This window comes from Pseudoclavibacter sp. RFBB5 (genome assembly GCF_002931555.1).
Taxonomy (GTDB): Bacteria; Actinomycetota; Actinomycetes; order Actinomycetales; family Microbacteriaceae; genus Pseudoclavibacter.
Map to the genome: position 1 here is coordinate 627443 of NZ_PSTZ01000007.1, position 226219 is coordinate 853661.

Below are 226219 nucleotides of genomic sequence, written 5' to 3' on the forward strand. Positions count from 1 at the left end.
TCATCCACAGCCCGACCGGTGCCATCGCGGCCGCCGCGACGAGCTCTCTGCCAGAGAACCCCGCTGGCGGCAAGAACTGGGACTACCGCTTCGCCTGGATCCGTGACCTCGCCTACACGGCACACTCCTTGACCTGGTTCGGACTTCGGGAGGAGACGCACGCTGCGATCTCCTGGTTGCTCCGGACCATCCGCGAGCAGGGGCCAGACGTCCTCGTCATGTACTCGCTCGGCGGTTCGACCTGCGCCGGCGTCGTCGAATACGACGTGCCGGGCTGGCGCGGCATCGGCCCCGTCGTCTCCGGCAACCCCGCGCAGGGCCAGCTCCAGCTGGGCATCTACGGCGACCTCATCGCCATCAGCCGCACCTACGTCGACGATGGCAATCTGCTGGATGTCGAGACTGCGCGCCTGCTCGCCAAGGTCGCCGACAAGGTGTGCGACGAGTGGCGCAGCCGCGATGCGGGGATGTGGGAGCTCGGGGACGAGCAGCACTACACGTCCTCGAAGATGGGGTGCTGGCAGGCGCTGACCGACGCGATCGCGCTCGCCGAGGGTTCGCACATCAACGGCGACGTCGCACGCTGGAAGGCGGAACGCGACCGGATTCACGATTGGACCGACGAGCACTGCTGGTCCGAGGACCTCGCAAGCTACGTCATGCACCCCGGGACGGACCGCCTCGACGCCTCGGTGCTGCTGCATGCGCCGAGCGGCTTCGATCGAGGTGAGCGGATGTCGTCCACCATCGACGCCCTGACTCGGGAGCTCGGCCAGGGGTCGCTGCTCTACCGGTACTCGGGCGTCTCAGCGGAGGAGCACACGTTCGTGGCCTGCGCCTTCTGGCGGGTGTCCGCGCTCGCGTGCGTGGGCAGGCACGAAGAAGCGGTCTCAGCCATGGACGACCTCGTGACGCAGACCAACGACGTCGGCCTGCTCGCCGAGATGATCGCCGCAGGCGACGGAGCGTTCTGGGGCAACCTGCCACAGGGACTCAGTCACCTGGCGCTCATCAACGCGGCCCTCATGATCAAGGACCTGGTGCCGAAGGAGGCCCATGATGACCGGTGAGCCGACCGTCTTTCGCGAATTGCGCTCCGTGCTCGTGGAGAGCATCTGGTGGGACGCCCGAACGGAGGACCTGGCCTGGGTGGACATCACCGAGGGCACGTTCCACCTGGGGAGCATCGACGGAGCGAGGGACGGCAGCGACGACCGGATCGCCGAGCTCCCGGCTCCGGTGAGCGCCATCCAGCCAGCCGCGGACGGTGGGTTCGTCGCCTCACTCCAGGACCGCATCGTCGAGCTCGACGCTGACGGTCGCCTCACGAAGACCCTCGCCTCGGTCGAGCACTCGCACGGTGGCATCCGCTTCAACGAAGGCAAGGTCGACCCGTTCGGCCGCTTCGTCGTCGGCTCCATGAACATGACCTCGACGGCCCCAGACGGCGCGCTCTACACGTTCGACGCCGAAGGAACGGTGCGGATGCTGCTGGGCGGGTTCCACACGACCAACGGCCTCGAGTGGAGCGACTCGGGCGACACCATGTACGTCACTGACACCTCGACGCAGACGATCTACCGCGCAGCGTACGGACCCGGCCCCGAGGACCTCGGCGAGCTCGAGCCGTTCATCCGCGGTCGCAACTCGGATGGTCTCGCACGCGCTGTCGACGGCTCGTTCTGGAACGGCATCTACGGAGCCGGGAGCGTCGCGCACTGGAGCTCAGACGGCGACCCCCTCGGGGATCTGAGCGTTCCCGCCCCGAACGTGACGTCCGTCGCCTTCGGCGGTCAAGCCCTGTCGACCCTCTTCGTCGGCACGGCGCGCGAGAACCTCACGGAACGCGACCTGGTCGACGCCCCGTTGAGCGGGTCGATCTTCGCCGTCGAGGGCATGGGCCGCGGGCGCGCCGCGTCTGTCTTCGGGCAGACCACCGGTGCTCCCTGACGTCTCCATCCTCAACTCGACCGCACCGCACCGCACCGCACCGCACACCACACGAACATCGCAGACGGGAAGAAGACATGGATCTAGGCATCACTGGCAAGAAGGCACTCATCACGGGCGGCGACTCCGGCATCGGCTGGGAGACCGCGAAGCAGCTCCTCGAAGAGGGCGCGACCGTCGTCCTGAGCGACCGCGACGAGGAGTCGCTGGCGGCGGCCGCGGCGAAACTGGACGCACCCGAGGGGCGCCTCTACTCGTACGCCGCCGACATCACGAAGCTCGACGATCTCGCGGAACTCCACGGCTTCGTGCAGGAGCACGTCGGAGACATCGACATCCTCGTCCAGTCCGCCGGCATCACCGGCGCGCAGGGCCTCTTCCATGAGATCGACGACGAGGGCTGGACCAAGACCGTCGAGATCGACCTGCTCGGGCCGGTCCGCCTCGTCCGCCAGTTCCTCCCCTCGCTCCGCAAGGGCGGCTGGGGGCGCATCGTGTTCCTCGCTTCCGAGGATGCGGTCCAGCCGTACGACGACGAGCTGCCCTACTGCGCGGCCAAAGCGGGCATCCTCGCGCTCTCGAAGGGGCTGTCCCGCAGCTACGCCTCCGAGGGACTGCTCGTGAACGCGGTGTCCCCCGCCTTCATCTCGACGCCCATGACCGACGCGATGATGAAGAAGCGCGCCGACGAGCTCGGCACGAGCTTCGACGAGGCCATCGAGTCGTTCCTCGACGAGGAGCGCCCGTACATGGAGCTCGGCCGCCGCGGGGAGGCCCACGAAGTCGCATCCGTCATCACCTTCCTCTGCTCAGACCGAGCCTCCTTCGTGAACGGCTCGAACTACCGAGTCGACGCGGGCTCGGTAGCGACCATCTGAGCGTCATCCGCTTCGCGCGGACTCGCTTTCCCCTCACCCACGAACGATCAACCGAACGAACAGGAGTCGAACATGGCCAATCAGTACACCTTCACCGACCCGACCAAGCTCTACAGCGAGATCGAGCCGAACTCCGACGACCAGACGGAGCCGGGACTCGACGCGAAGCTCCGCGACACCGCCGACCTCGGCGAGAGCACCTACGAGGGTTCCGGCCGACTCAAGGGCCGCCGCGCCCTCGTCACGGGCGGCGACTCCGGCATCGGGGCTGCAACCGTCATCGCCTTCGCCCGCGAAGGTGCCGACGTCGCTCTCGCCTACCTGCCCGAAGAGCAGGAGGATGCAGACCGCATCACCGCGATCGCCCAGGACGCTGGTGTCAACGTCGTGCAGCTGCCCGGCGACCTGACCGACGAGAAGTACGTGAAGGGCCTTGCGGATGCTGCCGTCGCGAAGCTCGGCGGTCTCGACATCCTCGTCAACAATGCCGGCAAGCAGATCTACAACGAGGACCTGACGACGCTCACGAGCGAGCAGTTCGACGAGACGTTCAAGGTCAACGTGTACGCGCTGTTCGAGATCTCGAAGGCCGCGATCCCGCACCTCCCCCCGGGGTCGACGATCATCAACACCACGTCGATCCAGGCCTACTCGCCGGCTCCGATCCTCGTCGACTACGCATCGACGAAGGCGACCATCAACGCCTTCACCAAGGGCCTCGCGCAGCAGCTCGCGCCGAAGGGCATCCGCGTCAACGCGGTCGCTCCCGGCCCGATCTGGACGCCCCTCCAGGTCACGGACGGCCAGCCGCCGGAGAAGGTCGAGCAGTTCGGCGAGGACACACCGCTCGGGCGCATGGGGCAGCCAGCAGAGCTCGCGCCCGCGTATGTCTTCCTGGCTTCACCCGAGTCGAGCTACGTGCTCGGCGAGACGCTCAACGTGAACGGCGGCATGCCCACGCCGTAGCACTCGGCTCATTCGTCGACGTCGGACGCCCGCGCCTCAGGCGCGGGCGTCCTCGTCTGCATCCGTCGGGCACGTGAGCGTCACGGTCGTGCCCGTCTCGTTCGTCTCGAAGCGGATGCGTGCGTGGACAAGCGCCGCCCGCTGCCGCATGGATGCGATGCCGTGGGTTCGCGCCCCGAGCTCCTCCAGCGGCGCGGCGGCGCCGTGCCCGTCGTCCGTGACCGTGAGCACCAGCGTCGATGGCCGCCAGAGCAGTACGATGTCGATCCGACTCGCCCCAGCGTGACGCCTCGCGTTCCTGATCGCCTCGACCGCGATGGCGTGCAGCTCCTCCGCTGCGGGCGCGGAGACTCGGCCCCTGGTGCCGATCTCCGTGACCTGCACGGGCGTCAGGATCGGCAGCTCGTGGCTCGCGTACTCGAGCAGCGCATCCGGGAAGTCCTGCGGTGCCGGGTGCTCGAGGTCCCAGCTGAGCGCGTCGACGAGCGCCGCTGCTCGAGCGGGACGGTCACCGCCGAGCTCGGGCAGGATCGACTCCCGCAGCTGACGCGCGAGGCGGAGCTCCGCGACGCGCTGAACTCCGGAGAGCTGGCCGCGGAGCGTCTCGGCGTAGGCGAGGGCCCCCGGGACGAACCTGCCGAAGACGCTCGAGTGCAGCACCTGGGCGACCGTCACCGTCGGCACCGGCATCCGGGAAGCGAACGCGGGAAGGGCGACCTCGAAGAGGACGTTCGCCGATACGAGAGGCTGGGCCGGGTGCAGGCCCTGGGCGAGCAGCACGTCGACCGTCGCCTGCATGAGGCCGAGGTCCAGCGAGGCGGGGGCTTGCAGGTACCCGAAATCGCGGAGTCCCGCGAGCCTCGTCCAGGCCTCGGTGAGGATCTCCACGACGTGGGCGCGGAAGACGGGATCGAGGTCGCCATCTTCGACCGCCGCATCGCCGCGTTCCGAGAGCAACGCCATCGCGGCATCGAGGACCTCGTCGATGGCGTCGGTGAGATCGGACTCCGCCACGTGGGCGGTGGTGGCAGCGGGGTCGCGAAGGGGGAAGTCGTCGGTCACGCTCCAGATCCTACGAGCGCGGGTCGCAGTCCTGTGCCAGCCTTGCGGCCCTAGGCTGACGCAGATGACGAGCACGACAGAGCACCAGGCGTCCAAGTCGGCACGCCGAGTTGTCGGCGTGGTGCGGATCGGCGTCGGTCTCGCCGTCATCGCGATGCTCGTCTCCACCTACGTCGGCCGCATCGGTGTCGGCGACAGCAACCCGTTCGACTTCTTCGGCTACTTCACGAATCAGACGAGCCTCATCACGAGCGGACTCCTCATCGCGGCGGGAGTGCTCGCCATGCTCGGGCGCGATGCTCCCGCATGGCTCGCGGTTCTCCGTGGTGTCGCTACGAGCTGCATGATCATCGTGGGTGTCATCTACAACACGCTCGTGCCTGGGACCGGTTCTGCGCCTCCGTGGGTGAGCGCCATCCTGCACGTCGTCTTCCCCGCCTACGTGGTCCTCGACTGGCTGCTCGTCGGTGATCGCCCGCGACTGGCCTGGCAGCGGCTGTGGGTCGTGCTGCCCTACCCGCTGCTCTGGATGCTCGTCGTGCTGCTCCGAGGTGCGACCGACGGCTGGGTGCCCTACGGGTTCCTGCTGCCGGAGCACGGGCCCGTTTCTCTGTTCCTGCACGTCGTGGGCCTGCTCGGTGCTCTTCTCGTGGCGGCCACGTTCGTCTGGTGGGCGAGCCGCTTCCGGGGGTATGTGCGCGGCTGAACGTGGAGGATGCGAGACCGGGTGAGGGAGACCGTGACAGGTGGCCTGTACGTTCGAGGCGCTAGAGCACCGACCCGAGCCACGAGACGGCGGACTGCACGACCTGGGCGAGTCCGAGGGCCAGCAGGAGAGCCTGCTCGACCGTACGCGCAGCGACTTCCGGCACGAAGAGCCAGAGAATGCCGAGTGTCGCAGCGAGTGTCACGAGCGTGACCGCCAGCAGGAATGCGAGCGCGGCGAGCGGCGGATAGCGCAGCGTGGAGGTGACCGGCTTCGCCTGCATCCACCACACGGGCGCTCGCCTCGCGGCGGCTGGCCGCGCCGATCTGCTCGCGCTCGTGCGGGCGCCCCTGGCAGGCGGCGTGCTCGCGCGGCGAGGCGTGCGCGGCCTCGACGTCGCGGACGCCGAGCGCGGCGCGACCCGCTTCCGGCCTGGACCAGCTGTCGTCGGCGCGCGCTTGGCAGAGGCTCTTCCGGCGCGGGAGCGCTTCTTGGGCGACGGGCGAGTCACGGGCGATCCTCCGGGTTGGGAAGACTTTAATCTATCCGGCTGCAGGACCCCGAACGGCTACGTTCCGGTCACGGTGTCCGGGAGCCGCGCAGGGCCGCTTGCTACCGTGGCCGCGATGTTCTCGGACTGGAAGCGCAAGCGGGACGCCCAGAGGGTGACGGCCGGCGATGGCCACGAGCTCAAGCGGTATCGGTGGTGGCAGCCCTTCTCACGAGCCCTGTTCCACCTCCGGCTCGTCGAAGGCGACGGCGTGCAGCACCTCTGGTCGGTGGACGTGAAGCTCTGGGGAGACTCTGACGGCGAGGTTGTGGCGGGCCTCTACCGGGATGGACGCCATGTGGCGCAGTCGAAGCTCCCCGCCCTGTTCCAGGCCCCCGGCGGCACGATCGAGGTCGTCGCCAGCGGCTACGGGCTCAAGCGCTGCCACTTCGTCTCGGCGGAGGGACGCGAACAGCAGCTGGTGCCCGACCCTGGCTCCGCAGAGGGGCGCAGAGCGCGACTGCAGCGCGACCGGCCCGGCCTGGGCCGCTTCCTCGGCATCGCCTCGGTGAGCATCCTCGTCGTCGCGCTCGTGCTCGGCGTGCCGCAGATCGCAGAGCAGCTGACGAGCATTCCGCCGATCGCGGATCGGGTCGGCACGTTCTCCTCGCCGATCCATCTTCCGTCGTGGCTCAACATCTCTCTCGTCGTCGCGAGCCTGGTGGCGAGCACCGAACGCGCGCTCCGCCTCCGCTACAACTGGGTGCTCGACGGAGGACTGTTCGACGGCGATGACTGATGCACTTTTCGATTGTGCACAATTGAGTTGTGTGCAATGCTTTAGACATGCCCGTTACCGACGACATGATCTGCTTCTCGCTCTACGCGGCGAGCAGGGCGACCACGCAGGCCTACCGAAAGCTCCTGGAGCCGTTCGGCCTCACCTACCCGCAGTACCTCGTGCTCGTCGTGCTCTGGAACGACGGGCAGCAGTCGGTGAAGACACTCGGCGAGCTGCTGCAGCTCGACTCCGGCACCCTGTCGCCGCTGCTGAAGCGCATGGCCCAGGCGGACCTGATCGCACGCGAACGTCGCCAGGACGACGAGAGGATTGTCGACGTCAGGCTCACCGACCGAGCCGTCGCGCTCCGCACCGAGCTCTCGCACATCCCAGCCCGCATCGCCGCGGGGACCGGTCTCGGGACCGAGGAATCAGGTGCAGCGCTGCTGCGCACCCTCCAGCACCTGACCGAGACCATGCAAGCCACCGCCGACCAGGCGGACGCACAAGGAAAGAAGGACTAGCTGTGGACGTGCTCTACACCGCGGAAGCTCTCTCGACCGGCCAAGGCCGAGACGGTCGCGTCGTCTCGAGCGACGGCACCGTCGACCTCACGATGGCCGTACCCAAGGAGATGGGCGGGTCGGGAGCTGGCTCGAACCCCGAGCAGCTGTTCGCCGCCGGGTACGCAGCCTGCTTCCACTCCGCCCTGAACGCCGTCGCGCGAGGCAAGAAGCTCGACCTCGGCGACTCCAGCGTCGGCGGACGCGTGCAGATCGGACCGAACGGCGAGGGCGGGTTCCAGCTCGCCGTGCTGCTCGAGGTCGTCATCCCCAACCTGGCCCACGACGAAGCTCAGGCCCTCGCCGACGCGGCACACCAGGTCTGCCCATACTCCAACGCCACTCGCGGCAACATCGACGTCACCATCACGGTCTCGGAGGACTGATCATGCGCACCATCACCCATCCCACCTTCGGCGAGCCGCAGGACGTCCTGACGGTCGAGGAACAGGAACTCCCCCAGCCCGGCCCCGGCGAGGTGCGCCTGCGCATCCTGCTCTCCCCCATCCACAACCATGACCTCTGGACCGTGCGCGGCACCTACGGCTTCAAGCCCGAGCTGCCCGCACGAGCTGGGACCGAAGCTGTCGGGGTCGTGGATGCGATCGGCTCCGACGTCGAGGGACTGAGTGTCGGCCAGCGGGTAGCGACCGGCGGATCGTTCGGCGCGTGGGCCGAGTACGTGACCACCCCCGCCGCTGGCCTCATCCCCGTCCCGGACAGCGTGCCGGACGAATCGGCCGCGCAGCTCGTCGCGATGCCGTTCAGCGCCATCAGCCTGCTCGAGTCGCTCGGCCTCGAGTCCGGCGACTGGCTTGTGCAGAACGCGGCGAACGGCGCCGTCGGCCGCATGGTCGCCCAGATCGCGGCGGCACGCGGCGTCAACGTGGTCGGCCTCGTGCGTCGGTCCGAGGGTGTTGACGAGCTTCGCGAGCAGGGCATCGAGCGCATCGTCGCGACGAACGTGGACGGCTGGCGGGACGAGGTCGAGGCGATCACCGGTGGTGCGCCCATCAAGGTCGGCATCGAATCCGTGGGTGGCAAGTCGGCTGGCGAGGTGCTCTCGCTCCTCGCGGAGAACGGCGAGCTCGTCGTCTTCGGCGCGATGGCGTCACCGACGCTCGAGCTGTCCTCCGGCGACGTCATCTTCAAGCAGGCGACAGTCCGCGGGTTCTGGGGCAGCAAGGTCAGCCAGTCCATCGACGCCGGCCTGAAGCAGCGTCTCTTCGGCGAGCTGCTTCAGCACCTCAGCTCGGGTCAGCTGACGCTTCCCGTGGCCGACGTGTTCCCGTTCGAGCAGATCACCGACGCGGTCGAGGCGAGCCTCACCTCGGGCCGGGTCGGCAAGGTCCTGCTTCGCCCCTAGCGCCGCAGGCATCGGCTTCTCGAACGCCCCGCCCGTCACAGGGCGGGGCGTTCTGCACGGCGCTCCCTGGATCTGCTCAAGCTCGGCGGCCATCCTGAACGCATGTCACATCTCGCAGACCTCCTGGCGCCGAAGCTCCCCGACGGTATGACCATCCCCGAGCCGCTCGAGCGGGCGTGGACGTGGATGGAAGGACAGGGCTGGGGCTTCGAGAACCGGAACGGCTACTTCCTCACCCCATACGCGGGGACCGCGGAGCTCGGCATCGTCTTCTCCCCCACCGAGTCGCTGACCGGCTGGTTCGAGCCGGACGAAGTGGGGCACGACCGCCTCTTCCCGCTCGGGCAGACCGACGGCACCGGAAGCCTCGCCGCGCTCTGGCGCGACCCCTCGGACGCCATCCGTGTGGTGGTGCTCGGGTCGGAGGGCGAGCGCCTTTCCCTCGCTGATGACGCGGTGGACTTCCTGCGACTGCTCGCCATCGGCTATCTCGAGCTGAACGGCTACGTGCTCGCCGAGGAACCGTCTGACGAGGACGAGGAATCGGTGGCGGCACTGGCTCAGTTCAGGGCGTGGGTCGAGACGGAATTCGGCGTCGAGGTGCCCGCCCACTGGGAGGTTCGCGAACCAGACCCGTTCGACGCCTGGGTGGCTGAAGTCAAGAACGAGGAACCTGAGCCTGTCCGCGCCGCCACTCCCTTCGTCGCCCCAGAGGTGAACACCAGCGAGGTGATCGCGGCCTGCCTCGAGCTGTTCGAGGAGCCGCGCATCGAGGGAATCCAGTTCGGGCGACTCCGGAACCTGCCACGCACCACGGCAGCGTGGGGGCATGAGCTTGCCGTCATCGACACGCACGAGCCAGGGAACCCCGCCGATGTGGCAGCGCTCGCTCGGGTCATGAGCGATGTGCGAGCCGGCTTCATCGCACAGTGGGGAACCCCTCGGGCTGAGGCGCCAGCGTCAGGCTCGTGGGCAGCCAACAAGCTCGAGGTGACGTGGATCCAGCACGTCGATCTCTGGCCGGTCACCGACGACATCGTCGTGGCCCTCTTCACCAGCGCGGAGGAGGGCACGCAGATCGCAGCCGTCGTGTCTCCCGCAGCCATCGACGAGAAGGAGAGGTTCTAGGTTCATGCCGGGCACCTCCGCCTCGGCGTATCTCGCCTCACCGTCGCATGAGCTCGCCCACATGATGTGCGGGCTAGCAAGCACCTCATGACACGGCTCACGTATGCGGAGGTCGGAGCGACCGCCGGACAACTGCCTGACGGCTACCACCACGTGCGCGAATCGCTGGTCATCGGGCACGGGCGCGACACGTTCGAGCGGGCGGCCGACGACCTGCTCGCTGGCCGCGCGCAGAGCAGAGCCGGCGCCTCGGTCGAGCTCTCGGAGGTCCCCCTGCGGGAGGGATCGCGCGTCGTCATGCGACTGCAGATGGGTCCGCTGAAGTTCACGATCCCCTGCCTGGTCGTCTGGGCCGAGCGCACCTCGACCTCCTGCGGCTTCGCCTACGGCACGCTCCCCGGCCACCCCGAGCGAGGTGAGGAGCGCTTCGTGCTGGACCTGGCGGATTCCGGGACTGTGACCTTCAGCATCGTCGCCTTCTCCGCACCCGCGCGCTGGTTCACCATCCTCGGCGGCCCAATAGCTCGAGCGGTGCAGACTCGGATGACCCGCCGGTACCTTCGGGCATTGGCCGCAAGCGAGGCCCAAAGCTGAGCGCGGCGAATACCTCGTCGAGGCTAGAGACGCTCCGGGGAGACCGCCCGAGGCTGGCGAGGCTATCGCCTCGGTCAAGGCTGGTGGGAGATCCCGAGACGCTCCCTCACCTCGGGAATATGCCATTCCGATGTCGCGATCTCCTCGCGAAGTGTCTTCCGGGGTCTTCCTCTGCGGTTGACGAGGACCTCGAGGTCGAGCATCGTCGACTCGGTGATCGCGTCGATGACGACGCCGATGCCGGTCAGCGAGGCCATACCTGAGTCGATCATGGTGAGCAGCGGCGGTCCCTGCCGCTTCGAGATCGCGTTCACGAGGGCCCCGCCCGCGATGAGCCGAGCGACAAGCGCCGCCTCGCGGTCGAGGTCGTGCTCGCGGTTCGAGAACAGCAGGTGCAGGGCGTTGAGACCGGACGAGAGAGTGACGGATGCATCCGCGCCGTCGTCGAGCAGCCGCTCAGCGATGCCCAGGCGGGCCGTCAGATCTGGATTCAGCATCGCCCTGAGCAGTGGTGTGTCACCGGTCGAGAGGGAGAACGTCGCTTCCCCGGGCGTGTAGTCGGCGAGGAACTCTACGAGCGACTCTTCCTCCGCGCGATGTGCTCGGTTCGGCATGATCCCCTCCAAGGCGGTTGCTGCCCCCTGCTGGTGTCACTGCGAGCCTAGCGAAAGCGGGATGATCGTCGTCACGGCTCATCCGCACAGGGTGGATTCCTCCCCGACCGGCCGCCCGTCTGGACCCACGGAGTCGGGGCGGCGGTCGGCGAGCCGGGGACGCTGTGCTGGCTTCGGGAAGACGGATACGCCACCTTCCCCGCCACGCGAGCGTTAGCTGCGTCGGCGACGCAGCAGCAGGACAAGCCCGCCGAGTGCGGCGATCGCAACCGCGGTGATCGTCAGGAACGGCAATCCGGCGCTTCCTGTCGTGGCGAGTGATGCACTCGAGTCACCGTCGACGGGAGCCGCTGGCGCGGACGTCGCGGTCTCGACGGGGCTCGGAGCCGTCGATGGTTCAGGCGCAACGGTGGGTTTCGGTTCCTGCGTGGGCTCGGGCGCGACGGTCGGAGTAGTTGACGGGGTTGCCGTGGGCGTGGGCTCCGGGCTTGCGGGTGTCGGAAGCGCGGCGGCCGCCGCCAAGATGAGCTGCTGCGTCTGCTCGACGTTCGTCGCCCGGTTGGCGGCCAGGTTGGCGTAGTCGAGCACTGGGACGTGCAGGTGGCCGCCGGCCACATCCTGACGGTCCAGGCCGACGCGGAGACGGTTCGCGCGGTACATGCTCTCGTTCGATAGGTAGTCGCCGCCTCCACCACTCACTGCGAAGGATCCCTCGGGCGGCGCCGTCGGGTCGTTCGTGCCGACACACTGCGCCTCGTCATCCCGAGCTTCGCTGAAGGAGTAGCAGAAGGCGTTGTTGAGCTGCACCGGGAACGGGCCCGTCTCTGCGGCAACCATCTCTTCGAACGGCAGCGTCGTCTCGATGAACTGCGCACCGTCGACGGTCTGCGGCCACGCCGCCGCATCCGGTGCCTCTTCGAGAGCGCGCTCGTCGAGGTTGTCGACGCCGCCGCCGCGCCAACTGCTCGCCCAGCGCTCGATGTCGTAGCCGGTGCGCCCCTGGCTGATGGTCATCGCCATCTGGGGTGACGCGGGACCCGCGAGGAACTGGGGACCGTACGCGTCCTCGACGATTCCGCCGTCGAAGCGCGACCACGTCACGGGCAGCACGACGGCCTGGATCTGCACTGGCCCGGAGGCCGTCTCGATGACACGGCCGGAGAGGGAGAGGGCGACGGCACCGGAGGGGTTCGAGCGCTCAAGCAGGGCGGGAAGCTGGAACGGGTCGAATCCGCTGATCATCACCTTGGTGACGCCAGGGTCCTCGTCGAAGCCGAGCTCGAGCAGGCCGCGAGTCGCCTCCTCCAGGATGTGCAGCAGGTCGGTGAGCTGCTCAGCCGAGACGGCGGAGGAGGCGGCCCAGTCCTTGACCTCGGCGCGCATCGCGAGCCGCGCCCAGTAGAGACCGCGGTCCTCGTAACGGGTGGCTGCTCCGACGTCTTGAGCGTTCTGGACGGCGATGTCCCAGATCTCACGTCCCGTCTCCACGATAAGCGTGTCGGCGTTGTCGGGTGCGGTCCCGGCGAGCGTGGCCGAGAAGTTGTCGAGCGCGGCCTCAAGCCCGGTGGATGCGATCATCTGGGTGGAGAAGGGAACGGTCTCGCCGGGGAGCGTGGCGCTGAGACGGAGCTCCTCGACGTCGAGCTCGGTGCTCTCGAGGCGGGGGTCGGGTGCCGCCTGCGCCGGCGGGGCGAGCGCGGTGGCGAGGATGGCCCCGGTGCCGAGTGCGGCGAGGAGTCGTCTGGTGACGCGTGTCATGGTCTCTTGTCCTAGGTGTGGGGGCGTCGGACTCATGGCGCTCCGGCGCCGTCGGCAGAGGGGTGGGTACACCGCGGGTCGCGCTCAGGGATCAAGATCGCCGGTGCGAACACCCGGGTATCAATCGACCCTATGTTGTTCAACACGACTCTGGGGATTGTTCACGTTTAAGGCGTGTGAACAATTCCTGAGGGGACGCGGGTCCACGTTTGCGATCCATGAGGGCGCGGAATGCGACGAGCACGGTCTTCCTGTGGCCGGCTGGCGGCGTGGGGGTGTGCTCCTTGCTGTGTCCGTGGTTGTGGATGGGCATCGCCGAGCGCCGCCGGTCAACTCGGGTTCGGCAGCTGGACCTGCATAGGAGAGATGTCGACTTCGACATCGCCGAAGATGAATCCGTCAGGACGAGCGAGGCCGCCGTCATAGAGCTCGATCGGGAACGTGAAGAGGGAGTAGAGCGACGCTCCGGTCCAGAGCACGATCACGATGGTGAACAGGATGGATGAACGAGTGAACTGGCGTCGAGCGTCTGGGAGGATCGTTCCCCGGCGGATGAGCACGGTGAGGATGCTCACGAATCCGAGCGCCAACGCAAGGTACGCGAACGGACTGGGCTGCAGCGTCATCGCGAGACAATTCGGGACCTGGTCCGTGATCTCCCCATTCGCGTCGAGATAGTCTCCAGCCCCGGTCACACCACCCGGACAGTAGCTACGCGAACCGCTGCTCGCGATGGTGTGGAACACGGCAATCGCGAGGATCCAGAGGGTGTAGCGGCGTACTTCCACGATCCACCCGCGCCCGATCACGGCCTCCAATTCGGGAGGTGCTGCCAGGTCTGAGTTGGGGCTTGCGGTCATCTGTACCTCGCTTCGTTCGCCTGTTCTCCGTGCACGGGTGACTCGACAACGCTCCCAATCGATCCTGGACGCCTCCCGGGTACAGGTGTGGCCGTATGGAAGGCGATCGCGGTGAACGTTCCGCCAGCGCGGTAAATCACGGTGGTCGTCACTGACATGTCGTTCACGGACTTCGCCTGCGGGTTGACCACCTGGATGCGGTTTGCCTCGAGCATGTCTCCGGGCTTCGATCAGCTCCTGCGCCTGCGTGCTGAGTTTCGTGGCTTCCGTTCGCCGCCCTTGCAACTGCGGGTCTCGGCCGACGGCCGTCTCACCGCGTGCGAGGGTGCTCTCAATCCGCAGAACAGCAACGATCGGGGCAGTCGTGGGCGGAAGCTGCCCATCCTGCGGTGGATGGCTTAGCTCGTGTCGCGCCAGTGTCCGCGGACGTGCTTCCCTCGACGGGTGTGCGCGGGGATCCAGACGCGGCCTGCCCCTGCTGCGCCGCTCGATCCGGGCGGGGCTGGCAGGTCGATGATGCTTGGGCTCGAGGGGACGGCCGCTTTCGCACGCTCGCGGTTCGGCCCCTCGAATGCGTCGGCAAACCCTTCGATCTCGTCTCGCGGAAAGCCAGCCTCAGCCCCGTACTTCGCCCAGTCAGCGGTTGCGTGCTCGACCTCGCGGATGGCGTCGATGGCCTGCTCGTCGGTGAGCCGGTACGCGTCGGCGCTGGCGATGAGCTGCCGGAGGTCGCGGTTGTCGGGGTCGTCGTCAAGGGTCAGTGCTGTCGCGGCGTCTTGCGCGTAGGGGAACGGGTTCACGTCGAAGACGGGGCTCAGCTCCCATCCGCGGCGGCCGAGGAGCAGTCCGTGGTTGCGAAGGTGATCGTCGACGTTGTTGACGAGGATGGTGAGCGCCACTCGTCGGAACAGCTGCTCGCCATTGGTGGCCGTGGCGGCTGTGAGCTCGATGGCGATCGACTCGTAGTCGGTGTGCTGCCCATCTTCCGTCTGGAGGAAGCTATGCAGACTGAGATAACCGCGGCGCGTATCGCCGTCCCGGTCGAAGCGTTCGATGACGGCAACGCCGTAGCCGTCACCGGTCGTGGCGGGGTGCAGCTCGTGGTGCGGGGTGACGATGCCGGCGGCGTGCGCCATCCGCATGGTCGCTATTTCCCAGGCTGCAATGTTCCAGCGGTCGTCGGCCTGGGGCAGTTTGGCGATCGCGAGCCGACCGCGCCCGTTGATGACGGCTGCTTTCGGGCGCGCACCGCCTTGGGACGTGCCGATCGGCACGAGAGTGCGGAGCGTCTCGTCACTGGGTCCGATCCCCCGTTGGGCGTCGTCGCTGGCTGCAACCAGTGAGGCGAGGTCGTGGACTGCCGGGGGTGGCCCAGCGGCGTGGCTCTGGAAGCTGCCGCTGCCGTCGCGGAAGCGGAGCGCGCCTTGGCGAGTGTGGTCGGGCACAGCCAGGAGCAGGCCCGTCTCGTCCAGCTTCGAAGGCAGGGCCGGGTCGGCTCGGCGACGACGCCGGTGCTCGCTCTGGAGGAGACGCGTGCCCCATCGATCGGGCATCGCGTCGGCGAATCCGGTGAACATCGGCCGGTGCGTAGGCGGGTTCTGGACACCGACTCTGAGCGGCAGGTCCGGGGAGAGCGCGTACGCGCCGCGCAGGCGCAGGTAGTCGGGCGCGTAGGTGAAGCTGATACCGGCAGCGCGCCGGTGCGGATGGGCCGTAGATTGCGCGATGCCGGCAAGCACTTCCCTGCCGTCGGCGAGCGTGGTGAAGACGTCGACGTTCATCGTCGGGGTCTCACTCGTTCGCCGAGGAGCTCGTCCGCGCGAAGGCGGCCGACATCTGAGTTGAGGGGTTCGGCAGCGTCGAGGATGCCTTGCTCGATACCAAGAACCATGATGACGCGCATGAGAATGTCGCTGGAGACGCTGCCGCCGTTCTCGATCTTGCGGAGGGTGACCCGTGTGGTGCGCGCGCGCTCCGCGACCTGCTCGGCGGTGATGCCGCGCAGCTTCCGCCAGCGACGCAGGGAATCTCCGAGCGCGGCCAGCGCTCGCGCTTCGCGACTGCGGCTCTGTGGTCGTGCAAGATCGGGTTCCGCCATACCGACATGGTAACACTTGTATCCATTAAGACCTCGAATGGACAGTTTTATTGCCACGAATCCAGCCCGAGCGGTTCATCAGATGCATAGAACCTCCGCGACCGCAGAGGTCTCGTGGAGGTCTCGGCGGCGCGGTGAGCACCACCCTTGCGAGACCGAGGGTGGAACATAAGGCGATCGGAATCTCACCGGAATTTGACCGCCTGATCGAGAGCCTTGGATCGAGAGACTCGGCACGAATGTACCTCTGACCAGGGGTAGAGAGTGGTGGGCCCTGCCGGGATCGAACCGACGACATCCACGGTGTAAACGTGGCGCTCTACCAGCTGAGCTAAAGGCCCTCGGCGAGCAAGTGTAGCGCGGCGGCGTGGTCCGCTCGAACACGCGCCTCCCCCGGGCGAGCGGACGCGACGAGACGGTAGCTGCCATCCGCTCGCAACAGGAAGGTGCGGCGCGTGGCTGCGCCAGAACCCTCGTCGAATGCGCCGTAGGCGCGCGCGGCCCGCCCGTGCGGCCAGAAGTCGCTGCATCCGGTGAGCACTCCGTCAGCGCCGAGGTCGTGCAGCCAGGCTCTCAGCGTCGCCGCACTGTCGGTAGCGACGACGAAGACCTCGAAGCCTGGAGCGAGGGCGCTGGATCTCCCCGTATTCCGAGCCGAGTCGACCAGCTCGACAAGCTCTCGAACCTCATCGGCGCACACGGGTGTGAACGCCCCTGGCACGAACACGAGCAGCCGAGCCGACGCTGCCGGGCCCGCGACGACGCGCATCCCGCCGCGATGATCGACCAGGGAGATGGATTCGAGTGGGGGCGCGAATTCGCTCACGATCAGGTCCTCTCCACTCACGATGTTCGGTTGTGCGCGCTTCGACAAGGATTCCCCTCAACCTGCGTGTGCATCGCACAAACCATAGATAAGCTAGCGGGTGGACTGCGCGTCATAACCTGGCGTGCGCCATTGACGTGACGAACCCGGAACGAAATGAGGTCGACGGTGGCTGTTAACAACCAGGATCCGTACTCAGAGCATTACGTTGACAGCGACCCCGAGGAGACCGCCGAATGGCGAGAATCGCTCGATGCGGTCGTAGACGCGCAGGGACACCAGCGCGGACGAGACATCATGCTCAGCCTTCTTGAGCGGTCTCGGGAGCGCCACCTCGGCGTTCCCATGGTTCCAACCACCGACTACGTGAACTCGATTGCGCCCGAGGATGAGCCAGAGTTCCCCGGTGACGAGTCGCTGGAGCGCACGTACCGTTCGTGGATCCGCTGGAACGCGGCCATGACGGTGCAGCGCGCGCAGCGCGAAGGGGTCGCAGTCGGCGGCCACATCTCCTCCTACGCGTCGCAGGCGACGCTCTACGAAGTGGGTCTGAACCACTTCTTCAAGGGCTACGACCACGCGGACGGACCCGACCAGGTCTTCTTCCAGGGGCACGCCTCCCCCGGCAACTACTCGCGTGCCTTCCTGCAGGGGCAGATCTCGTCGGAGCAGCTCGACGGCTTCCGCCAGGAGCAGTCCGCTGCTCCGTTCGGCATGCCGTCGTACCCGCACCCGCGCCTCATGAAGGACTTCTGGCAGTTCCCGACCGTCTCGATGGGTATCGGGCCGCTCAACGCGATCTGGCAGGCGCAGTTCAACAAGTACCTCACCAACCGCGGCATCAAGGATGCCTCCGGTTCGCACGTGTGGGCGTACCTGGGCGACGGCGAGATGGATGAGGTCGAGTCGCGTGGTCAGCTGCAGGTCGCAGCCAACCAGAACCTCGACAACCTGACCTTCGTCGTCAACTGCAACCTGCAGCGCCTCGACGGCCCCGTCCGAGGAAACGGCAAGATCATCCAGGAGCTCGAGAGCTTCTTCCGCGGCGCCGGCTGGCACGTCATCAAGGTCGTCTGGGGTCGCGAGTGGGACTCGCTGCTCGAGCGCGACGACAAGGGCGCGCTCCGCACGCTCATGAACGAGACGCCGGACGGCGACTTCCAGACGTACAAGACGGAGTCGGGTGGATTCGTCCGCGACAACTTCTTCGGACGCGACCCAGAGGCGCTCAAGCTCGTCGAGAACTACAGCGATGACGAGATCTGGGGCCTCAAGCGAGGCGGCCACGACTACCGCAAGGTCTACGCGGCCTACAAGGCAGCGACTGAGCACAAGGGCCAGCCGACCGTCATCCTCGCCCACACGATCAAGGGCTACGGCCTCGGACCGCACTTCGAGGGCCGCAACGCGACGCACCAGATGAAGAAGCTCACGCTTCCCGACCTGAAGGCGTTCCGCGACCAGCTGCACATCCCCATCTCGGACGCAGCGCTCGAAGCCGACGTCTACCAGCCGCCGTACTACCACCCCGGCGCGGACAACGAGGCCATCCAGTACATGCAGGAGCGTCGCCGCGAGCTCGGCGGCTTCGTGCCGGAGCGTCGCTCGAAGTTCACGCAGATCGCGGTCCCGGAAGACAAGACGTACGCGTCCGTCAAGAAGGGATCCGGAACGCAGGAGATCGCCTCGACGATGGCGTTCGTCCGCCTCCTCAAGGACCTCATGCGCGTCAAGGACTTCGGCGCACGCATCGTCCCGATCATCCCGGACGAGGCCCGCACCTTCGGTGTCGACGCGTTCTTCCCGACCGCGAAGATCTACAACCCCAACGGCCAGCACTACATGTCGGTCGACCGTGAGCTGCTCCTCGCCTACCGCGAGAGCGAACAGGGTCAGATCAACCACGTCGGCATCAACGAGGCCGGCGCCATGGGCGCATTCACGGCAGCCGGTTCGTCGTACTCGACGCACGGCGAAGCCATGATCCCGATCTACATGTACTACTCGATGTTCGGGTTCCAGCGCACGGCGGACGCCATGTGGGCGGCAGCCGACCAGCTCTCGCGGGGCTTCCTCATCGGAGCCACCGCCGGACGCACCACACTCGCCGGCGAAGGCCTGCAGCACATGGACGGCCACTCGCCGATCATCGCCGCAACCAACCCGGCAGTCATCACCTACGACCCTGCTTACGCCTACGAGCTCGCACACATCATGCAGGCAGGCATCGAGCGGATGTACGGCCCGGACTCCCAGTCGGAGAACCCGAAGCAGGACCCGAACGTCATGTACTACCTCACGGTGTACAACGAGCCGATGGCGCAGCCAGCTGAGCCGGAGAACGTCGACGTCGAGGGCATCCTCAAGGGCATCTACTACCTCAAGGGAACCGAGGCCTCCGGGCCGCGCGTGCAGCTGCTCGCGTCTGGCGTGGGTGTGCCGTGGGTTCTCGAGGCGCAGGAGATTCTCGAGAAGGACTGGGGCGTTGCCGCCGAGGTCTGGTCGGTCACGTCCTGGAACGAGCTCCGTCGCGACGGCCTCCGTGCCGAGGAGTACAACTGGACGCACCCGAACGAGGAGCCGAAGGTTCCCTTCGTCACGGACAAGCTCCAGGCGTCAGAGGGCCCGGTCATCGCGGTGAGCGACTTCTCGCACGCTGTGCAGGATCAGATCCGTCCGTTCGTGAAGAACGACTTCACGACGCTCGGCGCCGACGACTTCGGCATCTCCGACACTCGTCCAGCAGCTCGTCGCTACTACCTCATCGACAGCCACTCCGTCGTCGTCCGCGCCCTCGAGCGCCTCGCGACGCAGGGCAAGCTCGACCGCTCGGTCGTGCAGGAGGCCATCGACAAGTACGACCTGCACAACCCGAAGGCCGGCACGAGCGGCAGCGCGGGCGGAGACGCCTAACGGCCCTCCTCCCCTGCTCGCCACCTCACAGTTCGGAATCATGCCCGCTCCACGCACAAAGGACCAGACACTCAACTGGCTTCGGTCGATCTCCGGAGAGCTCTCGACCGCGACAGTGAAGCGCTTGGAAGACACCCTTCCCTGGTTCGGGGACATGCCCCCTGGGCGACGAAGCGCCGTCGGCCTCGTCGCCCAGTCGGGCATCTCCTCCTTCATCGCCTGGTTCGAGGACCCGACCGCCACCCCCTGGGTGGCGGCGGACGTCTTCGACTCCGCTCCGCGCGAGCTCCTCCGCTCGGTGAGCCTGCAGCAGACGCTGCAGCTCATCCGAGTGGTCGTGGAGGTCGTCGAGGAACGGACGAAGTCCACGGACGGCGACGTGCGTGAAGCGGTGCTGAAGTACTCGCGTGACATCGCCTTCGCGGCTGCGGACGTCTACGCGCGCGCCGCGGAGGCTCGCGGGTTGTGGGATGCGCGCCTCGAGGCGCTGGTCGTCGACTCGATCCTCACGGGCGAGCACGACGATGAGCTCCCGAGCCGCATCGCGGCACTCGGCTGGCACGGCCACGGCGAGGTGAGCGTCCTCGTCGGGACCACCCCGAGGATCCTCGAGGTCGACCAGATCCGCCGAACCGCCAGACACAACAAGGTCGACCTGCTCGTCGGCGTCCAAGGCGGGCGCCTCGTGCTCGTCATCGGGCGCGCGCACCCCAACGGGGAGGGTGACGAGACCGAGCAGGTTCCGTTCATGGAGATCGCCGAGCGCCTCGAACCGAGCTTCGGTGACGGACGTCTGGTGCTCGGCCCACCCGTGCCGAGCGTCGTCGAGGCCTCCAGAAGCGCGCGCGCCGCACTCGCCGGCTTCGCGGTGGCCGGCGCCTGGCGCAAGGCGCAGCGGCCCATGCTCGCCGACGAACTGCTGCCTGAGCGAGCACTCGCAGGCGACCCGCTCGCGAGACAGACGCTCGTCGCCCGCGTGTTCAGGCCGCTCGCCGACCACCAGAGCGACCTCCTCACGACGCTCTGGTGCTACCTCGACAACGGCCGCTCACTCGAAGCGACCGCACGCGAGCTCTTCGTGCACCCCAACACCGTTCGCTACCGCCTCAAGCGGGTCAGCGAAGTCATCGGCTGGGACGCGACCGGACCACGCGAGGCCCTCATCCTGCAGTGCGCGCTCATCCTCGGCAACATCGCCGAGCCCAAGCAGCCCGAACCGCGACGCCAAACGGGCACGACCGGAGCAGCCAACGTGCCGCGACGCGGTCGGCGCACCTCCCACTAGAGATCCTCTAATGAACTCTCGACTTCTTGGGACTGTTGCTACAGGGCTGAGGGCTCAGGTGCTGTCATGATGGAATCCATGATTGTCGTCACCTGCCCAGGCCAGGGTTCTCAGACTCCAGGCTTCCTGCTCCCCTGGATCGAAGACGCGAGGAACCGAGACACGCTCGAGCAGCTGTCCGCCTCCTCCGGCATCGACCTCGTCAAGCACGGCACCGAGTCAGACGCCGACACGATCCGTGACACGGCGATCGCCCAGCCCCTCATCGTCGCCGCCGGCATCCTCGCGTGGAACTCGCTCATGGAACTCCCCGGAGCAGCGTCCGCCGTCCGCGGTGTCGCGGGACACTCGGTCGGCGAGATCACAGCCGCCTACGCTGCCGGCATCTTCGACGCCGACACCGCGATGCGCTTCGTCGCCCGCCGCTCCCAGCTCATGGCACAGGATGCGGCCGCGACGCCGACCAGCATGAGCGCAGTGCTGGGCGGAGACGAAGAAGCCGTTCTCGCGCGCCTCGCCGAGCTCGACCTCACCCCGGCCAACTTCAACGGCGGCGGCCAGATCGTCGCCGCAGGCGCCCCGGAGGCCCTCGACGCGCTCCGTAGCGAACCAGCCGCCGGGACGCGCGTCATCCCGCTCAAAGTCGCCGGCGCGTTCCACACGCGGTACATGGAGCAGGCCCGCACCGCGCTCGGCGCGGACGCCGAGCTCTTCGAGGTTCGCGATCCAGTGCGCACCATCTGGTCCAACGAGACCGGCGAGACCGTGACGGACGGCGTCGAGTTTCGCGCAGCCCTCATCCGCCAGCTCGCGCAGCCCGTGCGCTGGGACGCCTGCATGCGCTCCTTCGCGGCCGCCGGCGTCACCTCGCTCATCGAACTCGCGCCCGCCGGCACCCTCAGCGGGCTCGCCAAGCGCGCCCTCAGGGGAACGCCGACGCTCGCGCTCTCCACTCCCGCAGACCTCGACGTCGCGCGCGAGCGCATCGCCGCCGACGCCTGACCCGCCAAGAGCATCCTCGAGAGGACTCGCATGACCACAGCAACACCCACCCTCGTGCAGTCGACGGGCGCGCAGTTCACGCGCATCCTCGCAATGGGCGCCGCCCGCGGTGAGCGCGTCGTGCCGAACTCGGAGATCATCGAGCCGATCAACTCGTCAGACGAGTGGATCCGCCAGCGCACCGGCGTCATCACTCGAGTCCGCGCAAACGAGGACACGAGCGCACTCGACCTCGCCGTCGACGCCTCCCGCGAGGCCATCGAGCGTTCCGGCATCGACCCGAGCAGGATCGGTGCCGTGATCGTCGCGACGATCAGCAACGGGATGCAGACGCCCTCGCTCGCCGCCCGCCTCGCCGACCTCGTCGGCACGACGCCCGCGGCAGCCTACGACCTCAACGCCGCATGTGCCGGCTACTGCTACGCCGTCGCCCAGGCCGACGCGCTCGTGCGCACCGGCGTCGCCGAGCACGTCCTCGTCGTCGGCACGGAGAAGCTCTCCGACCTCATCGACCCAACCGACCGCACCATCTCGTTCCTCCTCGGTGACGGTGCGGGAGCGGCGATCATCGGGCCGAGCGACACTCCTGGCATCTCCAAGTCGATCCTCGGATCCGACGGTTCGCGCTGGGAGGCAGTCTCCATGAACGCGAGCCTGCAGGAGTACCGCCAAGGCGGCTCCGAATGGCCCACGCTGCGCCAGGACGGGCCGAGCGTCTTCCGCTGGGCGGTCTGGGACATGGCGAAGGTCGCGCGACGCGCACTCGAAGAGGCGGGCGTCACCCCCGACCAGCTCGCCGCGTTCATCCCTCACCAGGCGAACATGCGCATCGTCGACGAGTTCGCGAAGCAGCTCGCCCTGCCAGACCACGTCGTCATCGCCCGCGACATCGCGTCGACCGGCAACACCTCGGCCGCCTCGGTGCCGCTCGCAACGCACCGGCTGCTCGAAGAGAACCCCGAGCTCTCGGGCGGCCTCGCACTGCAGATCGGCTTCGGCGCCGGCCTCGTGTACGGCGCCCAGGTCGTCGTGCTCCCCTAACGCGGCCAAGAACTCCCCGCACGCCTCCACCACGCACCGCCGCCGACCAATACACTTGGCTCGGTCATTGACAATCAAGGAGAAACACCATGGCACTTACCAACGACGAAGTTCTCGCGGGACTCGCTGAGCTCGTAAACGACGAGACCGGGATCGCGGCTGACACGGTCACCGTTGAGAAGTCTTTCACCGACGACCTCGACATCGACTCGATCTCCATGATGACGATCGTCGTCAACGCCGAAGAGAAGTTCGACGTCAAGATCCCGGACGACGAGGTCGCAAACCTCAAGACCGTGGGCGACGCCGTCAACTTCATCGTCGCAGCGTCCTAAGGACGGTCCTCCACTTCGAGTGGGCGGCATCTGCCGCCCACTCTTGGTGACTGTTTCACCTTCGCCCCAGTTCATTCAGGAGCAATTGTCATGACCAAGAAAATCGTCGTCACCGGAATCGGAGCGACTTCCCCGCTCGGCGGAGACGCCCGCAGCACCTGGGAAGCACTCCTCGCCGGTGAGTCCGGAGCCCGGACGCTCGAGGCCGAATGGGTCGCGAAGTACGAGATCCCCATCGAATTCGCCGCGACCGCCAAGGTCCCGGCACGCGAGGTGCTCCCCCGCCACGAGGCGAAGCGCCTCGACCCCTCAAGCCAGTTCGCGCTTATCGCTGGCCGTGAAGCCTTCGCCGACGCCGGGCTCACGGTTGGCGACATCCCCGCCGAGCGACTCCTCGTCGACTGGGCCACCGGCATCGGCGGCGTATGGACCCTGCTCGACGCCTGGGACACGCTCCGCGAGAAGGGGCCGCGCCGCGTCATGCCGCTGACGGTTCCCATGCTCATGCCAAACGGCCCCGGAGCCGCGATCGGCATGGACATCCAGGCCCGCGCCGGCGTCCGCACCGTCGTCTCCGCGTGCGCTTCGAGCACAGAAGCAATCGCCGACGCCTACGAGCACCTCCAGCAGGGCCTCGCAGACGTCGTGGTCGCCGGCGGATCGGAAGCGGCCATCCACCCCCTGCCCGTCGCCTCCTTCGCGGCCATGCAGGCGCTCTCCAAGCGCAACGACGACCCGTCGCACGCGTCACGCCCCTACGACGTGAGCCGCGACGGCTTCGTGCTCGGCGAAGGTGCCGCGGCGCTCGTGCTTGAGACGGAAGAGCACGCGCTCGCCCGTGGCGCACGCATCTACGCCGAGCTGATCGGTGGCGGAGTGACCGCAGACGCGCACCACATCACCGCGCCGGACCCAGAAGGTACGGGGGCTGCCCGCGCCATCAGGGCTGCACTCGAGCAAGCCGGGGTCGCAGTCGAGGACGTCACCCACATCAACGCCCACGCGACCTCGACACCCGTCGGGGACATCGCCGAGTTCACGGCCCTCAAGTCCGTCTTCGGGGACTACCTCGCGTCGATCCCCGTCTCGGCGACGAAGGCATCCACTGGCCATCTCCTCGGTGGGGCCGGCGCCATCGAGGCGATGTTCACGGTGCTCGCGCTCTCCGAGGGCACGCTGCCCCCGACGATCAACCTCAACGAGCAGGACCCGGCCATCCACCTCGACGTGGTCACCGAACCGCGCCCGTTCGAGGCGTCCGGCAAGGTCGCGATCTCGACGTCGTTCGGCTTCGGCGGGCACAACGCCGTCGTCGCGTTCCGCGGCATCTAGGCAAGACCTGCACGCGGTTCGCCGCGCGCAGACAGAACTGTGGCCCCTCAGGTGGAAACCTGAGGGGCCACAGTCCTTGGAGTATCGAGAACAGCTGCAGACTCACCTCACGGCGGGCCTACGGCGTGGCTGACCTAGCCGACGCGGTGGTGCATCCAAACGACGGGACTCTCGTCTCCGGCGATGCGGAAAGGCTCCAACTCGTCGTCCCAAGCCTGCCCAAGCGCGAGGCGCAGCTCACGGTGGAGCTCAGAGGCGTTGCCGCCCGCGATTTCCATCGCGTACCGAACGCGTTCTTCCGGAACCACGACGCCGCCAGAGGCATCCGTCTGGGCATAGTAGATACCAAGCTCAGGCGTGTGCATCCAACGACCGCCATCGACGCCAGGACGCGCGTCCTCGGTGACTTCGAAGCGAAGGTGAGCCCACCCGCGCAGATGCGACGCAATCGCCGCCCCCGCGCCGGGCTCGCCTTCCCAGGTGAACTCCGCACGCAACTGCCCCGGAATGACCGGCTGGTCGATCCAAGGAAGGTTGACGGCGTACCCGAGGGCGCGACCGACACCCCATTCGACGTGCTGGCAAAGCGCCTTAGGAGAGGAGTGCACGTAGAGCACCCCTCCTGCGTTTGGTGCAACCATGAGTTCTCCTCCATTCGTTTGGTGATTCGTCTTCCCCAACGATCACGTGATGAATGGATGCGAACTGCATCGTTTACCAGACGTCGACATTTCTGTCGTCTCTTGAATTATGCCCGACGGCGACGCCGAATGACAAGCCTGTCATTACATTCGACGCCGCCGCCCGGAAGTTCGCCGCTAGGCCGGGTAGCGAACCAGGCCGAGCTCGGCCGGCGCCTGCTGGTAGGCGTGCTTGGGCTGCACTCGAACCGTGTAGCCGAGGTGACCCGGAGCGTCCAGCGGCACATCGGCCAGGAACTCCGACGGCCGCTCACTGGCGGGGCGCATCTCCACGATGCGAGCCCCCTGCAGCTCCCCCTGCTCGCCAGGCGTCCCGACGATCGCCTCGACCAGCACGTCGTCCGTGGTGAGCTGCCCGAGCTCAACACGAGCGGACAGGCGGAGGCTCTCCCCGGTCCTCGGAGCCGGGTCCGCGGCCGCCACGGACTCGACCCGAACACTGGGCCAGGCAGCGCGCACCTCACCCAGCCAGCTGGCGAATGCACGGGTCTCCACCCGATCAGCGGCGATCCGCGCCGAACGCCCCGCTGGGAGGTACAAGTCGTTCACGTAGTCGCGGACCATGCGTTCGGCGGCGACTTTCGGCCCGACGATCGCAATCGAGCGGCGCACCTTCTCGACCCATTCGACGGGCAGGCCGCGCTCGTCACGATCGTAGAAGAGCGGAGCGATCTCATGCTCGAGGATGTCGTAGAGGGCCCCGGCCTCGAGCGCGTCCCGGGTGTGCTCGTCGACACCGCTCGTGTCCGGGATGGTCCAGCCGACGCTGTCATCCGCCATCTCGTCCCACCAGCCGTCTGAGATCGAGAAGGTCAGGCAGCCGTTCATGACGGCTTTCATCCCCGACGTCCCCGAGGCTTCCTGTGGACGCACGGGATTGTTGAGCCAGACGTCGCTCCCGGCTACGAGGTGCCTGGCGATCGTGACGTTGTAGTCGGGCAGGAACACGATGCGATCCCGCACACCCGCCTCGTCCGCGAACGCGACGAGCTGCTGCAGGAGCTGCTTGCCGCCCATATCGGCTGGATGCGCTTTGCCGGCGATCACGAACTGCACGGGCCGCTCGGGATTGTTCAGGATTCGCGCCAGCCGTTCCCGGTCCTGGAGCATCAGCGTCAGGCGCTTGTAGGTCGAGACCCGGCGCGCGAAGCCGACGGTGAGCCGGCTGGGATCGAGGATGTCCCTGACCCAGCCGAGCTCCGCATCCTGCGCACCGCGTGCCTTCCACGACGCGCGCACGGAGTCGCGCGCGCGACCCACCAGCTCGGCACGCAGCTCGCCGCGGATGCGCCACAGCTCTTCAGCGCTGACCGCGCCGGGGTTGTCCCAGGTGTTGGAGGTGGCCAGGTCCTGACCGCCATTCATCGTCTCGATGACTGGCATCATCGCCGGTCGGGTCCAGCTCGGGATGTGCACGCCGTTGGTGATGGAGCCAATCGGCACCTCCTCGGGTTCCACACCCGGGTAGAGCTTCGCGAACATGCCACGTGAGACGACGCCGTGGAGCTTGGCGACGCCGTTGGCGTACTGGGCGAGCCGGAGGCCGAGGTGCGCCATGTTGAAGCGACCTGGATCGTCTTCCGCTCCCAGGTCCATGATGCGGGCAGCGGGGACCTCTGGCACGAGGGTGTGGCCGCCCGACGAGCCCAGGTAGCGCTGGACGAGGTGCGCATCGAATCGGTCGATGCCTGCGGGAACCGGCGTGTGGGTCGTGAAGACGGTGCTCGAGCGGACGATCGCCAGGGCCGTGTCGAACGTCTCGCCGTCAGCCATGAGCTGCCCGATCCGCTCGATCCCTGAGAAGCCGGCGTGGCCCTCGTTGAGGTGGAAGACCGTCGGCTGCCGACGCCCGCGAAGTTCCGCGTAGGCCTGAACTGCGCGAACACCACCGACGCCCAGCACGATCTCCTGGCGGATGCGGTGCTCCGCGTCACCACCGTAGAGACGGTCGGTGATCGCGCGGAAGTCCTCGGGGTTCGTCGGCAGGTTCGTGTCGAGCAGCAGCAGAGGCACGCTCCCGACCTGCGCCTCCCAGACGGCGATGTCGAGGGATCTCCCGTCGGGGAAGCCGAGCGCTACATGTACCTGCTGCCCCTCGGCGTCAAGCACGGGATCGACCGCGAGATCCGTCGGAGGATGCTCCGTGTACGCCTCCTGCTGCCAGCCTTCCCGGGAGAGCGTCTGCGAGAAGTACCCGTAGGTGTAGAGGAGTCCGATGCCGATGACGGGCGCACCGAGATCGCTCGCACTCTTGAGGTGGTCGCCGGCGAGCACGCCAAGGCCCCCGGAGTAGACGGGCAGCGATTCGGTGATGCCGAACTCCATGGAGAAGTAGGCGACGCTCGTGGCCTCGTCTTCGCTCGCGCGCGTGCGCTCGTGGAACCAGCGGTCGCTCTTGAGGTAGGCGGCCAGGTTCTCGGCCTCCTGTCCGAGACGGGCGAGGAACGCGTCGTCAGCGGCGAGCTCGGCGACCCGCGACGCTGAAAGTGAGCGCAGCATCACGACCGGATTGCGACCGCACTCGCGCCACAACCGCTCGTCGATGCCCGCGAACAGTCGCTCGGCGCTCGGGCGCCAAGACCAGCGGAGGTTCTTCGCAAGTAGCCGCAGAGCGGCGAGCTCATCGGGGAGGACAGTGGATACGGGCAGCGAGTCGTAGGCCTTCACGCGGTACAGCGTAGCCCCACAACGCGCGATCGCAGCGTCGCGCGAGTGAACGTCAGTGAACGGAAGAAGTGACCGACGCGATGATCTCTCGTGCGGCGGCTGCGCGCCCCTGGAGGTCCTGCCAGATCCATGCGGCAGACCGCGCATCGACCGGCACGAAGCTCGTCAGCGTGCCGGTGGGATTCGAGATGCGCACCTCGTAGCCGCCGACTACCCTGTCCTCTTTGACGAGCAGGAAGAGCAGGCTGAAGATCGTCAGGACGAAGAAGCCCGCGATGGCGACGATGATCGCCCACGTGGGGATCGCCCGCTCGACTCGCGACATGTTCGTGACGAAGACCGTTGAGCCCGCGGTCGGCAGCGAGCCGTAGGGACCGGCGATGCGATCGCGAGACACCTCGAGTTCGCCGAGGAACACTCGGTCGAGATTCTGCTGCTGGTTCTCGATGGGCAGTGGGGTGCTGGTCATGATCGTCCCTTCCTCGACTTCCAGAAGGCTACGTGGCGCACCTGACCGAGCGCGTCATCACCTGGTCTGATCTTCTGGGCGCCCGCACCCGGCGGTTGTCAGGAGCGGATCTGACCGTCGCCCGTGACGACCCACTTCGTCGTCGTGAGCTCCTCGAGCCCCATGGGCCCACGTGCGTGCAGCTTCTGCGTCGAGATGCCCAGTTCTGCGCCGAGACCGAACTGGCCGCCATCGGTGAAGCGAGTCGACGCGTTGACGATCACAGCGGCCGCATCCACCTCGGCGGTGAACCGCTCTGCCGCCTGCAGCGAGCTCGTGACGATCGCCTCCGTGTGACCCGTGCTGAACTCGCGGATGTGCTCGAGGGCCTGGTCGAAGTCGTCGACGACTCGCACTGCGATCTCGTAGTCGAGGTACTCAGTCGCCCAGTCCTCGTGCGTCGCCTCGTGGACTTCGATGCCGCCCGGGGCCGCCGACCGCGTGCGCTCGTCGCCGTGCAGACGAACCCCGCGCTGGTTCAGCTCGGAGAGCGCGCCAGGAAGGAAAGCGGCGGCGGCATCTGCGTGCACGAGGAGTGTCTCGGCCGCGTTGCAGACCCCGACCCGATGCGTCTTGGAGTTGATGATGATGTCGAGGGCCATGTCGAGCTCGGCCGAGCTGTCGACGAAGACGTGGCAGTTGCCGACCCCTGTCTCGATGACGGGGACACGGGACTCGCGGACCACGGTCTGGATGAGCCCAGCCCCGCCGCGCGGGACGACGAGGTCGACATGGCCGCGGGCGCGCATGAGCGCGCGCGCTCCGGCTCGCCCGTACTCGTCGATGGACTGCACCAGGTCGGCGGGCAGCCCGTAGGCCTCGAGTGCCGCGCGCATCGTGCCGATGATGGCTTCGTTCGAGGACTCGGCCGCAGATCCGCCACGCAGCATCACCGCGTTGCCGCTCTTCAAGGCGAGGCCCGCGACATCGACGGTCACGTTCGGACGTGCCTCGTAGATGACGCCGATGACGCCCATGGGCACGCGCAGCTGACGGAGCCGGAGGCCGTTCGCGAGTGTCGACCCACGGACGACTGCCCCAACCGGGTCCGGAAGCGCCGCGACCTCGCGGAGCGAGTCTGCGATCGCGCGGATGCGTGCGTCGTCGAGCGCGAGCCGGTCGAGAAGTCCCCCGGACATACCGGAGGCACGCCCTCGCTCGAGGTCGAGGGCATTGCCGGCGAGGATCTCCGGACTGGCGGCCACGAGCGCGTCGGCGAGCGCGAGGAGCGCACCGTCCTTCTGCGCGCGCGTCGCCCGTGCCAGGACCCGGGACGATGCTCGTGCGCGTCCGGCGAGCTCGACGATCGCGGCTGTCGCCGCCTCGTCCGCATCACCCTGGTCGGCCGTTTCCGCGCGCTCACCCTGCAAGATCGTCATGACAGTGCATTCTATGCGGCGCGGGAGCCCGTCAGCCCGCTGCGCCCGACTCAGCTGACGCGGAGCCCCTTCGGGCGCACCAGCACGAGGTCGTCACGGTGGATGACCTCGCGGTCGTACCCTGAGCCCAGCGATGCGCGGAGCGCGCTCGAGGACTGCCCGAGCATGTCCGGGATCTCGACGGCATCGAAGCCGGTGAGGCCGCGCGCGATCACGGAACCGCTCCTGGAGACGAGCTCGACGGGGTCACCCGCGACGAACTCGCCTTCGACGCCGACGATGCCTGCCGCGAGGAGGGAGGCGCGGCCGCCGAGGACGGCATCCACGGCACCGTCGTCGAGGACGATCTTCCCCTGCACACGTGCCGCGTGCGCGATCCACAGGCGTTTCCGCGACGCGCGCTTCCCAGTGGGCGCGAACCAGGTCCCGACGCGCTCCCCCGCGATCGCCGGTCGTGCGTTGTCCGCCTTCGTCAGGACGACGGGGATGCCCGACCCCGTGGCGATCGACACCGACTCGAGCTTCGTGAGCATGCCGCCCGTTCCGACGTCGCTTCCCCTCCCGGACACCTCGATGCCCTCGAGGTCGCTCGGGCCGAGCACCTCCGAGACGCGCCGTGTGCCCTCCCTCGTGGGCGGTCCGTCGTAGAGGCCGTCGACGTCGGTGAGCAGCACGAGCGCGTCGGCGCCGACGAGCTGCGCGACCAGCGCCGCGAGACGGTCGTTGTCACCGAAGCGCAGCTCATCGGTCACGACGGCATCGTTCTCGTTCACGATAGGGACGACGCCGAGTCGGAAGAGCCGCTCGAGCGACCGCTGCGCGTTCTTGTAGCGCGTTCGGCGCACCGTGTCCTCCGCGGTGAGCAGGATCTGCCCAACCGTGATCGCCCGGTCGGCGAAGGCCTCCGCGTACCTGGCCACGAGCATCCCCTGTCCAACGGATGCGGCCGCCTGAGCCGTCGCGACGTCACGCGGTCTCGAGGGCAGCCCGAGTGGGCCGATACCCGCGGCAACTGCGCCAGAGGTCACGAGCAGGGTCTGCAGGCCGCTCTCGTGACGGTCGGCGATCACCTGCACCAGCTTGCGGAGCGCATCGAGGTTGAGGTGTCCGTCGGCGCCGGTCAGCGATGAGGACCCGATCTTGACCACGATGCGGTGGGCGGTCGAGAGCTGAGCACGGGCGGCGATCGGATGCATCCGCCTATTCTCCCCTGATCCTCGGCGCGTGCCGAATTGCGTCGCGAAACGTCGCGGTCACGGTGGGATGACGGCGCCGCGCTCTCGCGCGGCGCCGCCTCACTCAGCTGGCCGCGGGGGCGGCGCCCAGCTCCTTCTTCCGCGCCGCGGCCGCGGCCTCGGCCCTCCGGTCCGCTCGCGCCGCCCGCTTCGCGGCTCGGCGATCGGCGCGCCGCTCCACGCTCGAGTAGAGCACGGGGACGAGCACCAGCGTCAGCAGCGTGGAGCTGATCAGACCGCCGATGACAACGATGGCGAGCGGCTTCGAGATGAAGACCCCGCCACCGGTGAGCCCCAGCGACATCGGGATGAGCGCGAAGATCGTCGCCGCGGCCGTCATGAGGATCGGCCTGAGGCGAAGCCTGGTGCCGTGCACGATCGCGTCATGCACGCTCGCTCCGCGCTCCCTGATGTGGTTGATGAGGTCGATCAGCACGATCGCGTTGGTCACCACGATGCCGATCAGCATCAGCAGGCCGATGAGCGACGGGAGCCCGAGCGGCGTGTCCGTGAGCAGCAGGAGCGCGACAGCTCCCGTGGCCGCGAACGGCACCGAGACGAGCAGGATCAGCGGCTGCATGAGGCTGCGGAACGTCGCCACCATTATGAGGAACACGAGGACGATCGCAAGCAGCATCGCCATGCCGAGCTGCTCGAACGACTCGCTCTGGTCAGCCGATGCGCCGCCGACCACGAACGTGACGCCTGCCGGCAATGCGAGGCCGTCGGTCGCCGCATACACGGACTGCGTGACGGTTCCCAGCTGCCCCTCGGCTGGCGTGATCGAGACCGTCACCTGACGCGCCCCGTCGTGGCGGGTGATCGCACTCGGCGTCGCCTCCTCGCGCACGGCGGCGATGTCGCCGAGGCGGATGGGCGTCGCTTTCGTGTCGGCAAGCCCCTCCTGCCTGGCCTGCGTCTCCTCCGCCTCGAGCGTCTGGGCCGCCATGTCCTCCTGCGCCTTGACGGCCGCGTCGACGCCGGCGTTCGCCTGCTCGATACCCGACTCCGCTTGCGCGATCGCCTCGGTGAGCGCCGCGATCTGCGCATCGCGCTCGGCCTGCGCTGCCTGCTCCGGCGTCATCGCAGAACCGACTTCGGGGGTCATCGGCGTCAGCGGGGCTGTCTGCAGGGTCGCAAGCTGCGTCTGCAGCTGTGCGAGCTGAGACGAGACCGTATCTCGCGCCTCGACGGCGTCGTCGACCGTCTGCTGCATCTGCTCGACCGCCTCAGCCTGCTGCTCTTCGGCCTTCGCCTCCTGCTCGTCCGCGAAGGCATCCGTCGCATCCTGGATGGCGCGCTGCTGCTGGACCGCGGTCACCGGAAGCTGCATGAGCGCAAGCTGGTCAAGCGCGACGGCGCCCTGGGTCGGAGCGATCACGATGTCCCGGTCAACGCCTTCGAGGCGGACGGATCCGAGCGGGGTTCCGTTGAGGGCCGCGGAGACCGCCTGGCCGACCGTGGCCTGCGTGTAGCCGAAGCCCGCGGCCTTGCTGCGGTCGACGTCGACGACGACGACGTTCCCTCCCGTGCTGAGGTCGTTCGTGACGGCGGTCACACCAGGCAGATCCTTCACCGCGTCTCCGAGCTGCGTCGCGGCTTGGCTGAGGGCCTCCGCGTCGTTGCCTTGGATCGCGAGCTGCACGTCACTCGCCAGCGCAGACGAAGCGGCGGTCGTCACGGTCACTTCACCGACGTCGCTCAGTCCGCCGAAGTCAGTTCTGAGGCTGTTCGCGACGGTTTCCGCATCCTGCCCCTCGACAGGGATCACGGTGATCGAGGTGTCTCCCCCGCCACCACCGAACGCGCTCGCCCCGCCGGTCCCGATCGAGCTGACGAACGTCTCGACGCTGTCCTTCGTGGCGATGACAGCCTCGAGCTTCTCCGCGCCCGCCAGGCTCTGCTCGATGGTCGTGCCCTGTGCGAGCTTCTGCTCGACCACGATGGTCTCGTCGCCCATGCTGCCGAGGAAATCACTGCGAAGGGCGGTCGCCCCGACACCGGTGAGGAGCAGGAGCGCGAGCGCGGCCGCGACCGTGCGGCGGGGGTGGCGCAGCGTCGCATCGAGAATCGGGACGAAGGCGCGCTGCAGGCCGTCATACGGCGACCCCTCCTCGCCATCGCCTCGCGCCTGGACCACACCGGTGGCTGTGGTGGGGACCGGCAGGAGCGTCTTCCCGCGCGTTTCTCGTTTCGCGTTCTTCGCGTCGAGCTTCGCCGCCTGGCGTGCCCGGCGGCGCTCGGCAGACTCCTCCTGCCGTTCGGTCCACGCTGCGTGCGTCGCTCGAGCCCGGATGAACCGCTCCCGCTTCATGGGCTTCGACGGGCGACGGAGCATCCAGTAGGCGAAGACGGGCACGATGGTGAGCGCGACGACCAGGGAGGCCACGAGGGCGATCGAGACCGTCAGAGCGAACGGCTGGAACAGCTGGCCGACGATATCCCCGACGAACGCGATGGGCAGGAACACGGCGACCGTCGCGAGCGTCGACGCCGTGATGGCGCCTGCCACCTGGCCGACGGAGCCGACGATGCCCTCGATCGTGAGAGGACCAGTCCCCTGCCTTCGCTTGATGTTCTCGATCACGACGATCGAGTCGTCGACCACGCGACCCACGGCGATCGTGAGCGCTCCGAGCGTCAGGATGTTCAGCGAGTACTCACCCACGTTGAGGCCGACCATCGTGATGAGCAGCGACATCGGGATGGAGATCGCGGCGACGATGGTCGAACGGAACGAGGCGAGGAACAGGAAGATGACGAGGACGGCGAAGATCAGGCCCAACCCGCCCTCCACCGAGAGATCGTGGATCGACTGCTCGATGTACGGCGCCTGGTTCTCGATCTCCGTGAAGACGACGTTGGACGGAAGCGTCGGCGTGAGCTCGGCGAGCTTCTCGGTCACCCCGTGAGCCACGGAGACGGTGCTCGCGTCGGCGGCCTTGGTGACGCTGAGCGTCAGGGTCTCCGCACCGTTGACGCGGGAGATCGACGTCGCGGGGATCTCCTTGACGTCGACATCCGCGAACTGCGAGAGCAGGACCGTCGAGTCCTCTGTGGTGAACGGCAGGGCGCGGATGGCATCGAGCGTGTCGAGCTGCGAGCCGACCTGCACGGAGATCTCGCCGCTGCCGCCCGTCACGTCGCCCGCCGGGAGCACAAGACCCGCCGCCGCCAACGTCGGCTCGATCGTCGCCGTGTCGATCTCGAGAGCATCCACGTCGGCTTGGCGGAGATTGATCTCGACGCGCTCTTCGCGCGCCCCGGAGACCTCGACGTTCTGGACCCCGTCGACCTGCGAGAGGGCAGGCACCACGGTGTCGGTCATCGTCTTCGACAGGGTGGCCGTATCAGCATCCGACGACACACCGAGCGTGAGCACCGGCAGGGCATCGAGCGAGAACGTCATGAGCTCAGCCGTCGATGACTCAGGACGCTGGGACTCCGTCGACTCGACGGCGGAGCGCAGCTCGGCCTCGACCTGCGTCTTGTCCGCGTCGAAGCTCCACGCGACGACGATCTGGGCAAAGCCCTCCGAGGTCGTCGAGGTGACCGACTGCACCTCCGAGACCGCGCGCAAGGCGTTCTCGATCGGCTCGGTGACCTCCGACACCATCACATCGGGAGAAGCGCCGTCGAGTGTCGCCGTCACGAAGCCCTGGGGGATCTCCATCGACGGCATGAGCTCCTGCTTGAGCTGGGCCGTCGAGATGATCCCCGCGGCTGCGATCGCCGCCGTGAGCAGTCCGATCAGAATTCGATACTTGAGACTCAGACGGGTGAGCACAGACACAGAGGGCCCTTTCGACGCGATACGACGCCGAGCGGTGACCTGGCGCTCCTCAATCCTGTCGCCGGGGTGATTCCTCTGAATCGCCCGAAAGGACGGGTTCCGTCTGCCCAATGCCCTACTTGAGGCTGATCTTTGACCGAAAGGCCACCCCGGCGCGGCGGGAACAGCGCGGCTCTGGTAGTGCGCCGACCGCCGGATCAGGAGTGCGTGGCACCACGTCCCGGGTTCGCGAGCGTCACCCGGTGGACCGCCCACATCTCGCGGACGCGGTCGACGATGCTCCTGCCGTCGTTCAGATCGTCGATCAGCAGCTGGATGCCGACCAGGTTCGCGAGGATCTGCCACGCGGCCGCATCCACGTCGATGTCATCCCGGAGTGCACCGGACTCACGCGACGCCTGGAGGGCCTCCTTCGTCACCTCGAGCCACCGGTCGAACGGGCGGGGCAGCTCTTCCTCGATGAGCTCCCGCTCACGGACGAGCCTGATCGTCGCGCGGATGAGCGCATCGGACTGGAAGCGCTCAGCGATGCGGATCATCAGGGACTCGAGCTCGTCGAGCGACATGCCGCGAGCACGAGACGCCGCGAGCTCCTCATCCCACATGACCGTCCAGCTCACCGTGACCGCCTGAGCGAGCAGCGCCTTCGTCGGGAAGTGGAAGTACACGGTTCCCTTGGTCATGCCGAGTCGATCAGAGATATCGCTGAGCACCGTCGCGGCGTATCCGTTTGCCTCGAACTCGAGCGAGGCGGCCTCGAGAAGCGCCTGCCTCGTCTGCGCTCGCTGTTCAGCTCGCTTCATCATCCCCTGCTTTTCGTGCATGCAGGATCGACGTCGACCCCGCTTGTGGGGCACCAGTCTAGACCTGCGCACACCCCGACCATCGGCCTGCCGCACGCGGGAGCGAATTCTGGCTAGAATCGACAGCGCTTGGGGCGGTAGCCAAGCTGGTTAAGGCATCCGGCTCATAACTGGACGATGCGTGGGTTCGAGTCCCACCCGCCCTACTCTCCTCTGTTCGGCACTCCCTGTCGGAGCGCCCGCGTGGCACGATGGTGGCATGATCGTTGCCTTCTCTGTCGCCCCCAGCGGAACTCCGAGCCCCAACGCCCCTTCACCGGGTGAGGGCGACGCCTCGCTGCACAACGCGGTGGCAGCAGCCGTCGCGGTCGTGCGCGAGTCCGGGCTCCCCAACCGCACTGACTCGATGTTCACGACGATCGAGGGCGAGTGGGACGAGGTCTTCGCCGTCGTCAAAGCGGCCACCGAGGCCGTCGGCCAGTTCGGCAGCCGGGTCTCCCTGGTGCTGAAGGCGGACATCCGGCCCGGGCACACGGGCGAGCTCGATGGAAAGGTCGAGCGCCTGGAGGCCGCCCTCGAGGCACGCGAGGCCCGCTCGAGCTAGTCGGCGTCAGCTCACGGCGCGGATGCCCGCGCCGGTCGCGGACTCCGCCCGGTCGTCTGGCGTGCTGATCTGCGCCCAGATCTCATCAAGCGAAACGGACAGCACCCCCGCGATAGCGGCGATCGTCGTGAACGCCGGCGTCGCGACTCGGCCAGATTCGATCTTGCGAAGCGTCTCGGGCGAGACGCCGGCGTCGAGTGCTACGCGCAGCATCGATCTGTTCCCCCGAGATCGTCGTAGGAACTCGCCGAGACGCTCCCCGCGCTCGATCTCCTCGGGGCTGAGCGGCAGTCTGACCATGACCCGATACTAATCCGGTATATCTTTACCGGGATACTTATTGGGTCGCTTTCGCGTCGGACTACGGAAGGCACCGCATGATCGAGATCCTCAACGACGAAGAGCTGGCGCGGGCGGCAGTCACCGGGCAGCTGGTCGGGTCGATTCTCCAGGAACTGCGATCGAGGATCCGAGTAGGCACCAACCTGCTCGAGGTCGACCGGTGGGCCAGGTCGATGATCCTCGATGCGGGCGCGACCTCCTGCTACGTCGACTACGAGCCATCCTTCGGACGTGGGCCGTTCGGCCACTACATCTGCACAGGGGTGAACGACGCCGTGCTGCACGCCAAGCCTCGCGACTACCGGCTCGCTGACGGGGACCTCCTGACCCTCGACCTGGCCATCGTCAAGGACGGGGTAGCGGCTGACGACGCGATCAGCTTCATCGTCGGCTCGACGCGGGACGCCGGTGACGAAGCGCTCATCGCCGTCACGGAGCGAGCCCTCGCGGCTGCCATCGACGTCGCACGCCCCGGTGCTCGAATCGGCGACCTCTCACACGCGATCGGCACGGTGCTCGCGTCGGCGGGCTACAACATCAACATGGAGTTCGGTGGACACGGCATCGGCTCCACCATGCATCAGGATCCGCACGTCGCGAACAACGGCCGACCGGGCCGCGGAGTGCGTCTCCGCCGTGGCATGCTGCTCGCCATCGAACCGTGGGTCATGGCCGACACCGGCGAGCTCGTCACGGACGACGACGGCTGGACGCTCCGCAGCGCGACGGGATGCCGAACCGCCCACTCCGAGCACACGATCGCGATCCTCGAAGACGGGCCACGCATCCTGACCCTCCCCGCCGGGCCGGTCGACTGACGAACGCCCGAGCGGTCAGTCGAGCGAGTGGTCCTGCTCGTTCACCGAGTCACGGGCGACGTCCTTGACGGAGGCGCCCCGGTAGAGGCGCTCGAAGAGCTCGAGCGTGCGGTCGATGTCGTGCATACGAACGAGGTCGAGGCCCGTCCGGCCCATCTCCTCACGCTCGGCGTCCGAGAGCGACAGCACCTTCGCGAGCTTGTCCGCGAGGTCATGCTCGTTGTTCGGCTCGAAGAGGAAGCCGTTCTCGCCGTCGTGCACGAGGTGCGGAAGCGCCATGGCGTCGGCTGCGACAACCGGCTGGCCGGAGGCCATCGCCTCCATGGTCGCGATCGACTGCAGTTCGGCGATCGACGGCATCGCGAACACCGAGGCGCGCGTGTAGATGCGACGAAGCTCCTGGTCGCTCAGATAGCCGTGGAACGTGACCCGATCCGCGAGACCGAGCTGCTTGGCGAGCGACTGAAGATTCTTCTTCTGGTCTCCACCACCGACGATGTCGAGCTGCACGTCAGGGGGCAGCAGAGTGAGCGCGCGCAAGAGCACGTCGATCTTCTTCTCGCCCGTCACACGGCCGACAAAGAGGATGCGCTTGGCTTCTCGCGCCGAGAAGTCGAACGCGTAGTCGGAGGTCCGGATGCCGCACGAGATCGCGAGCACGTCGGAGATCCCCCCGTTTGCCTCCAGGAAGTCGGCGGCACGCCGTGTCGGGGTCGTGATCGCCGTCGCGCGCCCGAGCGTCGAGCGAGCGTCGTTCCACCAGATCCTGGCCGCGAGGCCACGCAGAGCCTGCGGCAGCAGGGAGTGGTCGACGAGGTTCTCGATCATCAGGTGGTTCGTGCCGATGATGCGGATGCCGCGTTTCTCCGCCTCGATCGCCACCCCGCGGCCGATGATGACCGCCGACTGGAAGTGAACGACGTCGGGACGCACCTCGTCGACGACCCGCTGCGACTCGGAGCGGATGCGCCACGGGGGTGCGTAGCGCAGCCAGTCGTGGGCCCACCACCGGTGCGAGCGGAGGCGGTGAGCGGTGATGTTCTGCCCGTCGTACTGCTCGGTCCAGGTTCCGTGGCGGCGGCTGGCGGCGGGCACCATGACGTGCACGTCGTGCCCCCTGGCCGCCATGCCGGAAGCGAGGTGCTCGGTGAACTTCGCGGCGCCGTTGACGTTGGGCGTGAAGGTGTCCCCTGCGATCAGGATCTTGAGCGGCCGCTCGCCGTCAGCTGCGACGGCGGGGGTGCTGCTTGAGTGACCTTCATTCGGCACGGGGTGGTGACCTCGATCTCGTCTGGGGGCTCGCGACAGGGTGTGGTCGTCGCTCGCGGAATCTCACGTCATGCTACTGGCCGCGCTCCGCGAGGGGGCTTCAGCACACGCTGGGACGCTGCTATTGCTCGATGACTCGGGCCTCAGAGTCGTGGTGGTGCCCTTGGGGATCCTGCGTGCCACGACCTTCGACGGCATTTCGACGCACGGCCTCGACCTCCGCATCCGTCTGCCCACGCTCGAGCACGAACACGCCCGTGACGGCGATGGCGCCCGAGACGACGAACATGAGGAAGGCGTACCAGGGCGCCGCGTTCGCCTCGCCGAGCACGGCGATGGCGATGCCGACGGCGATGATCGGGTCGATGACGGTGAGGCCGGCGATGACCATGTCCGGCGGTCCTGAGGCGTAGGCGTTCTGGACGAAGTAACCGCCCACCCCCGTGGCGACGAGCAGCGCGACGAGGCAGATGAGCGTGAGCCATTCGAAGTTGTCGTGCTGGATGCGGTTGATGGTGATCTTCGCGAGCGTCGCGACGAAGCCGTAGATCACTCCGGCGCCAAGAACGTAGATGAGCGCCTTGAACCGCTTGCGCAGGAAGAAGAAGGCGGTGCCGAAGACCACGACGACCACGGCGAGCAGCACGAGGACGGTGGCGACCTGCTCGTCTGAGATCGCGCGCTCCTTCGCGAAGAGCGCCGCGACCGTGACGAAGGCGCCGACGCCGATGATGCAGAGCGCCACCGCGAAGATCTTCACGTTCGGCAGTCGTTGCCTGATGGCGCGAGCTGTGAGCAGTGTCGTCAGGAGCAGCGAGACGACGCCGAGCGGCTGCACCACGATGATCGGCGAGAACACGAACGAGGACAGCTGCATCACGACTGCCAGCCCGAGCATGACCGTGCCGATCACCCAGGAGGGGCGGCTCAGGAGGGCGAGCAGGTGCTTCAGGTTCAGCCCCGCAGCACCGCTCGTGCCGCTCGCTGCCTCGACCTTGCTCACTCCGCGGTGCTGGTACATGGCGCCGAGCGACAGGAACACCGCGCCTATGAGAGCGAGCGGGATGCCGATCATCTGGACCGGACTGAGCCCCGGGAGCACTGCCAGATCACTGAGGGGTGCGATGGTCATGATGGGCAATCCTATTGGGCGGCGCGAGTCAGAGAGGGAGGTTGGCGCGAAGATACGCTGATGGGATGACAACTCTCCCAATTCGCATCTACGGCGAGCCCGTCCTCCACGAGCCCGCAGCCCCGGTGGGCGACATCACCGACGAGATCCGTGAACTCGTCTCGGACATGTTCGAGACGATGGATGCAGCGCCGGGTGTCGGCCTCGCAGGCCCGCAGGTCGGCGTCGGCAAGCGCCTCTTCGTGTACTCGTACGAGGACGCCGACGGGACCATGCATCGCGGTGTCGCCATCAACCCGGAGCTGTACGTGACTCCCGCCGCACCTGAGTCGCTGCTGGAGCTGGACGACGAGCTCGAATCCGAGGGGTGCCTCTCGTTCCCCGGCGAGCGCTACCCATTGCGACGATCGGAGCGTGCGCTCCTGCGTGCGTCCGATCTCGAGGGCGAGCAGTACGAGATCGAGGCAGAAGGCTGGTTCGCGCGCATCCTGCAGCACGAGTTCGACCACCTCAACGGCGTCATCTACGCGGATCGTCTGGAGCACCCCTGGTACAAGGACGCGTTCAAGGTCATGCGCAAGCGCAGCTGGGGCGGGCCCGGCAAGAGCTGGCTGCCTGGGGTCGACGACCTCGAGGGCTGACTCCGCCGGTCAATGTCGGTGGCTCCTGCGAGGGTTCCGACATGACCACAGCGCTGAACGACCCCATCGAGGTCGAACTCGTCGACGAGCTCCCGTCCGTCTTCTGGTGGGAGCGTTTCGCCTACGTCGTGCACGGTCTGCCGCAGGCGTTCTACCGGCGCGTGCAGCAACGGTGGTGGACGGGCGAGGGTGACCCGTCTCGCCTCGACACCGAGTTCTGGCGCGTCAGCGCGAAACGTGATGGCTCCGACGGCGAGGCTTCCCTCTTCGACCTGCGAAGGGACCCGGACGGCTGGCGGCTGGTGCTGCGGTGGGAGTGATTCACCCGCGACGTCGTCGAGGCGCCGCGATCTCACACGATGCGCTGCCCGGCCTGCCAGACAGAGTGGGTGAGCTGCATGCCCGGGCGGTAGGCGAGGTGCGTGACCGAGGGCGCGTCCAGCACCTGGAGATCCGCACGAGAGCCTGGCACCAGCGCGCCGACGGGCAGTTCACCCTCGTGTCTCCGGAGCGCGATCGCCCCGCCCATCGTGGCGGACCACACCGCCTCCTCCACGGTCATCCGCATCTGCAGCACGGCGGTGGTGACACAGAACGCCATCGAGGTCGTGTACGAGGTGCCCGGGTTGCAGTTGCTCGCCAGGGCTACCGTCGAGCCCGCGTCGAGCAGGGCTCTTGCCGGTGGGAACGGCTGCCGTGTCGACAGGTCGCACGCCGGCAGCAGCGTGGCGACGGTGGCCGATGCCCCGAGCAGGTCGATGTCTTCGTCGTCGAGGAAGTTGCAGTGGTCGACGCTCGCGGCCCCCAGCTCAACGGCGAGCTTCACCCCGGGGCCCGGACCGAGCTGGTTGCCGTGGACACGCAGACCCAGCCCTGCATCACGGCCCGCCTGCAGCACAGCACGCGATTGCTCCTCATCGAACGCGCCGCGCTCGCAGAACACGTCCATCCATTTCACGTACGGGCGGACGGCGTCGAGCATCGGGCCCGTGACGAGCCCCACGTAGTCGTCGGCATGCCACCCCGCCGGGACGACGTGGGCGCCGAGGTAGGTGACGTCGTCGGAGATCTCGGCCGCAAGGCGGGCGGAGCGCTCCTCGGTCTCGACGTCGAGCCCATACCCGGTCTTCGTCTCAAGCCAGGTCGTGCCTCCGACATTGGCTGCGCGGACGCGCTCGGCCATGAGCGCCCGCAGCTCCTCACTGCTGGCGGCACGAGTTCGCTCGACCGACACCCTGATGCCGCCAGCCGCGTACGCCTCCCCCGCCATGCGTGCCGCGAACTCGGTCGAACGGTCTCCGGCGAACGCGAGGTGCGTGTGCGAGTCGACCCAGCCCGGAAGCACGGCACGGCCGCCGACGTCGACACCGCGGTCTGCCGCGGGCGCCCGCATGGTCGGACCGATCCACGCAACCCGGTCACCGTCGATGACGAGGGCGGCATCGCTCAGCACGCCATCGTCGCCGTTGGTCGTGAGTTCGCCGATGCTCGTGAACACGGTCGAGGTCATGAGGCTCCTTCGGATCGTGACGCCGGATCGGCGGCGAAGCGCGCGAGCTCGGCGGCTGCGTGTGCAAGCCGCGGCCCGTCCCTGCCGCGGTCGTAGACGACGCGCCCGCCCACGATCGTTCGGACCACGTCGCTCCCTGTCCCGGCGAGCAGCAGCTGAGGCGGCATCGAGCCTGCCGTGCGGACCGAGGACGAGTCCACCTCGACGAAGTCGAATGGACCGCCGACCGCGCCGGGCGCTGGGACGCCGAGCGCGGAGTACCCGCCTTGCGTGCCGATCGTCAGCAGCTCCTGCGGTGAGAACCTGCCTCGGGTCTGGGAGCGGAGTCGCTCCCCCGCTTCGAGGCCGCGCAGCTCGAGCAGCGGGTCGACCACCGCGTTCTGGTCGGACCCGACGGCCAGACGTGCGCCGGCTGCGACCAGTTCGGTGGCCGGGCCGATGCCGTCGCCGAGGTCTGCTTCCGTGGTCGGGCAGAACACGGCGTGCACCCCGGTCTCCCCGAGATGCGTGATGTCGTCGTCGGTCAGATGCGTCGCGTGCACAACGCTCAGGCGGCTGGAGAGGGCACCGGCATCCGCGAGCACGTTCGCCGGCGTCCGACCGTAGGCCGTCAGGCTCTGCTCGTTCTCCGCGGCCTGCTCTGAGAGGTGGATGTGGAGTGGCACGTCGGTCGGGAGCCCTCGGACGATGCTGGCGATCGCGTCGGCTGGGACAGCCCGAACCGAGTGGATCGCCGCTCCCAGGAGGACTTCGGGGTGTGTGGATGCGAGGCGGCTTCGCAGACGGAACCACCGCTCGAGCCAGCGCTCTGCGTCCGCGTCTCCGAACCTCCGCTGCTCGGGCGAGAGGTCCGCTCCGATGGACCCCGTCAGGTAGCAGGTGTCGAGCAATGTCAGGCGGATGCCCGCTGTCCGTGCGGCGTTGGCGAGCGCCAACTCCATGTCGTGGTCAGGGTATGACTCGCCATCCGCGCGGTGGTGCACGTATTGGAATTCCCCGACAGCCCCCCATCCGTTGGCGACCATCTCGGTGAAACCTGCGGCGGCGATGCGCTCGAAGGCGTGTGGCTCGAGCGCACCCGCCACGGCGTACATCTTGTCTCGCCACGACCAGAAGGTGCCACCGTCTGCGTGTGTGCGCCCCCGCAGCAGGCGGTGGAAGACGTGCGAGTGGGCGTTGCCGAACGCGGGGAAGGCGGTGCCGAGCACGAGGTCATCGTCCTGCGCGCGCACGCCCACCTGCTCGTCGACCAGCACGCCCGCTTCGTTCTTGAGTCGCACGGACCGCACCGTGTCCGCACCCCGCACGAGTGTGTCGGCCCAGATCCAGCCTTCGTCGAGCAGCCGGAGCGTGGTGCGACGATCGGTCACTCGCCCTCCCACATCGGGACGCGCAGTCCGCGCTCCCTCGCGATGTCGGCGGCGTGCTCGTAGCCGGCATCCACGTGGCGCATGACTCCCGTGCCGGGGTCGTTGGTGAGGACGCGTTCGATCTTCTGCGCCGCGAGATCCGTGCCGTCGGCGACGATGACCTGGCCCGAGTGGATCGATCTGCCGATCCCGACGCCGCCGCCGTGGTGCAGCGACACCCAGGTTGCGCCGGAGGCGGTGTTCAGCAGGGCGTTCAGCAGGGGCCAGTCGGCGATGGCATCCGAACCGTCCTTCATCGACTCGGTCTCGCGGTACGGCGAGGCGACCGAGCCGGAGTCAAGGTGGTCCCGGCCGATCACGACGGGCGCGGAGAGCTCGCCGGACGCGACCATCTCGTTGAACCTGAGTCCGGCCAGATGACGCTCCTTATAGCCGAGCCAGCAGATGCGCGCAGGCAGACCCTCGAAGCGCACCTTCTCCCCCGCGGCCTTCACCCAGCGGTGCAGGCGCTCGTCATCCGGGAACAGCTCGAGGATCGCGCGGTCCGTCACGGCGATGTCGGCGGGGTCGCCGGAGAGCGCCGCCCACCGGAACGGGCCGCGCCCCTCCTCGAACTGGGGGCGGATGTGGGCTGGCACGAATCCAGGAAAATCGAACGCCCGCTCGTAGCCGCCGAGTCTCGCCTCCGCGCGAATCGAATTGCCGTAGTCGAAGACCTCGGCCCCGGCATCCTGGAACTCGACCATCGCCTTGACCTGCTTGGCCATGGACGCACGGGCTCGCTCGGTGAAGCCGACCGGGTCTCGCCCGGCCTCGGCCTTCCACTCCTCGACGCCCACCCCCTCGGGGAGGTAGGCGAGTGGGTCGTGCGCGCTCGTCTGGTCGGTGACCATGTCGATCGCGACGCCGCGCTCGAGGAGCAGCGGAAAGATCGTCGCCGCGTTGCCGACGACGCCCACGGAGCGAGGCTGGCGGGCTTCCTTCGCGGCGAGCACACGCTCGATGGCGTCGTCGAGGTCGTGTGTCATCTCGTCGAGGTAGCCGTGCTGGACTCGCCGCTCGAGGCGGCTGGCGTCGACATCCACGATGAGGACGACGCCCTCGTTCATTGTGACGGCAAGGGGTTGCGCGCCTCCCATGCCTCCAGCGCCGCCCGTGAGCGTGAGGGTCCCCGCGAGCGTCCCGCCGAAGCGTTTCTCGGCGGCGGCGGCGAACGTCTCGTAGGTCCCCTGGAGGATCCCCTGCGTGCCGATGTAGATCCAGGATCCCGCCGTCATCTGCCCGTACATCGTGAGGCCAGCTGCCTCGAGGCGCCGGAACTCGGGCCAGTTGGCCCAGTCTCCGACGAGGTTGGAGTTCGCGATCAGCACGCGAGGAGCCCACTCGTGTGTGCGGAAGACGCCGACCGGTTTTCCAGACTGGACGAGGAGCGTCTCGTCGTCTTCGAGTGTCGTGAGCGTGCGAACGATGGCGTCGTACGCCTCCCAGCTGCGTGCGGCTCTGCCCGTGCCGCCGTAGACGACGAGGCTCTCTGGATGCTCGGCCACTTCGGGGTCGAGGTTGTTCATGAGCATGCGAAGCGGTGCCTCGGTCTGCCAGCTCTTCGCGGTCAGCTTCGTGCCGCGTGCTGCCCTGATGTTCTTGTGCGTGTTCATGTTCAGATCCCTTCCTGCGGTGGTGTGCCGAGGCGTCGCTCGATGCTCGCCGCGGCGTCGGTGAGCAGCTCGCCGAAGCGGGCCGCTCTGCTCGGCGTGACTCGGTAGCTCGGCACCAGCAGGCTCACTGAACCGAGGACGCGATGATGGAGCTCCACCGGAGCTGCGATCGCTGTGACGTCCGGCTCGATGCCGCGCTCGACCGTCACGTAGCCGATCGGCGGGGTCTCGCCGCGAAGGACCTGGCCGGACGCGGACCCGTCGAGGGGGATGGTGCGCCCGACCCAGTTCGTATGGCGCACCGAGTGCGTGCCCTCGTGGATGGCGATGTACAGCGCCTGCTCCGCATGGCCCTCGACGCACAGGTAGACCGACTCGCCGGTCGTCTCCGCGAGGAGCTTCATTGCGGGCGCAGAGAGCTGCGCGAGGTTGTCGTTCGAGAGGGCTCGCGCTCCGAGCTGGACCATGCGACTCCCCGCGCGGAAGTCTCCTTGGTCGTCGCGGCTCACGAATCCGGCCGATTCCAACGTTCGAAGGAGCCGAAGGGAGGTGCTCGGCGAGAGGTCGGCGAGGCGTGCGCTCTCCGCCAGGCTCAGACCGTCCCGCTCACAGACGGACGCGAGGAGGGTCAGTGCTCGTTCGACGGTCCGCGTCGATGGTTCGGCCAACGTGACTCCCTGGTCGCAGGCGGGCACGGTTGCCGACGTCGTGATGTCCGTCGGCCTTGTTGCACTCAGTAAAACTGAGATGTCAGTGCATGGCAAGAGGCGTGTTGGATTCGGACGACCCGGGTTGGTGTTCTGCCCCAACCGCGCTCAGCTGCGCGGGAGCACGACCGCGAACACCCCCCGACCAGCGAAGTCCCGCGAATGATCTGGCGACCCCGAGAAGAGGACCGAGTCGAGGGGGCCCAACGTCTCGTCTCCCGTCTCGAGCGACCCGGCCAGAACGACCACTGCCTCGGCCGCTCGGGGAATCTGCGGCACGGTCCGTGCGACGACGAGCCGGAGTTCCGGCCCGCCATCGGCATACATGAGGTTCAGCACCCGCGAAGACATGGCGGCGGATGCTCCGGTCACGCGCTGCTCGCCGGTGAAGCGCACCTGCTCTCCGCTGTTCAAGCGCACCTCGTCGCCATCGATCTCGAGACGCACCGCATCGATGGCGAGCTGCACCCGCTGCGTGCTCGGGATGACGGAGAACGCAGCCGGGCCCTCGATCGTTGCGATGCTCAGCGCCCATCCCCCGCCATCCGACATCGCCCGCAGCGTCCGCGTCACGCCTTGTCCGTTGCGCCAAGGCGTCGGCTCGAGTTCGTCGTAACGAAGTACACGCGCAGCGGTCATGCATCCATTCTGCTGCGCCCGGCCGGGACGGGCCTTGGGTCAGCCCCCGGTCGAGCCGCCTCCCCCGGCCTTGCCTTTGACCGTCGACCCGAAACCCGACTTCCCGGTCGAGCCGAACCCGTTCTTCAACGGGGCACGCGACCCGACGGTCGCCCCCGCCGGAGCACGCTGCGCCACATCCGAGTGGGCGGCCGAGCCGGGCGCCGCGAAGCCTCCGGAGGTGACCGGCGCCCAGGAGCTCACGCGCGTGCTGTTCCAGCGCGATGAGGCGAACAGCACCGGTCCGAGCCACAACGCGGAGCTGTAGTGCGTTCCGTAGCTGCTCGACGACTCGCAGAGCGACTCGGCGTCGCCTTCCACCTGCTCACCTTCCTGCTCGATGAGCTGGATCTGCTCGTTCACATCGGCGAGACAGTCCTCTTTCGACGTGTACGTGGGCCGCTCAGCTCCCTCGGGCAGCACATAGTTCTCCCCGTCAGCACCCTCGACGACGATGCCCTCGTCCGGCACCGTGCTGCAACCCGCGAGGAACATCATCGCGGTGGCGACCCCCATAGCTCCCACCGTCTTGGTGGTCGAGGGACGCGTGATCCCCGAGAGGGTGACGCCGGTGCTGCGCCGCAGCTTCGGTTCGTAGGTCATGGCCGCTCCTCGCGATCGCTGATGTAGTGGGGTACGAACTCGGCGAGGTCGCCCGTGATCGGGCCGCTCGTCTCGCGCACGTCGATGCCGGCTGGTGTCTCGCCCACGACCCACGAACCGATGATGACGGTCTTCCCGTCGATGTTCGCCAGCCGAGCACGCTCCTGGTAGACGAAGCCCTCTTCCCCGTAGTCGCCGCCGTTCTCGGCGGTCTTGCGCCCGACGAGATCGTAGATCGTGACGTTGGCGCCTTCGCGCCCCAGCTTCGGCTTCTCGACATACGAGCGCCCGCGGAGCCGCTCGGGTGTCGCGTAGGCGGCCAGCAGCAGCGGGTGGTCGGGGAAGAGCTCCCACAGCACGACCAGCAGCTGCTTGTTGGAGAGCAGCATCTTCCAGATCGGCTCGACCCAGGCCGTCGTCGCGCGTGTCGTCGGGAAGTACGTCGCGAACTCCTCGCGCACCATCCACTCCCAGGGGTAGAGCTTGAAGATGCGGTCGATCCGCTCCCCGTCGCCGTCGACGAATCCGTGCGAGGCCTCGTCGAACTGGACGTCCTCCATGTAGATCTGCTTGACGTCGAAGCCGGCGAGACGCGCCGTCTCGGCCATGTAGCTCACCGTATCCGCGTCTTCGACGATCAGCTGCCCGTCGCCGTCATCGTGCAGGGAGGCCAGGTGCAGTCGGGCTCCCTGCGGCAGGAACCACCGCTGCATGCGGATGTGCACCCATTGCTCGACGAGCAGCTCGTGGAGGAGGTTGAACTGGTCGGCGCGCTCACCTCTGGTCTCCACGAGCCACTGCCACTGCGCAGCTGCGGATTCCACGAGCGACGTGGGGGTATCCGCGTTGAACTCGAGCAGCTTGATCGTGCCGGCTCCGTCGTAGGCGAGATCGAAGCGTCCGTAGACCGTCGGGTCGTCCTCGTCCCAGGACTTCTCAACCAGGTCCCACAGCTCAACCGGGATGCCGAACTCCTCGAAGCGACGGTCACGGACGATGCGCTCGCAAGCCTCCATGCAGAGGCGGAAGAGCTCGGCGGTCGCCTGCTCGAAGTCGTCGATCTCGGCGCCGGAGAAGCCGTAGGCGGCTTCCTCCTGCCAGTACGGTCGACCACCCTCCGACTCCATGTCGTAGAACGTGAAGCCGATGGAGTCGAAGCGCGCTCGCCAATCGGCTCGCGGAGCACTGTACGTGCGGATCAAAGTCGGCCCATCCTCGCTGCTCTCGGCTCACGCCGGGGACCGCTCGAGCGGTCCACCACAGCTACATTAGGGCTGCGCATCGAGAATCCTCGGAGAACACCGCGCGAGGGCGGTCAGGCTGCTGCCCGGGGTGAGCGCTGGCTCAGGACTTCGGTGTGCTCGTTGTCTCGGAGGTGGACTCGGTCTTCGTCTCCGTCGAGGAGCTCGGCGGTGTCGGGTTCGCAGACTGCGAGGGTTCGGGGCTCGCCGTCTCGGGCTCTCCGCTCGGTGTCGTCGAAGGCGGCGGAGGTGTCGGAGAGCTGCTCTGCGTCGGCGGTGCCGTCGGTGTGCTGGTGCCCTTCGGCGGCGTCGACGCCGGAGGGGTGGCCGCAGGCAGGGTCGTGTCAGGCACGGCATCGGCCGGTGGCACGCGTGTGTCCTCGTTCTGCTCCCAGTAGTCCTTCTCGTCCGGGTCACCGGTCGGCGGATTCCACGTCGGGACCTCGCCGAAAATGTCGACTGCGACACCGTCCGCGTACTTGTTGAGGAACTTCTGGGGGTCGACGTGGGCCCCGTCGACGACGGTCTCCAGGTGGAGGTGCGGCCCGGTGGATGCGCCGGTGTTGCCGAGGAGACCGACCAGCTGCCCCGTCTTGACCTGGTCGCCGACCTTCACCGCTGGGGACCCGGCCACGAAGTGGGCGTACACGGACCGCACCTGCAAGCCGTCGATCCGGTGCTCGACGACCACGTGGGCGCCGAGTCCGCCGCTGTCTGTCGGGACGGACTCGATGACGATCCCGTTCGCGATGCTGCCGACCCGCGTCCCCTGCGGCCCAGCGAGATCGAGGCCGCGGTGATTCGAGGAGCATCCGGAGCACGGGGAATTGCGTGGGCCGAACCCGTCGGAGATGCTCACGACGCTCATGTCCACCGGCCACTGGACGCCGGGCGATGCCGTGCCGTCGGGAGCGACGGCCGCCGCGTTCTGCACCACGGGCAGATCGCGCGTTCCGATGAGCTGTCCTGGAACGCTCCCCGAGACCGTGTACGTGACCCCGTCAGTCTTCTCGGAGCTCACGACCGGAACGGTCGACTGTCCGTCGTCCACGGCACCCGTCACGGCGGCTGCGCCGATGGAGGCGGCCGCGATCAGCCCGAGCGTCGCCGCGACAACCGGCACGGCGAGGAGCCTGGCACGTCGGCGCTCGCGCGCGCGACGGGCGCGGCGGCCAGGAACGTCGAGGTGAGGTTCTGACGGAGCGGTGGACGACTTCGGCAAAGGAGTCTCCTGCGATTGGTGCTTCGGGGCAACGTGTCCGAGTCTAAGGAGCCTTCTTCGAATAGGGAAGGGCTGATTTCCGGTTCTCCCGCTTGAAAGGGCATTCAGACCGCATTCGGCGAATCCGAGAAAGCCTTTCCACGAGCCATTCAGATATCGAGCACTCGCGTGCCGAAGGACGAGGAGAACTTGCGGTTCGGGTCGATACCGGATGCCAGCTCGCGGAACTCCGGGAGCAACGGGTAGAGCGCCGCGATCTCAGTGCTATCGAGCAGACTGAGCTTGCCCCAGTGCGGCCGCGCATCGAACGGCAGGAGCTTCCTCTCGAGTTCGGCGAGCAGGGCCGAGACGGGCTCAGCGAGCTTCTTCCAGGTGAAGGCGATGCAGAGGACGTCCTCGCCCTGGCTCGGACTGAGCCAGAGGTTGTCGCCTGCCATGGTCCGCAGCTCGCACACGTGCAGGAGCGGCTGGAGGCGCGGCGCAGCTGCCCGGACGGCCTCGAGAGCCGAGGCCGCGTGTCGGAGCGGCACGAAGTGCTCGCTCTGGAGCTCGGATCCGACGCTGGGTGCGGCGTGGACCGGGAAGTGCGGAAGCCGATCCCACCATGGACCCGCCGTTCCGTCGCGAGCCGTGTGAGACGCCCCACCCGGATCTGCGGCGAGCAGCTGAGCGCCATAAAGGGTGCCAGCAACCTCCGTATTCTCCGCCCCATCCGGAATTCGTGTCTTCACGAGCACCTCGCTCACGGTTCCGTCGAATGTCGTGAACGCGCTGACCGAGTACGCGGAGTCATGAATCTGAGGGAGCCATTCGAGGTAGGTGTCCCAGCGCATCGGCCCGTAGGCGTCCTGGCGCATTCGGTAGCTCGGCTCGAGGTCGAGCGTCACCCTGGTGATGACCCCGAGCAGGCCGAGGTGCAGTACGGAGCCGTCGAAGGCAGGCGAGTCTCGCGTCAGCCTTCGCAGCGAGCCGTCAGGGCCCAGGATCTCCAACGACCGCACGGCTGTGCTGAGGGAACCGAGTGCCGTGCCCGAACCGTGAGTGCCCGTCGCAGTCGCCCCGCCGACGGAGATGTGCGGCAGCGAACCCTCGTTGTGCAGCGCGAAGCCTGCCCGATCGATCTCCGGGGCGACGAGACCGTACGACACCGCCGCACTCATCGACGCGGTTCCTGCCTGCTCATCGATGACGAGGTCCAGTGGAAGGCGGCTGAGGTCGATGAGCACGCCCGCGGCATCAGCGACATCGCTGAAGGAGTGTCGTGTGCCGAGCGCATGCACCTGGTCCGCTTCCGCCACGACGCTCGCTGCCTCTGCGATCGATCTCGGCACCACGATCTCGCGAGCCGTGTAGGTCAGCGACCCGGCCCAGTTCGTCCAATGCTGACCAGCACTGGGTGTCGTCATCGACTGCGCGTCCTCGTGGCTTCCATGGTGGATAGTCTCATGGGGACCCGTGCGACTGCGGATCCCCATTCGCGAAGTAATGCCGCTCGACCGGCTCGCCGTCGCAGACGGCGAGCGCCGCAGCCCGGATCTCGCGATCGCGACCCGTGAGGCGCTGCGTCTCCTGCCGTCGGTGCTCGCCCCAGGACGGGACGACGAACGACTCGAGCTGCACATCCTCGTCCTCACCGCTGCGGTACAGGCCCCAGCGAGAACCGCCCGTGCGGCGGCGCGAGCCCTCGACGAGGCGCATGGCAGCGCGGAACTCTCGAAGCGCCCCCGGACGGACCGTGTAGGAGATCTGCAACAGGACGGGCCCGTCTGCAGGGTCGGGCTCGAACACGAGCATGGGGGTCGCCCAGGTCAGGGAGATGGTGCGGTCGACTGTGCCCGTACCTGGCAGCAGCGGAAGCAGTCGGACACTGGCCGCCACGAGCAGCAGCAGCACGGCCGAAGCGCCAAGTGCGGCTGCCGTCCCGATGAGCTGCGCCACGATGCCCCAGACGAACGACCCGATCGCCATCGTTCCCATGAAGACGAGGATGTAGACCGACGCGCCACGCGAGCGCACCCACTGCGGGAGTGTGAGCTGCAGGGCGGCGTTCAGCACCGTCAAGGTGCCGATCCAGGCAAGGCCGGCCAGGACGAGCAGCACCAGCATCACGCCGAACGGCAGCACCGCGGCGGCGACTGCACCGGCCGCGAACAGGACGGCGCTGGCTGCGATGACGACATTGTCCGACAGGTGCGCTCGGGCGAACGGGAGGACGAAGATCCCGAGGACCGCTCCGAGGCCCAGGGCTCCGAGCAGGAAGCCGTACCCGCTGGAGTCGAGTCCGAGGCGTGTGGCGGTGACTGGCAGGAGCGCCCACAATGCGCTGGCGGGAAGCGCGAACAGTGCTGACCGCAGAAGGATGCGCCGCACGAGGCCAGCGGATGCGACGTAGCGCACGCCGGCGCGCAGGGCCGGTCCGAACGCTTCACGGTCCCCAAGCCCCTCCTGGGGCGGCCTCTTCCACCAGCAGAGGGCGACGATGGCGGCGACGAAACTCAGTGCGTTGATGCCGAACACCACCGGTGCTCCCGCGATGGAGAGCACTACGCCGCGAGGGCAGGCCCAACGGCGCGGGCCCCGTTGACCGTGACACCGCCGAGCGCTGAGGACGCGCCGATCAGCTCCCGCGGCACGAGTTCGGGCTGAATCGCCTGCCATGCGGGCGACGTCAGGGTCGACGTGATGCCGAGGAGGAAGGTGAACCCCAGTATCGTCCACGGCGTGAGCCCGTCGAAGAGGGCGATCACCGTCAGTCCCGTGGCGATCAGGGCGCTGGCGGCCGAGCCCCAGATGAGCAGCTTGCGGCGGTCGAGAGAATCGGCGAGCACACCCGCCGGGAGCGAGAACAGCATCGCCGGGGCGAGGCTCGCGGTCTGCACGAGCGCGATGACCGTTGCACCTGCCGCAGCCTCGACGAGGTACCACTGCGCCCCGACCGTCTGCATCCAGGTGCCGATATTGCTGCCGAGCTGCGCGAACCACAGCACGCGAAACGCCGTGATCGCCATCGGCGCCCACGCGGACGCCGACGCCGACGCGGATACCGATCTGACCGACATCGAGCCCTCCAGAAGACAGCGAAGTCCAGCGAAACGAGCAGGTCTCACACTAGGCGCAGAGCGACCCCAAGGACAGCGGCGAAAAGGCGCGGAGGAGCAGCACGGAGCAGCGCGGACTCACGCCGGCGTCAGCCATGTCGATACACCCAGTGTCGCTCAGCCGTCGTCACTGCCGTCAAATGGCCCTCGCTTTCGCCGGGCGATCACCGCCAGGCAAATGGCCCTCTAGCGTCGCTCAGCCGTCGTCACTGCCAGTCAAATGGCCCCTCTGGGGAGTTTAGAAGGGCCATTCGGCTGGCAGCGATGCGGAAGCGCCGGGCCGGATGCACCGGGCCTGATGAACGGAGGGCCCGGGGGCGCCAGCGACGGCTCCCCTCGGCGCCCTGGCAGCCTGCCAGCGAAGCGAAAAGCCGCAGGCCTTCTCTGAAGGAAGGTCCCGCGGCTTTTCCGTTTGCTCCCTGAGATGGACTCGAACCATCAACCTGCCGGTTAACAGCCGGCTGCTCTGCCAATTGAGCTATCAGGGATTGGCAACTCGAAGAGAATAGCAACACCTTCGACCGAATGCGAAATCGAGTGGCTGGCGTGTCGCGGGAGCCTCTCCGACCCCGCGTCGGGGCGGGGCTCAGTAGCCTCGCACGGGGTCCGCGACGCCCACAAAACGCCCCGTCGACACGAAGGCATCGACGTTCTGACGCACACGCTCCTGCAGCAGCGGCCGGACCATCTCGGGGGTGTCTGCCGAGTGCGGCGTGATGATGAGGCGCGGCGCGGTCCACAGCGGGTGGCCGTCAGGCAGCGGTTCCGGCGACGTCACGTCGATCCCGGCCCCCGCGATCCACGACTCCTCGAGTGCCACCTGCAAAGCCGCCAGGTCGACGAGCGGCCCCCGCGCGATGTTGACGAGCACCGCCGATTCCTTCATGACCCGGAGGCGCGCTTCGTTGATGAGCCCCCGCGTCCCGTCTGTGGCCGCCGCGGCAAGGATGACCGCGTCGGCCCCTGGCAGGACCTCGTCGAAGCGATCCGCCGTGACCGTCCGCGTCGCACTCTCGACCGGCAGGTTGCGAGCTCGGACGATCGTCGTCGTCACGCGGAAGGGCTTCAGCAGGTCGAGGAGCTCGAGCGCGATGCCGCCCGCGCCGACGATCACCACGTGCTTGCCGTAGAGCGAGGTTCCCGTCTTCTTCTCCCACGTGCGAGCAGCGAGCCGCCGCGGGAACTCGCGCAGCAACGCCAGCGTCAGCGCCAGCGCGTGCTCGGCGACGGGCTCCGCGTACGCGCCCTTCGCGGAGGTGAAGAGCACACCACGCTCCGCATACGGCTTCAGCTTGGCAGCGAAGTTGTCGATGCCAGCGAAGGGCAACTGCACCCAGGTCACCTGCGGGTTGGCCTCGAGCGCGTCGATGAGCCCCTGGACCTTGGATGCCGACAGGTAGACGATCCCCCGCGTCTCGGGCCCGAGGTCGACAAGCCGCCCGTCGCCGGCGACGACGGCCTCCCTGAACGGCTCGGCGTGGCTCACAGGAAGCAGAGTGATGGCGCCGGACTCCGGTCTCGCATCGCCTTCCAGCAGCGTCGACTCCTCCGCCAGTCTCGCTTGGTGCTGAACCTGCCCGCTGCCTGCGCTCATCCGCTGCTACTCCTTCTCGTCGGCGTCGTCGGTGTGGAAGCGCGCGAACTCAGCGCGCTGGGAGACGAGCTGCTCGCGGGCGGAACGCTCAGCATCCGCGCCCAGCTGCTCGGGGTCTGGATCGCCGAACAGACCGTCCGCGACCAGGTCCATGGCGGCGAGCGTCTCACGCTCCACGAGGCCAGGCAGAGGCGTGAGCGCGTACTCCCGCGCCTCGCGCATCCGCTTCAAGTACGCGTGATGCGGGTCAGTGAGGACCTCGTCGATCGTGCCGCGAGCCAGCACGAAGCCGCGGTCGAGGACAAGCACGTTCTTCGTGAGCCGCTCGATCGCGCGCAGGTCATGGCTCAGGAGGATCATCGTGCAGTTGCGAGCGACGTTGATGCGCTCCAGCAGGCTGAACAGCGCCGGCCTCGCGATGATGTCGACTCCCTGCGCCGGCTCGTCGACCACCAGCACGCTCGGCTCCACGATGAGCGCCTGCGCGAACGCCACACGCTGCCGCTGACCACGCGACAGCTCGAAGGGGAACTTGCCCAGCATGCCCAGCTCGAGATCGACGGCGTCGATCAGCATCGCCGCCGCGCGCCCGAGACGCTTCCGATCGAACGTCCTGTCGCGGGACAGGATCGGCTCGGCGATGTTCTCGGCGACCGTCAGGTCGTTCCGGAGCTGGTCGCCGGAGTCCTGCGCCAGGTAGCCGATGTCGAGGTCGATGCGGCGACGATCGAGCCGCGACGGGTGGCGCAGATCCATGCCGACCACCTCGAGCGTGCCGCCCGTGATGAACGGCCACTCCCCCTTGCCCGGCCTGCGGCGGCCGGAGAGGATGCGACCCAACGCCGACTTGCCTGACCCCGCCGTGCCGACGACGCCGAGGATCTCGCCAGGCTCGAGCTCGAACGAGATGCCGCTGACCGCCTCGTGCTTCCGATTCGACCCGTGCTCGATGTAGGAGATCGACAGGTCGTCGGCGACGACGGCCCGCTGATGATCTGCACTGGTTGCCATGCCTGGTCTCCCCTTTTTTTTCTCCGAGCCCACCGGAACGCTGGCGAAGCGCGTCCTCCGCCGCTCCGGGCTCACCGTGCGAGCCTAGCCCTCGCGCAGCTCGCGCTTCTGATTCTCGATGGACACGAGCTGCTCGTTCAGGGCCCGGAACCGGTCCGGCTCCGTCCTGCCATCTGTCCGCTGCAGCGCTCCGAGCAGCTCAGCCTTCCTGCGCAGCAGGTCGCGCTCGACCAGGGACGCGCTCAGTGAGCGAACGTAGAGGTCGATCTGCTCGTCCTTGTTGCCCGCCGGGATCGAGGCCATCGCCAACTCGGTGACGAGGGTCGTGAAGGCCTGCGGCACCTCCTCGGCGATGCGGGTGATCCACTCCATCGACCCCAGAGAGTCGCGCGTCGCGACGATCCCGTCGCGCACCGTCGAGAGCGACGCGTTGGTGAAACCAGCCGCCATGACCTGCTGGAACCGCTCATCCGACAGACGCCTGGGGTGCTGCAGCACCGCCATGAGCGTGTCCCGCTCCAGACGCGTCACCGGGTCATTCGGCAGATCGCTCATCCGAACCGCGCGCACCGCACCGCCGCCGAAGTCGCTGGCGTCCGGCGGAAAGTCATAGCCCTCCCCATCCGGGAATGGCGGCTCCTCCTCGAACTGGCCGGGGGCTGGCCCACGCTGCGCCGGCACCCGGGACCGCTGGTCGGCCGCTCGAACCGGCGCACGGGTCTCCGCCTGTCGCCTGGGCGTGTTCTTGCTCGCCCCCCGCGCCGCCCGCACGGCCTGTTCGACCTGCACCAGATCGATGCCGAGCATCTTCGCAAGTCGTCGTGAGTACCCAGGGCGCATCGCTGGGTCGCGGATTCCCGCCACAACCGGCGCGGCCTGACGCAACGCCGCGACTCGCCCCTCAACCGTGTCGAGGTCGTGGCCGAGCAGCTGCTGGGCGATGACGAACTCGTACATCGGCGTCGGATGGTCGACGAGATCCCGCACAGCGGCGTCACCACGCGCGAGACGCAGGTCGCAGGGGTCGAGACCGTCGCGCGCCACCGCGACGAACGTCTGAGCCACGAAGCGCTGCTCCTCAGCGAACGCACGCATCGCAGCCTTCTTGCCCGCCTCATCCGGGTCGAACGTGAAGATCACCTGTCCACCGGCCGACTCATCATCCATGATCCGGCGCAGCACCTTGATGTGATCGACACCGAAGGACGTCCCGCAGGTCGCGACCGCAGTCGGCACCCCCGCGAGGTGCGCGGCCATGACGTCCGTGTATCCCTCGACGACGACGACCTTGTGCTGCTTCGCGATCTCGCGCTTCGCGACGTCGAGCCCGTACAGCACCTGGGCCTTGTGGTAGATCGGCGACTCAGGCGTATTGAGGTACTTCGGCCCCTTGTCGTCGTCGTAGAGCTTGCGCGCGCCGAACCCGACGGTCTGTCCCGAAGTGTCCCGGATGGGCCACATAACGCGCCCGCGGAAGCGGTCGTAGCTGGACCCGCGCTCGTTGGTCGAGAGCAGGCCCGACTCCTTGAGCTCCGGCAGCGTGAAACCGAGCCCCGTCAGGTGCTTCGACAGCGAGTCCCAGGCTTGCGGGGCGTACCCGACACCGAACATCGCCGCCGCGTTCGGGTCGAACCCGCGACCCCCGAGGAACTCCCGGGCCGCCTCGGCACCCGGGGCCTGCAGCTGCTCGCGGTAGTAGGTCTCGGCGGCAGTGTGCGCCTGGAGGAGACGGAGCCGCTTCGAATGGTCCGGGGCGTGCCCGCCGTCCTCGTAGGTCAGCGCGTAGCCGAGCCGGCCGGCCAGGCGTTCCACGGCCTCCGAGAACGTGACGTGGTCGATCTTCTGCAGGAACGTGAAGACGTCGCCCGATTCGCCGCAGCCGAAGCAGTGGTAGTAGCCCAGCTGCGGGCGGACGTGGAAGCTCGGCGTGCGCTCGTCGTGGAACGGGCAGAGCCCCTTCTTGGAACCGATACCCGCGTTCTTGAGCGTGACGTGGTCACCCACGATCTCGGAGATGTCCGTGCGAGAGCGAACCTCCTCGATATCGCTCTTGCGGATCAGTGCCATGAAGCCACCCTAGACGGCACCTCCGACGCCGCAGCGAGCCGGTCGTGCCAGACGAGAGCGCCCTTGTCGGTCAGGTTGGCGACCTGGTCGACGACGACCCGCTTGCGCGCCGTGTCGTCGTCCGCGGCCCGAAAATCGGCCGCGAAGGCCGCATCGAGATGCTGGTCCCCGGTCTGCCAGAACATCTCTGCGAGCTCCACCAGGATCTTCCGCTGATGCTCGTAGATGGGGCGACGCGCATCCAGCGACATGACGAAGCCCGCGACGATGCCCTTCAGCAGCGCGATCTCAGCGCGGATCTCGCGCGGCACGACCAGCGAGGCGCGATACCGGATGAGCGACTCCCCCGGTTGCGCCGCCCACGTCGCCGCCGTCGCAGCCTTCGCGAACCGTCCGATGAGCTGCGATGTCAGGTTCTTGAGACCCGCCTGGGCCTGCCTCGAGGCGTCGTACTCGCGCATCCAGTACGGCTGCAGCTGCAGTCGCACGAACGCCTCGTCGAGCTCCTCTTCCGTGAACTTCGATCCGGACCAGTCGGAGGCGGCGAAGAGGATCGCCGGCCTGTTCGCGGGGTCATCGAGCTCCGGGAGCGACACGAACGACTCGACGATCGCATCCTCGAGGTCGTGGACCGAGTACGCGATGTCGTCGCTCAGGTCCATGACCTGCGCCTCGATGCTCGTCTGCGACTCCGGAGCGCCTTGCCGCACCCAGTCGAAGACCGCACGGTCATCCGCGTACACGCCGAACTTGCCGGTGCCGCGTGCCGCGCCGACCTCGCGCGTCCACGGGTACTTGCAGCTGGCGTCGAGGCTCGCGCGCGTCAGGTTCAACCCGTAGTGCTGCCCGTCTGGGCCGAACACCTTGGGCTCGAGCCGCGCGACGATGCGCAGCGTCTGCGCATTGCCCTCGAAGCCGCCGATGTCCCGCGCCCACTCGTTGAGCGCCTTCTCCCCGTTGTGACCGAACGGCGGATGCCCCAAGTCGTGGGCGAGACAGGCGGTGTCGACGATGTCCGGGTCGAGCTCGAGCGTGCCGGCGATCTCCCGCCCTACCTGCGCGACCTCGAGCGAGTGGGTCAGTCGGTTCCGGGCGGCATCGATGCCAGCGGTCGGCGACAGCACCTGGGTCTTCGCGGCCAGCCGGCGCAGCGCGCTCGAGTGGACGAGGCGCGCCCGGTCGCGGGCGAACGTCGACCGCCGACGGTTCTCGTGATGCTCGGGCAGGAACCGCTCCCGGTCGTGGTCGCCGTACGGGCTGCGGTCGATCGGCTCTGGAGGAAGCGACACCCTCAGCCTCCCGAGTGCGAGAGCTCGGCCGCGGAGATGTTCGCCTTCTGGTCGTCGTTCAGCTCTCGCGACTCGAGCCAGCGGTCGGGCAGCGACGGGCGCTTCGGCGTTCCCGCTCGCCCCCGCGGTCCTTCCGCGTCCCGGCCCGGGTACGGCTGATCGCGGTCCAGCTGGGCGAGAAGCCCGTCGAGCTCCTCGAGCGTCGACATGAGAGCCAACCCGGAGCGGATGTCGGAACCCACCGGGTAGCCCTTCAGGTACCACGCCATGTGCTTGCGCATCTCCCGGCACGCCCTTGCTTCCTCCTGATGGAACTCCGCGAGCAGCTCGGTGTGCCGACGGATGGCGTCCCCGACGCCCCCGAGGGTCGGCTGGATGCGGGTCGTCTCGCCTCGGAAGGCAGCCGCGAGGTCGCCGAACAGCCACGGCCTGCCGAGGCAGCCGCGGCCGACCACGACCCCGTCGCATCCGGTCTGCTCCATCATGCGCAGCGCATCCTCGCCCGCCCAGATGTCGCCGTTGCCGAGGACTGGGACGCTCGTGACGGTCTCCTTGAGCTTCCCGATGGCGTCCCAGTCGGCCTGACCGGAGTAGAACTGCGAGGCGGTGCGCCCGTGGAGTGCGACGGCGGCGACGCCGGCGCCCTCGGCGATGCGACCGGCCTCGAGGTACGTGAGGTGCTCATCATCGATGCCCTTGCGCATCTTGATGGTCAGGGGGATGTCGCCCGCCGCCTCGGCGGCGCCCTCCACGATGGAGCGGAACAGGGACGTCTTCCAGGGAAGCGCAGCCCCGCCGCCACGCTTGGTGACCTTCGGCACCGGGCACCCGAAGTTGAGGTCGATGTGGTCCGCGCGGTCCTCCGCGACGAGCATCGTGACGGCCTCGCGCACCGTCTTGGGGTCGACACCGTAGAGCTGGATGCTCCTGGTGTCTTCCGACTCGTGATGCTCGATGAGCCGCATGGTCACGGGCGTGCGCTCGACGAGCGCACGGGACGTGATCATCTCGGAGACGTAGAGGCCGGCGCCGTACTCACGGCACAGGCGTCGGAAGGCGGAGTTCGTGATGCCAGCCATAGGCGCCAGTACCACCGGAACGTCGAGAACCAGGGGTCCGATGCGCAGCGGCTTCGAGTCGAGTGCAGTCAAGGTCATAACCGATCAATTCTCGCAGGTCGCGTCGACTTTCGCACGCGCGCTGCCTCAACGCGACGACGTGCGACCCCAGGCCAGGTCAGACGGCGATCGACAGCTGCTCGGAGGGCGTGAAGCGCAGCCCCATCGGTCCGGAGGCATCGGCGGGAACGTCGAACACCAGATGGATGCGCGTACCTGCCCCGAGCGGGAGCTCACGAGCACTTGGCGGACCCGGCGGGAGGTCGGTGCCGTATGCGGTGACGCGCTCGTCGGCGACAGCCCGCGATCCCTCCCCGTCGATGATCTCGAAGACACCGGGGGCGATCACCAGCGCCGCGTCACCGTCGTTGCGGAGCTCGATGTCGACGACGCAGAACTGACCGGACGCCCGCGCGCTGCCGCCCTGCCAGTCATGCCTCGGCAGACCGCACTGCATCTCACTGGCCGTCAACCGCACGCCATCGACCTCGACCGAACCGCGGCTCGTGAGCTCGGACCCCTCGCCGCGCCAGGCAGGCGTCGCCTCGCCCGCCGTCAGCGCTGCCTCGCCACGGTCGGTCGCTCGGCTCGACACGTGGACGTAGCCGACCACAGCGAGGACGACGAGCAGCGAGGCGAGCGCCAGCAGGGTGACGCGCCACGAGCGGCCCGCCCGCGAAGTCGCAGGCGGGCGCTCGGCACCGTCGGTCTTGCTCGGGCTCACGCCGACTGGGTCAGGCCCCGAGGAGACGAGCCGCGAGATAGGCCTCGAGCTGGTCGAGGGCGACGCGCTCCTGCGCCATCGAGTCGCGCTCGCGAACCGTCACGGCGTTGTCCTCGAGGGTGTCGAAGTCGACCGTGACGCAGAACGGCGTGCCGATCTCGTCCTGGCGGCGGTAGCGGCGACCGATCTGGCCCGCGTCATCCACATCGATGCTCCAGTGCTTGCGGAGCTTGTCGCCGAGCTCACGAGCCACCGGACTGAGGCGCTCGTCGCGGCTCAGCGGCAGCACAGCCACCTTGATGGGCGCGAGGCGCGGGTCAAGGCGCAGCACGGTACGGATGTCGACGCCGCCCTTGGCGTTCGGAGCCTCCTCCTCGACATAGGAGTCGACGAGGAACGCCATCATCGACCGCGTCAGGCCGAAGCTCGGCTCGATCACGAACGGCGTGTAGCGCTCGCCGGTTGCCTGGTCGAAGTAGTTGAGGCCCGTGCCGGACGCCGTCGAATGCGACGTGAGGTCGTAGTCGGTGCGGTTCGCGACACCCATCAGCTCGCCCCATCCGGAGCCCTTGAACCCGAACTGGTACTCGAAGTCGATCGTGCCGGCGGAGTAGTGCGCGCGCTCCTCCTTGGGAACGTCGAAACGGCGCATGTTGTCCGGGTTCAGACCGAGGTCCGTGAACCAGTTCCAGCAGGCCTCCACCCAGTCCTCGAACCACTTCTGCGCCTCGTCGGGGTGCACGAAGAACTCGATCTCCATCTGCTCGAACTCACGCGTGCGGAAGATGAAGTTGCCTGGCGTGATCTCGTTGCGGAACGCCTTGCCGACCTGGCCGATGCCGAACGGCGGCTTCTTGCGCGACGTCGTGAGCACGTTGTTGAAGTTCACGAAGATGCCCTGCGCGGTCTCAGGGCGCATGTAGTGGAGGCCAGCCTCGTTGTCGACCGGACCGAGGTAGGTCTTGACGAGTCCGGAGAACAGCTGCGGCTCCGTCCACTGGCCCTTGGTGCCGCAGTCAGGGCAGACGATCTCCGACATGCCTTCTGGCGCGCGCTTCTTCTTCGCCTCGAACGCCTCGACGAGGTGGTCCTGGCGGTGGCGCTTGTGGCAGCTGAGGCACTCGACCAGCGGGTCCGTGAACGTGGCGACGTGGCCGGAGGCCTCCCAGACGGCCTTGGGGAGGATGATCGAGGAGTCGAGACCCACCATGTCGGCGCGCCCGCGGACGAACGTCTGCCACCACTGCTTCTTGATGTTCTCCTTGAGCTCGACGCCGAGGGGGCCGTAGTCCCACGAGGCGCGCGTGCCTCCGTAGATCTCGCCGGCCTGGAAGACGAAGCCGCGTCGCTTCGCGAGGGCGATGACCTTATCGAGCGTGGATTGCGCCATTGAGAAAAACTCCTGCTGAGGGTGTCGAAGGCGAGCCCAGGGTCGTGCTCGCTGCAAGTCGCCAGTCTAGTCAGCCGCCGAACTCGCGGCGGGCCCAGTCGACGCGATGGCGTGGAAGTTATCCACAGATGCCAGCGTGAACCACCGGTGCGCTCCTCTCTCCTGCAACCATGTCGCGGACCACCTGAACACTCGAATGACGCGGTCTCCCAGGGCGTCTGTCATCCGAAGGACACCAGTGACCCTCCAATCAGCGCGCAGAATCGCCGGCGACAAGCAATTCCTCACCTCAGCGGCCGCGCACGCCGGCATCACCGCAGGCGCCGCGGCCTTCGCCGGCGCCGCACTCTGCGGTGCGACGGCCCTCTTCCTGAGCGAGGCCCTGAACGCGGGGTCCGGCACATCCGGCCCCGGCAGCTCCGGCATGCAGTTCGCCGATCAGCTCTGGCGAATGTTCCTCCTGCTGACCTCGCTGCCGTTCAGCGGGCGTCTCGAGGCGGGGTTCGAGACCATCGGCGGTTTCGTCAGCACGGGCGACGAGGGGTTCACCCTGGGCGTGTGGCCGCTCGCCTCGCTGGCCTGTGTGGTCCTCGCAAGCCTTCTCGGTGCGTATCTGCTCGAACGTCGTCACCCGCAGCGCAGCGGCGGAATGCGCGCGGGAGCCGCCGCGGCCGCTGGGGCCGCTTTCGCCGTGCTCATGCTTCTCGTCGCCGTGCCGGGCGTCCGCTTCGATGCGCCAGGCGCGGTCGCCACCGTCTCGGCTCTCGGACCCGCGCTCGCGCCGTTCTCGTTCGCGACCGTGTTCGCGAGCGGCTGGCTCGGCAGGTCCCTCGCAACCCGCAAGCGACTCGAAGTCGGGCCGACCAGGAGACCACGAGGGCCGCTGGCGCACGAGCTCGCGAGCCTCGCCACCGACCTCGGCATCTACGCAGGAGCGCTCTCACTCACCGGCGCGGTGCTGGGCACCGTCACCCTCGTGGTCGTCTTCGTGCAGACCGGCGCTCAGAGCGCACTGCTTCCCATGCTGCTCGCCGGTGCCCCGCACGCGGGCTTCTGGGCGCTCATCCTCGCGCACCTCGGAGCCGTCACGGTGACGGCCCCGTACACCGCCCTCCAGGGCATCTCCGTCCTGTCACCGGACCTCCCGTTCGCCTGGATCTCGGTCCTTCCCGTCGTCCTGGCCTCGCTCGGTTCGGCGCTCGTCATCGGTGTCGGACGCTCCCGGACGCGCACCCCGGACCTGGCGAAGATCTGGCGCCTCCCCGCCGCGGTCTTCGTCCTGTGGATGGTGGGCTCGCTGGTCTTCCTCCCCGTGACGCTCTCCGGTTCGGCGACGGTGCTCGGCTTCACGCTCGGGGAACTCGAGCTCGCCGCTCGGCCCGCATTCTGGACCCCTGCGCTCTTCGCCGTCTGGGCCCTGGGCGTCGAGCTCGGCGCGTGGGCGCTCCCAGACCGCGCCAGGGCCCTCACACCGAGGGCCCACGCCGTCGCGATCCGGATCCGCACGCAACTCGGGGGCTCGCGATCGCCAGCCAGCATGGAATGGGCAGGCACCGCGCCCGTCGCGCTGCCGTCGGCGTCGGCGTCGGCGTCGGCGTCGGCGTCGCCCCACCAGACGTCCTCGCTCCCAGAGCCTCGGCACGAATCCGCAGGACCCCAGCCTCAGCCCATGACCGCGAGGACCAAGCGCCGACTTCGCATCGTCGGTGTCTGCACCACGGTCGCAGTGCTGGTCGTCACGGCTTCCGCGATCGCGATCACGTCGGTCAACACGCAGCGCGGTGCGGTCGCGAAGGTCCGCGAGTACGTGGAAGCGATCGCCGCGGGCGACGCGACGCACGCCGGCGAGCTGGTCGACCCCAACGTAGAGACGTCGCAACGCGACTACGTGAGCGATGCGATGCTCGCATCCGCCACCGAGCGGATCACCGTCCTGGACGTGGTCGAGACAGAGCTGAGCCCGGCGGCCCCGACCACGAGCTGGTTCGAGGAACCCGCCCAGGAGTCGCACGGATCCGGCCGAGAGACGCGGAACGTGCAGGTCACCTACCGGCTCGGCGGCACGACGGAGAGCACCGTGCTCGCCGTAGAGCGGATCGAGAACGAGTTCTTCGTCCTCGAGACCTGGCGGGTCGTCACCCCACTCGTCTTCGAGTCCGTCGCCGGCACCAGCCACGCCATGGACTTCACCATCGGCGCTGTGGCGGCAGCACCCGGACCAGTTGAGACGCTGACCTGGGAGGGCAGCCAGCCGGTGAGCTGGGTTCCGTTCAGCGCGTACCCGGCCATCTACCCGGTGAGCGGGACCGAGTCGACGTTCTACTCGGTTGCCAGCGAGCCCGTCCGGGTCGGCCCAGTCGAAGCCGAGCACGTGCCTGATCGCAACCTGGTCTACACCCCCACCGACGCCCTCACCGAAGCGGTGGACGCCGCCGTCACAGCCATGATCGACGAGTGCGTGCTGTCAACCGACGCGGCGCCCGACGGCTGCCCGTTCGACACCTACGTCTACGGCGCGGACACGCCCCTGAGCTGGCAGGTCACCAGCTACCCGGACGTGTCAGTGAGCACGACGTCGGACCGATTCGAGGTCGAGGATGGCCTCGCGAGCTTCTCGTACACCGGAAGCAGCGGTCGGACGAGCACGGGCTCCAGTCCCATCCGGACGACGGGGACCTTCACAGTCGTCGGAGGCACTGTCACGATCGAGTTCAGCTGAGGGCGCTCGGGGGCGAGCCTGTCGGCGCCGTCGGCGCGTCGACCGCTCCCCCGAAACGCCGATCCCGACCGGCATATCGCTCGATGGCTTCCCAGAGGTCCGTCCTCGAGAAGTCCGGCCACAGCGTGTCCAGGAAGCACATCTCCGCGTAGGCCGCCTGCCAGAGAAGGAAGTTGCTGGTGCGCTGCTCGCCACTCGAGCGGACGAACAGGTCGACATCAGGCATCTCCGGGTCGTAGAGGTGCTTGGCGATCGTCTGCTCGGTGACGCGCTCCGGGCGCAGCCGGCCCGCGCGAACCTCCTCCGCGATGCTCCTGACAGCGTCCGCGATCTCGAGGCGACCGCCGTAGTTGACGCACATCGTGAGCGTCATCCGCGTGTTGTCCTTCGTCAAGCGCTCAGCAAGCTGGAGGTCCTTGATGACCGACTTCCACAGCCGCGGCTCACGACCCGCCCAACGGATGCGCACACCCCACTCGTTGAGCTGATCGCGCTGGCGGTGCAGGACGTCGCGGTTGAACCCCATGAGGAAGCGCACCTCCTCCGGCGAGCGCTTCCAGTTCTCCGTCGAGAAGGCATAGGCGCTCAGGTGCTTCACACCGACCTGCAGGGCCCCGGCCACGACGTCGAGCAGCGCGGCCTCGCCGGCTCGATGTCCCTCGATCCGCGGCAGACCACGCTGGTTCGCCCATCTCCCGTTGCCGTCCATGACGACAGCGACGTGAGACGGCACCTCGGACGCATCGAACTGCGGCGGATACACGCCGGTCCAGTCGACGGGCTTGAACTCCCGCGGTTGCTTGCTGCGGCTCATGCCTTCTCCTCAATGCTGGGCTCGACGGCCTCTTCGCGAACGGATGCTGCTGCGCTGGGCGGCTCCAGCCTGCCGAGCAGTCGATCGTGCTCGAGCACCTGCATGGATCGGAGCTTCTTCTCGAGGTACTGCTGCGAGTACGCCGAGACGATACCGCTTGCGCGGGCCCTCGGCGGCGCATCGAGCGTATCCAGCGTCGCCCAGTCGCCAGACAGCAGGGCTCGGAGCGCGTCGACGGTCGCAGCATCCACACGCATCACGCCGGCCGGCGTGCACCGCGCACACACCACACCGCCGAGCTGCACGCTGAACCGCTCATGCGGCCCGGGGGCCCCACATCGCGCGCAGTCATCCAGCGCCGGGGCCCAGCCCGCCAGCGAGAGTGCACGCAGCAGGTACGAGTCGAGAATGTCCTGGGACGCCCTCGCGCCCATGGTCAGGGCACGCAGAGCCCCGATGACCAGCGTGTACTGCTGCGGCGAAGGCTCAGCCTCGGCGATCCGCTCGGCAGCCTCGACGATCACCGACGCCGCCGAGTAGCGCGAGTAGTCGTCGACCAGGTCGCGGCCGTACGCGGCCAACGTCACCGCCTGCGTGACCGTGTCGAGATTGCGGCCCGCGTAGCACTGCACATCCACGACCATGAACGGCTCGAGTCGTGCCCCGAACTTCGAGGAGGTGCGTCTCACGCCGCGCGCGACGGCGCGCACCTTCCCCCGCTCCTTGCCGAGCAGCGTCACGATGCGGTCGGCTTCGCCGAGACGCTGGGTGCGAAGGACGACCGCCTCGTCGCGATAGGTGGGCATCCATCCAGTATGAACCTCCTCTCGCCGAGAGGCCGGAACCACGCGTGACCGAGCCGATGACGGTGCTGTGCGAGCATTGAGTCCATGGACTCGCCCGCCACGACGCTCCCCCTCTGGCTGGACCTCACCGCCATCGCTATCGGCGCCATCACGGCGGCCATGGTCGCGGAGCAGTTCCGCGACAAGAAGCTCGACTGGCTCGGGGTCGTGATCATCGGCATCACGGTCGGTCTCGGCGGGGGCATCATCCGCGACCTCCTGCTCGGCATCCGCCCGGTGAGCATGGAGACCGAGTGGTTCCTGTTCACGGCCGGAGCGGCGGCGCTCGGAGGGATGCTGCTGCAGCGCGTGCTGCGACGAATGGACGGACTCGTGTCGGTGCTCGATGCCGCCGCGCTCGGGTTCTTCTGCGCGGTCGGCACCCTGAAGGCGATGAACTTCGAGCTCCCCATCCTGCCGACGCTGCTCGTGGGCACCGTCACCGCAGCCGGCGGCGGCGTGGTTCGGGACATGCTGCTCGGAATGCCCGTCGGCATCCTCTTCGTCGGCTCGCTGTACGCGATCGCGGCAACGGCGGGAAGCGCCGCGTTCGTGCTCGCCGACTACCTCGGCGTCTCCCAGATCATCGGCATCGTGATCTGCGTCGCGGTGACGTTCGCAGTGCGCATGGCGAGTGTCTGGTTCGGACTCAGCCTTCCTGAGCAGATAGCGCTGCGGATGCCCCGGTTCCAACGATCTGCGCGCACGGGGAAGACCGAGCGGGAGCGGCCGTTCACCGACCGGGAGATCCTCGAGGCGTCGGGCTTCCACGCCCTGGACACGCGCCCCATCGCAGTCCTCGAGGAGAAGCGGGCCAACCACGAGCAGAAGAGGGCGAGCGACCCGGACTCGGAGTGAGCTCCGGTCGGGCGCCCGCCCTCCTTGGTGGTCGCGCCTACGCGACGGTCGTCAGCTGCGCGTCCAGCTCGGCCTCGGTCTGCCCGCGCAGCGCGCGGTTGACGCCCGACACGATGGCCTTGAGCGAGGCGGTCGAGATGTCGCTGTCGATGCCGACACCCCACAGGCGCACGCCGGCGACGTCGAGCTCGATGTAGGCAGCGGCACGAGCGTCGCCGCCGACCGAGAGCGCATGCTCGACGTAGTCGAGCAGCTCGACCTGCAGACCCTGCTCACCGAGCAGCTTCATGAAGGCGTCGAGCGGACCGTTCCCCTTGGACGCGTGGTCCTCGACCGCGGTCCCGTCTCGCAGCGAGACGCTGAGGTCGACCGCGCCATCGAGCGCGGAGCTCGTCGCGGTGCGGAACAGCTCGAAGCGGCCCCACTTGTGCTGCTCGCTCTCCGCTGGCAGGTACTCGTCGTTGAAGATGCGCCAGATGGCGTCGGTCGAGACCTCTCCACCTTCGGAGTCGGTCTTGTTCTGCACGACGCCGGAGAACTCGATCTGCAGGCGACGCGGCAGGTCCAGGTTGTGGTGCTCCTTGAGCAGGTACGCGACACCGCCCTTGCCCGACTGCGAGTTGACGCGGATGACCGCCTCGTAGCTGCGGCCGAGGTCGCGCGGGTCGACGGGCAGGTACGGGACCTCCCAGGTCAGCTCTTCGACGGAGACCCCGAGGGCTTCGGCCTTTGCGGCCATCGCCTCGAACCCCTTCTTGATGGCGTCCTGATGCGAGCCGGAGAAGGCCGTGTAGACCAGGTCCCCGCCCCACGGCGCACGCTCGCCCACCGGGAGCTGCGTGCAGTACTCGACCGTGCGTCGGATGCCGTCGATGTCGGAGAAGTCGATCTGCGGGTCGACACCCTGCGTGAACATGTTGACGCCGAGCGTCACCAGGTCCACGTTGCCCGTGCGCTCGCCGTTGCCGAAGAGGCAGCCTTCGATGCGGTCGGCCCCGGCGAGGTAGCCGAGCTCGGCTGCCGCGACGCCGGTGCCCCGGTCGTTGTGCGGGTGGAGGGAGAGCACGACGCTCTCGCGCCGGGCCAGGTTGCGGTGCATCCACTCGATCGAGTCCGCGTACACGTTCGGGGTCGACATCTCGACGGTCGCCGGCAGGTTGATGATGACCGGACGCTCGGGGCTCGCGTCGAAGCCCTCGATGACCTGGTTGCAGATGTCGACGGCGAAGTCGAGCTCGGTGCCCGTGTAGCTCTCCGGGGAGTACTCGTAGTAGATCTTCGTGTCTGGCACGATCGCCTCGGCCTCGCGGCAGAGACGCACACCCTCGAGCGCGATGTCGATGATGCCCTGGCGATCCTTGCGGAAGACGACCTCACGCTGCAGCACGCTGGTGGAGTTGTAGAGGTGGACGATTGCCTGCTTGGCGCCCTTGAGGGACTCGAAGGTGCGCGTGATGAGGTGGCCGCGGGCCTGCGTCAGCACCTGGATCGTCACGTCGTCGGGAATGACGTTCTCTTCGATGAGCGAACGCACGAAGTCGAAGTCGGTCTGGCTGGCCGACGGGAAGCCCACCTCGATCTCTTTGTAGCCCATGCGGACCAGAAGGTCGAAGAGCGCACGCTTGCGCTCGGGCGACATCGGGTCGATGAGGGCCTGGTTTCCATCGCGCAGGTCGACGGCGCACCAGCGGGGTGCGCGCTCGATGCGCTTCGACGGCCAGGTGCGGTCGGGCAGCTCGACGGTGATCTGCTCGTGGTGCGGGACATAGCGATGCGCTGGCATCGACGACGGCTGCTGCATGTTCTTCATTTTTGGCTCCGAGATTGGCTTCGAGACGTGCTAAGCCGACAGCAGACTCCGCGGCGAGGGGGGCTTAGAGCGAAGCCTCGCCGCGGCAGCGAAGAAGGAGCGTGCCGAACAGCATGGTCACAGCGTAACACCGAGGCACTCGTTCACTTGCTCGATCAGTTGAGTCCGTGCTCGTAGGCGAAGACGACGAGCTGCACGCGATCCCGCAGCCCGAGTTTCGCGAGCACCCGCGAGATGTGCGTCTTCACCGTCGCCTCGCTGAGGAACTCCTGCCGCGCGATCTCCCCGTTCGAGAGGCCCCGCGAGGCGAGCGCGAACATCTCCCGCTCACGTTCCGTGAGGGTCAGGTAGCGCTCTGGGACAGCCACCGCCTCTGGGACCGCTGCGGAGTACCGACGGATGAGGTCAGCCGTGGCCTGAGCCGCGAAGACCTCCGCGCCGGTGTTGACCGTGCGAACCGCGGCGAGGAGGAACTCGGGGTCGGCGTCCTTCAGCAGGAAGCCGCTGGCGCCCGCGCCGACGGCCTTCGCGACGGCCTCGTCGAGGTCGAACGTCGTGAGGACGAGGATGCGCGTCGCCGAGCCGCTCGCGACGATCTGCTTCGTGGACTCGAGCCCGTCTTGACCCGGCATGCGCACATCCATGAGCATCACGTCCGGCTTCAGCGCCTTCGCAAGAGCTACCCCGGCGGCCCCGTCGCTGGCCTCCCCGATGAAGCGCATGTCGTCCTGGCTCTCGATGAGCATCCTGATGCCGCTGCGGAACAGAGGCTGGTCGTCGACGAGCGCGACGGTGATCTGACTGCTGGTCACAGGTCCTGCCTCTCGGTTGTCGTGCGGGCACGGTCGCCCTCGAGCTCTCCCGTGCCGGTCGGCTGTGCTGAAGCGAGCGGCAGCCAGGCATGGACGCGGAACTGCCCACCCAGTCGCTCTGCCTGCACGTTACCGCCTGCTATGCCGATGCGCTCGGCCATGCCGATGAGACCGTGTCCCGTGTCGGTCCGCGGGCGGGGCGGGTCGGCGATGGCGTTCACGATGGTGACCTCGAAGACCTGCCCCCAGCTCAACCGGACGACGACCTGCTGCGTCGCATCGCCATGCTTGAGGACGTTCGTGAGCGACTCCTGCAGCAGGCGGAAGACCGCGCCCTGCGCCTGCGTCGAGAGCGTCCCAGGCTGCCCGCGGGTCTCGAGCTGCAGGTCGAGGCCCGCAGCGCGCATTCGGGAGTAGAGAGCTGGAAGCTCATCGAGCCCCGGCTCGGGGCCCGCCTCCTGGCTGTGACGCAGCTGCCCGAGGAGTCCTCGGACGTCGACGAGGGCGCTCCTCGCCGTCGACGAGATCGTCACGAGGGCGGCTTCCGCAGCTTCCGGGCTGCTCTTCATCGCGTATCTGGCGCCATCGGCCTGCGCGACGACGACGGCGAGCGAATGCGCGACCACGTCGTGCATGTCGCGAGCGATCTGCGAGCGCTCCTGCTCCGCCGTCAGCTGCTCCTTCGCGCGCAGGCGCTCCAGCTCGGTGATGGCCGCGCGGTTCTTGACCTCTTGCGCCCTCAGGTGCATGCGGCGCAGCAGCCCGGCCAGCCAGGCGACGACACCAGCCCCCACGAACAGAAGCCAGATGAGGGCCGCCGAGAGGAGGAACTCGTCTCTGCTTCCGTCGAGATTCGACGCGATCGATGCCCAGGTGAAGGTGCCGGGGTCCCAATGCGGCATCAAGGCGACGATGAGGGTGGGCGCGATGATCCCGTAGGCGCCGGAGGTGACAAGCAGCGCTCGGCTTCCGTACGCGACGGCAGCGTAGATGCTGAGGTAGATCGCCACGTCCTGCGGATGGGGCCCGAACGCGAAGATCGACTTCAGCAGAGCCGCCAGCACGACGATGAGGAAGCTCGGCCACGGAGCGTAGCGGCGGAGGATGATGGCGACCGTGAAGAGCACCCAGGAGGGCAGCAGCAGCCAGGTCAGGGTGGTGCCGTTCGACGCGTCGTAATCGAACGGCAGCCCCAGGCTGATGGCGAAGAGCACACCGAGGATGATGTCGGTCACCCACTGGAGCCAGGTCAGGCGGTGGGTGTGCTGCGTCCAGAGGCGTGTCACCGCGGCGAGCAGCGATTCCCGCTTCTTCGACTCCACCGCCCGGGCAGCCGGGCTGGCCGTCTCAGAAACCGAGGCGTCCGAGCTGCTTCGGGTCACGCTGCCACTCCTTCGCCACCTTCACGCGGATCGAGACGATGACACGTCCCTCGGTGATCTGCGAGATCTCCCGTTGCGCCTGCTCGCGGATGCGCTTGAGCCGTTCCCCGCCGCGCCCGATGATGATGCCCTTCTGGCTGTCGCGCTCGACGACGATGTTGACGTAGAGCTCGCGGGTCACGCCGTCGTCGCGGGTGACGATCTCCTCGACGGTGACGGCGATCGAGTGCGGGAGCTCGTCGTGCACACCCTCGAGGGCGGCCTCGCGGACGAGCTCGGCTGCGCGCTGCTCGAACGACTCCTCGGTCTTCATATCGCTCGGATAGAGCGGTTCCGATTCCGGGAGGAGCGCGAGGATGATGCCGGTCAGCGTGTCGAGCTGGATGTCCTCCGCCGCCGAGACCGGCACGATGTCGTCCCATTCGCGGAGGCCCTGCACGTCGACGAGGCGCGCCGCGAGGACGTCGCGGCTCACCGTCTCTGCCTTCGTGACGATGGCGATCTTGCGCGCCTTCGGAGCCTCCTCGAGCTGCTCGTTGATGAAGCGGTCCCCCGGGCCGACCGGCTCGTTCGCCGGGACGCAGAATCCGATGACGTCAACCTCGGCGAGCGTTGCGTGCACGACGTCGTTGAGACGCTCGCCGAGCAGCGTGCGCGGGCGATGCATTCCAGGCGTGTCGACGATGATGACCTGGCCGTCCTCACGGTGGACGATACCTCGAACGGCCCGGCGGGTCGTCTGGGGCTTGTCCGAGATGATGGCGATCTTCTCGCCGACCAGGGCGTTCGTCAGGGTCGACTTCCCGACGTTCGGGCGACCCACGAAGGTCACGAATCCTGCTCGGTAGTTCGTCATGCTTCGATTCCTGACTCTTGAAGTGGTTCCAGGCGACGCGCCAGGACGGTGAGGATGCGCTTGCGGGGGCCGACGCGCTCGGCGACGAGCTCGATGCCGTCGACGACCGCCCTGTCCCCGCGCTCGGGGATCTTCGACAGCGACTTCGCGAGCAGGCCGCCTACGGAGTCGACGTCATCGAACTCGAGGTCGATGTCGAAGAGGTCTCCGAGCTCGCCGGTAGCGAGCCGGGAGGAGACCCGGTAGCCGCCGTCGAGCAGCTTTCGTGGTTCGTCGCCCGGTCGATCGTACTCGTCGCTGATCTCGCCGACGAGCTCCTCGATGAGATCCTCCAGGGTGACGAGGCCCGCGATGCCGCCGTACTCGTCGACGACCATGGAGAGGTGGGTCGCGGAGGCCTGCATGCGCCGCAGTAGCAGATCGGCGCGGAGTGACTCAGGAACGAAGTCTGCCTGGCGCGCCAGCTCCACGGCGGGCTTCGACCGGTTCTCCTCCTGCAGCGACTGCCGTACGAGGTCCTTCAGATAGAGCACTCCGAGAATGTCGTCGCTGTCGCGCCCCACGACGGGGGCGCGGGAGATGCCGGTCTCGAGGAACTGCTCGAGTGCGTCTCTGACGCCCTCGTCGCCGTCGATCGTCACCATGTCCGTGCGGGCGACCATGACCTCGCGGACGAGCCGGTCGGAGAACTCGAAGACGGAGTGGATGAGCTCGCGGTCGCCGTGCTCGAGCACCTTGAGGTCGGCGGCCTCGTCGACCATGTTGAGCAGCTCCTCTTCGCTGGAGACCGAGCCGATGCGCTGTGGTCGTCCAGGAGTCACCCGGTCGCCGAGCACGACAAGAAGGTCTGCGACCGGCCCGATGACCACCCGGACGGCGCGTGCGATCGGCGCGGCGAAGCTCATGACCTGCTGCGGATGCGCGCGGGCGACGCTTCTCGGGCTGGTCCCCGCGATGATGAACGACACCAGGATCATGATGGCCACGGAGACGAGGAACGCCTGCCACCTGACGTCGAAGAGGTCGGTCAGGATGAGCGTCACGAGCACCGCGGACATGCTCTCGAACAGGACGCGCGCGAAGGTCAGCGCGTTGCTGTGCGCGCCTGGATCGGCGGCAATGGCCTCGATGGAGCGCCGTGCGCGGCTCCCAGCCGCCACCTGCTCGAGCTCGGGCCGGGAGAGGCGAGCGATGACCGCTTCAGTTGCGGCGAGCAGTCCGCTCAGCGCCACCATCAGGACGATGGCGGCGACGAGCAGAACCGCGGTCATCTGGCGCGCTTCCTCTCCTGGAGGTGGAAGCCGACGAGGATGTCGCGCTGGAGCCCGAACATCTGCTTCTCCTCCTCGGGCTCGGCGTGATCGAAGCCCAGGAGGTGGAGGACGCCGTGCGTCGTCAGCAGCAGCAGCTCGTCCATCATGGAGTGTCCCGCGGCCTTGGCCTGATCCGTGGCGACCTGCGGGCACAGCACGATGTCGCCCAGGAGTCCCGGAGGAGTCTGCCTGTCGACGTTGCCTGGCCGGAGCTCGTCCATGGGGAAGCTCAGCACGTCGGTCGGACCGGGCTCGCCCATCCACTGCACGTGCAGCTCCTCCATGGGACCGACCTCGACGAGAACGATGGCGAGCTCAGACTCGGCGTGGACATGCAGCTGGTCGAGCGCGTACGCCGCGACACGCTGCAGGGCACCCTCGTCGACCTCGTAGCTGGCCTCGTTGTTGACCTCGATGCTCATCGGCCCTCGTTCCTGTCCCGGCGACGGTGATCGTCGGCCTGTTTCTTCTGGTCGTACTCGGTGTAGGCGTCGACGATGCGCGCCACGAGGGTGTGCCTGACGACGTCGTCGCTCGTCAGGTGCGAGAAGTGCACCTCGTCGATACCGCCGAGCACGTGCGTGACGAGCTTCAGGCCGGAGGCCCCCATCGGCAGGTCGAGCTGCGTGATGTCGCCCGTGACGACCATCTTCGAGCCGAACCCGAGCCTCGTGAGGAACATCTTCATCTGCTCTGGCGTCGTGTTCTGTGCCTCGTCGAGCACGACGAACGCGTCGTTGAGTGTGCGTCCGCGCATGTACGCGAGGGGAGCGACCTCGATCGTGCCGCTCGCCATGAGCTTGACGACCACTTCAGGGTCGAGCATCTCGTTGAGCGCGTCGAAGAGCGGTCGCAGGTACGGGTCGATCTTGTCGTTGAGCGTGCCGGGCAGGTATCCGAGCCGCTCGCCGGCCTCGACGGCAGGGCGAGTCAGGATGATCCGGGTGACCTCCTTGCGCTGCAGGGCCTGGACAGCCTTCGCCATCGCCAGGTAGGTCTTGCCGGTTCCCGCCGGTCCGATGCCGAAGACGATCGTGTTGTCGTCGATCGCATCCACATACTGCTTCTGGCCGAGCGTCTTCGGGCGGATGATCTTGCCGCGGGACTGGACGATCGCCTGTCCGAGGACGTCGGTCGGGGTCTCCTCGCCGCGATCGATGAGACGCTGCGAGCGCTCGACCTGGGCGGGCTCGAGGTCGACGCCGCTCCTGGCCATCTCGGTGATCTCGCGCAGGAGCGCCTCAGCGGCCGCGACGTCGCCGCGCTGCCCGCTGAAGGTGATCTCATTGCCGCGGGCGAGCACCCGCACGCGTGGATGCTCGCGCTCCACTGACTTGAGCAGCCGGTCCCCCGGTCCGAGGAGACGCACCATGGCGACCCCCTCCACCGTCGTGGTCTGCTCGACGAAGTCGTCCTCGACGCCCGATTGCTCGGCGCCGCGGGTCGATGAACTGTCTTGACTAGGCAAGGGATCCTTCCGAGAGTCCTCCGCCGAGGACGTGGGCGTGTACGTGGAAGACGGTCTGGCCCGCGGCCGCTCCCGAGTTGAAGACGAGGCGGAACTCGCTGTCCGTGTGCTGGTCGGCGAGCCCCTGGGCGACGGCGACGACCTCGGCGAGCAGCTCGGGGTCTCCGGCCGCCAGCTGGGAGACGTTCGCGTACTCCTGAGTCTTCGGGACGACCAGGAGGTGCACGGGTGCCTTCGGGCTGATGTCCTTGAACGCGATGACCCGCTCCGACTCGAAGACGATGTCGGCTGGGATCTCGCGGTTGATGATGCGCGTGAAGATGGACGGCTCTGAACTCGACATGCAGCCAGCCTACGACTCGGCGCCCGAGCGGAGCCGCGAGTCCCACGAGCCGCTCAGGGCGAGGATCGCGGCGATGGCGGCTGGAGCCGCACTCGAGGTCCGCAGGACGGAGGCGCCGAGATGCACGCGGCGACCGCCGGCAGCCTCGAACATCTCGAACTCGCTGCCGTCGATCCCGCCTTCCGGGCCGACGACGAGCGTCAGCCGCCCCAGACCCGCGGTTGGACGCTCCTCGAGCGCGTCTCTCAGCGAGATGTCGCCGAGAGGGTCGAGCACCAGCAGCGGACCTTCCGCGGCGAGCCCAGCGACCTGTGCCGTCGAGTGCAGAGCAGCGACGTCGGGAACCCACGGCGACAGGCTCTGCTTGCTGGCCTCCCTGGCGACGGCGGCCCAGCGCTCTCGGCCCTTCTCCGCCTTCTGGTCCCAGCGACTCACGCTGCGCTTCGCCTGCCAGGGGACGAAGGCCGCGGCGCCGAGCTCTGTGGCCACCTGAACCGCGAGATCGTCCCGTCCGGCTTTCGCCAGCGCCTGCACGACGACGACCCGGGGCTCGGGCTCTGGAACCCGGCTGGCCCGGAGGACGTTCACGACCGCCAGGTCGCGTTCGAGTGCGGCGAGCTCGCCGTCGACGACGAAGCCGCGCCCGTTGCCGAGCTGCAGGTGCTCGCCCACGCGCATGCGCGCGACGCCCATGTGCTTGGCCTCCGCCCCGCGGACCTGCGTGACGTCGCCCGCACGAAGCGCCTCGTCGAGGTCCTCAACGAGGTAGAGCCAGGCCATGTCAGCGGCCGAATCGGTCGCGGAGCTTCGAGAACATCCCCTGCTTCTCGCGCGCGAGGCGCGGTGCCTCGTGACGATGACGGGTCGCGAACTCCTCGATCAGCTTGCGCGACTTCCCGTCGAGCTTCGCGGGCGTCACGACCTGCACCGCGATGTCGAGGTCGCCTCGGTGCGTCGAGCGCAGACGCGTGATCCCACGACCGCGAACGGTGAGGACCTCGCCCGACTGAACGCCGGCCGGGATCTGCAGGTCGACATCGCCGTCAAGGGCGCCGACCGTGGTCGAGGTGCCGAGGATCGCGTCAGCCATCGACACCTCGATGACGCACTGCAGGTCGTCGCCGTCACGAGAGAAGACCTCGTGCGGTCGGACCCGGATCTCCAGGTAGAGGTCGCCGTTCGCTCCACCAGCCGGACCGGCTTCGCCTCGGCCGGGAAGGTGGATGCGCAAGCCGGAGTCGACGCCGGAGGGGATGTCGACGGGAATGCTCACGTTGGCGCGCACGCGTCCCTGGCCATGGCACGTCTCGCACGGGTGCTCGATGACGGTTCCGTAGCCGCGGCACTGCGCGCACGGCTGGTTCGTGACGACCATGCCCAGGATGGAGCGCACCTGGCGCTGGACCGAACCGGCTCCCCCGCATGCCGAGCACGTCGTCGGCGAGGTGCCCGGAGCGCAGCACGTTCCCTGGCAGTTCTCGCAGGCGACCGCAGTGGTGACCTCGAGGTCGCGGTGCGTGCCGAACATGACCTCGTCGAGGTCCAGCTCGACGCGAACCAGCGCATCCTGACCACGCTCTGCCCGCGACCGCGGGCCCCGGGAACCCTGCTGCCCGAAGAAGGTCTCGAAGATGTCCCCGAAGCCACCGAAGGACTGCCCGTCCGGTCCGCCCTGGTCGTACTGTCTGCGTCGCTCGGTGTCGCTGAGCGTGTCGTAGGCGTGCGTGACGGACTTGAAGCGCTCCGCGGCGTCCGCGGACGGGTTGACGTCCGGGTGCAGCTGGCGGGCCAGCTTGCGGTAGGCCTTCTTGATCTCGTCCTGGGACGCCTCGCGGCTCACGCCGAGCACGTCGTAGTGGTCTGCCAAGAGTGGCGACTCCTTCTTTGCATCTGTGAATGTGTGCCTGTGTTGTCAGGCACCGGGTGCAACCGCCGGCGAGCCGGTCGGTGTCGGTCAGGCGTCCAGGTGTCTTTCGTCGAGCACCCGTGACAGGTAACTCGCAACGACCCGCACGGCCTGGATATTCCGCGGGTAGTCCATTCTCGTCGGTCCCACCACCCCGAGGCGCGCATCGCTGCCAGAGCTGCGATATCCGCTGGTCAGGATGGCCGTCTCGCCGAGGCCGAGGTCGACGTTCTCCTGGCCGATGCTGACCGAGTAGGCCTCGGTGCTGGAGTGGAGCTCGTCGAGCAGGCGCAGCAGCACGACCTGCTCCTCGATCGCCTCGAGCACCGGGAGGATGCTCGAGGGGAAGTCGCGTTCCGTTCGGGCGAGGTTGGCGGTCCCTGCCATGACGAGGCGCTCCTGGCGGTGCGCGAGCACGAGCTCGAGCAGGTTGGCCACGACGGGCGCGAAGAGCTCCGCGTCCTGCTCCCCCATGATGCCGCTCACGTCCCTCAGCTCAGTGGATGCGTGCGCGACGGTCCGGCCGACGAGGCGACCCGCGAGGCGATCGCGGAGCACGTGAAGCTGCTCGACACTCACCTCAGCCCCGAGATGCCCGATGCGCTGCTCGACGCGGCCAGAGTCGGTGATGAGGACGGTGAGCACCCGCCTGCTCGAGAGCAGCACGAACTCGACGTGCTGGATCGACGCGTTCGCGAGCGACGGGTACTGCGCGATCGCCACGGAGTTCGTCAGCTGGGCGAGCAGGCGCACCGAGCGACCGAGCACCTCGTCGACGTCCTCGCTGCCCTCGATGAAGGTCTCGATCGCGCGTCGCTGCGCACCCGAGAGCGGTCGGAACTCGGCAAGCCGGTCGACGAAGAGCCGGTAGCCCTTGTCCGTCGGGATGCGCCCGGAGGACGTGTGCGGGGCGACGATGAGCTCCGCGTCCTCGAGCTGCGCCATGTCGTTGCGGATGGTCGCGGCTGAGACGCCGAAGTCGTGACGGTCGGCGATCGACTTCGAGCCGACGGGCTCTCGGCTCGTCACGTAGTCGGTGACGATGACTCGGAGCACCTGCATGCTTCTGTCCGAAACCACGATGCCCCTTCCGCTTCCGACCGCTGGCCCTCGACGGGGCGCCCATCTGGCACTCCCAGTCAGAGACTGCCAATCCTACCGCGTTCGGTCGACGGCAGGGGCAGAATGCCCAGGCCGTCACCGAGCAACCGAAATAGCCTGGGTGAAAACCGTCGAGAGGAATACCATGTCCGATCACAACGCACCGAACCCGCAGCCTGGGAATGAGGATCCTGCTCAGCACCAGCCGTACAGCCAGCCCGGCCCGTACGGGCAGCAGCCCCCATTCGGGCAGCAAGCGCCATACGGACAGCAGGCGCCATACGGACAGCAGCCCCAGTACAGTCAGCCGCAGTACGGCCAGCAGCAGGCCGGGCCGCACTCGAGCGGTGCCACGAGCTCGGAACCGCCGCTGACGGCGGACGGGGACCGCCTCGTCGCGACGTTCGATCACCTGCTCAACATCGTCGCGCCCGCTGTCGGCCCACTGATCCTCTGGCTCGTGACGAGGCGGCGCGGCCCACTCGCCAACAGCGAGGGCCGTGAAGCCCTCAACTTCGGCATCACCGTCGCGATCATCTACGTCGGTATCGGGGTCATCTCGCTGCTGTCCCTGTTCGGCGGACCGTTGGCCCTGCTCGTGCCACTGCTGTACCCATTGCTCTGGGTCGCCGTCGTCGTGTACGCGATCCTCGGTGCAGTGCAGGCCAATCAAGGCCGACCGTACCGATACCCGGTGACCTTCCGGTTCGTCAGCTGACGGACGCGCGCCTCAGACGGCGATGCGCCTGACGATCGCATCCGCCATGAGGCGGCCCCGCAGCGTGGGCACGAGCCTCCCCTGCAGCGCCGCCCTGCCGTCGACGAGCGACTCGGCGATGAGCTCGGCGACCACACTGGAATCGTCGAGCTCAGAGATCGCGAGTCCTTCGCGGAGTCGTGACCCGAGCATGATGCGCTCGAACCGCTTCGTGTCCTCGTCGAGCACCTCCCGCCCCATGGCCGGGGTGATGCCGTCGGCGAGCCTCGACGCGTACGCGCTCGGGTGCTTCGCGTTCCACCAGCGCACTCCGCCGACATGGCTGTGCGCTCCCGGTCCGAAGCCCCACCAGTCGGCGTCGCGCCAGTAGGACAGGTTGTGCCGCGACGGATGCTCGCCTCGCAGCGACCAGTTGCTGACCTCGTACCACTCGAAGCCGGCCGAAGCCAAGCGCTCCTCCGCGAGCTCGTACATGTCCGCTTGCAGGTCGTCGTCGACGGCGGGCACCTCACCGCGGCGAATCTGCCTGGCGAGCTTCGTGCCGTCCTCGATGATGAGGGCGTACGCGCTCACGTGGAGCGGCTCCTGCTCGAGGGCCATGTCGAGCGAACGGCGCCAGTCCTCGAGCGACTCCCCTGGCGTGCCGTAGATGAGATCGAGACTCGGCTCGAGCCCAACCCTCTTGGCGGCAGCGACCACGATCGGGATGCGGGCGGGGTCGTGCGTGCGCTCGAGCACGGCCAGCACATGCGGGACCGCCGACTGCATCCCGAAGCTCACGCGGGTCACGCCGGCCTCGCGCAGCTGCGCGAGTTCACGTTCGCCGACGGAGTCCGGGTTCGCCTCGACCGTCACCTCGGCGTCAGGGGCGAGGCCCCAGCGGCTCCGAACGCCATCGAGCATCGCCGCGAGGTCGCTGACCGGCAGGAGGGTCGGCGTCCCACCGCCGAAGAAGACGGTCGAGACCTGGCGGGGCGATCCTGCGAGAACGCGCTCCGCGATCGCCATCTCCTTCTCGACCTCACCCGCGTAGCTCGAGCGAGACACCCCGCCGAGCTCCTCGGCCGTGTACGTGTTGAAGTCGCAGTACCCGCACCTGACACGGCAGAAGGGAACGTGGATGTACACGCCGAAGTCGCGTGCTTCGGCGCCGATGAGAGCCTGAGCCGGGAGCTCGCCGCTCGGCGGGACAGGCTCGCCAAGAGGCAGGGCGCTAGGCGCCAAGATGGCCGTTCAGCTTGGCCCAGCTCGGGGCGCGAGTCTCGTGATGCACCCGGACAGCCTAGGCGGTTTCAGTCGCCACATCACCCGAGCCCCACCGTGCGTTGCGCTCCCGCCCAACTGAGGGGACTACCGTCTGAGTCATGAGCAGCCAGGCGACCTCCCATAAGCACGTTCTCGTCTCCGGGGCATCCGGCATGATCGGCCACAGCCTGATCGAGGAACTCCACGCGCACGGCCACCGTGTCACGCGGCTCGTCAGGCGCGAGCCGAAGGACAGCACCGAGTTCCGGTGGAACCCCGCGCAGCGCACCCTCGACGCGAGGGTGCTCGACGGGGTGGACGCGGTGGTGAATCTCTCGGGGTCACCGCTCAGCAAGCTCCCGTGGACCTACAACGTGAAGAAGGAGATCCTCAGGTCGCGCGTGAATGCGACGCTCACGATCACTGCTGCGATGGCCGCGTCGGCGAACCCGCCGACCCTGCTCATCAACGGCTCGGCTTCCGGCGCGTACGGCGACCGGCCAGGTCAGGTCCTCGACGAGGACTCCCTGCTTCCGGAGACCGACGAGTTCCTGCCCCGCGTCGTCGACCGGTGGGAGCGCGCGGCGCAGACGGCGCCGGAGGGCACCAGGGTGGTTCTCGCCCGCACGGGGCTCGTACTGGGCCGCGGCGGAGTCCTCACGGTCCTCAAGACGCTGGCGAGCGTCGGGCTCCTCTCCCAGCTGGGTGACGGCACGCAGCACTGGCCGTGGGTCAGCCTCCGCGACGAGGTGCGCGCCCTCAGGTTCCTGCTCGAATCCGACGACGCGCAAGGCGCCTACAACCTGGTCGGTCCCACCCCCGCGACGGCCGACGAGATCCAGCAGCAGCTGGCGACCGAGCTCGGTCGCCCCTACAAGCTGAAGGCGCCGTCGACCCTCATCGACCTCACCCTGCAGAAAGCCGGCCGCGAGCTGTTCCTCGCCGACCAGCAGATCCGTCCGAAGCGCCTCCTCGACGCCGGATTCGCGTTCAAGAACCGCACCGCCACGCAAGCCGTGGAGCTCGCGCTGAAGTCTCCTGAGTTCGAGCCGGAGCCGGGGGCCGGTGTCTGACCTGAGCCTGACCGCGGTTCACGCCCCCTCGGGGCGCACCTTCTCCAGGCGGATACCCTCGCGAAGCGCTGACCTCGCTCGCTTCCGATCTCCGGACGCCGAGTAGGCCAGCCCGAGGCGCATCCAGGCTCGCCAGTCGTCGGGGGCGGCTTCGACCTCGGCCTTCCACTTCGGGAAGTCCTCGTCGGCGGCCTCCCGCACGACTCGGCCGCTCGGGCGCTTCGGCAGGTCGTCCTCCGGCAGCTCACCTGCTTCAGCGAGGCGCCGGAGCAGCCGCTCCGTCTGCATCCCGAACAGCAGCTCGCGTGCGATGAAGACGACCGCGAGGACCGGGAAGACGATGAGCGCCGCGCCCATGATCTTCGCGACGATGTCGCCAGCGAACAGGGAGACCGCCATACCGGCGACGAATACGACGTAGAGCAGCAGGAGCAGTGTGACAGCCGCGACGCCCAGCTTGGTGGCGAGGTTGCGCTTCACGCTCTGCCCAGCAGTTCGCCGAGGCCGAGCACATCGTCAAGGCCGACCGTCGTGCCCTGCGAGGACCGCGCGTGCCCGATCGCAAGCCTGATGCCCTGCACGTAGGCCTCTTGCGAGATCGTCTCGTGCCGAATCGTGAGCACCTCCCCAGCTCCCCCGAGAACGACCTGCTGGTCGGCGACAACACCGCGCAGACGCATGCTGTGGATCGGCACGCCTGCGACCTGCTGTCCTCGCGCCTCCTGGTCGGCGTTCGGTGGGGTCAGCGGGTGCTCTCGCGCTGCCGCGATGCGCTCCGCGGTGCGGACCGCCGTCCCGGACGGGGAGTCCACCTTCTTGTCGTGGTGGGCCTCGAGGATCTCGATCGAGTCGAAGAACCGGCCGGCCACGCTCGCCAGCGCCGTGCCGAGCACGGAGCCGAGCGAGAAGTTGGGGACGAACACGGCTGCTCGTCCGGCCGGCACGACCGCCGCGACGCTCGCGATGCGCTGCTCATCCCACCCGCTCGTGCCGACGACCACATCGAGCCCGTGCTCGAGCGCGAACGGCACCGCGATCTCCGAGACGTCGAGGTGCGACACGTCCACAAGCACGTCGGCGCCGAGCATCTCCTCAAGCGGAGTGGCACTCGTCAGCCCCGCGTGGAGCGCAAGCCCCTCCGTCGAGTCGATGATGCGCTCCACGAGGCTTCCCATGCGACCGGATGCGCCGAGCACGGCGACCTGAGTTTCCATGTCTCCAAGGGTACGGGCAACCGCCGTCGGTCCAGGTCGCTGTGGAGGGAGCGTCTGGCTGCGCGGCGGCGCCGAACGCCGCGAGTGGTCAGACCGCGATCGAGGCGCTGACGCCCGTGCGAAGTTCCGGAGCCAGGTGCGCCTGGTCGTTGAACAGCAGCAGCTCCGCGGGCTTGCGCGTGCGGACACGCACGACGGTCAGCCCCGTGTTCACCGAGTTGAGCCCGAGCCAGCGCCAGTCTGGAGCGTCGACGACCCGACGCACGAACTCGCCGATCACGAAGTTGTGGGTCACGAGGAGCGTGTGCCGATCGTCTCGGCTCTTGCTGAAGAACGTGTCGTAGGCGTCGCTCATCTGCGCGACACCCGCCTCGATGACCTCATCGCCGATGCCGCCGAAGAAGCCGTCGTAGATGGAGGGCGCGCCGTCTTGTCCAGTGGGGATGCAGTCGAACAGCAGCGTCGACTCGAGAGCCGCCGGGCCGCTCGTGTACTGGTCGATGATCGCGCTCGTCTGCACGGCACGATCGAGCGGGGAGGTGTAGGTCTCGCTGAGCGGGACGGCGGCGAGACGACGGCCGATCAGGTGGGCCTGCGCACGGCCTCGCTCGGAGAGCGGGCCGTCGTTGATACCGTGCTCTGCGTTCTCCTGCTCGCCGTGTCTGACGAGGTAGAGGTAGTGCGACATCAGCGGCGCTCCAGTTCGGTCCTTGCTTCGGACGACAGTTTACCGACAGCGGATGCGACGAGCTCGCCGCTGAACATGTCGGCGGCGACCGACTGCACCTCATCGAGTGTCACGGCCTCAACCCGCGAGAGTGCCGCCTCGAGGTCGTAGAACCGACCCGTGTGAATCTCCGCGCGGCCGAGGCGCGACATGCGAGTGTCCGCGTCCTCGATCGCCAGCGCGGAGCCGCCAGCGCTCGCGCTCTTCGCATCCGCCAGCTCCGTGGCCGTCACACCGTCCTGCACGAGCTTCTCGGCTTCCTGGCGCAGCACTCGGACGGTCTCGAGCACGTTGTCTGGCGCGCATCCGGCGTACATGCCCGTGACGCCGAGGTCTGAGTGACTTCCGCCGAAGGAGTACACCGAGTACGCGAGCCCGCGCTTCTCCCTGATCTCCTGGAACAGGCGCGATGACATGCCACCGCCGAAGACCCGGTGCATGAGGCCGAACGCCTCCCGACGCGGGTCGAGCTGGGTGATGCCTTGCCCGCCGATGACGAGCGCCAGCTGCTCGAGCGGGCGGTCGATGGCGGACAGCGGGCCGGTGGGCACTGCGGACCCGGGCTGCAGGGCCGTCTCCCGACGGGCCACGGGGGCGGACGGCACGTCGAGGTCCCAGCCTCCGGCCTTCAGGTTCCTCTCGAGCTGCGCACGGACCTCCTCGTGCTTGACCGCGCCCGCGATCGTCACGACGAGTTCCTCGGGACGGTAATGCTGGCGGTAGGAGCTCCAGACGGCGTCGCGTTCGGCCGCCCTGATCGAGGCCGGGGTCCCGCCGATAGGTCGCGCGAGCGGATGCGTGCCGAGCAGCGTCTCGTAGAAGCGCTCCCAGACGACGTCGTTCGGGTCGTCGTCGGCCATCGCCAGTTCTTCGATGATGACACCGCGCTCGATCTCGAATTCCGCCGCGTCGATCACGCTCGAGGTGATCATGTCGCTGAGCACGTCGACGGCCATCGGCAGGTCCGCATCACGAACCTTAGCGTGGTAGAGCGTGTGCTCCTTCGCCGTCTGCGCGTTGACCTCGCCGCCCACCCGCTCGAACGCGGCCGAGACCTCGAAGGCGGTACGCGAGGGCGTCCCCTTGAAGAGCAGGTGCTCCAGGAAGTGTGTGGATCCGTACTCGTGAGGCTGCTCGTCGCGCGAGCCGACCGGCACCCAAAGCCCGATGCTGGAGCTGGCGGCCCCGACGACCTCCTCGGTCAGGAGGCGCACGCCGCTGGGGAGGACGGATCGGCGGAAGAGGCCGCCGTTCGACACACGTGCTTCGATCTCGGGAAGGTCAAGTGGCAGTTCAATGGCATCGCGCATAACCAGTCAAGCCTAGAGCGTCCCAGCGGTGCGAGCGTCAGCGACGTGGGAACTCCCAGCAGCGAGGCGGAAGCGCAGCCGCAGGACAGCAAGACGGCCCCGCGCAGGGATGCGCGGGGCCGTCTCGGCGATACGGGGCCGGAGTTACTCGGCGCCTGCCTCGAGGGCGACGCCCTCTTCAGCCGCTGCTTCCTCGACCACTGGGGCGAGCGACAGCTTTCCACGGTCGTCGACCTTGGTGATCTCGACGAGGATCTTCTGGCCGACTCCGAGCACGTCCTCGACGTTCTCGACGCGCTTGCCACCGGCGAGCTTGCGCACCTCGGAGATGTGCAGGAGGCCGTCCTTGCCCGGGAGGAGCGAGACGAAGGCACCGAACGACGCGATCTTGACGACCGTGCCCAGGTACTGCTCGCCGACCTCGGGGTTGGTCGGGTTCGCGATCGCGTTCACCGCTGCCCGAGCGGCTTCGGCGGACGGACCATCGACAGCGCCGATGTACACGGTGCCGTCGTCCTCGATCGAGATGTCGGCGCCGGTGTCGTCCTGGATCTGGTTGATGACCTTGCCCTTTGGCCCGATCACCTCGCCGATCTTGTCGATCGGCACGCGGACCGAGATGATGCGCGGAGCCGTGGCTGCCAGCTCATCCGGCGTGTCGATGACTGCGTTGATCGCCTTGTCGAGGATCTGGATGCGAGCATCCCGAGCCTGGGTCAGCGCGCCGTCGAGGACCGACGTCGGGATGCCGTCGAGCTTCGTGTCGAGCTGGATGGCCGTCACGAACTCGGCCGTGCCGGCGACCTTGAAGTCCATGTCGCCGAGTGCGTCCTCAGCGCCGAGGATGTCGGTGAGGGCGGCGTAGCGCGTCTCTCCGTCGACCTCGTCGGAGACGAGGCCCATGGCGATGCCGGCAACGGGCGCGCGCAGCGGCACGCCGGCGTTGAGGAGCGACAGCGTGGAGGCGCAGACCGAGCCCATCGACGTCGAGCCGTTCGAGCTGAGCGCCTCCGAGACCTGGCGGATCGCGTAGGGGAACTCCTCGCGGCTGGGGAGCACCGGCACGATAGCGCGCTCGGCGAGGAAGCCGTGCCCGATCTCGCGACGCTTCGGCGAGCCGACGCGTCCGGTCTCACCCGTCGAGTACGGCGGGAAGTTGTAGTGGTGCAGGTAGCGCTTCGACGTGATCGGCGAGAGCGAGTCGATCTGCTGCTCGAGCTTGAGCATGTTCAGCGTGGTGACGCCGAGGATCTGCGTCTCGCCACGCTGGAAGATAGCCGAGCCGTGCACGCGAGGCACGACGTCGACCTCTGCGTCGAGCTGGCGGATGTCGGCGACGCCGCGTCCGTCCATGCGCTTGCCCTCACGGAGGATGCGTCCGCGGACGACGTCCTTCGTGACGGTCTTGTACGCGGCGGACACCTGACCGGCGACGGAAGCGTCGAGCTCTCCGCTTTCGATCTTCGCGGCGATCTGCTCCTTGACGCTCGCCTTGAGGGCGTCGTCCGCGTCCTGTCGCTCGACCTTGCCGGCGATCTGGTACACGTCGACGAGGCCGTCGTGCGAGAGCGCGGTGACGGCGTCGAGCGCCTCCTGCGTGTACGGGAGGAAGACGGGGTACTCGACGACGGGCTTCGCGGCCTGGTCTGCGAGCTCCTGCTGTGCCTTCACGAGCTGCGTGAGGAACGGCTTCGCGGCCTCGAGGCCCTGTGCGACGACCGCTTCGTCCGGCTTCTGCGCGCCGGCCTGGATGAGGCCCCACGCGTGCTCGGTGGCCTCGGCCTCGACCATCATGATGGCGATGTCTTCGGTGCCGTCAGCCTTGGTGACGAGGCGGCCGGCGACGGTGAGGTCGAAGACCGCGTCAGCGAGCTGCTCGAACTTCGGGAATGCGACCCACTGGCCGTCGATGAGCGCGAGACGCACACCGGCGATCGGGCCAGAGAACGGCACGCCGCTCAGCTGCGACGAGAGCGACGCGGCGTTGATGGCGAGGGCGTCGTAGAACTCGCCCGGTGCGATGGAGAGCACGGTGACGACGACCTGGACCTCGTTGCGCAGGCCCTTGACGAAGGACGGGCGCAGAGGGCGGTCGATCAAGCGGCAGACCAGGATGGCCTCGGTCGAGGGGCGACCCTCACGGCGGAAGAACGATCCGGGGATCTTTCCGGCGGCGTAGCTGCGTTCCTCGACGTCGATCGTGAGCGGGAAGAAGTCGAAGTTCTCCTTCGGATTCTTCGAGATGCTCGTGGCCGAGAGCAGCATGGTCTCGTCGTCGAGGTAGGCGACGGCGGAGCCCTGCGCCTGCTGGGCGAGGCGCCCTGCTTCGAAGCGGATCTTGCGCTGGCCGTGCTTGCCGTTGTCGAGAACGACTTCAGAGAACTTGATTTCGGGACCTTCCAAGAGGTCTCCTCCTTTTGCGTGTGCACGCGAAGGGAAAGCGCGACCGGGTCATCCCGGGCTGATCGTCAGTAGAAGACCTCTGTCTTGTTCGCGCTTCGACGCGAAGCCACGACAGGAACCCACCACCGAGGACCAGCTACTCGCCGCCCCGCGTATCTTGAGTGTTTGCGACATCGACTCTACCAGCGGAGGGCACCGAGCAGCTGGAACCCGTGCGGCGATTGCCGACGAGCCGCGCAACACTGCAGACCTGGCCCTATTTCTTGCGCGACGCTCGAGGCAGCTCCGTCACGAGCGGGAACTCACCGGTCGGCTTCTCCCCCTCGTCGTAGAGCTTGCTCGGGGATCCGACGATCTTCTTGTCGGCCGCGTGCGCGACGCCCTCGTCCTTCGACGGGTAGTCGAACTGCGAGAGGACGTAGCGCATGGCCTCGAGCCTCGCCCGCTTCTTGTCGTTCGACTTGACGACCGTCCACGGCGACTCCGCGGTGTCCGTGTAGAAGAACATCGCCTCCTTGGCCTCGCTGTACTCGTCCCACTTGTCCAACGAGGCGAGGTCGGTCGGGCTCAGCTTCCACTGGCGCACCGGGTCGTCCCGCCGGGCGGCGAAGCGAGCGAGCTGCTCGGCCCGACCGACGGAGAACCAGAACTTGATGATCGTGGTGCCGGAGTTCACGAGCATCCGCTCGAACTCAGGAGCCGACCGGGTGAACTCGAGGTACTCCGTCGGCGTGCAGTAGCCCATGACGCGCTCGACGCCAGCACGGTTGTACCAGGAGCGGTCGAGGAGCACGATCTCGCCACCGGAAGGCAGGTGCTCGACGTAGCGCTGGAAGTACCACTGCGATTGCTCTTTCTCCGTGGGCTTCTCGAGCGCGACGGTGCGTGCACCGCGGGGGTTCAGGTGCTCCATGAAGCGCTTGATCGCCCCGCCCTTGCCTGCCGCGTCACGCCCCTCGAAGATGATGACGACCTTCTGGCCGGTCTCCTTGACCCAGGTCTGGAGCTTCAGCAGCTCGATCTGCAGTGCGCGCTTCTGCTTCTCATACTCCTTGCGCGGGAGCTTCGTGTCGTACGGGTAGCCGTGCCGCCAGGCCTCGCCGAGCGGGTCCTCGTCTCGCAGCTCTGCCAGCTCGTCGATCTCGGGAGTCGTGTCCGGGATACCCGCCCGGTTCAGGCGGTACGCGGTCTGAGTTCCTTGGGCGGATCTGCGGGAGCGACCGTTCGCGCCATCGGCAGCCTTGCTTCCATCGACGAGGGCTCCAGCGCCGTCGGATGCGGCCTTTGCCTGGCCCTTTGAACCTGCCTGGTGCTGAGCTGGGGTGCGAGAGGCTGCCATGACGACAGCCTAGTCGCGCCTCGGCGAGCGGGCACCGCCGAGACGGTTCGACTTCTCGCACGCGGTCAGCCCGTCGAACGCGAAAAGAGCCCCTGCCGATGGCAGGGGCTCTTCGCAGCAAGTGCTTAGCGGCGGAGGCCGAGTCGTCCGATGAGCGAACGGTAACGCGCGATGTCGACGTCGGCGAGGTAGCCGAGCAGACGACGACGCTGACCCACAAGCAGCAGGAGACCACGACGCGAGTGGTGGTCGTGCTTGTGCTCCTTGAGGTGCTCGGTGAGCTCCTTGATTCGCGTGGAGAGGATGGCAACCTGAACTTCAGGGGAGCCAGTATCACCCGGGTGCGTTGCGTACTCTTCGATGATGGCCTTCTTGCCCTCAGCGCTTAGTGCCATTGACAGACCCCCTTCTCTTTCGTTGCGCGGCGCTCAGCACACAGTGTGCGAGCTCTCTTGATCCGCGGCCGTTTCACGGCAACCGAAAGAGCATATCAGGTTCGAAGGCTCAGCTCACACCCAGCAGGTCGATGATGAAGACGAGCGTCTTGCCGGACAGCGGGTGTCCTCCGCCTGCCGCGCCGTAGGCGAGGTGGGGTGGGAGCACGAGCTTGCGCCGTCCACCGACCTGCATGCCGGGAATGCCTTCCTGCCAGCCGCGCACGAGCGCCTTGAGCGGGAAGTTGACCGACTCGCCACGGTTCCACGAGGAGTCGAACTCCTCCCCCGACTCGAATTCGACGCCGAGGTAGTGCACGTCGACCGTCGAGGACGGCTCCGCGACTGCCCCGTCGCCCACGATGATGTCTTCGATGACCAGCTCTGCTGGTGCCTCTCCACCTGGGAAGTCGACTTCTGGCTTGGTGCGATCAGTGTTTGTCATGTCCTACATCCAAGCGCCGGAGCCTGGACGAGTCCCGGATGACGCGCCGTGCGGCTGCGCCTGCGCCATGATGAGCTCGCCGCGAAGCTCGCCGAGACGGCGCAGGAGGAGCCGCTCGTCCAGCAGCTTGCTGGTCCGATTGGGGTCGAGGACGACCTGGTGACGCACACTGGCAAGACGCGTGGACTCCGTGATGAAGTCACGCATGGCCTTGTCAGCGCGCTTCCCTGAGCGTCGCGCCCAGGCGCGTGCGCTCGACCTGCCCCGCATGGTCGAGAGCATTCTGATCTCCGCGGGCGAGTACCAGCCGACGGCCGCGTACTCGGAGAGTCGGTCGACGATGATGCGCGCGTCTCTCCTCCGAAGCAGGAAGATCGTGACGACCCAGGCGATGAAGATGGGCACCATCACGACGGCGAAGAACAGGATGAGGCCGAGGATGCCCGCGGACTGCTGCACGAGGCCGGAGCCCACGTTCCAGAGCGCGTGCAGTCCCATGGCGGGAATCAGGCCGAGCGCGAAGCCCCCGAGCGCGGATCCCCAGCCACCGCGGCGTGCGCCGATGCCCATGCCGATCCCCGTCAGGGAGACGCACATCGGATGCAGAAGCGGAAGGGCTATACCGCGGATGAAGTACTGGGCGACGAACCCGCCGACGCCTGCCTCCTGCCACATCGAGGAGAAGTAGAGGATGTTCTCGGTGAAGGCGAACCCGGCGCCGAGCAGCGCACCGTAGACAAGGCCGTCGGTCGGGCCGTTGAAGTGGCGCCGAGCCACCGCATAGATGACGATGAGGCCGAGGCCCTTCCAGATCTCCTCGCCGACGGGAGCCTCGACGGACGGCCCCCACCAGGCCGGGAGTGCGCCGGGCAGGAGCGCTTCGCGCACCAGACCGGTGAGCAGCGCACCGCCGACCGCGATGCCGCCACCCCAGAACACCGCCCCGATGAGCAGGATGCGCGGCTCCGGCTCCCAGCGGTCGATGAGCCAGACGACCATCCAAACGACGAAGAGCGGGATGAGGGCGGCCAGGACGCTGCCGAGGAGCACCACGTCGCTGCTGCCGAGGTAGGCGAGGAAGAGGACGACGGCGATGATGAGCGCCGCGAGGCTCATCACGACGATCGTGGTGATGCGCATCGCGAGTTCGCCCCTGGTCGGGGGCTGCGGGACCGCGAACTGCGGGTCGAGCTGACGCTGCGCGCCGGCTGCCGCCCAGGCACCCTGCTGTGGCTGAGGCGCGGTCACGACGCGGCCGACCTGGTGCCGGCGACGCCGAACGCGGCAAGCTGCGAGCGGTGCTCCTTGACGCGGTCGAGCATCCGCTTCTCCACGACGCGTCGGTTCGGATCGCGCTTGTTGACACGCGCGTGCTCGCGGGCGAAGGCCAAGCGGGACGAGTCCTGCACGAAACCACGCATCGCGCGGTCGGCTTCGGGGCTCACCGACTTGGCCCACGCGAAGGCCTGCTCCCGTGCGCTCCAGTCACCGATCATGGCGACCTCTGAGGTCGTGAACCAGCCGGCGTCTGCGTACTCGCCGAGCCGGTCGACGATGATGAGACGGTCGCGGTCGTGCAGCTTCACGAGAAGCCAGGCGAGCAGCAGGAAGATGGGCAGCTGGACGACGAGGTAGAAGATGAGCCATCCGAACTGGTTGGTGGGGTCGACGCCGAGGAGCGGCAGGATGAGAAGGCTGCCTCCGTTCCAGAAGGCGTGCGCGAGAATCGCGATGACCAGGCCGCCGAGCCCCATGAGGACGGGGCGCATCCATCCGCCGCGCCGGGCTCCCCAGCCGATCGCCATGCCGGTGATGCCCGTGAAGAGGGCGTGCGCGAACGGCGAGAGGATGCCACGCACGATGAACGTGGACGCGAAACCCGCGGCGGAGTCGGCTGCCTGCGAGAAGTAGATGATGTTCTCGGTGAAGGCGAAGCCGGCCCCGATGACGGCGGCGTAGCTGAACCCGTCGAGCGGGCTGTCGAAGTGTCGCCTCGCGAACACCAGGATCAGAAACAGCCCGACGGCCTTGATGGCCTCCTCCGAGACGGGCGCCTGGATCAGCACGGAGAACTTGCTGACGTCACCTTCGGTCGACAGGTAGGACCGCGCGACGTCGAGCATCATCCCGCCCGTCACGAGGGTGCCGACGACGGATGCGCCTGCTCCCCAGAACAGCCCGAAGGCAAGCAGGATGCGGGGCTCCGGCTCCCATCTGTCGAGCCACCAGACTGCGGCGAGCACGAGGCCGAGCGGGACGAGGGCTGGGATGGCCATGGTGAGGGCGGCGAAGCGCAGCTCGCTGAAGAGCCACGCGACGACGCCGACGGAGAGCAGGACGGCGAAGCCGAGCAGCAGCAGCCAGGTGAGCCTGCCGCGCGTCAGCCTCCGACGCTTCTTCGGCGCGACGGACGTGGCACTGCTCATCGATGGTCCTCCGTGCGTTGGGTGGGTGTCCGGATCAGGGGCTGCCGGGATCGCGGCGCGCGCGGGTTGCCCCGTCTCGTCGACACGCTGCGGTCAGCTTAGCCAAGCCGGGGCGCGTCGAGCGAACGGCCAGTCGGCGGCGGCAGTCGCACGGTAGATTGGGACCCATGATGCGTCTCGGATTCCTTCTCGGTGCCACTGTCGGCTTCATCGCTGGTATCAGCACGAGTCGCGTGCATGCAGAAGAGGTCGCGAAGGACATCGGCGGCAAGTCGAAGGCGTTCGCCGAGCGCATGACGGTCTCGGCGGAGGATCTGCGGCGACGCAGCGACACCCAGCTCGAGGACATGCGCCGGCGCGTGGACGAGCAGCTCGAGGACATGCGCAAGCGAGTCGACGATGGGTTCGACGACGTCAAGCGTCGGGTCGAGGAGGAAGTCGAGAAGAGCATCGAGTCCCAGGTGCAGACGCTCGTCCGCGCCGGCCAGGCCCGCGAGGACGTGCTCGAGACCTTCGAGGACGATGACGCGGACGCCATGGTCTCCCCCACTGAGACGGCGTCGCCCCGCCACGCGGCTCGCGCCGACGACTCCCCCGCCGCATCCGACGAGAAACCGTCCAACTGACCTCACGAGGCTTGACCGGTTCGGCCCCGCCGGTGCACGCGCACCGGCGGGGCCGAACTCCTTGCAAGACGCGCGCCTCGCGAGCGACGGGCGGACGCTACGAGAAGTCGCGCAGGTCGGCTCGGTCGAGGCTGTCCTCGAGCGCCATGGCCTGAGCCTGCGTGATGATCGGGATGGCGCTCGTCACGGCCTGAATACCCGAGAGACGTTCAGGCGAGAGGATGCTCGTGACCTCTTCTCGGCTGAGGAGCCCCCGCTCGACGACGAGGTCCGCGATGGTGGCCTTCGTGTTGAGGGCCTCCTTCGCGAGCTTCGAGGCCTCCGAGTAGCCGATGTACGGCGTCAGGGCCGTCACGACGCCGACGGAGCTCGAGACCCTGGACTCGAGAAGCTCCTCGTTGGCGGTGATGCCGTCGATGCAGTTCACCCGCAGGGTGCGGGCTGCCCTGCGGAGCCAGGCCGAGTTCTGCATGAGCGTGTGCAGCATGACGGGCTCGAACGCGTTGAGCTGCAGCTGACCGGCCTCGGAGGCCATGGAGATCGTCACGTCGGCACCCGCGATGACGAACGCGACCTGATTGACCGCCTCAGGAATGACCGGGTTGACCTTGCCCGGCATGATCGACGAACCTGCCTGGCGTGCCGGCAGGTTGATCTCGCCGAGACCTGCCTGCGGGCCGGACGACAGCAGTCGCAGGTCATTGCAGATCTTCGACAGCTTCATCGCCGTGCGCTTGATGACGCTCGAGAGCGACATGAAGACGCCCGTGTCGCTCGTGGCCTCGATGAGGTCGTGCGCCGTCTGCAGGTCGTTGTAGCCCGTGATCTTGCGAAGCTGTCGCATGACCGCGGACGCGTAGCTCGCTTCCGCCGTGATGCCGGTGCCGATCGCCGTCGCGCCGAGGTTGAGCTCGAGGAGCAGCGGCAGCACGTCGCGCAGGCGCTCGATGTCCTCGCCGATCGTCGTCGAGAAGCCGCTGAACTCCTGGCCGAGAGTCATCGGCACCGCGTCCTGCAGCTGCGTGCGACCGATCTTCAGGATGTGCTTGAACTCGCTCCCCTTGACGCGGAACGCGTTCTGCAGAAGCGTGAACTCGTCGATGAGCCGTTCGGTGGCGTGCACGAGCGCCACCTTGACGGCGCTCGGGTACGTGTCATTGGTCGACTGCGAGCGGTTGACGTGGTCGTTCGGCGAGAGGAACTCGTAGTCGCCGAACGGCCGGCCGGCGAGCTCGAGCGCTCGGTTGGCGATGACCTCGTTCACGTTCATGTTCGTGCTCGTGCCCGCGCCGCCCTGGATGACACCGACGACGAACTCCTCGTGGAGCTTGCCGTCGATGATGTCCTGGCAGGCGCGATCGATGAGCCACGAGCGTTCCTGATCGAGCACGCCGATCTCGAGGTTCGCACGTGCCGCCGCCTGCTTGACCTGCGCGTAGGCCACGATGAAGTCCGGGTACACGCTGATCTGTCGTCGGCTGATCGAGAAGTTCTCGAGGGCACGCGCGGTGTTCACGCCCCAGTAGGCACCTGCGGGGATCCGCATCTCGCCGAGCGAGTCGCGTTCGACACGGAATTCCTGCGTTTCTGACATGACCTGATGGTCCTCCAACTTCGTCGTCTGAGTTTCCGCGCTGACCTCAGCCTACTGCCGGCGCGCTCCTCGGATCGCCGCTTCGAGGAGACTCGCGAGCGCATCCACCTGGATGCTGTCGGCGGACTGCTCACCCGTGTCGATGCCCTCGAGCGCCCGCAGCGCGAGGCCCTGCTTGGCGTCGATCAGCTCCGCGATGCGGGCATCGATGGTCTGGGCCGCGACGATGCGCCACGCCGTGACCGGCTCTTCCTGACCGATGCGGTGCACGCGGTCGATGGCCTGAGTCTGCTCGGCTGCGGTCCAGCTGAGCTCGGCGAGCACCACGTCAGACGCGGCCTGCAGGTTGAGGCCGACGCCGGCGGCGAGGAGCGAGCAGACGACCACCTGCACGCTCGGGTCGTTCTGGAAGGCATCGATCGCGGCCTGGCGCGCCGTTGGCGACTGGTCGCCACGGATGGAGACGGATGAGATCTCGTTCTCGGCGAAGGTGCGCTCGGCCGCGTCCATGACCTCGATGTGCTTCGCGAAGAACACGACCTTGCCGGCCGAACGCGCGATCTGCCCCGCGTACTCCGCGGCGAGGCGCGCCTTGGCGGCACCGATCGTGCGGAGCATGGTGAAGATGCTCGCTCCAGTCGAGGAGGCCTTCGACTCCTCGACTTCCTGTCGTGCGATCATCCGCACCCGATCGAGGTCGACGACGCCGGGTTCGAGACCCGCGGCAGACGCCATCTGGCGGTAGCGCTCCAGGAGGCGCGCGACGAGCGCCGCCTCCGCCGCTCGGATGCTCCGGCCTTCGTCGGAGTCGAGCTCGACAGGCATGTCGACGACACGCTTCGCGGGGAGGTCCGCCGCGACGTCGATCTTCCGCCTGCGCACGATGCCGAGATCGATGACCGTCTGTCGCGCGGCGGCGAGGAAGCCGGGGTCGCTCGGCACGAGTCCCGTCTCGTCCAGGCGATCGAGCAGCAGCTGGGAGGGCCGATCGCCCTCGAGCCAGCCGAGGAACTGCCAGATGGCCTTGAAGTCGTCGACGTCGTTGATGAGCGGCGTTCCCGTCAGCGCCATGAGCAGCGGGTCTGCGCCTGGAACGCGCGCGCGGATGCTGTTCGCGAGCTGCATGACCAACCGCGACCGCTGCGACTGCAGGTTCTTGATGAAGTGCGCCTCGTCGAGCACCATGCCCTTGAACCCGAGAGAGGTGAGCCACCCCAGGTGGCGGTCAAGGATCTCGTAGTTGACGACGAACACGTCCGCGAAGGCGTCGATGCCCTGACCGTCACCGGAGATGACGGTGACGCGGCGGTTCGGGGTCCATCGCTGGACCTCGCGTGCCCAGTTCGTCTTCACGACGTTCGGGACGACGCACAGCAGCGGATACGCGTCGGCGACCGACGCTGCGAGCAGTGCCTGCGCGGTCTTGCCGAGTCCGGGCTCGTCGGCGAGCAGGTACGCCCTGTGCCCCTCGGCGACGCTCGCGAGGAGCCTCGCCTGGTGATCCATGAGCTCCTGCCCTGGCGGGGAGATTCGGTCCCACCGAGGGGCGGGAGGCAGCTCCATCGAAGCCGCGTTGCCGCCCGCACCGGTCTCGAAGGCACGGAGCAGCGGCCCGAGCAGCTCCCAGTTGGAGAGGCGCGAATAGTGCGGCGTCGTCGTGTTCACGCTGGTGAGCACGGGAGCGAGGAACGGGTTGGAACGCGTCCGCGCCTTGACGGACCCGGGAAGGACCTGACGTTGCGCGATCTCCGGCGGCAGCTTCTCCGCCTGGGCCTCGGGTTCCGGCTGCTCGTCGACGACCATCTCGATGCCGCCAGCGAAGAGCATCTGCTTGCGCAGGGCCTTCGCCGCCTCGCTGACGGGAGCGCCCGGTTCGAGCAGGCTGATGAGCGACGTGTCACGGGCAGCGGTCTTCGCGAGGATCGAGGCGAGACCGTCGAGACGCTTGAGCGCCTCGGCCCTGTCGTGCTCGCCGAGCTCCGTCGACTCCTTCGCCTTCGCGCGCTCTTCGCGCATCAGCAGGGCGATGACCTGGAACTTCGTGCGATTCGACGGCGAGACCTTGCCTCGCTGAGCGGAGGCCTCGACTTCCCTCGCCGCCTTGGCGAGCTGAGGGATGACGCCGGTGTTGTCGACGGGCTTACGGTGGCGGGGCGCCGTGTGAACGCCGGCGCGACCGCCGGCTTGGGCGCGTGTCCTACGAGACATGCCCCTCCTTATGCAACGTGGCAGGGATCGGGAAGTTGAGCCGGGCGGAGGTCGCAGCATCGGCGCCGAACGCGGCGACCGGCAGTGAGGCGGGCGTCGGCCCACTCGAGTGACGAGCTCCCGGATGTCATGCAGGTATCGAGGAGAGTTCAGATTCCCTCAGACACCAGCGTTGACAGTGTACGCCAGGCGACCCGCAGGTTTCGACTCGGGAACGACGTGTCGTTGCCCCGCACAGACTCTGCGCGGGTGCGATAATCGTCAGGTGCCACAACGCCCTTTCCCAGATCCCGACCGGCCGTACTTCACGCCGTCGAAGCGGGTCGCCGGCGACTGGAGCGCTCACATCGCGACGACGCTCGACCGCACCGCCACGCTGCTCGCAGGGTTGACGCCCGAACAATGGGAGACTCCCAGCAAGTGCGACGGCTGGAGCGTTCGTGACGTGGCCGGGCACCTCGCCTGGAGACTCGGCTCCCCCACATCCTCCCTCGTGCGTGAGGCGTCCAAGGGCGTCTTCCGCAAGGGACTGCGGGTCGACGCCTACCTGGACGACATCGCGAAGCGCGAGGGAGCAGCCCCGACCGAGGAACTCGTCGCGCGCATCCGCTCCATCGCGGCCACGAAGGTCGTCTCCCCGACGCGAGCCGGTATCTCCGAGCTCACCGAGGCGGTCGTGCACACCTACGACATGACCGAGGCGCTCGGTCTGCGGATCCGTCTCAGCCCACGGTCGACGAGCGCGGTTGCCCTCGTGCGCACGAGGGTGCCGCTCAGCTCGGCGGCATCCCTCGCGAAGCGCAATCGGCTCCGCGCGACAGATGCGCGGTGGCAGATCGGCGACAAGGGACCTGTGGTCGAGGGGACCGCGGCGCAGCTCGTGCTCAAGCTCTTCGGGCGCGGCGTGCAGCTCGACGACTAAGCACGTCCCACGGTGCCCACGCTGAGACGATCGGTCCGGCCTCCGGCGGGCGCCGACGATCTGTCGGATCTCCCCGGAAGTGCGACTCAGACGGCGTAGCTGCCGCCGAGCGTCTCTGCAGCCTCGACGACATCGAGCGCCATGCGGTCCTTGAGCGCGTCGATGCTGTCGAACTTCTCCATGCCGCGTATCCGCTCGACGAACTCCACGTGGGCCATGAGCCCGTAGAGGTCGACCGTCTCGCCGATGAGGTGCGCCTCGACCTGCTTGCGGGGCACCCCGTCGAAGGTGGGGTTGTTGCCGATCGAAATCGCCGCCGGAGCGCTCAGATCTCCGCCCCTGAACCAGCCCGCGTAGACCCCGTCGGCTGGAATGAGGCCCTCGAGCTCCGGCGACAGGTTCGCCGTCGGGAAGCCGAGCTCCCGACCGCGCTTCGCGCCGTGGACGACCTCCCCCGTCACGGTGTGGTTGTGCCCGAGCACTTCGGCGGCGGCACGGACCTCACCGGCTGCGAGGAGCTCACGAACCCAGGTCGAGGATGCGCGGCGTTCGGCGTGCGAGCGCTCGTCCTCCGCCATCTCGTCATCGGCGATGACGATCTCGAATCCGCAGCTGGCGGCGAGCTCGCGCAGCAGTGCGACGTCGCCGGCCCCCTTGGCGCCGAAACGGAAGTCCTGTCCCACGACGATGAGCCGCATCCGGAGCGTGCCCACGAGCAGGTCACGGACGAACGCCTCCGGACTCATGCCAGCGAGGGTGTCGTCGAACGGCAGCACGATCGTCGAGCCCAAGCCGGTCTCGGCGAGCAGGTCGATCTTCTGGCTCAGCGACGTGATCGGCTCTGGCTCGACGCCAGGCGTGATGAGCGAGAGCGGATGGCGGTCGAAGGTGACCGCGACCGGCTCCAGCCCGCGCGAGGAGGCCTCGTCGACGAGACGCGAGAGCAGCCACCGGTGGCCGCGGTGCACCCCGTCGAACTTGCCGACGGTGATGGCACTCGGCGCGAGCTCGACAGGCAGCTCAGCCAGGTCAGTGAACAGCCGCACGTTCCCTCTTTCGTCTCGATCGTCCCGTCTCAAGCCACGCGATGCCGAGGATCGGGAGCACAAGAGGAATATACGCGTAGCCCACCCCGAAGTCCGACCATACGGTGTCGGAGGGGAACAGTTCCGGGTGGAACTCCGTCAGCGACCCGACCACGAGGACGCCGACGAGCTCGAAGACGATCGTGAACCAGGCGATTCGATTCCAGACGCGACCGCGCCGGACGAGCGCGATCGTGGCGAGCAGGTACACAAGCGCCGCGGCCGCGGAGAGCGAGTACGCGAGAGGCGCCTCGCCGAGCTTGGAGAGCAGCTGGTACGAGCTCCTGCCGATCGACGCCAGCGCGAGCACCGCGTAGATGACGACCAGCACTCGCCCCGAGCCCCGCGCACCCTGGTACCCGCCGTCGCTGCCGGGCTCGCGCTCGGCTCGGCTCACGCCTGTGCCCCGATGAACGGGCTGGCGCCGATCCAGATCTGGTGCATCCTGAAGACCATCACGCCGACGGTGAGGGCGGCGATGCCGAGGATCACGGTCGACCACCGTGTGCGCTCGACGAGACCCCAGAAGACCGCCGCGGGCGGGATGATGACCGCCACCACCCAGTACATCCAGAACTCGAGGGCGTCCCCGACCGGCGCATTCCCCGTCGCGGGCGCGATGAGCGCGATCACGAGCTGCGCCACGAGCAGCAGCTCGACGAGGGCGACGGCGCCCACCGTCACATCGCCGGGCTTGCGGCCGGCGGCGCCCGCGATGACGCAGAAGACACCGGCTGCGGCGCTCACGAGGCAGAGCGTCCAGGTGAACCAGTCGATCACGCCTTGGCCTCCGTCGGCATGTTGAACTCCGACTTGAGCACGCCGGCCTTGGCTCTGGCGATGCCGATGAGGCCGCCGTCCGGGTCGATCGCGGCGAGCACCCCGTCGTCGGCGCCCGCATCGAGGCGCAGCTTCTTGCCGTTTCTGAGGTCGGCAGCCTGCTCGGCGGTCGCCTCGAAGGCGCGGAACCGTCGGAGCGCAGCTTGCGCCGGCGCCAGGAGGCGCGCTCCGAGGTCGTCCACGTCCGGTGCGACCGCATCCTCGATGCCGAAGTCGCCGACGCGCGTGCGCCTGAGCGCCGTCAGGTGCGCACCCGTGGAGAGCGCAGCGCCGAGGTCTCGTGCCAGGGCCCTGATGTAGGTGCCGGACGAGCAGGAGACACGGATGTCGAGGTCGAGGACGGGCTGCTCTTCTGCGGTCGTCGACCGCGAATCGAGGAGCTCGAGCTCGGAGATCGTCACGTCGCGGGCTGCGAGCTGCACGGCCTCGCCGTCGCGAACGCGCTTGTAGGCACGAACCCCGTCGACCTTGATCGCACTCACCGCGGAGGGGATCTGGCTGATCGGCCCACGAAGCGCAGACATCGCCGCCTCCACACGCTCTGGGGTGACCGCCGCGACAGCTGACGCGGGGGCAGTGGCTGTGACCTCCCCCTCCGCGTCCTCGGTGTTCGTCGAGACCCCCAGACGCACCGTCGCGAAGTACTCCTTGTCGTCGCCGACGAAGTAGGTGAGGAGACGCGTGGCGCCGCCCACGCCCAAGATCATGAGCCCGGTCGCCATCGGGTCGAGCGTGCCGGCGTGGCCGACCTTCCGCGTCCCGAGCGCCCGCCTCGTCATCGCGACGAGCGTGTGACTCGTCGGCCCCTGGGGCTTGTCAAGGAGGAGGACACCGCTTGGGCCGGAAGATGGAGTCGTCATGTCCCCAATATCCTACGGTGCCCGTAGGCTCGTTCCCGGCCACCGGACGGCGCCGGGACATCCCGGCGACCGCCCTTCCACACGCGCGGAGGAGATCAGATGCGGGTTGCGGTCATCGGCGCGGGCGCGGTCGGGGGTACGCTGGCGCTCCTCCTGGATCGAGCAGGGCACGAGGTCGTGCTCGTCGAGCGAGATGACGCGCGGATGTCCCCCGCCGACCGACGGCACCTCGTGCTCACCGGCGCGTTCGGCACGCACGACGCAGAGCTCGCGACGCGCCGAGAGCTGTCCGGAGCGTTCGACCTCATCCTGGTCGCGGTGAAGGCGCAGGACACCGTGCGCGCGGTCGAGCCGCACCTCGAAGCGGTGGCTCGCGCCGTGACGGTCGTCGTGCAGAACGGCCTCGAAGGTGCGTCGACCGTCGAACGGATGCTCACATCGCTTCCGGAGGCGCTGAGGAGTGGATTCGTCGCAGGAGGGCTTGCCACGTTCGCCGTCAACCGGCCCTCGTCCGGTGAGGTCCGGGCAACGGCGGCTGGATCACTGACGCTCGGAACGGCATCCAGCGCCGACGCTCCGCGCCTCGCGCAGCTCGCAGCGGATCTGTCACCCGCGATCGAGGCGCGGGCCACCGATGACCTGGCCTCAGCGCTGTGGAGCAAGCTCCTCATCAATCAGGTCAACGCGCTGCCGGCCATCACCGGGCTCAGCGTGCAGGAAGTGGGTGAGCACCCAACCCTCCTGGGCGTCCTCGCTGCGAGCATGGGCGAGCTGCTCACCGTCGCGGCGGCCAGTGGCGCACACCACGTCGAGGTCGGCCCGTTCGACGCGGCGCTCGCATCTCTCGCGAACAGCCAACCTCGCGAGCCGGGCGACGCCAACGCTCGGAACGAGAGACTGGCGCGCGAGCTGTCCGCCGCCTTCGGTCCGACGCCGAACTACGCATCGACGCTGCAGAGCATCCGCCGCGGCGAGGCGACAGAGATCGACGCACTCAATGGAGCCGTGGTCGCCCACGCTCGCGCGCTCGGTCTGCCCGCTCCGGTGAACGCGACCCTTGCGGAGCTCGTCCACGACATCGAGCGCGGGCAACCCCACTTCTCCCCCTCCGCGGTCCACCGCTCAACGGTGACGGCCGCCATCAACGCCTGGTTCGACCGCGGCCATCGGGCGCTCGCGTGGCGCCTGCCCACGACCACGCCGTGGGGTGTGCTCGTGAGCGAGACGATGCTGCAGCAGACCCAGGCCGCCAGAGTGGAACCGAAATGGCTCGACTTCATCGACCGCTGGCCCACGCCAGCTGCGATGGCCTCCGCATCGGAGGCCGAAGTGCTCCGGTTCTGGGATCGGCTCGGCTACCCGCGGCGAGCTCTCTGGCTCCTCGCGTGCGCCCGCTCCATCGTGGCTGACCACGCTGGCGCCGTCCCGCGCACACGCGAGGAGCTGCTCGCGCTGCCAGGCGTCGGTCCCTACACGGCATCAGCCGTGATGTCGTTCGCCTACGGCGTGCCTGAACCGGTTGTCGATACGAATGTTCGTCGAGTGCTCGCGCGCGCGTTCGGGGGCGTGGAGGCTCCGTGGGGGCCGTCTGCCGTGCGCGACGCCACGGAGATGCGGGCAGTCTCCCCCGCGGATCCCGACGCCGCGAACGCCTGGAACGCCGCAGCGATGGAGCTGGGTGCCGTTGTCTGCACCGCAAAGCGGCCGAAGTGCGAGGAGTGCCCCGTCATGGGCCTGTGCGCGTGGTTCCGAGCTGGCCGGCCAGCCTCCAACGGCGCCGCCAGGAAGCGCCAGGCAACGTTCGCCGGCTCCGACCGTGAGATGCGAGGCCTGGTGCTCCGCGAGCTCCGGTCGATCCCGGGCGGCGTGGAGATCGCGTTCCTGCAGCAGCACCTCGCCCCATCCGGTGCGGATGCAGACCGCTTCACGCGTGCGATCGCCTCGCTGAAGAGCGACGGACTCATCGTGGAACGCGAAGCGGCGGAGATAGCGCTCGCCGGCGACTGAGCAGTCACCGGCGAACGCTGGAGCAGTGAGCAGAGGAGCGTCAGGCGTCCTCGGGCTCGTCCTTCTTCTCGTACGGATCGGCGTCACCCGCGTAGCTTGCCCCCTTGGCCTGCTCCGCGGATGCGCTATCACGCTCGTGCGCTTCCCGCAGCAGCGCCGCGATGGCGTCGGCGTTCTCGGGGATCGCATCCGGCACGAATTCGAGGCTCGGGGTGAGGCGCGACGTGATGTTCTTGCCCACCTCCGTGCGAAGCATCCCGGTCGCGCTCTTGAGCGCCGCGGCGGTGTCCCGACGCTCCTTCTGGTCGCCGTAGACGGTGTAGAAGATCGTGGCATGCTGCAGGTCACCCGTGACGCGCACGTCCGTGATCGTGACGAACCCGAGCCGCGGGTCCTTGACGCCTCGCTCGAGGGTCTTCGCGACGATGACCTTGATGCGGTCTGCGAGTCGCAGGGCCCGTGAATGATCGACCATGATGGCTACTTTCTCGTGTGCTGATGCAGACAGTCAAATGCGTCTGCAGTGTCTCAAACTGCGCAGAACCTGAAGGCGGGGCCCCGGCCGGTTGGCCAGGACCCCGCCCCGAGTACGCGCCGCGCTTCAGGCAGCGCGGCAGCTCGGTCGACAGCTAGACGCGCGGCTTCTCGACGAGCTCAGTCGTCTCGATCTCGTCGCCGATCTGGATGTCGTTGTACTTGCCGAGGCCGATACCGCACTCGAAGTCCGTGCGGACCTCGGTGACGTCGTCCTTGAACCGGCGGAGCGAGTCGATCGCGAGGTTGTCCGCGATGACGATGCCGTCGCGGATGACGCGAGCAGTCGCGTTCCTCGTGATCGTTCCGCTGCGCACGATACATCCGGCGATGTTCCCGAACTTGGAGGAACGGAACACCTCGCGGATCTCGGCGACACCCGACTGGACCTCTTCGAACTCGGGCTTGAGCATGCCCTTGAGCGAGTTCTCGATGTCCTCGAGCGCTCCGTAGATGACCGAGTAGAACCGGACATCCACGCCTTCACGAGCGGCACGCTCGCGCGCCTTCGTGTCGGGGCGCACGTTGAAGCCGATGATGATGGCGTTGTCGACCGTGGCGAGGTTGACGTCGGACTCCGTGATGGCGCCGACACCGCGGTGGATGATGCGCAGCTGCACCGAGTCATCCACATCGATCTTGAGCAGCGACTCCTCGAGTGCCTCGACGGCACCGGAGACGTCACCCTTGATGATGAGGTTGAGCGACTCGACCTTGCCCTCTTCGAGTGCACGGGTGAAGTCCTCGAGGCTGATGCGCTTGCGGGACTTCGCGAGGCTCGCGTTGCGCTCGACGGCTTCACGCTTCTCGGCGATCTGACGCGCGGTGCGGTCCTCTTCCGTGACGATGAAGGTGTCGCCTGCACGAGGAACGCTCGAGAGGCCCTGCACCTGGACTGGGCGCGAAGGCTCAGCCTCGGTGACGACCTGACCGTTCTCGTCGAGCATGGCCCTGACGCGGCCGTACGCCGTTCCGGCGACGATCGGGTCGCCGACCCGCAGCGTTCCCGACTGGATGAGGACGGTCGCAACCGCACCGCGTCCCTTGTCGAGCTTCGCCTCGATGGCGATACCGCGCGCCTCCTTGTTCGGGTTGGCGCGAAGGTCGAGACCTGCGTCAGCCGTCAGGAGGACCGCCTCGATGAGGCTGTCGATGTTGAGGTTGTTGCGAGCGGAGACGTCGACGAACATCGTGTCGCCACCGAACTCCTCGGCGACGAGCCCGTACTCGGTCAGCTGCGCGCGGACCTTCGACGGGTTCGCGTCTTCCTTGTCCACCTTGTTGACCGCGACGACGATCGGCACGTTGGCAGCCTGGGCGTGGTTGAGCGCCTCGACTGTCTGCGGCATGATGCCGTCATCCGCCGCGACCACGAGGATCGCGATGTCGGTGACCTGCGCACCACGGGCACGCATGGCCGTGAAGGCCTCGTGACCCGGCGTGTCGATGAACGTGATGGCGCGCTCGATGCCCTCGTGCTCGTGCCAGACCTGGTACGCACCGATGTGCTGCGTGATGCCACCGGCTTCGCCTTCGACGACGTTCGCGTTGCGAATCGCGTCGAGGAGGCGCGTCTTTCCGTGGTCGACGTGACCCATGACCGTGACGACGGGCGGGCGGATCTCGAGGACGTCGTCTCCTTCGTCCTCTGCTTCCTGGTCGAGGTCGATCGAGAAGCCCTCGAGGAGCTCGCGGTCTTCGTCTTCGGGGCTGACGATCTGGATGCGGTAGCCGAGTTCCTCGCCGAGGACCTCGAACGTGGCCTCGTCGAGCGACTCCGTTGCGGTTGCCATCTCACCGAGGTGGAACAGCACCGTCACGAGGTCGCCTGGGCTGGCGTCGATCTTCTCAGCGAAGTCCGAGATCGAGGCACCGCGGCGCAGGCGGATCGGCGTCGAGCCGTCTCCGCGACGAACCTTGACGCCGCCGACGCTCGGGGCTTCCCGCATCTCGAATTCTGCCCGCTTCGTCCGCTTGGACTTGCGCGCCTTCGACTTGCCGCCGCCACGACCGAACGCTCCGGCCGTCGAGCCGCGACCGCGACCGCCGCCACCAGGGCGACCTCCGCCGCCACCTGGACGCGGCGCGAAACCGCCACCGGCGCCTGGAGCGCCACCTGGGCGTCCGCCACCAGCGCCACCTGCACCCGGACGACCGCCTGGCCGGCCCGCACCCGCGGGGCGGGCACCTGGGAGGACGCGGGGCTGACCGGGACGCGGAGCTGCAGGACGGGGTCCGCCTGCACCTGCAGGACGGGGTCCGCCTGCGCCGCCCGGACGGGGGCCGCCACCGGCGCCGCCACCGGGGCGCATGCCCTGGTTCGAGGCGAATGGGTTGTTGCCGGGTCGCGAACGACCCATGCCCTGGCTGGACGCGAAGGGGTTGTTTCCCGGACGGGGGCCGGGACGCGGGCCGCGGGGGCGCGGGATCGAGGGGCTTGCGCCGCCCTCGGCCTGGGCAGGCTTGGCGTCGCCGGGAGCAGCGGGACGCTGCGCGTTCGGCTTCGGTGCGCCAGCCTCGGCTGCGGGAGCGGCAGGAGCCGCGGGCGCGGCAGCTGCGGGAGCCGGAGCCGGAGCTTCTGTTGCGGCCGGAGCCGGTGCTGGCTCAGGCTTGCGCTTCGGTCCGGGAGTCGGAGCCGAGGAACCGGCAGCCTTCTGCGTCGCGGCGGGCGCAGCGGGCGCGGCCGGCGCCGAGGGGGCGGAAGGTCCGAGCTTCGTGCCCGGGCGCACACTCGACGGCGTCGCGCCACCGGGACGCGGGGAGCCGGGCTTCGATGCCGCGGGAGCCGCGGCCTGCGGCTGTGCGCCACCGGCTGCGTTGGTCTTCAGCGCCTCGCGAAGGCGACGGGCCACGGGGGGCTCGACGCTCGACGATGCGCTCTTAACGAACTCGCCCATGTCCTGCAGAGTCTTGAGGGCGGTCTTCGAGTCGACGCCCATCTCGCTGGCGATTTCGTGTACGCGTGGTTTTGCCACTTTTCTCCTGTCTGGGGCCCGCCCAAACAGGAGCGGACCATTAAAGTCGGATGTGCCTCATCGTGAGTCACTCATGATTAGTCCATGGTCCGATCAGCCTTTTCTCGTGGTAGGAGCAGTGCGTTCGCCCTGCTCCAGTGTGCTCGCGTGCCTGCTGAGCGCCTCGGTGTCCACCGTGCCGGTCTTGAAGGCCCGCAAGAATGCGCGCCGCTCGATCGCTAGCCTGGTGCACTCCGCGGTCGGATGGATCCAGGCTCCGCGCCCTGGAAGACTCGCCGAGATATCGACTTCGAGGCTTCCCTGACGGAGCACAACCCTGAGGAGCTGACTCCGTGCGGAGCGCGAACGGCATCCAACGCACGTTCGTACAGACGACATACTACCCCTCTGCGCGCGCTTCGTCTCCGTCTTCGAGGATCGAGTCGGGCTGGATGTCGATTCTCGCCCCCGTGAGCTTGGCCGCGAGACGCGCATTCTGGCCTTCCTTGCCGATCGCGAGCGACAGCTGGAAGTCCGGAACAAGTGCCCGGACGGCCTTGGTCGCCCGGTCGATGACAAACGCGCTCGAGACCTTCGCAGGGCTCAGTGCGCTGGCCACGAACGTCGGCAGATCATCCGAGTAGTCGACGATGTCGATCTTCTCGTCGCCGAGCTCGTTGGTGACGGCACGCACGCGTGCCCCGAGCTCACCGATGCACGCGCCCTTCGGGTTGATGCCCTCCTGCGTCGCGCGCACCGCGATCTTCGAGCGGTGGCCGGCCTCACGGGCCAGCGACACGATCTCGACGACGCCGCTCGCGATCTCAGGAACCTCGAGTGCGAAGAGCTTGCGCACGAGAGACGGGTGGGTGCGGGAGACGGTGATCTGGGGGCCCTTGCTGCCCCGCTCGACCTTCGTCACGAAGACCCGCAGCCGGCGGCCGTGCGAGTAGTCCTCACCCGGCACCTGCTCTTCAGGGGGCAGGATCGCCTCGACGGTTCCGAGGTCGACGTGGATCATGCGGGGGTTCGGCCCCTGCTGGATGACGCCGGCGATGATGTCGCCTTCGCGTCCGCGGAACTCGCCGAGCACCTTGTCGTCGCCGATGTCGCGGATGCGCTGGTTGATGACCTGCTTGGCTGCGAACGCGGCAACTCGGCCGAAGTCGTCGGCGGGGAGCTGGGCTTCGCCGACGATCTCGCCGTCGTCGTCGAGCTCGGGAACGAAGACGTTGACCTCGCCGCTCTTGCGGTCGAGGTGCACGCGGGTCGAGGCCGGCGGCACGTCCTGGCCCAGTTCCTGCGAGACGTGCTTCTCGTACGCGGTCAGGATCGCCTGCTCGAGAATGCTGGCAAGTTCCTCAAACGGAATCTCACGCTCTCGCTCGAGAATCCTCAGGACAGCAAGGTCGATCTTCATGGCGCTCCCTCTATTCAGATGAAAGGACGAGTTTACCCCATGCGGGGCAGACTCGTCCTCAGGCCAGGCACGCGGGACGAGGCGACGCGGTGCCTCGTCCCGGGCCGCCCTCAGCTGGCGCGCTTGGACTGCAGGAGCGCCAGCACCTCGTCCTTGGCGACCGCGTCGCGCTCGTTCGTCCGGCGGTTCCACAGCTCGACCTGGCCGTCGGCGGCGCCCTTGCCCGCGATGACGATCCACGGAACGCCCAGGAGCTCCGCATCTCCGAACTTGACGCCGGGTGAGACCTTCTTCCGGTCGTCGTAGAGCACGTCGAGGCCGGCGGCGTCGAACGCCGCGGAGAGCTCCTCCGCAACCGCGAACGGCTCCTCGTTGCGCCCGGTTGCGATGATCTGCACGTCGAAAGGCGCCACCTGCTCAGGCCAGATGAGACCACGGTCGTCGTGGTTGGCCTCGGCGATGAGCGCGAGGTTCCGGGTCACGCCGATGCCGTACGACCCCATCGTCACGGTTGTGAGCTTGCCCTGCTCATTGAGGACCTTCAACCCGAGGGCCTCCGCGTACTTGCGACCGAGCTGGAAGACATGCCCGATCTCCGTGCCGCGAGCCGTCGTGATGGCTCCGCTGCCGTCGGGGGCAGGGTCGCCGTCACGGACCTCGGCGGCGCCGATGCGCGCATCCGCCGTGAAGTCCCGTCCGACGACCAGCGAGTGGACGTGCTTGCCAGCGATGTTGGCGCCGGTGATCCAGCTGGAGCCGTCCGCGACCGTCTCGTCGAGGAAGTACGCCACACCGGTGGTCGACTCCTCACCGAGCACCTGGCCCGCGGCCGACCATGGTCCGATGTACCCGCGAACGAGACCGGGGTGCTTCGCGAAGTCCTCCGCAGTCGCAGCCTCGACCTCGGCAGGCTGAAGGGCCGTCTCGAGGCGCTTCATGTCGACCTCACGGTCGCCGGGGATGCCGACGACGACCAGGTCGCGAGTGCCGTCTGTGTGGAGACGTGCCACGACCACGTTCTTGAGTGTGTCCGCCGCGGTCCAGTCGCGGTCCCCGGTCTTCGGGACGACCGCATTCGCGTGTGCGACGAGCGTCGCGATGGTCGGCGTGTCCGGCGAATCGAAGACGGTCGCGGCCCCGGTCGAGCTGGGGTCCACTGCGACGGGAGCCGGCGCGGCGTAGGCCTCGACGTTCGCCGCGTAGCCACCGGGTGAGCGCACGAAGGTGTCCTCGCCGACGGGTGTGGGGTGCAGGAACTCCTCGCTCCGCGAGCCGCCCATCGCGCCGGCGTTCGCCGCGACGATGACGTACTCGAGTCCGAGGCGGTCGAAGATGCGCTCGTAGGCGTCTCGCTGAGCCTGGTAGCTGATGTCGAGACCGGCGTCGTCGATGTCGAACGAGTAGGCGTCCTTCATCGTGAACTCACGGCCGCGCAGCAGCCCAGCGCGGGGACGAGCCTCGTCGCGGTACTTGTCCTGGATCTGGTAGATCGCGAGCGGCAGGTCCTTGTACGAGGAGTACAGATCCTTGACGGCGAGCGTGAAGGCCTCCTCGTGTGTCGGCGCGAGCACCAGCGGCGCCCCCTTGCGGTCCTCCAAGCGGAAGATCCCGTCGCCGAAATCGTCGAGGCGCCCCGTGGCCTCGTAGAAGTCGGCAGGCAGGATGCCTGGGAAATGAACCTCCTGGGCACCCGCGGCTTCCATCTCCTCGCGCACGATCTGCTCGATGCGGCGCTTCACCTTGAGACCGAGCGGCAGCCATGCAAAGACGCCTGGCGCCTGGCGGCGAATGTAGCCGGCGCGCACGAGGAGCCTGTGGCTTGCCACCTCTGCGTCGACGGGGTCTTCGCGGAGCGTGCGGACAAAGAGCTTGGAGAGGCGAGTAGTCACCCGGCCAATGCTAGTCGTGCCAGGGCCCACGCGCTGGCCGCGCTGGACCCTGGCAGAGGGCTGCTCGACCGCGGGCACCGATCTGCGTCACCAGGGCTTGTCGTACAGCGAATCACCCTCTGTCTCGCCGCGCTCCTGGTCGAGCTCGTCCTGTCGGTCCTGCTGATTCTCCTGCAGCTGCTCTTCGAGCTCGGTCATCTCCGGTGACTGCGTCGATTCCGGGGGCTCCTCCCCCTCGTTCGGCTCCTGCGCCTCCGACTGCTGCTGCAGCTTCTGCTGGATGCGTTCGCTCGATTCGACCGTCGGGGGCTCGAATTCGGTGGACGCGCAACTCGGGTCGCGGGCATCCAGGACTGCGAGCGCCTCCTGCCAGAGCGCCACCGCCCCTGCGGTGTCGTCCGCGGCCAGTCGCGCATCGCCCTGGCGCTCGATCGTGATGGCGAGATTCGCGCGGATCGGGCACTGCTGCGGAGGCTCGGCCATGGGCAGGGCCGCTTCGAGCTCGGTGCGCGCCTCGTCGAGCAGCCCCAGCTGGAGCATCGACGTGCCCGTGTTGTACGGGGCTTTCCAGCTCTCGAGGATGTTCACGAACTTCTGCTGCTGCGCCGAGTTCATGCTCCCCTCGTACTCGGAGTCGGCGTAGAGCGACACCGTGCGGTCGGCGATGATCGACATGCTGATCAGCTTCGTTGCGAACGCGGCCGCCAGGAGCGCGAACGGGATGCTGAAGAGGATGAACCTGCGCCTGCGCTTCGCGGCGACGGCGGCCACCGGCAGGGCACCGCCTGACTTCTTCCGACGAGGACTCATACCGTTCCTCCCCTTGCTCTGCTGAGCTCGATCGAGTGCTTCACGGACTCCCAGACGTCTCGGAGCAGCAGGAGGAACGCGGCCGCGGCGAGGATCCAGTACACCTCGAACGCTGTCTCCGCGCTGCCGCCGGTCTGCGTCACCCTCGTGCCGTCGACCTCCGCGGGCACCACTTCGGTGCCAGGCTCGCGCACCTCGAGCGGCAGCGCGAGGTCGTCCGCGATGGTCTGCAGAGCCGCCGTGTCGATGACGGAGCGAGCCTGCTGGCCCTGTCCGTCGAGGATGTAGCTCGGCTCGTCCGTCGCGAGCGTGCCAGCAGTCGCCTTCATGGGCCCGCCCTCCTCAGTGCCATAGCCGAGCACGGCGCCCCCGGCCAGATAGCCCGCGACAGCGCTGAACGACTCCGGCTCCGTCTCGGCTGTCTGCTCACCGTCGCCCAGGTAGTACACGAGCCTCGCGCGCTCCGGCTCTGCCTCGGCGGCCGCTTCCAGCACATCCCGGACCAGCGGCTCTGCGATGGAGATGGAGCTGCCACGGGAGTACTGGGTGACCTCCGGACGCAGCGTCTGCAGCAGAGCGTCGAGCGCGGTCGTGTCGGCGGTGAACGGCAACCGCTGGACGGCGGCGGCGTCGAAGGTCACGAGTCCGAACCTGGCACCCTCGTGCGCGGCCGTCAGCGCTGAGATATCCGCTTTCACGCCGTCGAGCCGCGGTGCACCGTCCCAGTCCTCCGCGACCATGCTCGCCGTCGTGTCGACCACGAAGAGCACGTCAACCTCGCTCTGCAGGTTCGGTGCCGGAGCGCTGCCGACGCCAGGGCGGAACGCGGCGACCACGATCAGCGCACAGGCGGCGAGGCGCAGGACCCAGTTGACGCGCCGGCGTCGATCGGATGCCCTGACAAGCGCGAAGACGCAGAAGCCGAGCAGGACCATGCCGACGAGCGCAAGGAGCACCGGGGGAAGTATGGGATTCCAGGTCATAGTCGGAGCCTCCAGGCCAGCACGACGTAGATGGATGCGAAGACGAGCATCAGCACGAGCCACACGTTCGGCCGGTCGGTGACGAGCAGCTGGGGCTGGCCGACCATGAGCGAGGTCTGCTCGCTCGTGATCTGATCGACGATGCCGGACACGCTGGCCGGGTCGGTGAGCTTGAAGTAGCTGCCATCCGCCTGCAGGATCGTCGTCCGGAACTGGTCCGCGAACGCATCCTCGAACTGGTTGGCATCAAGCGCGTAGATGGTGATCCCCCGCTCCTCCGTGTACTCGGCGGCCTCCGGGAACGAGACGAGCGGGTCGCCGTTCACCGCGTTGTCCGTCGCGAAGATGATGGACCGGGACCTTCCGTCGTCGGCGGCCGGATCGTACTCGCCGAAGGTCATCGCGCAGGAGGCAAGGCCATCGCCGACGAGGGACGCACCTGCAGCGCCCTGCGTGCCCTGGGCGAACGAGTACTCGCTGTTGGACCCGCCCGAGGCTGACTCCATCTCATCCCGCACCTGCTGCAGCTGGGTCTCGACGAACGCGTAGTCGTCCGTCAGCGGGAACAGCTGCACCGCCGTCGCATCCCACAGCATGAGCGACATGCGCTCCCCGTCGAACCCGGGGAGCATCTCGAGGTACCTGTCGAGCACCTCGACGTCGTAGTCGACCATGGAGCCCGAGATATCGAGGCAGAGCACGATGTCGCGGTTGAACTTCTCCGGCGACTCGACACGCTGGTACACCCAGCGGCCGGCCGCGACGCTCGTCACGGCGAGGAGGATCGCGAGCACGACCCCGACCGCGGTCATGAGACTCGAGTATCGGAGCAACGCTCGCCGATACGCCGGGAGCCTCGTGAGGCGCCTGGAGTTGGCGACGGGAATCGCGCCGGACTGCCCACGCTTGCGGGCGCGCCACCAGGCGATGGCCGCGACGGCCGCCGCCACTGCGATCAGCGACAGACTGACCCACCACATCGCTATCGCCATGTCGCGATCACCTCCCGCGCAGCCGCGATCCCGGCCGCTGTGCCGCTCGGATCGTGCGCCCCGAAGACCATCGGGTAGTACTGGCCGACCGTGTGCGAGAGCCCCCGGAGGTCGGTGCGCCTCAAGTCGGTGAGCGTCATCTTGTCCGCCGGAACAGTCGAGACGGCAGCGACGAAACCACGCACGAGCACGCTCAGCTCGGCGTGAGCACGTCGTGGCGTCAGCTCGCCGGCCGCCGCACGACGGGCGACCTCGTCCACGCGCTCGAGATACTCCTGCTGCAGCGCGTGGACTGGCGGTCTCGCGGCCGGGAGCACCGGGGCGGCCTTCGGCGGGCGCGGTCGCGTCAGGAAGACCACGAGGAAGTAGTACGCGACGATGGACGCCAATATCAGGAACCCGAGAACCAGCCAGAACTGCGCGTAGTCGATGACGGGAACGACGGTTCCCTCCGGCGGTTGGACATCAGCGACGAACATTCGCCCTCGCCTTCAAGAGCGCCAGGAGCGTCGGCGCGACCTGCTGCTCGCTCGCGATCTCCGCGTACGAGACCGCGTTCGCCTCGAACGTCCGCTCCATGTCGAGCGCTCGCTTCTGCTCCGCGTACTCGAACTCGCGCTCGAGGAGCCGATCCCCGCCGAAGAGGCTCGGCATCGCCCAGTTCCCTTCCACGTCGAAGGCCAGCTCGCCGCGGGCGCCCCGCTGATGGGGTTCGGCATCCGTGATCTGGAGCCAGACGATCTCGTGCTGAGCCGCGAGCCGACGCACGAGAGCAGCACGTTCCTCGTCCCAGTCGAACTCGTCCGCGATGACGACGAGCAGCGCACGGTGCCTGACCGTGAGCCGGACTCGGTCGAGGACCGCGTTCATGTCACTGGTCGCCGTCTCGAGTCCAACCGAGTCGTAGACCGCGTGGAGCATCCGCTCGAGCGCGGACGACGTGCTGCGGAACGGGAGCTGCCTGATGCCCTCGGAGCTGCCCGTCACGAGGCCGACGTCGTCACCATGCCGGATGGCGAGATACCCGAGAACACCCAGGGCCGTGACGAGCACCTCACGCTTCGGCTCGCCGCTCGCCGAGATCGCCGCCATGTTGCGGCCACCATCGACGGCGAAGAGCACACGGTGGCGCCGCTCGGCGACGTAGCGCTTCACGAGCGGCTGCCCCGTTCGCGCGCTCGCCTTCCAGTCGATGTCCTTGATCTCGTCTCCCGCCACGTACTCGCGGAGGTCATCGAAATCCATGCTCCGACCACGCAGATGCGAGGCGTACTGGCCGTCGAGCAGGTGCAGCACGCGCCTTCGCGCGTGCAGGAACATCTTCGACTTGACCTTCGCCAGAAGGGGGCGTTCGCTCGACATGGTCACGGAGTACGAACAGCCCCGAGCACCGCGTCGATGATCTGCTCGACGCGGACACCCGTTGCATCCGCCTCGAAGCCGAGGATGATGCGGTGGCGCAGGATGCGGTGCGCCAGCCGGCGAACGTCCTCCGGCACGACATGGTCGCGGCCCTGCAGAAGCGCGACTGCCCTGGCGCCCTTGGCGAAGTTGATCGAGGCGCGCGGCGACGCGCCGACCTCGACGAGCCGTGCCAGCTCCGGGCCGATGTACTCCCCGGCGTGACGCGTCACGTAGACGAGCCCGACGATGTACTCCGTGATCGCCTTGTCGACGTACACCCGCGACGTCAGCTCCTGCAGCCTCGTCACATCCTGCAGCCCCACCGCGGCTGGTTCCCCGTGCTCGAAGACGCCCTCGTCGATGCGACGCAGGATCTCGGCCTCCTCCGCGGGGTTCGGGTACTCGAGCACGTCCTTGAGCATGAAGCGGTCGAGCTGCGCCTCAGGCAGCACGTACGTGCCTTCCTGCTCGATGGGGTTCTGCGTGGCGATCACGAGGAACGGATCCGGCAGCGGGTACAGCGTGCCGCCGATCGTGGTCTGGCGCTCCTGCATCGCCTCGAGCATCGCGGACTGCGTCTTCGCGCTCGAGCGGTTGATCTCGTCGAGCAGGACGAAGTTCGCATGCACGGGCCCGAGCTGAGTCGAGAAACGGTGCTCCGCCGCATCGTAGATCTGTGTGCCGACGATGTCTGACGGCAGGAGGTCCGGCGTGCACTGGATGCGGCTGAACGACCCACGGACCGACTGGGCGAGCGTCTGGGCGGCCGTCGTCTTCGCGAGGCCGGGAACGGACTCGAGGAGGACATGCCCGCCCGACATGAGCCCGACGAGCAGTGTCTCGCGCAGCTGCGTCTGGCCGACGACCTTGTGTGCGAAGGCTTGCGAGACGGCCCCGATGGCACGCCCCGCCTCCTGGAGCTCCTGCTGGCTGAGCTTGAGCTGCTGACCGCCGACAATCGTCACGGATCCTTCTTCCTGCGGCTGGACACACCTGCCGACTCTTCTGATCTCGTCTGGGGCATTTCAGTGATTCGCAAGGGAAAGCGTAGTGACACCGTGCGGCACTCGCGTTCAGCCTCCCGCGAGTCTCGCGCGAGCGACTATGGAAAGAGCCGGATCGGATTGACGATGTCGACATAGATGAAGAGTGCGCTCATCGCCATGAGGCATCCGGCGATGACGAGGGTGACGGGGAGGAGCTTCGCCGTGTCGAACGGACCGGGATCGGGGCGACCGAACAGCTTGGCCAGCCGGCGGCGGACACCATCGATGAGCGCGGCGAGCACATGCCCGCCGTCGAGCGGCGGCAGCGGGACGAGGTTGATGACGCCGAGGGCGATGTTGACGGATGCGACCAGCTGCACGATGGTCGCGACCCGATCAACGACGGGGATGCTGCTCTCAGCCGCCACCTCGCCCGTGATCCGTCCGACCCCGACAACGCTCATCGGACCATTCGGGTCGCGCTCGGCGCCCCCGAAGCCGGCGTTCCACATCTCGACGATGCGCTCGGGGATCGTGATCAGGAAGTTGCCGACGGCGCGCACATTGGCCTCGGCCATCGTGAACGCGTAGAGCGGCGACTGCCTGACGCGCTCCTGCGTGGGCGTGATGCCGACGAACCCGACCTCTTGCGTCACGAACGAGCCGTCCGCAGCCTCGACGCGCGCTCCCGTCAGCTCGTCGAGCTCGTAGACGGTGTTGACGCGTGGGGTGAGCTCCACCTCCAGCTGCTGCCCCGCGCGATCGACCCCCACGGAGATCGGCTCCCCCGGGCTCACGCGGATCGTCTCCTGGAGGAGGTCCCAGCTGTCGGTGGCGGTGCCGTCAACGCTGGTGATCCTGTCGCCGGGGAGGAGGCCGGCCTCGAAGGCCGGTGCCGGCGTCTCGCACGTTTCCCCTGGTTCTGGCGCCACCGAGCCGGCGGGGACCACGCACTCGTAGACCGTGCCGACCGTCGTCGACGGCTGGTACAGGCCGAATCCGGAGCAGACGATCATGAACCCGAGGATCGCGATGACGAAGTTCATGGCTGGTCCCCCGACCATGATGACGATGCGCTTCCACACGGGGAGCGCAGAATACGTGCGCGACTCCTCCCCTGGAGCCACTCCTTCCGCGGACGCCAGCCTGGCATCGTCGATCATGCTCGACATGAACCCGGTCCCACCTGTGCGTGCGGCCTGGCCAGCCTTGGCAGGCGGGTACATGCCGATCATGGCGACGTAGCCGCCGAGCGGGATGGCCTTCACGCCGTACTCCGTCTCACCCCGCTTGCGCGAGAAGAGCGTCGGCCCGAACCCCACCATGTACTGCGTGACACGCACTCCGAAGCGCTTGGCCGGGACGAGGTGGCCGACTTCGTGGAGCGCGACAGACGCGGCGAGGCCGATGACTGCGGCCAGGACGCCGACGATGAAGAGCAAGACTGATTCCACGGGGGTCAAGCGTAGACCTGCCTTGTCGCTCGCGTGCTGTCGATCTGCCTTGCCCGCCGGGCCGCCCGTGTACCGGCGGTGCGAGTCGCCCACCGCGTAGGCTTGCCCGATCATGAGCGAAGCATCAACGCTGCACGCTGCAGCCGCCGTCGAACTCGCCGTTGTCGTCCGCTCAGGGTTCATCGAATCCCGGCACGTCGGCGCTGCGGTCCTGACCAACCCGGACGCTACGATCCGAGCCGAGCTGGGAGACGGGCATCAGCCGGTGTTCCCACGCTCGACCCTCAAGCTCTTCCAAGCGCAGACCGCGCTGACGCTCGGCGCGCAGCTGACCGACGAGCAGACGGCGATCGCCTGCGGCAGCCACTCCGGATCTCCAGACCACGTCGCACACGTGCGGGAGATCCTGCACGCCAGCGGGCTCGACGACCGGGCGCTCGCCTGCCCCGCCTCCTGGCCCCGAGATCGTGCATCCAGAGACGCGCTCGTACGCGCCGGCGAGGCATCCTCCCCCGTGTACATGGAGTGCAGCGGCAAGCACGCTGCGATGCTGGCGGCCTGCGTCGCCCAGGGGTGGCCGACGGAGGGGTACCTGGCGGCAGATCATCCGCTCCAGGTGGCTATCAAGGACACGGTCGAGCGCATGACCAGGGAGCGCCCGAGCGCGGTCGGTGTCGACGGATGCGGCGCGCCGGTCTTCGCCGTGAGCCTCGTCGGTCTCGCGGCGGCGGCGAGCCGGCTCGCCACGGCGAGTCCGTCTTCCCCGTTTCCGCTCTTCAAAGCTGCCGCCGCGGTGTGGCGCTCCGTGCTCTCCAACGGCTGGCTTCTCGAGGGCCACGGGCGCCCGAACTCCCTCGTCATCTCCGAGCTCGGTGTCCTCGCGAAGTCCGGTGCTGAAGGTGTCCTCATCCTCGCCTCGCCGGACGGCACCGCTGTTGCGATGAAGATGCTCGACGGCTCCAGTCGTGGAACGACGCTCGTGGGTCTGCAGCTGCTCGTTGCCGCCGGTGCCGTCGATGTGGGCCGAGTGCAGCAGCTGCTGCCGCGGCTTGGACTCGAGGTCATGGGCGGTGGCGTCCTCGTCGGCGAGATCATGGTCGGCAGCGGAGTTCCGACGAGCCTCTAGGCACCGCTGAGGGACCTCTCCTCGTTCGACCAGCGGATGCGTTCCATCGTACCTCGACCGTGGCGGAGCACAGCGCTGCGCGACGCGTCGACGACCAGCGGTGGCAGAGGATCGCCTCTGAGGAGCGACCGGTGCTCTCCGGGGGTCACACCGGACAGCAGCACGCGGTGCTCGGCGGAGAGCCTCGCCAGGACCCCGAAGCGACCTTGCCACGTCTCGACGTCGCCGATGACGGCTCGCTGAACGCTCCGCGGCTCCGACCCGCCCCGCTCGGGGTGGCCACGAGTCACGGTTGTCGCCGCGCACCAGTCCGCGAGATCCGTGCACACGAACCCCCTTGCCTCGAGGAGGCGCCGCATCGTGGCGGGCTGCCGCGCCACCACGAGCAGCTCTCGGTCGGTCTCTCCGTGCACCGGAGCGAGCCGATCCGTCGCAGCCTCGGCGTCGCGATCGCGGTTGCTGATCGGCCGGGACGCCTGTGCGACCTGACAGGCTCTCCCCCGCCAGACCGCCCGGCCGGCTGGGGCATCCGCGTCGTGCTCCGAAGCCTGCCCGCCCGCCATGACGTACGCGCTGCGGTCACCGCCGACCAGGCGGAGCGTCTGGGCGGCGGAGGCGACGAGCGCGGCTGTCCCGCCCGTCACCCGACTCAGCGAGAACGCGACAGCCGGTGAGCAGGATGCGGAGGCCTTGATGAGGCGCACGAGGTGCTCGGTCATGGCGGTGCGGTGCGGCTCCTCCACCCCGGCGAGGAGCGCATCGATGTCATCGACGACCAGCAAGCCCGGGCTCGACGCGAGGTCTGCGGCGCACAGCTGGTCCCAGGCGGACTCAGGGTCCGACGAGAGGACGGTGATCCGCCCGACGGCAGAGTCGGACCGCTCGCCGGACGCCTCGACGAGCACCGTGAGGCAGCCGGTCTTGCCGGTTCGAGGCCCGCCGATGACGGCCATCGCGCCGAGACCTGCATCAAAGCGAGCCGGTCGCTGCTCGCGAGCGTCCGTGTCGTCGCTCAGCCCGAATGCGAGGCCCGGACCGTCCCCCGCGATCGCGGCAAGCGCGATCCGCGAGGGAAGGGCAGGGAGCCACGGCCGCTGCGGCGGCAGATGACCGAGGTGAGCTTCACGTTCGACGGCCGCCAGGACGAGGCCCGCCACGGCCAGTCGCTCACGCTGCCGCACCTGGACTTCGACGATCCGGCTGTCGCGCACGACCAGGGCGAGCCCCGGTGAGTCGGCCGGCAGGCGCGCGGCGGACGCGGTGCCGATCAGCGCGGTGCTGTCCGCTTCCGCGACCACGCGGAGACAGATGCGGATGCTGCAGTTGGCCAGCGTCGTCCCACGGACCGCGATCGCAGGCTGCTGGGAGCACAGGACGAGGTGCATCCCGAGGCTCCTCCCCCTCGCTGAGATGTCCGCGAACACGGAATGCAGCGCGGCACCGGCGTCCACAAGCGCCTGGTACTCGTCGACGATGACGACCAACCGTGCGAGGCCGGGCAGCTGGCCGATGTGGGTCGCACCGGCGGCTCGGAGCGCACGTTCACGCTCGCGGAGCTCGGCGCGCAGGCTGATCGCCGCCCGTTGCGCCTCGGCAGCATCCAAGTCGGTCACGATCCCCACACAGTGAGGGAGCTCGGCCAGAGGGTCGAACGTCGCGCCGCCCTTGAAGTCGAAGCACAGCACCTGTACCTCGCGACTGGACCTCGATTCTGTCAGCGCCAGCACCCAGGTCACGAGCAGCTCGCTCTTCCCCGAACCGGTCGTGCCCCCGATGACCGCGTGCGGGCCGTCGGTGACGAGGTCGATGCCGAACAGCGCGGTGCCGTGCGTGCCCAGCTGGGCGAACAGGCCGGCGCCTTCCAGCCTCGCTGGCTGGGCCCCGCCTCGGCTCGTGATCGAAGCGGCACGTCGCAGTTCTCCTGCGTCCTTGCCGTCGACGCCCGCCTGACCAGCCTCGTCGGAACGGCTCGGACCGGACGCGCGCAGCTGCTCCGCCGTCATGAACCTGGGCCGCAGCGTGACGCGACTGCCGTTCTCGAGCACGACGCTCGCGGCCGACGCGCTCTGCACATGGACGCGAACCGGCGCCGCGTTCGACGATTCGATACCTCGGCCTTCGGAGAGATCAAGGAGCAACCCGCCCTCGGCGACCTGCGCGTCGCCCCACCTCCACGGGCGGCCAAGCGTGGACAGTTCCTGAGCCAAGACTGCCCCAAGAACGCCGGCACAGATGCGGACCTCGCCCGCGCACGCCGCATGCTGGACGAGCAGCGCGCGCCCTGCCGCGAGCACCAGGCTGGTACTCCCGGTTATCTCGAACGTCGCACCGCCTCCGAAGACGGGAGCGTCGTCGAGCGTGAGGACGTGATCGAGACGTGAACGCACGTCTTCGGGGAGGTGGCGCAGCTCACCGGACATGGGGAGGCGCACGCGCACCGAGCCGGATCCGAGGCAGAAGCGCTCTTGGGCTTCCAGGCGAGGTGCCGCCCGAGCGGTGCAGGTCTCCGCAGCGAGGGCCTCCAGCCTCCGCAGCTCGTCCGCGGCGAGCGACCGAGCCTGCTGGATGCACGCGTCGAGTTCGCGGTCGAACACGGCCTGCGCGCGCGTCTGCTGGGCGCTCGCCTGACGTCTCGACTCCGCGTAGCTGGCCACCGCCATGACGGGACCGAGCAGGGCGAACGCGAGCATCGCGGGTGACCCCAGAAGCAGCCAGAGCAGGATCGCAACGACGACCGGAGCCGAGGCCATGATGATGGGAAACGCCACCACTCTCGCATCGGCGACGGGCGACGGCAGGCACAGGACGGGCTCGATCAGCCGGGGCCGCGCTTGTTCGTCCGGCGGCCCGTCACTCCGCTCAGTCGTCACGTCCTGCAGCGGCGGCTTCCGGCTCATCCGACCACTGTTCGACAACGGCGAGCCAGGGTGGAACCACGGACCGTTCGACGAGCCAGGCGACACTCGAGGCAAGCGGATCGTCCGCGCTGACGCCGAGGGCTCTCTTCGCGAAGGCCGCCGCGGCGCTCGAACGCCCCGAGGCCCATTCGAGCCAGCTCATGCTGGCAAGGAGCACGGGTTCATCGTCGAGGTCGACGAGCTCGGCGAGACGTCGGAGGATCGCGGCGGCTTGGCGAACACGTCTGCGGGAGAACTCGGGCAAGGGTCGGTGCACGTCCTCCTCGCCCATCACCGTGCTCCAGACCGGCGCCAGCGAGAGCAGGTCGCTGTGGGCGCCGAACCCGATCGTCACGAGGAGGAGTTCCGAGGTGTGGCGGCCTCGGAGCATGCAGAGCAGATGTGCGAGTTCCGCGTCTGCCGGAGCAGCGCGGAACGTGTCAGGCGCGAAGGCCGCAAGCCACCGCTGCCGCATCGATGGCAGGTCATCCTCGCCGTCGTGGTGCTGCCAGTGTCGCTCATCCTCCTCCGCAAATCGAAGCCTCCTGGTCACGGACGCGGGCGTGATCAGCGACTCGTCCCCCGGCTTTGCCGTAGCCTGCACCCACTCCTCCTGCGAGCCCAGCGCGCGCGGGCCGATGTCACAGCAGTCGACGTCGTCGCATCCGTAGACACCCCAGGCGTCAGCAGCTCGGCAGATGCAGGCAGCCACCTCGATTCCCGCGCGGTCTGCCGCTGCGACGAGCTCCTCGGCAACCACGGAGAAGGGGGGCCGCGGCCCGGACCCGAAGGGCAGGTCCGGGCACAGGACGAAGACGACTCGCTCGATGCTTCTCAGGTGCGAGAGGTGACCGATCACCGCGTTCGCGTACGGGGCCGCACCCGCCGAAGATGGCTCCGGCACCTCCGGCAAGTCGAAGCGAAGGACCACGCCTCCCCGTTTCCCGCTGAGCGGTATGGCGACAAGGGAGCCGACGGGTGAGTAGCCGAGGAGACGAGGCACGGCGTCGAGGATCTGCTTCGGCGTGCTGAGGCGAATCTGTTGCATGCCCAGACGCTAGGCCTCACGTCAACGGCGCGGTTCCGTGGCGGCCTCGCCTGTGGACAGCGCGAAACTCACGCGTCTGTGACGACGAAGTGAACGGAGCAGACGACGACGTGAAAGAAGCACGGCACGCGGAAGAATATCCGCGTGCCGTGCTTCGGGGCTGGACGACGCCGCGTCCAGTGCGCTGTCAGTGCTGAGCTGGGGGCTGCTGACCGTAGGGCTGCTGGTTCTCGGGGGCCCGGCCAAGCGGCGGCTGCTGAACGGGAGGCTGCCCGTACGGCTGCTGCGTCGGTGCCTGGCCGTACGGCTGCTGCCCATACGGCTGCTGCGCCGGGGCCTGACCATAGGGCTGCTGGCCGTTGGGCTGCGCCGGGGCCTGACCATAGGGCTGCTGGCCGTTGGGCTGGGCCGGGGCCTGACCATACGGCTGAGCGGGAGTCTGTCCGTAGCCCGACTGCACCGGTGCCTGTCCGTACGCCTGCCCCTGGGCCCCAGGCGCGTAGCCGACTGCGCCCTGCTGCTGGCCGTACTGGCCACCGAGGTTCATGAGTGCCGGGTTCCAACGCGAGCTGTCGAAGCCGATGATGGCGAGCCACACGATAGGGAGGAAGATGTAGAGCAGCACCCAGACGCCGCTCTTGCCGAAGCCAAGACCGATGCGGTAGGCGGCGATCGCCATGAGGACGACGAGCGCGATGTTGACGCCGGGGATGAAGCCGACGAGGACCCACCAACCGGGGAAGCCCGCGGCCTCGACGAATGTCCACGAGTTGTAGACCGGAACCCAGGCCTTCCAGGCCTCGATGCCCATCTTCGTGAACACCTTGGACATGATCCACGCGGTGAGCGCGTACGCGCCGAGCACGATGACGAGCCACAGGAGGATCCCGAGGGCGCCGATACCGGCAGCAGCCTGATCGCCGTAAGCGATGATTTCCATTGAGGAGTCACTTTCTGATATTCAGTCGACGTCTGCGTCGAGCGCGGGGAGTGCGCATGAGCCAGAAATCGCAGACATGGTACAAAGTAGCGGCGTTTCAACGACTTTGTCGATGGGGAGCGCTCCCCTGCGCGCCTGTGTTCGGCAACACCGATGCCCCTCGTGGAGAGATCAAAGGCCTTCCGGCACGATCAGCCGCGCCGCGCCCGGTCCTGTTGGTTCGAGTTCCCAACCGGCGTCGCGGCAGAAGTCCGACAGCTCTTCCGCATCCTGCAGCGCCGCCGCCCGGTCGGGCTGCGACGAGGCGCGCGTGATGAGACCGCGGGTGAAGAGGCCCTTGCCTCGCTTGTTGAAGTGGTTGAGTGAGCGCACGGCGCCGTCGGCGGACCTCGAGACGACGTCGATGGACACATGCTGCTGAGCGGCTTCGACGGGCCCGAGCGCGGAATACGCCTTCGATCGAAGGTCCACCACAAGACCTCTGTGCGCCGACAGCGCCTGGCTCGCCGCTGGAGCCCACCGGCGTGCGGCCGCGACACCGCCGAGCCGTGACGCCGCAGAGAGCCGGTAGGCGGGGATGCCTTCTCCCCCGCCGACGAGCCCGAACAGGGCGGAGTGAACCGCCACGTGGTGCGCCGCCCAGCTCAGCTGGGACGCCGTCAGGGTCGGGGCGTCGAGGGCGTCGTAGAGCACACCCGTATACCGGAGCAGCGCTGGCATGCGAGGGGCCGAGCGGAGCGTGCGGTTCCTGTTGAGCTCGATCTCCGCTTGCTTCTCGGAGATCTTGAGCACCTTGCGGGCTGTCTCGCGGTCGTGGGAGAGGCTGTGCAGCTCGCTGACGACGAGCTCACGCGTCGCCGCGAACGTCTCCGACCAGCTGAGCCCGCCTGCTTCCGGGCTCTCGACCAATTCGCCCGTGAACGCAGCGTTGCCGCCGTCCCGTTTGGTTTCGGACGGCGGCAACAGCAGCAGGAGACCTTCGGTCACTCCCCGGAGACGAGTTCAGCCTCGCCGGCGACGACCGTGACGACGTCGCTGTTCACCGAGAGGAAGCCGCCCTCGGCGTTGGCGACGATCTTCGATCCGTCGGCAGCCGTGATGCGAACCTGTCCGGCACCCAGGGCAGCGAGCACAGGCTCGTGGCCGGCGAGGATTCCGATCTCGCCCTCGGAGGTGCGAGCGACGACCATGGTCGCGCTGCCTTCCCAGACGAGCTTGGTTGCTTCGACGACCTTGACGGTCAGTTCGCCTTTGCCTGCCATGACTATGCGTTGTCCTTCTGCATCTGCGCCCACTTCTCTTCGACGTCGTTGATTCCACCGACGTTGAAGAAGGCCTGCTCGGCGACGTGGTCGAAGTCGCCCTTGGCGATGGCGTCGAACGACTCGATGGTCTCCTTGAGCGGAACCGTCGAACCCTCGACACCCGTGAACTTCTTCGCCATGTAGGTGTTCTGCGAGAGGAACTGCTGGATGCGGCGAGCGCGGGAGACGGTGATCTTGTCTTCCTCGGAGAGCTCGTCGACACCGAGGATCGCGATGATCTCCTGCAGTTCCTTGTTCTTCTGGAGGATCTGCTTGACCTCGGTCGCGACCCGGTAGTGGTCGGCGCCCAGGTAACGGGGGTCGAGGATGCGGCTCGTCGACGTGAGCGGGTCGATGGCCGGGTAGAGGCCCTTCGAGGCGATCTCTCGCGAGAGCTCCGTCGTGGCGTCGAGGTGGGCGAACGTCGTCGCGGGGGCCGGGTCGGTGTAGTCGTCAGCAGGCACGTAGATGGCCTGGAGCGACGTGATCGAGTGGCCACGCGTCGACGTGATGCGCTCCTGGAGCACACCCATCTCGTCGGCGAGGTTGGGCTGGTATCCAACGGCGGAGGGCATGCGGCCGAGCAGCGTGGAGACCTCGGAACCGGCCTGCGTGAAGCGGAAGATGTTGTCGATGAAGAGCAGCACGTCCTGCTTCTGCACGTCGCGGAAGTACTCAGCCATGGTGAGGGCCGAGAGCGCGACGCGGAGTCGAGTTCCCGGCGGCTCGTCCATCTGGCCGAACACAAGCGCGGTCTTGTCGAAGACGCCTGCTTCTTCCATCTCGTAGATGAGGTCGTTGCCCTCACGCGTGCGCTCCCCGACACCGGCGAACACCGAGACGCCGCCGTGGTCCTGTGCGACGCGCTGGATCATCTCCTGGATGAGGACGGTCTTGCCGACACCGGCTCCACCGAAGAGGCCGATCTTTCCACCCTGGACGTACGGGGTGAGCAGGTCGATGCTCTTGATGCCGGTCTCGAAGAGCTCGGTCTTCGACTCGAGCTGGTCGAAGGCCGGGGGCTCGCGGTGGATGGGCCAGCGCTCGGTGATCTCGTAGGGCTCGGAGATCATCGTCTCGTTGAGCACTTCACCGGTGACGCTGAAGACCTTGCCCTTGGTGACGTCGCCGACGGGCACCGAGATGGGGGCTCCCGTGTCGCGGACTTCCTGGCCGCGGACGAGTCCGTCGGTCGGCTTGAGCGCGATGGCGCGGACGAGGTCGTCGCCGAGGTGCTGTGCGACCTCGAGCGTGAGCTTGAGCGACTGGTCGCCGAGGCTGACCTCGGTCTCGAGCGCGTGGTAGATGCCTGGGATGGCGTCATGCGGGAACTCGATGTCGACAACGGGACCCGTGACACGGGCGATCCGGCCGACACCGGCCGGAGCCTTCGTGTCTTCCCTGTCGGAGACGATGTGCGTCGTCATGTCTTGTCCTTTTCTTGCGTGTTCGCGCGGTTATGCGGTTGCGAGCGCGTCCGCGCCGCCCACGATCTCGGAAATCTGCTGCGTGATCTCTGCCTGGCGCGCGTTGTTCGCGAGCCTGGTGTAGTCGCGCACCAGGGTGTCTGCGTTGTCGGAAGCCGCGCTCATCGCGCGCTGACGGGCAGCGTGCTCGGATGCGGCGGAGTGCAGCATGGCGTTGAAGAGGCGCGCCTGGATGTAGTCGGGAAGCAGTGCGTGGAGCACCGTCTCCGCATCCGGCTCGAACTCGTACAGCGGGAGCAGCGGGGCCTCTTCCACGACGTCGTCGCTTTCGACGACCTCGAGCGGCAGGAGCCGCACGACGGTCGGCGTCTGCGTGACCATCGACTGGAACCGGTTGTAGACGTAGTGGATCTCCTCCACGCCGCCTTCTTCGAACGGAATCGTGAACCGTTCGACCAGTGCCTCGCCGAGCTCCTTCGCGGTCTGGAAGACCGGGAGGTCCGTCGAGCCCGTCCACTGCTTCTCGCTCGCGCGCTTGCGGAAGGCGAAGTAGCCGACCGCCTTGCGCCCGATGAGGTAGTGGACGACTTCCTTGCCCTCTGATTCGAGGAGGTTCGTGAGGCCCTCGGCCTCGCGAAGCACGCTCGAGGAGAAGGCTCCGTTGAGGCCTCGGTCGCTCGTGAAGACGACGACCGCGACGCGGCGGACCTCTTCACGCTCGGTGACGAGGATGTGATCGATGTCCGTGTAGCTGGCCACTGCCGAGACTGCCTCGGTGATCGCCTGCGCGTACGGGTTCGACTCGGCCATGCGTTTCCGCGCCTTGGTGATGCGCGAAGTGGCGATCAGCTCCATGGCGCGGGTGACCTTCTTCATCGTCTGGGCAGACTTGATCTTCTGCCGGTAGACCCGAAGTTGTGCTCCCATGCTTCTCCTGTGCTCGTCGTCGAAGTCGTCGAGGGCGCCTAGCGGCGCTTCTTGACGATCTTCTCCTGCTCGATCTCGTCAGCGGCGACCTGTTCGGCGCTTGCGACGAGCGGAGTTCCGTCGTTCTTGAGGTACGTCTTCACGAAGGCGTCGACACCGTCGGCCATGGCCTTCAGCGTGTCGTCTTCGAGCTTCCCGCTGTCGCGGAGGAGGCTGAGGACGTCGGTGTTGCGCTCGAGGTACTCGAGGAGCTCGCGCTCGAAGCGGAGCACCTCGTCGACCGGGACGAGGTCGAGCTTGCCGTTGGTTCCGGCCCAGATCGCGACGACCTGCTGCTCGACGGGGTACGGCGAGTACTGCGGCTGCTTGAGGAGCTCGGTGAGGCGTGCGCCACGCTCGAGCTGCTTGCGCGTCGTCGCGTCGAGGTCGGACGCGAACATCGCGAAGGCCTGCTGCGAACGGTACTGGGCGAGTTCGAGCTTGAGCGTTCCCGAGACCTTCTTGATGTGCTTCTGCTGCGCGTCGCCACCGACTCGCGAGACGGAGATTCCGACGTCGACCGCAGGACGCTGGTTGGCGTTGAAGAGGTCGGACTGGAGGAAGATCTGGCCGTCCGTGATCGAGATCACGTTGGTCGGGATGTACGCGGAGACGTCGTTGGCCTTCGTCTCGATGATCGGAAGACCGGTCATCGAGCCTGCACCCATCGCGTCGGAGAGCTTCGCGCAACGCTCGAGCAGACGGGAGTGCAGGTAGAACACGTCACCCGGGTAGGCCTCGCGGCCCGGCGGGCGGCGCAGGAGGAGCGAGACGGCGCGGTAAGCCTCAGCCTGCTTCGACAGGTCGTCGAAGACGATGAGGACGTGCTTGCCCTCGTACATCCACTGCTGGCCGATGGCCGAGCCGGTGTACGGAGCGAGGTACTTGAAGCCTGCAGGGTCGGATGCGGGAGACGCGACGATCGTCGTGTACTCCATTGCTCCGGCGTCTTCCAGCGCGCCCTTGACGGAGGCGATGGTCGAGCCCTTCTGGCCGACGGCGACGTAGATGCAGCGAACCTGCTTGTTGACGTCGCCCGACTCCCAGTTGGCCTTCTGGTTGATGATGGCGTCGATCGCGATGGCCGTCTTGCCGGTCTGGCGGTCGCCGATGATCAGCTGTCGCTGGCCACGGCCGACGGGGATCATCGCGTCGATGGCCTTGATGCCGGTCTCGAGTGGCTCGTGCACCGACTTGCGGTCCATGACGCCTGGAGCCTGGAGCTCGAGGGCGCGGCGCCCGGACGTCGCGATCTCGCCGAGTCCGTCGATCGCGTTCCCGAGCGGGTCGACGACGCGGCCGAGGTAGCCGTCGCCGACTGGGACGGAGAGGACCTCACCGGTGCGGCGGACTTCCATGCCCTCGACGATGCCCTGGAACTCGCCGAGGACGATGACGCCGATGCTGCTCTCGTCGAGGTTCTGGGCCAGGCCGAGCGTTCCGTCGGCGAAGGTGATGAGCTCGTTGGCCATGACGCCAGGGAGACCCTCGACGTGCGCGATGCCGTCCGAGGCGTCAACCACGGTGCCGACCTCGGTCGCCGTGGCGCCTTCCGGACGGTATGAGGAAGCGAACTGCTGAAGCGCGTCGCGGATCTCATCCGGATTGATTGTGAGTTCTGACATGTTCTTCCCTTGTCGTCCGGGGCCTCGCCCCGAGAGTTTCAGTGCGTGAGGCTCAGGCGAGCTGCAGGCGGAGGTTGTTGAGTCGAGCGGCGACGCTGTCGTCGATCACGTCATCGCCAAGCTGCACGCGCAGGCCGCCGATGATCTTCGGGTCGATGACCGTCGTGACGGAGACGCGTCGGTTGAAGCGACGCGTCAGTCCCGCCTCGAGCTTCGCAAGCTGCTCGGGGGCGAGCGGACTCGCCACCGTGACCGTTGCGACCGAGCGGCCTGCCTGGTCGGCAACCACTTCGCCAGCCCACGTGAGGAGGCGGCGCGTGCGGCGACCGAACGGGTTGCCCACGAGCTCACGGAGGATCAGCAGGCTTGGCGCGCTGATCTTGCCCGCGAAGAGGCGTTCGATGAGCTGCGACTTGACAGCCGAGTCTCCGAGGCGCGACCCGAGCGTGAGCTCGAGCTCCGGGTTGGCGCTGATCGTGTCAGCGACCGTGGTGAGCTCGCCGGCGATCGCCGACTGCTCTCCTGCGGTCTGGGCCGTGGCACGGACTGCGAGTTCCTGCAGGCCGAGCGCGAACTCATGGTTGCTCGACCAGGTCTGGCTGACAGCGTCCTGGAGGAGCTGCAGCGCACGCGGGCCGAGGTGCGATCCGAAGACCTTCCCTGCGAGCTCGCGCCTGGCGCTGACGTCGGCGGCGGGGTTGGACAGTGCTGCGAGGAGGTGCTGGTTGGCGCCCGCCGCGTTGACCGCCGCGAACACCTGCTCAGCATCTCCAAGCTCTGCCTGGCCCCAGCCGTCGACGCTGTTCTTGAGGGCTGCCAGTGCGTGTCTGGTCGCGCTTCCCATCAGCTGTGCGTTCCTGCCTTCTGGTCGTTGTCGAGGTCGCTCAGGAACCGGTCGACGTAGGCCGTCGAACGGCTGTCCTCGCGCAGGCTCTCACCGACGACGCCGGAGGCGAGGTCGAGTGCGAGCGTGCCCACCTCGGCGCGGAGCGAGACGATCGCCGTCTGGCGCTCCGCCTCGATCTGCGCCTTTGCGGAAGCGGTCATCCGGTCGAGCTCAGCCTGCGTCTCGGCCTTCTTCTGGACCTTGATCTGGTCTGCGTCGACGCGAGCCTGCTCGCGGATCTCCGCGGCTTCGGTTCGCGCGGCGGCGAGAAGCTTCTCGTTCTCGTCGCGCTTGGCAGCGGCCTCGGCCTGAGCGATCTCCGCCTTGCGGATGCCGCCCTCGATCTGCGCTTCGCGCTCGTCGAGAACCTTGCGGAGTGCCGGGATGGCGAACTTCCAGAAGAAGAATCCGAGCACAACGAAGACGACCAACGACCAGACAATGTCATACGTAGCGGGAAGGAGGACGTTGCCGCCCTCTTCCGCTGCGAGCGTCGACGTTGCCGCCGACAGTACGAAGGTGCTCATGTGCGGACCCGCTTACTGGAAGATGAAGAACGTTGCGACGCCGATGAAGGCGAGCAGCTCAGTGAAGGCGATACCGAGGAACATGGTGACCTGGAGGCGGCCAGCCATCTCGGGCTGACGTGCCATGGCCTCGACGGTCTTGCCGGCGACGATACCGATGCCGATGCCGGGGCCGATTGCAGAGAGGCCGTAGCCGACGGTAGCGATGTTGCCGGAGATCTCGGCGAGCGTGGTGGTTTCCACAGGGGTTTCCTTCCGTATGGGTGGTGAAGCAGGTTGCTTCGCGTGAGTCAGGTGGGTCTTAGTGGCTCTTGGCGGCGGCCTGCTGGATGAAGACCGCGGTCAGGAGGGTGAATACGAAGGCCTGGAGGACCGACGCGAGGATCTCGACGAGCGTCATGACGAAGCCGCCAAGGAGCGTGGGGATGCCGAACAGCATGTCGAGGGGGCCGCCTGGGCCGTTCATCGAGTACTGGATGACGAAGAAGTTCGTCGCGCTGAACGTCAGGACGAGCAGGAGGTGGCCGACCATCATGTTGAGGAAGAGTCGCAGGGCGAGCGACACGGGGCGCACGATGAAGATGTTGATGAACTCGATCGGCGTCAGGAGGATGTACATCGGCCACGGCACACCGCTCGGGAAGAGCGCGTTCTTGAAGAACGTTCCGGGCCCGGCCTCGCGGAAGCCCGCGTAGATGAAGGCGATGTACGAGACGACGGCCAGCACGAGCGGCATGCCGATGAGCGCGGTTCCGGCGATGTTCAGGCCGGGGATGATGCCGGTGATGTTCATCGCGAAGATGCCGAAGAACATGGCGGAGAGCAGCGGCAGGTACTTATGGCCGAGCTTCTCTCCGAGGATGCCGTCCGCGATCTGCGACTTCACGAAGCCGATGGCGATCTCAGCGAGCGACTGTCCCTTGCCCGGGATGACCTTCGGGCTGCGCAGTGCAAGCCAGAAGAGGAGCAGGAGGATCGCGATCGCGAAGAGCCGCACGAGGATGATGCGGTTCAGCTCGAAGGGGGTGCCGGCGAACGCCACTGCCTCGAGGAAGAACTCGTGGTCAAGCGACGGCGGGTGGAAGATGCTGTTGTCCTCCGCGGCAGCGATGAAAACTGGCAGATTCAGGGCTGAGGCGAACAGAGCACTCTCCTGTCTCGGGGCGCAGCTGTCTTTGCTGCGCTTCGATGAGTTCGGGCGGGTGAGCACACGAGAAGGACCCCTTCTCGGCGCACCTGGATCAGCCTATCAAGAAATCCCCAGGCAGGAGTGCAGTTCGGGCCTCCAGAGCCAACTTTTCTACTATTTGTCGTCGCCGGGCAGGCGCACGTCGCTGACGTTGCCCATCCGCCCGCGCACGACGCAGACGACGTCCACGATGACCGTCGCGATGACAGCCACGACGAGACACAGCCAGAGGGTGAAGAGGTGGACGATCGGCAGGTCCCTGATGAGGAAGAGCGCGCCGAGGAACACGATGAACTTGAGGATCCAGGCGCCGAGGATGGTCGCCATGAAGAAGATCTGATCGAGGTGCGAAGCCAGGATGACGGAGACGACCGTGATACCCGTGAAGAGCAGCGTGATGGCCGCGGCGAAGAGCGCGCTCCACAGGCCGTTGATCCCGACCGCGAAGAAGCCAGCGGCGCCGCCGATGACGGCGACCGCGATGGCGACCACGACGGACCACTTCAGGATGCTCTTGAAGATGGGCACGGAGGTGGGGGTCGTAGAGGAGTTCATGCGTCCATTCCGGATTCTGGTGCTGCCTTGAGCAGCGAGGCGTGTGCATCGGCGAGCTCGTCGTGGGCGTTCTCGCCCGGAGCCTTCTGCGCGTGGCGCTCCCTCGACTTGCGCCGGCTGAGCGGCGCGATCGTCACGAGCGTGCAGAGCACGAAGCCGACGACGACGAAGCCGATGACGAGGCCGATGGGGATCGAGATCAGATCGGCGGCGAACGCCATGAGCGCCCCCACCGAGACGACAGCCGTCCAGGAGTAGAAGACCACGACCGCCCAGCGCTGGGAGTGACCCATGTCGAGCAGGCGGTGGTGGAGGTGCTTCCTGTCGGCGGTGAAAGGCGATTTGCCCGCGCGCATCCGTCGGAACACTGCGAGGGAGAAGTCGAGCAGCGGCACGATCAGCACCGCGAACGGGATGATCATGGGCAGGAAGGCGGGCCAGAGCTCCGTGCGGCTGATCGTCTGCGGGTCGACTTCGCCCGTGACCGCGACAGCGCTGGCGGCCATGAGGAGCCCTACGAGCAGCGCTCCCCCATCCCCCATGAACATCTTCGACGGGTACCAGTTGAGAACCAGGAAGCCGAGGCAGATGCCGATCACGATCGCCGAGAGCAGCGCACCCATCGTGAAGCGCCCCGTCTGCCCCGCGAACTCGCTGAGCACGTAGCTGTAGACGAGGAACACGCCGTTCGCGATGATCGCGACTCCGGCCACGAGCCCGTCGAGCCCGTCGATGAAGTTGACGGCGTTCATCACCAGGACGACGGCGAGCACCGTGATGGCGATCGACATCCACTGGGAGCCGACCGTGATGCCCCCGATCGGGAGCGAGGTGATCGCGACGCCCTGCCAGGCGAGAAGGATGGCGGCGAGGATCTGGCCTGCGAGCTTCGTCATCCAATCGAGGTCGATGAAGTCGTCGATGACGCCGATCAGCACGATGAGGGACGCGGCGCCGACGAGAGCCCATACCCGTCCCGGCTGTTCGAAGACGAGTGAGAAGAACGGGATCTGCGAGGCCGCGGCGAGCGCGAGCAGCATGCCGACGAACATCGCGACGCCGCCGAGTCTCGGCTTGGGTGTCGTGTGGACGTCCCTGTCGCGGACAGGCGGGTACCACTTGTAGCGCATCGCGAGTCGCCAGACCACGTAGACGAGCACAAGCGTGACGAGCGCCGTGCCGACCACGAGGGCGAGGTAGATCCGCACGCTAGGACTCGTGCCCCGTCGACGGCTTCGGCTGCGCCTCGGGTGCGCTGGCCACCTGCTCCGGGTTCGCAGCGACGACTGCCGGCTGTGTTTCTCCTGCCGGCTCCGGCACGGTTGCCGGTTCCGCTTCGACTGCCGGTTCCGCCGCCGGGGCATCGACCGGCGCGAGCTTGTCTCCGAGCACCTCTTCGATGAGCTCGCGTGAAAGCGCTCCCTGTCGGACGATGCGCGCGGGTTCACCGCGCGTCAGCGGGGTCGCATCGACAATCGTGGAGGGCTCGCCTCCTGCCGGGCCACCGTCGAGGAACACACCGACGACCTCGCCGAGGGCATCAAGCGCCTCCTGCGCCGTCGTCGCCGCGGGCTCGCCGTGCTTGTTGGCGCTCGAGACGGCGAGCGGTCCGGTCTCCTTGAGCAGCTCGCGTGCGAGGCGGCTGTCGGGGATGCGCAGGGCGACCGTTCCGTTCGTCTCGCCGAGGTCCCACTGCAGCGAGCCCCTGGCCTGCAGGATGACGGTGAGGGGGCCCGGCGCGAAGCGCTCGAAGAGCTGCCGCGCGAGCGCGGGGACGTTCTCGGCGAGCGCGTCGAGCGTCTCGTGGTTCGCCACGAGCACCGGCGGCGGGGTCGCGCGTGTGCGCCCCTTGGCGTCCAGCAGACGCTGGACGGCAGATGCCGAGAAGGCATCGGCCGCGATGCCGTAGACCGTGTCGGTCGGCATGACGATGACCTCGCCGCTCGCGATGGCCGTGCGTGCCGCGCGGACCGCTGCCAGGAGGTCGAGTGAGTCTGTGGTGGCGTAGATCTGTCCCATTCTTCGTCACATGATAGTCGGCTGGCCGCTTCCACCCTGGCCCGACGCGGAGAGCACGGCGGATGTGATGCGGTCCCTGCCGGTGAGGTCCTGACCGGTGGCGGCGTCGATGAAGCCGGCGTCGGCGAAGATCTGTCTGATCTCCGCCCCCTGGGAGTCCTCGTGCTCGACGATGAGCACGCCGCCCCGAGCGAGCGAAGCGGACGACCAGGTCGCGAGCTCCCGGATGAAGTCGAGGCCGTCGGCTCCGGAGTAGAGCGCGTCCTCGGGGTCGTGTCGCCAGACCTCGCGGCTCTCCGGCCGATTCGCGGCGGGCACGTACGGCGGGTTGGAGACGACGAGATCAAGCGATCCGGGCGGCACCGCCGAGAAGGCGCGCGCGGCATCTCCGAAGAACGCGTTCACCTGCCCGCCGCCGAACGCCTCGACGTTCGCGCGCAGCCAGGGCCAGGCGGCACTCGAACGCTCGATCGCCGTCATGCGGATGCGACCGTGCGTCCGGGCGACGCCGAGCGCCACCGCCCCGCTCCCGGAGCCGACATCGATGCCCGCCAGGTCGGTGCCGTTCGAATCCTGGCCGAGCAGGGACACCGCGGCGGTCACGAGCGATTCGGTCTCGGGCCGCGGGATGAAGACCCCCGGGCCGACGGCGAGCTCCATGTCGAGGAAGGGCGCCACGCCGAGCACATGCTGGAGGGGCTCGCGACGGGCTCGCCTCGCCGCCGCAGCACTCACCTCCAGTGCTTCCTGCTCCGACAGCTCTCGGCCGAGCAGCGAGCGCATCTGCACCTCGCCACGTGAGATGCCGAGCACACCCGCGAGCAGCAGGTCCGCTTCGACGCTGCTCTCGGCGATGCGGGCCGCCTTCAGCTGTTCGCGAACCAGCTTTCTCTGCGCGTCTACGTGCAAGATCATGGAGAGAGTCTCCCGCACATTGACTCGCAGCGTCATGCACAGCACTCGCGCGCGAGATGATTGGGACGATTGACGCGGGCGAACGCTGCCAGCGACACCCACGAAGTTCACACAGCATCCCAGAAGGGCACGAAGTGACTGGAAAGATCTACAACGACATCACCGAGGTCGTCGGCCGCACCCCGCTCGTCAAGCTCGGTCGCATCAACGAGACCGGCGCGAACATCTTCGCCAAGCTCGAGTTCTTCGGGCCCGGGTCGTCGGTGAAGGACCGCCTCGGCCTCGGCATCATCCGCGCAGCTGAGCAGAGTGGCGAGCTGCAGCCGGGTGGCACCATCGTCGAGGGCACCTCGGGCAACACCGGCATCGCGCTCGCGATGCTCGGCGCGTCTCGCGGCTACCGCGTCATCCTCGCCATGCCCGAGACCATGTCGATCGAACGCCGACAGCTGCTCAAGGCGTTCGGCGCCGAGCTCGTCCTCACGCCCGGCCCCGAGGGCATGCGTGGCGCCGTCGCCCGCGCCAAGCAGATCGTCGACGAGACGCCGGGCGCGATCCTCGCTCGCCAGTTCGAGAACGAGGCGAACGTCCAGATCCACCGCGAGACCACTGCCGAGGAGATCTGGGCAGACACCGACGGCGAGATCGACATCTTCGTCGCGGGCGTCGGCACGGGCGGAACGATCTCCGGCGTCGGACAGGTGCTCAAGGAGCGCAAGCCCGAGGTCAAGATCGTCGCCGTCGAGCCGAAGGACTCGCCGCTCCTCACCGAGGGCAAGGCCGGCCCCCACAAGATCCAGGGCCTCGGCGCCAACTTCGTGCCAGACGTGCTCGACCGCGATGTCATCGACGAGGTCCTCGACGCGACGCTCGAGGACAGCATCCGCGTCTCCCGCGCCCTGACCTCGACCGAGGGCATCTTCAGCGGCATCTCGAGCGGAGCGAACCTCTGGGCGGCTCTCGAGATCGCGAAGCGTCCCGAGAATGCCGGGAAGAACATCGTGGTGATCATCTGCGACACCGGCGAGCGCTACCTCTCGACGGTGCTCTTCGACGACCTCCGCGACTAGCGAGTGGCACTGGCAACACCACGTCGAACGCCGGCACCCCAAGGTGTCGGCGTTTGGCGTCGCGTCAGGGAGGACATCGCGGCGACCCGGAAGAACGATCCGGCGGCCCGTTCCAAGGCCGAGATCGTGATCAACTACTCGGGCATGCACGCGCTCTGGCTGCACCGGATCGCCCACCGACTGTGGATGCGCGCTGACACGAAGCTGCTCGCACGCACGCTCTCGCAGTTCAATCGCTTCGCGACGGGCGTCGAGATCCACCCGGGCGCACAGATCGGTCGCCGGGTCGTCATCGACCACGGCATGGGCATCGTCATCGGCGAGACCGCGGTCGTCGGAGACGACGTGCTCATCTACCACGGGGTCACCCTGGGCGGCACCTCCGGCCACCGCGTGAAGCGGCACCCCACCGTCGGCAGCCGGGTGCTCATCGGCGCCGGGGCGAAGCTGCTCGGCAACATCACGATCGGCGACGACTCGCGGATCGGCGCGAACGCCGTGGTCACGCGGGACGCACCCGCGAACTCGGTGCTCACGGGTGTGCCAGCTCGCGTCCGTCAGCGCACTCCCGCCGAGCAGGACCTCGTCGGGTACTACGAGATCTAAAAGATCTCAAGGGTCCCAGCCCCGGGACAGCGAAACGGCGGCCAGCAGTGCTGGCCGCCGTTTCGGTGCGATGTGAGCGTCGACCTCAGTCGTCGCTGCCGGAGAGGGCCGCGAGACGTGCCTCCTCGTCGGCGGCGATCGCCGACTGGATGACGGGCCCGAGGGCTCCGTTCATGACGTGGTCGAGGTTGTACGCCTTGTACCCGGTGCGGTGGTCCGCGATGCGGTTCTCCGGAAAGTTGTACGTGCGGATGCGCTCCGAACGGTCCATCGTGCGGATCTGCCCGGATCGCGCCTCCGACTCCGCTGCCGCGATCTGCTCCTGCTGGTGGGCGAGGAGCCTCGCGAGCAGCACGCGCATGCCGGCTGCGCGGTTCTGGATCTGGCTCTTCTCGTTCTGCATCGACACCACGATTCCCGTGGGGATGTGCGTGATGCGCACGGCAGAGTCGGTCGTGTTGACCGACTGGCCGCCGGGGCCGGACGAGCGGAAGACGTCGATCTTGAGGTCGTTGGGGCTGACCTCGATCTCCTCCGGCTCGTCGACCTCAGGGAACACGAGGACGCCAGTGGTCGACGTGTGGATGCGTCCCTGCGACTCGGTCGCGGGGACCCGCTGCACGCGATGCACGCCACCCTCGTACTTGAGGCTCGCCCAGACGCCGAGCGCCGGGTCGTTGGCATTGCCCTTGATCGCGACCTGCACGTCCTTGAAGCCGCCGAGGTCGCTCTCCGTCGAGGAGATCATCTCGGTCTTCCAGCCGCGCTGCTCCGCGTAGTGCGAGTACATGCGGAGGAGGTCGGCTGCGAAGAGCGCCGATTCCTCGCCGCCTTCACCGCCCTTGATCTCCATGATGACGTCACGTCCGTCGTCGGGGTCGCGCGGGATGAGGAGTCGCCGCAGCTTCTCCTGCGCGACACGCAGGTTCTCCTCCAGCACGGGGACTTCCTCGGCGAACGACTGGTCCTCTTTGGCGAGTTCCCTGGCGGCCTCGAGGTCGTCCTCGAGCTCGGCCCGGGAGGCGTCCGCCGCGAGGATCTGCGCGAGCTGGGCATACCGGCGGTTGACCTTCTTCGCGCGCGCCGGGTTGGCGTGCAGCTCAGGGTCGGCCAGCTGCTCTTGCAGGTCCTCGTGCTCGGCTCGAAGCTGCCGAACGGAGTCGGCCATCTCGTGTCTGGCCATGACTATGCCTTGGCGGCGCGGATGGGCTGCTTCGCGACAGAGGCGAGGAACTCCGCGTTGGTGCTCGTGCCTGCAACGCGGGCGAGCACGGCCTCGAGCAGCAGGAGCGGGTCGCCGCCTGTGAGGGCTCGGCGGATGCTCCAGGTCGCCTCGACCTCCTGCTGCGTGAGCAGCTGCTCCTCGCGGAGCGTCTGGGAGTGCGAGATGTCGATGGCGGGGAAGACGCGCTTGTCGGCGATGTCGCGGGACAGGCGCAGCTCCATGTTGCCCGTGCCGGCGAACGACTCGAGGATCGTGTCTTCCGTCTTGGAGCCGGTGCCGATCATGGCCGTGGCGAGGATCGTGAGCGAGCCGCCGTTCTCGACGTTCTTGGCTGAGCCGAAGAAGCGGCGAACCGGGGTCAGCGCGGAGGCGTCCACGCCACCAGGCAGGATGCGACCGGATGCGGGAGCCGCGAGGTTGTAGGCGCGGCACAGCTGGGTCACGCCGTCGAGCAGCACGACCACGTCGTGGCCGAGCTCGACGAGGCGCTTCGCCCGCTCGATGGCGAGCTCCGCGACGGTGGTCTGGTCGTCGGCGGGGAGGTCGAACGTGGCCGCGACGACCTCGCCCTGGATGGTGCGCTGCATGTGCGTCACCTCTTCGGGACGCTCGTCGATGAGGACGACCATGAGGTGCACGTCAGGGCTGTTCTTCGCAACTGCGGCGGCGACCTGCTCGAGCACGATGGACTTGCCCGATTTCGGCGGTGCGACGATGAGGCCGCGGGTCCCCTTGCCGATGGGGGCGAAGAGGTCCATGAGGCGAGTGGCGACGCGGTCCTCGCTCGTCTCGAGGCGCAGTCGCTCCTGGGGGTACAGGGCGGTCAGCGAGTCGAAGTCGGGGCGCTGGCGCGGCTCTTCCGGCGACTGGCCGTTGATGGCGTCGAAGCGCACGATGGCGTTGAACTTCTGACGGCCGTGCTGGTTCTCGCCCTCGCGCGGCTGGCGGATGGCGCCGACGACGGCGTCGCCCTTGCGCAGCTGGTACTTCTTGACCTGCGCGAGCGACACGTAGACGTCGTTCGGGCCTGGCAGGTAGCCGCTCGTGCGCACGAAGGCATAGTTGTCGAGCACGTCGAGGATGCCCGCGATGGGGAGGAGCACGTCGTCCGCTGCGATCTCGGGCTCGGTGTCCTCCGCTCCCCCGCGTCCGCGCTTGCGGTCGCGGTAGCGACCGCCGCGGCCACGACGCTGCTCGTCCGTCTCGTCGTCAGCGGGCGTGTCCTGTGCCTGCTGGCCTTCTGCGCGCCCCTGCGCCTGGTCTCCGCCGCGTCCGCGCGAGCGTCCGCGCTGACGGCGCCCGCCCTGCTGCTCGTCATCCTGCGCGTCGCCGTTGGACTCCGTGGCCGGCTCGTCCTGCTTGGCGGCGGGTTCTGCGTTGTCGGTGGTGCTCTGCTCGGTGTCGTTGGTGCGACCACGACGGCCGCGGCCGCGGCCACGCTTCCGCTGGCCTGCGCGTCCCTGGTCCTCGTCGCGTGCGTCATCCTGCTCCGAGGCCTCGCCGCGTGCGGGAGGGAGGACGAGGTCGTCGAGCGACAGCTCCGGAGCCGCGGGCGCGGCCGGTGCGGTCGCTTCCTGAGCTGCGGAGTCATCGATGACGACGGGCGCTTCCTCATCGGTGAGAGGCGCCGACTCGGCCTGGGTTTCCGCCTCGGGCGCCGTAGCGGCCTCGACCGGTGCGGTATCCGTCTCGACGACGTCAGCTTCGAGCGGTGCCACGTCGGCTTCGACGGCCGGCGCCTCGGGAGCGGCGCTTGCGCGTGCGGCCTCGATGGCGTCGATGAGCGCGCCCTTGCGCAAGCTCCGAGCGCCACGGATCTGCAGACCGGCGGCAAGCGCCTGGAGGTCCGCGACCTTCATGGAAGTGAGCGGAGCTTCCTGCTCCGCAGTGGGTGTCGTGTCAGTCATCTGCTGTGAGTCCTTACCTCTACCGCGTTCTGCGGTGTTCAGATCGAGCGAGCGGGACTTCTCACGCACTCTGAACCACATCGACAGAAATCGAGGGGGGTGCGTACTCCGCTGCTCGGAGAGTTGAAGCTGTCGCGCTGTGCCTACACCGAGAGTGTGGCCGCGTCGCCCGACAGCACCTCCACTGTAGCACCGAGGAAATCAACGGCAGGCATGATGGCGTTCCACTCGGTCTGCGTGTTGGCCTCCGCGACCGCCGCGGCGCGGAGCCGCTGCTCGGGGCTCTCGCACAGCACGAGCACGCTCGGGCCCGCGCCGGAGACGACTGCCGGCAATCCTGCGGCCCGCAGCTCGGCGACGAGGCCGCTCGTGAAGGGCATGGCGGATGCGCGGTAGCTCTGGTGGAGGCGGTCTTCCGTCGCCTCGAAGAGCAGCTCCGGGCTCTGGACGAGTGCGGCGACGAGCAGGGCGGAGCGGGAGAGGTTGAAGATCGCGTCGGCGTGCGGGACGCTCTCGGGCTGGAGGCTGCGGGCGAGCTTGGTGGACATCGTCTCGGTCGGGATCAGGACGATCGGCGAGACGCCGCGATGCACGAGCAGCTGCTTCGAGCGGGGCCCGTTCTCTCCGACCCAGGCGATCGTCAGACCACCGAAGAGGCACGGCGCGACGTTGTCCGGGTGACCTTCGAGCTCGGTCGCGAATCGCAGGAGCGTGTCCGCGTCGAGCTCCACCTCGTTGGAGACGAGCGCGGCTGCTGCCATGACGCCGGAGACGATCGCGGCGCCAGAGGACCCCATGCCGCGCCCGTGCGGGATCGTGTTGACGGCGTGGATGCGCAGCCCGGGCAGCTCGTAGCCGAGGCCGGTGAGCGTGTGCTCGATCGACTGGACGACGAGGTGCGAGGCGTCGCGTGGCACGCTCTCGGAGCCGACGCCTTCCACGTCGATCTCGAGGACGCCAGCCGGCGCGCTCTCGACGACGAGCGTGTCGTAGACGGCAAGCGCGAGACCGAGCGTGTCGAAGCCCGGTCCGAGGTTGGCGCTCGTCGCGGGGACCTTGACTTCGACGCGACGCGCCTGTTCGACCTGCTTCATGCTGCGACTCCTAGGCAGAGGACTGTTGCGATGTGAGTGAATTCGACGGACACCACGGGCGGTGCGTCGTGGTCGGTGGCGCCGGTGGGCCGTGCGCTAGAGCGCGCCCTCGACACGGAGAACCCCCGTGACGCGACGCGATGCCTCGTGAGCGGCCAGGGCCTCGGCAAGGGCCGAGAGGGCTCGTTCGGTTGCGGCGTGCGTGCCGATGACGAGGGTCGCCCCGCCCTCGGCTGAGTCTGCGGAGTGGCCCGCGGGCGAGCCATCCTGACCACCGGCGCTGCGCTGCTCGAGCGTCGAGACCGAGACGCCGAAGTCGCTGAAGACCTTCGCGATCTCCGCGAGCACACCGGGACGGTCGTGCACTTCGAGGATGATCTGGTAGCGGGTCGTGATCTCGCCGACCTCGAGTACCGGCAGGTCCGCGTGCGTCGACTCACCCAGGCCTGGTCCGCCGTTGACGCGGCGCCTGGCGGAGGAGACGAGGTCACCGAGGACCGCCGAGGCGGTCTCCACTCCCCCGGCGCCAGCACCGTAGAACATGAGGTCGCCGGCGGCCTGCGCCTGCACGAAGACGGCGTTGTTCCCGCCGTGCACCGAGGCGAGCGGGTGCTGTTCGTCGACGAGCGCCGGGTAGACGCGCGCCGAGATGCCCTCGACGCCGTCGGAGCCCGTCACGCGCTCGCAGATCGCGAGCAGCTTGACCACGAAGCCAGCCGCCTTCGCTCGCTCGATCTGCTCGATGGTGATCTCCGTGATGCCCTCACGGTGCACGAGCTCGACGGGCACCTCGGTGTGGAAGGCGATGGACGCCAGGATGGCCGCCTTCTGCTGCGCGTCGTAGCCGCCGATGTCGGCCGTCGGGTCTGCTTCGGCGTAGCCGAGTTCCGTCGCGATGCGCAGGGCCTCCTCCAGGGAGTCGCCCCTGGTGTGCATCCGGTCGAGGATGAAGTTGGTCGTGCCGTTCACGATGCCCAGGATGCGCTCGACCCTGTCGCCGGCGAGGCTGTCGCGCAGCGGGCGGATGATCGGGATGGCGCCCGCCACGGCGGCCTCGTACGTGAGCTGCGCGCCGACCCGGCGCGCCTGGTCGAACAGCTCGGGCCCATGCGCCGCGACGAGCGCCTTGTTCGCGGTGACGACGTCGGCGCCCGTGGACAGCGCCAGGGAGATGAGGTGCTTCGCCGGGTCGATGCCGCCCATGAGCTCGATGACGATGTCCGAGCCCAGGATGAGGCGTTCGGCGTCGTCGGTGAACAGCTCCTTGGGCAGGTCGACGTCGCGCTTCGCGTCGACGTTGCGCACCGCGATGCCGGTGAGCAGCAGCGGGGCCCCCACCCTGGCAGCGAGTTCCTCGGCGTTCTCGAGCAGGATGCGGGCGACCTGCGAGCCGACGGATCCCGCGCCAAGCAGGGCGACACGGATGGGTCGGTTCTGGTTCATCGGTTCTCCTCGGTTACGGGCGCTCATCGGTCACGGCAGCTGCGAGTCCCGCGTCTCTGGCAAGCAGATCGGTCACGGTCTCAGCACGGATCAGCGTGCGCGTCTCGCCGTCGCGAACCGCGACGACGGCCGGTCGGCCGATCATGTTGTAGTTGCTCGAGAGCGACCAGCAGTACGCGCCGGTCGCTGGCACGGCGACGAGGTCGCCGGGGGCGACATCGCTCGGGAGATAGTCTGCCAGAACGACGATGTCGCCGGATTCGCAGTGTTTTCCAACGACACGAACGAGCGCTGGCCCGGCAGCGGACGCCCGCGACGCGAGGCGGACGCTGTATTCGGCCTCGTAGAGCGCGGCCCTGACGTTGTCGCTCATGCCGCCGTCCACGGAGACGTAGAGGCGGTCGGCGCTGCCCCCGGCGTCGAGTGGGACGCGGACGTTCTTCGTCGTGCCCACCTCGTAGAGCGCCGTGCCGGCCGGCCCGATGATGGTGCGGCCCGGCTCGAACGCCATGTTCGGGACGGCGATGCCTAGCCGCGAGCAGGCGTCCGCCACGTGGGAGGCGATGTGGGCGGCCATCGTGCGGATGTCGGTCGGCGTCTCGCGCGGCAGGTAGGCGATGCCGTAGCCGCCGCCGAGGTTCAGCTCGGGCACCGGCCCTCCGGCGAGCAGGCGCGCGTGCACGGCGACGAGGCGGTCCGCCGCCTCGCCGAACCCGTCCGCGTCGAAGATCTGCGAACCGATGTGCGAGTGCAACCCGAGGAACTCGAGCGAGTGGTGCTCCCGGATACGGGCGACGAACGCCTCCACCTCATCGAGCGGGATGCCGAACTTCTGGTCTTCGCGACTCGTGGCGAGGAACTCGTGCGTGGAGGCGTGCACCCCGGAGTTGACGCGGACGCGCACGGGCTGCCTGACCCCCGCGGCGGCGGCGGCCGCGGCGACGCGATCGAGCTCCTGGGTGCTGTCCAGCACGATCCCACCGATCCCGGCGGCGACGGCGAGGCCGATCTCTCGGTTCGACTTGTTGTTCCCGTGGAAGCCGATCAGCGCGGGCGGCGCGCCGGCCGCCAGCGCCAGCGCCAGCTCCCCCTCGCTGCACACGTCGATCGCGCAGCCAGCCTCGAGCATCCACCTCACGACCTCGGCGCTCAGAAACGCCTTGCCCGCGTAGTAGACCTTGGCCGAGACCCCGAGTGGCGCGAATGCGTCGGTGAAGGCCGCGACGGTCTCGCTTGCCCTCGCTCGCGCATCCGACTCGTCGACGATGTAGAGCGGGGTGCCGAACTGCTCTGCGAGCGCGCGGACATCCGCACCCGCAATCGAGACCGCGCCGTCTTCGGCGCGATTCGCATTCCTCGACCAGACGTGGGCGTCGAGCTCGTTCAGGTCACTCGGCACCTCGAGGGCAGCAGGGGCGAGCGGGTTCGCTCCGGTCAGGTGGACAGCTTGTGGTTCGCGGAGAGCTTCAGGCACCAGAGCATGCTATCGGCTGGCCTCTCGGCGGAACAGGCCGCCGGCGCCGACACGCAGGGGCTACAGGCAGTCGGCCACCGCGGGGAGCTCGTCGAGCCTCGCACCATCGACCTGCCAGGAGAACGTGATCGCCTCGCTGGAGACACCCGCGTCGGTGACCGTCGCCTCGAGCCCCGAGTCCGCGCACGTCGGCACCTCGACCTTCTCGTCGGACCCGAAGGGAATGCTCGTCCCGAACAGCGTCATGCTGCTGTCGTTCGTCACGAAGAGCTTCCCGTCGGCGGTCTCGTACCCGAGCTCAGACTCGACCTTGACCTGGAACTCACCAGTTCCGCTCACGGCCTCGATGTTGATGACATCGTCGCCGTAGCTGATCGTCGTCTCGTAGGACTCGGTGTCGATCTCGCTCTCCTCGCCCTGGAGAGCGGTCGGAACGCCATCGAGAACGTCGGTCGCCACCGAGAGATCGACGGTCGTGGCGTCCACCTGACCCTCCAGCGATGCGTCGATGCCCCTGAGGTCGATGCCGACCGTGATCCCTTCATCGCCCACCGAGGTCAGGGTCGCGTGCTCGATCTTGCCGGTGAGCACCTGCGCGAGCACGCTGAAGCCGTCCACGGCGACGGTGTACTCCGTCGGAGCTGAAGCCTCCCCGTAGTTGTCGATGACGATCTTGCTCGCTTGCTCCTCGAGCGCGCTGGTCACGTTTGCCCGAGCCGCGAACTCGCCGATGACCAGGCCACCCGCGACCACCACGACCCCGACGGCGGTCCACAGCCACCACTGCGCGTACCAGGGCCGCGGCCTCTTGCCCTGCGGGGGCTGACCGCCTTGCCACGGGCCCGGCTGCTGACCGTTCGGGGGCGGACCGCCCGCGACCTGCTGGCCGTAGCCGCTCCCCTGCGGCTGGCCGAACGGACGCTGCTGAGGCTGGCCGTAGGCGGGACCATGGGGTTGCTGACCGTAGCCAGGCTGCGGCTGCGGCTGCTGCTGGCCGTACCCTGGGCGCTGACCGAAGCCAGGCTGCTGAGGCTGCTGCCCGTATCCCTGCTGCTGGCCCTGGCCCGGCTGCGGTTGACCGAAGCCGGGCTGCTGGGGTTGCTGACCGTACCCCGGCTGCTGCTGACCCTGACGTGGCTGATGCCCGAAGCCCTGTCCGTTCGGCGGGATGCTCATCTCAGTTCTCCAGTTCCTCAGCGGCTGAGTCGGCGACGCGCTGAGGGCGAGCCGTCGAGCCCAGGGTGGCCTCGTCGGCACGGACCCCATCGTCTCAGCTCGAAACTAGTCGCGACAGGTGGAGAACTCCCCGGAATCCGGGATCTCGGCCGTGAGCGCGATGTTCCTCGCTTCGACACCGACCGTCAGCATCCCCTCGCCGATGCGCAACTCCGAAACGTGCAGACCCGCGGGCAGGTAGTCGGCGGTGCAGATGGGCACCGCGAACTCGTCGATGTCGGGAAGGGCCTGCGTGAGCGCCTGCCCGAACGCGCTGCCGGAGACCTCGACGTTCGTGGGGTCGATGACCACCTCGCCGTCAACGAGCCGCAGCTGCGCATCCACGGTGAGCACACCGGTGATGCCGAGGAAGGAGACCGTGGATGCGTACGACAGCTCATCTTCACCGAGCGTCAGCGATGCATCCGTCCCCGGCAGGGCCGCGACCCCTTCGAGCGTCGCCTCGGGAACGTCGAGGGTGCCCGTGAGCATCTCCGTCCGCATGCCGTCGAAGATGTGCACGCCGTAGGCGTCGACGCTCGCCGCCAGGTTCAGTCCGAACGCCGTCAGCTCATCCGCCGACACCGTGACGTGACTCGCCCGACCGGATGCGAGCTGCCAGAGCGTCGAGAAGCCGTGCACGCGGGCTTCGACATCACCCTCGACCCCGGGCGGGAGCGAGTCCTGCACGTGCTGCGCGATCCGGTCCTGCGCGACGAGGCGCACGCCGACATCGAGTCCGACGAGGAGCAGCAGGGCGCCGAGCGCCCAAAGCGCGGCCTTCACCCAGCGGCGCATCCTCCGCCTCCGCTGCGGCCTCGGGACCTGTCCGGGGCCGAGCGGCGGCTCGGCGGAGATGACCGGCGTCACGCGGAGCTCACATCCGCTCTGGCGCGGAGACCCCGAGCATCGTGAGCGCAGAGCGCAGGACCGTGCTCGTGGCGTCGTTCAGCCAGAGGCGCGTGCGGTGCAGGTCGGTGATCTCGTCGTCCCCCCGCGGAATGACGCGGCAGCTGTCGTACCACCGGTGGTAGAGCCCTGCGAGCTCCTCCGCGAAGCGCGCGACGCGGTGCGGCTCGCGCAGCTCGGCGGCCGCCGCCACGACGCGCGGGAAGTCCTGGAGAGCGCCGAGCAGCGCGGACTCGGACTCGTGGTCGAGGAGGGACGGCTCGAAGGCCGAGCGGTCGACGCCGGACTCAGCCGCGTTTCGCCCCACGGCGCACGTGCGAGCGTGCGCGTACTGCACGTAGTAGACGGGGTTGTCGTTCGTGCGCTGCGCGAGGACATCGAGGTCGATGTCGAGGGTCGAGTTGGCGGACGAGCGCACAAGCGCGTACCGACCCGCGTCCACGCCCACTGCGTCGACGAGGTCGTCGAGCGTGACGATCGTGCCAGCGCGCTTCGACATGCGAACCGGCTCGCCGTCCTTCACGAGGTTCACCATCTGGCCGATGAGGATCTGCAGGTTCACGCCGGGCTGGTCGCCGAAGGCCGCGACCATGGCCATCATGCGTGCGACGTACCCGTGGTGGTCGGCGCCGAGCATGATGATGCACTGGTCGAAGCCCCGCTCGCGCTTGTCGAGGTAGTAGCCGATGTCGCCGGCCATGTAGGTCGGGCTGCCGTTCGAGCGCACGACGACACGATCTTTGTCGTCGCCGTACTCCGTCGTGCGCAGCCACTGCGCGCCGTCCTGCTCGAAGATCTGACCCTGCTCGCGCAGACGCTCGATGGCGCGTCCCACGGCGCCGGACTCGTGCACCGAATCCTCATGGAAGAAGACGTCGAAGTCGACACCGAAGTCGTGGAGCTTCTGCTTGATCTCGCCGAACATCTGCTCGACGCCCTTCGAGCGGAAGACTTCCTGCTGCGCCTCCCGATCGAGCTCGGCGAGCCCGTCGCCGTAGGCCGCAGCCACCTGCCCCGCGATGTCGGAGATGTACGCGCCGCCGTAGCCGTCCTCCGGCGTGCCCTCGCCGAGGTAGGCGGCGAGCAGCGAGCGGGCGAAGCGGTCGATCTGCGCGCCGTGGTCGTTGAAGTAGTACTCGCGTGTCACGTCAGCGCCGGCAGCGATGAGCACGCGTGCCAGCGAGTCGCCGACCGCGGCCCAGCGGACGCCGCCCATGTGGATGGGGCCCGTCGGGTTGGCCGACACGAACTCCAGGTTGATCTTGACGTCGGCAAGCGAGTCGCCATTGCCGTAGGCCGCACCGGCGTCGACGATGACCTTCGCGAGCGAGCCAGCCGTGGCCGTGTCGAGCGTGATGTTGATGAAGCCGGGGCCGGCGACCTCGGCGCTCGCCACCTGCGCGTCGAGCACCAGCTGCTCGACGATGCTCGCGGCCAGCTCACGCGGGTTCGTGCCGACACGCTTCGCGAGCCGCATCGCGACGTTCGAGGCCCAGTCGCCGTGGTCGCGGTTCCGCGGACGCTCGAGCACGATGTCCGCTTCGGGGACCGTGATGCCTGCCGCGCCCTCGAGGGGTGCGAGCGCGGCGTTGACAGCGGTGGTGAGAGCCGTGACGAGAGCTGGAGAAGTCATAGACCACCCATCCTAGAGCCGAGACGGGCGCTCCGGCGGCGCGAAGGAGCGCCGGGGTCAGCCCAGCTGGACCCGCTCGGTCCAGTCCTCGAGGATGACCTCGCTCGACGTCGCGTTCACGTGGAGTTTCGAGAGGCGGAGATTCGCAATGGTGTTGCTGAGGAAGGCGGTGTCGGCGGCATCCCGACCGCTCGCGATGCGCTGCATGAGGCGGCGCGGCGCCAGGTGGGTGGCATCCACGACATACCAGGCCCCGTCGACGAGCACCTCGACCACGGCGTGGAAGTCCATCGGCACCAGGCCGGGAGCGTAGACGGACACGAGCCGTGCCGGCAGGTCGTTGGCGCGCAGGAACGCGATGGTCAGGTGCGCGAAGTCACGGCAGACTCCCTGGCGCTTCAGGAACGTGTCTCGCGCGCCGTCGGTCGGCGCGCTGGAGCCCGGCACGTAGCTGATGTTCCTCGAGACCCAGTCGACGACCGCATCGACGAGCTCGAAACCCTGCTTGCCGCGGAACATCGAGCGGGCCGTGGGCCCGAGCAGGTCGGACTCCGCGTAGCGAGAGGGGCGGCGGAACTGGATGAGATCGAGTTCCTCCGGCTCGTTCGCCTGCGCGCGTCCGAGAACCGTCGCGCTGTAGCGCATCTCGATGTGCCTAGCTGAGGTCGTCACGCGGTGCAGCCGGCACTCGGAGCGGTCGATCGACTCGATGACCTCGAGCGGCTGTCCGTCGCCCGTGATCGTGAACGTCTCGCTCTCGAGGCTCGCCAGCGTGTGGGCGGCTATCGAGAACACGAGGTCGGCTTCCCCGTCGAGTTCGAGGTCAATGGCAGATTCGATCTTTCGCATCACCAGCGGATTGTGTCACGCCGTCATGGCGTTCCAGCACAAGTGTGTGCGGCCTCGCAGGGTGGCGTCGGGATGCCCTCTGGCCCTGTTAGTATTGGCCCCGCGCTGCTGAATGCTCAGCTCCGCGCCCGCCTCCGTAGCTCAGTGGATAGAGCACCGGTTTCCGGTACCGAAGGTCGCAGGTTCGACTCCTGTCGGGGGCACATCTCGATGTCGCGAGGCATCACGCACGGCCCGGTTCTGCAGCGCAGAGCCGGGCCGTCTGCGCGTGGGCCGGGACCCATCGACCGTCGACATGGCACCGTTGACAGCCGTCGCGACGCGGGGCTACGGTCAGCAGTACCTCGACGAGGGGAGGCAAGGATGCCCACCTACACGTACCGATGCGACAGCTCGCATCGCTTCGACGAGGTTCACACGATGAGTTCCATACCGGATGCATCCACCTGCCCGGAGTGCGGAGGCGAGGCGCTGCGGCGTCCCGGCGCGCCGCATCTGTCCGCCGCGGGCTCTTCCGCGTACGGCCTCATCGATGCCTCCGCCAGGTCTGCGCACGAGCCCGGCGTCGTGAGCTCGCTCCCCGGCACTCCGCGCCGGGCCGGATCCGGCGTCACCCGCAATCCGCTCCACGCGAAGCTGCCACGACACTGACGTCGTGGGGCTCGCACCAACGAAAGGACCGCCCCATGCCAGACGTGCTGTTTCCCCTCGATTCCTCGAAGAAGTTCGAGGACCAGGAGAAGATCGGCCACAACCGGTGGCACCCGGAGATCCCACCGGTGGCCACCGTGAAACCAGGCGACGAGTTCCGAGTCGACTGCCGCGAGTGGTTCGACGGCGCGATCGTCAACGACGACTCGGCCGAAGACATCCTCAACGCACCGCTGCTCACGGTGCACAAGCTCAGCGGCCCGTTCCGCATCGAGGGGGCGAAGCCCGGCGACCTGCTCATCGTCGACATCCTCGACGTCGGTCCTATCCCGCAGGAGAAGGGCCCACTCGCGGGCCAGGGCTGGGGGTACACCGGGATCTTCGCGAAGCAGAACGGCGGCGGCTTCCTCACCGATCAGTTCCCGGACGCGTACAAGGCGATCTGGGATTTCAGCGGACAGACCGCAACTTCTCGCCACGTGCCTGGGGTGTCCTTCACCGGGCTCATCCACCCAGGGCTGATGGGCACGGCTCCGTCGGCGGAGCTGCTCGCGACCTGGAACGCCCGGGAAGGGACGCTCATCGCGACCGACCCGAACCGTGTGCCGCCGCTCGCACTGCCGCCCGAGCCGCAGTTCGCGGTGCTCGGCTCGCTCCCCGACTCGGAGTTCGACCGCGTCGCGGGTGAGGCCGCCAGGACCGCGCCCCCGCGGGAGAACGGCGGCAACCAGGACATCAAGAACCTCTCGAAGGGCACCCGCATCTTCTACCCCGTCTTCGTGGACGGAGCGAACCTCTCGATGGGCGACCTGCACTTCTCCCAGGGCGACGGCGAGATCACCTTCTGCGGCGCCATCGAGATGGGCGGGTTCATGGATGTGCGGGTCGACGTCATCAAGGGCGGCATGGACACGTACGGGGTCTCGGAGAACGCGATCTTCATGCCAGGGAACGTGGAGCCGAACTACAGCGAGTGGATCGCGTTCAGCGGCACCTCCGTGACGCTCGACGGGGAGCAGCGCTACCTCGACTCCCATCTCTCCTACCAGCGAGCATGCCTGCACGCCATCGACTACCTCACGAAGTTCGGCTACGCCCCCGAGCAGGCCTACCTGCTGCTCGGATCGGCGCCGATCGAGGGCCGTCTGTCTGGCGTCGTGGACATCCCCAACTCCTGTTCCACGGTGTACCTGCCGACGGCGATCTTCGACTTCGACGTTCGGCCCTCCGCACGCGGGCCGCATCAGATCGACCCGGGCATGGGGGCGCCGAGGGCCGTCGCCTCCTGAGAGGACCCGCCCTCATCTGGGGCCGCGGGTGGGCGCACGTGGCGCGCCTGCCCGCTGGCCTCTACAATCTCGTGTGCCTTCAGAGACCCCAGACGAGACGCCCACGGCGGCGCCCGACGATGCGACCATCGCGAGCAGCGCTCCGGAGCGCATCGGCGAAGCCGACCTCGCGACGACCCTGCGGGTGCTCGAGCAGCTGTCCGCGTACGACCGCGAGGACCCGGACTTCATCGCCGTGCGACGCGCGACGGCCCAGTTCTTCAAGGACGTGAAGCGGGTGGGACGCGCCGCGAAGCGGCAGCGCATCGCGGACGCCGACAAGGCGGTCGTCGCGGCGACCGCGACCGGCGCGCCCGATCGCATCGACGACGAGACCCGCGGCATCCCGATCTCCACCTCCACGACGACCCCGAGCGCGGGCGAGCTCCTCAAGCCGCGCGCCTGCTACATCTGCAAGCAGCCCTACACGGTCGTCGATGCGTTCTACCACCAGCTCTGCCCCGACTGCGCGGCGTTCAGCCACTCGAAGCGGGATGCACGAGCCGACCTCACGGGGAAGCGCGCGCTGCTCACGGGCGGTCGCGCGAAGATCGGCATGTACATCGCGCTGCGTCTCCTGCGCGATGGTGCCCACACGACGATCACGACGCGCTTCCCGCGCGACGCCGTGCGCCGCTTCTCGGCGCTGCCGGACTCCGCCGAATGGATCGACCGGCTGAAGATCGTCGGCATCGATCTCCGCGACCCGGCTCAGGTCATGGGCCTCGCAGATTCGGTCACGGCTGCCGGGCCGCTCGACATCCTCATCAACAACGCGGCGCAGACCGTGCGTCGCTCCCCCGGCGCCTACGCGCCGCTCGTGGAGGCTGAGCTGGCGCCGCTGCCGGACGGCCCGCTCCCGGAGCTCGTGACGTTCGGGCACACCAACGACGCGCATCCGCTCGCCCTCGCGGAGTCGGTTGCGGCGCACCCGATTCTCTCGTCGGCTGCCGGTCGAACCGCGGAGGAGCTCAGCGCCGACGCGATGGCCGCGGGCTCTTCGTCGCTCGAACGCCTCGCCGCTGGCACCGCGATCGACGCCGGCGGACTCGTGCCGGACGAGCTGCACATCAACTCCTGGACCCAGCACGTCGACCAGGTCGAGCCCATCGAGATGCTCGAAGTGCAGCTCGCCAACATGACCGCCCCGTTCCTGCTGGTCAGCAAGCTGCGTGGCGCGCTCAAGGCATCGTCGGCTCGACGCACCTACATCGTCAACGTCTCCGCGATGGAGGGCGTGTTCGGTCGTGGCTACAAGGGCCCAGGTCACCCCCACACGAACATGGCGAAAGCCGCACTGAACATGCTCACGCGCACAAGCGCGAGGGAGATGTTCGAGAGCGATCGCATCCTCATGACCGCCGTCGACACCGGCTGGATCACCGACGAGCGACCGCACTTCACCAAGGTCCGGCTCGCCGAGGAGGGCTTCCACGCTCCGCTCGATCTCGTCGACGGAGCCGCACGCGTCTACGACCCGATCGTTCGAGGCGAGACCGGCGAGGACCTCTTCGGCGTCTTCCTGAAGGACTACAAGCCGGGCTCCTGGTAGCCGGCGGGGCTGGCGTCCACCCCGCCAGCACGGCCGACCACCGGAACTGCCCGCCGAGCCAGACGGACGGTGTCTGGACTAGAAGATCTGGCCACCCGACTAGAAGATCTGGCCAACCGGCTCGCGCTTCTCGCTCTGGAAGGCGTCCTCGGTCCGGCCAGCCGCCCAGTAGCCGGACAGGGAGAGCTGCGATCGATCGATGCCTCGCGCGGAGAAGTTCTTCCGCAGCCGCTTCATCTGCTCGCGCTCGCCGTGTGCGAACACCTGGACCCTCCCGTCCGGGAGTTCGAGTTCTTCGACCGCGGCTGCGAGCAGCTGACGGTCGAAACCGCCGTGCTCGCCCCGGTGGATCCAGGTGACGGTGACCCCCGTCGGCGCTTCGAGCTGGATGTGGTCCTCGTCCCCGCCAACCTCGACGAGCACTGCGCCCTTGGCGTCGTCCGGCATCGCCTCGAGCGTGCGGGCGATGGCCGGGAGGGCGGATTCGTCACCGCAGATGAGGTGCCAGTCGCTCTCGGGCAGCGGGGAGTAGGCCCCGTGCGGGGTACTTGCGACGATGACGTCGCCCGGATTGGCGTCTCGGGCCCAGGGTCCGGCCACCCCAGCGTCGCCGTGCACGACGAAGTCGACCGAGACGGTTCCGCTCGCACGGTCGATGCCGCGGACCGTGTAGGTGCGACGGACCGGCACCTGGTCGATCGGGAGCGTGGCCCGGAGCTCCTGCAGGTCGAAGGGGAGCTCGAGCTCGCCGATGCCTGCCCCGAAGTGCAGCTTCAGGTAGGTGTCGGCGTGCTCGAGATCGAAGTCGTCGAGGTCTGCGCCGGAGAAATGGACGCGGACGAGCGAACGGCTGAGGCGCTCGGTCCGCACCACCGTCAGACGGACGGTGGGTCCGCGCTTGCGTGGCTTCTGGACGACGGCTTCGGTCACGTGGGGGCTCCTGACGATGGGGGCATGAGTTAGGACAGCCTAACAACCCTCGCCGGGAACAGGTGATGGAACCGGGTTCACGACCCCTTGGCGTCGGTGGCGTCCTCCGAGCGCTTGTAGCGCGCGATCGCATCGGCGAGCTCCTCCAGGAATACGTCGACCTCCTGCGCCGAGTATCCGCGCTCATAGACGCGCGAGGTGAACTTCACCGCCTCGACTTCATGGGCTCCCGCGATCTGGGCTTCCTCCGGGTGGCCGCTCTCGAACGCCTCCAGCGTCGCCGCTGCCTGGTCGAGAAACTGGTCGACCTCCTGCACGTCGTAGCAGCCGTCGAACTTCAGCGCGTTGAACCGCTTGGTGCGTACGTCTTCACTTCGCACGTTGGACCTCCTGTGTCTCATGTGAAAACCGGACAAGGTGCGCTTGTCCGGTGCACGACAATTCTACGGAACTCCATGCGGAATCACACATCGACGCCCGATCGTCACCAAGTGCTCACGTTGGCCACCACCACGATGCCCGACGTTCCCCACGTGTTCACCGGCACGGCGACGACGCGCACAACAATCACGTTCTTCACGGCTTGGTCCCGCTAGCGTTACGAGCGAGGCCGCTGACCGGCCAGAAAGGGGTCTCCGTGCGTCGTGCGCTCTCTCTGCTCGGCATCGCTGCCGTTGCACTCCTCGGGACGAGTGCACCAGCATCCGCCGAGGTCTCTCCGATCACTTCCGCTGCCATCGCGCCAGCGACAAGCCCAGGGGCCCCCGACGGGCACATCTTCGACCCCGACGGGGTCGTCACGGGTGAGACCGCCGACATCGAGCAGGCGATCTCCGCGCTCGAGGCAGACACCGACTTCACCATGTACTTCGCGATCGTCGATCGATTCTCGAACCCGAGTGAGGGGTTCGACTGGGCGAGCGAGTTCGCGTCCGTCAACGACCTCGGCTCTGAGGCGGTCATCCTCTATGTCGGCGTCGATCAGCTCGACTTCGGGCTCAACACCGACAGCACCTTCCCTCTCGGAGACGGGGCGCTCCGCGACATCGAGACGCAGTCCATCGCACCCAACCTCGATGCTGGCGACTACGGCCAAGCCGCCGTCTCTGCCGCCGACTCCCTCCGCCAGGAGCTGACAGGGGCAGGAAGTGGGTCGGCCGGAGCCGCCCCGAGCATCGATGCGGGGCCGATCTTCCTCTTCGCGGGCGGATTCATCGTCGTCGTGGCCCTCATCATCCTGGTCGTCGTCCTGATGGCCCGGCGCAAGAAGAAGCAGGGACAGCGGGCAACCCAGGCTCAGCGCACGGCGCAGCTCGAGCAGCTGGCGCAGCGCGCAGCAGGCGAGCTCGTCAGGGTCGACAACCTCGTGACCGCCGCCGACCAGGAAGTGAGCTTCGCCGAGGCGCAGTTCGGTCAGGAGCCGGTCGCCGAGTACCGGGCGGCCGTGGCGGATGCGCGCGAGCAGCTGCGACGAGCGTTCGACGTTCAGGGGCAGTACCTCGACGCGACCCCGGAGCCGGAGCCCGCCAAGATCCAGATGAACGAGGCCATCCTGGGTTTCGCGAACCAGGCCGAGCAGCGCGTCGCCGAGCAGGCCGCGCGCTTCGAGAAGCTGCGGGACATGGAACGCAACGCGCCGGAACTGCTCAGGCAGGTGCGCGGCGAGCTCGACCGGCTGGAAGGCCAGATGCAGGGTGCCGAGTCGCAGCTGACAGCCTTGCGTGCCCGGTATAGCGCACAGGCGCTCTCGACCGTCGACGATTCCACGCAGCACGCGAGGGAGCTGCTCGCGTTGGCCCGCACGGAGACGGAGAACGCGGACGGCGGTCTTCGTGAGGGCCGGACCGGGCCCGCGGCCGTCGACATCAGTGACGCGCAGCTCGCGCTCGCACGGGTGAGCTCGGTGCTCGGCTCGATCGGCGCCGCAGCGAGCGACCTGGAGAACGCGGAGCAGCTCATCCGCCAGGAGATCGGGGAGCTGGAGTCCGGGCTCGCGCGCAGCTCCCAGCTCGTCCAGCAGGCGTCGCTGCAGCCCGACGTCGCCGCTGCGGCGGCGGCGGCTCAGACTGCGGCCCACGAGGCCATCGGCCGTGCCCGCTCCGGCGGGACGGCAGCGGCCGATCCCCTCCGGACCCTCGGCGCTCTCCGCGAGGCCGACGAGGCGCTCGACACCGCCATCGCATCGCTGCTGCAGGAGCATGAGCGCCTCGCCGGTCTGCGTCGCCAGCTCGACGTCGCGCTGGCACAAGCCCGCTCCGCGGTCACGGGCGGGCTCCAGTTCATCGACGGACGACGAGGGGCCGTCGAGAGCGAACCCCGCGCGCGCATCCAGCAGGCCGAGACCGAGCTCCGAACGGCGGAGCAGCTCGCCGCGACGCAGCCCGAAGAGGCGATGCAGCGGGCTAAGAGCGCGATCAGCCTCGCAGAACGGGCGACCGAGCAGGCCAGGAGCCAGGTGCAGATGCAGCGCAGCGGCTACGAGCAGAGCTGGGGCATGTCGTCTGGCGTCAACTCGAACAGCAACTTCAACTCGGGGCTCCTGGGCGGAATCCTCGGCGGCCTCATCAGCAACAGCGGCTCCTCGAGTCGCAGCTCCTGGGGAGGCGGAAGCTCCTGGGGAGGCGGCTCGAGCCGCCGCTCAGGCGGCTCCTCCGGGTTCAGGTCGTCCGGGGGCTTCCGCTCCTCAGGCGGCGGCTTCCGCTCCTCGGGCGGCGGCCGACGGCGCTGACGCCGCTCCCGGGAGCACACAGCCTGCAACACACCACTTCACAGCACTGCCATCCACCAGGAACCGACCAGCAAGAAGGAAGCACTCGATGTCCAACAAGCAGTCCATCTTCGGACGAATCAGCCAGCTCGTCCGCGCGAACATCAACTCGCTCATCGACAATGCGGAAGACCCGCAGCTCATGATCGACCAGCTCATCCGCGACTTCACCGCGAACATCAAGGAAGCCGAGTCGGCCATCGCGCAGACCATCGGCCAGCTGCGCATGCTGGAGGATGACTACCGCGAGGACGTGCAGGCTGCGTCGGAGTGGGGCAACAAGGCGCTCGCCGCGAGCCGAAAGGCCGACGAGCTCCGAGCCGCGAACGATGAGGTCGACGCGCAGAAGTTCGACAACCTCGCCAAGGTCGCGCTCTCGCGCCAGATCGAGTCCGAGACCGAGGCGCGCACTGCCGAACCGCAGATCCGCGCCCAGACGCAGGTCGTCGACCAGCTGAAGGGCGGCCTCGAGGGGATGCGCGAGAAGCTGCGTCAGCTCGGCGCCAAGCGCGATCAGCTCGCCGCTCGCGCCAAGACGGCCGAGGCGCAGCAGAAGGTCAACGAAGCCCTCGGCAGCATCAACGTCATGGACCCGACCAGCGACCTCGGCCGCTTCGAGGAGAAGGTGCGCCGCCAGGAGGCGCTCGTCCGCGGCCAGCAGGAGCTGCAGACCTCCAGCCTCGACTCGCAGTTCAACCAGCTCGAGGACCTCGGCAAGCTGACCGAGGTCGAGGCTCGCCTCGCCGCGCTCAAGCAGGGGCAGCGCTCCCCCGCCGCCATCGACGCCCCGGAGCAGAGCTTCTAGACCTCGAAACCGGCAGTGTTCGCCGCTGAGACCCGTCGCACACGGTCGGGTCTCAGCGGCGTCCTTCTCCCCCAGCCTTTCCGCGGCACCACAATCAGCGTACGAAGGTCGTCACCATGAACCCCCTCAAGAGCCTGTTCCTCGACTCGCCGATCTCGCGACTCGGCTACCACGCAGCGACCGCCGTCGGTCTCGTCGTCGGAGTCCCGCTCTCGACGGGCCGCGTGGAAGTGCACGACGGGCTCATCGTCTGTCGCGGCCTCCCGAAGTGGGCCTTCCGCCGAGGAGGGACCTGTGTCGGCCGTGTCTATCTGACGCGCGACGTCGTCGGCGAGCGGGTGTTCCGTCACGAACGCGTGCACGTCGAGCAGTGGAAGCGCTACGGCTTCCTGTTCCCGCCCCTCTACTGGCTCGCGGGTTTCGACCCGCTCAAGAACCGCTTCGAGATCGAAGCCGGCCTGGAAGACGGCAACTACCTGCCGCCACGCCGGCGTCCAGCCCCGCGCGGCTGACCGGACGCGAGCACGTCGCCGCTCACCACGTAGGCGGGTGCCGCCTCGGCCAGTCCAGCTCCCGCTCGAGCTCGTTCGAGAGTCGAAGCAGCGTCACGTCGTCCCCGGGGCGCCCGATGGCCTGCACGCCGACCGGTAGACCGCGCGCTGACCCCGTCGGCATCGTGATCGCCGGCAGCCCGGTCACGTTCACGTACGAGGTGTACGGGGTGAACTGGCACTGCTGCTCGAAGTTCCGCTCGCCGTCCTCCGCATCGAACCATCCCGGCGGCCTCGGGGTCATCGCCAGGGTCGGGGTCAGCACGACGTCGAACTCCGAGTACTGGGCGATCATGCTGCGCTCGAACGCACCGAGGGACGCGAGCGAGGCGGCCAGGTCCGCCGCCGACTTCGTCCTCCCGACGCCGACCAGCCAGCGTGTCAACGGCTCAAGCGCAGCAAGCGCTTCCCCCTCGAGCGGGATGGTGGATGCTCCCGCTTGCCAGACCGTGCGGAACGCCTCGAAGTACTCGGGCGCATCCACCGGGGTCGCCGGCACGAGCTGGTGCCCGAGCCGGACGAGGTGCTCCTTGGTCGCCTCGAAGACCTCGGCGACGCCATCGTCGAGGTCGATGGCGTAGGTGGTCGACCACGGCGACCACGTGGTGAAGCCGATGCGGAGTCTCCGGACGGGCGCCTCCAGCGCGTCGACGTAGGACCGCTCTCCCGCCGGGGCCGTCAGCGCGCTCCGGTCAGCCTGGCCCCCGTCGGCGCGGCGGGCGATCATGCCGTCGAGCAGCAGCGCTGCATCCGCTGTTGTCCTCGCGAGCGGCCCGGCGACGGGCAGTCCGGCCAGCGATCCGACGCCGGACCCGTCTGGCACACGACCCCGACTCGGCTTGAGGCCGACGAGACCGCAGGCCGCGGCGGGGATGCGGATGGAGCCGCCACCGTCGGAGCCCGGCGCGAAGGGCAGCAGCCCCGCCGCGACCGCCGCGGCGGCTCCACCCGAGGAGCCGCCGGCACCGAGCCCGGACCCCCATGGGGTGACGGCCGGGGCGGCGACCGCATTCTCGGTGTACGCGGGAAGCCCGAACTCTGGAGTGTTCGTCTTGCCCAGACTGATGCCGCCCGCCGCATCCATCGTCTCGACCAGTGCCGAGCTCGCCTCAGGCACGTGGCCGGCGAAGGCTCGAGAGCCGAACGTCGTCGGCACGCCAGCACGTGCCTCGAGGTCCTTGTCCGCGAACGGCATGCCCCAGAGCGGGGCTGAGCGCCTGTCGGCGCGCTGCGAGCGAGCCTCGGGATCCTGCTCGAGCTGACGCGCCCGGTCGAGTGCGCGTTCGCGCGTCACGGTGATGAACGCGCCCGACCTGCCAGCATCGGCGTCGATCCTCGCGAGGTAGGCGCTCACGAGGTCGACGGGCGAGAGGTCGCCAGCGGCGATCAGCTCGCGTTGCCGCATGGCACCGAGTTCGTGCAGCGGTTCGCTCATGGTGCGCCTTTCGAGGAACGGGCACGTCGCGCCCTGGCGGGAAGAGTCAGAAGAGAGAGGGCTGCGAGACGACGCTGTCCGTCGTCTCGACACGCCAGTCGACGGGAGCCGCTCCCTGGTCACGGAGGAGCTCGTTGGCCCTGGAGAATGGCCGCGAGCCGAAGAACCCCCTGGATGCGGACAGCGGGCTCGGGTGCGGGCTCTCGATGCGTGGAGTATCGCCCAGCATCGGGCCGAGGGCCTGTGCGTCCTTGCCCCACAGGATCGCGACGAGCGGCGACTGCCTGGCGACGAGCGCCGTGATCGCGGCGTCGGTGACCGCCTGCCAGCCGAGGCTGCGATGCGACCCCGCTGCCCCTGGGGAGACCGTGAGCACCCGGTTCAGCAGGAGGACACCCTGCTCGCTCCAGCGGGAGAGGTCGCCGCTCGCGGCCGGCTCGATGCCGAGGTCGTCGTGCAGCTCCCGGTAGATGTTGGCGAGGCTGCGCGGGAGCGGCCGCACGTGCGAGTCGGTGGCGAACGAGAGGCCGATGGGGTGTCCGGGCGTCGGGTACGGATCCTGACCGACGATCAGCACCCGCACCTGATCCAAGGGCTGGGTAAAGGCTCGCAGGACGTGCTCTGCGGCGGGAAGGAATCCGCGGCCGGCCTCGACCTCCGCCTCGAGGCATCGCTCGATCCGGGCAAGTGCGCCCGCCTCCGGTTCGAGAGCGCTGGCCCAGCCCTGCTCGAGTCGCCCCAGGTCAGCGAGGCCCGCTGGCACGGTCATCCGGACGCGCGACTGGACGAGACCGTGACGCCGCCCTCTGCTGCAGTGAGCTGCCAGACGCTGCCCGAACCGAGGATCTCGAGTGCGCCCTCCCCCACCTTCAGAACCGTGTCCTCGTCGATGGCGAGGATGCGCTCAGCCAGCCCCGCCTCGATGCTCGCTGCGCACAGCGCGACGAGACCCCACTGCGCTGCGTGCGCCCCGATGGTCAGGTCGACCAACCCGAGTCCCGCCTCGAGCGTCACCTCGTCGAGCCCCTCACCGGACTCCTCGGGAGCCACGGGCACGCCACCGATGCGCCAACCCCCGATGATGGCCTCATCGGCCGCGATCGCCGCCCCGGCGGAGTAGCCGAGGTACGACACGCCCTCGCTGACGAGGCGACGCACGTCCGTCGCGAGCGGAGCCAACGCGGCCAGATAGGCGGGCGTGTGCCCACCGGCGACGAGGATAGCGTGCGCCGTCGAGAAGCTCGCGAGGTCGATCTCGTCGAGCGGTTCGCCGGCCTCGGTGCTGCGCGCGAGCACCGGCGTGGCGAGGACGCCGGGGTCGAGCGAGCGCAGACGATCGGCGAACCAGTCCGCGATGGGGCGGGGTGCCTCCCCGACCGCGATGATCGCGATGACGGGAGTCTCGCCGCCAGCCCGCAGCCGTGCGTCGCTCGCGAGCTGGGAGAGCGCGAGCTCCACCCCCGGTCCGTCGCCGCCGCCAACCAGGAAGATGCTCATTCGCTCGACTCCTTCGCCGTGTCCTTCATCTCGAGACGCCCACGATGCAACTGGAACTGCTCTCGCTGGGCCACCGGCCGCACGATGAGCTCGTCGACGTTGACGTGCCCGGGCAGCTGCAGTGCAAGCTGGATGGTCGCAGAGATGTCGTCCGCTGTGAGCGGATGGTCGACACCCTCGTAGAGCTTCGCGGCCGACTCCTCGTCACCGCGCATCCGCTTGAGCGTGAACTCATCGGTGTGCACCATGCCGGGCGCGATGTCGATGACGCGGATGGGCTCGCCGCCGAGCTCGAGTCGGAGCACGCCGATCATCGCCGCCTCCGCCGCCTTGACCGCGACGTACCCTCCGCCACCCTGGTAGATGACTCGCCCTGCCGTCGACGTGACGGTGACGATGTCGGCGTGCGGGAACTCGTCCTGGCTGCTCGCGGCGGAGGCGCGCAGGAGCGGCAGCAACGCCGTGATGACGCGCTTGGTGCCGAGAACGTTCAGGTCGAACATCCGCTGCCAGTCATCGATGCGGCTCTCCTCGACGCTCTCGGTGCCGAACGCCCCGCCCGCGACGTTCACCAGCGCCTCGACCACGCCGAGCTGGGCCGCGCGATCCCGCAGCTCGGCGACGAACGCATCGCTCGTGATGTCGCCCGCGAGCACCTCTGCCCCGGTCTCGGCGGCGAGCTCGTCGAGCCGATCCGCACGACGAGCCGTCGCGAGCACCGTCCGCCCTGCGGCGCGCAGGGATCTGACCGTCGAACGGCCGATGCCGCTGCTCGCTCCCGTGACCACGACCACACGCGTTCTCTGTTGTTCAGGCATGCCTCCATCGTGGCATGCGCGCATGTCGCGAACGCTCAACGCGTGACGATTTGTGTCCCGTTCCGTTGCCCCCCAGTGCTCCCACTGCCACACTCGGTGCCACCCGACAGTCCAGTCGGGTCGCAGCCGACCCGGAGGCTACCTATGACCCAGAGCTTCGAGACCAGGCAGATCCATGCCGGTTCCGCCCCAGACCCGACGACCAACGCGGTGGTCACCCCCATCTATCAGACGACCTCGTACGTGTTCGACGACGCACAGCACGCGGCCGACCTGTTCTCCCTCTCCCGCGCGGGCAACATCTACACGCGCATCACCAACCCGACAACGGCCGTGCTCGAGGCCCGGATCGCCGACCTCGAGGGCGGCAGCGGCGCCCTCGCCCTCGCCTCCGGCCAGGCCGCCGAGGCCTTCGCGATCCTGAACATCGCCGGAGCCGGCGACCACATCGTGTCCTCCACCTCCATCTACGGGGGCACGTTCAACCTCTTCAAGTACACGTTCGCCAAGCTCGGCATCGACGTCACGTTCGTCGAGGACCAGAACAACCCGGACGCCTGGCGGGCCGCCGCCAAGGAGAACACGAAGCTCTTCTTCGGCGAGACGATCGGCAACCCCGCCGTGAACATCCTCGACATCGAGACCGTCGCAAACGTCGCACACGAGGTCGGCGTGCCCCTCATCGTCGACAACACCATCGCGACGCCCTACCTCATCCGCCCCTTCGAGCACGGGGCCGACATCGTCGTCCACTCCGCCACGAAGTTCCTCGGCGGCCACGGCGCCGTCATCGGCGGCATCATCGTCGACGGTGGCAGCTTCCCGTGGGATGAGCACAAGGCCCGCTTCCCCGGCCTCTCCGAACCAGACCCGAGCTACGACGGACTGAGCTACACGGGCGCCCTGGGCAACGCGAACGCCTTCCACACGAAGGCCCGCGTGCAGCTCCTGCGCGACATCGGCGCATCCATCGCCCCCGCGTCCTCCTGGCAGATCCTCCAGGGCGTGGAGACGCTCAGCCTCCGCATGGAACGCCACGTGTCCAACGCGACCGCCATCGCGAGCTGGCTGCAGGGCAACGCGGAAGTGCAGAACGTGAACTACGCGGGACTCGAGTCCAGCCCGTGGAACGCGCTCGCGAAGCGCTACGCCCCCAACGGCGCAGGCGCGATCCTCTCGTTCGAGCTCCGCGGAGGCGTCGAAGCCGGCCGCAAGCTCGTCGAGCGCGTCCAGCTCTTCAGCCACCTGGCGAACATCGGCGACGTGCGCAGCCTCATCGTGCACCCGCCGTCGACGACGCACTCGCAGCTGACGCCAGAGCAGCTGCTCGCCTCGGGCATCAACCCTGGACTCGTGCGCCTGTCGGTCGGTCTCGAGAACGTCGACGACCTCATCGCGGACCTCGCGCAGGCACTCGACTCCCTCCGCGCGTAGGCGCGGAATTGCCCGTAGCCTGGCGCTGATGGACTGGACAGATCACGGAATCTCGCCGCCGAGCGGCAGAATCCCGAACGACGAACTGCGGGCGGCCTCGTTGAGGCCGCCCGCCTCCGGCGCGTGGCGCGACGGCGACGATGTCGGCGACCGCCAATTCGCGTGGCTCGGGGCCTTCAGCCCCGAGCACGGAGGCGAGCTGCCGCTCATCAGACTCGCCTACGAGACCTGGGGCACGCTGAACGCCGACAGGTCGAACGCGATCCTCGTCCTCCACGCGCTCACCGGCGACTCCCACGTCGAAGGGCAGCTCGGCCCAGGGCACCCCACCGCCGGCTGGTGGCCCGGCATCATCGGCCCGGGGGCGCCCCTCGACACGGACCGCTACTTCGTCATCGCTCCCAACATGCTCGGGGGCTGCCAGGGCTCGACGGGTCCAGCCAGCCTCGACGCACGCGGCAATGCGTACGGTGCCTCGTTCCCCGTCCTGACAATCCGCGACCAGGTGCGCGCTCAGGCCCTGCTCGCCGACCAGCTCGGCATCTCGACGTTCGCGGCCGTCATCGGCGGCTCCATGGGCGGCATGCACGCGCTCGAATGGGGCATCATGCACCCCGACCGCACGCAGCGGCTCATCGTGATGAGCGCGCCAGCCGCGTCGGACGCGCAGACCATCGCGCAGAACACGCTGCAGATCGATGCCATCAGGCTCGACCCGAACTTCAACGACGGCGACTACGCGGACGAGCCCGCCGGCTTCGGGCCGCACCGGGGACTCGCCCTGGCGCGGCGGCTCGCCATGCTCAACTACCGCTCGGGCACTGAGCTCGACGACCGTTTCGGCCGCAGCTGGCAGTCGAACCTCAGCCCTGAGCAGGACGAGGGCCGCTACGCCGTCGAGTCCTACCTCGACTTCCACGGCAATCGGTTCACGCGTCGATTCGACGCCAACAGCTACATCACGCTGCTCACGGCGATGAGCTCGCACAACGTCGGCCGTGACCGTGGCGGGGTGGATGCGGCCCTCGGGCGCGTCACGGCATCAACCATGGTCATCGGCATCTCCACCGATGTGCTGTTCCCGCCGGAGACGCAGCACCGCATCGCGGCCGGCGTGCCGAACAGCTACTCAGGTGACCGGGCCGTCGCGATTCGATCGAACTTCGGCCACGACGGGTTCCTGCTGGAGATCCATCACGTCGGCGACGCGATCCGCTCGATGCTCGCCAACGGCTGACCTCGCCGCCGTGGGCGCGGCACGCCTGCTGCGCGGCCACATGGCCCACAGCGCCCAGACGAGCAGCACCACCAGGAGGCCGTTTCGCCCGGCGAGGAGGGCCACGCCCGCGGCGTGGGCGTCGGTCACGAAGTTGTAGTTGCCGGGGTAGATGACCTGCGTCAGCCAGGCGATGCACAGCGCGATCCCCGCAGGCAGCGCGAACCGCCTGACATCCACGATGAGGCCGAACACGATGACCGGCGCCAGCCAGGTGATGAACTGCGGTGACCCGACCTTGTTGAAGACGATGAACGAGAGCACAAGCGCGAGCGAGAGCGCCGGGAACAACCGGGTGAACGGCATCCCCCGGCGCTTGGAGACGAGCGCGAGCAGGACCACGCCGAGCACGGCCACGGCCAGCACCGGAGTGAGCAGTGCGCTGACGAACTCGGTGCCGGGCCCGTAGACCTGGAAGGTCAGGATCTCCATGGAGTAGGAAGCGCTGTAGCCGGGCACCTGCATCGAGGCCAGCCACATGGGCACGGTCGCCGCGACCGCCTCGACCTGGAGCCCACGGCCGGTCTGCTCGGTCACGAAGGAGAGCACGTTCGATCCCCCACCGAGAGCGAACGCCGGAATGAGCACGGCGGCGCAGACGACGAGAGCGCCCGCCACGAGCCAGAGGCGGTGCCGCAGCACGATGAAGGCGGCCGCGAACACGGCGGCCGGCCAGATCTTGAGCCAGGCCCCGAAGGTGAGGAGCGCACCCGCGATCTCCGGCCTCCGTCGGAGCGACAGGAGCGCGAGGAGCGCGATGGGGACGCTGATGGCGTCGATCCGCCCGAGGGCGACGGGACCGAGCAGCGCCATCAGGATGAGCCACCACCAGGCAGCCACCTGCCGGAGGCGAGCGTCGCGCGACGACGACCGCCAGAGCGTCAGGGCCGCGAACGCCACCGCATTGCCCGCCGTGACCACGAGCAGCCAGCCGAGACCGTAGTTCGCCTGCCCGCCCACCACGTCGGCGAGCAGCATCGGGAGCAGCGACGGCAGCGGATACACGAACGTCGCGTCGATGCCGGGCACCTGCCCCTGCTGCGCCTGATCCACCCACCCGCGGTACACCTGGAAGACGTCGCCCATCGGGTTCGAGAGCGAGTACAGGTTCACGAGGATCAGCACGTAGTGCACGCCGGCGAAGGCCAGCCAGAGCGTCACGATCGAGAGAGGGCCTCGCCAGTGACGGGCGATCCACGACGTAGTCATGCGGGACAAGCTACCCCAGCTCAGGCGTGGATCTTGGACGCCACGAGTGCGCCGACCAGCCGAGGCAGGACTGCGGTCGCGTCGCTCGCCCTGATGGGAGAGCCGGGCCCGTGCCGCTGGAGCTGGTCGATGGGCGCAAGGAGGTCGGCCGCGGCGGCCGAGTTGCCCGCGTTGATCTGCGAGGCGAACCAGCCGGCGCGCGCGTGCAGCCAGACGGCGGCGGCGGCGAGCTGCTGGGGCTCTGGCTGCTCGCTGACCTCGCGCTTGGAGGCGACGGCGCTCAGCGCCCCCATGGCGCCCGCGAGCACGTCTCCGGTGCCTGCGGTCGCGAGCCAGGCGCCGGGCGCATCCACGATGATCGTGGGGCCGTCACCTGCGATGTGGGTGCGGTGCCCTTTGAGCACAAGCGTGCATCCGAGGCGGTCGGTGACGAGGCGGACGGCCTGCTCCGGCTCCTTGATGACGTCGCTCGCATGCACCTCGGTGTTCTCGAGCTTCGTGATGAGCGCTGCGAGCTCAGCCGCGTGCGGTGTGAGGATGCACCGGCGCACATGGTGCCCGCCGAGGACGCGCTTGGCGATCTGCCCGAGGGCCCCCGAGTCGGCGATGACCGTCGCGTCGAGCTCACGCGCACGGTCAAGGGCCTCGCGTGCCTCGCTGGTGCGTCGCACGTCCTTCGGGTCCACGCCGGAGCCCACGATGAGCGCGTCGAACGACGCGAGGTCGGCCACGACCTCAGGACTCTGCCACAGCACGGCCTTCGTCTCGGCCTCGCCGCCCGAGTACCGCACCATGCCAATGCCGGTCGCGAGGGCGGCTCTCGTGCCGAGCACGGCGGCGCCGGGGTAGTGCGTCGAGCCCGTGACGAACGCGGCGACGCCCCTTCGGTACTTGTGGTCGTCCTCGCGCGGCGCGAACACGCTGGCCGCGGCGTCCTGAGCTTCGAATTCCCTCACCCGGCCATCCTGGTCGCTCTTCGGCGACACGCCAAGTCGATGGAGAGGGCTCAGGGGGTCCGGACCTCAGTGTCGGGCGGTCGCATCCCGGATCTCGCCGACAAGCTCCTCGATGATGTCCTCGAGGAACAGCACGCCGCGCGTGCTGCCTTCTCGGTCGAGCACCCGCGCCAGGTGGTTGCCTGTGCGGCGCATCATCGCGAGGGCGTCCTCGAGGTCGGCCTCGTCATGGACCCCGTCGAGCGAGCGGATGCGCTTGGCCGGGATCGGCTGGTCGAACTCGCCCGGCTCGTCGAGGTCGAGCACGTCCTTCAGGTGCACGTAGCCCGCGTACCCGCCCTCGCTGTCGAGGATGATGTAGCGCGAGTAGCCGTGCTCGGAGACGGCGCGCTGCAGCATCTCCGGCGTCGCGTCCGGCGGGAGCACGACGAGCTGGTCTCCGGCGATCGCGACGGAGGCGACCTTCTTGGCCGTGAACTCGAAGGTGTTCGACAGGGTGCCCGCGCGGTCCATGAGCACCCCCTCTCGCTTCGACTGCTCGACGATCCCGGCGACCTCGTCGAAGGTGAAGGCACTGGTCGTCTCGGCCTTCGGCTCGACGCCGAAGAGGCGCAGGGTCGTGTTCGCGATGCCGTTCAGCGCCCAGATGACCGGCGCGAACAGGCGCGAGAAGAACACGAGCGGCGGCGCGAGCAGCAGGGCCGCGCGGTCGGGAACCGAGAACGAGATGTTCTTCGGCACCATCTCGCCGAGGACGACGTGCAGGTAGGAGACGACGACGAGCGCGATGACGAACGCGATGGTCGAGATCATCTCCTCGCTGAGACCCGTGGCCGACAGCGGGATCTCGAGGAGGTGGTGGAGCGCGGGCTCGGACACGTTGAGGATGAGGAGCGAGCAGACCGTGATGCCGAGCTGGCTCGTCGCGAGCATGCCGGTCGCGTGCTCCATCGCGTAGAGCGTCTGCTGGGCTGCTTTGCTGCCCCGCTCCGCTCTGGGTTCGATCTGCGAGCGCTTCGCGGAGATGACGGCGAACTCCGCCCCGACGAAGAAGGCGTTCGCCGCGAGGAGGACGACAAGCCAGGCGAGTCCAGACCAGTACTCAGCCACGGTTCTCCTTCTCGGCGTGCTGGTCGGCGAGGCGCTGCATGAGCGCCTCCCTCGACTCGTAGGACTCGTTGGGGGTGAACGCGACGCGGTCGACGCGGCGGCCCTCCATCCGCTCGACCCGGAACGTGCCGACGGGGACCTGGACCTCGTCACCCACGGCCGGGATGCGCTCGAGGGCGTTCATGATGAAGCCTGCGACCGTCTCGTACGGTCCGTCGTCGTCGAGCTCGATGTTGAGCCGGTCACGCACCTCGTCTGGTCGGAGCATGCCGTCGAACGTGGTCCGTCCCTTGGCGCGGACCACATCGAGATGTGCGCGGTCGTGCTCGTCGACGAGCTCGCCGACGATCTCCTCGACGAGGTCCTCGAGCGTCACGACGCCATTCGTGCCGCCGTACTCGTCGAGCACAACCGCCAGCTGGAAGCCGCCGGATCGCAGCTCGGCGAGCAGCGCGTCCAAGCCGAGCGTCTCGGGGACGAGCAGCGCGTCGGTCTTGATCGCCCCGACCGGCACGGAGCGCCTCCGGTCGAGCGGAAGCGAGACGGCGTTCTTGAGGTGCGCCACGCCCACGATCTCGTCGATGTCCTCACCGGTCACCGGGAAGCGCGAATGCCCCGTCGACTTCGCGAGATCGATGAGGTCCTGCACCGGCGCGTCGACGGCGATGGACTGCACTCGAGGCCTCGGCGTCATCACATCCGCTGCGATGTGGTCGGCGAAGCGCAGCGTGCGACTCAGCAGCACGGCCCGCTCACCTTCGAGGATGCCGACGAGCGCTGAGCGCCGCACGAGGCTCGACAGCTCCTCCGCGGTGCGCGCGCCGGAGAGCTCTTCCTTCGGCTCGATGCCGACGGAGCGGATGAGTCCGTTCGCGCTGCCGTTCAGCACCGCGACCGCCGGCCTGAACACCGTCGTGAAGGCGACCTGCAGCGGGATGAGGAACTTCGCCGTCGTCCGTGGCACGGCGAGCGCGAAGTTCTTCGGGATGAGCTCGCCGACGACCATCGACAGGGCCGTCGCGATGACGATGGCCAGCACGGCTCCGACGGGGCGCACGGCGTCCTCCGGCAGTCCGACCGCGCCGAGCGGCGTCGCGAGCAGCGACGAGATCGCCGGCTCCATCGTGTAGCCGGTGAGGAGCGTGGTGAGCGTGATGCCGAGCTGCGCGCTCGAGAGGTGCGTGGACGTGTGCTTGAGCGCGTTGATCGTCGGGGTGAGGCGCTTCTCTCCTCGTTCCCGCCGCTTCTCGAGATCGTTGCGGTCGAGGTTGACGAGCGAGAACTCCGAGCCGACGAAGACGCCGGTTCCCAGGGTGAGGAGGACGCCGACCCCGAGCATAAGCCACTCGTTCACGCCACGTCACCACCCTGTCGAGCACACATATCCGAGACCCCCGTCAGCCGGCCGCGTCTACCAGGACACCGGGAGGGCCTTGCCCTCTTCGTAGCCGGCCGCCGACTGGATGCCGACCTTGGCCCGCTGGCGGAATTCGGGGAGTGAGTCAGCCCCCGCGTAGGTGAACGATGAGCGGACGCCGGTCGTGATCATGTCGATCAGGTCGTCGAGCCCAGGTCGCTTGGGGTCGAGCATGATCTTCGACGACGAGATGCCCTCCGCGAAGAGGAGCTTTCGCGCGCGCTCGTAGGGCTCGAGGTCCCCGAAACGCGCTTCGACCGCCTTCGTGGATGCCATGCCGAACGACTCCTTGAACCAGTTGCCAGCATCGTCGGTCCGCACCGTTCCCGGCGCCTCGACCGTGCCGGCGAACCATGAGCCGATCATGACGGCGGACCCACCGGCGGCGAGCGCGAGGGCGACGTCACGCGGATAGCGCACTCCCCCGTCCGCCCATACCCGCGCGCCGAGCGCGTGCGCGGTCTCCGATGTCTCCAGCACCGCGGAGAACTGCGGACGACCGACCGCGGTCATCATGCGCGTGGTGCACATGGCGCCGGGGCCGACGCCGACCTTGATGATGCTCGCCCCCGCCGAGACGAGGTCGTGGACGCCGCTTCCGGAGACGACGTTGCCCGCGACGATCGGAACGCCGAGCTCCGCCCCACGCACCGCCTCGATCGCTCGCAGCATGCTGCCCTGATGTCCGTGCGCGGTATCCAGGACCAGCACATCGGCGCCGGCCTCGACAAGCGCGCGTGCACGCTCGAGCGCGTTGCGCGACACGCCGACGGCGACCGCGACACGAAGGCGCCCCTGAGCATCCAGCGCCGGCTGATAGATCGTGCTGCGCAGCGCGCCGCTTGCCGTGACCGTCGCGATCTCACCACGCTCGGTCCGCACGGGCGCGAAGCTCTCGCCAGCCCCGGCGAAGGAGTTGAAGACCGCGCGGGAGTCGCGGGCGAGGGCCAGCGGCACCTCGTCGACGAAGTGGTGGCTCAGATCGGCCAGCACGGCGTCGCTCGGGACACGCGCCAGCGTCGACGCCTGCAGCACACCGAGCACCTCCCCATCGGGAGCCAGCACGGAGACCCCGAACCCGGCGACGGGCGGGACGATTTCGAGCACCGCGCCCACCGTCGCGTCGCCCGACGCGGTGAAGGGCGTGTCGAGGACCGGGTCCTGCGATTTAACCCAGGCGATCGCGGTCTGCAGAGCCTCGAGGGACATGTCCTGCGGCAGCACGCCGAGACCGCCTCGCCGTGCGATGGCCGCCGCCATGCGGGGACCGGTCACCGCGTTCATGTTCGAGGCGACCAGCGGGATCGTCATGCCGGTGCCGTCATCCGGGGCGAGCGAGACATTCAGCCTCGATCCCACATCCGACCTGCTCGGAATCAGGAAGACGTCCGAGTACGTGAGCTCGTGGTGTGGGGCGGGACCAGAGAAGTGCATGGCCTCCAGAATACGTTGCCCAGACGCCGAACCGGCCACTTTCGCGCAGAGCGCTCGCCAAGGGCGTTAGGCTGGTCACTCGATGGGGCCGCCGCCCAGATTCGGCGTGTCCCGCATCAACAGACGAACGCGAGACAAACTCAGGTGGCGAGTCATTTGACCAGTGCGGGTACAGACGAAGCAAAGTCCGATTTCGGAGCCAACGATTGGCTCGTCGAAGAGATGTACGAGAAGTACGTCAAGGACCCGAAGAGTGTCGACGAGGCCTGGTGGCCGACACTCGAGCAGTACGCCAAGCAGCAGACCGCTGCCCCGGCGAAGACGGCACCGGCAGCCCAGCCCGCGAAGGCGCAGGCAGCTCCAGCCGCTGAGGCAGAGGCGAAGAAGCCGGCCGCCGACGGCGAAGCGCGAAAGCAGGCGAAGACCACTGCCGCGGCCCCGCAGGAGAAGCTCATCCCCGCGGATGCGCCGGCAGCTGACAAGGAGAAGGCGCCGTCACGCGAGAACATCGTGTCGCCGCTGAAGGGCATGGCGAAGGCCATCGCCAAGAACATGGACATCTCGCTGCAGGTGCCGACCGCGACGAGCTACCGCGAGATCCCCGCGAAGCTCATGATCGACAACCGCATCGTCATCAACAACCACCTTCGCCGCACCCGCGGCGGCAAGGTCTCGTTCACGCACCTCATCGGCTGGGCCCTCGTGAAGGCGCTCATCAAGTTCCCGAGCATGAACGTCTACTACGACGAGGTCGACGGCAAGCCATCCGCCATCGAACCCGCCCACGTCAACCTCGGCATCGCGATCGACGTGCCGAAGCCCGACGGAACCCGCGCCCTCGTGGTCCCGAGCATCAAGCAGGCCGAGACGCTCAACTTCCGCGAGTTCCTCGGCGCGTACGAGGAGCTCATCAAGCGCGGTCGCCAGAACAAGCTCAGCGGCGACGACTACGCGGGCACGACGATCTCGCTCACGAACCCGGGCGGAATGGGCACCCTGCAGTCCGTCCCGAGGCTCATGAAGGGCCAGGGAGCGATCATCGGCGCCGGCGCCCTCGACTACCCGGCCCCCTACCAGGGAATGGCGCAGCACGTCCTCGACGATCTCGCCATCTCCAAGCGCCTCACGATCTCGAGCACGTACGACCACCGCGTCATCCAGGGCGCTGGCTCCGGCGAGTTCCTGAAGATCGTGCACGAGCACCTCACGGGCCAGCACAACTTCTACGAAGAGATCTTCGCGTCGCTGCGCATCCCGTACAAGCCCGTCGTGTGGTCGCAGGACGTCCACGTCGACCTCGCCGCCGCCATCAACAAGACGGCTCGCGTGCAGCAGCTCATCAACATGTACCGCGTGCGCGGCCACATGATGGCTGACATCGACCCGCTGCAGTACGTGCAGCGCACGCACCCGGACCTCGAGATCGAGAACCACGGGCTCACGTTCTGGGACCTCGAGCGCGAGTTCGTCGCGGACGGGTTCGGCGGAAGCCAGCGGATGCTCAAGCTCCGCGACATCCTCGGCATCCTCCGCGACTCCTACTGCCGCACCATCGGCATCGAGTACATGCACATCCAGGACCCGGAGCAGCGCGCCTGGTTCCAGGACGAGCTGGAGCACCCGTACACGAAGCCCACGCACGAAGAGCAGATGCGCATCCTCAACAAGCTCAACGAGGCTGAGGCGTTCGAGACGTTCCTGCAGACGAAGTACGTCGGCCAGAAGCGCTTCTCGCTCGAGGGTTCCGAGTCGGTCATCTCCCTGCTCGACACGATCATCCAGGGTGCCGCCGAGGAAGACCTCGACGAGGTCGCGATCGGCATGGCCCACCGCGGCCGCCTCAACGTGCTCACCAACATCGCCGGCAAGACGTACGGCCAGATCTTCCGCGAGTTCGAGGGTGTGCAGTCCAGCTCGGGCCGCGGCAACTCGGGCGATGTGAAGTACCACCTCGGCATCGAGGGAACGTTCACGGCCGCCTCCGGCGCGACGATCCCGGTCTACCTCGCCGCCAACCCTTCGCACCTCGAGGCTGTCAACGGCGTGCTCGAGGGCATCGTGCGCGGCAAGCTCGACCGCAAGGCCGACGGCCGGGATGCGGTCCTGCCGATCCTCATCCACGGTGACGCCGCCATGGCGGGTCAGGGCGTCGTCTACGAGACGATGCAGATGTCGCAGCTCCGCGCCTACCGCACGGGCGGCACGATCCACGTGAACATCAACAACCAGGTCGGCTTCACGACGACGCCTCGCGACGCCCGTTCGTCGATGTACTCGACCGATGTGGCCAAGGCCATCTCGGCTCCCGTGTTCCACGTGAACGGCGACGACCCCGAGTCCGTGGCGCGCGTCGCCGAGCTCGCGTTCGCCTACCGCCAGCGCTTCAAGCGCGATGTGGTCATCGACCTCATCTCCTACCGCCGCCGCGGCCACAACGAGGGCGACGACCCCTCGATGACGCAGCCCCTCATGTACAACCTCATCGAGGCGAAGCGCTCCGTGCGCAAGCTGTACGCCGAGGCGCTCGTCGGACGTGGCGACATCACACAGGACGAGTTCGACGCGGCGCAGAAGGACTTCCACGACCGCCTCGAGCGCGCCTTCGCGGAGACGCACCAGGCCCAGACGCAGTCGACCCCGATCTCGGCCGCCGAGCTCTCAGCAGTGGGCTCCCGCGAGGAGAACCACCGCTCCGAGCCGGAGTCGACGGCTGTCGCCCGCGAGGTCATCGAGACCATCGGCGACGCGCACGGGAACCCGCCAGAGGGCTTCTCGGTGCACACGAAGCTCAAGGCCGTGCTGTCGAAGCGCGAGCAGATGAGCCGCGAAGGCGGCATCGACTGGGCCTTCGGCGAGCTCCTCGCCCTCGGCTCGCTGCTCATGGAGGGCACGCCCGTGCGCATGTCCGGCCAGGACTCGCGCCGCGGGACGTTCGTGCAGCGTCACGCGCTCTTCCACGATCGCCTCAACGGCCAGAACTGGCTGCCGCTCTCCAACCTGAGCGACAACCAGGCACCCATCTCGATCTACGACTCGTTCCTGAGCGAGTACGCGGTGCTCGGCTTCGAGTACGGCTACTCGGTGGAGCGTCCCGACGCGCTTGTCCTCTGGGAGGCGCAGTTCGGTGACTTCGTGAACGGCGCACAGACGATCATCGACGAGTTCATCTCGGCGTCCGAGCAGAAGTGGAACCAGCGCTCGAGCGTCGTGCTGCTGCTCCCCCACGGCTACGAGGGTCAGGGTCCCGACCACTCCTCGGCGCGCATCGAGCGCTTCCTCACGCTCGCGGCAGAGGAGAACATGACGGTCGCGATGCCATCGACGCCCGCGTCGCACTTCCACCTGCTGCGCCGTCAGGCCTACGCGCGTCCGCGCAAGCCGCTCGTGATCTTCACGCCGAAGTCGATGCTGCGCCTGCGCAGCGCCGTCTCGCCGGTCGAGGACTTCACGAACGGCGCGTTCCGGCCCGTCCTGGACGACGAGCGCATCACCGACAAGGCCGCGGTTCGGCGCGTCGTGCTGCACGCCGGCAAGCTGCACTACGACCTCCGTGCGGAGCTCGACAAGCGCGAGGACTCGACGGTCGCCCTGGTGCGGCTCGAGCAGTTCTACCCGATGCCGGGCGAGGAGATCAACCGCATCCTCGCCGAGTACCCGAACGCGGAGATCATCTACGCGCAGGACGAGCCGGAGAACCAGGGTGCTTGGCCCTTCATCCGCACGCACCTCGCGCCGATGCTCGAAGGACGCACGATCCGCGCGGTCACCCGCCCGGAGTCGTCGGCACCTTCGGTCGGCACGATGAAGGCGCACCAGCGTCAGCAGGCCGAGCTCATCGAGGGAGTGCTGGCCGACTAGGCAGGTCCTCCGCGAACGCAGAAGGCGCCCGTCCCGAGCAATCGGGGCGGGCGCCTTCGTGTGCTGTCTGAACGGCCTGCTAGCGCCCGGTCAGGAGAGCGACGGCGTCGTCGAGGTACGCGGCGAGTGGCGTCGAGCTGCTTGCGCCGAGACCGGCCTGCGCGCCAGGGACAGCTCCCCAGTGCAGGACCACCTCGCCGCCCACCACCTCGAGGCCGGGATGCGCGTCGGCACCCCCGCTGTCGGAGAGCTGGATACGCGCCGCGCCGTAGTTGACGACCTCGCCAAGGGCGAACCCGGACTTCAGCGCGGCCAGCTGCACGCGACGTCGCTCGGCCGCAAGCGCCGACTGCTCGCTGTAGTGGTCTGGCTGCTTCGCGACCCGGATGACGGAGCCGACGCGGAACAGCCCGCCGCTCTCGTCGAGCAGCAGCTCACGCAACCGCCACACGTTCGAGACGCGCCGCAGGACGGGGCCCCGACGGACGCCGAGGACGGGGCGACGCTCGACCAGCTCGGCGAGCGTCTCCCGCCTGGCATCCCGTTCCCGCAGCTCGGAGATGGCCTCGTCGACGCGGGCAGAGAGCAGGCGCCAGGCGTCCTCCTCGGGATCCGGAGTCATGGGCAGGACACGAGTTCGCGGGCGCCCCGTGTCAGTTCGCGACCGGCGTGCCGTGCGAACGCTGGATGTTGCGCAGCTGGTCGAGGACGTGCAGGCGCAGCTCTTCGGGGGCGCGCTCCTTGCAAGCGCGCTGGACGACTTCCATGAGCGAGCGGTTCACGTGCAGCTCGCTCTCGCAGTCCTTGCAGTGCTCGAGGTGCTCGCGAATATCGCTCGCGTCCGTACTGGCGAGTTCGTTGCGCAGGTACTCCTCGAGGGCGTCCTTGGCTTTCTCGCAGCCGCAATCGGTCATTTCTTGCTCCCTGTTTCCTGCTCGTCCCCGTCCAGGGCCGGAATGATGCCGTTCTCTCGCGCGTAGCCGGTGAGGCGCTCGCGAAGCAGTCGCCTGCCGCGGTGAAGCCGCGACATGACGGTGCCGACGGGGGTCTTCATGATGTCTGCGATCTCCTTGTAGGAGAATCCCTCCACGTCTGCGAGGAACACCGCCAGGCGGAAGTCCTCCGGGATCGCCTGGAGGGCGTCCTTCACCGTCGAGTCGGGGAGGTGGTCGATGGCCTCGGCCTCGGCCGAGCGCGACGAGGTCTGGGCCGTCGCCGACTCGGCGCCGCCGAGCTGCCAGTCCTCGAGGTCCTCGAGCGCGTTCGCGTACGGCTCCCGCTGCTTCTTGCGGTACGAGTTGATGAAGAGGTTCGTGAGGATGCGGTACAGCCACGCTTTGAGGTTCGTGCCCTGCTCGAAGCGCGCGAAGGCGACGAAGGCCTTCACGAAGGTCTCCTGTACGAGGTCCTGCGCGTCTGCGGGGTTTCGAGTCATGCGCATAGCTGCCGCGTACAACTGGTCGATGTACTGCAGCGCCTGCTCCTCGAACAGCTGCCGGAGTTCGTCCTGATCTGGGGTCGCCTGAGGCGACTTCTGCTCACTCATTACGCGTGAGTGTACTGCCGTGCGCCTCTCGGCGGCTTGACGCCTCGGCGGCGCGAGGGTTGTCTGCAAGGGTTGCCCTCCCCTTCGTTGTCTGGCGGAATCGTCTTTCCGGGTGATACGAGCGCCACTGGCGGTATCGTTGTCAACCAATGGAGATCTTTGGCTATTCCGGACCACGCTTCGACTTGTACCGAGACGACGAGGGCAGCGAGCCCCTGACCCTCGGCGACGGCCCGTGGGAGGCCCCGACGGCGAGTGCGCCGATCGACGCGCGCCTGCAGATCCCTGGGTCGAAGAGCCTCACCAACCGTGAACTGGTGCTCTCCGCACTGGCCGGCGCACCATCACTGCTTCGGCACCCCCTGTGGGCCCGAGACACCGAGCTCATGATCGAGGCGCTCAGGCAGCTCGGCACGAGGATCGTCGAGGTCCCCGGCGACGGTCGGTTCGGGAACGATCTCGAGATCACGCCGGGCGAGCTCGAAGGCGGCGTCTCCATCGACTGCGGCCTCGCGGGCACCGTCATGCGCTTCGTCCCGCCCCTCGCATCCCTCGCCCTCGGCCCCGTCGCCTTCGACGGCGACGAGGCGGCTCGCCGACGCCCGATGAAGGGCACGGTGGATGCGCTCAAGGCGCTCGGTGTCGAGGTCCGCGACGACGGGAGGGGCGGGCTGCCCTTCTCGCTCTACGGGACCGGCGAGGTGACGGGAGGCGAGGTCACGATCGACGCTGGAGCCTCCAGCCAGTTCGTCTCTGGGCTCCTCATGGCCGGCGCGCGCTTCGAGGACGGGCTCACGCTCATCCACTCGGGCGATCGGGTCCCGAGCCAACCGCATATCGACATGACGCTCGCCGCCCTGCGGGAGCGTGGGGTCGAGATCGACGACTCGGAGGCGGGCACGTGGCGTGTGTCGCCTGGCAGCATCGACGGGCGCGAGCTCACGATCGAGCCCGACCTCTCCAATGCGGAGCCCTTCCTCATCGCGGCGATCGTCGCGGGCGGCAGCGTCTCCATTGAAGACTGGCCGGCGACGACCACGCAGGTCGGATCTCACCTCGAGCACCTGCTCCCGCTCTTCGGCGCGCAGATCTCGGTCGCGGACGGCGTGCTCACGTGCACGGTTGAACGAGGCATCGCCGAGGGAGCCGAGCTGCCGGGAGTCGACCTCGATCTCTCCGAGGCGGGAGAGCTCGCCCCCAACCTCGCGGCGCTCTGCGGGCTCTGCACCACCACGAGCCGCATCACGGGCATCGCCCACCTCCGGGGCCACGAGACCGACCGCGTGGCGGCCATCGCCGCAGAGCTGCGCGGCATCGGCTGCGAGGTCACCGAGCTCGACGACGGGCTCGAGATCGTTCCCGGACCGCGCACCGCCCACGAATGGCGCAGCTACGAGGACCACCGCATGGCCACCTCAGGTGCCATCGTCGGCCTCGCGATCGAGGGCGTGACCGTCGACGACATCCACGCCACGAGCAAGACGCTCCCCCAGTTCACCCAGCTCTGGCAGGACATGCTGGACCAGGGCACGGTCGGCGACCCGGACGAGGGCGAGGACGACGGCAGCGTCGACCTCACCGCCTTCAGCATCTGACCGTGGCTCGCTCACTCGGCGACGCGTTCGACGCCTACGGCGACTGGGACGAGGACGACTTCCGGGGGCGCCCGAACCCCAAGGCGAACAGGCCCCGATCGAAGCAGCGTCCGAAGCACTCCGACGCCGTGACCGGACGCGTCGTGACCGTCGACCGCGGACGCTACACGGTGCTGCTCGACGAGGGCACGCCGGAGGAGCGAACCGTCACCGCCGCCAAGGCGCGAGAGATCGGCCGGACGGCGATCGTCACGGGAGACCTCGTCGACATCGTCGGCGACACGACCGGCGACGCCGGCAGCCTCTCCCGCATCGTGCGCATCGTCGAACGCAAGACGCTCCTCCGCCGCAGCGCGGACGACACCGACCAGGTCGAGCGCGTCATCGTCGCAAACGCCGACCAGATGCTCGTCGTCGCGGCGACAGCGCAGCCGGAGCCGCGACCACGACTCATCGACCGCTACCTCGTGGCGGCCCTCGACGCGGGCATCCAGCCCCTCCTCGTGCTCACCAAGACGGACGTGGCGCCCGCTGACGAGCTGCGCGCGCTCGTCGAGCCCCTCGGCGTGAAGGTCTTCGAGTCTCGCCCGGGAGGCGAGCCCATCGACGAGCTCCGAGCGGCGCTCACCGGGCACACGACCGTCGCCGTCGGCCATTCCGGCGTCGGGAAGTCGACGCTCGTGAACGCGCTCGTACCCGGCACGCTCCGCGAGACGGGAGTCGTCAACGCCGTCACCGGTCGCGGCAGGCACACCTCCTCATCCACCCTCGCCGTTCGGATCGAGGACGCCGAGGGCCGCACCGGCTGGATCATCGACACACCCGGAGTCCGGTCATTCGGACTCGGGCACGTCGATCGCGACAACGTGCTGCGCGGCTTCACCGAACTCGCCGACATCGCCGAGGACTGCCCGCGCGGATGCACGCACCGGGCCGACGCCCCGGACTGCGCGCTCGACGACGCTGCGCGTGACGGCGAGCTCGACGAGGCTGGCATCGCCAGGCTCGACTCGCTGCGACGCCTGTTCATGTCGCTCGACCAGGCGGCCGACGCGAGCTACTAGCTGGCCCCTGGCCTAGGCTGACCGTGTGGCCACCGAACTCCTGCACCCGCTCTCCTCCGACCTCCGCCTCGCACGAGAGCTCGCCGACATCGCCGATGCGGTCTCGATGCAGCACTTCAACTCGCGCTCGCTCGGGGTGTACGAGAAAGAGGACCGGACGCCGGTGACCGACGCGGACCGGGCCGTCGAGCAGGCCCTGCGCGCGCGCCTCGCGGAGACCCGCCCGAGCGACTCCATCCTCGGCGAGGAGTACGGCTCGCAGGGCACCTCCCGCCGGCAGTGGATCATCGACCCGATCGACGGCACCGCCAACTTCATGCGCGGCATCCCGATCTGGGCGACCCTGATCTCGCTGGTCATCGACGGCGTTCCCGAGGTGGGTGTCGTGTCGGCACCCGGCCTCAACAGGCGCTGGTGGGGCGCGACCGGCCAGGGTGCGTACCTCGACGACGACCTCAGCGACCGCGATGTCGCCACCGACCGGCGCATTCAGGTGAGCGCCGTCGACGAGCTCGAACGGGCATCCCTCAGCTACAACAGCCTCAAGGGCTGGGATGACGCGGGCCGCTCAGCGCAGCTGCTCGAGTTCAGCCGAGCCATCTGGCGCACGCGCGCCGTCGGCGAGGTCTGGTCCTACATGCTCGTCGCGGAGGGCGCGCTCGAGATCGCGGGAGAGTTCGATCTGCAGCCGTACGACATGGCCGCGATCGTGCCGATCGTCGTGGAGGCAGGCGGCACGTTCACCAGCATGGACGGGGAAGAAGGACCGTGGCACGGCAGTGCGCTCGCCACGAATGGCCTTCTGCACGATCAGGCGCTCAAGGCCCTCGCAGCCCGCTGATCCGGTTCGCGACTCGGCCGGAGATCAGACGTCACTCCCCCACTGGCTGCTCGCGCTGGCGTCGCCGATGCCCGACAAGGTCCACGACGGCGACCACGAGCGTGAGACAGGCCAGGCAGATGACCACGAGCAGGCCGCCGGCGACGGACGTCTTGTAGGCCTCCTGCACGACAGGCGAACTCGTGTCCTGCACGGCTCCCGTGACCTGCAGGGCGGCGACCCCCGCGAAGAAGACGGAGCTGCCGATCGCCAAGCCCATGGCGTTGCCGAGGCGCTGCCCGACCTGCGCGAACGAGCCCGCGATGCCCGCCTGCTCGACGGGGACGTGCAGGAGCATCCGCATCTGGTTCGCCCCCATCACCAGCCCCGCGCCCGCACCCGAGATGACCAGCGACGCGCTGACCAGGTAGGGCGACAGCGCCGGCTCAGCCAGCTGGGTCACGACGAGCACCACGCTGTAGCCCACAACGAACAGCGCGACGCCGACGGCGACGAGCGTGGCCCCGTGCTGGAACGTCCACTTGCCCGACACGGCTGCCACGACCGCCGAGGTGAGCGCGTACGGGACCGAGACGGCACCGACCAGCACGGCCGGGTGTCCGAGCCCCTGCTGCAGAAACAGCGTCACGAGCAGGAAGCCGACGGGCATCGCGGCGAAGAACAGCGTCGTGATGAGCACCCCGTAGCGATACGAGGGCGTGCGGAAGAGCGCGAAGTCGACGACGGGCGTCTTCCCGATCCGGAGGTAGCGCCGTTCCCAGAGGATGAACGCGACGAAGAAGCCGAGCGCTGGGGCGAGCAGCCACCACCGGGCCGGGTCGTCAGTGTCCCGCCCCGACGTCAGCACGAATGGGAGCATCGTCGTCAGCACGGCCAGCCCGAGGAGGGCGACGCCGAAGAGGTCGAGCGTCTGCCCCTTCGCCACTTCCTGCCTCGATGGGAGTAGCCGCCAGGCGAACGGCAGCACGACAAGGGCGAGGGGCACGTTCATCGCGAAAGTCCAGCGCCAGCCGGCCTCCTCCCCCAGCAGGCCGATGAGCAAGCCGCCGATCGTCGGACCGAACGCCGTGCCGAGCCCGACGATGGCGCCGAAGATCCCGAAGGCCCGCCCACGCTCCTGGCCCGTGAAGAGCTGCTGGATGAGGCCGAGCACCTGCGGCATCAGGATGCCGGCGGCGAAACCCTGCAGGATTCGACCGCCGATCAGCATCTCGGTGCTCACACTCAGCGCGCACACGAGCGACGCGAGCCCGAAGGCGACGAGACCAATCAGGAACAGGCGCTTGCGATTCCACAGGTCGCCGAGTCGCCCCGAGGGAACCAGCAGGATTCCGAATGCCAGCACGTAGCCGGCGACGATGAGCTGCACGTCGGAGGAGGCCGCGCCGAGCGTGTGCTCGATCGGGCCGAGCGTGACGTTGACCTTGGCCAGATCGAGGATCGTGAGCACGGCGACCGCCGCGCACACCGCAAAGGCGGGCCAGCGGGAGGCCTCCTGGGGTGCTGTGGCGGAGGAGGAGGGTCCACCCTGCCGGACGGTCGACTGCTGGGTGGGGGAACTCGCGTCTGCAGACATAGGGAGCCAATGCTACGCCCGCGGGACGACACGCCAGGGTGGCAGCAACTGCGATCGCCTCAGTGGTGATCTTCGGGAACACGGCAATACACTGGTCGCGTCGCGTCTGCAGGAGCGGCAACAGGACCTCTGAACCGATGTTCACCCCCAAGAGGAGCAACGATGCGAACCGCCGCCGTACGAAGCGCCGCTGGCGCGTCCCTGGGGCTCGCCGCCCTCCTGCTCCTCAGTGGATGCACCCTCGTGACGACACTGGCCAGTGGGGGCTCCGACCCCGTGGTGACGACGACGTCGACGTCCACTGCCGAGGAGACCGAGTCGGCCACGCCCACCGCATCCGAGACGGCAACACCAACACCAACCGCGGTGGCTGGCACGATGACCGGCATCGAGGACCTCGCGGTCGGCGACTGCTTCGACCTCGAATCGGATTCCGACGACGCTGAGCTCTTCCCGAACTGCGACTCGCTGCACACGTACGAGGCGTATCACTCCGAGAACATGTCGGGCGGTGACACCTTCCCCGGCGACTCGGCGATCGACACTGCCCTCGAGTACATCTGCTCCGCAGCGTTCACGGGCTTCATCGGGGCGGAGCCGTTCCTGACCGAATGGAACTACACGGGCATCGTGCCGAGCGCCGAGTCATGGGCCAGCGGCGACCGAGAAGTGCTGTGCATCGTGACGCCCCTCGACGGTCAGGCCACTGCGGGGACGGCTGCGGGTTCCGCCAGCTAGCCTGGTGGGGTGTCCTCCCGAATCCCCGCAACGCTCTTGGCCGTGCTCGTCGTCAGCGGAGCGCTGACGGCCTGTGCGAGCTCCCCGGAGACGCCCCGCGTGGTTCCGATCACGGATGTGAGAGCTGGCGATTGCTTCTCGTCGGACGCGGACCTCACCGTTGCGACGCTTGCGGCGTCGTGCGCGGACCCACACCTCTACGAGGTGCTCTCGGTGGCACCGAGCGAACTCGGTGAGGCGTTCCCGGGCGATGACGCTCTGGCCTCCGAAGCGGATGCACGGTGCTCAGCTCAGTTCGCCGAGCTCGGGCGAGACGCGGTCGCGGGCCTCACTGCGCTGCATCTTGTTCCGAGCGAACGGAGCTGGAGCGAGGGCGACCGCAACCTGGTCTGCCTCATTGCAAGCAGCAAGGGTGACGAGCTGAGCGGCTCACGCCTGCCGACCAACGGCTAGGTTCCGTTTCCTGGCGGGCCTGCCGCCTGTGGACAGCGGCGGCGCGTGTCGGAGGTGCCGGGTAGCGTTCTGCGCACAGCAGGTTCTCGATCAGCGCCGTCCGTGTCCCTTCCGGTTCGCGGAGATTGCAGGATTCCGCATCCGGAGAGGAAAGCCCTTGCCAGCTACCAGCATCACCCCTGACCTCGTCGTCGGCGAGGATGGCCTCGCCCGGCCGCTGTGGGCGAGCCGCGACGAGCTGCTCATGCAGTACTACGACACGGAATGGGGCATGCCCGTCACCGACGAGCGTGGCGTCTTCGAGCGGTTGTGCCTCGAGATCTTCCAGTCCGGGCTCTCTTGGCGCCTCATCCTGCAGCGGAGGCCGTTGCTGCGCGAGGCGTTCGCAGGTTTCGACGTCGACGCGGTGGCCGGGTTCGGCGATGACGACTTCGAGCGACTGATGAGCGACCCCGGAGTGATCCGGAACCGACTGAAGATCTCGTCGGTCATGAGGAACGCTCGCGCGACGGTCGCGCTGCGCGAGAGCGAGCCACTCAACGAACTGGTCTGGGGCGCCAAGCCGACGACAACGCCGAGACCCGCGTCAGCGGCAGACGTGCCCAGCTCCAGCGACGAGTCGCGACAGCTCACGAAGAGTCTCAAGGCGCGCGGCTTCAGCTTCGTCGGCCCAACCAACCTTTTCGCCCTCATGGAGGCCATCGGCATCGTCGACACGCACCTCGTCGGCAGCCATCGTCGCGGTACATCCGGCGTGTGGCCGGCGGACTGAGCCAGGCACCGCACACTGCAGACAACAAAACCCCGACTCCCCAGTGTTCAACTGGGCAGTCGGGGCCTTCGCTCATGACGTGGGTTTCGTGGAGATGGGGGGAATCGAACTCGCGCCGGACCCCCGGAACGACGCGAGCAGTCTCTCGCACCCCGTCGTTCCAGGGGTTGGCAAGAGTGACGGGGGGTGCGAGGGAGGGCCAAGTTTCGCGAAGTGTGGGCAGAATGTGGGCACGGTAAGGCCCGCTGTCGGTGGCCTGTGCGAACATCCCCGGGATGAACGAACCAGCTGTGCAGGTCACCGCCGACGTCGCCCTCGAGTCGCTCGCGCTGCGGTGCGAGACCGTCGCCGAGCGGGTTGACTCGAAGTGGACGAAGCGCATCGTCTGCTGGCGTCCCGTCGCGACCCGCCCCGTGGACGACATGTCATGGCTCATCTGGGGCGAGACGCCCCCGCTACGAGAGGTCGACGGCGTGCTCGTGCCGGTGCCCGTGACTGTCGACGGCGACTCCTACGAGCCGATCATCCTCGAACCGCTCGAGGTGTTCGACGCATGGCTCGAGCTGCTGCAATGGGTGACCGAAGGCGACGTGCGCGCCGAGGTGCGCCACGCGCTCGATGCCGGGACCATGAGCCAGAAGGAGTGGGCGATCTCCCACGGCAACGCGCAGATCCGCGGCACCGTCACGCTCGAAGGCGACGCCCTGGCCGCCGAGCGCCTCGCGTCCGAGCTTTCGATCGCGCTGCTCTACATGGCGCAGCGGGCTACGAGGAAGAAAGGCTGGTGAGCCTCCTCGCGGTCGTTGGGCGGCTATGTCGCCCGGGATGCTGGCTCTTCGAGGTCATCTGAAGCCGTCAGAGATGTAGCGCACCCGTAGGCAACCGAGAACGCCGCGGTTACTGTAGGGGTATGACCACGATCACTGTTCCCGATGAGCAGCTCCTCGAGCTCGTCGCATGTGCCGTGGTTGCAGACGAGGTTGAATCGCCCTACGATCTGGAAGTCCTCCGGTCTTGGCCTTCACCCGTCCCCGAGATGGTCTCTTTCGTGCTCACGTTCTGGCGAGACGAGTACCGGGCACCCACGTTCGCGGAATTCGCTACAGCGACGTCCTGACCGTCGCTTGGAAGCGCATCAACGTGCACGCTTCCACTGTGTTCGCCCCGATCTGCCGAAGCGCCGACGAGACCTGTGACATGGGCAGGTGTCGAGCATCGACCCACTGCTCCCATTGCTTCTCCAACAGGCGCTTGTCTTCTGGCTTGGTGACCTTGTCGACATGGACTCCACCAAGTCCGTTTGCTGCCACCCGTACGACGTTCTTGACCGTGAACATCTCACCATCGAGTGTTAGTAGACGGTAGGCAAGGAATTGGTCTAGCGACGCCAGGCGCATGTCCTTGGTCCCCTTGGCAACGCGCCGATCCAACTCGTACGGCTCGTATTCGAGGACCACGCCATGCGTGTGAGCTTGAACTTCTCGCTGCTGTGGGATCAGGAATCGCGGATGATTCCCGAGGACACGACCTACCTTGTTCAGTGTCCCCTCGAGCAGGAACTCCCGCAGAATCTTGCTGGAAGCGATGACGGTGAACTCGTCCGCCTCGAAGTCGGTAGCTGCCTGCAGCGAATCAAGGCTGCGGAGGAAATGTCTGCGTAGGTCAAAGGCCACAAAGCCGATCCTCCCATTAACGACGAAACCGCCCCCTCCCGCGAAGCGTCGTCCCGGGTGTCCGGGATCGCTTCAGCGAGAGGGGGCGAAGTCATGTATCAGACTGTGGGTATGGACAACGGAGCTTTCTGGCTGCCCGCCCTACTCGGTGCTGGTGGTGTCGTGGTGGCCGCATTGATACCAATCGTCATAGGTCTACTCGCGCAGCCGATCGCACTCAGACGTATCGAGCTGCTCAACACGAGTGTCGAGGGAGCCGGCAGCGGGGCGGCCAAGAGCGATCTGGCTTCCGTTCGAGATCAGAGTGTGATCGAGTACAAGCGCAGGTTCGAGGGAGCGGGCGCGAAGTCCTGGCTCTCGTACGGGTTGAGCTACGGCGGCGTCAACATTGTGATGTTTCTTGTGACGCTCGGCCGCAATGACTGGAACCTGGAACGATTGCAGAGCAGCAACTGGGATGCCCTGCTCCTCGTGTTCCATTTCCTCTTCATCATTGGTTCCGCGTGGGCAGTTCTCTACTCACGTGATCGCGCCACGCTGCGAGACGAGCGTCAAGCAAGTTAGACGCGGTACTCGGCGGGGACGCCCTTGCCGATGAAACTGAGGTAGCTGACGGTGCCGGCCGCGACTCCGGTGAGGAGCGCGGAGCCGAGCGCGATGACGAGGCCGACGCCTTGTGCTCCGACGTCGCCCCAGGTCACGGCCTGGGAGGCGATCGCGTAGCCCGCGAAGGCGGTGCTTGCTGTCTGCGCTCCGGTGCGGATGCCTGCCTTGGCAGCGGCGACGTGGGTGCCGGCGGCGAGCGGATCGCGTTCGAGGTCAGCGTCGCGCTGTTCGGCGGCAAGCTTCACTGTGCGCTCGCCGTGCTCGCCGTACGTCTCGGCGGGATCTGAGATGAGTGACATTTGGGTTACTCCTTCTGTGTGGGGGTGGTGTCGGGGTCTGGCTGGTACTCCGGCCAGGGCGGGATCGTGCTCTCGTCAACGCACTCGGCGGCGATGAGTCGGCGGATCAGGAGCGACGCGAACTCCTCGACCTTGCGGCGACGCCGCGCTTCGCGGTCGGTGGCCTTCCGGGCCTTCTCGACCTGCTCGTGCGCCTTGTCGACGTCGTTGCGGATCTGCTGGGCTCGGCCGGTCAGGCGTCGGTAGACGTGCTTCGTGGCGGGCCAGATGACTGATCCGACGCCGAAGGCCGTGGCGAGCGTGCCGACGACTCGGAGCGTCTCGAGGTCCATTCGGGGGTTACCTCAGTTTCGGTCGAGGCTCGTAGGCGTACTTCCATGTCTGGGCGATGCGGAGTCCGGCGATGATGATGCCGAAACCGAAGAGCGTCATCTGCGCGTACCGGTTGCCGGTGCCCGTGATCTGCAGGTAGATGACGGTGCCGAGGTAGATCGCGAGTCCGAGCAGGAGGAGCCCGCAGGCGAGCTTCTCGGCCCACCACCACCCGGGGAGGACCGCCAGGCTGCCGACGATGCCGGCAGCCAGGGATAGCCACCCCCAGGCGGTGGTGAGCGCGGGTCCGATCTCCACCTCGATGGAGGTCGGCGGGGCGATGAGAGCTGCGAGGCCGAGCATGATCGCTAGGACGTATGCGCACAGGAAGAACGCCTTGAGGTACGGGTGGATGGACAGCTCGCGCCACGCCCACCGCCCGAATGAGGCGCGAGCGCTCGTCATGCGCCGAGCTTGGCGGCGATCCGGTGGAGGATGCCGCCCTTCTTCGCGTCGCTGAGGTCGTTGATGACGCCACGCACGATGTAGGAGCCGTTCGCTTCGCGGGCGAGCTCGGACACGGCGGAGATGTCGGCGTCGTTCATGCGGACGGGCTTGACCTCGAGGCCGAGCTGCGCGCGAAGGGTCTGGATGGACGCGACGCGAGCCATGGAGGCAACGTGCGCGACGCCGCCTTCGTAGACGTAGAGCGCACCGTTCTGGGCGCTCTGGATGAGGACGGGAACGGACATGATTTCCTCCAGCTGCTGGTTGAGTGATGGTGTGCCGGCAACGAGCGCCTGGCGCTTCCGCTCGGCCTCGTTCCCGATGTAGTCGAGCGGCATTCCGCCCGGGCATGCGGTCGAGTAGGAGACTCCCCACCGGCCGAGCATTTCGCGGTGGCCGTAGAGGTTGGAGCGGCTGATCGTGAAGCCGTTGCGGAAGGCGACGTCGGCGGCGAGCGAGGCGATCGAGTCGATGTTCTCGGGCGACTGCGGCCACCCGGATGCGTCGCCAACGGCCGAGTTGACGCACTCCATCGTGAAGGCCTGCGAGTCACGCGACGCGGACCCGGAGGTCCAGGCGCGCGACTCTTCCTCGACGACTTCGTACAGCTGCCCGCGGGGGCCGACGACGGCGTTGGCGGACACCTGGCGGGATCCGCTCGTCATCATGTTGATGGTCTGTGAGGCGGAGCCGTTCGCGGTGTGGTGGAGTTGGATCTCGATGATGCGAGAGCCGAACCGCGACGACTTCTGGTGCGTGGGGTGCGTGCTCGTGTAGAGCTTCGACCTAGACAAGGCGGTCCTCCTCGGGGATCTCAACGAACGGAAGGGCTTCGATGGGCTTGCCCTCGAAGCGGGGCCCTTCCCAGCGGATGACGAGCACCCAGGCGACCTCGCAGGAGTCCTCTGGGTCGAGGTCTCCGATGCGAGCGGCGCCGGGGACGTCGTGCGCGACCGTGATGCCGGGGTGCTCCGACTCTGGGTGTCGGTCGAAGTACGCGGCGAGCTCCTGGTTCGCCTCGCGGGACAGGTCGGGGTGGTCGAAGGGGATGCGGAAGCGTCCGTCTTCGGTGGTGATCGTGACGGCGGTGAACCGGCCGTCGGTGTCCTGTTCGAGGACGTCGAGCAGGCCGCTAAGGTGCTGCCCCTCGGGGAGCAGCGCGAGCGCTTCAGACATGTGATGCCTCCTGGGTTGCATGAGAAAAGCCCCGCCGAGGGGCGAGGCTGGGCGCCAGTAGAGTGACGCCGTGGACTTGATTGCGATCTTCGATGAATGGGCAGCCAGAGCTGCGCTCGTGCTTGGGCTCTTCGCTACTGTTGTTGCCCTGCTAGCCCGCCGAGACGCTGGCTTTCGCAAGGCCTGGTCCGTCGAACACCGCGAGGTGCCAACAGGACTTCCCAGTGGGGAGACCAAGTGGGTCGCGCACGTCGTCAACACGACAAGAGACCGGGCCGAGGTGACTGGGCTTTTCTTCTCGCCAACAATCCCGATCGGATTCAACTGGCCGCAGTTGGATCCTGGTGAGTCATTCGAAGTGGACACGACGCGGATCGACGGCATCGTGATCAACTGGAAGCGACCGGGTAAAGCACGCGTCTATCGCTACATGCACCGGCCTATGCGAACTCCTTGGAAGTACCGCATCAAGGAGGCATGGAACCGCCTCCGCGATGTTCCTCGCTAGGTGGATTCGTCCGGTGTCGGCAGCGTGTCGGTGAGCGCGGCCCGGATCTCCTCCGGGTCGCCGCCGTCCTCCACGAACCGCTTCGCGGATGCGGCGATGTCGAGCGGCACCTGACGCATACGCGCCCGCTTCTCCTGCTCCGTCGCGGCCGCGATGCGCAGCTCTTCGAGTTGTTCGTCGGTGAGTGTTGCGAGCTCGTCGAGAGACATGAGCACGTCCTTTCGCTAGACGGGAGTGCCGATCAGGGCACCGGTCGGCCATGCCTCAGCGGTGAGCGCGGTGAGGGTCGCGTACGTCCACGAGTTCGACCCCGCCGACTGGTAGAAGAGCCCCGCCGACTTCCAGCCGAGCAGCGAGTTCGCGATCGCCGCACCCTCGCGCCACACCTGCGACGCGACTCGTCCGGTCGGACGAAACCCCGGCATGCCAGTCGCGCCGCCAGGCGAGATCATGATCTCCCCGGCCTGCGTGGGCCAGACGTCCGACACCAGGAACGTCACCTCGTCGTTGATGCGACGGAAGTTGATGAACCCGTACGCGTGATTGAACGCGGCGGGCAAGGCGACTCGCCGCCACCCAGTGTCACCGCGCAGCACGGACCATCCGGTGTTGGTGTTGGTGCCGCTGACCTTGATCCACTGACTCGCGCCGTTCGTGCCGAGCAGGCCACCGCTCGTGAACGTGTCCCGGTACACCGTCCCCGGCGAGGCCGTGACGACACCGTTCGGCATGCCCGTGCCGACGAGGTCCACGTTCGGCATGCCGGACGCGCCCTGCGGGCCAATGCCGCCCTGCGTGCCAGGCGACCCAGCGCGGAGGCCGAGCGCGAGAGTCAGGTTCGGATACGAGCCCGACAGGCTCGCCGTCATCACGACCATCCCGAGCCGAATGGACGTGCCGTCGACACACCCGAAGATGACAGGCACCGACGCCATCCGAGCAACCGGAACCGACCGCTACACCCTCACGGACGAAGGCAAGGAGTTCGTGCGTCGCTGGTTCGGCGCCCAGCCCCTCGATAGGCCTGACATCGCCGAGGACTAAAGCTTCGCGACGCTGGACGCAGCCTAAGTAAGGTTCGAGGCATGTCAATCACTTTTACAGCCGCAAGCTTTGTGGGAACAGCGCCGGACTGGGTCGCCGCAATCGGAACTGTTCTGGCCGCCGTGGGCGCGGTCATCATATTCGGCATCGGCGTCGGCCTGCGAGCGAAATCGCAAGCCGCACGCGTCTACGCGACACTGGACCGACGGTTCTTCTTCGACCCCACGCGAGAACTCGACATGCAGCTCAAGTTCAGGGACGACCTGACCGGTGTCGGCGTCGAAGTCAGCCAGTTCAACCCGCAGCAGCTGGACCTCATCATGAGGCCAACTACGCAGGCCCTCATCCTCACCTGCACGATCCACAATGGAAGCGACGAAATCATGGGCCCGGCCCGCGTCGACGTTTACAGCCCGGTGCAGGACGCATTCATCGCCACACTCCAGCCCGAAGTCATTCTGATGCCAGGAGAATCGCAGACGATCTCTTGCGCGATTCCTTCACTTGACCGCCCGTTCCGAGAAGTTCTCCGGCTCCGTGTTGTCTACCGTGACAGCTCAAACCGGTGGTGGCAGCGGTTCGAGAAGGAGTCAGCCCGACGTGCAGGAGTGCAGATCCTCGCCTCGACGGGTGACGACGAGCAGCTCGCGCGACGGCTTAGTACCCTACGTCCGCCAAAGCTGTAGCTCACGGCTCGAAGCGAAAGCGATCCGCTGCTGGTCAGACGAAGGAATCGACGATGAGGGAGTGCTCGACGTCTCCGTCGATGACCAAGAGAGATCCCGCTCCGTCATGATTGCCCACCGCGACAACCCGGGCATCCAAAGGAAACTCCTGCAACATCGCGATTACGTCGCGTACGGAATACATTCTCAATCCCACCTCCAGCAAGGACGCAATGAAACCGACCGAATCGGCAGCAACACTGACCCGCCGCGCCAGCGAAGCCTGTGCAGCCGCAATCCTGGAGATGCAAAGTTGGTCCGAACGTTCACTGAGCGTCCTCCCATTCCAAGACCCCGACGTTGCTTTCGACGGGTGGCTCGTGCTGACACAGAGCGCACCACCGGCAGACGCCATCATGAAATTCGGAGATGCAGTGCTGTGGGCCCGAGCTGCCCTTGACCACATCGCGTGGGACCTATATACCGACCTCGTCGACCACGAGGACCCGCGAAAAGCCGACAGACTCTACTTCCCAGTCCGAGCCACACGGGGGGACTTTGACGGCACGATGAAAGCCACTTTCCCTGGCGCCACACCGGAAGTGGTGGACATCTTTCTGAGCATTCAGGATCACCAGACCGGCAAGAATCTGCTGGAACCTTTGAATAAACTATCGACGGATCTCCGACACAGAGCACTCGGAGTGGCTGCGTACCCCGACCTCAAGGCCGAATTCGTGATGCCAGATGTCCCCGAGCATCTGAGCTTGGACCTTGGCATTCCGCAGACCCGGACCCTCACCACTCGCGAACCCAGTGTGGCCTGCTTGATCGGATGGCGAACCGTTGAGGGAATTGAGGTCGCTCGCGATGCGGCTCCTCCGGTGCCTGCCCTCCCCGAACTGAACATTGGCCTCGGCGTTTCCGGGCTGCGTGGCGCTTTGTCTCTCGAGTCGCTATCTGAGTGTTTGGATCGCTTCTCGATGTTCGTGCTTCGGTATCGTCTCGCGACAGGTCGTTAAGGGTTCGGCTACAAGCTCGCGACGCTGAACTCAGCGACCTTGAGCCCCGTCCCCTGCGCATGCCCAAGGACACCAACGAGGGTCTGAGCCGCGAGCGTGCCCTCGTTGATCTCGAGCACCTGCACGCCGTTCACGAGGGCCTTCAGGTTCGCGCCGTTCGCGACGACCGTGATGCGGTCACCCGCCTGCGGTACGAGCGGGATCGACGCGCCGACGGCTGACGTGGTTCCGCCCTCAGACTTCCAGAACTGCAAGCCTGGGGTCGTCGAGTCGATGCGGAACGACAGCCACCAGTATCCGCCCGCACCGTACCGGAACAGGAGGCCACCGCCTCGAGCGGCCGGGGTAGCGCCGATCGCGCCGATCCGCATCGACACGCGCATGTTGCCCGTGCCCGCGTCGAGCGACACGACACCGGTCGCGGTCATGTTCGCGAAATCGAGCATCCCGTTGAGGATGCGAGCGGGAGTGGCGGGGCTCCCGTTCTTCACCCACGGCACCGCCGCGTACGACGTCGACCCGAGGTCGGCCGAGTTGGGACGCTCGAAGTCGTCGTAAATGTACGGCGGGAACACGCGCAGTTGCCCGCCGCGCGGCGTCCCCTTGCCGCGGAACTTGTGCAGCTCGGACATGATCCTCCTAGATCCAGTTCAGCTCTGAGAGCCGGTCGGTGATGAGCTTCAGCGCCGGCACTCGGGCCGCTTCGCTGAGGTGCAGGTCGTCGGACGAGATCGACGGGCCCTTGTTGCCGAGCGCGATCTGCGCGAGATCCGCCGCCGTGGGCGTGATGCCCAGGTCGGTGTAGATGCGCGTCGAACCGACATACGACGCCAAGTCCACGCAGCGGCGCCCGTAGGTCGCGAGGTGCGCGTTGATGCGATCGAGGCGCGTCCGCTCCGCACTGGACGGGGAGAGGTTCGTGTCCCGGAAGTTGTTCACGAACAGCACGTACTTGCCCGACGCCTTCGCGAAGTGGTAGGCCTGATCGATCCACGAGATGAGCGTCGCGACGTCCGTCTCCGCGGCACCGAGCCCGGTCGTGTTGTTCTTGACCGGGTTGATGACCACGATGCCGTCCGCATGCTGAGCGAAGTCGGGGGTGAACACCGACCCGGCAGGAGCAGACACTGCGACACCAGACGCCGACCGGGTGAACGTCCACTGCGTGAGCGTGCCCTGCGCCTTCGACATGACACCCGGCACCCCCGCCAGCACACCCGACCACGAGAACGCGTTCCAGATGTTCGGCGGCACGTTCGTCGAGGACACCGCCACCGACCCAGACGCGGGGATCGCGGCCACCTCAGACGTCACGAGCGGGCGCGAACCGAAGCGCGCGAACTGCTGCTCGCCCAGGATGCCCCCGTTCGCACCCTGGTGCAGCGTCAGCCCGTTCGGCCCAGTCCACGACGACCACGGCAAGCCCGCGAACGTCGATGATCCGACCGACACGAGCTTCGTGCGCGCGACGCTCACGAGCTTCGTCCGAACTCCCGTGCTGGCATCCATGAGGAACGTGTCCCCACCGACCTGCTCGGTGACGGTCGGGCCGCCCCGAGAAGCGGCCGCGACGCTCGCAGTCGGCCCGGACGGCACGTACAGCGAGCCGTCCGTCAGCACACCGAACCAGACGTAGCCTGCCTGGTCCACGAACGCGAGCTCGAAATCGACCTCCGAGTCAAGCAGAGGGACATGCACGATGCCGGCGATGTCCTCCGCCAGCAGGGGACGATGCTCCGCGACGACGTGGAAATTCTCATCCTCGGAAAACAGCGACACATACCCGTTCTCATCGAACGCACCCCGCAGCAGCTTCGTGCCCGAAGGAACACCCTGCGGAATCCACTTCGACGCCAGCTCGGCATCCACAGCACCGTCAGCGATAGACGAAACCATCTCGGTGACCGTGCCACCAAGACCTTCGTCGAGCGCCTCCGCGACAGCCGGAACGACACGACCGTCGATCTTGCTCCTGAACAGTGTGGGGCTATCCATCAGCGACGACGCCGAGATGTCGTCGAGCGCCTTCGCCTCGAAGCCGGTGCCCCAGCTCACGGGATCAGTCATCATGCCTCCCTCGGGCGGAACATTGGCGGGAACGTGGAGTTATCGAGCCACCAGCCGCCGATCGACACGGCACGGCCGGGATCGACCGGGCCGACCGCGAACGCGTTCTCGGGCGCCGGGATTTTGAGCAGCTGCGACAGCGGACCACCCTCAGCGGGAACGTGGAGCGGCCAGGGAATGTCCGCGAACCCCTCGGGAGCGTCGTCGATCCACTCGACGGAGACCTTGTAGTGGCACGCGGGCCGGAGCGTCGTGGTCTGCGCAACTTTCGCGACACCGATGCCGGTTTCCATGTCGATCTCGGACCACTTCACGACGACACGGCCGACGAGCACACCGTCCGGGCCGATCGCGCCGTGTCGAGAGGGCGTGAAGATGAAGTTCGCGCGGCGTCCACGCGTCGATTCGAGACCGAACGTCTTCAGCGTGAACGGAACATCAGGCACGCGACACTCCGAGGTCCTTGGCCATCTCGTCGTACTTCTGCTCGAGCCACGCCGTCGTGAAATGCTCAGCGGCACAGGCGAAGGTCACCGGCTCGACGGGGATGTACTTCCCACCCTCCGTGGTGAACCCCTCGATCGTGATCCGCAGGGTGAGCGGCGCGAAGGTCTTGCGAGCGTTCGTCGACTGCGCGCGAGCACGCGCCTGGTTCTTCTGTCCGGGGGTCTGCTTGGTAGCCATGGGAGCTCCTATCGCGGGTGGGTGAACTGGATGCCGCGCGGGCCCGTGACCGAGCGGTCGCCGAAGTCGCGCAGAGCGTTGCGGGGGTTGAGAGCGATCGCCTGGGCACCGCGAGTGAGGGTGACGTGGAAGCACACGTGCGGGCCGCCGCTCACTCCGCTCGAGCCGACGTAGCCGAGGAGCGTTCCCGCGTCCACGACGTCGCCCCACGCCACGAGAGGCGCACTGAGCAGGTGGTAGTACCCCGTGTTGAGACCGTCGTGACGAATCCACACCTGGTGCCCGCCGCCGGCTTCGGCGCGCGGATCGTCCTCAGCGAGAGCGACGTCGACGACACCGGCGGCAGCCGCGTAGACCGGGGTCCCACGCGGCGCCCCGATGTCGAGCGCGAGATGCTGCTCGAACTCGCCCGGTGGCGCATCCAACCGCTGACGAGGGCCGAAGCCGCTCCCCGGCGTGAAGCTCGCGAGGCTCATATCGATGGGCCAGGTGAGGATCTGCTCCTCCAGCGTTGGCTCGTACCGCATCGGAGACTCCTACCCGTTCCAGGGCTTCGTGATGTAGCCCTCTGGGTCGATCGGCACACCGTTCTGGTGCACCTCCATGTGGAGGTGGGGGCCGGTCGAGGTCCCGGTGCTGCCGACGTTGCCGAGGACTTGCTTCTTCGTGACGTGCTGCCCCACGGACACGGCGGGCGTGCTCTCCATGTGGGCGTAGAGCGTCTCGATGCCGTTCCCGTGGTCCACGACGACGTGATAGCCGAACCCAGTCGCGGGGTTGCCGCCGGCGAACGTCACCGTGCCCGCGCCCGCCGACGGGATGGGCGTGCCGGCGCCGAGCGTGAAGTCGACGCCCTTGTGATCCGTTGAGCCGATGCCGCCCGGGCTCACGCGGGGTCCGAAGCCGTCGCTGATCGTGGCCGGGTCGAAGGGCCACTCGAGGTCACCCATCGGCCCGCCGACGCTCTGCGGGACGGACATGATCTGGTTGCTTCGCCGGATCAACCACTCGTCGCTGGTCTGCAGCTCGGTGACGCTGCTGACACCCGGGATGAACATCGTCTCGTTGAGCCAGATGCGATCCACGGTGGCGTAGCTGGCGGTGATGCCAGACGAGTTGATGGTGGTCGAGTTGCTGCCGGCGGCGACGGTGATCTGGTTGCTCTCGATACGCACTCCGCCGGCGACGATCGCGCCGTTGACGGTGAGCGTCGAGGAGAGCGTCGCGGCGCCGGAGATAGTGACCGCGCCGCTGATCGTGACGCTGCCCCCGAGCGTGGTGTTGCCGGAGGCCTCGAAGGTGCTCATGACCTTTGTCGCGCCGGTGATGGTGAGCGCGCCGGTGATGAACCCGGATCCGTTGATCCTCGTCGTGCCGTTGAGGAATACGTCGCCGGTCGATGTGAGCACGCCCGAGATGGACAGTGCTCCCGAGATGCCGACGGCGCCCTCGAGCGTCACTGCACCGATCGAGGTCAGGTCGCCGGAGATGGTGACCGAGCCTGAGATCGTCAGCGCACCTTCGATGAAGGTGGGGCCGATGAGGCGGTTCTCGCCCGTCAGCAGGTTCATCCCCGCCGCGGTGAAGGTGCCCTCGAAGTCGACGGTGCCGTTCGCGTAGAGCGACCCGGACCCGTCGGGGCCGCCGAAGATCGAGATGGACCCGGTGACCTCGCCGACGCCGTCGAGGAACCAGAGACCGGTGATGCGTTCGGAGCCCTCGACGAGGAGGCCCTCGTTCGACGCGACGCGGAACGCACCCTCGGTGACCGATGTGTGCCCGGCCGGGTTGGCTGTGCCGAGGCGCTTCACCTGGCGGGCCATCTCGATCGAACGGGGAGCCTTGGTATCGACGCGCTTCACGCAGCACCCCCGATCAGACCTGCTGGTAGTCGACCGTCAGGAAGTGCTTCGATTCGGAGTTGTGGCCGACGCCGATGACGTACTGCATCGACGTCGAGGCGGGGAAGCGCTCGTCGCCGGCGTCCTCGAACGGCATCTTCCAGCCGGGCTTCACGTCGACGCCGTAGACGCCTGCGCCGACGGGAGCTGCGGCCCGCAGGCCGCTCTCGTACTGGCGGATCGGCGCGATGCGCGCTTTGAGCGCGGCCATGGCGAGCGAGTTCAGCTTCGCGGGATCGGATTCGTTCTTGAACGACTCCGTGGCGTCGATGACGGGCATGCCGTCGCGGGATGGCCAGGCGGGGTCGTAGATGCCGAAGCCGAGGCGCATGTCCTCGTCCGACCCCTTTCCGACGCCGAAGATGCCGGTGACGACCTTCGACCCGTCCTCCGTGAACGACAGCTCGTGCAGCGGGTGCTGCCTGGCACTGACCTGCACATCGAACGGCAGCTCCGGGAACTCGGGGTTGCCCCACTTCGCCTGCCAGTAGAAGTTCCCGGTCTCCGTGTCCCACATCGGTTCGATGTAGACGTCCGGGCCGTTGAATGAATCCTGGATGGCGCTGGTGGCTTCCTCGCCGGTGGTGAGCGTCCACTTCTTGTAGTCCGCGATCTCAGACCCGGCGGTGGCCGGCGGGAGGCGGATGGGGAGGTTGAACGCGTTCGGGATGCCCTCGAGCTCCGGGCGGCGGAAGAGCAGCTGCCACAGACGCGTGAGGAGCCCACCCTTGGAGTAGCCGGCCTCGAATACGTGCGGGGCGACCTCGTAGTTGTTGGTCATCATGAAGTAGCGCAGGTCCGCGAGGTAGCGGAACTCCTTCGACGTGACCGTGGAGATGCCCGTCGTCCGCGACCACCGCTCGTTGATGAGGATGCCCGCGTACTTCGCGATCTTCGGCCCGCGGTTGATGGAGTACGACGTCACGAGGGTGCGGTTGACCTTGCCGAGCAGGTCCTGCCACGTCTCCGGGGCGAGCTTGTTCCTCGCGTTGCGGAGGTGGAAGGTGTGCGAGCCATCGCCGATGCCGTTGAGCACCGTGCGCCAGTTCCAGGACGACGGGTAGACGGGCTGGATCAGCTCACCAGTCAAGGTGCTGACGATGTCGTGGTGCCAGGTGATGTCGATCGGGTTCACGACACCCCCTGGCGGTCACACGAATGTCGGGAGGAAGTACGGCGAGAACTCGCCGGTGCCGCCGTGAGGTTCGAGGCGAACCTCGACGATCTGCTTGGACGGGAGGTCCCACCCCTGGCCGGAGTGCTTCGCGCGGTTGACGATCACGCCGTTGCGCCGCACGTACTCCCACGTGAGGTCCACCTCGTGCACCTGGCCAGTGCTCAGTGGTGCGCGGATGCGCAGCCACCGGTCACCGCCCCAGAGGGTGTAGCCGTTCGGCATGTTCGACGTGGCGCGTACCCGGATCGACACGTCCGCCGCGTACGTGCCCCTGTTGATGAGCTCGAGCGGGGCCGACGAGTAGGGAAGCTGCCCGGACTGACCCTCGACGGGTTGCCCGTACTGCCTGGGGTTCGGTGCCTTCACCTGGATCAGGTAGTCCGCGAGGTAGTGCCGCGACGGGCGCCGGCGAGGTCGGAACTCCGGGATGCCGTTGCGCTGCACGCTCGCCCAGAGCTGCTCGCCGAGCTCATCAACGATCAGACGCTCGAAGCCGCCGCTAGAGAGCAGCGACCGGAAGCCGTTCCGGTAGTTGATGAGCTCGGCAGCAGTCTCGGCGACCGCGTGCCCCTCCCAGGAGATGGTTCGCGTGCTCAGCTGGCCAGGCAGCTCGAGCGCGCCGGGCCCGTTGGGGTTGTCCGCCTCGTCCACGCGAAGGTCGACGCCGTCGGACCACCCCTGGATGCCCTTCTTCCCGATGTAGAGGCCGGCGACGCGGTCGTAGTCGGCCACGAAGCCGTTGAACTTGAATCCAGCGAGCTCCGCTGCCAAGGTCACAGGACGCTCCCCATCTCGAAGTTCTCCCGCTCCCGCTGGCGACGCAGGAACTCGTCCGTCGTCTCCCCCGGGTACTGGTGGATCTCGTTGTTGAAGTTGACAATCCGGTCACCCTGACGAGCGCCCACTGGCTCCCGCACGGTCGTGGCGACGACGGCACTGAACGATGCGACTTCCTGGGCCTGCGCCGCGACGCGGGACAGCGCCGGAAGGCGCTGCTCCATGCCACCGGCGTAGTCCTCGATGAGCGCGTTACCCGAGTAGCTCGTGTAACCGCGTCCCGAGAACCGCCCCCGCTTGGCGGGCGACTGCGGGAAGAACCCACCGATGAAGTCCATGACGCCACCGATTGACTCGGTGATGCCGGGGAACATCGCCTCGACGCCATCGAGCAGGCCCTGGATGAGGGCCTTGCCCGAGTCGACGAGCCAGTCGCCGATGCCAGCGAAGAAGCCCATGATCTGGTCAGGGAGCGCCTGCAGGAAGTTGACCGCTCGACCGATGTTGACTTCGATCTCGCGGACGAACATCGTCACGCCCTGCACCATGTCGGTCCAGAGCTTGATGAAGAACAGCTTGATGCCGCCCCAGACCGCGTTCCAGACCGAGGAGATCGCGTTGACGACGTTCGTGATGATGGTCTGCACCATCGTCACGTAGGCCGTGACAGCGGCGACGAGGAACGTCCAGATGCCGACGAAGAACGACGAGATGCCGCCCCACACCGTGTTCCAGACGGTCGTGATCACCGTGAGGACCGTCGAGATGATGGCCTGCACGATCGCGATGTAGGTGGTGACCGCGAACACGATCAGGCCCCACACGAACTGGAAGGCTGCGACGAGCCCGTTCCACACGAAGTTCCACGCCGTCACGATGGCCCCGAGGACCGTCGTGATGATCGTCATGACGATGTTGATGTACGTCGTCACGGCGAACACGATCGCCTGCCACACGAACTGCGCGACGGCGACGATCCCATTCCAGATCCCGGTGAAGAACTCCCCGAGGGCGGTGAACACGGTCGTCGCGACGGCCACGATGTTCGCCCACGCCTCGCCGAGGAAGCGACTGAACTCGGTCCAGATCGCCTGCCCCAGCTCGGTCTGCGTGAAGAACCACACGATGGCGGCCACGAGGGCCACCACAGCGGCGATGATGAGGCCGATGGGGTTGGCGGTCATCGCGGCGTTCATGAGCCACTGGGCAGCCGCTGCGGCCCTCGTAGCAACCGCCGAAGCGACCGTGGCGACCCGCTGAGCGACGAGAGCAGCGGTGTTCCGAGCTGTCGCCAGGAATCCGCCGGTCTGCGCCGCCGTGTTGGTCGCCGTGGCGCCCGTGTTCGCGACGGTCGCCGCGGTGACGGCCGTGCGCGAGCGGGCGAGCTGCCAGTCGATGATCGCGCGAGACAGACCCAGCGTGTTGCTCGCGAGGAGCACCGGAGCCTGCGCGACCTGCGCGGCCGTGACCGCCTGAGAGGCGACCCGCCATGCCACGAAGCCCGCGACAATAGCCGGCATCCAGGCAACGATCGTCTCCGCGTTGTCCGCGAGGAACGAGAGCCCTGAGGCGAGGATGCTGATGCCGCCCGAAGCGAGCGTCACCAGTCCCCCGCCGAGCTCCGGCAGCTGCGCCGTGAAGGAGGAGACTGCCGGCATGAGTTCCTGCACGCTCGTGCCGATGCTGCCGAAGGCGGGACCGAACGAGCCGAGCGAGGACGTGAAGCCGGAGAAGCTCGAGAAGTCGAGCCCCGCGGTGGCGTCCACGACCTGGCGCACGACGAACGCGACGCGCTCCATGAAGCCCGGGAAGCCCGAGCTGGTCACGTCGCCGTCGTTCGCCACCCATGCGGCGCGGAACGCGGTGATGCCGCCCCGCAGTTCCTCGAACACGGTGCGAGACACGAAGGCCAGGCGCTCCATGAAGCCGGGGAACCCGGACGACGTGACGTCGCCATCGAAGGCGGTCCACGACGCCGAGAATGCGGTGATGCCGCCGCGCAGCTCTGTGAGCGTGTCCGCGGTGAACTTGCCGAAGATCACGCCGAGCTCGGCGGCCTTGGGCGTGAGGGTGTCGAGGATGCTCGTGAAGTCACCCATGAGGGGCTTCAGCTGCGAGAAGAACCCGCCGCCTTCGCCGCCTGCGTCGAGGAACGCGGCACCGACTCGGCCGACTGCGGCGAGCACGTTCTGCCAAGCGCCGATGAACGACGTCTGGCCCATGATGCCGGCGGCGCCACCGATGTTCTTGTTGATGGCGTTGAGGAACATCTCCGAGGAGATGGCACCCTCGGAGGCCATCTTCTTGACCTCTTCAGCCGTGGTGCCGGCTTCCTCCGCGAGGTACTGGTAGATCGGGATGCCGCGGTCGGCGAGCTGGTTGAGATCGTCCGTGTAGGCCTTCTGCGAGGTCTGCACCTTGCCGAAGATGGAGCCCATGTCGGAGAACCCGACGCCGGCCACTGCGGCTGCGTCGCCGACGGACTTGAGGTAGGTGGTGAGCTGCTCGCCGGGCTTGACGCCGGCGGCGACTGCGGATGCGGCGGCGCCTGCTGCGTCGCCGAGTCCGAAGGCGGTCCCCTTGACGGAGGCGAGCGCGCTGTCCATGACGTTCTGCACGGACGTCGCGTCGTGGCCGAGGGCGCTGAGCTTGGACCTCGCGGTGTCGATGCCGACGAGTCGCTGGAAGCCGAGCGCGGCCGTGATACCGCCTGCAGCGGTGACGACGCCAGCGATGGGCGTGGCCAGGGAGGCGATGGAGCTGCCGATGCTCTTGACGGTGCCGGCGACGCTGGCGGCAGCCGACTTGAAGCCTGAGGCGAATCCGGATCCTGCCCCGGTGCCTGCCTTGGTGAAGCCGGTCTTCGCGGTCGCCGTTGCGGCGGTCGCGGTGGAGTTGACCTCGTCCACGGTCTTCTTGCGGAAGCCGGGGAAGACTGGGCTGATGGGAATGTGGCCGGAGCCGAGCTTCGTTGACACCGGCCACCCCCGTCGCTAGTCGAAGGCAGACATCTCGGCGAGCTGCTCGGCCATGAGATTCCGGTCCGCTTCAGTGACCTGCCCGCGTTCCCACGGCAGCGGCAGTTGCACCGGTGCCGCTCCCTTGGGACGCATGGAGTTGAGCGTTGCTTCGGCGTGCATGGCCGCGACGAACTCGCCGTAGGTGATCGGGAATGACCACCCGGCGAGCGCGGCTTGGTAGTGCGAGCCGAATTCGTGCTGGAGGCGACGTGTGTGACCTACCGCCTCGCCCCAGGTGACCGTCTTGCCGAAGTCGGCGACGGAGATCCCGAGGCGAGCGCGGAAGTCATACGTGAGGGCGTCGCGGTGCTCCTCTAGCTCTCCGAGGAGCCATCGGATTCCCCCAGCGAGGTTCCTGCGACCTTCTGCCAGAGCTCGAAGTAGCGGCCAGCGAATGCCATGACCGCGATGACGCCCTGCTCCTGGAGGATTGGCACTTCGTCCTTCTGGCCCAGGAACTCCAAGACGGCCATCATCTGGTCGTCGGAGCCCTCGCCGGCCTCCATGATCTCGGTGAGCTTCGAGTACGGGACGTCGAGCGAGGTCTTGAGGATGAAGCCGGACGGGAACTTCGCCGCGAGCGACTTCTCCACGAGCAGGAACTTCGGCTTCAGCTCCGAGCGGAGGCGCTCGACTGCTTCTTCCTCGGCCTCTTCGGTCCAGTTGTCGAAGTCAAGGTCTGTGAGTTCGATCTCGGCGACGGGCTCGGGAGCTGCCTTCGCGGCGGGGCGGCGGGTTGCGGTCTTGCGTGTGGTCGTCATGGCGACTGCCTTTCATGGGTGGTGATGGAGTCATGGGTGTGGGTGGTGCGCCGGCCGGAGTGACCCATGAACACTCCGGCCGGCGGTCTCTAGCCCCCGCGCGTATACGGGAACGTGGCAGAGCTCGTGGAGCCCTTCAGAACCTGGATGGGGGCGGATCCGGCGGTGCCCGCGGGGACGACTGCCTTGATCTGAGTCGCGGAGTCGATCACGTAGTTCGCCGCGGGGATCGTGCCGAAGCGCACTCCCGTGACGGCCGCGAAGCCGGTGCCGGTGATCGTGACCGTGTCGCCCGCAACCGCAGCGCCGGGGGTGGCCGCGCTGATCGTGGGCGGCGGGTTAGTGACGACGTACTCGGGGTAGATGAACCATTCCGCGAAGAAGTGGTCCTCGAACCACTCGTGAGGCTCCCACTGCAGGGTCGCGATCCACCCTCGGTTCGAGCCCTTCTCGGCCTTGTCACGCTCGAGCTCGGAGATGAAGAACACTCCGTTGTTGCGCTCGAGGAGACCTCGGCGCTGACCCTCGATCGGCTTGTAGACCGTCTCGGCGTAGCCCAGGTACCGCTTGGCGGTGACGAGCTCGCCGACAAGGATGCGGCCGTGCTCGTCGGCGGTCTTGCCACGGATGAACTCGCGGACGATGGGGTCGGTCTGCGCGAGCCCGACCTTGAGCGTCAGGACGTCCTCGCCGTTGAGCGAGTAGCCGCGCTGGAAGAACTCGACCTTGTCGCCGGCCTCGCCGCCCTGCTCGAAGCCCTCGTCGGACTTGAAGAGGCCGAGCTTGCGGTACGCGGGGTAGTTGTCCTTCAGCTTGAAGATGCGCTGACCGCCGTCTTCAGATGTGATGACGTTCTCCTCGGCGAGCGGCGCAAAGCCGAAGGAACCGCCGATCGGGATGGCGACGGCTGCGAGGGTGTTGCCCTGCTCGTCTGGTTCGTACATGAGGTGCTCCTTAACGAAGAAAGCCACCTCAGTGGGTGGCGAGAGGTGGTGGTGATTTGGGTCAGGTCGACCCGACGACGGTGTAGCCGACGGTGAAGTAGCAGCGAGCGCGGTCCTGCGTTTCGGCCACGCGTTCGGGGCCGATGATGTCGTCGTCGTCGATGGACGTGATCGGCCCGTCGAGGAACGGGAGGTAGGGGTCAGAGAAGATCCCGAGAGCGAGACGCGCGAGGTCGCCAGCTGGCTTGTCGTTCGATCGTGTGCCGGCGATGACCGTGAAGCCCACTCTTCGTTCGAAGCTGAGCGGCGGAGTCTTGATGCCGGAGAAGTCCTGGATGACGATCAGCCCGTCCGGGAGCTCGCCGCCTGGGAACTTGTTGCCGAGCATCACTCCCGGCAGCTGGGAGCGCCCGTAGTCGGCGAGCCAGAGCTCGAGGTCGGGCGGGGTGACCCTAGCCACGAGCTGACCGGATGAGGCCGCGGGCCATGGGCGCGTCCTGCGACTCGATGACGATCGCGGCTGGGTCGTCGGACACGACGGCGAACTCCGATCGGTCGTCGCGGGACGTTTTCACGACGTGGATGCTCTCGACGTAGTCGCCGGTGTCGACGGGCGCGACGGCCCGCACGTTGTCGGCGACGCGATCGGCAGCGTCACGCGTCAGGGCGGTGACCTCGGGCGAGTGCGCGACGACTTGGAAGAACGACTCGTCGAACTCGAAGTCGCGGACGAGCGCCATCAGCCGAGGTCCTCTCGGAGCGTCACGAACGTGCCCGGCGTCCACCCGGTGAAGGGGTTCTTCGGCACGTCGGGGAAGCCGACAACGTGCCAGAGCCGAGGTCCCTGTCGAATTCGATCGCCGCGCTTCACGTCCGCGTGCGGATCGGTGAGCACGAGGAGGGACGTGGACAGGGTCTGCTCGCGGCCGACCGTCACGGTGTCCGTGGAGCCCTGGGAATCGAAGTAGCCGGCGAAGGTCGCCGTCTCCGGGTCGTCCCAGGTCTCGGCTGTGTCGTCGGGGTTGTAGGCGTCAGGGATGAGCCGAGCGCGCTCGCGCACGAACTCGTCGGTGAACTCCATCAGCTGTACTCCTCATCTGGCCAGACGTGCTTGAAAGGCCGCGCCTTCGGGAAGTTCCCCTCGGGATGGCCTGCGCTGTCGCCCAAGCCGACCAGTGAACGCAGCGAGTCGCGATCTTCCTTGGTGAAGGCCGACTGCACGTCCCGGTATGAGACGCGCGCCGTCGCCACACCCTGTGAGGAGATGTGACGGCTCCCCCGAGTCGGGAGCAGCTCGCGAGCCACGGCCCTGAGGATCGCGACGGCGTCCTTCGCCGGTTCCCCTTCGAGTCGATCGACGCCGGGGGCGATGGAGCGAGCCGCGACGAGGACGCGGCGAGCCGTGTCCTCATCGACGCCCGTGAGCTGCGCGTAGGTGATCACTCCATCGCCCCTTCCGTCACTTCGCCGGCGGGGCGGCTGCCTTCGCAGCTGCCTCGGCTTCGGCCGCCTCGCGAGCGGCTCGGGCCTCGTCCGTCTCGGCGGGTTCGTCGATCGTGACCGTCTTGACGAGCTCGAGCGCCTTCAGGCGCTTCAGCTCATCGGCTGGCACTCCGGAAGGCAGGTACTTGCCCTTCTTGAAGTAGGCCTCGCCGCCGGGTGCGCCGGGCACCTTGACGACGATCATGGTCGCGACGACCTGGTTGCGCTGCTTGGCCATCAGAGCCCCGTTCCGGTGATGACGCGACCTGCGCCCGGGTCGGTGACGACCGGGACGGTGACGCGGCGAGCGCGAAGCAGGTAGCTGTCGGTCTCTTCCTTGCGGATCGACTTCGTCTCGATGCCCGCGAAGGCCTTCGAGTAGCCGGGGCCGCCGAGGTCCTCGTCGGCCATGCCGCCGAGCTCCGCCGTGTCCACGAGCAGCGGTGCTGCCGTGGGGACGTTCGGCGACCGGAGCCACGTCATGTCCAGGACGGTGGGCCATGCGCCCGTGATGAGCGGGTTCGCAGCCTCGCGCGGGAGGAGGCCCGCCTTGAGGAACTGCGACATGACCTTGGCGTACGCAGTGGGCGTGAGCACGATCGTGTCCAGCGAGCGCCCCTCGCCGTCTTCCTCGGCCGCCGCCTTGGCGAGTTCGATGTCGAGCACGATGGCGTCGACCGACGTCCACGCAGCGCTCGCTGCGAGGGTGCTGGTGACCTTCGACGCGATGACGCCGAGCGCCGCCGAGTCGACGAACTTCACCATGCGGTTGACGACCTGGACGAGGCTCTTGTTCAGGACGTCGATGCCGCGACGCTTGATCGACTCGTCGGTGATGGGCGTGTCACGGCCCCACTTGTCGACTCGAGCGGCGGAGAGGTCGCCGACGTTGGTCTGCGAGCGCGGGTACTCGCCGCCAGGCGCGATCGACTCGGGGTCGTCGTCAGAGAACACCGGGTCGCCGTTCTCGTACAGCACGGCGCCGCCGACGGAACGGTAGCGCCCGGTGAGAAGCGCATCCGAGATGAACTTCTGCGCGGCGAGGGTGCGAACCCGGCGCGCGATTGCGGCCTGCGAGCCGAGCAGCTGGTGGATCTGCTCGGCACTCAGGTCCTCCGTACCGAGCAGCGCCGGTACGGGGTAGGTCAGTGAGGTCATTTCCTCGTTCTCCTTGTCAGTCGAGGGCGACGTCGACGGGCTGGTCTGCCGCCGTTGCCGCTGTGATCGCGATGCCGAAGCCGGAGACGCCCGCGCCGGCGGCCGCGACCTTCCCGGCTGCGGCGGTGATGATGCGGGACCCCGCCGGGATGGCAGCCGATGCGACGAGCGTCTGAACGCCGCCTCGGAGCACCAGGACGTCGTCGCCGTCCTTCGCGTCGGTCGCTGCGGCGCCGATGACCTTCGCGCTCGCGGCTCCGGCGTGCGCAACCTCACGCGAGCCGGTGACTTCGAGTACTCGACCGGCGGTGACGTCGGCGCTGGCGGAGAACGTGATGTTCGCGCCCGGGCTGAACTTGTGGATGTGGCTCATCAGGCGCCTGCTTCCTCGCCCCACGCCGAGGCGTAGAGCGCTTCGTCGGTGGTCTTGTCGCCCGCCGAGTGGCCGAGCTCAGCGACCGGGATGGTGTTCTTCGGGAGGGAGTTGAGGAGCGTGGTGATGCCCTGCTCGTCCTTCTCGATGCTCGCGAGCCAGCCGTCGCGTGCGGCCGGCGCGATGCGGCCCTCCTTGACGGCTTCGTTCACGATGCCTTCGTGCTTGGAGCGGATCTGCTCCTTGCGGGCCTCGCGGCCCTCGGCAGCTGCGCTCTGCAGCTCCGCGAACGCCGTGGCGTCCACGACGATGGCGCCCTCGGGCACCGCTCGGCTGTCGTTGCTTGCCTGCTCGTCGAGTGCCTCGTCCACGGCAGCGAGGAGCTGCGTGTCGTCGGCGGCGGCATCGGTTACGCCGAGCCGCTCGCGGAGGCCAGCCTTGAGGTCGTCGTATGCCACGACGTTCTCCTTTCGGTTGGGGTCACCCGGCTCGGACGAGCTCGGGAGTTCAGGTGCCTCGAGGCGAGGGGCTGGTGCGTGCTGCCTGCCGGCATACGCGAAGCCGAGCTTCGAGAGGTCGAAAGCGGCCTGAGCCGCGGGGGCGTCTGCCCATTCGTCGGCGAGGCCCGCAGTGACGGCTTCCTCGGCCGTGTACCAGGTCTCGGCCTTCATGAGGTCGCGCCAGTGGGTGCGTTCCTGGCCCGCGCGAGCCGCGTAGGTGTCGGCGATCGAGTCGGAGAGCTTCGAGAGGAGGTCGGCGGTGCCGGCCATCGTCTGGGCGTCACCCTGCGCGAAGCCCCAGGCGTCGTGAATCATGAGCTGGGAGCCGCGGTTCATCGTGATGTGGTCGCCCGCCATCGCGATGACCGAAGCTGCCGATGCGGCGAGCCCGTCGACTGTGACCTCGATGCGTGCCTTGTGGCGGCGCAGCGAGTTCATGATCGTGATGCCGTCCCACGCCGCCCCGCCTGGTGAGTTCAGGTAGAGGTGGATGGTGTCGACGTCGAGCTCGTCGATCTGGCTCGCGAAGGTCTTGGCACCGACCCCGCCCCCGTACCAGCGCTCGCCGATCTCCTCGTAGATGTAGACGTCAGCGCTCGAAGGCGCGTCCTCGTCCTGCTCGGCCTTGGCCTGGATGCGGAACCAGCTCTGTGGCTTCCTCATGCGCCCTCCTCGGGCTGCTCGGGCGCCACGGCGGGCGCTGGTGTCTTGGGCTCTCGCCGGGTCTTGTGGTCCTTGACGGGCAGGCGGTGACGGAGCCGCATGAACGCCTCCAGGTCCTCGTCCGCTTCGATCGCGCCGGAGTCGAGCAGGATCTTCACGGCCGCAGCGGTCGCGGGCTGCTCCTCGCCGATCTGAGAGGGCACCAGTCGCGGTGCGCGTTCCTGCTCGCCCCAGTTGTGGTCCACGAGGTCTTCGATGACGTGCTGCTGCGTGACGTCAGCGATGTGGCTGGCGACCGCGTTGAGCGAGTCGGTGAAGAAGTTCGCAAACGTGGAGCCGAGCGCCCAGGAACCGGTCTCGGTGCCGAGGTTCAGGAAGTGCGCGAGAACCGCGCGAGCGATCTGCTCGTCGTGGTAGCGGATGGGCTTGTCGGTGTCCGGCAGTTCGCCGGTCACGCCCATCAGCTCGAGGTCCGCGCCGTGCGGGATGGAAGCGCCGGCGGCTTCACCAGCTCGGAAGTTGGTCGCGAGCTTCAGCCCAGCGGCCTTCTCCGATTCCTCCCACTGCCTGCGCTGCTCCAGCTCCGCCTTGTCCGGGGATGGGGCCGCCGTGTAGACGGGCACGCCGAGACCGTTGCGCTCGACCGTGAGGGCCTGAGCGCGCAGGGTGCGGTCCTTCAGGAGCCAGTTCTTGTACGGGGTGCGGAGGAGGCTGTTCCCGACCCAGTTCGCGCCCTCGCGCTCGTTGACGTACACGACGAGGCGGTCGATGGGGATGCGGATGGGCTTGACGCCGTTGCCGTACTGCTCGATCGCGGCGAGCCCGCCGTCCTTCTCGACGACGAACTTCGAGAGCGTGCGAGGTGGGCGCCAGGCGAGCTTCCTGAGTCGCAGGAGGCCACCCTCGGGGCGGTAGACCTGCTCGAAGACGGAGTGTCCGTAGACGAGCTCGAGGAGCGCGAGCCGCAGGTGGTCGTCCCAGGAGAACTTGTCGCGGGTGCGCAGCGGCGCGACCTCGGGACGGCCCTTGACGGGCAGCCCCAGGTCGGTCGCGATGAGGTCCACGACCTCGTCTCGCGCGCCGGCGGGATCGATCATCCACGAGGTGGAGCGGATCGGCATCCCGACTGCGCGGAGCACAGAGGCGACCTGCGCGTCCTCGCGGCGCATCTTGTCGAACACGTCGATCGAGAGCGGCCAGCGAAGTGCTGGGTTCGTCTCGTGCGCGTCGTGGCCGAGCTGCCCCCACGAGGCGAGGACGCTGCCGGTCTGGTAGCCGATCTCTGTCACGGACACCTCCTAGAACTGCACCTGCGCGAGGTTTTCCTCGGGCTCGGCGATGTCGGAGCGCTCGACCGTCTCGGCCTGGGGCGGCGGAGGCGGTATCTCCTCCGGCGGAGGCGGCGCGAACTCCTCGAGCGCGTACAGCGCGTCGGTGAGGCAAGCGATCGGTGCGACGTCGACGGGCGACTCGAAGAGGTCCCAGACGGGCATCTTCGAGATGAGGCGCGTCGTCGCGTTCCCGACGGTGAGGTTCAGCGTCGGGTCGTCGCGGTGGCGGATCAGGTCGTCGCGGAGGCGGTCGTGCACGCGGCCGGTGGCGTTCAGGAGCGCCGTCTGCCGGATCTCGTGCACGATGAACCCGGCGTCGGTCAGCGGCTTGATGAAGTCGGCCGCGGGGCAGCCGGACGCCTGCACGGCGACCTCGTTGATGCCTGTCTTGGTGCGGACCGCGATGAGGTAGTCCAGGACCCAGAGCATGCCCTCGCGCTGCATGAGCAGCTCGAAGTGCTTGCGGCCGTCCGTGCGCTCGCCGACGACGCCGATAGTCGTCATGCTGCGGTTGCCGGCAGTACTCACGCCGAGCACCTGGCGGGCGTCGTCAGGGACTGACGAGTCCGGATCGGACGCGTCGCCCCACTTCTCGGGGCTGAGGAACGGAGCCACGCGGGACATGACCCACTGGCAGAGCACCTCGGTGCGGTAGCCGGCTTCCTCCATCGACGGCGGCATGTCGGCAAGCGCCGACTGCACCGTCATGGCGCCGTACCCGATCGAGGGGTTCGCCTGCAGGATCCCGTCGAGGTCGTCCATCGGGCAGCCGTCGGGCGCCGACCACTCGAAGAGCCCGAGCGTGATGTCGTTGCCGTTCGCCCACTCTTCGGCTTCGAGGATGCCGGCTTCGACCATATCGGTCCACGACTGCTGCAGGGCGAGGGCGGCGTCGCGCTGGGCGCGGAGGACTACGGCGCTGGCGTCGCCCGCGTTCGAGATGCCCCAGAGCTGTCCCGACCAGAAGGCCTTGAGCGTCTGCGAGACAGCGTTCCACGCGTCCCAGGTGCCCTGCTCGCGTAGCTCGTCGAGGATGAGGCGCGCGGCGGGCTTGCCGCGGGCGTTCTTGGCGGCGCGGATCTCGTAGTGCGCGAGGTTCCGCGCGACGATCGCTTCCTTGCCGTTGGTGTCGGAGACACGAGCGGTAGCCGACTGTAGGTCGGCGATCGCCAGCTCGGCTTCTTCGACAGTCTCGGGCTGAGGGTCAACCCAGAGCTTCACGGCCTTCCACGGCTCGCGCGCGATGTCGAGGTTCTGGGCGACGCCCACGACCTTGAATTTGAGGGGTGGCACCTGGTCCGGGTGGCGCTTCGAGTCGACGTACAGCCACCAGGCGGCCAGCACGGATGCGAGCGTGGTCTTGCCCTGCTGGCGGGCGACGAGCACGATGACGCGCTTGAAGCGGTACTGCCCGTCCTCCAGCAGCTCGAGGGCGTGGATGAGGAGCCACTCTTGCCAGGGGTAGAGCTTGATGCCAAGGATGACCGCGGCGAATTCGATTACCGCGAAGCCCTTGGATGTCTCCGGGGTCAGCGGGCGCAGCGGTTTCGTCCACAGGCGGGGTTCCGTGCGGCCGTAGTGCTTCGCCACGGAACCCCCTGACTAGCCGCTGATGCCCTGCTTGGAGAGGTATTCGTCGAGCTTGCTCACGGTCGCGGTGCCCTCCTCGGGGACGGGTGCCGCGACGAGTTTCCGCGTGGCTGGGCTGACGCCGAGCTCACGCATGACCGACATGAGGTGCGGGCCGAGGTACAGCGCCTTGGTGAGCGCCGTCGCGTCCATCGACTGCTTCGCGGCGTCGATCTGAGATGCGATGCTGCGGCCGAGCGCGACGAGCCCCTTGTGCTGGTCGGTGACGTTGAGCGCGGTGAGTGTCGTCTCGAACGCGTCGAGCATCGGAGTCTCGTCCGCGCCAGCGACACCGGCGATGCGCATCCGCATCTCAGCGAGGCGCAGTACTCGATCGATGGCCGCGGGGTCGCCCTTCGTGGCCTTGACCCAGACGCCCTGCTGCAGGCGGTCCAGGCGGTCGAGCTCTAGGTCGCGGACGCTGACCGGGTCAACGCCGAGTCCCTGCCGCTCGAGCGCACGAGCGATGCTCTTCTCGGTCATGGCGATGGACGAGAACTTCAGCTCCTCGCGGATGCGGGCCACCGTCACGCCGGCACGGCGCAGCTCCAGCGCCTTCTTGTCGCGCTCTGCTGGCTTCACGCTGCCACCTCCGCGAACGAGTACTGCTGCCGGCCGCGGAGCGGGATCACGCCCGTGTGCTCCTCGAAGCGTCGAGCGGTGACGTCGGCGTAGACCGGGTCCAGCTCGACGACGAGCGAACGCATGCCGAGCCCGTGCGCGGCGATGAGCGTGGAGCCCGACCCGGAGAACGGATCGAACACCAGGCCACCGGGCGGGCAGGAGTTCTCGAGCATGGCCTGCACGAGCGGGACGGGCTTCATCGTCGGATGCTCACGCGATGCACGCGGGCGCGGCACCTGGAACACCGTCGACGACTTGTGACCGCCGTGCCAGTTCTCCCCGCCACGACCGAGACGACCCTCGCCGCCGGGCGCGAAACCGTACGCGATCGCCTCGTAGTCGGCGGGCATCTCGGCCTCGAAGATCGGTTCGTGCTGCCAGTGGTAGTCAGCGCGGCCCATGACGAGCGAGTCCTTCACCCAGATCAACGTCTGACGCAGGCGGATGCCAGCCTCACGCATCGCGGTCGCGAAGTCCTCGCGCACCACGTCGGAGTGAGCGACGTACATGGGAGCGCCAGGTCGACAGACGGCGAGCGCCGTGCGGACAGCGTCACGGAACACCGCGACAGCTTCGTCCGCGCCGTCGTTCTGGATCGTCATGCCGGTCCCGCCGACGTAGTTCACGCCGTAGGGAGGATCCGTCCACACGCAGTCGACGTGACCAAGCGCGGCCGAGCGCACGAGGTCCGTGTCGCCGCTGCTCCCAACCACCAGGCGGTGCTCGCCGAGCTGCCACACGTCACCAGGCCGCGAGACAGGCTCAGCCGGCCGGTCGGGTGCGTCGTCCGGGTCAGTGAGCGCGAGAGGCGGCTCCACATCGCGGAGGAGGCGAGCCAGGTCCACGTCCGAGTATCCGGTGCCCGTGAGGTCGTCGGCTTCCCGCAGGAGGTCGAGCAGCTTCTCGTCGTCGTACGAGCCGAGGTCCGCGATGCGGTTGTCGCCGGCAACGATCTGCGCGGCGGTCTCCCCGTCGACGTCGACGAGCACGACGCGCAGCGACGGCCACTCCAGCGACCGAGCCGCCATCAGCGTGTGATTGCCCGCGAGCACCTCATTCGGGCGCCCAGTGATCGACCCCACGTTGACGACGATCGGCTTGTACTGACCACGAGCACGGAGCGAGTCCGCGATCGCCTCCACATCACCGCGCCGGGGGTTCCCGACGAACGTGGCGAGGTCGGAAACGGACATCTCGACCATGCGCAGGTTGTCGATTCGCATCATGGCCTCCCGATTTCGTTCGTGCGCGTGATGGGGTACCCATTTCCGGGGAGGGAGGACCGATCGAAGGAAGGGGCAGGCCGCCCATTCGAACTTCTGAGATTTTTTCTCGACTCGTTTCGGCTCAACATGGGCTGAGGCTTGCGAGGTTCGCGTGTGCCGAGTCAGGACTATTTGAAGGTGCCCTGACATTCCCTGTCGTACTTGGTCTTGAAGGCATCGATGTACGCGTCGAGTTCGTCTGGGGTGTAGATCCCTGTGGCGGTGCGCCTGCCGTTGAAGCTGAGGCGTGCTCCGTCGGGTAGTTCCTCACAGTCGATGGTCACGTTCTTGGTGATGAGAGTGATGGTGACCTGCGAGTAGTCCCCCGAGGGAGTGATGGCAACCTCGGGTGTGGTGGTGAGCTCCACCCCGTCGACGGTGACGGTGCGTCCGATGGTGACGGTCCGGTGCGTGGTAGTCATGGGTTCCTCCTGGTGGGTCAGTCGGTGCGTGTGCGGATGAGGAAGCGCTTGCTCGGTGGGCGCGCGCTGAAGAGAGTGCCTGTGACGAGGTCTGACATCACCTGGTGGTTGACGGTGTCGCAGGTGATGATGACGACGTCGATGGCTTGCCCTCGTGCGAACTGCGCTTGGCCAGACTGGAAGCGGAGCCTTCCCCCGTTCGGCCAACTGATGAGCGACCCTTGCCGCGTGGCGTCTGGTCCTGCCTGACCGAACGCGTACCGGTGGGCTTGCTCTGCTGCTCGTGCTGTCTGGTCGAGCCAGAGGACGCGGTGTCCGTCCTTGGCCAGCGAGAGGGCTTCGGCTATCGGGTCCATGGGAGCTCCTCCGTGTCGGTGGGTGCCGCTACGCTTCTGCCATGTCCCCTGCGAAGCGCTCTCTCAAGGTCGCGTGGATCATCGTTGGCGCTGTCGCCGTCGTGATCGCCGCGCTCGTCGTGTTCGGTGTTGCATCGAACAGCTCCCCCACGCCCACTGAGGAGCCGGTGGCTGAGGCCACGCAGCCGGCAGAGACTCAGGCGCCCGTCGAGGCGGCGACCGCTGAGCCCGAATCTCCGAGCGTCGCGATTCAGGTGGACCAAGCGCTCAAGACGAACTTCGTTGTGGACTCGTACCAGGACACGTGCGGCCAAGAAGGTCTGACGTGGCCGTGCTTCATCGGTGAGGTCACGGATGCCGGCGACGGCAAGGTGCTCGTGTGGTTCGCGCAGAACCCGGAGGATCCGGCGACCACGGCGAAGAACATCCTCACGCTGTCGTGCCAGGCGGTCCCCGACCTGCAGGGCGTCATCGTCGCCGACCTGAACCAGGCTCCGCTCGCTGAGGTCACTCGCGCTGAGGGTGCGGGTATCTGCTAGGTCCACTGCCGCGAAGGCGGGGCTAGCCCGACCCTGGGCGAGTTGTTGCTGCGCTCGCGGTTGCATCCAGCGTGCGAGGGTTCCCAGTTCGTTGGGTCTTCCTCGAACTCCGGGTAGAGCGACACGGGCTTGATGTGGTCGCGCTGGAAGCGGTCGTCGTTCTTGAAGTCGTCCCAGGGGGCGTCGTAGTCGATCGGCATGCCGCAGATCCAGCAGTGCGCGCCCTTCGTTCCGTCCTCGTTGATGAACGCAGCGCACTCGGCGCGGAAGTCGGCCTTGTTCTTCTTCCCCTGGCGGGTGCTGGTGTGGTTCTTCCCCATGGCACCCCCTCGCGGGTCAGGCCCGCCGACGTCCCCACATCGGCGGGCCCACTTCCCTCGATGCTCGATTCGACACGACGCTGAGCTTGCATCCCGCGGCCAACCGACTCATGGACGTGCACGGACCGGATAGACGAAAGCCCCGAGCGAGAGTCGCTTCGGGGCTTCGTGAAAATGTGTCGATCTTGAGTAAACAGGGTGACACGGGTCCCGTGTCAACTCGATCCGGAAATTTCTTTCTGACGACGGCGGATCCGGTACTGCGTGGCCGGGTCCCGGAGAGTCATGTCCCTCCACCAGGAGAGCAGCTCCTCGAGTTCGACCTCCATGCGGCGGCCGTCCATGCGGATCTTCATGCCCTGGCGTCGCCACCGCCGGATAGAACGAACCGACCTACCTACACGCCGCGCTGCTGCACGGGTCGTGAGGTAAGTGGGGTCAGAACTCATAGGGCTAATTATCCCCGGTGAAGCGCGAAAGCTTGGGTATCTCGCACCTCCAAACGCGCGTTACTGGCTGATCGTGCCAGGATGAACTGTGCCTGATATCGACCCCTCCCCTTCGGCCAAGAGCGCGCTCGACAAATTGCTCTCGTATCTCACCAAAGCGGCCCTTGTCTCTGCCGGAATACTCATCATCGCCGTGGGCCTCACGATTTGGCTTGGGCCTTGGTGGCGACGTATTCCGAGTGCCCCGACCGCGGATGAGTGGAGCGCGCTCTGGGGCATGATCAGCGCCGTCGGCGCAATCGGCGCTGTGGTGGCCGCTGTGGCCGCATTCCTGGTGGCTCGGGACCAGCTGGCTACCGCGGCTCAGCAGCTCAGGGATGCGGCAGAGCAAGCGAAGAACGCGTCGTTGCAGGCGGAGAAGGAGAGCTTCGACCGCAACCGCCCCTATGTTGTCGCCTCTGTGGTCCCGAGTCTCGCGGGCATGGGGGTTTATGACCTTGTGCTTACCAACCTCGGTGGTTCCTATGCTCGATCCATCACGATCGGCCTAGACGAAGGTGTGATCGCGACCACGCACGAAAACGACCACATCTCGCAGAGCTTCGAAAGACTCTCGCGGTTCCCTTTCGACCTAGCACCTCGAGACTCGCGTCGCATGTTCTGGTCGGTGGACCCAGATGAGAATGCTGACCCCCCGCTCGGACAGGGTGCCCCACCCTCTGGAAGAATTCTCCTGAAGTATGAGTGGGAACGCGATGGTCCTTTCGGACCGGAGTTCGAGGAACTCTTCGCATACGACACTGGTGGCCTCCGCGATCTCTCTCCAGTCCCAGATCAGGGGCCAGTCAGACGATCAACCGATCCCCTGGCGTCTGGGATGCTGAACATCGAGCACGCGCTACGAGCGATTGCTCGACACATGGGTGAGTTCCGACGCTGAGTGGACTCGGCAGGAAGGGCTCGGGATCCTCGTCCCGAGCCCTCCTCGTTTCTATTTGAGAGGAATCCGGGTTGCGTCCGGATCGGAGTTGCGGTCGATCGCACCGTACTTCGCCTCCGCGATCTTCTGCACGGTCTGTGCGACGGACGCGACGACGAAGATCAGGAGGATCGCTGCGATGAGCGAGAAAGCTACCCATTCCCAGGTCATTGGTTCACCCCCTTTGCTGCCATCAGGGCGGCGCGCACGGGGCCACGCAGCCGATCCTTCGTGCCGGCCATGAGCACGGAATGGTCACCGCGGTTCAGCACGGCGCGGATGAAGGCGTTCAGTGCGGCGTCGAGCTCTTCCTCCGAGGGGAGTCTCCGTCCGGTCGCCTCACTCATCGAGTCCACCCTCCGGTGCGCGGCCCGTGCTCCTGGCGATGCCGATGCGCTCGACGGTGAGGCAGACCGTGCGGACAACGCTCCGCAAAAGGAGTGCGGCCAAAATCGAGAAGATCAGCCATTCGAAGTTCATTGCCCTACCCCTTCACGCAGAGCACGGTGCGGAGGTGCTGCACGACCTGCACGAGATCCTTCTGCGCTTCCACCACCTGGGCGATGTCCTTATACGCGGCCGGGATCTCGTCAATGATCGCCGCGTCCTTCCGCGACTCGACGCCGGCCGTCTGCTCGATGAGGTCGGCCACGGTGAACGCCTTCTTCGCCTTGTTGCGCGACATGCGGCGCCCTGCCCCGTGGGAGGCGGACTGGAAGGATGCGTCGTTGCCGAGCCCCTTCACCACGTAGGAGCCAGTGCCCATCGATCCGGGGATGAGCGCGAGGTCACCGGAGCCTGCCCGGATCGCGCCCTTCCTGGTCACGAGCATCCGCTTCCCGTCGATCGTCTCCTCCGCCACGTAGTTGTGATGGCAGTTGATCTGGCTATCGAAGGCGATGGGCTTCGTCCAGTGCTGCTCGACGGCGAGCATGACGAGGTGCATCATGGCCGCGCGCGAGCGGCGGGCGAAGTCCTGCGCCCAGTCGAGGTCGTGCCGGTAGGCCTCCATCTCTGGGGTGCCGCGGAGGAACACAGCCAGGTCCTTGTCGGGCAGGTCCTGGTTCTGGGGCAGCTCCTTCGCGATGGAGATGTGCTGCTCGGCGAGCACCTTTCCGATGTTGCGGGACCCGGAGTGGAGGGTGATCCACACCCGACTGTCCGCGTCGACGCAGAGCTCAATGAAGTGGTTTCCGCCTCCGAGCGTGCCGAGCTGGCGGTGAGCGCGATCTTCGAGTCCGGAGACGTCGCCGTGGAGCCATCCGAACTCGGCCCAGAACTCGGCAGCTCCTGCTCCATGGAAGAGCCCTGCCAGGGGTTCGTCGTGGGAGCTGAAGCCGACTGGGACAGCCTGCTCGATCGCGGAGCGCAGCTGAGGGAGTCGCTCGAGGTCGGACTCGGTGAGCGAAGTGCGCACGGCGGCGACTCCGCATCCGATGTCCACGCCGACCGCGGAGGGTGAGACGGCCTGTTCCATGGCGATGACGGAGCCGACCGTAGCCCCCTTGCCGAGGTGCACGTCGGGCATGACGCGCACGCCGTGCACCCAGGGCAGTGCGGCGATGTTGCGGAGCTGCCGGACGGCCTGAGGTTCGATGTCGGCCTCGTTCGCCCAGAGGAGGGTGTTCGTGGTGTCGCTGAGCGCGGCGGGGAAGGTGGTCATGATCCGGTCCTTTCGTTGGTGCGGCTAGGCCGCGAGGTTGTCGTGCGTGGTTTCGGTGAGGTCGAAGAGCGAGGGCATCTCGTGCTTGCGCTCTTCCGCCTCGCAGTACTTGACCGAGTCGGCCCAGTAGCCGGGGTTCAGTTCGGATCCGCGTCCGCGCCGGCCGAGCTTCATGGCGCGCACCGCGACGGTGCCGAGCCCCATGAACGGGTCATAGATCAGCTCCCCCGGGTTCGAGTACCGCTCGATGAGGCGATCGACGATGTCGAACTGGAGCGGGCAGAGGTGCATCTGCACGTTGCGGCGCACCTGCTCCCCGTTGAGGGTCCGCATCCGGGACACGTCGTGCCACACGTCGGGGTGCCAGGATCCGGGCGCGAGGGACATGAACGTCGCGGGCAGCGCGCCCTTCGTGTCGAGCGCCTCACCGACGCGGATGTGCGACTCGTAGTCGTAGACGCGCTTCATCGTCTCGGCCGTGAACAGCCTCGAGCGGTCCTCGACGGGCAGCGCCACCAGCTCGTCAGTGGTCAGAGGGCGGTCGCCGGAGGATCGCCAGAAGGCGTGCGCGTCGACCTGCCACCGAGCGCGCGTGTACTCGGCCTTGTCTTTCGACACCGGCACGTCGGCGTAGCCCTTCGAGCGGTCGCTCTGCGGCTTGTGGAACAGCAGGATGTACTCGGGCGAGCCGACGCCCATCTTCGTGCCGTCCTTCGCCATTTCGGACCAGCCGAGGCGGTAGGTCTGGTTGTTCTCCCGGACGACGTCGGTGACGACGGTGATCATGCCCATGTAGTCGAAGCCGTGCTTGATGCCGTGCAGGATGGCTTCGACGTGGAAGGGCGAGACGGTCGGGATGCCGGCGCCGGTGACGTTGCCGAAGTTGATGCGGTCTTTCACGTGGCAGGCGTAGATGCGTCCCGGCTTCAGGACCTTGAACAGCCCCGGGGTGAGGAAGTCCATTTGCTCCCAGAAGTGGGAGTTGTCGTCGGTGTGCCCGAAGTCGTTGTAGCTGGGCGTGTACTCGTAGTGGTTGGCGAACGGGATCGACGTGACGATCTGGTCGACGCTGTTCTCTTCCATGTGGTGGTTCACCTCCTGCACGGAGTCGTTGAGCGCGAGGGTCCACCCCTCGCCGGATGCTTCGACGCGTTCGACGCCCATGGAGCGGGCGAGTACTTCGGCGACGTCCGACCGGTTGAGGCCGTACTCGCGGATGATGTCGGTCATGTGAGTGGTCAGCCCTTCGTGAAGTCGCCACTTGCGCTGCAGCTCCTCGACGACGCCTCGCTCGGAGTCGGCGTGGATGAAGCGCACGTCGCACGGCCGTGTCTGCCCGAATCGCTGGATGCGGTGCACGGCCTGGATGGCGTCGTTGAACTTGTAGGAGACGCCCACGAAGAGCGCCTTGTTGCACTGCTGGAGGTTCAGGCCCTGCCCGAGCATCACGGGCTTCCCGACCAGCGCTGTCGTCTCGCGGTCGCGCCACTGGTCGAGGCGGCGGTCGATCTCGTCGTCGCTGAGGCCGGAGCCGTGCACGGACGAGTAGGTGATGCCCATGTCGGCGAGCGCCCGCTCGATGGCCGACTGCTCGTCGTTCAGGTCGCACCAGATGACGATCTGATCGAGGTCCTCGAACGCGGCGAGCTCGTCCTTCATGCGCTGGATGCGCAGCGGGATCGTCTCCCGCTTCTCGCGGGCCGCGTCCTTCAGCGACATGGCGGAGTCGCGGAACATGAGCGCCTGGCCGTCGCGGTCGGTCTGGTCGGAGAGCAGCTGCGTCTGCGTCTCCAGCCACTGCACCTTCAGCTCGGGCAGCTCGTAGCCGGTGGCGTCGAAGCCGAGGTCCGCCGGCGACTGGAGGAAGATCGCCCACGTGGACACCCAGAGGTGGAACTCGTGCACCTTGTGCGGGTACAGGGTGAGGTTGCCGGCCTTGGACGAGTCGCGCTGGAACCACCTGGTGAGGGCAGCTCCGGTGTCCATGACGCCCAGGAAGCCGGCGTAGTGGATCAGCTCCTTGTAGCGGTTGGGTGAGGGCGTGGCCGTCGCGACGAAGCGGTAGGCGACGTCGGCGAACAGCTGGAGGAACGACTGGAAGGTCTTCGATCCGAACGAGCGGAGCACGCCCGCCTCGTCGAGGCTGACCGCGTTGAACTCGGAGGGGTCGAGCTTCCCGTCGCGCACCGACTCGTAGTTCGTGACGTAGATGCCGGGCCCGGTGATCTCCTCCGTGCGGCGGATGAAGGTCGTCTCGATGCCGAGCATCTGTGCGTCGCGGCGGAACTCAGTGCGGACTCGGAGCGGGGCGACGATGAGCGCGCGGCCGCCGACCCGCTCGAGGACGAGGCGGAGTACTTCGAGCTGCATGACGGACTTGCCGAGCCCAAAGGCCGCGAAGATCGCGCGCCGTCCGCCCTTCACCGCCCAGCGGACGATCGCGGCCTGGTGCGGCTTCAGGATGGGGTTGACGGCAGCTTCGTCGACGTCGAATCCGAAGTACTTCTCGAACGAGACCTTCTCGCGAAGGAACGCATCGTAGGTGGTGGTCATCACTCGGCTCCTTCCGGTGGTCGGGTCTTGGGTCTGGGTTCGGTGTGGCACTGGCAGGCGCCGCCCTTCCCGCATGGGGCGAAGGGGCCGCGCCAGCAGCAGTTGCGGTGGCAGGATCCGCGGGGCAGTTCCTTGGGGATGGTCGGGCGCTCGGCGGCGCGCAGCGGGCGGATCACGCCGACCTCTTGGAGGCTTCGTCGGCGAGCTCGTGGAAGAGATCGATGACGAGCTCCGGCTTGTAGGCCGGCGCCGGCATGTGGCAGGTCTTGCACCGCACCTCGGCGTTCCCGAAGTCGGTCCAGGTGACTTCCACGGTGTGAGTGCCGCAGACGATGCACGCGCCGCGCGCTCGCTTCGGCCTCGCCTCGTTCAGGCCGGCGAACTTCCGGCCCTCGCGGACGGGCTCCACGATGTCGTCGTGCGCCTCCCCCGCGAGCGTCGTGTACGCGATCGACTCGAGGTGCGTGAGCATCCAGGAGGTCAGCTCGCGCAGATCGTCGCGCGTCTCGACCGCGTCCTTCCCGGCCCGGGTCGCCTTGCCGAGCGCGGCGTCGGGGCCCTTGATGCCGAGCATCCGCACCGCGTCCCCGCAGGTGGAGACGATCGCGGCCTCGATGTTCGACGCCAGCTCGGCGTGCTTCTCCGAGAACACGTCCCGGTCCTGGCGGCTGCCGGAGACTCGGATCGCGTCGAATTTCACCGCGCCCAGTCCAGGGACGATGCCGGCGACGAGCACGCCGACGACTCCCGGCGCCCACACGAGGTGATCGCGAAGGCGGAGGAAGCACCACGAGCAGAGACGCCCGTAGCTCGCCTCCGACGGCTGCTCCTCGCCGTCGTCGTCGATCCACACGCAGCCGCGGATGCACGGGTCGGCTGCCGCATGCTGCGCCCACTCGTCGCGGAGCTCGTGGAGCGTGGATTCAAGATCGCTCATCGGTTCCAACCTCCTTCGTCTGGGATTTGCCATTGGAGCCCCGTGGCGGCCTTCACTAGGCGGTGCGGCCAGAGCCGCTCTTCGCGATCGCCGCGCCAGCGCACGAGCTGCGCCTGCTTGCCGTCCGTCTTCGGGACCGGCGCCAGGCCCATCCCGAACTCCGGCCAACCGAGCAGCGCGGAGGATCCTCGAGGTGCGAGGTTCCGCTCGCCGCGACCGTTGTCCGACTTCCCCGCGTGCGCCTCGATCAGCAGCGCCAGCCCCCGGTCGCGGAGCGTGTCGAGCGCTGCGAGCACGGGCGCCGCGTCGTCGTCGTTCGTGATCGCGCCCTGCGTCAGCCGGTACAGCGGGCCGATCATCACGAGGTCCGGGTTGTGCTCGTCGCAGTACTTGTGCAGCAGCGCGAGGTCCTTCGGCTTCGTGATGTCCATGCGCCGCATCGGCTTCGCCCGGAAGTGCTCCCGCACGCTCGGCGCGACCTCCGCGACGCCCAGCCGCTCGATGAGCGTGCGCAGGTTCCGTGACCACTGACGCTCGGTGTTCTCCGCGTCGATCACCAGCACCCGGCGGGGCTGCATCGACTGGAAGTCCCGAAACGGATGGATGCCCGCGGCAGCCGTGAACACCAGCTGTCGGAGCAGCGCGGACTTCCCGAACCCCTCCTGTCCGGTGAGCATGAGCCGGTCCTTCCGCTCGATCAGCCCCTCGATCAGCCAGTCGTGCGTAATCGGTACCGCGAGGAGGTCGTCGAGCGTCATGAGCCGGCCCTCGTCCGCTGCCTGGCGAGCCTGCAGCGTCGACAGACCCTGGAGGCCCATCCGGATCGCATCCCCCGGCGACGGTGCGGCGTCCAGCAACGACCGAGCGAGGAGCTCCACTCCGCGAGTCATGGACGCCGTGGCGACCTGCTCCGCGTAGTAGCCGACATTCGCGGCGGTCGGAACCTCCGAAATCCAGGCGTGCAGCTCGTGCGGTTCGACCCCTCGCACACCCCATTCGCGGAGCTTCATGCTGACGGTGATGACGTCGACGCCTTCACCCCGAGCGCGCATCCCGCGGATGCCGTCGAAGATCGCCGCCAGCCTCCCGTCGTGGAAGTCGTCCGGCTCGACGTGCTTCATCGCCTCGGCGACCATGTTCCCGTCGAGGAGGAGCGCGCCGATGACCGTCTGCTCGAGAGTGATCATCGGAGCCAGTCCGAATCGTCATAGCCACGCTGGGGGCCGGGGTCGACGCGGGGTGGCAGCGGGTCGTCTTCCCAACGCCCCGAGTTCAGCCACGATGCAGGATGCGGGATGAACTGCGGGTCGGGCAAGTTCGGGTCCTGAGCGAAGCGACGAGCACCATCGAGGACGACGTCGTAGCCGTTCGCCTTCGTGACCTTCTCGAATGCCTGGAACGCTTTGGCCTTGGCGACGTGCCTCGGGTAGACGTCCCAGAACTCCTTGAACTTCAAGTCGAGAACGGACGTAGATACGTAATTACGTCTATAAGAGGAGTGACTGTCGTCGGTTTCACCGAATAGTGCTGCGTCTTTCGGTGAATGCGCTTCTTTCGGTGAAAGTTCTTCACCCTTTCTTTTCGCCCACGGGACGAGGATCGTGAAGCCGTTCGGTCGGCCCTTCGCCCCTGGGTCGTGGTCAATGAGGCCGGCAGACTTCAGCCGCTTCACGACGCTGAGCACCGTGCGATCGCTGATGCGGGTCTTCCTTGCCAGCGCCGCATACGTGAGGTCCTTCTCGGCCTCCACGAAGCGGCAGCGCCCCGAGTCGTCGGCGACGTCCGCGAGCGCCAGGAGCAGAACGAGGTCGTTGCCAGCGAGCTGGTGCTCGCAGTCGTGCCACACCCAGCTGGACACCTTGACACTCACGAGAGGTCCCCCGCTCCAGCGAGCACCACGAGGCTGCCCTTGAACTCGACCAGGCCCAGGAAGTCGAGGCGACCGATCGACGCCTTCGCTTCCTCTTCCGTCGCGCCCGTGAGTCGCTGCACGCCGCGCAGGTCCGTCGCCGGCATGCGGCCCGTCTCGTCGCACCGCGCGATCGCGAGCATGGTCAGCTTGTCTTCGGGCTGGCAGTCCTGTTGCCACACCCAGGCGGTGATCTGTTCGTTCATGCCGCCGACCTCCATTCGTCGTACTGAGCCCCGTAGATCTCCCGCATCGACGCGAGAGCTGTGTCTTCGGACACCCACATGCGGGACTCGAAGATGAGCACGCACCAGATCCGTTCCGGCGCGTAGTAGACCGGCACCTCGTCGGCGCGGTCGAGCTGGTGGAGCCACCGGGGCACCTTCCAGCCGTTCAGGAGGGCGACCGTCTGCAGGTCACCCTCGAAGCGGGCATTACATGGGCTGCACGCGGTCAGCCCTTCCATCGGTGTGGGCGGGAGCTTCGAGCCGCCCATGCCCACGGCGGTGCGGTGCTGGAACGACAGGAAGTCCTCCCGACCGCACCGCACGCAGCGGTTCACGTCCCGCTGGTAGACGGCGGCGCGCACCTTCGCCGTGGGCGCGGCCATCAGATGACCTCGCTCGGCGGCGTCGCGGCGTACCGCTTCTCCAGGTCGACGAGCACGAGCCGGCCTTCGAGCTCCTGGATGTACGCGTCTTGCTCGGCGCACTCCTGCTCGAGGCGGACGGCGTAGCGGCGGGCCGTGTCGCGCTGACCTCGGAGCTGCTTGTTCGCGTTCACAAGGTTCGCGATGCGGCGCGTGCGGGCGCTCACGATGCCGCCTCTACGAACAGGTGATAGCCCCAGCCGTAGTACCCGTTGTCGGTGCCCTCGGATGAGAACAGTTCCTGAGCGCCCGTCAGTCCCTCGACGTACACGAAGAGCTTGATCACCGCGCTATCCCCGTAGTCGTCGGTCTTGTGCTCGTCGACGGTGGCGTTCAGGATCGTCGCTCCGATCAGACGTGAGATGCCCTCGGACGGCTCGACTGAGAAGCACCCGTTGGAGCATGCGCATCCGCCGTCGGCCTCCTGTGCCACGAACTTCGTCCCGTCATCCAGGGTCAGAATGAGAGTCGAGTAGCCACCGGAGGGCCGGTGCTCGTCCGACCACTGCAGGTCCCCGTGGTGCTCGTGATCGATGGCAGCGATCGTGCGCCCCGTGATCGCGGCGGAGATTGCCTTCTCGTCGTCGTAGCCGACGCTGCGGCGAGTCTGCTCGCCCATCAGAACGGCATCTCAGGAGCCGGCAGTTGCTCGACCCGGATGAACGGGTCGACCTCTACTGCATGAGCGAGATCGTCGAAGCGCAGGACGACGGACGCGATCCCGGCGTCGCGCTCCTTGTGGTTGACCTCGTTGACCCGGCCCTCGATTTTCAAGAGCCCGTTGACGTGCACGCGCACGATCCTCCCGATGTGCTCGCCGCTCAGTTGCTGAGCCTTGCTAATTTCGTTTGCCATCTCAGTGGCCTCTCCCGGGGCCGGTGGCCCCGTACATCTGCGTTACTGATTTCGCGACCGTCTGCCACGCAGACAGCTGCGTCTCGAGCGCCTTCATCTGCCGCTCGGCGTGACGGAAAGACACCTCGGCGATCTCGGCATCCGCGCGGAGCTGAGCTGTCTCCAGCTCCGCGCGGTACCGCTTCTCGGTCTGAGGTCCAGCCGCCTTCAGATACGCGGTGGCGAAAGCCCGATCCAGGTCGCGATTGGCCTTCTTCGCTTCCTGCTGCCGAGCCGAGACGATGCCCACTCCCTTGTCGATCTCGGACGAGAGTCGGATCACCTCGTTCTCGACATCGACCGGGTTCACGCCACCGCGCATCAGTTGAAGCCCTCGGGCATCTGCGCCCACTCGGCGAGTTCTTCCTTCGTCGGTTTGCCGGGATCGCCCGTGAAGGGTTCCTCCCCCTCGTCCGGTGCGAGGAGCGCCATCGGAGCGTCATCCTGCGGCGGTTCCGTGCCCTCCTCAGGAGCCGGTTCGGGCTCGGTGGCATCCTGGGATGGGGCGGGCTTCTCCACCTCGGGAGACGGCTGGGGAGCTTCCTGCTCTGCCTGCTCCTTCAGCACCTGCGCGGGCTTCTTCCGAGCGATCGTCGTGCGCTTCGGCTTAGGCTTCTCCGCCTCGATCGCGGAGTCCGGGACAACCGTCCCGTCCTCGAGCTCCTCGGCCGCGTAGAGGCCCATGAGCATGTCGGACGCGATCAGACGTACGAGCTCCGAAGTAGCGCGAGCGAGGAGCATCGCCTTCGGCTGCTTCTTCCAGTTGTCCTTGTTCGTCAGCCCCAGCCCACGCGCTCGGTCCATGTCCCAGACCGACTCCTGCACGCGGTCGTCGCCCTTGCGCTTCCCGAGCACGATCGCGCGCTCCGAGTTGGACTCGCCGACCCAGATCTCGTGACCGGCGGCCTGCGCCAGACCTCGAAGCGTGTTCGCTCGGAACGCGGGCGTGCCCTGGATGATGTCGATCGACCGGAGCGCGGCCATCGGGTCCTTGATCCCTACGCCTCGAGCCGCCATGATCGCGGCCGTCGCGTTGCCTGGGTCGTTCTGGTACTGGTTGGGCACGAACGGCGTCTTCACGAGGGAGCACGCGAAGTTGTAGACGACGGCCATGTTGCGTCCGAACTCGAGCAGGTCGTCGGACCCGTATTCCACGCGTTCGATGTACTCGACCTCGGCGGGCGCCACAGACTCCTGCGTCGCGACCTCGGCGGTGGTGGTGTCGGTCATCGGCCGATCCCTTCTGTGAATGTGGTGCGGGGCGTCTCGATACCGAGTGCCTTGTTGGCGTTGAGCTTCGCGTCGACGGAGTTCCAGAGCGCGCGGCCGGCGGTGACGTCGACGTGACGGATGCGGCGTCGAAGTGAGGCGAGCTGGACGCCCTGGGCAACGGCCGCGATGGCGAGGACGAGCACGACGACGGCGAGCGGGCTCATGCCGCTGCCCCCGGGCGCAGCTGCTCGCCCTTCCACTCCGCAGCGACTTCCTTGTCGGAGATCGACCGCGCGATGCCGGCGGCGTAGGAGAACGTCGCCCACGTGGCCGACGAGAACTCCATCGGGTACACCGAGTAGTCGTCCGACCGGACCCAGATCGCCCACAGATCCGTGATGCCGAGCTCAGCCATCGAGTGCTCGAGGTTGTCCGCACCGAGGTAGTGGGTGGCGTTCGCGTAGGCCGTGAGCTGCAGCGCCGTCTCCGCGAAGATCCCCGACCGGTTCGTCTTCCAGTCGGCGAGGATCACTTTGCCGGCATGCTCAGGAAGCTTCGACCGCAGCAGCAGGTCGAACGTGCCGCCGTAGAGCGCCTTGTCGTTGTAGCAGGGGGTCTCCGTCAGGATGATCTCGACGTCGAAGTCGTCAAGGAACTTCACCGCCGACTCGACGTGCCCCCGGATCTCATCTGGGACTTCCACCTCCTCCCCGTTAGCCAGCTTCTCCGCGAGGTTGTGAACCTCCGTGCCGCGCTTCGCCGCCCAGTCGCGCTGTCGGTTCTTGGCACCCTTGAGCTCTGCAAGTCTCTTGGCGACGGGCATCTCGGAGAGCTCGTCCCAGCGGTCGACGGCTTCCTCAGCGGTGACGCGGGACGCCCATTCGACAAGGGCAGGCTTCGGAATCCCGTTGCCGAGGATCGTGGTAACCCCGTCGAGCTTGATGCCCTTCGGGTTACCACCGGATTCGAGGTAGTAGGCGCGGCCGACCTTGCGGAACGGCCCGGTGGGCTTCGGCTTCTTCGTCGCCATGGCTATGCCGCCTCTGGACCGTCGGGGCCGTCCGAGAATCCGGGCGACATGCTTGGGAACTCCGACACCCTCGCTTCGGACAGCGGAGTCTCGAGGTCGAGCTCCGGCTCCACGACCTCGATGGGCAGCTGCTCGTCGCCGGTGCGCTCCGCAGTGAGGCGGTCGAGCATCTGGTGCAGCTGCGCAGCATCCTCCCCAGTCGCGACCTCAAGGCGCTTCACCTTGGCGATGGCCTTCACCTCGCCGGTGTCGTCCTTCACGGTGCGAGCGTCGCGGGTGATCATGACCACCGCGTAGAGCGGCTCGCTGGGCCCGGCCGGTTCGAGGAACACGTCCTCGTAGTCGGCGAGGCCGTTGGTGTCGTTTCCCGGCAGTCGGCCGGAGAACTGGAACTTGTTGCTCATGGGGTTTCTCCTTCTTCGATACGGGACACGCGGATGCGCGCCCCGGGGGTCTCGTGGGGCAGCGCGTAGCGCTTGACCTGGGTGGACGCGACGACTTGGGCGTCGTCGACGTAGATGCGTGAGATCGTGAGTGCGTCGAGCACGGCGCGGAGGAGCTTGTCGAGGTCGGGCTGCACGCTCGGGTGCGGCCTCTTGACGCTCACGCCCCGGTTCATGCGGAACACGACGTCGACCTGTAAGGGTTCGTGCTTGATGAACGTGCCGGCGAAGTCGCTGGCTGCGGCCTGCACTTCCTCGCGCCAGGCACGGAGCGGCTTCTTGTTGACGTCCACGACGCTGGCGCCGACCGAGCCGTCTGCGCGCTTGAAGCCGAAGGCCTGCTTGCTGCCCTGCTGGACGGGAGCACCGTCGACGTTGAACTCGATCACAGCGCGACCCAGTCGAAGTGCGCGGGGTTCACGCGACCGGCTGCCATGCGTGTAGCTGTGCGCAGCACCTGCCGGTGGGCCACCGCACCGAACGGAGCCGACCACGAGGGTGCGAGATCCGTGACGTGCGTCGCGAAGACGTGCCACTGACCACGGACAGACCGCACGGAGAACCGCCAGACAGGTAGAGCGGACGGGTACGGAGCCTTGGTCACGGGCGTTTTCGGGTACGACAATTGATGCCCCCTTCCAGAGGGGTGAGATGGGGAACGGCTCAGAGAGGCCGGGTGATGAACAGGTCGCGCATCGGGGCGACCTTCTTGCAGGACCTGCAGCGAGACGTGCGCGAGTCCGAGATGAATGGCGCGAGATGACCGGCGCACGCAGGGCGCCAAGCGAAGGGGCAGTCGAGGTTGCTGCAATGCACGAGCAGTGTGGCGCGCTGCCAGCACTTCTTACTGCTACAGAGGACGATGATCGTGAAGTCGAGGGCTTCGAGCACCTCTGCCGCGTCAGCCATGGCCGGCTTCGATCGCTTCGTCCGCGACCTGCTGGTCACGATGTCGGTCCGTCTCTTCGTCGATGTAGCCGAACGGGTCCGTGTCGCGGTCGTACGGGTCGACCTCAAGTTCCTCTAGGTCGTCGAGCGCGTCCGCGGCCTCGATGCAGATCCGGCATGCTCGGTAGAGCGCGTAGGCGACGGCGAACAGGCAGCCCATGAGAGCCCAGGACTGGAGCGGCGTCATGACCGTTCCCCGAAGCGATCCGTGCTCGTGCGCTTCGTGGACGAGAGCCACTCGAGGTAGTCGGTCCAGTCGTAGACGACGGCTCGGGCGTTGGCCTTCATGTACGGCGGGCCGTCGCCGCGCTTGCGCTGTTCCTTGAGGGCGGCGACCGTGAGGCCGGGGACTCGCTCGCAGAGTTCAACGGGCGAGAGGAGGATCGGGGACGATGTGGGGGTGATGCTTGTGACTGGTGCGAGCTTCGGTGCTCCCATGTCAGTGGCCTTCCTGTGAGGACTCGCCGAGCTGGGCGAGGATGTCGGTGGCGGTGAGCGCGAGCTTCACGGCTTCGGCCGGGTCGCGGGTACTGAGTGCTTCTGCGGTGTGGAGCAGGAGCGCGACGATGGTTTGCCAGCGGAGGATCGGGAGCGTGATGCTCGCCGTCTCGTCGGTGGTTGTCTGTACAGTTGTCATTCGATGGACCTCCAGCTAGGTCTGTCATCGGGTCCCAGTGGTAGCCGCCGCTGGGGCCCTTCTTTGTCAGCTCAGGCCGCGACTTCGGCGGTCTGCGCGAGTTCGATCGCCGGCTGAGCGGGAGCCGTCTCCCAGTCGAGCTGTGCGGAGCGGAGCAGGTCAGCGACGGTGATGCCGAGGTAGTTCGCGATGCGCTCGATCTCGTCCGTGTTGAACGGCTTCTCGTAGCGGAGTCGCTCGTAGATCGCGTTGCTGCTGAGCTCGAGAGCTTCGGTGAGGTTGACGCCCGACTTGTCACGTCGGGCAAGTTCCGCCTTCACTGCCCGGATGATCCGAGTGGAAGTGGGGGTAAGTCCGTTTGCCATGCCAAGAATGTACCTAGTTGGGTACAGATACACAACTCAACTAGGTACAAACTTGTGAAAGTACCCGGATTGGGTACTATGTACATGTGATCAAGAGAGCAGTCGGAGAAGCCTCCGAGTTCAGCCGCCGAGTCGTCCGCATCATCGAGGACGCCGTGGGCAAGTCGGGAGTGTCCATCTCGCAGTTCCTTGCGGAGGCGGGCATGTCGCGGAACTACTACTACACGCGACTCCGTGGCGAGAAGCCCTTCAACACCAACGACATCGAAGCGATCGCCGACGCTCTCGGCCTCGATGCGATGGAGATCCTGATGGGCGCCGCACAGCCAACCGGCGCGCGCGTCACGGAGATCCGACCCAAGGTCACCGACGAACCCAACTGGGACGAGCTCGACAAGGGCCGCAAGGTCGCGAAGAAGAAGTCCTCAGCCGAAGAGCTTGACCCCGACCAGGACTAGCTATGTCGGTGGTCGACGAGAGCATGGCGGCATGTTCCTCTTCGACCTCGCAGAATGCCTCGGGATACCCGTGCACTGGCGACGCCAGATGGACGACGTCGGTGCTTGGTATCCAGACCACGGATGCATCGCCCTCCACGAAGGGCAGACCTGGGCAGAGATCAGATGCGTCCTCGGTCACGAGCTCGGACACGCAGTGCTGGGACACGAAGACGACTCCCCCAAGAACGAAGCGGCAGCCGACCGCTGGGCAGCCAACGCCCTCCTCAGCGCCGACGCCGTCGCCGAGTGTGCCCGCCACTACCCGCACAACCCCGAGAAGTGGTGCCACGAGCTCGACGTGACGCCCGACATCCTTCGCGCATGGTTGCGCGACCCCGACAACTACGCCGCAGCAGAGGATCTACTCGACCTCGTGACGTGACAGCAGGAGACCATGGCAACGATCGGCAAGTACGAGACAGCGTCCGGCACTCGCTTCCGAGTCCGGTACCGCACCCCTGAGGGCAAGCAAACCGACCGCCGCGGCTTCAAGACGAAGAAGCAGGCAAACGACTTCGCCGCGACTGTCGAGGTGTCAAAGCTCCGAGGCGAGTACGTCGCGCCGAGCGCCGGGCGCAAGACGGTCGGGCAGCTGGCCGTCACATGGTTGGACCAGAAGAAGGCCCTGAAGCCGTCGTCGGAGCGCAGCCTCGAATCGTCTTGGCGCATCCACGTCAAGCCGAAGTGGGAGAACGAGCCCGTGGGCAAGATCACTCACGCGCGAGTGCAGGCGTGGATCAACGCCGACTTCAAGGGCAAGTCGCCCACCGTCGTGATCCGCGCGTACGGTGTGCTCGCCGGCATCCTCGACCTCGCCGTCCGCGAGAGGCTCGTCGTTGCGAACCTCGCTCGAGGAGTCGTCGTGCCGCGCAAGGTGAAGGGCATGCACGACTACCTCACCGTCGAGCAGCTGAAGGCCCTCGTCGACGAGAGTGGCCAGCACGGGGACTTCGTCCTGTTCCTCGGGACCACTGGCCTGCGATGGGGTGAGGCCGTCGGGCTGCTGGGCAAGCACATCGATCGGAAGCGGAAGCGAGCGACGATCGAGCGCGCCTACGCACAGATGGGTTCCCGCTACGAGCTCGGCACTCCGAAGTCGCACGAGATGCGGTCGGTGCCGATCCCGGAGCGTGTGCTGAAGCGGATGCCGCTGGTCATGCCTGGCGCGCACGTGTGGGCGCTCAAGGGCGTGGACGCACCGATCCCGCGGCCGTCGCCGGAGTCGGGGTGGTTCGCTCAAGCGGTCGCGAGATGCATGAAGGCGGACTCCACGTTCCCGCGGGTCAGCCCGCACGATCTGCGGCACACGGCCGTGAGCCTGGCTGTCTCGGCCGGAGCCAACGTGAAGGCTATCCAGCGCATGGTTGGGCACGCCTCCGCGGCGATGACGCTCGACGTCTACGCCGACCTCTTCGACGATGATCTGGACGCCGTGGGTGATGCGTTGAATGCAGTTGTGGGCAGAATGTGGGCAGACGCCGCTTCCTGAGCGCTCCCAGAAACAGAAAAAGGCCCCGACTCCCCAGTGTTCAACTGGGCAGTCGGGGCCTTCGCTCATGACGTGGGTTTCGTGGAGATGGGGGGAATCGAACCCCCGTCCACAACTACGAAACCGCGGCTTCTCCGGGTGCAGTCTGTCTACTGTTCTACTTGGCTCCGATCATGGGGACAGACACCTTGATCGACGAGCCCAGTTCCAGTGCAAGTCCCGTGGTGCCCTGAAACACAACACCACAGCAAGTTCCCTTAATGACGCCAGCTACCGGAGCGGGAACACCCCCGGGCTGACGGACTATCGGACTCGCTTAAGCAGCGAGGGCGAAGTCGGTGCGCTTAGCGTTAGCACCTATGTTTTGCGAGGGGCGTTTACGAGATAACCCCGCATCCTCGACCCGCTTCACGCCGATTCACCAGTCATGTCGAAACCGATCATCCCCG

At 67.7% G+C, this 226219-nt stretch carries 230 protein-coding genes, 4 tRNA genes, 1 other RNA gene and 2 pseudogenes (1 of these 237 only partly in view); 59 read left to right on the forward strand and 178 right to left on the reverse strand.

Annotated elements, in window-relative coordinates:
* The 4 genes from C5B97_RS10830 to C5B97_RS10845 form a co-directional block, all read left to right on the forward strand.
* Positions 1-1070: the 3' portion of a glycoside hydrolase family 15 protein gene (locus C5B97_RS10830; RefSeq protein WP_104312052.1), read on the forward strand. The gene continues 736 nt to the left of window position 1, outside the view; the window shows 1070 of its 1806 coding nt (coding positions 737-1806); its start codon lies off the left edge, out of view; the stop codon is at positions 1068-1070.
* Positions 1057-1950 (forward strand): SMP-30/gluconolactonase/LRE family protein, encoded by an 894-nt coding sequence (locus tag C5B97_RS10835; RefSeq protein ID WP_104312053.1) that lies wholly within the window; start codon positions 1057-1059, stop codon positions 1948-1950. Before C5B97_RS10830 ends, C5B97_RS10835 begins: the two co-directional genes overlap by 14 nt.
* A gap of 77 nt (positions 1951-2027) precedes the next feature.
* Complete coding sequence (locus C5B97_RS10840; RefSeq protein WP_104312054.1) at positions 2028-2828, forward strand: SDR family NAD(P)-dependent oxidoreductase; 801 nt, start codon at positions 2028-2030, stop codon at positions 2826-2828.
* Between the two features lie 72 nt (positions 2829-2900).
* The gene (locus C5B97_RS10845; RefSeq protein WP_104312055.1) at positions 2901-3794 is read left to right on the forward strand and encodes an SDR family oxidoreductase; all 894 of its coding nucleotides are present in this window, start codon (positions 2901-2903) and stop codon (positions 3792-3794) included.
* A 36-nt stretch (positions 3795-3830) separates the two neighbouring features.
* Here C5B97_RS10845 and C5B97_RS10850 read toward each other — a convergent pair whose 3' ends face one another.
* A complete protein-coding gene (locus tag C5B97_RS10850; protein WP_104312056.1) occupies positions 3831-4856 on the reverse strand; it encodes an ATP-binding protein in 1026 nt (341 codons plus the stop codon).
* A 64-nt stretch (positions 4857-4920) separates the two neighbouring features.
* Here C5B97_RS10850 and C5B97_RS10855 point away from each other — a divergent pair, with 64 nt between their 5' ends.
* Positions 4921-5562, forward strand: coding sequence for a Pr6Pr family membrane protein (locus C5B97_RS10855; RefSeq protein ID WP_104312057.1), 642 nt, complete (start codon positions 4921-4923; stop codon positions 5560-5562).
* Between the two features lie 61 nt (positions 5563-5623).
* Here C5B97_RS10855 and C5B97_RS10860 read toward each other — a convergent pair whose 3' ends face one another.
* The gene (locus tag C5B97_RS10860; RefSeq protein WP_146080791.1) at positions 5624-5854 is read right to left on the reverse strand and encodes a hypothetical protein; all 231 of its coding nucleotides are present in this window, start codon (positions 5852-5854) and stop codon (positions 5624-5626) included.
* Between C5B97_RS10860 and C5B97_RS18220 the strand changes: the two genes are divergently transcribed.
* The 6 genes from C5B97_RS18220 (at position 5826) to C5B97_RS10890 (ending at position 10484) form a co-directional block, all read left to right on the forward strand.
* Positions 5826-6851 carry a hypothetical protein gene (locus tag C5B97_RS18220; protein ID WP_258068148.1) on the forward strand — a complete coding sequence of 342 codons (1026 nt, stop codon included), beginning with the start codon at positions 5826-5828 and terminating at the stop codon, positions 6849-6851. The genes C5B97_RS10860 and C5B97_RS18220 overlap by 29 nt on opposite strands.
* 47 nt (positions 6852-6898) lie before the next feature.
* Positions 6899-7357, forward strand: a complete 459-nt coding sequence (locus C5B97_RS10870) for a MarR family winged helix-turn-helix transcriptional regulator (protein WP_181026978.1) — start codon at positions 6899-6901, stop codon at positions 7355-7357.
* A 2-nt stretch (positions 7358-7359) separates the two neighbouring features.
* Positions 7360-7782: an organic hydroperoxide resistance protein gene (locus tag C5B97_RS10875; protein WP_104312060.1), complete on the forward strand. Its 423-nt coding sequence runs from the start codon at positions 7360-7362 to the stop codon at positions 7780-7782.
* 2 nt (positions 7783-7784) lie between these two features.
* Positions 7785-8762: a zinc-binding dehydrogenase gene (locus tag C5B97_RS10880; RefSeq protein ID WP_104312061.1), complete on the forward strand. Its 978-nt coding sequence runs from the start codon at positions 7785-7787 to the stop codon at positions 8760-8762.
* A 102-nt stretch (positions 8763-8864) separates the two neighbouring features.
* Complete coding sequence (locus tag C5B97_RS17955; protein ID WP_181026979.1) at positions 8865-9890, forward strand: hypothetical protein; 1026 nt, start codon at positions 8865-8867, stop codon at positions 9888-9890.
* Between the two features lie 87 nt (positions 9891-9977).
* Entirely contained in the window at positions 9978-10484 is a 507-nt protein-coding gene (locus C5B97_RS10890; RefSeq protein WP_104312062.1) for a DUF1990 family protein, read from the forward strand.
* Positions 10485-10558: 74 nt separating this feature from the next.
* On the opposite strand, the gene C5B97_RS10895 is transcribed toward C5B97_RS10890, so the two are convergent.
* From C5B97_RS10895 to C5B97_RS10930, 7 genes are all read right to left on the reverse strand, one after another.
* The gene (locus tag C5B97_RS10895; RefSeq protein WP_104312063.1) at positions 10559-11098 is read right to left on the reverse strand and encodes a hypothetical protein; all 540 of its coding nucleotides are present in this window, start codon (positions 11096-11098) and stop codon (positions 10559-10561) included.
* 213 nt (positions 11099-11311) lie between these two features.
* Entirely contained in the window at positions 11312-12856 is a 1545-nt protein-coding gene (locus tag C5B97_RS10900) for a hypothetical protein (RefSeq protein ID WP_104312064.1), read from the reverse strand.
* Positions 12857-13185: 329 nt separating this feature from the next.
* Positions 13186-13716 (reverse strand): hypothetical protein, encoded by a 531-nt coding sequence (locus tag C5B97_RS10905; RefSeq protein WP_146080792.1) that lies wholly within the window; start codon positions 13714-13716, stop codon positions 13186-13188.
* 398 nt (positions 13717-14114) lie between these two features.
* Complete coding sequence (locus tag C5B97_RS10915; RefSeq protein ID WP_104312067.1) at positions 14115-15497, reverse strand: type II toxin-antitoxin system HipA family toxin; 1383 nt, start codon at positions 15495-15497, stop codon at positions 14115-14117.
* Positions 15494-15814, reverse strand: a complete 321-nt coding sequence (locus C5B97_RS10920; protein ID WP_104312068.1) for a helix-turn-helix domain-containing protein — start codon at positions 15812-15814, stop codon at positions 15494-15496. Before C5B97_RS10920 ends, C5B97_RS10915 begins: the two co-directional genes overlap by 4 nt.
* Positions 15815-16079: 265 nt before the next feature.
* A tRNA-Val gene (locus tag C5B97_RS10925) sits at positions 16080-16155 on the reverse strand.
* Positions 16146-16640, reverse strand: a complete 495-nt coding sequence (locus C5B97_RS10930) for a redoxin domain-containing protein (protein WP_146080793.1) — start codon at positions 16638-16640, stop codon at positions 16146-16148. Before C5B97_RS10930 ends, C5B97_RS10925 begins: the two co-directional genes overlap by 10 nt.
* Before the next feature lie 168 nt (positions 16641-16808).
* Between C5B97_RS10930 and aceE the strand changes: the two genes are divergently transcribed.
* The 6 genes from aceE (at position 16809) to fabF (ending at position 24548) form a co-directional block, all read left to right on the forward strand.
* Complete coding sequence (gene aceE, locus C5B97_RS10935) at positions 16809-19553, forward strand: pyruvate dehydrogenase (acetyl-transferring), homodimeric type (RefSeq protein WP_104312592.1); 2745 nt, start codon at positions 16809-16811, stop codon at positions 19551-19553.
* A gap of 40 nt (positions 19554-19593) precedes the next feature.
* Complete coding sequence (locus C5B97_RS10940; RefSeq protein ID WP_104312070.1) at positions 19594-20838, forward strand: CdaR family transcriptional regulator; 1245 nt, start codon at positions 19594-19596, stop codon at positions 20836-20838.
* 78 nt (positions 20839-20916) lie between these two features.
* Positions 20917-21840 carry an ACP S-malonyltransferase gene (locus C5B97_RS10945; protein ID WP_104312071.1) on the forward strand — a complete coding sequence of 308 codons (924 nt, stop codon included), beginning with the start codon at positions 20917-20919 and terminating at the stop codon, positions 21838-21840.
* A 30-nt stretch (positions 21841-21870) separates the two neighbouring features.
* Positions 21871-22881 (forward strand): beta-ketoacyl-ACP synthase III, encoded by a 1011-nt coding sequence (locus C5B97_RS10950; RefSeq protein WP_104312072.1) that lies wholly within the window; start codon positions 21871-21873, stop codon positions 22879-22881.
* 89 nt (positions 22882-22970) lie between these two features.
* On the forward strand, positions 22971-23216 hold the full coding sequence (locus C5B97_RS10955; RefSeq protein WP_068479114.1) for an acyl carrier protein: 246 nt from the start codon (positions 22971-22973) through the stop codon (positions 23214-23216).
* A gap of 90 nt (positions 23217-23306) precedes the next feature.
* Entirely contained in the window at positions 23307-24548 is a 1242-nt protein-coding gene (gene fabF, locus C5B97_RS10960) for a beta-ketoacyl-ACP synthase II (RefSeq protein WP_104312073.1), read from the forward strand.
* Positions 24549-24682: 134 nt separating this feature from the next.
* On the opposite strand, the gene C5B97_RS10965 is transcribed toward fabF, so the two are convergent.
* The 7 genes from C5B97_RS10965 to C5B97_RS10995 form a co-directional block, all read right to left on the reverse strand.
* Positions 24683-25189, reverse strand: coding sequence for a DUF3145 domain-containing protein (locus C5B97_RS10965; RefSeq protein WP_104253399.1), 507 nt, complete (start codon positions 25187-25189; stop codon positions 24683-24685).
* A gap of 177 nt (positions 25190-25366) precedes the next feature.
* A complete protein-coding gene (glgP, locus tag C5B97_RS10970; protein ID WP_219819796.1) occupies positions 25367-27916 on the reverse strand; it encodes an alpha-glucan family phosphorylase in 2550 nt (849 codons plus the stop codon).
* 52 nt (positions 27917-27968) lie between these two features.
* Positions 27969-28385, reverse strand: coding sequence for a hypothetical protein (locus C5B97_RS10975; RefSeq protein WP_104312075.1), 417 nt, complete (start codon positions 28383-28385; stop codon positions 27969-27971).
* A 98-nt stretch (positions 28386-28483) separates the two neighbouring features.
* Positions 28484-29803, reverse strand: a complete 1320-nt coding sequence (locus tag C5B97_RS10980) for a glutamate-5-semialdehyde dehydrogenase (RefSeq protein WP_104312076.1) — start codon at positions 29801-29803, stop codon at positions 28484-28486.
* Between the two features lie 50 nt (positions 29804-29853).
* Positions 29854-30999 carry a glutamate 5-kinase gene (gene proB, locus C5B97_RS10985; RefSeq protein ID WP_104312077.1) on the reverse strand — a complete coding sequence of 382 codons (1146 nt, stop codon included), beginning with the start codon at positions 30997-30999 and terminating at the stop codon, positions 29854-29856.
* Between the two features lie 103 nt (positions 31000-31102).
* Positions 31103-34831, reverse strand: coding sequence for an efflux RND transporter permease subunit (locus tag C5B97_RS10990; protein WP_104312078.1), 3729 nt, complete (start codon positions 34829-34831; stop codon positions 31103-31105).
* A gap of 197 nt (positions 34832-35028) precedes the next feature.
* Positions 35029-35634 carry a TetR/AcrR family transcriptional regulator gene (locus C5B97_RS10995; protein WP_181026980.1) on the reverse strand — a complete coding sequence of 202 codons (606 nt, stop codon included), beginning with the start codon at positions 35632-35634 and terminating at the stop codon, positions 35029-35031.
* A gap of 131 nt (positions 35635-35765) precedes the next feature.
* On the opposite strand from C5B97_RS10995, the gene C5B97_RS11000 reads away from it, so the two are divergent.
* Both C5B97_RS11000 and C5B97_RS11005 read left to right on the forward strand, forming a co-directional pair.
* Positions 35766-35840 (forward strand) — tRNA-Ile (locus C5B97_RS11000).
* A 53-nt stretch (positions 35841-35893) separates the two neighbouring features.
* Complete coding sequence (locus C5B97_RS11005; RefSeq protein WP_104312080.1) at positions 35894-36238, forward strand: thiamine-binding protein; 345 nt, start codon at positions 35894-35896, stop codon at positions 36236-36238.
* 6 nt (positions 36239-36244) lie between these two features.
* Here C5B97_RS11005 and C5B97_RS11010 read toward each other — a convergent pair whose 3' ends face one another.
* Positions 36245-36538: a helix-turn-helix domain-containing protein gene (locus C5B97_RS11010; protein WP_104312081.1), complete on the reverse strand. Its 294-nt coding sequence runs from the start codon at positions 36536-36538 to the stop codon at positions 36245-36247.
* A gap of 77 nt (positions 36539-36615) precedes the next feature.
* On the opposite strand from C5B97_RS11010, the gene map reads away from it, so the two are divergent.
* On the forward strand, positions 36616-37398 hold the full coding sequence (gene map, locus C5B97_RS11015; RefSeq protein ID WP_104312082.1) for a type I methionyl aminopeptidase: 783 nt from the start codon (positions 36616-36618) through the stop codon (positions 37396-37398).
* Between the two features lie 15 nt (positions 37399-37413).
* Here the strand turns inward: map and C5B97_RS11020 are convergent, their stop codons facing one another.
* Together C5B97_RS11020 and C5B97_RS11025 are read right to left on the reverse strand one after the other, a co-directional pair.
* Complete coding sequence (locus C5B97_RS11020) at positions 37414-38667, reverse strand: glycosyltransferase (protein WP_258068155.1); 1254 nt, start codon at positions 38665-38667, stop codon at positions 37414-37416.
* Positions 38668-38788: 121 nt separating this feature from the next.
* A complete protein-coding gene (locus tag C5B97_RS11025) occupies positions 38789-39799 on the reverse strand; it encodes a DMT family transporter (RefSeq protein WP_104312083.1) in 1011 nt (336 codons plus the stop codon).
* A 65-nt stretch (positions 39800-39864) separates the two neighbouring features.
* Between C5B97_RS11025 and def the strand changes: the two genes are divergently transcribed.
* Positions 39865-40440, forward strand: a complete 576-nt coding sequence (gene def, locus C5B97_RS11030) for a peptide deformylase (protein ID WP_104312084.1) — start codon at positions 39865-39867, stop codon at positions 40438-40440.
* A 41-nt stretch (positions 40441-40481) separates the two neighbouring features.
* A complete protein-coding gene (locus C5B97_RS11035) occupies positions 40482-40760 on the forward strand; it encodes a hypothetical protein (protein ID WP_104312085.1) in 279 nt (92 codons plus the stop codon).
* Between the two features lie 32 nt (positions 40761-40792).
* On the opposite strand, the gene hutI is transcribed toward C5B97_RS11035, so the two are convergent.
* The 19 genes and pseudogenes from hutI to C5B97_RS11125 form a co-directional block, all read right to left on the reverse strand.
* Entirely contained in the window at positions 40793-41950 is a 1158-nt protein-coding gene (gene hutI / locus C5B97_RS11040; RefSeq protein ID WP_104312086.1) for an imidazolonepropionase, read from the reverse strand.
* Positions 41947-43320, reverse strand: a complete 1374-nt coding sequence (locus C5B97_RS11045) for a formimidoylglutamate deiminase (RefSeq protein ID WP_258068157.1) — start codon at positions 43318-43320, stop codon at positions 41947-41949. The genes hutI and C5B97_RS11045 overlap by 4 nt, the downstream gene beginning before the upstream one ends.
* Positions 43317-44975 (reverse strand): urocanate hydratase, encoded by a 1659-nt coding sequence (gene hutU, locus C5B97_RS11050; protein WP_104312087.1) that lies wholly within the window; start codon positions 44973-44975, stop codon positions 43317-43319. Before hutU ends, C5B97_RS11045 begins: the two co-directional genes overlap by 4 nt.
* Before the next feature lie 2 nt (positions 44976-44977).
* On the reverse strand, positions 44978-45442 hold the full coding sequence (locus C5B97_RS11055; RefSeq protein ID WP_258068272.1) for an IclR family transcriptional regulator: 465 nt from the start codon (positions 45440-45442) through the stop codon (positions 44978-44980).
* 39 nt (positions 45443-45481) lie between these two features.
* Positions 45482-45670 (reverse strand): annotated as a pseudogene (locus C5B97_RS18225) (helix-turn-helix domain-containing protein); the annotation flags it as partial.
* A 120-nt stretch (positions 45671-45790) separates the two neighbouring features.
* Positions 45791-46321, reverse strand: coding sequence for a HutD family protein (locus C5B97_RS11060; RefSeq protein ID WP_104312089.1), 531 nt, complete (start codon positions 46319-46321; stop codon positions 45791-45793).
* Positions 46322-46360: 39 nt separating this feature from the next.
* Positions 46361-46963 (reverse strand): hypothetical protein, encoded by a 603-nt coding sequence (locus C5B97_RS11065; protein ID WP_104312090.1) that lies wholly within the window; start codon positions 46961-46963, stop codon positions 46361-46363.
* Positions 46960-48165, reverse strand: coding sequence for a glutathionylspermidine synthase family protein (locus C5B97_RS11070; RefSeq protein ID WP_218854932.1), 1206 nt, complete (start codon positions 48163-48165; stop codon positions 46960-46962). The genes C5B97_RS11065 and C5B97_RS11070 overlap by 4 nt, the downstream gene beginning before the upstream one ends.
* Before the next feature lie 142 nt (positions 48166-48307).
* Complete coding sequence (locus tag C5B97_RS11075; RefSeq protein WP_104312091.1) at positions 48308-49426, reverse strand: M23 family metallopeptidase; 1119 nt, start codon at positions 49424-49426, stop codon at positions 48308-48310.
* Positions 49427-49575: 149 nt separating this feature from the next.
* Entirely contained in the window at positions 49576-50832 is a 1257-nt protein-coding gene (locus tag C5B97_RS11080) for an FAD-binding protein (protein WP_181026981.1), read from the reverse strand.
* 37 nt (positions 50833-50869) lie between these two features.
* Positions 50870-52485, reverse strand: a pseudogene (locus C5B97_RS11085) (MFS transporter).
* A gap of 454 nt (positions 52486-52939) precedes the next feature.
* Positions 52940-53012: transfer RNA gene (locus C5B97_RS11090), tRNA-Asn, on the reverse strand.
* A gap of 98 nt (positions 53013-53110) precedes the next feature.
* Entirely contained in the window at positions 53111-54118 is a 1008-nt protein-coding gene (locus C5B97_RS11095) for an NAD(P)-dependent oxidoreductase (protein WP_104312093.1), read from the reverse strand.
* A gap of 6 nt (positions 54119-54124) precedes the next feature.
* The gene (locus tag C5B97_RS11100; RefSeq protein ID WP_104253421.1) at positions 54125-55129 is read right to left on the reverse strand and encodes an ATP-binding cassette domain-containing protein; all 1005 of its coding nucleotides are present in this window, start codon (positions 55127-55129) and stop codon (positions 54125-54127) included.
* An 84-nt stretch (positions 55130-55213) separates the two neighbouring features.
* Complete coding sequence (gene dnaG / locus C5B97_RS11105; protein ID WP_104312094.1) at positions 55214-57196, reverse strand: DNA primase; 1983 nt, start codon at positions 57194-57196, stop codon at positions 55214-55216.
* Positions 57187-58485, reverse strand: coding sequence for a deoxyguanosinetriphosphate triphosphohydrolase (locus C5B97_RS11110; RefSeq protein WP_258068163.1), 1299 nt, complete (start codon positions 58483-58485; stop codon positions 57187-57189). The genes dnaG and C5B97_RS11110 overlap by 10 nt, the downstream gene beginning before the upstream one ends.
* 2 nt (positions 58486-58487) lie before the next feature.
* Positions 58488-59642, reverse strand: a complete 1155-nt coding sequence (dusB, locus tag C5B97_RS11115; RefSeq protein WP_104312095.1) for a tRNA dihydrouridine synthase DusB — start codon at positions 59640-59642, stop codon at positions 58488-58490.
* 79 nt (positions 59643-59721) lie between these two features.
* Positions 59722-60327: a DUF4352 domain-containing protein gene (locus C5B97_RS11120; protein WP_104312096.1), complete on the reverse strand. Its 606-nt coding sequence runs from the start codon at positions 60325-60327 to the stop codon at positions 59722-59724.
* Between the two features lie 10 nt (positions 60328-60337).
* On the reverse strand, positions 60338-61717 hold the full coding sequence (locus C5B97_RS11125; protein WP_104312097.1) for a glycine--tRNA ligase: 1380 nt from the start codon (positions 61715-61717) through the stop codon (positions 60338-60340).
* A 238-nt stretch (positions 61718-61955) separates the two neighbouring features.
* On the opposite strand from C5B97_RS11125, the gene C5B97_RS11130 reads away from it, so the two are divergent.
* Positions 61956-64436, forward strand: a complete 2481-nt coding sequence (locus C5B97_RS11130; protein ID WP_104312098.1) for a hypothetical protein — start codon at positions 61956-61958, stop codon at positions 64434-64436.
* Here C5B97_RS11130 and C5B97_RS11135 read toward each other — a convergent pair.
* Together C5B97_RS11135 and recO are read right to left on the reverse strand one after the other, a co-directional pair.
* Positions 64429-65250, reverse strand: coding sequence for an isoprenyl transferase (locus tag C5B97_RS11135; protein WP_104312099.1), 822 nt, complete (start codon positions 65248-65250; stop codon positions 64429-64431). The genes C5B97_RS11130 and C5B97_RS11135 overlap by 8 nt on opposite strands.
* Positions 65247-66056 carry a DNA repair protein RecO gene (gene recO, locus C5B97_RS11140; protein ID WP_104312100.1) on the reverse strand — a complete coding sequence of 270 codons (810 nt, stop codon included), beginning with the start codon at positions 66054-66056 and terminating at the stop codon, positions 65247-65249. Before recO ends, C5B97_RS11135 begins: the two co-directional genes overlap by 4 nt.
* 84 nt (positions 66057-66140) lie before the next feature.
* Between recO and C5B97_RS11145 the strand changes: the two genes are divergently transcribed.
* Entirely contained in the window at positions 66141-66953 is an 813-nt protein-coding gene (locus tag C5B97_RS11145) for a trimeric intracellular cation channel family protein (RefSeq protein WP_104312101.1), read from the forward strand.
* Positions 66954-66990: 37 nt separating this feature from the next.
* On the opposite strand, the gene leuA is transcribed toward C5B97_RS11145, so the two are convergent.
* From leuA to hrcA, 11 genes are all read right to left on the reverse strand, one after another.
* Entirely contained in the window at positions 66991-68763 is a 1773-nt protein-coding gene (gene leuA / locus C5B97_RS11150; protein WP_104312102.1) for a 2-isopropylmalate synthase, read from the reverse strand.
* A 155-nt stretch (positions 68764-68918) separates the two neighbouring features.
* Positions 68919-69575: a response regulator transcription factor gene (locus C5B97_RS11155; RefSeq protein WP_104312103.1), complete on the reverse strand. Its 657-nt coding sequence runs from the start codon at positions 69573-69575 to the stop codon at positions 68919-68921.
* Positions 69572-70957 (reverse strand): sensor histidine kinase, encoded by a 1386-nt coding sequence (locus C5B97_RS11160; RefSeq protein ID WP_146080794.1) that lies wholly within the window; start codon positions 70955-70957, stop codon positions 69572-69574. The genes C5B97_RS11155 and C5B97_RS11160 overlap by 4 nt, the downstream gene beginning before the upstream one ends.
* On the reverse strand, positions 70923-71813 hold the full coding sequence (era, locus tag C5B97_RS11165; RefSeq protein WP_104312105.1) for a GTPase Era: 891 nt from the start codon (positions 71811-71813) through the stop codon (positions 70923-70925). The genes C5B97_RS11160 and era overlap by 35 nt, the downstream gene beginning before the upstream one ends.
* Positions 71810-73084, reverse strand: a complete 1275-nt coding sequence (locus C5B97_RS11170) for a hemolysin family protein (protein ID WP_104312106.1) — start codon at positions 73082-73084, stop codon at positions 71810-71812. The genes era and C5B97_RS11170 overlap by 4 nt, the downstream gene beginning before the upstream one ends.
* A complete protein-coding gene (ybeY, locus tag C5B97_RS11175; RefSeq protein WP_068480328.1) occupies positions 73081-73548 on the reverse strand; it encodes an rRNA maturation RNase YbeY in 468 nt (155 codons plus the stop codon). Before ybeY ends, C5B97_RS11170 begins: the two co-directional genes overlap by 4 nt.
* Complete coding sequence (locus C5B97_RS11180; RefSeq protein ID WP_104312597.1) at positions 73545-74498, reverse strand: PhoH family protein; 954 nt, start codon at positions 74496-74498, stop codon at positions 73545-73547. Before C5B97_RS11180 ends, ybeY begins: the two co-directional genes overlap by 4 nt.
* Before the next feature lie 88 nt (positions 74499-74586).
* On the reverse strand, positions 74587-74937 hold the full coding sequence (locus C5B97_RS11185) for a histidine triad nucleotide-binding protein (protein WP_104312107.1): 351 nt from the start codon (positions 74935-74937) through the stop codon (positions 74587-74589).
* Between the two features lie 9 nt (positions 74938-74946).
* Entirely contained in the window at positions 74947-75717 is a 771-nt protein-coding gene (locus C5B97_RS11190; RefSeq protein WP_104312108.1) for a 16S rRNA (uracil(1498)-N(3))-methyltransferase, read from the reverse strand.
* Between the two features lies 1 nt (position 75718).
* Entirely contained in the window at positions 75719-76804 is a 1086-nt protein-coding gene (gene dnaJ, locus C5B97_RS11195) for a molecular chaperone DnaJ (RefSeq protein WP_104312109.1), read from the reverse strand.
* Positions 76805-76891: 87 nt separating this feature from the next.
* Positions 76892-77923 (reverse strand): heat-inducible transcriptional repressor HrcA, encoded by a 1032-nt coding sequence (gene hrcA, locus C5B97_RS11200; protein ID WP_104253439.1) that lies wholly within the window; start codon positions 77921-77923, stop codon positions 76892-76894.
* 166 nt (positions 77924-78089) lie between these two features.
* Between hrcA and C5B97_RS11205 the strand changes: the two genes are divergently transcribed.
* Complete coding sequence (locus tag C5B97_RS11205; protein ID WP_181026982.1) at positions 78090-78662, forward strand: DUF4870 domain-containing protein; 573 nt, start codon at positions 78090-78092, stop codon at positions 78660-78662.
* Between the two features lie 12 nt (positions 78663-78674).
* On the opposite strand, the gene hemW is transcribed toward C5B97_RS11205, so the two are convergent.
* Positions 78675-79886: a radical SAM family heme chaperone HemW gene (gene hemW, locus C5B97_RS11210; RefSeq protein WP_104312111.1), complete on the reverse strand. Its 1212-nt coding sequence runs from the start codon at positions 79884-79886 to the stop codon at positions 78675-78677.
* Positions 79887-80026: 140 nt separating this feature from the next.
* Between hemW and C5B97_RS11215 the strand changes: the two genes are divergently transcribed.
* Positions 80027-80980: a TIGR01777 family oxidoreductase gene (locus tag C5B97_RS11215; RefSeq protein ID WP_104312112.1), complete on the forward strand. Its 954-nt coding sequence runs from the start codon at positions 80027-80029 to the stop codon at positions 80978-80980.
* Between the two features lie 18 nt (positions 80981-80998).
* Here the strand turns inward: C5B97_RS11215 and C5B97_RS11220 are convergent, their stop codons facing one another.
* From C5B97_RS11220 to C5B97_RS11265, 10 genes are all read right to left on the reverse strand, one after another.
* Positions 80999-81460, reverse strand: a complete 462-nt coding sequence (locus C5B97_RS11220; RefSeq protein ID WP_181026983.1) for a hypothetical protein — start codon at positions 81458-81460, stop codon at positions 80999-81001.
* Entirely contained in the window at positions 81457-82194 is a 738-nt protein-coding gene (gene dapB / locus C5B97_RS11225; RefSeq protein ID WP_104312113.1) for a 4-hydroxy-tetrahydrodipicolinate reductase, read from the reverse strand. Before dapB ends, C5B97_RS11220 begins: the two co-directional genes overlap by 4 nt.
* Before the next feature lie 88 nt (positions 82195-82282).
* The gene (locus C5B97_RS11230; protein ID WP_104312114.1) at positions 82283-82882 is read right to left on the reverse strand and encodes a histidine phosphatase family protein; all 600 of its coding nucleotides are present in this window, start codon (positions 82880-82882) and stop codon (positions 82283-82285) included.
* On the reverse strand, positions 82882-84231 hold the full coding sequence (locus C5B97_RS11235; RefSeq protein WP_104312115.1) for a pitrilysin family protein: 1350 nt from the start codon (positions 84229-84231) through the stop codon (positions 82882-82884). Before C5B97_RS11235 ends, C5B97_RS11230 begins: the two co-directional genes overlap by 1 nt.
* 144 nt (positions 84232-84375) lie before the next feature.
* Positions 84376-86634, reverse strand: a complete 2259-nt coding sequence (locus C5B97_RS11240) for a polyribonucleotide nucleotidyltransferase (protein ID WP_104312116.1) — start codon at positions 86632-86634, stop codon at positions 84376-84378.
* Positions 86635-86890: 256 nt separating this feature from the next.
* Complete coding sequence (gene ppk2 / locus C5B97_RS11245; RefSeq protein WP_104312117.1) at positions 86891-87973, reverse strand: polyphosphate kinase 2; 1083 nt, start codon at positions 87971-87973, stop codon at positions 86891-86893.
* A 125-nt stretch (positions 87974-88098) separates the two neighbouring features.
* Complete coding sequence (rpsO, locus tag C5B97_RS11250; protein ID WP_104253448.1) at positions 88099-88368, reverse strand: 30S ribosomal protein S15; 270 nt, start codon at positions 88366-88368, stop codon at positions 88099-88101.
* A 109-nt stretch (positions 88369-88477) separates the two neighbouring features.
* Positions 88478-88852, reverse strand: coding sequence for an FKBP-type peptidyl-prolyl cis-trans isomerase (locus C5B97_RS11255; protein WP_068480291.1), 375 nt, complete (start codon positions 88850-88852; stop codon positions 88478-88480).
* 3 nt (positions 88853-88855) lie between these two features.
* Positions 88856-90100 (reverse strand): PrsW family intramembrane metalloprotease, encoded by a 1245-nt coding sequence (locus C5B97_RS11260; protein ID WP_104312118.1) that lies wholly within the window; start codon positions 90098-90100, stop codon positions 88856-88858.
* The gene (locus C5B97_RS11265) at positions 90097-91278 is read right to left on the reverse strand and encodes a PrsW family intramembrane metalloprotease (RefSeq protein ID WP_104312119.1); all 1182 of its coding nucleotides are present in this window, start codon (positions 91276-91278) and stop codon (positions 90097-90099) included. The genes C5B97_RS11260 and C5B97_RS11265 overlap by 4 nt, the downstream gene beginning before the upstream one ends.
* 167 nt (positions 91279-91445) lie before the next feature.
* On the opposite strand from C5B97_RS11265, the gene C5B97_RS11270 reads away from it, so the two are divergent.
* Entirely contained in the window at positions 91446-91904 is a 459-nt protein-coding gene (locus C5B97_RS11270) for a hypothetical protein (protein WP_104312120.1), read from the forward strand.
* 97 nt (positions 91905-92001) lie between these two features.
* On the opposite strand, the gene C5B97_RS11275 is transcribed toward C5B97_RS11270, so the two are convergent.
* Positions 92002-93498, reverse strand: a complete 1497-nt coding sequence (locus C5B97_RS11275; protein ID WP_104253452.1) for an aspartate ammonia-lyase — start codon at positions 93496-93498, stop codon at positions 92002-92004.
* A gap of 51 nt (positions 93499-93549) precedes the next feature.
* Entirely contained in the window at positions 93550-95706 is a 2157-nt protein-coding gene (locus tag C5B97_RS11280; protein ID WP_104312121.1) for a DEAD/DEAH box helicase, read from the reverse strand.
* A 265-nt stretch (positions 95707-95971) separates the two neighbouring features.
* On the opposite strand from C5B97_RS11280, the gene C5B97_RS11285 reads away from it, so the two are divergent.
* Positions 95972-96628 carry a maleylpyruvate isomerase family mycothiol-dependent enzyme gene (locus C5B97_RS11285; protein WP_181026984.1) on the forward strand — a complete coding sequence of 219 codons (657 nt, stop codon included), beginning with the start codon at positions 95972-95974 and terminating at the stop codon, positions 96626-96628.
* Between the two features lie 86 nt (positions 96629-96714).
* Here C5B97_RS11285 and C5B97_RS11290 read toward each other — a convergent pair whose 3' ends face one another.
* The 4 genes from C5B97_RS11290 to truB are packed head-to-tail and all read right to left on the reverse strand — an operon-like array spanning position 96715 to position 99413.
* The gene (locus tag C5B97_RS11290; RefSeq protein WP_104312123.1) at positions 96715-97674 is read right to left on the reverse strand and encodes a bifunctional riboflavin kinase/FAD synthetase; all 960 of its coding nucleotides are present in this window, start codon (positions 97672-97674) and stop codon (positions 96715-96717) included.
* Complete coding sequence (locus tag C5B97_RS11295) at positions 97658-98110, reverse strand: hypothetical protein (RefSeq protein WP_104312124.1); 453 nt, start codon at positions 98108-98110, stop codon at positions 97658-97660. The genes C5B97_RS11290 and C5B97_RS11295 overlap by 17 nt, the downstream gene beginning before the upstream one ends.
* Entirely contained in the window at positions 98107-98493 is a 387-nt protein-coding gene (locus tag C5B97_RS11300) for a hypothetical protein (protein WP_104312125.1), read from the reverse strand. Before C5B97_RS11300 ends, C5B97_RS11295 begins: the two co-directional genes overlap by 4 nt.
* A complete protein-coding gene (gene truB / locus C5B97_RS11305; RefSeq protein WP_104312126.1) occupies positions 98490-99413 on the reverse strand; it encodes a tRNA pseudouridine(55) synthase TruB in 924 nt (307 codons plus the stop codon). Before truB ends, C5B97_RS11300 begins: the two co-directional genes overlap by 4 nt.
* Positions 99414-99512: 99 nt before the next feature.
* On the opposite strand from truB, the gene C5B97_RS11310 reads away from it, so the two are divergent.
* Entirely contained in the window at positions 99513-101420 is a 1908-nt protein-coding gene (locus tag C5B97_RS11310; RefSeq protein WP_104312127.1) for a 2-dehydropantoate 2-reductase, read from the forward strand.
* A 40-nt stretch (positions 101421-101460) separates the two neighbouring features.
* On the opposite strand, the gene rbfA is transcribed toward C5B97_RS11310, so the two are convergent.
* The 12 genes from rbfA to C5B97_RS11370 form a co-directional block, all read right to left on the reverse strand.
* On the reverse strand, positions 101461-101895 hold the full coding sequence (gene rbfA / locus C5B97_RS11315; RefSeq protein WP_104312128.1) for a 30S ribosome-binding factor RbfA: 435 nt from the start codon (positions 101893-101895) through the stop codon (positions 101461-101463).
* 154 nt (positions 101896-102049) lie between these two features.
* A complete protein-coding gene (gene infB / locus C5B97_RS11320) occupies positions 102050-104929 on the reverse strand; it encodes a translation initiation factor IF-2 (protein ID WP_104312129.1) in 2880 nt (959 codons plus the stop codon).
* Between the two features lie 93 nt (positions 104930-105022).
* Positions 105023-105403 carry a YlxR family protein gene (locus tag C5B97_RS11325; protein ID WP_308471453.1) on the reverse strand — a complete coding sequence of 127 codons (381 nt, stop codon included), beginning with the start codon at positions 105401-105403 and terminating at the stop codon, positions 105023-105025.
* Positions 105309-106328 carry a transcription termination factor NusA gene (gene nusA, locus C5B97_RS11330; RefSeq protein WP_104312131.1) on the reverse strand — a complete coding sequence of 340 codons (1020 nt, stop codon included), beginning with the start codon at positions 106326-106328 and terminating at the stop codon, positions 105309-105311. The genes C5B97_RS11325 and nusA overlap by 95 nt, the downstream gene beginning before the upstream one ends.
* Positions 106329-106438: 110 nt before the next feature.
* Positions 106439-108217, reverse strand: coding sequence for a proline--tRNA ligase (locus tag C5B97_RS11335; protein WP_104312132.1), 1779 nt, complete (start codon positions 108215-108217; stop codon positions 106439-106441).
* 87 nt (positions 108218-108304) lie between these two features.
* Entirely contained in the window at positions 108305-109027 is a 723-nt protein-coding gene (locus C5B97_RS11340; protein ID WP_104312133.1) for a hypothetical protein, read from the reverse strand.
* Positions 109024-110010: a VWA domain-containing protein gene (locus C5B97_RS11345; RefSeq protein ID WP_104312134.1), complete on the reverse strand. Its 987-nt coding sequence runs from the start codon at positions 110008-110010 to the stop codon at positions 109024-109026. The genes C5B97_RS11340 and C5B97_RS11345 overlap by 4 nt, the downstream gene beginning before the upstream one ends.
* On the reverse strand, positions 110007-111002 hold the full coding sequence (locus C5B97_RS11350; RefSeq protein WP_146080796.1) for a VWA domain-containing protein: 996 nt from the start codon (positions 111000-111002) through the stop codon (positions 110007-110009). Before C5B97_RS11350 ends, C5B97_RS11345 begins: the two co-directional genes overlap by 4 nt.
* Complete coding sequence (locus C5B97_RS11355) at positions 110993-111481, reverse strand: hypothetical protein (RefSeq protein WP_104312136.1); 489 nt, start codon at positions 111479-111481, stop codon at positions 110993-110995. Before C5B97_RS11355 ends, C5B97_RS11350 begins: the two co-directional genes overlap by 10 nt.
* Positions 111468-112364, reverse strand: coding sequence for a DUF58 domain-containing protein (locus C5B97_RS11360; RefSeq protein ID WP_104312137.1), 897 nt, complete (start codon positions 112362-112364; stop codon positions 111468-111470). Before C5B97_RS11360 ends, C5B97_RS11355 begins: the two co-directional genes overlap by 14 nt.
* Positions 112365-112366: 2 nt before the next feature.
* Positions 112367-113305 carry a MoxR family ATPase gene (locus C5B97_RS11365; protein ID WP_244295980.1) on the reverse strand — a complete coding sequence of 313 codons (939 nt, stop codon included), beginning with the start codon at positions 113303-113305 and terminating at the stop codon, positions 112367-112369.
* Positions 113306-113508: 203 nt separating this feature from the next.
* Positions 113509-114846: an RIP metalloprotease gene (locus C5B97_RS11370; RefSeq protein ID WP_258068169.1), complete on the reverse strand. Its 1338-nt coding sequence runs from the start codon at positions 114844-114846 to the stop codon at positions 113509-113511.
* A 112-nt stretch (positions 114847-114958) separates the two neighbouring features.
* Here C5B97_RS11370 and C5B97_RS11375 point away from each other — a divergent pair, with 112 nt between their 5' ends.
* Positions 114959-115972, forward strand: coding sequence for an asparaginase (locus C5B97_RS11375; RefSeq protein WP_104312139.1), 1014 nt, complete (start codon positions 114959-114961; stop codon positions 115970-115972).
* On the opposite strand, the gene C5B97_RS11380 is transcribed toward C5B97_RS11375, so the two are convergent.
* From C5B97_RS11380 to prmC, 16 genes are all read right to left on the reverse strand, one after another.
* Positions 115969-118869 (reverse strand): FtsK/SpoIIIE domain-containing protein, encoded by a 2901-nt coding sequence (locus tag C5B97_RS11380; RefSeq protein WP_104312140.1) that lies wholly within the window; start codon positions 118867-118869, stop codon positions 115969-115971. The genes C5B97_RS11375 and C5B97_RS11380 overlap by 4 nt on opposite strands.
* Entirely contained in the window at positions 118832-119917 is a 1086-nt protein-coding gene (locus C5B97_RS11385; RefSeq protein WP_104312141.1) for a DUF4192 family protein, read from the reverse strand. The genes C5B97_RS11380 and C5B97_RS11385 overlap by 38 nt, the downstream gene beginning before the upstream one ends.
* Positions 119918-120104: 187 nt before the next feature.
* The gene (locus C5B97_RS18320) at positions 120105-120857 is read right to left on the reverse strand and encodes a DUF5684 domain-containing protein (RefSeq protein WP_104312142.1); all 753 of its coding nucleotides are present in this window, start codon (positions 120855-120857) and stop codon (positions 120105-120107) included.
* A 171-nt stretch (positions 120858-121028) separates the two neighbouring features.
* Entirely contained in the window at positions 121029-121844 is an 816-nt protein-coding gene (locus tag C5B97_RS11395) for a YaaA family protein (protein WP_104312143.1), read from the reverse strand.
* Positions 121841-122119, reverse strand: a complete 279-nt coding sequence (locus tag C5B97_RS11400) for a F0F1 ATP synthase subunit epsilon (RefSeq protein WP_104312144.1) — start codon at positions 122117-122119, stop codon at positions 121841-121843. Before C5B97_RS11400 ends, C5B97_RS11395 begins: the two co-directional genes overlap by 4 nt.
* Before the next feature lie 2 nt (positions 122120-122121).
* Positions 122122-123588: a F0F1 ATP synthase subunit beta gene (gene atpD, locus C5B97_RS11405; RefSeq protein WP_104312145.1), complete on the reverse strand. Its 1467-nt coding sequence runs from the start codon at positions 123586-123588 to the stop codon at positions 122122-122124.
* Between the two features lie 30 nt (positions 123589-123618).
* The gene (locus C5B97_RS11410; protein WP_104312146.1) at positions 123619-124515 is read right to left on the reverse strand and encodes a F0F1 ATP synthase subunit gamma; all 897 of its coding nucleotides are present in this window, start codon (positions 124513-124515) and stop codon (positions 123619-123621) included.
* A 38-nt stretch (positions 124516-124553) separates the two neighbouring features.
* Positions 124554-126179 (reverse strand): F0F1 ATP synthase subunit alpha, encoded by a 1626-nt coding sequence (atpA, locus tag C5B97_RS11415; protein WP_104312147.1) that lies wholly within the window; start codon positions 126177-126179, stop codon positions 124554-124556.
* Positions 126180-126231: 52 nt separating this feature from the next.
* Positions 126232-127023: a F0F1 ATP synthase subunit delta gene (locus C5B97_RS11420; protein WP_104312148.1), complete on the reverse strand. Its 792-nt coding sequence runs from the start codon at positions 127021-127023 to the stop codon at positions 126232-126234.
* Positions 127023-127592, reverse strand: a complete 570-nt coding sequence (locus C5B97_RS11425; protein WP_104312149.1) for a F0F1 ATP synthase subunit B — start codon at positions 127590-127592, stop codon at positions 127023-127025. The genes C5B97_RS11420 and C5B97_RS11425 overlap by 1 nt, the downstream gene beginning before the upstream one ends.
* A gap of 12 nt (positions 127593-127604) precedes the next feature.
* Positions 127605-127835: an ATP synthase F0 subunit C gene (atpE, locus tag C5B97_RS11430; protein WP_104241494.1), complete on the reverse strand. Its 231-nt coding sequence runs from the start codon at positions 127833-127835 to the stop codon at positions 127605-127607.
* Positions 127836-127893: 58 nt separating this feature from the next.
* Complete coding sequence (gene atpB / locus C5B97_RS11435) at positions 127894-128802, reverse strand: F0F1 ATP synthase subunit A (RefSeq protein WP_307852728.1); 909 nt, start codon at positions 128800-128802, stop codon at positions 127894-127896.
* 93 nt (positions 128803-128895) lie between these two features.
* Positions 128896-129336: a hypothetical protein gene (locus C5B97_RS11440; RefSeq protein WP_104312150.1), complete on the reverse strand. Its 441-nt coding sequence runs from the start codon at positions 129334-129336 to the stop codon at positions 128896-128898.
* Positions 129333-130544 (reverse strand): MraY family glycosyltransferase, encoded by a 1212-nt coding sequence (locus tag C5B97_RS11445; protein ID WP_104312151.1) that lies wholly within the window; start codon positions 130542-130544, stop codon positions 129333-129335. The genes C5B97_RS11440 and C5B97_RS11445 overlap by 4 nt, the downstream gene beginning before the upstream one ends.
* A gap of 1 nt (position 130545) precedes the next feature.
* Positions 130546-131355: an L-threonylcarbamoyladenylate synthase gene (locus C5B97_RS11450; protein ID WP_104312152.1), complete on the reverse strand. Its 810-nt coding sequence runs from the start codon at positions 131353-131355 to the stop codon at positions 130546-130548.
* A gap of 6 nt (positions 131356-131361) precedes the next feature.
* Entirely contained in the window at positions 131362-132270 is a 909-nt protein-coding gene (gene prmC / locus C5B97_RS11455; RefSeq protein WP_181026985.1) for a peptide chain release factor N(5)-glutamine methyltransferase, read from the reverse strand.
* A gap of 134 nt (positions 132271-132404) precedes the next feature.
* Here prmC and cysK point away from each other — a divergent pair, with 134 nt between their 5' ends.
* Together cysK and cysE are read left to right on the forward strand one after the other, a co-directional pair.
* A complete protein-coding gene (gene cysK, locus C5B97_RS11460; protein ID WP_244295926.1) occupies positions 132405-133340 on the forward strand; it encodes a cysteine synthase A in 936 nt (311 codons plus the stop codon).
* Between the two features lie 9 nt (positions 133341-133349).
* Entirely contained in the window at positions 133350-133946 is a 597-nt protein-coding gene (gene cysE / locus C5B97_RS11465) for a serine O-acetyltransferase (protein WP_104312600.1), read from the forward strand.
* Positions 133947-134031: 85 nt separating this feature from the next.
* Here the strand turns inward: cysE and prfA are convergent, their stop codons facing one another.
* From prfA to C5B97_RS11510, 9 genes are all read right to left on the reverse strand, one after another.
* On the reverse strand, positions 134032-135114 hold the full coding sequence (gene prfA / locus C5B97_RS11470) for a peptide chain release factor 1 (protein ID WP_104312601.1): 1083 nt from the start codon (positions 135112-135114) through the stop codon (positions 134032-134034).
* Positions 135115-135131: 17 nt separating this feature from the next.
* Positions 135132-137078, reverse strand: coding sequence for a transcription termination factor Rho (gene rho / locus C5B97_RS11475; protein WP_104312154.1), 1947 nt, complete (start codon positions 137076-137078; stop codon positions 135132-135134).
* Positions 137079-137221: 143 nt separating this feature from the next.
* Positions 137222-138172: a homoserine kinase gene (thrB, locus tag C5B97_RS11480; RefSeq protein ID WP_104312155.1), complete on the reverse strand. Its 951-nt coding sequence runs from the start codon at positions 138170-138172 to the stop codon at positions 137222-137224.
* A 96-nt stretch (positions 138173-138268) separates the two neighbouring features.
* Positions 138269-139615, reverse strand: a complete 1347-nt coding sequence (locus C5B97_RS11485; protein ID WP_104312156.1) for a homoserine dehydrogenase — start codon at positions 139613-139615, stop codon at positions 138269-138271.
* A 13-nt stretch (positions 139616-139628) separates the two neighbouring features.
* The gene (gene lysA, locus C5B97_RS11490) at positions 139629-141089 is read right to left on the reverse strand and encodes a diaminopimelate decarboxylase (protein ID WP_258068172.1); all 1461 of its coding nucleotides are present in this window, start codon (positions 141087-141089) and stop codon (positions 139629-139631) included.
* Positions 141090-141149: 60 nt separating this feature from the next.
* Positions 141150-142265, reverse strand: a complete 1116-nt coding sequence (locus C5B97_RS17960; protein WP_181026986.1) for a hypothetical protein — start codon at positions 142263-142265, stop codon at positions 141150-141152.
* Positions 142266-142370: 105 nt separating this feature from the next.
* Positions 142371-143174: a DUF2993 domain-containing protein gene (locus tag C5B97_RS11500; protein WP_146080797.1), complete on the reverse strand. Its 804-nt coding sequence runs from the start codon at positions 143172-143174 to the stop codon at positions 142371-142373.
* Positions 143175-143181: 7 nt separating this feature from the next.
* A complete protein-coding gene (gene argS / locus C5B97_RS11505) occupies positions 143182-144846 on the reverse strand; it encodes an arginine--tRNA ligase (RefSeq protein ID WP_104312158.1) in 1665 nt (554 codons plus the stop codon).
* A gap of 57 nt (positions 144847-144903) precedes the next feature.
* The gene (locus C5B97_RS11510) at positions 144904-145695 is read right to left on the reverse strand and encodes a transglutaminase family protein (RefSeq protein WP_179556534.1); all 792 of its coding nucleotides are present in this window, start codon (positions 145693-145695) and stop codon (positions 144904-144906) included.
* A gap of 130 nt (positions 145696-145825) precedes the next feature.
* Between C5B97_RS11510 and C5B97_RS11515 the strand changes: the two genes are divergently transcribed.
* The 4 genes from C5B97_RS11515 (at position 145826) to C5B97_RS11530 (ending at position 149226) form a co-directional block, all read left to right on the forward strand.
* Positions 145826-145898: transfer RNA gene (locus C5B97_RS11515), tRNA-Arg, on the forward strand.
* Positions 145899-146058: 160 nt separating this feature from the next.
* Positions 146059-146346 carry an FmdB family zinc ribbon protein gene (locus tag C5B97_RS11520; RefSeq protein WP_181026987.1) on the forward strand — a complete coding sequence of 96 codons (288 nt, stop codon included), beginning with the start codon at positions 146059-146061 and terminating at the stop codon, positions 146344-146346.
* Positions 146347-146381: 35 nt separating this feature from the next.
* Positions 146382-147635: a formamidase gene (gene fmdA, locus C5B97_RS11525; RefSeq protein WP_104312161.1), complete on the forward strand. Its 1254-nt coding sequence runs from the start codon at positions 146382-146384 to the stop codon at positions 147633-147635.
* 127 nt (positions 147636-147762) lie between these two features.
* On the forward strand, positions 147763-149226 hold the full coding sequence (locus tag C5B97_RS11530; protein ID WP_104312603.1) for an SDR family NAD(P)-dependent oxidoreductase: 1464 nt from the start codon (positions 147763-147765) through the stop codon (positions 149224-149226).
* Between the two features lie 99 nt (positions 149227-149325).
* Here the strand turns inward: C5B97_RS11530 and C5B97_RS11535 are convergent, their stop codons facing one another.
* The gene (locus C5B97_RS11535) at positions 149326-150156 is read right to left on the reverse strand and encodes a siderophore-interacting protein (protein WP_104312162.1); all 831 of its coding nucleotides are present in this window, start codon (positions 150154-150156) and stop codon (positions 149326-149328) included.
* A 77-nt stretch (positions 150157-150233) separates the two neighbouring features.
* Positions 150234-150536: a DivIVA domain-containing protein gene (locus tag C5B97_RS11540; RefSeq protein ID WP_179556530.1), complete on the reverse strand. Its 303-nt coding sequence runs from the start codon at positions 150534-150536 to the stop codon at positions 150234-150236.
* A gap of 257 nt (positions 150537-150793) precedes the next feature.
* Between C5B97_RS11540 and C5B97_RS11545 the strand changes: the two genes are divergently transcribed.
* The 3 genes from C5B97_RS11545 to C5B97_RS11555 all read left to right on the forward strand — a co-directional run bounded on the left by C5B97_RS11545 (position 150794) and on the right by C5B97_RS11555 (position 154240).
* Positions 150794-152884, forward strand: coding sequence for a TPM domain-containing protein (locus C5B97_RS11545; protein WP_181026988.1), 2091 nt, complete (start codon positions 150794-150796; stop codon positions 152882-152884).
* Positions 152885-152972: 88 nt separating this feature from the next.
* Entirely contained in the window at positions 152973-153728 is a 756-nt protein-coding gene (locus C5B97_RS11550; protein WP_104312165.1) for a PspA/IM30 family protein, read from the forward strand.
* A 116-nt stretch (positions 153729-153844) separates the two neighbouring features.
* Positions 153845-154240: a Fe-S oxidoreductase gene (locus tag C5B97_RS11555; protein ID WP_104312166.1), complete on the forward strand. Its 396-nt coding sequence runs from the start codon at positions 153845-153847 to the stop codon at positions 154238-154240.
* A gap of 22 nt (positions 154241-154262) precedes the next feature.
* Here the strand turns inward: C5B97_RS11555 and C5B97_RS11560 are convergent, their stop codons facing one another.
* The 4 genes from C5B97_RS11560 to C5B97_RS11575 are packed head-to-tail and all read right to left on the reverse strand — an operon-like array spanning position 154263 to position 158029.
* Entirely contained in the window at positions 154263-155714 is a 1452-nt protein-coding gene (locus C5B97_RS11560; protein WP_104312167.1) for an amidase, read from the reverse strand.
* Positions 155715-155760: 46 nt separating this feature from the next.
* On the reverse strand, positions 155761-156483 hold the full coding sequence (locus tag C5B97_RS11565) for a uracil-DNA glycosylase (protein ID WP_104312168.1): 723 nt from the start codon (positions 156481-156483) through the stop codon (positions 155761-155763).
* Positions 156480-157211 carry a Type 1 glutamine amidotransferase-like domain-containing protein gene (locus C5B97_RS11570; RefSeq protein ID WP_104312169.1) on the reverse strand — a complete coding sequence of 244 codons (732 nt, stop codon included), beginning with the start codon at positions 157209-157211 and terminating at the stop codon, positions 156480-156482. The genes C5B97_RS11565 and C5B97_RS11570 overlap by 4 nt, the downstream gene beginning before the upstream one ends.
* Positions 157208-158029, reverse strand: coding sequence for an SDR family oxidoreductase (locus C5B97_RS11575; protein ID WP_104312170.1), 822 nt, complete (start codon positions 158027-158029; stop codon positions 157208-157210). Before C5B97_RS11575 ends, C5B97_RS11570 begins: the two co-directional genes overlap by 4 nt.
* A 144-nt stretch (positions 158030-158173) precedes the next feature.
* On the opposite strand from C5B97_RS11575, the gene C5B97_RS11580 reads away from it, so the two are divergent.
* Together C5B97_RS11580 and C5B97_RS11585 are read left to right on the forward strand one after the other, a co-directional pair.
* The gene (locus C5B97_RS11580; RefSeq protein ID WP_104312171.1) at positions 158174-159463 is read left to right on the forward strand and encodes a bifunctional o-acetylhomoserine/o-acetylserine sulfhydrylase; all 1290 of its coding nucleotides are present in this window, start codon (positions 158174-158176) and stop codon (positions 159461-159463) included.
* Between the two features lie 28 nt (positions 159464-159491).
* Positions 159492-160700 carry a homoserine O-acetyltransferase gene (locus C5B97_RS11585; protein ID WP_104312172.1) on the forward strand — a complete coding sequence of 403 codons (1209 nt, stop codon included), beginning with the start codon at positions 159492-159494 and terminating at the stop codon, positions 160698-160700.
* Here the strand turns inward: C5B97_RS11585 and C5B97_RS11590 are convergent.
* From C5B97_RS11590 to C5B97_RS11610, 5 genes are all read right to left on the reverse strand, one after another.
* Positions 160593-161948 (reverse strand): glycosyltransferase 87 family protein, encoded by a 1356-nt coding sequence (locus C5B97_RS11590; RefSeq protein ID WP_104312173.1) that lies wholly within the window; start codon positions 161946-161948, stop codon positions 160593-160595. The genes C5B97_RS11585 and C5B97_RS11590 overlap by 108 nt on opposite strands.
* Positions 161949-161968: 20 nt before the next feature.
* On the reverse strand, positions 161969-162904 hold the full coding sequence (locus C5B97_RS11595) for an ADP/ATP-dependent (S)-NAD(P)H-hydrate dehydratase (RefSeq protein WP_179556521.1): 936 nt from the start codon (positions 162902-162904) through the stop codon (positions 161969-161971).
* 66 nt (positions 162905-162970) lie between these two features.
* A complete protein-coding gene (locus C5B97_RS11600; protein ID WP_104312175.1) occupies positions 162971-164014 on the reverse strand; it encodes a hemolysin family protein in 1044 nt (347 codons plus the stop codon).
* Positions 164007-165353, reverse strand: a complete 1347-nt coding sequence (locus C5B97_RS11605) for a hemolysin family protein (RefSeq protein ID WP_104312176.1) — start codon at positions 165351-165353, stop codon at positions 164007-164009. Before C5B97_RS11605 ends, C5B97_RS11600 begins: the two co-directional genes overlap by 8 nt.
* Positions 165354-165425: 72 nt before the next feature.
* Positions 165426-166865 (reverse strand): GuaB1 family IMP dehydrogenase-related protein, encoded by a 1440-nt coding sequence (locus C5B97_RS11610; protein ID WP_104312177.1) that lies wholly within the window; start codon positions 166863-166865, stop codon positions 165426-165428.
* A 144-nt stretch (positions 166866-167009) separates the two neighbouring features.
* On the opposite strand from C5B97_RS11610, the gene C5B97_RS11615 reads away from it, so the two are divergent.
* Positions 167010-170723: a multifunctional oxoglutarate decarboxylase/oxoglutarate dehydrogenase thiamine pyrophosphate-binding subunit/dihydrolipoyllysine-residue succinyltransferase subunit gene (locus C5B97_RS11615; RefSeq protein WP_104312178.1), complete on the forward strand. Its 3714-nt coding sequence runs from the start codon at positions 167010-167012 to the stop codon at positions 170721-170723.
* Positions 170724-170802: 79 nt separating this feature from the next.
* Here C5B97_RS11615 and C5B97_RS11620 read toward each other — a convergent pair whose 3' ends face one another.
* The 3 genes from C5B97_RS11620 to C5B97_RS11630 are packed head-to-tail and all read right to left on the reverse strand — an operon-like array spanning position 170803 to position 172269.
* The gene (locus C5B97_RS11620) at positions 170803-171345 is read right to left on the reverse strand and encodes a hypothetical protein (RefSeq protein ID WP_104312179.1); all 543 of its coding nucleotides are present in this window, start codon (positions 171343-171345) and stop codon (positions 170803-170805) included.
* A gap of 31 nt (positions 171346-171376) precedes the next feature.
* The gene (locus C5B97_RS11625; protein ID WP_104253513.1) at positions 171377-171637 is read right to left on the reverse strand and encodes a zf-HC2 domain-containing protein; all 261 of its coding nucleotides are present in this window, start codon (positions 171635-171637) and stop codon (positions 171377-171379) included.
* Entirely contained in the window at positions 171634-172269 is a 636-nt protein-coding gene (locus C5B97_RS11630; protein ID WP_104312180.1) for a sigma-70 family RNA polymerase sigma factor, read from the reverse strand. The genes C5B97_RS11625 and C5B97_RS11630 overlap by 4 nt, the downstream gene beginning before the upstream one ends.
* Positions 172270-172418: 149 nt before the next feature.
* On the opposite strand from C5B97_RS11630, the gene aroA reads away from it, so the two are divergent.
* Genes aroA through C5B97_RS11645 form a run of 3 tightly spaced genes read left to right on the forward strand, consistent with a single transcriptional unit; the run spans position 172419 to position 175769 of the window.
* Entirely contained in the window at positions 172419-173864 is a 1446-nt protein-coding gene (gene aroA / locus C5B97_RS11635) for a 3-phosphoshikimate 1-carboxyvinyltransferase (protein WP_104312181.1), read from the forward strand.
* Between the two features lie 2 nt (positions 173865-173866).
* The gene (rsgA, locus tag C5B97_RS11640) at positions 173867-174928 is read left to right on the forward strand and encodes a ribosome small subunit-dependent GTPase A (protein WP_104312182.1); all 1062 of its coding nucleotides are present in this window, start codon (positions 173867-173869) and stop codon (positions 174926-174928) included.
* Between the two features lie 25 nt (positions 174929-174953).
* Positions 174954-175769 (forward strand): inositol monophosphatase family protein, encoded by an 816-nt coding sequence (locus C5B97_RS11645; RefSeq protein WP_104312183.1) that lies wholly within the window; start codon positions 174954-174956, stop codon positions 175767-175769.
* 31 nt (positions 175770-175800) lie between these two features.
* On the opposite strand, the gene C5B97_RS11650 is transcribed toward C5B97_RS11645, so the two are convergent.
* Entirely contained in the window at positions 175801-177345 is a 1545-nt protein-coding gene (locus tag C5B97_RS11650; RefSeq protein WP_104312184.1) for an MFS transporter, read from the reverse strand.
* A gap of 162 nt (positions 177346-177507) precedes the next feature.
* Between C5B97_RS11650 and C5B97_RS11655 the strand changes: the two genes are divergently transcribed.
* The 4 genes from C5B97_RS11655 (at position 177508) to C5B97_RS11670 (ending at position 180096) form a co-directional block, all read left to right on the forward strand.
* Positions 177508-178083, forward strand: coding sequence for a septum formation family protein (locus C5B97_RS11655; RefSeq protein WP_104312185.1), 576 nt, complete (start codon positions 177508-177510; stop codon positions 178081-178083).
* A 9-nt stretch (positions 178084-178092) separates the two neighbouring features.
* Positions 178093-178536, forward strand: coding sequence for a septum formation family protein (locus C5B97_RS11660; protein WP_104312186.1), 444 nt, complete (start codon positions 178093-178095; stop codon positions 178534-178536).
* Positions 178537-178693: 157 nt separating this feature from the next.
* Complete coding sequence (locus tag C5B97_RS11665) at positions 178694-179308, forward strand: DNA-3-methyladenine glycosylase I (protein ID WP_218854927.1); 615 nt, start codon at positions 178694-178696, stop codon at positions 179306-179308.
* Positions 179309-179583: 275 nt separating this feature from the next.
* On the forward strand, positions 179584-180096 hold the full coding sequence (locus C5B97_RS11670) for a hypothetical protein (protein WP_104312187.1): 513 nt from the start codon (positions 179584-179586) through the stop codon (positions 180094-180096).
* Between the two features lie 312 nt (positions 180097-180408).
* Here the strand turns inward: C5B97_RS11670 and C5B97_RS11680 are convergent, their stop codons facing one another.
* Positions 180409-180981 carry a hypothetical protein gene (locus C5B97_RS11680; RefSeq protein ID WP_104312189.1) on the reverse strand — a complete coding sequence of 191 codons (573 nt, stop codon included), beginning with the start codon at positions 180979-180981 and terminating at the stop codon, positions 180409-180411.
* A gap of 111 nt (positions 180982-181092) precedes the next feature.
* Between C5B97_RS11680 and C5B97_RS11685 the strand changes: the two genes are divergently transcribed.
* Positions 181093-181545 carry a hypothetical protein gene (locus tag C5B97_RS11685; protein ID WP_146080798.1) on the forward strand — a complete coding sequence of 151 codons (453 nt, stop codon included), beginning with the start codon at positions 181093-181095 and terminating at the stop codon, positions 181543-181545.
* Here the strand turns inward: C5B97_RS11685 and C5B97_RS11690 are convergent.
* The 5 genes from C5B97_RS11690 to C5B97_RS11710 are packed head-to-tail and all read right to left on the reverse strand — an operon-like array spanning position 181542 to position 183881.
* A complete protein-coding gene (locus C5B97_RS11690) occupies positions 181542-181886 on the reverse strand; it encodes a hypothetical protein (protein ID WP_104312191.1) in 345 nt (114 codons plus the stop codon). The genes C5B97_RS11685 and C5B97_RS11690 overlap by 4 nt on opposite strands.
* A gap of 5 nt (positions 181887-181891) precedes the next feature.
* Entirely contained in the window at positions 181892-182218 is a 327-nt protein-coding gene (locus C5B97_RS11695; protein WP_104312192.1) for a hypothetical protein, read from the reverse strand.
* 7 nt (positions 182219-182225) lie between these two features.
* Positions 182226-182663, reverse strand: coding sequence for a hypothetical protein (locus C5B97_RS11700; RefSeq protein ID WP_104312193.1), 438 nt, complete (start codon positions 182661-182663; stop codon positions 182226-182228).
* A complete protein-coding gene (locus C5B97_RS11705; RefSeq protein ID WP_181026989.1) occupies positions 182660-183499 on the reverse strand; it encodes a peptidoglycan recognition family protein in 840 nt (279 codons plus the stop codon). The genes C5B97_RS11700 and C5B97_RS11705 overlap by 4 nt, the downstream gene beginning before the upstream one ends.
* Complete coding sequence (locus tag C5B97_RS11710; protein WP_104312195.1) at positions 183492-183881, reverse strand: hypothetical protein; 390 nt, start codon at positions 183879-183881, stop codon at positions 183492-183494. Before C5B97_RS11710 ends, C5B97_RS11705 begins: the two co-directional genes overlap by 8 nt.
* Before the next feature lie 70 nt (positions 183882-183951).
* On the opposite strand from C5B97_RS11710, the gene C5B97_RS17760 reads away from it, so the two are divergent.
* Positions 183952-184389: a hypothetical protein gene (locus C5B97_RS17760; protein WP_146080799.1), complete on the forward strand. Its 438-nt coding sequence runs from the start codon at positions 183952-183954 to the stop codon at positions 184387-184389.
* Here the strand turns inward: C5B97_RS17760 and C5B97_RS11715 are convergent.
* Positions 184386-184598: a hypothetical protein gene (locus C5B97_RS11715; RefSeq protein WP_146080800.1), complete on the reverse strand. Its 213-nt coding sequence runs from the start codon at positions 184596-184598 to the stop codon at positions 184386-184388. The genes C5B97_RS17760 and C5B97_RS11715 overlap by 4 nt on opposite strands.
* Positions 184599-184613: 15 nt before the next feature.
* Positions 184614-185315 (reverse strand): hypothetical protein, encoded by a 702-nt coding sequence (locus C5B97_RS11720; protein ID WP_146080801.1) that lies wholly within the window; start codon positions 185313-185315, stop codon positions 184614-184616.
* On the opposite strand from C5B97_RS11720, the gene C5B97_RS18235 reads away from it, so the two are divergent.
* From C5B97_RS18235 to C5B97_RS11730, 3 genes are all read left to right on the forward strand, one after another.
* Positions 185305-185433, forward strand: a complete 129-nt coding sequence (locus C5B97_RS18235) for a hypothetical protein (RefSeq protein ID WP_258068179.1) — start codon at positions 185305-185307, stop codon at positions 185431-185433. The genes C5B97_RS11720 and C5B97_RS18235 overlap by 11 nt on opposite strands.
* Positions 185434-185474: 41 nt before the next feature.
* Positions 185475-186119, forward strand: coding sequence for a hypothetical protein (locus C5B97_RS11725; RefSeq protein ID WP_104312198.1), 645 nt, complete (start codon positions 185475-185477; stop codon positions 186117-186119).
* 212 nt (positions 186120-186331) lie between these two features.
* Complete coding sequence (locus C5B97_RS11730) at positions 186332-187120, forward strand: hypothetical protein (RefSeq protein ID WP_146080802.1); 789 nt, start codon at positions 186332-186334, stop codon at positions 187118-187120.
* 8 nt (positions 187121-187128) lie between these two features.
* Here C5B97_RS11730 and C5B97_RS11735 read toward each other — a convergent pair whose 3' ends face one another.
* The 25 genes from C5B97_RS11735 to C5B97_RS11855 all read right to left on the reverse strand — a co-directional run bounded on the left by C5B97_RS11735 (position 187129) and on the right by C5B97_RS11855 (position 208254).
* A complete protein-coding gene (locus C5B97_RS11735) occupies positions 187129-187752 on the reverse strand; it encodes a hypothetical protein (RefSeq protein ID WP_104312200.1) in 624 nt (207 codons plus the stop codon).
* 7 nt (positions 187753-187759) lie between these two features.
* Entirely contained in the window at positions 187760-189187 is a 1428-nt protein-coding gene (locus C5B97_RS11740) for a hypothetical protein (protein ID WP_104312201.1), read from the reverse strand.
* Positions 189187-189633, reverse strand: a complete 447-nt coding sequence (locus C5B97_RS11745) for a hypothetical protein (protein ID WP_104312202.1) — start codon at positions 189631-189633, stop codon at positions 189187-189189. The genes C5B97_RS11740 and C5B97_RS11745 overlap by 1 nt, the downstream gene beginning before the upstream one ends.
* Positions 189626-189871 (reverse strand): hypothetical protein, encoded by a 246-nt coding sequence (locus C5B97_RS11750; RefSeq protein ID WP_104312203.1) that lies wholly within the window; start codon positions 189869-189871, stop codon positions 189626-189628. The genes C5B97_RS11745 and C5B97_RS11750 overlap by 8 nt, the downstream gene beginning before the upstream one ends.
* Positions 189872-189879: 8 nt before the next feature.
* Entirely contained in the window at positions 189880-190398 is a 519-nt protein-coding gene (locus C5B97_RS11755) for a M23 family metallopeptidase (protein WP_104312204.1), read from the reverse strand.
* 9 nt (positions 190399-190407) lie between these two features.
* A complete protein-coding gene (locus C5B97_RS11760; protein ID WP_146080803.1) occupies positions 190408-191733 on the reverse strand; it encodes a M23 family metallopeptidase in 1326 nt (441 codons plus the stop codon).
* Between the two features lie 13 nt (positions 191734-191746).
* Positions 191747-192907 carry a hypothetical protein gene (locus C5B97_RS11765; RefSeq protein WP_104312206.1) on the reverse strand — a complete coding sequence of 387 codons (1161 nt, stop codon included), beginning with the start codon at positions 192905-192907 and terminating at the stop codon, positions 191747-191749.
* Between the two features lie 15 nt (positions 192908-192922).
* Positions 192923-193726, reverse strand: a complete 804-nt coding sequence (locus tag C5B97_RS11770; RefSeq protein WP_146080804.1) for a hypothetical protein — start codon at positions 193724-193726, stop codon at positions 192923-192925.
* On the reverse strand, positions 193723-196704 hold the full coding sequence (locus tag C5B97_RS11775; RefSeq protein WP_104312208.1) for a tape measure protein: 2982 nt from the start codon (positions 196702-196704) through the stop codon (positions 193723-193725). Before C5B97_RS11775 ends, C5B97_RS11770 begins: the two co-directional genes overlap by 4 nt.
* Before the next feature lie 356 nt (positions 196705-197060).
* Complete coding sequence (locus C5B97_RS11780) at positions 197061-197507, reverse strand: hypothetical protein (RefSeq protein ID WP_104312209.1); 447 nt, start codon at positions 197505-197507, stop codon at positions 197061-197063.
* An 89-nt stretch (positions 197508-197596) separates the two neighbouring features.
* Positions 197597-198451, reverse strand: a complete 855-nt coding sequence (locus C5B97_RS11785; RefSeq protein ID WP_104312210.1) for an IPT/TIG domain-containing protein — start codon at positions 198449-198451, stop codon at positions 197597-197599.
* Between the two features lie 61 nt (positions 198452-198512).
* The gene (locus C5B97_RS11790; RefSeq protein ID WP_104312211.1) at positions 198513-198911 is read right to left on the reverse strand and encodes a hypothetical protein; all 399 of its coding nucleotides are present in this window, start codon (positions 198909-198911) and stop codon (positions 198513-198515) included.
* Positions 198904-199191, reverse strand: a complete 288-nt coding sequence (locus tag C5B97_RS11795) for an HK97 gp10 family phage protein (protein WP_104312212.1) — start codon at positions 199189-199191, stop codon at positions 198904-198906. The genes C5B97_RS11790 and C5B97_RS11795 overlap by 8 nt, the downstream gene beginning before the upstream one ends.
* On the reverse strand, positions 199191-199532 hold the full coding sequence (locus C5B97_RS11800) for a hypothetical protein (RefSeq protein ID WP_104312213.1): 342 nt from the start codon (positions 199530-199532) through the stop codon (positions 199191-199193). Before C5B97_RS11800 ends, C5B97_RS11795 begins: the two co-directional genes overlap by 1 nt.
* On the reverse strand, positions 199532-199894 hold the full coding sequence (locus C5B97_RS11805) for a hypothetical protein (protein ID WP_104312214.1): 363 nt from the start codon (positions 199892-199894) through the stop codon (positions 199532-199534). Before C5B97_RS11805 ends, C5B97_RS11800 begins: the two co-directional genes overlap by 1 nt.
* Before the next feature lie 16 nt (positions 199895-199910).
* Positions 199911-200171 (reverse strand): hypothetical protein, encoded by a 261-nt coding sequence (locus tag C5B97_RS11810; protein WP_104312215.1) that lies wholly within the window; start codon positions 200169-200171, stop codon positions 199911-199913.
* Positions 200171-201091: a hypothetical protein gene (locus tag C5B97_RS11815; RefSeq protein ID WP_219819797.1), complete on the reverse strand. Its 921-nt coding sequence runs from the start codon at positions 201089-201091 to the stop codon at positions 200171-200173. Before C5B97_RS11815 ends, C5B97_RS11810 begins: the two co-directional genes overlap by 1 nt.
* Before the next feature lie 16 nt (positions 201092-201107).
* Positions 201108-201464 carry a capsid cement protein gene (locus tag C5B97_RS11820; RefSeq protein WP_104312216.1) on the reverse strand — a complete coding sequence of 119 codons (357 nt, stop codon included), beginning with the start codon at positions 201462-201464 and terminating at the stop codon, positions 201108-201110.
* Positions 201464-202627: a head maturation protease, ClpP-related gene (locus tag C5B97_RS11825; RefSeq protein ID WP_104312217.1), complete on the reverse strand. Its 1164-nt coding sequence runs from the start codon at positions 202625-202627 to the stop codon at positions 201464-201466. The genes C5B97_RS11820 and C5B97_RS11825 overlap by 1 nt, the downstream gene beginning before the upstream one ends.
* Positions 202624-203916 (reverse strand): hypothetical protein, encoded by a 1293-nt coding sequence (locus C5B97_RS11830; protein ID WP_181026990.1) that lies wholly within the window; start codon positions 203914-203916, stop codon positions 202624-202626. Before C5B97_RS11830 ends, C5B97_RS11825 begins: the two co-directional genes overlap by 4 nt.
* A gap of 9 nt (positions 203917-203925) precedes the next feature.
* Positions 203926-205548 (reverse strand): terminase, encoded by a 1623-nt coding sequence (locus C5B97_RS11835; protein ID WP_104312218.1) that lies wholly within the window; start codon positions 205546-205548, stop codon positions 203926-203928.
* A 12-nt stretch (positions 205549-205560) separates the two neighbouring features.
* Positions 205561-206169 carry a hypothetical protein gene (locus tag C5B97_RS11840; protein WP_104312219.1) on the reverse strand — a complete coding sequence of 203 codons (609 nt, stop codon included), beginning with the start codon at positions 206167-206169 and terminating at the stop codon, positions 205561-205563.
* Positions 206166-207437: a DNA modification methylase gene (locus C5B97_RS11845; protein WP_219819798.1), complete on the reverse strand. Its 1272-nt coding sequence runs from the start codon at positions 207435-207437 to the stop codon at positions 206166-206168. The genes C5B97_RS11840 and C5B97_RS11845 overlap by 4 nt, the downstream gene beginning before the upstream one ends.
* A gap of 167 nt (positions 207438-207604) precedes the next feature.
* Positions 207605-207898 (reverse strand): hypothetical protein, encoded by a 294-nt coding sequence (locus tag C5B97_RS11850; protein WP_104312220.1) that lies wholly within the window; start codon positions 207896-207898, stop codon positions 207605-207607.
* Positions 207899-207915: 17 nt separating this feature from the next.
* Positions 207916-208254, reverse strand: coding sequence for a hypothetical protein (locus C5B97_RS11855; protein ID WP_104312221.1), 339 nt, complete (start codon positions 208252-208254; stop codon positions 207916-207918).
* Positions 208255-208295: 41 nt separating this feature from the next.
* On the opposite strand from C5B97_RS11855, the gene C5B97_RS11860 reads away from it, so the two are divergent.
* Complete coding sequence (locus tag C5B97_RS11860) at positions 208296-208793, forward strand: hypothetical protein (RefSeq protein ID WP_104312222.1); 498 nt, start codon at positions 208296-208298, stop codon at positions 208791-208793.
* Here the strand turns inward: C5B97_RS11860 and C5B97_RS11865 are convergent.
* Positions 208790-209113: an HNH endonuclease gene (locus C5B97_RS11865; RefSeq protein ID WP_104312223.1), complete on the reverse strand. Its 324-nt coding sequence runs from the start codon at positions 209111-209113 to the stop codon at positions 208790-208792. The genes C5B97_RS11860 and C5B97_RS11865 overlap by 4 nt on opposite strands.
* Positions 209114-209650: 537 nt before the next feature.
* On the opposite strand from C5B97_RS11865, the gene C5B97_RS11870 reads away from it, so the two are divergent.
* Positions 209651-210502, forward strand: coding sequence for a hypothetical protein (locus tag C5B97_RS11870; protein ID WP_104312224.1), 852 nt, complete (start codon positions 209651-209653; stop codon positions 210500-210502).
* 51 nt (positions 210503-210553) lie between these two features.
* On the opposite strand, the gene C5B97_RS17965 is transcribed toward C5B97_RS11870, so the two are convergent.
* From C5B97_RS17965 to C5B97_RS11980, 23 genes are all read right to left on the reverse strand, one after another.
* Complete coding sequence (locus C5B97_RS17965) at positions 210554-210712, reverse strand: hypothetical protein (protein ID WP_181026991.1); 159 nt, start codon at positions 210710-210712, stop codon at positions 210554-210556.
* Entirely contained in the window at positions 210709-210888 is a 180-nt protein-coding gene (locus C5B97_RS11875) for a hypothetical protein (RefSeq protein ID WP_104312225.1), read from the reverse strand. Before C5B97_RS11875 ends, C5B97_RS17965 begins: the two co-directional genes overlap by 4 nt.
* A complete protein-coding gene (locus tag C5B97_RS17970) occupies positions 210881-211021 on the reverse strand; it encodes a hypothetical protein (protein ID WP_181026992.1) in 141 nt (46 codons plus the stop codon). Before C5B97_RS17970 ends, C5B97_RS11875 begins: the two co-directional genes overlap by 8 nt.
* Before the next feature lie 4 nt (positions 211022-211025).
* Positions 211026-212204 (reverse strand): RtcB family protein, encoded by a 1179-nt coding sequence (locus C5B97_RS11880; protein ID WP_104312226.1) that lies wholly within the window; start codon positions 212202-212204, stop codon positions 211026-211028.
* Between the two features lie 24 nt (positions 212205-212228).
* Complete coding sequence (locus tag C5B97_RS11885; RefSeq protein ID WP_104312227.1) at positions 212229-214757, reverse strand: DNA methyltransferase; 2529 nt, start codon at positions 214755-214757, stop codon at positions 212229-212231.
* Between the two features lie 172 nt (positions 214758-214929).
* Complete coding sequence (locus C5B97_RS11890; RefSeq protein ID WP_104312228.1) at positions 214930-215694, reverse strand: hypothetical protein; 765 nt, start codon at positions 215692-215694, stop codon at positions 214930-214932.
* A complete protein-coding gene (locus C5B97_RS11895) occupies positions 215691-216881 on the reverse strand; it encodes an AAA family ATPase (protein ID WP_104312229.1) in 1191 nt (396 codons plus the stop codon). Before C5B97_RS11895 ends, C5B97_RS11890 begins: the two co-directional genes overlap by 4 nt.
* On the reverse strand, positions 216878-217564 hold the full coding sequence (locus tag C5B97_RS11900; RefSeq protein WP_104312230.1) for a winged helix-turn-helix domain-containing protein: 687 nt from the start codon (positions 217562-217564) through the stop codon (positions 216878-216880). Before C5B97_RS11900 ends, C5B97_RS11895 begins: the two co-directional genes overlap by 4 nt.
* Positions 217561-217809, reverse strand: a complete 249-nt coding sequence (locus C5B97_RS11905) for a hypothetical protein (protein WP_146080805.1) — start codon at positions 217807-217809, stop codon at positions 217561-217563. The genes C5B97_RS11900 and C5B97_RS11905 overlap by 4 nt, the downstream gene beginning before the upstream one ends.
* Positions 217806-218213, reverse strand: coding sequence for an HNH endonuclease (locus tag C5B97_RS11910; RefSeq protein WP_104312232.1), 408 nt, complete (start codon positions 218211-218213; stop codon positions 217806-217808). The genes C5B97_RS11905 and C5B97_RS11910 overlap by 4 nt, the downstream gene beginning before the upstream one ends.
* Entirely contained in the window at positions 218213-218419 is a 207-nt protein-coding gene (locus tag C5B97_RS11915; protein WP_104312233.1) for a hypothetical protein, read from the reverse strand. The genes C5B97_RS11910 and C5B97_RS11915 overlap by 1 nt, the downstream gene beginning before the upstream one ends.
* Positions 218416-218871 (reverse strand): hypothetical protein, encoded by a 456-nt coding sequence (locus C5B97_RS11920; RefSeq protein WP_104312234.1) that lies wholly within the window; start codon positions 218869-218871, stop codon positions 218416-218418. Before C5B97_RS11920 ends, C5B97_RS11915 begins: the two co-directional genes overlap by 4 nt.
* Complete coding sequence (locus C5B97_RS11925; RefSeq protein ID WP_104312235.1) at positions 218871-219107, reverse strand: hypothetical protein; 237 nt, start codon at positions 219105-219107, stop codon at positions 218871-218873. The genes C5B97_RS11920 and C5B97_RS11925 overlap by 1 nt, the downstream gene beginning before the upstream one ends.
* A gap of 1 nt (position 219108) precedes the next feature.
* A complete protein-coding gene (locus C5B97_RS11930) occupies positions 219109-219468 on the reverse strand; it encodes a hypothetical protein (protein ID WP_104312236.1) in 360 nt (119 codons plus the stop codon).
* Entirely contained in the window at positions 219468-220376 is a 909-nt protein-coding gene (locus tag C5B97_RS11935) for a hypothetical protein (protein WP_104312237.1), read from the reverse strand. The genes C5B97_RS11930 and C5B97_RS11935 overlap by 1 nt, the downstream gene beginning before the upstream one ends.
* On the reverse strand, positions 220373-220582 hold the full coding sequence (locus tag C5B97_RS11940) for a hypothetical protein (RefSeq protein WP_104312238.1): 210 nt from the start codon (positions 220580-220582) through the stop codon (positions 220373-220375). The genes C5B97_RS11935 and C5B97_RS11940 overlap by 4 nt, the downstream gene beginning before the upstream one ends.
* Entirely contained in the window at positions 220579-221388 is an 810-nt protein-coding gene (locus tag C5B97_RS11945) for a hypothetical protein (protein WP_104312239.1), read from the reverse strand. The genes C5B97_RS11940 and C5B97_RS11945 overlap by 4 nt, the downstream gene beginning before the upstream one ends.
* Before the next feature lie 2 nt (positions 221389-221390).
* Positions 221391-221792, reverse strand: a complete 402-nt coding sequence (locus C5B97_RS11950; RefSeq protein ID WP_104312240.1) for a hypothetical protein — start codon at positions 221790-221792, stop codon at positions 221391-221393.
* Complete coding sequence (locus C5B97_RS11955) at positions 221789-222220, reverse strand: RusA family crossover junction endodeoxyribonuclease (protein ID WP_219819799.1); 432 nt, start codon at positions 222218-222220, stop codon at positions 221789-221791. The genes C5B97_RS11950 and C5B97_RS11955 overlap by 4 nt, the downstream gene beginning before the upstream one ends.
* Positions 222221-222732: 512 nt before the next feature.
* Complete coding sequence (locus tag C5B97_RS11965) at positions 222733-222966, reverse strand: hypothetical protein (RefSeq protein WP_104312243.1); 234 nt, start codon at positions 222964-222966, stop codon at positions 222733-222735.
* A complete protein-coding gene (locus tag C5B97_RS11970) occupies positions 222963-223217 on the reverse strand; it encodes an AlpA family transcriptional regulator (RefSeq protein WP_104312244.1) in 255 nt (84 codons plus the stop codon). The genes C5B97_RS11965 and C5B97_RS11970 overlap by 4 nt, the downstream gene beginning before the upstream one ends.
* A gap of 1 nt (position 223218) precedes the next feature.
* Positions 223219-223416: a hypothetical protein gene (locus C5B97_RS11975; RefSeq protein WP_104312245.1), complete on the reverse strand. Its 198-nt coding sequence runs from the start codon at positions 223414-223416 to the stop codon at positions 223219-223221.
* Between the two features lie 71 nt (positions 223417-223487).
* Positions 223488-223781, reverse strand: coding sequence for a helix-turn-helix transcriptional regulator (locus tag C5B97_RS11980; protein ID WP_146080806.1), 294 nt, complete (start codon positions 223779-223781; stop codon positions 223488-223490).
* An 86-nt stretch (positions 223782-223867) separates the two neighbouring features.
* Between C5B97_RS11980 and C5B97_RS11985 the strand changes: the two genes are divergently transcribed.
* The 3 genes from C5B97_RS11985 to C5B97_RS11995 are packed head-to-tail and all read left to right on the forward strand — an operon-like array spanning position 223868 to position 225770.
* Complete coding sequence (locus tag C5B97_RS11985) at positions 223868-224239, forward strand: helix-turn-helix domain-containing protein (RefSeq protein WP_104312246.1); 372 nt, start codon at positions 223868-223870, stop codon at positions 224237-224239.
* 31 nt (positions 224240-224270) lie between these two features.
* The gene (locus C5B97_RS11990; RefSeq protein WP_104312247.1) at positions 224271-224663 is read left to right on the forward strand and encodes an ImmA/IrrE family metallo-endopeptidase; all 393 of its coding nucleotides are present in this window, start codon (positions 224271-224273) and stop codon (positions 224661-224663) included.
* A gap of 12 nt (positions 224664-224675) precedes the next feature.
* Positions 224676-225770: a site-specific integrase gene (locus tag C5B97_RS11995; protein WP_104312248.1), complete on the forward strand. Its 1095-nt coding sequence runs from the start codon at positions 224676-224678 to the stop codon at positions 225768-225770.
* 79 nt (positions 225771-225849) lie between these two features.
* On the opposite strand, the gene ssrA is transcribed toward C5B97_RS11995, so the two are convergent.
* Positions 225850-226218, reverse strand: a transfer-messenger RNA (tmRNA) gene (ssrA, locus tag C5B97_RS12000).
* Position 226219 lies beyond the last annotated feature (1 nt).

Bases quoted from the DNA above. Each gene is read 5' to 3' on its own strand.
- C5B97_RS11850 (WP_104312220.1), bottom strand. From the start codon at position 207,898: ATGACTACCACGCACCGGACCGTCACCATCGGACGCACCGTCACCGTC.
- C5B97_RS11565 (WP_104312168.1), bottom strand. From the start codon at position 156,483: ATGACCGTGCCAGCGGGCCTCGCTGACCTGGGGCGACTCGAGCAGGGC.
- C5B97_RS11450 (WP_104312152.1), bottom strand. From the start codon at position 131,355: ATGGGACAGATCTACGCCACCACAGACTCACTCGACCTCCTGGCAGCG.
- C5B97_RS10955 (WP_068479114.1), top strand. From the start codon at position 22,971: ATGGCACTTACCAACGACGAAGTTCTCGCGGGACTCGCTGAGCTCGTA.
- C5B97_RS11620 (WP_104312179.1), bottom strand. From the start codon at position 171,345: ATGACTCCGGATCCCGAGGAGGACGCCTGGCGCCTGCTCTCTGCCCGC.
- hutU (WP_104312087.1), bottom strand. From the start codon at position 44,975: ATGAACACGCACAAGAACATCAGGGCAGCACGCGGCACGAAGCTGACC.
- C5B97_RS11010 (WP_104312081.1), bottom strand. From the start codon at position 36,538: ATGGTCAGACTGCCGCTCAGCCCCGAGGAGATCGAGCGCGGGGAGCGT.
- C5B97_RS11060 (WP_104312089.1), bottom strand. From the start codon at position 46,321: ATGACCGCTGCGCGTGTACTTCGTTACGACGAACTCGAGCCGACGCCT.
- C5B97_RS11890 (WP_104312228.1), bottom strand. From the start codon at position 215,694: ATGAGCGATCTTGAATCCACGCTCCACGAGCTCCGCGACGAGTGGGCG.
- C5B97_RS10870 (WP_181026978.1), top strand. From the start codon at position 6,899: ATGCCCGTTACCGACGACATGATCTGCTTCTCGCTCTACGCGGCGAGC.
- aroA (WP_104312181.1), top strand. From the start codon at position 172,419: ATGGAGATCTTTGGCTATTCCGGACCACGCTTCGACTTGTACCGAGAC.
- nusA (WP_104312131.1), bottom strand. From the start codon at position 106,328: ATGAAGATCGACCTTGCTGTCCTGAGGATTCTCGAGCGAGAGCGTGAG.
- C5B97_RS11550 (WP_104312165.1), top strand. From the start codon at position 152,973: ATGTCCAACAAGCAGTCCATCTTCGGACGAATCAGCCAGCTCGTCCGC.
- C5B97_RS11995 (WP_104312248.1), top strand. From the start codon at position 224,676: ATGGCAACGATCGGCAAGTACGAGACAGCGTCCGGCACTCGCTTCCGA.
- C5B97_RS11400 (WP_104312144.1), bottom strand. From the start codon at position 122,119: ATGGCAGGCAAAGGCGAACTGACCGTCAAGGTCGTCGAAGCAACCAAG.
- C5B97_RS11930 (WP_104312236.1), bottom strand. From the start codon at position 219,468: ATGCGCGGTGGCGTGAACCCGGTCGATGTCGAGAACGAGGTGATCCGA.
- C5B97_RS11100 (WP_104253421.1), bottom strand. From the start codon at position 55,129: ATGGCAACCAGTGCAGATCATCAGCGGGCCGTCGTCGCCGACGACCTG.
- C5B97_RS11610 (WP_104312177.1), bottom strand. From the start codon at position 166,865: ATGCACTTCTCTGGTCCCGCCCCACACCACGAGCTCACGTACTCGGAC.
- C5B97_RS11785 (WP_104312210.1), bottom strand. From the start codon at position 198,451: ATGTACGAACCAGACGAGCAGGGCAACACCCTCGCAGCCGTCGCCATC.
- rbfA (WP_104312128.1), bottom strand. From the start codon at position 101,895: ATGGTCGATCATTCACGGGCCCTGCGACTCGCAGACCGCATCAAGGTC.
- recO (WP_104312100.1), bottom strand. From the start codon at position 66,056: ATGCCCACCTATCGCGACGAGGCGGTCGTCCTTCGCACCCAGCGTCTC.
- C5B97_RS11910 (WP_104312232.1), bottom strand. From the start codon at position 218,213: ATGGCCGCGCCCACGGCGAAGGTGCGCGCCGCCGTCTACCAGCGGGAC.
- C5B97_RS11420 (WP_104312148.1), bottom strand. From the start codon at position 127,023: ATGGGAAGCGCGACCAGACACGCACTGGCAGCCCTCAAGAACAGCGTC.
- C5B97_RS10840 (WP_104312054.1), top strand. From the start codon at position 2,028: ATGGATCTAGGCATCACTGGCAAGAAGGCACTCATCACGGGCGGCGAC.
- C5B97_RS10940 (WP_104312070.1), top strand. From the start codon at position 19,594: ATGCCCGCTCCACGCACAAAGGACCAGACACTCAACTGGCTTCGGTCG.
- C5B97_RS10950 (WP_104312072.1), top strand. From the start codon at position 21,871: ATGACCACAGCAACACCCACCCTCGTGCAGTCGACGGGCGCGCAGTTC.
- C5B97_RS10980 (WP_104312076.1), bottom strand. From the start codon at position 29,803: ATGACGATCTTGCAGGGTGAGCGCGCGGAAACGGCCGACCAGGGTGAT.
- C5B97_RS11340 (WP_104312133.1), bottom strand. From the start codon at position 109,027: ATGAGTCCTCGTCGGAAGAAGTCAGGCGGTGCCCTGCCGGTGGCCGCC.
- C5B97_RS11740 (WP_104312201.1), bottom strand. From the start codon at position 189,187: ATGACTGATCCCGTGAGCTGGGGCACCGGCTTCGAGGCGAAGGCGCTC.
- C5B97_RS11580 (WP_104312171.1), top strand. From the start codon at position 158,174: ATGACCCAGAGCTTCGAGACCAGGCAGATCCATGCCGGTTCCGCCCCA.
- C5B97_RS11925 (WP_104312235.1), bottom strand. From the start codon at position 219,107: ATGGCAAACGAAATTAGCAAGGCTCAGCAACTGAGCGGCGAGCACATC.
- C5B97_RS11575 (WP_104312170.1), bottom strand. From the start codon at position 158,029: ATGCCTGAACAACAGAGAACGCGTGTGGTCGTGGTCACGGGAGCGAGC.
- C5B97_RS11215 (WP_104312112.1), top strand. From the start codon at position 80,027: ATGAGCAGCCAGGCGACCTCCCATAAGCACGTTCTCGTCTCCGGGGCA.
- C5B97_RS18320 (WP_104312142.1), bottom strand. From the start codon at position 120,857: ATGGAAATCATCGCTTACGGCGATCAGGCTGCTGCCGGTATCGGCGCC.
- C5B97_RS11590 (WP_104312173.1), bottom strand. From the start codon at position 161,948: ATGACTACGTCGTGGATCGCCCGTCACTGGCGAGGCCCTCTCTCGATC.
- C5B97_RS11885 (WP_104312227.1), bottom strand. From the start codon at position 214,757: ATGACCACCACCTACGATGCGTTCCTTCGCGAGAAGGTCTCGTTCGAG.
- C5B97_RS11380 (WP_104312140.1), bottom strand. From the start codon at position 118,869: ATGAGCCGGAAGCCGCCGCTGCAGGACGTGACGACTGAGCGGAGTGAC.
- C5B97_RS11975 (WP_104312245.1), bottom strand. From the start codon at position 223,416: ATGACAACTGTACAGACAACCACCGACGAGACGGCGAGCATCACGCTC.
- C5B97_RS11625 (WP_104253513.1), bottom strand. From the start codon at position 171,637: ATGACCGATTGCGGCTGCGAGAAAGCCAAGGACGCCCTCGAGGAGTAC.
- C5B97_RS11170 (WP_104312106.1), bottom strand. From the start codon at position 73,084: ATGACCGCGGTTCTGCTCGTCGCCGCCATCGTCCTGATGGTGGCGCTG.
- C5B97_RS10905 (WP_146080792.1), bottom strand. From the start codon at position 13,716: ATGACCGCAAGCCCCAACTCAGACCTGGCAGCACCTCCCGAATTGGAG.
- C5B97_RS11440 (WP_104312150.1), bottom strand. From the start codon at position 129,336: ATGAACTCCTCTACGACCCCCACCTCCGTGCCCATCTTCAAGAGCATC.
- C5B97_RS11065 (WP_104312090.1), bottom strand. From the start codon at position 46,963: ATGACCTACGAACCGAAGCTGCGGCGCAGCACCGGCGTCACCCTCTCG.
- C5B97_RS11780 (WP_104312209.1), bottom strand. From the start codon at position 197,507: ATGACGACCACACGCAAGACCGCAACCCGCCGCCCCGCCGCGAAGGCA.
- C5B97_RS11825 (WP_104312217.1), bottom strand. From the start codon at position 202,627: ATGAGGAAGCCACAGAGCTGGTTCCGCATCCAGGCCAAGGCCGAGCAG.
- C5B97_RS11235 (WP_104312115.1), bottom strand. From the start codon at position 84,231: ATGCGCGATGCCATTGAACTGCCACTTGACCTTCCCGAGATCGAAGCA.
- C5B97_RS11700 (WP_104312193.1), bottom strand. From the start codon at position 182,663: ATGACGAGCGCTCGCGCCTCATTCGGGCGGTGGGCGTGGCGCGAGCTG.
- C5B97_RS11965 (WP_104312243.1), bottom strand. From the start codon at position 222,966: ATGACGCCGCTCCAGTCCTGGGCTCTCATGGGCTGCCTGTTCGCCGTC.
- C5B97_RS11860 (WP_104312222.1), top strand. From the start codon at position 208,296: ATGTCCCCTGCGAAGCGCTCTCTCAAGGTCGCGTGGATCATCGTTGGC.
- rho (WP_104312154.1), bottom strand. From the start codon at position 137,078: ATGACTGACACGACACCCACTGCGGAGCAGGAAGCTCCGCTCACTTCC.
- C5B97_RS11725 (WP_104312198.1), top strand. From the start codon at position 185,475: ATGTCAATCACTTTTACAGCCGCAAGCTTTGTGGGAACAGCGCCGGAC.
- C5B97_RS11555 (WP_104312166.1), top strand. From the start codon at position 153,845: ATGAACCCCCTCAAGAGCCTGTTCCTCGACTCGCCGATCTCGCGACTC.
- C5B97_RS11990 (WP_104312247.1), top strand. From the start codon at position 224,271: ATGTTCCTCTTCGACCTCGCAGAATGCCTCGGGATACCCGTGCACTGG.
- truB (WP_104312126.1), bottom strand. From the start codon at position 99,413: ATGACGACTCCATCTTCCGGCCCAAGCGGTGTCCTCCTCCTTGACAAG.
- C5B97_RS11795 (WP_104312212.1), bottom strand. From the start codon at position 199,191: ATGGCGCTCGTCCGCGACTTCGAGTTCGACGAGTCGTTCTTCCAAGTC.
- era (WP_104312105.1), bottom strand. From the start codon at position 71,813: ATGACGAACTACCGAGCAGGATTCGTGACCTTCGTGGGTCGCCCGAAC.
- C5B97_RS11650 (WP_104312184.1), bottom strand. From the start codon at position 177,345: ATGTCTGCAGACGCGAGTTCCCCCACCCAGCAGTCGACCGTCCGGCAG.
- C5B97_RS11510 (WP_179556534.1), bottom strand. From the start codon at position 145,695: ATGCGAAAGATCGAATCTGCCATTGACCTCGAACTCGACGGGGAAGCC.
- C5B97_RS10945 (WP_104312071.1), top strand. From the start codon at position 20,917: ATGATTGTCGTCACCTGCCCAGGCCAGGGTTCTCAGACTCCAGGCTTC.
- prfA (WP_104312601.1), bottom strand. From the start codon at position 135,114: ATGGCCGACTCCGTTCGGCAGCTTCGAGCCGAGCACGAGGACCTGCAA.
- C5B97_RS11730 (WP_146080802.1), top strand. From the start codon at position 186,332: ATGAAACCGACCGAATCGGCAGCAACACTGACCCGCCGCGCCAGCGAA.
- C5B97_RS11265 (WP_104312119.1), bottom strand. From the start codon at position 91,278: ATGAGCAGTGCCACGTCCGTCGCGCCGAAGAAGCGTCGGAGGCTGACG.
- fmdA (WP_104312161.1), top strand. From the start codon at position 146,382: ATGCCAGACGTGCTGTTTCCCCTCGATTCCTCGAAGAAGTTCGAGGAC.
- C5B97_RS11180 (WP_104312597.1), bottom strand. From the start codon at position 74,498: ATGGTGCGTCTCCTCGGACCGGGGGACCGGCTGCTCAAGTCAGTGGAG.
- C5B97_RS11845 (WP_219819798.1), bottom strand. From the start codon at position 207,437: ATGATGCGAATCGACAACCTGCGCATGGTCGAGATGTCCGTTTCCGAC.
- C5B97_RS11715 (WP_146080800.1), bottom strand. From the start codon at position 184,598: ATGTCTCTCGACGAGCTCGCAACACTCACCGACGAACAACTCGAAGAG.
- C5B97_RS11385 (WP_104312141.1), bottom strand. From the start codon at position 119,917: ATGCAACAGATTCGCCTCAGCACGCCGAAGCAGATCCTCGACGCCGTG.
- C5B97_RS10855 (WP_104312057.1), top strand. From the start codon at position 4,921: ATGACGAGCACGACAGAGCACCAGGCGTCCAAGTCGGCACGCCGAGTT.
- C5B97_RS11655 (WP_104312185.1), top strand. From the start codon at position 177,508: ATGCGAACCGCCGCCGTACGAAGCGCCGCTGGCGCGTCCCTGGGGCTC.
- C5B97_RS11350 (WP_146080796.1), bottom strand. From the start codon at position 111,002: ATGGCGATAGCGATGTGGTGGGTCAGTCTGTCGCTGATCGCAGTGGCG.
- dnaG (WP_104312094.1), bottom strand. From the start codon at position 57,196: ATGGCACTGATCCGCAAGAGCGATATCGAGGAGGTTCGCTCTCGCACG.
- rpsO (WP_104253448.1), bottom strand. From the start codon at position 88,368: ATGGCACTAAGCGCTGAGGGCAAGAAGGCCATCATCGAAGAGTACGCA.
- C5B97_RS10895 (WP_104312063.1), bottom strand. From the start codon at position 11,098: ATGCCGAACCGAGCACATCGCGCGGAGGAAGAGTCGCTCGTAGAGTTC.
- thrB (WP_104312155.1), bottom strand. From the start codon at position 138,172: ATGAAGCAGGTCGAACAGGCGCGTCGCGTCGAAGTCAAGGTCCCCGCG.
- C5B97_RS11360 (WP_104312137.1), bottom strand. From the start codon at position 112,364: ATGTCGAGCGAACGCCCCCTTCTGGCGAAGGTCAAGTCGAAGATGTTC.
- C5B97_RS11685 (WP_146080798.1), top strand. From the start codon at position 181,093: ATGGACAACGGAGCTTTCTGGCTGCCCGCCCTACTCGGTGCTGGTGGT.
- ybeY (WP_068480328.1), bottom strand. From the start codon at position 73,548: ATGAGCATCGAGGTCAACAACGAGGCCAGCTACGAGGTCGACGAGGGT.
- C5B97_RS11970 (WP_104312244.1), bottom strand. From the start codon at position 223,217: ATGGGAGCACCGAAGCTCGCACCAGTCACAAGCATCACCCCCACATCG.
- C5B97_RS11755 (WP_104312204.1), bottom strand. From the start codon at position 190,398: ATGCGGTACGAGCCAACGCTGGAGGAGCAGATCCTCACCTGGCCCATC.
- C5B97_RS11270 (WP_104312120.1), top strand. From the start codon at position 91,446: ATGATGCGTCTCGGATTCCTTCTCGGTGCCACTGTCGGCTTCATCGCT.
- C5B97_RS11185 (WP_104312107.1), bottom strand. From the start codon at position 74,937: ATGTCGAGTTCAGAGCCGTCCATCTTCACGCGCATCATCAACCGCGAG.
- C5B97_RS11570 (WP_104312169.1), bottom strand. From the start codon at position 157,211: ATGAGCATCTTCCTGGTTGGCGGCGGCGACGGACCGGGGGTGGAGCTC.
- C5B97_RS11080 (WP_181026981.1), bottom strand. From the start codon at position 50,832: ATGACGACACCCAGTGCTGGTCAGCATTGGACGAACTGGGCCGGGTCG.
- C5B97_RS11855 (WP_104312221.1), bottom strand. From the start codon at position 208,254: ATGGACCCGATAGCCGAAGCCCTCTCGCTGGCCAAGGACGGACACCGC.
- C5B97_RS11310 (WP_104312127.1), top strand. From the start codon at position 99,513: ATGCGGGTTGCGGTCATCGGCGCGGGCGCGGTCGGGGGTACGCTGGCG.
- C5B97_RS11690 (WP_104312191.1), bottom strand. From the start codon at position 181,886: ATGTCACTCATCTCAGATCCCGCCGAGACGTACGGCGAGCACGGCGAG.
- fabF (WP_104312073.1), top strand. From the start codon at position 23,307: ATGACCAAGAAAATCGTCGTCACCGGAATCGGAGCGACTTCCCCGCTC.
- C5B97_RS11945 (WP_104312239.1), bottom strand. From the start codon at position 221,388: ATGGCGACGAAGAAGCCGAAGCCCACCGGGCCGTTCCGCAAGGTCGGC.
- C5B97_RS11800 (WP_104312213.1), bottom strand. From the start codon at position 199,532: ATGGAGTTCACCGACGAGTTCGTGCGCGAGCGCGCTCGGCTCATCCCT.
- C5B97_RS10995 (WP_181026980.1), bottom strand. From the start codon at position 35,634: ATGAAGCGAGCTGAACAGCGAGCGCAGACGAGGCAGGCGCTTCTCGAG.
- C5B97_RS11485 (WP_104312156.1), bottom strand. From the start codon at position 139,615: ATGAACCAGAACCGACCCATCCGTGTCGCCCTGCTTGGCGCGGGATCC.
- C5B97_RS17970 (WP_181026992.1), bottom strand. From the start codon at position 211,021: ATGAACTTCGAATGGCTGATCTTCTCGATTTTGGCCGCACTCCTTTTG.
- atpD (WP_104312145.1), bottom strand. From the start codon at position 123,588: ATGACGACGCACATCGTCTCCGACAGGGAAGACACGAAGGCTCCGGCC.
- C5B97_RS11895 (WP_104312229.1), bottom strand. From the start codon at position 216,881: ATGATCACTCTCGAGCAGACGGTCATCGGCGCGCTCCTCCTCGACGGG.
- C5B97_RS11670 (WP_104312187.1), top strand. From the start codon at position 179,584: ATGAACGAACCAGCTGTGCAGGTCACCGCCGACGTCGCCCTCGAGTCG.
- C5B97_RS17955 (WP_181026979.1), top strand. From the start codon at position 8,865: ATGTCACATCTCGCAGACCTCCTGGCGCCGAAGCTCCCCGACGGTATG.
- C5B97_RS11135 (WP_104312099.1), bottom strand. From the start codon at position 65,250: ATGAGCCGCAGCAAGCAACCGCGGGAGTTCAAGCCCGTCGACTGGACC.
- leuA (WP_104312102.1), bottom strand. From the start codon at position 68,763: ATGAAGAACATGCAGCAGCCGTCGTCGATGCCAGCGCATCGCTATGTC.
- C5B97_RS10975 (WP_104312075.1), bottom strand. From the start codon at position 28,385: ATGACCAGCACCCCACTGCCCATCGAGAACCAGCAGCAGAATCTCGAC.
- C5B97_RS11355 (WP_104312136.1), bottom strand. From the start codon at position 111,481: ATGTTCGTCGCTGATGTCCAACCGCCGGAGGGAACCGTCGTTCCCGTC.
- C5B97_RS11280 (WP_104312121.1), bottom strand. From the start codon at position 95,706: ATGTCTCGTAGGACACGCGCCCAAGCCGGCGGTCGCGCCGGCGTTCAC.
- C5B97_RS11255 (WP_068480291.1), bottom strand. From the start codon at position 88,852: ATGACAAACACTGATCGCACCAAGCCAGAAGTCGACTTCCCAGGTGGA.
- C5B97_RS11520 (WP_181026987.1), top strand. From the start codon at position 146,059: ATGCCCACCTACACGTACCGATGCGACAGCTCGCATCGCTTCGACGAG.
- C5B97_RS11095 (WP_104312093.1), bottom strand. From the start codon at position 54,118: ATGAGCGCAGGCAGCGGGCAGGTTCAGCACCAAGCGAGACTGGCGGAG.
- C5B97_RS10835 (WP_104312053.1), top strand. From the start codon at position 1,057: ATGATGACCGGTGAGCCGACCGTCTTTCGCGAATTGCGCTCCGTGCTC.
- prmC (WP_181026985.1), bottom strand. From the start codon at position 132,270: ATGATCTTGCACGTAGACGCGCAGAGAAAGCTGGTTCGCGAACAGCTG.
- C5B97_RS11695 (WP_104312192.1), bottom strand. From the start codon at position 182,218: ATGGACCTCGAGACGCTCCGAGTCGTCGGCACGCTCGCCACGGCCTTC.
- C5B97_RS11810 (WP_104312215.1), bottom strand. From the start codon at position 200,171: ATGGCCAAGCAGCGCAACCAGGTCGTCGCGACCATGATCGTCGTCAAG.
- proB (WP_104312077.1), bottom strand. From the start codon at position 30,999: ATGCATCCGATCGCCGCCCGTGCTCAGCTCTCGACCGCCCACCGCATC.
- C5B97_RS11025 (WP_104312083.1), bottom strand. From the start codon at position 39,799: ATGACCATCGCACCCCTCAGTGATCTGGCAGTGCTCCCGGGGCTCAGT.
- C5B97_RS10965 (WP_104253399.1), bottom strand. From the start codon at position 25,189: ATGGTTGCACCAAACGCAGGAGGGGTGCTCTACGTGCACTCCTCTCCT.
- C5B97_RS11875 (WP_104312225.1), bottom strand. From the start codon at position 210,888: ATGAGTGAGGCGACCGGACGGAGACTCCCCTCGGAGGAAGAGCTCGAC.
- C5B97_RS11735 (WP_104312200.1), bottom strand. From the start codon at position 187,752: ATGTCCGAGCTGCACAAGTTCCGCGGCAAGGGGACGCCGCGCGGCGGG.
- C5B97_RS11375 (WP_104312139.1), top strand. From the start codon at position 114,959: ATGAGCGAAGCATCAACGCTGCACGCTGCAGCCGCCGTCGAACTCGCC.
- C5B97_RS11920 (WP_104312234.1), bottom strand. From the start codon at position 218,871: ATGGGCGAGCAGACTCGCCGCAGCGTCGGCTACGACGACGAGAAGGCA.
- C5B97_RS11750 (WP_104312203.1), bottom strand. From the start codon at position 189,871: ATGGCTACCAAGCAGACCCCCGGACAGAAGAACCAGGCGCGTGCTCGC.
- C5B97_RS10880 (WP_104312061.1), top strand. From the start codon at position 7,785: ATGCGCACCATCACCCATCCCACCTTCGGCGAGCCGCAGGACGTCCTG.
- C5B97_RS11950 (WP_104312240.1), bottom strand. From the start codon at position 221,792: ATGAGCAACAAGTTCCAGTTCTCCGGCCGACTGCCGGGAAACGACACC.
- dusB (WP_104312095.1), bottom strand. From the start codon at position 59,642: ATGACCTTGACTGCACTCGACTCGAAGCCGCTGCGCATCGGACCCCTG.
- C5B97_RS11035 (WP_104312085.1), top strand. From the start codon at position 40,482: ATGACCACAGCGCTGAACGACCCCATCGAGGTCGAACTCGTCGACGAG.
- C5B97_RS11190 (WP_104312108.1), bottom strand. From the start codon at position 75,717: ATGGCCTGGCTCTACCTCGTTGAGGACCTCGACGAGGCGCTTCGTGCG.
- C5B97_RS11325 (WP_308471453.1), bottom strand. From the start codon at position 105,403: ATGCGCGTCTCGCGGCCAAGCTCACGGGGGCGAGAATCGACATCCAGC.
- C5B97_RS18235 (WP_258068179.1), top strand. From the start codon at position 185,305: ATGACAGGCACCGACGCCATCCGAGCAACCGGAACCGACCGCTACACC.
- C5B97_RS11230 (WP_104312114.1), bottom strand. From the start codon at position 82,882: ATGTCGCACTACCTCTACCTCGTCAGACACGGCGAGCAGGAGAACGCA.
- C5B97_RS11880 (WP_104312226.1), bottom strand. From the start codon at position 212,204: ATGACCACCTTCCCCGCCGCGCTCAGCGACACCACGAACACCCTCCTC.
- C5B97_RS11425 (WP_104312149.1), bottom strand. From the start codon at position 127,592: ATGAGCACCTTCGTACTGTCGGCGGCAACGTCGACGCTCGCAGCGGAA.
- C5B97_RS17960 (WP_181026986.1), bottom strand. From the start codon at position 142,265: ATGAGCATCCCGCCGAACGGACAGGGCTTCGGGCATCAGCCACGTCAG.
- atpA (WP_104312147.1), bottom strand. From the start codon at position 126,179: ATGTCAGAACTCACAATCAATCCGGATGAGATCCGCGACGCGCTTCAG.
- C5B97_RS11815 (WP_219819797.1), bottom strand. From the start codon at position 201,091: ATGACCTCACTGACCTACCCCGTACCGGCGCTGCTCGGTACGGAGGAC.
- C5B97_RS11410 (WP_104312146.1), bottom strand. From the start codon at position 124,515: ATGGGAGCACAACTTCGGGTCTACCGGCAGAAGATCAAGTCTGCCCAG.
- C5B97_RS11865 (WP_104312223.1), bottom strand. From the start codon at position 209,113: ATGGGGAAGAACCACACCAGCACCCGCCAGGGGAAGAAGAACAAGGCC.
- C5B97_RS11560 (WP_104312167.1), bottom strand. From the start codon at position 155,714: ATGAGCGAACCGCTGCACGAACTCGGTGCCATGCGGCAACGCGAGCTG.
- C5B97_RS11940 (WP_104312238.1), bottom strand. From the start codon at position 220,582: ATGAGCCCGCTCGCCGTCGTCGTGCTCGTCCTCGCCATCGCGGCCGTT.
- C5B97_RS11345 (WP_104312134.1), bottom strand. From the start codon at position 110,010: ATGACCTGGAATCCCATACTTCCCCCGGTGCTCCTTGCGCTCGTCGGC.
- C5B97_RS11905 (WP_146080805.1), bottom strand. From the start codon at position 217,809: ATGAACGAACAGATCACCGCCTGGGTGTGGCAACAGGACTGCCAGCCC.
- map (WP_104312082.1), top strand. From the start codon at position 36,616: ATGATCGAGATCCTCAACGACGAAGAGCTGGCGCGGGCGGCAGTCACC.
- C5B97_RS11205 (WP_181026982.1), top strand. From the start codon at position 78,090: ATGTCCGATCACAACGCACCGAACCCGCAGCCTGGGAATGAGGATCCT.
- def (WP_104312084.1), top strand. From the start codon at position 39,865: ATGACAACTCTCCCAATTCGCATCTACGGCGAGCCCGTCCTCCACGAG.
- C5B97_RS11710 (WP_104312195.1), bottom strand. From the start codon at position 183,881: ATGTCTGAAGCGCTCGCGCTGCTCCCCGAGGGGCAGCACCTTAGCGGC.
- hutI (WP_104312086.1), bottom strand. From the start codon at position 41,950: ATGACCTCGACCGTGTTCACGAGCATCGGCGAACTCACGACCAACGGC.
- C5B97_RS11275 (WP_104253452.1), bottom strand. From the start codon at position 93,498: ATGTCAGAAACGCAGGAATTCCGTGTCGAACGCGACTCGCTCGGCGAG.
- C5B97_RS11055 (WP_258068272.1), bottom strand. From the start codon at position 45,442: ATGGTCCAGCTCGGAGCGCGAGCCCTCTCGAACGACAACCTCGCGCAG.
- C5B97_RS17965 (WP_181026991.1), bottom strand. From the start codon at position 210,712: ATGACCTGGGAATGGGTAGCTTTCTCGCTCATCGCAGCGATCCTCCTG.
- C5B97_RS11630 (WP_104312180.1), bottom strand. From the start codon at position 172,269: ATGAGTGAGCAGAAGTCGCCTCAGGCGACCCCAGATCAGGACGAACTC.
- C5B97_RS10915 (WP_104312067.1), bottom strand. From the start codon at position 15,497: ATGAACGTCGACGTCTTCACCACGCTCGCCGACGGCAGGGAAGTGCTT.
- C5B97_RS10900 (WP_104312064.1), bottom strand. From the start codon at position 12,856: ATGACACGCGTCACCAGACGACTCCTCGCCGCACTCGGCACCGGGGCC.
- C5B97_RS11585 (WP_104312172.1), top strand. From the start codon at position 159,492: ATGGACTGGACAGATCACGGAATCTCGCCGCCGAGCGGCAGAATCCCG.
- C5B97_RS10845 (WP_104312055.1), top strand. From the start codon at position 2,901: ATGGCCAATCAGTACACCTTCACCGACCCGACCAAGCTCTACAGCGAG.
- C5B97_RS11980 (WP_146080806.1), bottom strand. From the start codon at position 223,781: ATGGCAAACGGACTTACCCCCACTTCCACTCGGATCATCCGGGCAGTG.
- argS (WP_104312158.1), bottom strand. From the start codon at position 144,846: ATGACTTCTCCAGCTCTCGTCACGGCTCTCACCACCGCTGTCAACGCC.
- C5B97_RS10920 (WP_104312068.1), bottom strand. From the start codon at position 15,814: ATGGCGGAACCCGATCTTGCACGACCACAGAGCCGCAGTCGCGAAGCG.
- C5B97_RS11935 (WP_104312237.1), bottom strand. From the start codon at position 220,376: ATGACCGACACCACCACCGCCGAGGTCGCGACGCAGGAGTCTGTGGCG.
- C5B97_RS11605 (WP_104312176.1), bottom strand. From the start codon at position 165,353: ATGCTCGGGGTCGGCGTCCTCCTCACCCTGGGAACCGGCGTCTTCGTC.
- C5B97_RS11820 (WP_104312216.1), bottom strand. From the start codon at position 201,464: ATGAGCCACATCCACAAGTTCAGCCCGGGCGCGAACATCACGTTCTCC.
- C5B97_RS11145 (WP_104312101.1), top strand. From the start codon at position 66,141: ATGGACTCGCCCGCCACGACGCTCCCCCTCTGGCTGGACCTCACCGCC.
- C5B97_RS10890 (WP_104312062.1), top strand. From the start codon at position 9,978: ATGACACGGCTCACGTATGCGGAGGTCGGAGCGACCGCCGGACAACTG.
- C5B97_RS11005 (WP_104312080.1), top strand. From the start codon at position 35,894: ATGATCGTTGCCTTCTCTGTCGCCCCCAGCGGAACTCCGAGCCCCAAC.
- dapB (WP_104312113.1), bottom strand. From the start codon at position 82,194: ATGGAAACTCAGGTCGCCGTGCTCGGCGCATCCGGTCGCATGGGAAGC.
- ppk2 (WP_104312117.1), bottom strand. From the start codon at position 87,973: ATGGCAGCCTCTCGCACCCCAGCTCAGCACCAGGCAGGTTCAAAGGGC.
- C5B97_RS11125 (WP_104312097.1), bottom strand. From the start codon at position 61,717: ATGGCGCAATCCACGCTCGATAAGGTCATCGCCCTCGCGAAGCGACGC.